178 protein-coding genes, 4 tRNA genes and 7 pseudogenes (2 of these 189 only partly in view) are annotated in these 230686 nt (G+C 31.3%); 110 read left to right on the top strand and 79 right to left on the bottom strand.

Annotated features, from left to right (window positions below):
* The 24 genes from JL193_RS04285 to JL193_RS04170 form a co-directional block, all read right to left on the bottom strand.
* Nucleotides 1–118: the start of a sugar phosphate isomerase/epimerase family protein gene (locus JL193_RS04285; protein ID WP_207972645.1), read on the bottom strand. 755 nt of this gene lie to the left of the window's left edge; only the first 118 of its 873 coding nucleotides appear in the window; its start codon is at nt 116–118; the stop codon falls past the left edge of the window.
* A complete protein-coding gene (locus JL193_RS04280; protein WP_207972644.1) occupies nt 115–1539 on the bottom strand; it encodes a sulfatase in 1425 nt (474 codons plus the stop codon). The genes JL193_RS04285 and JL193_RS04280 overlap by 4 nt, the downstream gene beginning before the upstream one ends.
* Nucleotides 1532–3313, bottom strand: a complete 1782-nt coding sequence (locus tag JL193_RS04275) for an alpha-L-fucosidase (RefSeq protein WP_207972643.1) — start codon at nt 3311–3313, stop codon at nt 1532–1534. The genes JL193_RS04280 and JL193_RS04275 overlap by 8 nt, the downstream gene beginning before the upstream one ends.
* Before the next feature lie 37 nt (nt 3314–3350).
* Entirely contained in the window at nt 3351–4499 is a 1149-nt protein-coding gene (locus tag JL193_RS04270) for an alpha-hydroxy acid oxidase (protein WP_207972642.1), read from the bottom strand.
* A gap of 2 nt (nt 4500–4501) precedes the next feature.
* Nucleotides 4502–4843, bottom strand: coding sequence for an L-rhamnose mutarotase (locus JL193_RS04265; RefSeq protein WP_207972641.1), 342 nt, complete (start codon nt 4841–4843; stop codon nt 4502–4504).
* Nucleotides 4844–4861: 18 nt separating this feature from the next.
* The gene (fucP, locus tag JL193_RS04260; protein WP_207972640.1) at nt 4862–6202 is read right to left on the bottom strand and encodes an L-fucose:H+ symporter permease; all 1341 of its coding nucleotides are present in this window, start codon (nt 6200–6202) and stop codon (nt 4862–4864) included.
* Between the two features lie 2 nt (nt 6203–6204).
* Nucleotides 6205–6984 carry an L-fucose dehydrogenase gene (locus JL193_RS04255; protein WP_207972639.1) on the bottom strand — a complete coding sequence of 260 codons (780 nt, stop codon included), beginning with the start codon at nt 6982–6984 and terminating at the stop codon, nt 6205–6207.
* Between the two features lie 4 nt (nt 6985–6988).
* Nucleotides 6989–7819 (bottom strand): amidohydrolase family protein, encoded by an 831-nt coding sequence (locus tag JL193_RS04250; protein ID WP_207972638.1) that lies wholly within the window; start codon nt 7817–7819, stop codon nt 6989–6991.
* Nucleotides 7819–8670: a fumarylacetoacetate hydrolase family protein gene (locus JL193_RS04245; protein WP_207972637.1), complete on the bottom strand. Its 852-nt coding sequence runs from the start codon at nt 8668–8670 to the stop codon at nt 7819–7821. The genes JL193_RS04250 and JL193_RS04245 overlap by 1 nt, the downstream gene beginning before the upstream one ends.
* A gap of 73 nt (nt 8671–8743) precedes the next feature.
* The gene (locus tag JL193_RS04240) at nt 8744–9520 is read right to left on the bottom strand and encodes an SDR family NAD(P)-dependent oxidoreductase (protein ID WP_207972636.1); all 777 of its coding nucleotides are present in this window, start codon (nt 9518–9520) and stop codon (nt 8744–8746) included.
* Nucleotide 9521: 1 nt separating this feature from the next.
* Complete coding sequence (locus tag JL193_RS04235) at nt 9522–10841, bottom strand: L-fuconate dehydratase (RefSeq protein ID WP_207972635.1); 1320 nt, start codon at nt 10839–10841, stop codon at nt 9522–9524.
* Nucleotides 10842–10955: 114 nt separating this feature from the next.
* On the bottom strand, nt 10956–11816 hold the full coding sequence (locus tag JL193_RS04230; protein ID WP_207972634.1) for an AraC family transcriptional regulator: 861 nt from the start codon (nt 11814–11816) through the stop codon (nt 10956–10958).
* Nucleotides 11817–11902: 86 nt separating this feature from the next.
* Nucleotides 11903–13372, bottom strand: coding sequence for a sulfatase (locus JL193_RS04225; protein ID WP_207972633.1), 1470 nt, complete (start codon nt 13370–13372; stop codon nt 11903–11905).
* 5 nt (nt 13373–13377) lie between these two features.
* Entirely contained in the window at nt 13378–15048 is a 1671-nt protein-coding gene (locus tag JL193_RS04220; RefSeq protein ID WP_207972632.1) for a sulfatase-like hydrolase/transferase, read from the bottom strand.
* Nucleotides 15048–16799: an endo-1,4-beta-xylanase gene (locus JL193_RS04215; RefSeq protein WP_207972631.1), complete on the bottom strand. Its 1752-nt coding sequence runs from the start codon at nt 16797–16799 to the stop codon at nt 15048–15050. Before JL193_RS04215 ends, JL193_RS04220 begins: the two co-directional genes overlap by 1 nt.
* Before the next feature lie 222 nt (nt 16800–17021).
* Nucleotides 17022–18296 (bottom strand): glycoside hydrolase family 5 protein, encoded by a 1275-nt coding sequence (locus JL193_RS04210; protein ID WP_207972630.1) that lies wholly within the window; start codon nt 18294–18296, stop codon nt 17022–17024.
* A 104-nt stretch (nt 18297–18400) separates the two neighbouring features.
* Nucleotides 18401–19195 (bottom strand): hypothetical protein, encoded by a 795-nt coding sequence (locus JL193_RS04205; RefSeq protein ID WP_207972629.1) that lies wholly within the window; start codon nt 19193–19195, stop codon nt 18401–18403.
* A gap of 21 nt (nt 19196–19216) precedes the next feature.
* A complete protein-coding gene (locus tag JL193_RS04200; protein ID WP_207972628.1) occupies nt 19217–20932 on the bottom strand; it encodes a RagB/SusD family nutrient uptake outer membrane protein in 1716 nt (571 codons plus the stop codon).
* 15 nt (nt 20933–20947) lie between these two features.
* Nucleotides 20948–24175: a SusC/RagA family TonB-linked outer membrane protein gene (locus JL193_RS04195; RefSeq protein ID WP_207972627.1), complete on the bottom strand. Its 3228-nt coding sequence runs from the start codon at nt 24173–24175 to the stop codon at nt 20948–20950.
* Nucleotides 24176–24489: 314 nt separating this feature from the next.
* Nucleotides 24490–28659 (bottom strand): hybrid sensor histidine kinase/response regulator transcription factor, encoded by a 4170-nt coding sequence (locus JL193_RS04190; RefSeq protein WP_207972626.1) that lies wholly within the window; start codon nt 28657–28659, stop codon nt 24490–24492.
* A gap of 118 nt (nt 28660–28777) precedes the next feature.
* Nucleotides 28778–30214 carry a sulfatase gene (locus JL193_RS04185; protein ID WP_207972625.1) on the bottom strand — a complete coding sequence of 479 codons (1437 nt, stop codon included), beginning with the start codon at nt 30212–30214 and terminating at the stop codon, nt 28778–28780.
* 20 nt (nt 30215–30234) lie between these two features.
* The gene (locus JL193_RS04180; protein ID WP_207972624.1) at nt 30235–31410 is read right to left on the bottom strand and encodes an endo-1,4-beta-xylanase; all 1176 of its coding nucleotides are present in this window, start codon (nt 31408–31410) and stop codon (nt 30235–30237) included.
* 186 nt (nt 31411–31596) lie between these two features.
* Complete coding sequence (locus tag JL193_RS04175; protein WP_207972623.1) at nt 31597–33177, bottom strand: sulfatase; 1581 nt, start codon at nt 33175–33177, stop codon at nt 31597–31599.
* 50 nt (nt 33178–33227) lie between these two features.
* A complete protein-coding gene (locus JL193_RS04170; protein WP_207972622.1) occupies nt 33228–34883 on the bottom strand; it encodes a sulfatase family protein in 1656 nt (551 codons plus the stop codon).
* A gap of 231 nt (nt 34884–35114) precedes the next feature.
* Between JL193_RS04170 and JL193_RS04165 the strand changes: the two genes are divergently transcribed.
* The 3 genes from JL193_RS04165 to JL193_RS04155 all read left to right on the top strand — a co-directional run bounded on the left by JL193_RS04165 (nt 35115) and on the right by JL193_RS04155 (nt 38794).
* Nucleotides 35115–36056, top strand: coding sequence for a glycoside hydrolase family 5 protein (locus JL193_RS04165; RefSeq protein ID WP_207972621.1), 942 nt, complete (start codon nt 35115–35117; stop codon nt 36054–36056).
* Nucleotides 36057–36158: 102 nt separating this feature from the next.
* Nucleotides 36159–36875: a hypothetical protein gene (locus tag JL193_RS04160; RefSeq protein ID WP_207972620.1), complete on the top strand. Its 717-nt coding sequence runs from the start codon at nt 36159–36161 to the stop codon at nt 36873–36875.
* Entirely contained in the window at nt 36797–38794 is a 1998-nt protein-coding gene (locus tag JL193_RS04155; protein WP_207972619.1) for a T9SS type A sorting domain-containing protein, read from the top strand. The genes JL193_RS04160 and JL193_RS04155 overlap by 79 nt, the downstream gene beginning before the upstream one ends.
* 59 nt (nt 38795–38853) lie before the next feature.
* On the opposite strand, the gene JL193_RS04150 is transcribed toward JL193_RS04155, so the two are convergent.
* Both JL193_RS04150 and JL193_RS04145 read right to left on the bottom strand, forming a co-directional pair.
* Nucleotides 38854–39393 (bottom strand): CPBP family intramembrane glutamic endopeptidase, encoded by a 540-nt coding sequence (locus tag JL193_RS04150; protein ID WP_207972618.1) that lies wholly within the window; start codon nt 39391–39393, stop codon nt 38854–38856.
* 48 nt (nt 39394–39441) lie between these two features.
* A complete protein-coding gene (locus JL193_RS04145; protein WP_207972617.1) occupies nt 39442–40101 on the bottom strand; it encodes an ABC transporter ATP-binding protein in 660 nt (219 codons plus the stop codon).
* 310 nt (nt 40102–40411) lie between these two features.
* Here JL193_RS04145 and sucC point away from each other — a divergent pair, with 310 nt between their 5' ends.
* The 14 genes from sucC to JL193_RS04085 all read left to right on the top strand — a co-directional run bounded on the left by sucC (nt 40412) and on the right by JL193_RS04085 (nt 63027).
* The gene (sucC, locus tag JL193_RS04140) at nt 40412–41608 is read left to right on the top strand and encodes an ADP-forming succinate--CoA ligase subunit beta (protein ID WP_207972616.1); all 1197 of its coding nucleotides are present in this window, start codon (nt 40412–40414) and stop codon (nt 41606–41608) included.
* Nucleotides 41609–41676: 68 nt separating this feature from the next.
* Nucleotides 41677–42144 carry a hypothetical protein gene (locus JL193_RS04135; protein ID WP_207972615.1) on the top strand — a complete coding sequence of 156 codons (468 nt, stop codon included), beginning with the start codon at nt 41677–41679 and terminating at the stop codon, nt 42142–42144.
* Between the two features lie 240 nt (nt 42145–42384).
* Nucleotides 42385–44565 carry a triple tyrosine motif-containing protein gene (locus tag JL193_RS04130; protein WP_243456831.1) on the top strand — a complete coding sequence of 727 codons (2181 nt, stop codon included), beginning with the start codon at nt 42385–42387 and terminating at the stop codon, nt 44563–44565.
* A 35-nt stretch (nt 44566–44600) separates the two neighbouring features.
* Complete coding sequence (locus tag JL193_RS17110) at nt 44601–45185, top strand: helix-turn-helix transcriptional regulator (protein WP_243456830.1); 585 nt, start codon at nt 44601–44603, stop codon at nt 45183–45185.
* Between the two features lie 705 nt (nt 45186–45890).
* Entirely contained in the window at nt 45891–48095 is a 2205-nt protein-coding gene (locus JL193_RS04125; RefSeq protein WP_367890029.1) for a glycoside hydrolase family 2 TIM barrel-domain containing protein, read from the top strand.
* Nucleotides 48074–49066, top strand: coding sequence for a hypothetical protein (locus tag JL193_RS17445; protein ID WP_367890028.1), 993 nt, complete (start codon nt 48074–48076; stop codon nt 49064–49066). Before JL193_RS04125 ends, JL193_RS17445 begins: the two co-directional genes overlap by 22 nt.
* Before the next feature lie 7 nt (nt 49067–49073).
* A complete protein-coding gene (locus JL193_RS04120; RefSeq protein ID WP_207972614.1) occupies nt 49074–50489 on the top strand; it encodes a hypothetical protein in 1416 nt (471 codons plus the stop codon).
* Nucleotides 50490–50507: 18 nt separating this feature from the next.
* Nucleotides 50508–51323, top strand: a complete 816-nt coding sequence (locus JL193_RS04115) for a glycoside hydrolase family 16 protein (protein ID WP_207972613.1) — start codon at nt 50508–50510, stop codon at nt 51321–51323.
* Nucleotides 51324–51352: 29 nt separating this feature from the next.
* Nucleotides 51353–54076: a PKD domain-containing protein gene (locus tag JL193_RS04110; protein WP_207972612.1), complete on the top strand. Its 2724-nt coding sequence runs from the start codon at nt 51353–51355 to the stop codon at nt 54074–54076.
* A gap of 83 nt (nt 54077–54159) precedes the next feature.
* Nucleotides 54160–57591: a 1,3-beta-D-glucan phosphorylase, GH149 family gene (locus JL193_RS04105; RefSeq protein WP_437440083.1), complete on the top strand. Its 3432-nt coding sequence runs from the start codon at nt 54160–54162 to the stop codon at nt 57589–57591.
* 124 nt (nt 57592–57715) lie between these two features.
* The gene (locus JL193_RS04100; RefSeq protein ID WP_207972611.1) at nt 57716–58999 is read left to right on the top strand and encodes a glycosyl hydrolase family 17 protein; all 1284 of its coding nucleotides are present in this window, start codon (nt 57716–57718) and stop codon (nt 58997–58999) included.
* Between the two features lie 10 nt (nt 59000–59009).
* Nucleotides 59010–60494, top strand: a complete 1485-nt coding sequence (locus JL193_RS04095) for a glycoside hydrolase family 30 protein (RefSeq protein ID WP_207972610.1) — start codon at nt 59010–59012, stop codon at nt 60492–60494.
* A gap of 32 nt (nt 60495–60526) precedes the next feature.
* The gene (locus JL193_RS04090) at nt 60527–62095 is read left to right on the top strand and encodes an MFS transporter (protein WP_207972609.1); all 1569 of its coding nucleotides are present in this window, start codon (nt 60527–60529) and stop codon (nt 62093–62095) included.
* Between the two features lie 23 nt (nt 62096–62118).
* Nucleotides 62119–63027 carry a glycoside hydrolase family 17 protein gene (locus JL193_RS04085; RefSeq protein WP_207972608.1) on the top strand — a complete coding sequence of 303 codons (909 nt, stop codon included), beginning with the start codon at nt 62119–62121 and terminating at the stop codon, nt 63025–63027.
* A 645-nt stretch (nt 63028–63672) separates the two neighbouring features.
* Here JL193_RS04085 and JL193_RS04080 read toward each other — a convergent pair.
* The gene (locus JL193_RS04080; protein ID WP_243456829.1) at nt 63673–64452 is read right to left on the bottom strand and encodes a C40 family peptidase; all 780 of its coding nucleotides are present in this window, start codon (nt 64450–64452) and stop codon (nt 63673–63675) included.
* Nucleotides 64453–64455: 3 nt separating this feature from the next.
* On the bottom strand, nt 64456–65631 hold the full coding sequence (locus JL193_RS04075; protein ID WP_207972607.1) for an acetyl-CoA C-acyltransferase: 1176 nt from the start codon (nt 65629–65631) through the stop codon (nt 64456–64458).
* 137 nt (nt 65632–65768) lie between these two features.
* Between JL193_RS04075 and JL193_RS04070 the strand changes: the two genes are divergently transcribed.
* The 3 genes from JL193_RS04070 (at nt 65769) to JL193_RS04060 (ending at nt 68109) form a co-directional block, all read left to right on the top strand.
* The gene (locus tag JL193_RS04070) at nt 65769–67832 is read left to right on the top strand and encodes an HD family phosphohydrolase (RefSeq protein ID WP_207972606.1); all 2064 of its coding nucleotides are present in this window, start codon (nt 65769–65771) and stop codon (nt 67830–67832) included.
* 100 nt (nt 67833–67932) lie between these two features.
* Nucleotides 67933–68016, top strand: a tRNA-Ser gene (locus JL193_RS04065).
* Nucleotides 68017–68034: 18 nt separating this feature from the next.
* Nucleotides 68035–68109: transfer RNA gene (locus JL193_RS04060), tRNA-Pro, on the top strand.
* A 420-nt stretch (nt 68110–68529) separates the two neighbouring features.
* On the opposite strand, the gene JL193_RS04055 is transcribed toward JL193_RS04060, so the two are convergent.
* Entirely contained in the window at nt 68530–69594 is a 1065-nt protein-coding gene (locus tag JL193_RS04055; RefSeq protein WP_207972605.1) for a substrate-binding domain-containing protein, read from the bottom strand.
* Between the two features lie 253 nt (nt 69595–69847).
* Between JL193_RS04055 and JL193_RS04050 the strand changes: the two genes are divergently transcribed.
* The 20 genes from JL193_RS04050 to JL193_RS03955 all read left to right on the top strand — a co-directional run bounded on the left by JL193_RS04050 (nt 69848) and on the right by JL193_RS03955 (nt 103791).
* Nucleotides 69848–72940 (top strand): SusC/RagA family TonB-linked outer membrane protein, encoded by a 3093-nt coding sequence (locus JL193_RS04050; RefSeq protein WP_207972604.1) that lies wholly within the window; start codon nt 69848–69850, stop codon nt 72938–72940.
* A gap of 10 nt (nt 72941–72950) precedes the next feature.
* Complete coding sequence (locus tag JL193_RS04045; protein ID WP_207972603.1) at nt 72951–74522, top strand: RagB/SusD family nutrient uptake outer membrane protein; 1572 nt, start codon at nt 72951–72953, stop codon at nt 74520–74522.
* Between the two features lie 128 nt (nt 74523–74650).
* The gene (locus tag JL193_RS04040) at nt 74651–76165 is read left to right on the top strand and encodes an alkaline phosphatase D family protein (RefSeq protein WP_207972602.1); all 1515 of its coding nucleotides are present in this window, start codon (nt 74651–74653) and stop codon (nt 76163–76165) included.
* Nucleotides 76165–76992, top strand: coding sequence for an SDR family oxidoreductase (locus tag JL193_RS04035; protein ID WP_207972601.1), 828 nt, complete (start codon nt 76165–76167; stop codon nt 76990–76992). The genes JL193_RS04040 and JL193_RS04035 overlap by 1 nt, the downstream gene beginning before the upstream one ends.
* 86 nt (nt 76993–77078) lie before the next feature.
* Nucleotides 77079–78260 carry a mannonate dehydratase gene (gene uxuA, locus JL193_RS04030; protein ID WP_207972600.1) on the top strand — a complete coding sequence of 394 codons (1182 nt, stop codon included), beginning with the start codon at nt 77079–77081 and terminating at the stop codon, nt 78258–78260.
* Nucleotides 78257–79672, top strand: a complete 1416-nt coding sequence (gene uxaC / locus JL193_RS04025; RefSeq protein WP_207972599.1) for a glucuronate isomerase — start codon at nt 78257–78259, stop codon at nt 79670–79672. The genes uxuA and uxaC overlap by 4 nt, the downstream gene beginning before the upstream one ends.
* A 13-nt stretch (nt 79673–79685) precedes the next feature.
* The gene (locus JL193_RS04020) at nt 79686–80654 is read left to right on the top strand and encodes a TRAP transporter substrate-binding protein (RefSeq protein WP_243456828.1); all 969 of its coding nucleotides are present in this window, start codon (nt 79686–79688) and stop codon (nt 80652–80654) included.
* A 3-nt stretch (nt 80655–80657) separates the two neighbouring features.
* A complete protein-coding gene (locus tag JL193_RS04015) occupies nt 80658–81176 on the top strand; it encodes a TRAP transporter small permease (protein WP_207972597.1) in 519 nt (172 codons plus the stop codon).
* Nucleotides 81177–81178: 2 nt separating this feature from the next.
* On the top strand, nt 81179–82483 hold the full coding sequence (locus JL193_RS04010; protein ID WP_207972596.1) for a TRAP transporter large permease: 1305 nt from the start codon (nt 81179–81181) through the stop codon (nt 82481–82483).
* 237 nt (nt 82484–82720) lie between these two features.
* Nucleotides 82721–84049: a glycerophosphodiester phosphodiesterase family protein gene (locus tag JL193_RS04005; RefSeq protein WP_302849923.1), complete on the top strand. Its 1329-nt coding sequence runs from the start codon at nt 82721–82723 to the stop codon at nt 84047–84049.
* 1001 nt (nt 84050–85050) lie between these two features.
* Nucleotides 85051–85650, top strand: coding sequence for an RNA polymerase sigma-70 factor (locus JL193_RS04000; RefSeq protein WP_207972594.1), 600 nt, complete (start codon nt 85051–85053; stop codon nt 85648–85650).
* A 79-nt stretch (nt 85651–85729) separates the two neighbouring features.
* Nucleotides 85730–86908, top strand: a complete 1179-nt coding sequence (locus JL193_RS03995; protein WP_207972593.1) for a FecR family protein — start codon at nt 85730–85732, stop codon at nt 86906–86908.
* Between the two features lie 201 nt (nt 86909–87109).
* Nucleotides 87110–90445 (top strand): SusC/RagA family TonB-linked outer membrane protein, encoded by a 3336-nt coding sequence (locus JL193_RS03990; RefSeq protein WP_207972592.1) that lies wholly within the window; start codon nt 87110–87112, stop codon nt 90443–90445.
* An 11-nt stretch (nt 90446–90456) separates the two neighbouring features.
* On the top strand, nt 90457–92175 hold the full coding sequence (locus JL193_RS03985) for a RagB/SusD family nutrient uptake outer membrane protein (RefSeq protein ID WP_207972591.1): 1719 nt from the start codon (nt 90457–90459) through the stop codon (nt 92173–92175).
* Nucleotides 92176–92289: 114 nt separating this feature from the next.
* Nucleotides 92290–93522, top strand: a complete 1233-nt coding sequence (locus JL193_RS03980; protein ID WP_207972590.1) for an alpha-L-fucosidase — start codon at nt 92290–92292, stop codon at nt 93520–93522.
* 32 nt (nt 93523–93554) lie between these two features.
* On the top strand, nt 93555–96086 hold the full coding sequence (locus tag JL193_RS03975) for a hypothetical protein (RefSeq protein ID WP_207972589.1): 2532 nt from the start codon (nt 93555–93557) through the stop codon (nt 96084–96086).
* A gap of 15 nt (nt 96087–96101) precedes the next feature.
* Nucleotides 96102–97871, top strand: a complete 1770-nt coding sequence (locus JL193_RS03970; RefSeq protein ID WP_207972588.1) for an FAD-dependent oxidoreductase — start codon at nt 96102–96104, stop codon at nt 97869–97871.
* A gap of 87 nt (nt 97872–97958) precedes the next feature.
* Entirely contained in the window at nt 97959–98993 is a 1035-nt protein-coding gene (locus JL193_RS03965) for a hypothetical protein (RefSeq protein WP_207972587.1), read from the top strand.
* Nucleotides 98990–100429: a carbon starvation CstA family protein gene (locus JL193_RS03960; RefSeq protein ID WP_207972586.1), complete on the top strand. Its 1440-nt coding sequence runs from the start codon at nt 98990–98992 to the stop codon at nt 100427–100429. Before JL193_RS03965 ends, JL193_RS03960 begins: the two co-directional genes overlap by 4 nt.
* Nucleotides 100426–103791: a VCBS repeat-containing protein gene (locus JL193_RS03955; protein WP_207972585.1), complete on the top strand. Its 3366-nt coding sequence runs from the start codon at nt 100426–100428 to the stop codon at nt 103789–103791. Before JL193_RS03960 ends, JL193_RS03955 begins: the two co-directional genes overlap by 4 nt.
* A 143-nt stretch (nt 103792–103934) precedes the next feature.
* Here JL193_RS03955 and JL193_RS17105 read toward each other — a convergent pair whose 3' ends face one another.
* Both JL193_RS17105 and JL193_RS17100 read right to left on the bottom strand, forming a co-directional pair.
* Nucleotides 103935–104177, bottom strand: a complete 243-nt coding sequence (locus JL193_RS17105) for a sigma factor-like helix-turn-helix DNA-binding protein (RefSeq protein WP_243456827.1) — start codon at nt 104175–104177, stop codon at nt 103935–103937.
* Between the two features lie 17 nt (nt 104178–104194).
* Nucleotides 104195–104509 carry an RNA polymerase sigma factor gene (locus JL193_RS17100; protein ID WP_243456826.1) on the bottom strand — a complete coding sequence of 105 codons (315 nt, stop codon included), beginning with the start codon at nt 104507–104509 and terminating at the stop codon, nt 104195–104197.
* A 110-nt stretch (nt 104510–104619) separates the two neighbouring features.
* Here JL193_RS17100 and JL193_RS03945 point away from each other — a divergent pair, with 110 nt between their 5' ends.
* The 11 genes and pseudogenes from JL193_RS03945 (at nt 104620) to JL193_RS03895 (ending at nt 124859) form a co-directional block, all read left to right on the top strand.
* Nucleotides 104620–105792: a FecR family protein gene (locus JL193_RS03945; RefSeq protein ID WP_207972584.1), complete on the top strand. Its 1173-nt coding sequence runs from the start codon at nt 104620–104622 to the stop codon at nt 105790–105792.
* 168 nt (nt 105793–105960) lie between these two features.
* The gene (locus JL193_RS03940) at nt 105961–109320 is read left to right on the top strand and encodes a SusC/RagA family TonB-linked outer membrane protein (protein ID WP_207972583.1); all 3360 of its coding nucleotides are present in this window, start codon (nt 105961–105963) and stop codon (nt 109318–109320) included.
* Between the two features lie 12 nt (nt 109321–109332).
* The gene (locus JL193_RS03935; RefSeq protein ID WP_207972582.1) at nt 109333–111153 is read left to right on the top strand and encodes a RagB/SusD family nutrient uptake outer membrane protein; all 1821 of its coding nucleotides are present in this window, start codon (nt 109333–109335) and stop codon (nt 111151–111153) included.
* Between the two features lie 90 nt (nt 111154–111243).
* On the top strand, nt 111244–114402 hold the full coding sequence (locus JL193_RS03930; protein WP_207972581.1) for a VCBS repeat-containing protein: 3159 nt from the start codon (nt 111244–111246) through the stop codon (nt 114400–114402).
* The gene (locus JL193_RS03925) at nt 114354–114587 is read left to right on the top strand and encodes a hypothetical protein (RefSeq protein WP_207972580.1); all 234 of its coding nucleotides are present in this window, start codon (nt 114354–114356) and stop codon (nt 114585–114587) included. Before JL193_RS03930 ends, JL193_RS03925 begins: the two co-directional genes overlap by 49 nt.
* Nucleotides 114588–114716: 129 nt before the next feature.
* Nucleotides 114717–115148 (top strand): annotated as a pseudogene (gene tnpA, locus JL193_RS03920) (IS200/IS605 family transposase).
* A gap of 768 nt (nt 115149–115916) precedes the next feature.
* A complete protein-coding gene (locus JL193_RS03915; RefSeq protein ID WP_207972579.1) occupies nt 115917–116357 on the top strand; it encodes a hypothetical protein in 441 nt (146 codons plus the stop codon).
* 107 nt (nt 116358–116464) lie between these two features.
* Nucleotides 116465–117871, top strand: a complete 1407-nt coding sequence (locus JL193_RS03910; RefSeq protein WP_207972578.1) for an alpha-amylase family protein — start codon at nt 116465–116467, stop codon at nt 117869–117871.
* A 100-nt stretch (nt 117872–117971) separates the two neighbouring features.
* Nucleotides 117972–121559: a sialate O-acetylesterase gene (locus tag JL193_RS03905; RefSeq protein WP_207972577.1), complete on the top strand. Its 3588-nt coding sequence runs from the start codon at nt 117972–117974 to the stop codon at nt 121557–121559.
* Nucleotides 121560–121979: 420 nt separating this feature from the next.
* Nucleotides 121980–123740 carry an ABC transporter ATP-binding protein gene (locus tag JL193_RS03900; RefSeq protein ID WP_207972576.1) on the top strand — a complete coding sequence of 587 codons (1761 nt, stop codon included), beginning with the start codon at nt 121980–121982 and terminating at the stop codon, nt 123738–123740.
* Nucleotides 123741–124094: 354 nt separating this feature from the next.
* Entirely contained in the window at nt 124095–124859 is a 765-nt protein-coding gene (locus JL193_RS03895; RefSeq protein WP_207972575.1) for a DUF6503 family protein, read from the top strand.
* Between the two features lie 214 nt (nt 124860–125073).
* On the opposite strand, the gene JL193_RS03890 is transcribed toward JL193_RS03895, so the two are convergent.
* From JL193_RS03890 to JL193_RS03875, 4 genes and pseudogenes are all read right to left on the bottom strand, one after another.
* Entirely contained in the window at nt 125074–125838 is a 765-nt protein-coding gene (locus JL193_RS03890; RefSeq protein WP_207972574.1) for a hypothetical protein, read from the bottom strand.
* Nucleotides 125825–126370 carry an NUDIX hydrolase gene (locus JL193_RS03885; protein ID WP_207972573.1) on the bottom strand — a complete coding sequence of 182 codons (546 nt, stop codon included), beginning with the start codon at nt 126368–126370 and terminating at the stop codon, nt 125825–125827. The genes JL193_RS03890 and JL193_RS03885 overlap by 14 nt, the downstream gene beginning before the upstream one ends.
* 9 nt (nt 126371–126379) lie before the next feature.
* Nucleotides 126380–127537, bottom strand: a complete 1158-nt coding sequence (locus JL193_RS03880) for an aminotransferase class V-fold PLP-dependent enzyme (RefSeq protein ID WP_207972572.1) — start codon at nt 127535–127537, stop codon at nt 126380–126382.
* A gap of 59 nt (nt 127538–127596) precedes the next feature.
* Nucleotides 127597–128684 (bottom strand): annotated as a pseudogene (locus JL193_RS03875) (M42 family metallopeptidase).
* Nucleotides 128685–128813: 129 nt separating this feature from the next.
* On the opposite strand from JL193_RS03875, the pseudogene JL193_RS17555 reads away from it, so the two are divergent.
* The 5 genes and pseudogenes from JL193_RS17555 to JL193_RS03860 all read left to right on the top strand — a co-directional run.
* A pseudogene (locus tag JL193_RS17555) lies at nt 128814–129241 on the top strand (ATP-binding cassette domain-containing protein); the annotation flags it as partial.
* A complete protein-coding gene (locus tag JL193_RS17550) occupies nt 129227–129700 on the top strand; it encodes an AAA family ATPase (protein ID WP_437440089.1) in 474 nt (157 codons plus the stop codon). The pseudogene JL193_RS17555 and the gene JL193_RS17550, both read left to right, overlap by 15 nt.
* A gap of 129 nt (nt 129701–129829) precedes the next feature.
* Nucleotides 129830–131449 (top strand): ABC transporter permease, encoded by a 1620-nt coding sequence (locus JL193_RS17440; protein WP_367890027.1) that lies wholly within the window; start codon nt 129830–129832, stop codon nt 131447–131449.
* 8 nt (nt 131450–131457) lie between these two features.
* Nucleotides 131458–133485: a M1 family aminopeptidase gene (locus tag JL193_RS17435; protein WP_367890026.1), complete on the top strand. Its 2028-nt coding sequence runs from the start codon at nt 131458–131460 to the stop codon at nt 133483–133485.
* 9 nt (nt 133486–133494) lie between these two features.
* Nucleotides 133495–134148, top strand: a complete 654-nt coding sequence (locus tag JL193_RS03860) for a lysoplasmalogenase (RefSeq protein ID WP_207972571.1) — start codon at nt 133495–133497, stop codon at nt 134146–134148.
* A 303-nt stretch (nt 134149–134451) separates the two neighbouring features.
* Here JL193_RS03860 and JL193_RS03855 read toward each other — a convergent pair whose 3' ends face one another.
* Nucleotides 134452–134847: a DoxX family protein gene (locus tag JL193_RS03855; protein WP_207972570.1), complete on the bottom strand. Its 396-nt coding sequence runs from the start codon at nt 134845–134847 to the stop codon at nt 134452–134454.
* A gap of 253 nt (nt 134848–135100) precedes the next feature.
* On the opposite strand from JL193_RS03855, the gene JL193_RS03850 reads away from it, so the two are divergent.
* The 8 genes and pseudogenes from JL193_RS03850 to porD all read left to right on the top strand — a co-directional run bounded on the left by JL193_RS03850 (nt 135101) and on the right by porD (nt 141562).
* Nucleotides 135101–136183, top strand: a complete 1083-nt coding sequence (locus JL193_RS03850; RefSeq protein WP_207972569.1) for an esterase-like activity of phytase family protein — start codon at nt 135101–135103, stop codon at nt 136181–136183.
* A gap of 102 nt (nt 136184–136285) precedes the next feature.
* Nucleotides 136286–136801 carry a DUF6913 domain-containing protein gene (locus tag JL193_RS03845; RefSeq protein ID WP_207972568.1) on the top strand — a complete coding sequence of 172 codons (516 nt, stop codon included), beginning with the start codon at nt 136286–136288 and terminating at the stop codon, nt 136799–136801.
* A 105-nt stretch (nt 136802–136906) separates the two neighbouring features.
* A pseudogene (gene dapA, locus JL193_RS03840) lies at nt 136907–137781 on the top strand (4-hydroxy-tetrahydrodipicolinate synthase).
* A 368-nt stretch (nt 137782–138149) separates the two neighbouring features.
* Nucleotides 138150–138410: an outer membrane protein assembly factor BamD gene (locus JL193_RS17095; RefSeq protein ID WP_243456825.1), complete on the top strand. Its 261-nt coding sequence runs from the start codon at nt 138150–138152 to the stop codon at nt 138408–138410.
* Between the two features lie 44 nt (nt 138411–138454).
* A pseudogene (locus tag JL193_RS17545) lies at nt 138455–139012 on the top strand (outer membrane protein assembly factor BamD); the annotation flags it as partial.
* Between the two features lie 2 nt (nt 139013–139014).
* The gene (locus JL193_RS03830) at nt 139015–139335 is read left to right on the top strand and encodes a DNA-directed RNA polymerase subunit omega (RefSeq protein WP_207972567.1); all 321 of its coding nucleotides are present in this window, start codon (nt 139015–139017) and stop codon (nt 139333–139335) included.
* Nucleotides 139335–140543, top strand: a complete 1209-nt coding sequence (coaBC, locus tag JL193_RS03825; RefSeq protein WP_207972566.1) for a bifunctional phosphopantothenoylcysteine decarboxylase/phosphopantothenate--cysteine ligase CoaBC — start codon at nt 139335–139337, stop codon at nt 140541–140543. The genes JL193_RS03830 and coaBC overlap by 1 nt, the downstream gene beginning before the upstream one ends.
* Nucleotides 140544–140671: 128 nt before the next feature.
* Nucleotides 140672–141562: a type IX secretion system protein PorD gene (porD, locus tag JL193_RS03820; RefSeq protein WP_207972565.1), complete on the top strand. Its 891-nt coding sequence runs from the start codon at nt 140672–140674 to the stop codon at nt 141560–141562.
* On the opposite strand, the gene JL193_RS03815 is transcribed toward porD, so the two are convergent.
* Nucleotides 141559–141771: a helix-turn-helix domain-containing protein gene (locus JL193_RS03815; RefSeq protein WP_207972564.1), complete on the bottom strand. Its 213-nt coding sequence runs from the start codon at nt 141769–141771 to the stop codon at nt 141559–141561. The two genes, porD and JL193_RS03815, sit on opposite strands and share 4 nt — an antisense overlap.
* A 411-nt stretch (nt 141772–142182) precedes the next feature.
* On the opposite strand from JL193_RS03815, the gene JL193_RS03810 reads away from it, so the two are divergent.
* From JL193_RS03810 to JL193_RS03735, 16 genes are all read left to right on the top strand, one after another.
* Nucleotides 142183–142344 carry a hypothetical protein gene (locus JL193_RS03810; RefSeq protein ID WP_207972563.1) on the top strand — a complete coding sequence of 54 codons (162 nt, stop codon included), beginning with the start codon at nt 142183–142185 and terminating at the stop codon, nt 142342–142344.
* 292 nt (nt 142345–142636) lie between these two features.
* On the top strand, nt 142637–143347 hold the full coding sequence (locus JL193_RS03805; RefSeq protein ID WP_207972562.1) for an HlyD family secretion protein: 711 nt from the start codon (nt 142637–142639) through the stop codon (nt 143345–143347).
* Nucleotides 143348–143354: 7 nt separating this feature from the next.
* Entirely contained in the window at nt 143355–143690 is a 336-nt protein-coding gene (locus JL193_RS03800; RefSeq protein WP_207972561.1) for an HTH domain-containing protein, read from the top strand.
* 99 nt (nt 143691–143789) lie between these two features.
* Entirely contained in the window at nt 143790–143945 is a 156-nt protein-coding gene (locus JL193_RS03795; RefSeq protein ID WP_207972560.1) for a hypothetical protein, read from the top strand.
* Nucleotides 143946–143968: 23 nt separating this feature from the next.
* Nucleotides 143969–144139, top strand: coding sequence for a hypothetical protein (locus tag JL193_RS03790; protein ID WP_207972559.1), 171 nt, complete (start codon nt 143969–143971; stop codon nt 144137–144139).
* 56 nt (nt 144140–144195) lie between these two features.
* On the top strand, nt 144196–144684 hold the full coding sequence (locus JL193_RS03785) for a CPBP family glutamic-type intramembrane protease (RefSeq protein ID WP_207972558.1): 489 nt from the start codon (nt 144196–144198) through the stop codon (nt 144682–144684).
* On the top strand, nt 144684–144875 hold the full coding sequence (locus JL193_RS03780; protein ID WP_207972557.1) for a hypothetical protein: 192 nt from the start codon (nt 144684–144686) through the stop codon (nt 144873–144875). Before JL193_RS03785 ends, JL193_RS03780 begins: the two co-directional genes overlap by 1 nt.
* A 59-nt stretch (nt 144876–144934) precedes the next feature.
* Nucleotides 144935–145255, top strand: a complete 321-nt coding sequence (locus JL193_RS03775; protein ID WP_207972556.1) for a cysteine peptidase family C39 domain-containing protein — start codon at nt 144935–144937, stop codon at nt 145253–145255.
* A gap of 98 nt (nt 145256–145353) precedes the next feature.
* A complete protein-coding gene (locus tag JL193_RS03770) occupies nt 145354–145560 on the top strand; it encodes a hypothetical protein (RefSeq protein WP_207972555.1) in 207 nt (68 codons plus the stop codon).
* Nucleotides 145561–145618: 58 nt separating this feature from the next.
* Nucleotides 145619–146128 (top strand): CPBP family intramembrane glutamic endopeptidase, encoded by a 510-nt coding sequence (locus tag JL193_RS03765; protein ID WP_207972554.1) that lies wholly within the window; start codon nt 145619–145621, stop codon nt 146126–146128.
* 412 nt (nt 146129–146540) lie between these two features.
* Nucleotides 146541–146732 carry a hypothetical protein gene (locus JL193_RS03760; RefSeq protein WP_207972553.1) on the top strand — a complete coding sequence of 64 codons (192 nt, stop codon included), beginning with the start codon at nt 146541–146543 and terminating at the stop codon, nt 146730–146732.
* A 528-nt stretch (nt 146733–147260) separates the two neighbouring features.
* A complete protein-coding gene (locus JL193_RS03755; protein ID WP_207972552.1) occupies nt 147261–149417 on the top strand; it encodes a peptidase domain-containing ABC transporter in 2157 nt (718 codons plus the stop codon).
* A gap of 71 nt (nt 149418–149488) precedes the next feature.
* The gene (recN, locus tag JL193_RS03750; protein ID WP_207972551.1) at nt 149489–151147 is read left to right on the top strand and encodes a DNA repair protein RecN; all 1659 of its coding nucleotides are present in this window, start codon (nt 149489–149491) and stop codon (nt 151145–151147) included.
* A 181-nt stretch (nt 151148–151328) separates the two neighbouring features.
* Complete coding sequence (locus tag JL193_RS03745) at nt 151329–152135, top strand: enoyl-ACP reductase FabI (RefSeq protein WP_207972550.1); 807 nt, start codon at nt 151329–151331, stop codon at nt 152133–152135.
* 279 nt (nt 152136–152414) lie between these two features.
* Nucleotides 152415–153371 (top strand): glycosyltransferase family 2 protein, encoded by a 957-nt coding sequence (locus tag JL193_RS03740; RefSeq protein ID WP_207972549.1) that lies wholly within the window; start codon nt 152415–152417, stop codon nt 153369–153371.
* A gap of 293 nt (nt 153372–153664) precedes the next feature.
* Entirely contained in the window at nt 153665–154663 is a 999-nt protein-coding gene (locus tag JL193_RS03735) for a glycosylasparaginase (protein WP_207972548.1), read from the top strand.
* 241 nt (nt 154664–154904) lie between these two features.
* Here the strand turns inward: JL193_RS03735 and katG are convergent, their stop codons facing one another.
* On the bottom strand, nt 154905–157115 hold the full coding sequence (katG, locus tag JL193_RS03730; protein ID WP_207972547.1) for a catalase/peroxidase HPI: 2211 nt from the start codon (nt 157113–157115) through the stop codon (nt 154905–154907).
* 269 nt (nt 157116–157384) lie between these two features.
* Here katG and JL193_RS03725 point away from each other — a divergent pair, with 269 nt between their 5' ends.
* The 3 genes from JL193_RS03725 to JL193_RS03715 all read left to right on the top strand — a co-directional run bounded on the left by JL193_RS03725 (nt 157385) and on the right by JL193_RS03715 (nt 158672).
* Nucleotides 157385–158026 (top strand): peroxiredoxin, encoded by a 642-nt coding sequence (locus JL193_RS03725; protein ID WP_207972546.1) that lies wholly within the window; start codon nt 157385–157387, stop codon nt 158024–158026.
* 74 nt (nt 158027–158100) lie between these two features.
* On the top strand, nt 158101–158409 hold the full coding sequence (locus JL193_RS03720) for a thioredoxin family protein (RefSeq protein WP_207972545.1): 309 nt from the start codon (nt 158101–158103) through the stop codon (nt 158407–158409).
* A gap of 5 nt (nt 158410–158414) precedes the next feature.
* Nucleotides 158415–158672 (top strand): DUF6952 family protein, encoded by a 258-nt coding sequence (locus JL193_RS03715; protein WP_207972544.1) that lies wholly within the window; start codon nt 158415–158417, stop codon nt 158670–158672.
* Nucleotides 158673–158891: 219 nt separating this feature from the next.
* On the opposite strand, the gene JL193_RS03710 is transcribed toward JL193_RS03715, so the two are convergent.
* From JL193_RS03710 to JL193_RS03685, 6 genes are all read right to left on the bottom strand, one after another.
* Complete coding sequence (locus JL193_RS03710) at nt 158892–159959, bottom strand: flavin monoamine oxidase family protein (RefSeq protein ID WP_207972543.1); 1068 nt, start codon at nt 159957–159959, stop codon at nt 158892–158894.
* Nucleotides 159960–160029: 70 nt separating this feature from the next.
* Entirely contained in the window at nt 160030–160776 is a 747-nt protein-coding gene (locus JL193_RS03705; protein ID WP_207972542.1) for an SDR family NAD(P)-dependent oxidoreductase, read from the bottom strand.
* Between the two features lie 67 nt (nt 160777–160843).
* Nucleotides 160844–161407, bottom strand: coding sequence for a TetR/AcrR family transcriptional regulator (locus JL193_RS03700; protein ID WP_207972541.1), 564 nt, complete (start codon nt 161405–161407; stop codon nt 160844–160846).
* 65 nt (nt 161408–161472) lie between these two features.
* Complete coding sequence (locus tag JL193_RS03695; protein WP_207970543.1) at nt 161473–162456, bottom strand: IS30 family transposase; 984 nt, start codon at nt 162454–162456, stop codon at nt 161473–161475.
* Between the two features lie 101 nt (nt 162457–162557).
* Nucleotides 162558–163346 (bottom strand): SGNH/GDSL hydrolase family protein, encoded by a 789-nt coding sequence (locus JL193_RS03690; RefSeq protein WP_207972540.1) that lies wholly within the window; start codon nt 163344–163346, stop codon nt 162558–162560.
* A complete protein-coding gene (locus JL193_RS03685) occupies nt 163343–163507 on the bottom strand; it encodes a hypothetical protein (RefSeq protein WP_207972539.1) in 165 nt (54 codons plus the stop codon). The genes JL193_RS03690 and JL193_RS03685 overlap by 4 nt, the downstream gene beginning before the upstream one ends.
* A 136-nt stretch (nt 163508–163643) precedes the next feature.
* Between JL193_RS03685 and JL193_RS03680 the strand changes: the two genes are divergently transcribed.
* The 4 genes from JL193_RS03680 (at nt 163644) to JL193_RS03665 (ending at nt 168406) form a co-directional block, all read left to right on the top strand.
* On the top strand, nt 163644–164567 hold the full coding sequence (locus JL193_RS03680) for a polyprenyl-phosphate transporter (protein ID WP_207972538.1): 924 nt from the start codon (nt 163644–163646) through the stop codon (nt 164565–164567).
* Complete coding sequence (locus JL193_RS03675; protein WP_207972537.1) at nt 164568–165575, top strand: DUF368 domain-containing protein; 1008 nt, start codon at nt 164568–164570, stop codon at nt 165573–165575. It begins immediately after the preceding gene.
* Nucleotides 165556–166314 carry a shikimate dehydrogenase family protein gene (locus tag JL193_RS03670; protein WP_207972536.1) on the top strand — a complete coding sequence of 253 codons (759 nt, stop codon included), beginning with the start codon at nt 165556–165558 and terminating at the stop codon, nt 166312–166314. Before JL193_RS03675 ends, JL193_RS03670 begins: the two co-directional genes overlap by 20 nt.
* 91 nt (nt 166315–166405) lie before the next feature.
* Entirely contained in the window at nt 166406–168406 is a 2001-nt protein-coding gene (locus tag JL193_RS03665; protein WP_207972535.1) for a DUF349 domain-containing protein, read from the top strand.
* 487 nt (nt 168407–168893) lie between these two features.
* On the opposite strand, the gene JL193_RS03660 is transcribed toward JL193_RS03665, so the two are convergent.
* Nucleotides 168894–169916, bottom strand: coding sequence for a LacI family DNA-binding transcriptional regulator (locus JL193_RS03660; protein ID WP_207972534.1), 1023 nt, complete (start codon nt 169914–169916; stop codon nt 168894–168896).
* Nucleotides 169917–170071: 155 nt separating this feature from the next.
* On the opposite strand from JL193_RS03660, the gene JL193_RS03655 reads away from it, so the two are divergent.
* Both JL193_RS03655 and JL193_RS03650 read left to right on the top strand, forming a co-directional pair.
* Nucleotides 170072–171118, top strand: a complete 1047-nt coding sequence (locus JL193_RS03655) for a sugar kinase (RefSeq protein ID WP_207972533.1) — start codon at nt 170072–170074, stop codon at nt 171116–171118.
* A gap of 91 nt (nt 171119–171209) precedes the next feature.
* On the top strand, nt 171210–171875 hold the full coding sequence (locus JL193_RS03650) for a bifunctional 4-hydroxy-2-oxoglutarate aldolase/2-dehydro-3-deoxy-phosphogluconate aldolase (RefSeq protein WP_207972532.1): 666 nt from the start codon (nt 171210–171212) through the stop codon (nt 171873–171875).
* Between the two features lie 72 nt (nt 171876–171947).
* Here the strand turns inward: JL193_RS03650 and JL193_RS03645 are convergent, their stop codons facing one another.
* The 4 genes from JL193_RS03645 to JL193_RS03630 form a co-directional block, all read right to left on the bottom strand.
* Nucleotides 171948–172301, bottom strand: coding sequence for a DUF6686 family protein (locus tag JL193_RS03645; protein ID WP_243456824.1), 354 nt, complete (start codon nt 172299–172301; stop codon nt 171948–171950).
* 11 nt (nt 172302–172312) lie between these two features.
* Entirely contained in the window at nt 172313–174508 is a 2196-nt protein-coding gene (locus tag JL193_RS03640; RefSeq protein ID WP_207972531.1) for a PepSY domain-containing protein, read from the bottom strand.
* Nucleotides 174509–174625: 117 nt separating this feature from the next.
* Nucleotides 174626–175009, bottom strand: coding sequence for a DUF2271 domain-containing protein (locus JL193_RS03635; protein ID WP_437440082.1), 384 nt, complete (start codon nt 175007–175009; stop codon nt 174626–174628).
* Between the two features lie 113 nt (nt 175010–175122).
* Entirely contained in the window at nt 175123–176019 is an 897-nt protein-coding gene (locus JL193_RS03630; protein ID WP_207972530.1) for a DUF6607 family protein, read from the bottom strand.
* A gap of 98 nt (nt 176020–176117) precedes the next feature.
* Between JL193_RS03630 and JL193_RS03625 the strand changes: the two genes are divergently transcribed.
* A complete protein-coding gene (locus JL193_RS03625) occupies nt 176118–178166 on the top strand; it encodes a TonB-dependent receptor plug domain-containing protein (RefSeq protein WP_207972529.1) in 2049 nt (682 codons plus the stop codon).
* 48 nt (nt 178167–178214) lie between these two features.
* Nucleotides 178215–178844, top strand: a complete 630-nt coding sequence (locus JL193_RS03620) for an HmuY family protein (protein ID WP_207972528.1) — start codon at nt 178215–178217, stop codon at nt 178842–178844.
* A gap of 106 nt (nt 178845–178950) precedes the next feature.
* Here JL193_RS03620 and JL193_RS03615 read toward each other — a convergent pair whose 3' ends face one another.
* Nucleotides 178951–180372, bottom strand: coding sequence for a sulfatase family protein (locus JL193_RS03615; protein WP_207972527.1), 1422 nt, complete (start codon nt 180370–180372; stop codon nt 178951–178953).
* 449 nt (nt 180373–180821) lie between these two features.
* Between JL193_RS03615 and JL193_RS03610 the strand changes: the two genes are divergently transcribed.
* Nucleotides 180822–181049 (top strand): hypothetical protein, encoded by a 228-nt coding sequence (locus JL193_RS03610; RefSeq protein WP_207972526.1) that lies wholly within the window; start codon nt 180822–180824, stop codon nt 181047–181049.
* 61 nt (nt 181050–181110) lie between these two features.
* Here the strand turns inward: JL193_RS03610 and JL193_RS03605 are convergent, their stop codons facing one another.
* The 4 genes from JL193_RS03605 to JL193_RS03595 all read right to left on the bottom strand — a co-directional run bounded on the left by JL193_RS03605 (nt 181111) and on the right by JL193_RS03595 (nt 183066).
* Entirely contained in the window at nt 181111–181326 is a 216-nt protein-coding gene (locus JL193_RS03605) for a DUF5053 domain-containing protein (RefSeq protein ID WP_243456823.1), read from the bottom strand.
* A 67-nt stretch (nt 181327–181393) separates the two neighbouring features.
* On the bottom strand, nt 181394–181522 hold the full coding sequence (locus JL193_RS17380; protein ID WP_302849916.1) for a hypothetical protein: 129 nt from the start codon (nt 181520–181522) through the stop codon (nt 181394–181396).
* A gap of 201 nt (nt 181523–181723) precedes the next feature.
* Complete coding sequence (locus JL193_RS03600; protein WP_207970543.1) at nt 181724–182707, bottom strand: IS30 family transposase; 984 nt, start codon at nt 182705–182707, stop codon at nt 181724–181726.
* Nucleotides 182708–182992: 285 nt separating this feature from the next.
* Nucleotides 182993–183066: transfer RNA gene (locus JL193_RS03595), tRNA-Met, on the bottom strand.
* 110 nt (nt 183067–183176) lie between these two features.
* Between JL193_RS03595 and JL193_RS03590 the strand changes: the two genes are divergently transcribed.
* Nucleotides 183177–183560, top strand: a complete 384-nt coding sequence (locus JL193_RS03590) for an START-like domain-containing protein (protein WP_207972524.1) — start codon at nt 183177–183179, stop codon at nt 183558–183560.
* Nucleotides 183561–183665: 105 nt separating this feature from the next.
* On the top strand, nt 183666–184499 hold the full coding sequence (locus JL193_RS03585; protein WP_207972523.1) for an aminotransferase class IV: 834 nt from the start codon (nt 183666–183668) through the stop codon (nt 184497–184499).
* 182 nt (nt 184500–184681) lie between these two features.
* On the opposite strand, the gene JL193_RS03580 is transcribed toward JL193_RS03585, so the two are convergent.
* The 5 genes from JL193_RS03580 to JL193_RS03560 all read right to left on the bottom strand — a co-directional run bounded on the left by JL193_RS03580 (nt 184682) and on the right by JL193_RS03560 (nt 189172).
* Entirely contained in the window at nt 184682–185239 is a 558-nt protein-coding gene (locus JL193_RS03580; protein ID WP_207972522.1) for a YqgE/AlgH family protein, read from the bottom strand.
* Between the two features lie 93 nt (nt 185240–185332).
* Entirely contained in the window at nt 185333–185605 is a 273-nt protein-coding gene (locus JL193_RS03575) for an HU family DNA-binding protein (protein ID WP_138537100.1), read from the bottom strand.
* A gap of 192 nt (nt 185606–185797) precedes the next feature.
* On the bottom strand, nt 185798–186742 hold the full coding sequence (gene fmt, locus JL193_RS03570) for a methionyl-tRNA formyltransferase (protein ID WP_207972521.1): 945 nt from the start codon (nt 186740–186742) through the stop codon (nt 185798–185800).
* Between the two features lies 1 nt (nt 186743).
* Complete coding sequence (locus tag JL193_RS03565; protein WP_207972520.1) at nt 186744–188633, bottom strand: RecQ family ATP-dependent DNA helicase; 1890 nt, start codon at nt 188631–188633, stop codon at nt 186744–186746.
* Nucleotides 188630–189172, bottom strand: coding sequence for an AAA family ATPase (locus tag JL193_RS03560; RefSeq protein ID WP_207972519.1), 543 nt, complete (start codon nt 189170–189172; stop codon nt 188630–188632). The genes JL193_RS03565 and JL193_RS03560 overlap by 4 nt, the downstream gene beginning before the upstream one ends.
* Nucleotides 189173–189268: 96 nt before the next feature.
* On the opposite strand from JL193_RS03560, the gene JL193_RS03555 reads away from it, so the two are divergent.
* The 8 genes from JL193_RS03555 to JL193_RS03520 all read left to right on the top strand — a co-directional run bounded on the left by JL193_RS03555 (nt 189269) and on the right by JL193_RS03520 (nt 198912).
* Nucleotides 189269–189550, top strand: a complete 282-nt coding sequence (locus tag JL193_RS03555) for a DUF493 family protein (protein ID WP_207972518.1) — start codon at nt 189269–189271, stop codon at nt 189548–189550.
* A 10-nt stretch (nt 189551–189560) separates the two neighbouring features.
* Nucleotides 189561–191198, top strand: coding sequence for a peptidylprolyl isomerase (locus tag JL193_RS03550; protein ID WP_207972517.1), 1638 nt, complete (start codon nt 189561–189563; stop codon nt 191196–191198).
* Nucleotides 191198–192043, top strand: a complete 846-nt coding sequence (locus tag JL193_RS03545; RefSeq protein WP_207972516.1) for a hypothetical protein — start codon at nt 191198–191200, stop codon at nt 192041–192043. The genes JL193_RS03550 and JL193_RS03545 overlap by 1 nt, the downstream gene beginning before the upstream one ends.
* Complete coding sequence (locus JL193_RS03540) at nt 192009–193391, top strand: peptidylprolyl isomerase (protein ID WP_207972515.1); 1383 nt, start codon at nt 192009–192011, stop codon at nt 193389–193391. The genes JL193_RS03545 and JL193_RS03540 overlap by 35 nt, the downstream gene beginning before the upstream one ends.
* The gene (locus JL193_RS03535) at nt 193391–194344 is read left to right on the top strand and encodes an AAA family ATPase (RefSeq protein ID WP_207972514.1); all 954 of its coding nucleotides are present in this window, start codon (nt 193391–193393) and stop codon (nt 194342–194344) included. The genes JL193_RS03540 and JL193_RS03535 overlap by 1 nt, the downstream gene beginning before the upstream one ends.
* A 147-nt stretch (nt 194345–194491) precedes the next feature.
* Nucleotides 194492–195166 (top strand): response regulator transcription factor, encoded by a 675-nt coding sequence (locus tag JL193_RS03530; protein WP_207972513.1) that lies wholly within the window; start codon nt 194492–194494, stop codon nt 195164–195166.
* A gap of 3 nt (nt 195167–195169) precedes the next feature.
* A complete protein-coding gene (locus JL193_RS03525) occupies nt 195170–196414 on the top strand; it encodes a sensor histidine kinase (protein WP_207972512.1) in 1245 nt (414 codons plus the stop codon).
* 80 nt (nt 196415–196494) lie between these two features.
* Entirely contained in the window at nt 196495–198912 is a 2418-nt protein-coding gene (locus JL193_RS03520) for a TonB-dependent receptor (protein WP_207972511.1), read from the top strand.
* A gap of 317 nt (nt 198913–199229) precedes the next feature.
* Here the strand turns inward: JL193_RS03520 and JL193_RS03515 are convergent.
* A pseudogene (locus JL193_RS03515) lies at nt 199230–199748 on the bottom strand (ATPase); the annotation flags it as partial.
* 58 nt (nt 199749–199806) lie between these two features.
* A tRNA-Pro gene (locus tag JL193_RS03510) sits at nt 199807–199881 on the bottom strand.
* Between the two features lie 143 nt (nt 199882–200024).
* On the opposite strand from JL193_RS03510, the gene JL193_RS03505 reads away from it, so the two are divergent.
* From JL193_RS03505 to trxB, 3 genes are all read left to right on the top strand, one after another.
* Nucleotides 200025–201113 carry a PQQ-dependent sugar dehydrogenase gene (locus JL193_RS03505; RefSeq protein WP_207973373.1) on the top strand — a complete coding sequence of 363 codons (1089 nt, stop codon included), beginning with the start codon at nt 200025–200027 and terminating at the stop codon, nt 201111–201113.
* 11 nt (nt 201114–201124) lie between these two features.
* Entirely contained in the window at nt 201125–201562 is a 438-nt protein-coding gene (locus JL193_RS03500; RefSeq protein ID WP_207972510.1) for a c-type cytochrome, read from the top strand.
* Between the two features lie 123 nt (nt 201563–201685).
* Nucleotides 201686–202633: a thioredoxin-disulfide reductase gene (gene trxB / locus JL193_RS03495; protein ID WP_207972509.1), complete on the top strand. Its 948-nt coding sequence runs from the start codon at nt 201686–201688 to the stop codon at nt 202631–202633.
* Nucleotides 202634–202737: 104 nt separating this feature from the next.
* Here trxB and JL193_RS03490 read toward each other — a convergent pair whose 3' ends face one another.
* Nucleotides 202738–203184: a KTSC domain-containing protein gene (locus JL193_RS03490; protein ID WP_207972508.1), complete on the bottom strand. Its 447-nt coding sequence runs from the start codon at nt 203182–203184 to the stop codon at nt 202738–202740.
* A 440-nt stretch (nt 203185–203624) separates the two neighbouring features.
* Here JL193_RS03490 and JL193_RS03485 point away from each other — a divergent pair, with 440 nt between their 5' ends.
* Complete coding sequence (locus tag JL193_RS03485) at nt 203625–204518, top strand: IS982 family transposase (RefSeq protein WP_207970412.1); 894 nt, start codon at nt 203625–203627, stop codon at nt 204516–204518.
* A gap of 6 nt (nt 204519–204524) precedes the next feature.
* Here JL193_RS03485 and JL193_RS17080 read toward each other — a convergent pair whose 3' ends face one another.
* The 11 genes and pseudogenes from JL193_RS17080 to JL193_RS03430 form a co-directional block, all read right to left on the bottom strand.
* Nucleotides 204525–204896, bottom strand: coding sequence for a serine hydrolase domain-containing protein (locus JL193_RS17080; RefSeq protein ID WP_243456822.1), 372 nt, complete (start codon nt 204894–204896; stop codon nt 204525–204527).
* Nucleotides 204897–204922: 26 nt separating this feature from the next.
* Nucleotides 204923–206233, bottom strand: coding sequence for a magnetosome magnetite crystal formation protein family (locus JL193_RS17075; RefSeq protein ID WP_243456821.1), 1311 nt, complete (start codon nt 206231–206233; stop codon nt 204923–204925).
* A gap of 117 nt (nt 206234–206350) precedes the next feature.
* Nucleotides 206351–206701: a M28 family peptidase gene (locus tag JL193_RS17355; RefSeq protein ID WP_207972507.1), complete on the bottom strand. Its 351-nt coding sequence runs from the start codon at nt 206699–206701 to the stop codon at nt 206351–206353.
* Nucleotides 206698–207309 (bottom strand): M28 family peptidase, encoded by a 612-nt coding sequence (locus JL193_RS17350; protein WP_207972506.1) that lies wholly within the window; start codon nt 207307–207309, stop codon nt 206698–206700. Before JL193_RS17350 ends, JL193_RS17355 begins: the two co-directional genes overlap by 4 nt.
* Before the next feature lie 56 nt (nt 207310–207365).
* On the bottom strand, nt 207366–208262 hold the full coding sequence (locus JL193_RS03460; protein WP_207972505.1) for a septum formation inhibitor Maf: 897 nt from the start codon (nt 208260–208262) through the stop codon (nt 207366–207368).
* 217 nt (nt 208263–208479) lie between these two features.
* Nucleotides 208480–210288: an acyl-CoA dehydrogenase FadE gene (locus JL193_RS03455; protein WP_207972504.1), complete on the bottom strand. Its 1809-nt coding sequence runs from the start codon at nt 210286–210288 to the stop codon at nt 208480–208482.
* Between the two features lie 263 nt (nt 210289–210551).
* Nucleotides 210552–210842 (bottom strand): annotated as a pseudogene (locus JL193_RS03450) (four helix bundle protein); the annotation flags it as partial.
* Nucleotides 210843–210879: 37 nt separating this feature from the next.
* Nucleotides 210880–212073 (bottom strand): acetyl-CoA C-acyltransferase, encoded by a 1194-nt coding sequence (locus JL193_RS03445; protein ID WP_207972502.1) that lies wholly within the window; start codon nt 212071–212073, stop codon nt 210880–210882.
* A 28-nt stretch (nt 212074–212101) separates the two neighbouring features.
* The gene (locus tag JL193_RS03440; RefSeq protein ID WP_207972501.1) at nt 212102–212458 is read right to left on the bottom strand and encodes a four helix bundle protein; all 357 of its coding nucleotides are present in this window, start codon (nt 212456–212458) and stop codon (nt 212102–212104) included.
* A 106-nt stretch (nt 212459–212564) separates the two neighbouring features.
* Nucleotides 212565–214970: a 3-hydroxyacyl-CoA dehydrogenase/enoyl-CoA hydratase family protein gene (locus JL193_RS03435; RefSeq protein WP_207972500.1), complete on the bottom strand. Its 2406-nt coding sequence runs from the start codon at nt 214968–214970 to the stop codon at nt 212565–212567.
* A gap of 12 nt (nt 214971–214982) precedes the next feature.
* Nucleotides 214983–215441 (bottom strand): MarR family winged helix-turn-helix transcriptional regulator, encoded by a 459-nt coding sequence (locus tag JL193_RS03430; protein WP_207972499.1) that lies wholly within the window; start codon nt 215439–215441, stop codon nt 214983–214985.
* A gap of 168 nt (nt 215442–215609) precedes the next feature.
* Here JL193_RS03430 and JL193_RS03425 point away from each other — a divergent pair, with 168 nt between their 5' ends.
* From JL193_RS03425 to JL193_RS03410, 4 genes are all read left to right on the top strand, one after another.
* Complete coding sequence (locus JL193_RS03425) at nt 215610–216539, top strand: ABC transporter ATP-binding protein (protein ID WP_207972498.1); 930 nt, start codon at nt 215610–215612, stop codon at nt 216537–216539.
* Between the two features lie 2 nt (nt 216540–216541).
* A complete protein-coding gene (locus JL193_RS03420) occupies nt 216542–217861 on the top strand; it encodes an ABC transporter permease (protein ID WP_207972497.1) in 1320 nt (439 codons plus the stop codon).
* Nucleotides 217862–217865: 4 nt separating this feature from the next.
* Nucleotides 217866–218732 (top strand): mechanosensitive ion channel family protein, encoded by an 867-nt coding sequence (locus tag JL193_RS03415; RefSeq protein WP_207972496.1) that lies wholly within the window; start codon nt 217866–217868, stop codon nt 218730–218732.
* A gap of 83 nt (nt 218733–218815) precedes the next feature.
* Nucleotides 218816–219979 carry a sigma-54-dependent transcriptional regulator gene (locus JL193_RS03410; protein WP_207972495.1) on the top strand — a complete coding sequence of 388 codons (1164 nt, stop codon included), beginning with the start codon at nt 218816–218818 and terminating at the stop codon, nt 219977–219979.
* 21 nt (nt 219980–220000) lie between these two features.
* Here the strand turns inward: JL193_RS03410 and JL193_RS03405 are convergent, their stop codons facing one another.
* The 6 genes from JL193_RS03405 to JL193_RS03380 all read right to left on the bottom strand — a co-directional run.
* Entirely contained in the window at nt 220001–221347 is a 1347-nt protein-coding gene (locus tag JL193_RS03405) for a DUF3526 domain-containing protein (RefSeq protein WP_207972494.1), read from the bottom strand.
* A gap of 2 nt (nt 221348–221349) precedes the next feature.
* Nucleotides 221350–222795: an ABC transporter permease gene (locus JL193_RS03400; RefSeq protein ID WP_207972493.1), complete on the bottom strand. Its 1446-nt coding sequence runs from the start codon at nt 222793–222795 to the stop codon at nt 221350–221352.
* 5 nt (nt 222796–222800) lie between these two features.
* Nucleotides 222801–225302 (bottom strand): TonB-dependent receptor, encoded by a 2502-nt coding sequence (locus tag JL193_RS03395; protein ID WP_207972492.1) that lies wholly within the window; start codon nt 225300–225302, stop codon nt 222801–222803.
* 202 nt (nt 225303–225504) lie between these two features.
* On the bottom strand, nt 225505–226197 hold the full coding sequence (locus tag JL193_RS03390) for an ABC transporter ATP-binding protein (RefSeq protein ID WP_207972491.1): 693 nt from the start codon (nt 226195–226197) through the stop codon (nt 225505–225507).
* Between the two features lie 118 nt (nt 226198–226315).
* A complete protein-coding gene (locus JL193_RS03385; protein ID WP_207972490.1) occupies nt 226316–226729 on the bottom strand; it encodes a hypothetical protein in 414 nt (137 codons plus the stop codon).
* A 134-nt stretch (nt 226730–226863) separates the two neighbouring features.
* On the bottom strand, nt 226864–230686 hold the 3' portion of the coding sequence (locus JL193_RS03380) for a DUF8202 domain-containing protein (protein WP_207972489.1). Its footprint extends 2 nt past the window's final position; the window shows 3823 of its 3825 coding nt (coding positions 3–3825); its start codon straddles the right edge of the window (only 1 of its three bases is visible, at nt 230686); its stop codon occupies nt 226864–226866.

Here is a 230686-nt window from a genome sequence, read left to right as displayed (position 1 = left end):
TAGACCAAGGAATTAAGTTTTCTTTTTTAAACAATTTAGATGCTTCCTTTTTATCGGATTTACAGCTTGATAAAAAAACAACTAGCAATACAAAAACAGCTTTTTTTAATACATTCATAATTTGTATTTAGGGTTTTTTACAGGCTTTTGGTATTCTGTATTTAATTTCCATGTTTCCAGTCTTTTTTTCATTTTTGAAATAATTTGTGGGTTTTTTTTGGAAATTTCAATTGTTTCATAAGGGTCGTTCTTTAGATTGTATAAATTATATTTACCACTTTCTATAACTTCTGTCATTTTATAACCATCCATTTGAATCACATTTACCCATTCACTGGCAAATTCTTTTTTCTTCTCGTTCCATCTTGCATAGTTGGTGTATTGCCAAATTAAGGCATCTCTTTTGGTTTTTGATGTTTTTTGGAATAATATAGGCGAAATATCTTCGCCATCTAAAATATAATTTGTGGGTTTTGGTGTTTGGGTTAAACCTAACAATGTTGGGTAAATATCTACGTGAATAATGGGTTCTGTTGATTTTGAGCCTGCTTTAATTTTGTTTTTCCATTTAAAAATGTACGGAACACGAATACCGCCTTCAAAAGTTTCTCCTTTTACACCTTTATAAGGCTGATTAAAAATATTACTTTCGGTTTTATAATGTCCATTATCACTAGTAAAAACGATAATTGTATTGTCTTCTAAACCTAATTTTTTTAAGGTTTGCAATAATTGCCCCACACTATCGTCTAAACTTTTAATCATCGCTAGCACCTTAACCTCATCGTTACCAACCTCTTTATGGTCTTTTAGTTTTTGTTTAAAATAAGATACATATTCAGGCTTTGGTTGCAAAGGTTTGTGCACTAAATAATAAGGAACATAGGCAAAAAATGGCTTGTTAGCTGCTTTTGCTTTTTTGATAAATTCAATTGTTTTTTCAGTAATTACATCAGCAGAATACAAAGTATTGTCTAAATCTGTTTGATTTGGCGATGTTTTAAAGTTGTAATGCCCTGTAATTTCATAACCTTCATCAAAACCTTGATTTTTTATCTGCAATTCGTTTTTACCTAAATGCCATTTACCATAGGCAGATGTTGTGTAATTATTACTTTTCAATGCTTCTGCAATGGTTATTTTATCTAAACTTAAACCAGCTCCAGAACCTTTTACTTTATTAATTTCTGGTGGTAAAAACTGCATGGCTTTCAATGTTTTTTTATCTTTTTTATACCTGTCTGCAACCCTATAGACTTTGTGTCTTGGCACATATTGGCCTGAAATTATGGATGCTCTAGAAGGGGCACAAGTTGGGTCGTTCGAATAGCCGTTTGTAAAATGCATGCCTTCAGAAAAAAGTGTATCGATATTTGGCGATTCTACCAAAGTATTGCCATAACAGTTTAGGGCATTAATACCCAAATCATCCGCCAAAATAAAAACGACGTTGGGTTTTTGTTTAATTGATGTTGCATCTTGAGCCTTACAAGAGTAGAGAGTAAAAAACGATAAAAAGGCCAATACCAACTTATTCATAACTATTAAATGCTGTAATTTGAATTGCTTTTGTGTTTTTGAATACGTTTAAACGAATTCCATAAATAGCATTTCCATTCAGTTTTATTCGCAAACCCTCGCCAATTGTTTTGCCATTATAAATAGTATTCCAATTGCCATTTTTGTCTTTTGTTTCAATTGTAAAATCACGGACACAATGCGAACGCATATTTTCACTTAATAAAACCGTATTTACCTTTTTTGCTGATGTAAAATCTAAACTTAAACTAGGATTTTTATCGTCTTTTCTAGGTTCCCACCATTTTTTTAGATGAATTCCTTCGCTAAACACATTGCCTTTGGTGTTGTAAATAACAGTTCCTTTTTTATTTTTATCTAAGAAGGAAGATTCAGAAACGATAAATTCTTCTTTAGAAATTGGTTTGGCTTTCCAGGTTTCAATTCTTTCAAATTGATTAGGATTTTCAGCCAAAGTCAACTCAACAATGTTATCTAAATTTTTATCAAAATGAAGAATGAGTTTTCCGTTTTTAATTTCGTGATTTTTGAAGCCTTCTGTAATGCCTTTTGCTGCTATTATTTTTGTTGGCAGTTGAGGTAATACTATAGCAACTTCTGTATTGTTTGCTCTTTTTTGCAAAACATGAATGTACAATTTGTTGCCAATTTGAGTGGATGCGCCATAATCGCCACCAATATAAATTCCACGACGTGTGTTTTTAATGGTGTTTCCGTATTTTTTAATCCAATTTCCAAGTTTTTCTACTTCAACAACTTCTTTTTCTACAAATTCTCCTTTTCCATTTGGGCCTAAATTTAATAGTAAGTTTCCGCCATTTCCTGCAACCTGAATTAACATACTTAACACAGTTTCATATGGTTTTATGGGGCCTTTTGGGCTGTACAACCATTTGTCTGTCATGGTTAAGCAGGCTTCCCAGTATCTATGATGATTTACGGGGCCTAAACTTTGTTCTGGAGTGTCGTAATCTCCTCGATCTTCCAAAGGCCAACCAAAACCCACTCTGGCATTGCTTATAATTCCTGGTTGCCATTTTTTTAGATCTTTTAAGATGTGATACGAATCCCATTGCCAATATTTTGTTGCTAAATGATCCCAAAAAACACCGTTAATTTTACCATATTTTGTAAATAATTGTTGGATGTGTTGTTTCATGTAAGGCAAATAATTTTCGTAGTGTTTTTCTCGAAGATTGTCTGGATGAAACCAATCTGGTTGCGAATAATACCAAAATAATTTTACACCTGCTTTATGTGCAGCATCAGCCAATTGTTTACAAATATCTTTTCCATAAGGCGTATTCATAATACTATATTCTGTATTTTTTGCATCAAAAAACACAAAGCCATCATGATGTTTTGCTGTAAATACAATGTATTCTGCACCCCAATTTTTTATTTGTTGCATCCATTTGTCTGCATTAAAATTTTTTGGGTCGAATTTTTTATAAAGATTATCGTAAATTACTGGTTTTATACCATTTTTAGCGGGTTTTCCTGCTCCAGGTCTTTCTCCATTTCTGCCCCAACTCAACACATTTGTTTTTAATAAGGCGGGTCCCCAATGCACAAAAATACCGAGTTTGGCGTCTTTAAACCATTCTATTTCTGTTTCTGTAGCATAGAGTTCTTTTTGTTGCTCTGCAGTTACATAAAAACTAGAATCTTTGGCAGCAAACTGCCATTGATCTTTATAGCTGGGTTGCTGTTTTTGAGCGACATTATTTAATGAAACGTATATAAATAATAGAAGTAGTGTATATTTCTTCATACTTTATATAAGACTCTAAAACTAAAAAATAGTTTAATTATTTTTTTAAAAATTGATTAAAATCTTTTACGTTTTCACAACAAACTTGTTCCATAACTTGTTGCAATTGTGTTTTTAAGATAGCGATTGTGTGGTCGCCACCTTTTTTTCCTAAAGCAGAAACACCATACATAAAACTGCGTCCCATAAAAGTAAATGCTGCACCACTGGCTAATGTTCTGGCAATATCTGGGCCAGAGCGCATGCCACTATCCATCATTACTTTAATTTGATTTCCATATTTTTCGGCAATTCTTGTTAATGGTTTTATGGTTGATTCTCCTGCATCCAATTGTCTTCCTCCGTGATTCGAAACAATAACTCCATCTAAGCCTAATTGAATTGCAGTTTCTGTATCTGCTTCAGTAGCGACTCCTTTTAAGACAATTTTACCTTTCCACATATCGCGAATTGGTTTAATTTTTTCTTCCGTTAAACGTCCAGAAAAAGTATTATTCATAAATAAGCCTAGTTGTTTTAAATCGAGATTTTTAGGCATGTAGGGTTTTAAGGTTTCAAAATTAGGTTGCCCATATTTTAAGGTGTTAAATGTCCACTCTGGTTTTCCTAAAACTTGAAGAATGTTCGATAACGACATTCTTGGTGGCATTGCCAAACCGTTTCTAATATCTCTGGGTCTAAACCCAAATGTAGGTACATCGCATAAAATAACCAACACAGGGCAATGTGCGGCTTCTGCTCGTTTGATAATATCGTCTCGTAAACGGTCTTCTGTAGGATGATATAATTGAAACCACGCTTTTCCTTCTGTAATTTCGCTAATGCGTTCGATACTGCTAGTTGTAACAGTGCTTAAAATAAACGGAATGTTATGTTTGTGAGCCGATTTTGCTAAAATTTCTGGTGCATTGGGCCACATTAAGCCTTGCAAGCCAACAGGAGCAATTCCAAAAGGAGCATCGTATGTATGGCCAAAAAGTGCTGTTTTTAATGTAGAACCTCCATGTGGGTCTAAGTACTTAGGAATTAATTCTACGTCTCTAATTTCTTTTGTGTTTTTATGAAGGTTTACATCGTCGTTACAACCACCATCTAGGTATTCGAAAGCAAATTTTGGAATGCGTTTTTTTGCTTTTTTACGCAAATCATCAACTGATGGGTATTTTGTATTGTATTCTAAATTCATTTTTATTCTAATTGAAAAATATGCTCCATCAATCGCCACTTTTCGTTAGGTTTTGATGTTGGTAATTTTTGTTGATATGTCCACATAAGAGTTTCCCATTCTTGTACTTTTGGGTTTTTAGCATCCATCATTGCTTTTTTTTCAAAAGAAAAAGTACTATTTACCTCCATAATCATAAACAATCGATTATCTACACAGTAAATATCTAAGTTTTCTATACCAGCGTTTCTAATACTAGCAGTAATTTCTGGCCATATTTTTTCATGATATTTTTTATATTCGGCTATAAGTACAGGATCATCAACTAAATCTAACGCAAAACAATGTCTTTTTAAACCTTTCATTTTGTAAACTGTATATATTTAACGATTTATTGTTTCGTGTTTTTTAAACACGGTTAAACCATACCAAGCGATATAAGCAAAGCAAATTAAAGGCAAAATAAAAGAGAAATTAATTTCTGAAACCCCCATAATTTTGGTGTCTGCAACGCCTCTTCCTCCAGCATCTATAATTACCCCTTGTAGCATTGGCAGTAATGCACCCCCAACAATGGCCATGACCAATCCTGCAGAGCCTACTTTAGATTGTTCTTCTGTTAAGTCATTTAATGCAATTCCGTAAATAGTTGGAAACATTAGAGACATGGCAAAAGATATGCCTACAACACCATATAAACCGAAAATACCTTCAATAAATATAGCCATTAAAACAAAAATGCTTGCGAGCAATGCAAAAGACATTAGTAATTTGCCAGGGCTCATAAAACGTAGCATTGCTGTTCCTACGATACGACCTAAAGTAAATAACACAAATGCTATAAATTGGTAAGTAAATACGTTAATTTTTTCATAGCCAACCACATTTGCATTTGCTAAATCGATCGCTTCTGCATATTGGTAAATATAAGTCCATGTCATAATTTGAGCTCCCACATACAATATTTGAGCAATTACACCTAAAACATATTTTTTATTGCCTAAAAGTTTTTTAAAAGTATCTTTTAAGCTAGGCATTGTTCCTTCTTCTTTTGATTGTGGCATTTTATTTACTAAAAATAAAACGAATACCGCTAAAATAACCAATCCTAATATTACATATGGATCTCTAATTACGGCCAAATCAGAGACTCTAATTAAGGCTCTTTTTGTTTCGTCTAAAGCACTAAAATTTACAATATCGTCTGATTGCAGTTTGTCATACACAAAAAATTTAGCGACTAGTAGTCCAGCAATTAATCCAACAGGATTTACAGATTGCGCTAAATTTAAACGTTGTGTTGCTGTTTCCTTTGCACCCATTGCTAAAATATAAGGATTTGCTGCAGTTTCTAAAAACGCCAAACCAAAGGTTAAAACATATAGCCCTAGGCAGAAAAACCAAAACTGTTCTGTAATGGCTGCAGGATAAAATAATAAAGCCCCAACAGCGTATAACCCTAAACCTATTAATACCCCAACTTTATAAGAATATTTACGCATAAACAAAGCTGCGGGTAATGCCATACAAAAGTAACCACCGTAAAAAGCCATTTGAACCCACGAAGCTTGGGTGTTTGTTAATTCTAATACTTTTTTAAAAGCATTAACCATAGGGTCTGTAACTGCATTTGCAAAGCCCCAAAGCGCAAATAAAGATGTTACTAAAATAAAAGGAATCAATACCTTTTTGGATACGACTGGTGTTTTTGTAGTGTTTTTCATAATTATATTGAGCGATCTAAATGAGTATATCCACCATCTACAAAAAATAATTGGCCTGTAGTATGGCTAGAGGTTTCTGACAATAAAAAAGCAACCGAATTTGCAATTTCTATAGCAGTTGTCATTCGGTTTTCCAAAGGAATATTTTTTGTAATTTTATTTAATTTTTCTTTAGGGTTTGGAAATGTATCTAGCCATTTTTTATACAATGGTGTAAAACATTCTGCCACAATAACTGCATTTACACGTATGCTGTAAGGTAGTAATTCTACAGCCCATTCTCTGGTTAGTGCGTTTCTTGCCCCATTTGCAGCTGCATAACCAGAGGTTCCTCCTTGGCCTGTAACCGAAGTTTTAGAACCTATGTTTACAATTGCACCTTTGCTTTTTTTAAGTTCCGGCAACGCAAAATGTGCCATTGCATAATAATGCGTTACATTTCGTTGTATTGAGGTCATAAAATCGTCGTAATTTCCGTTTTCTAACCCCACACCATCGTTAACGCCAGCGTTGTTTACCAATCCGTCAATACGACCAAATTCTTTAATTACAGTGTTTACAGCATCTTCACAAGCTTGTTTATCTGTTAATTCTGCGAAAGCATAAAAGGCTTTACCACCATTGTTTTTTATTTTTTGAACAGCGTCTAAAACATTTTGTTTATTTCGACCAACAATTACAGGAATAGCACCTTCTTCTGCTAACAAATTACAGATGCCATTACCAATGCCTTTTGAGCCACCAGTAACAATAATTACTTTATTTTTAAGCTTTAAATCCATATTTTTAGTTGTTTAAAGAATACCAGTCTTTGGCATTCAATCCCATTATTTGTTGCTGTTCTATTTTAGAAAATTGTAAAATATAGTTTTCTATTAAACCTACTGTTTTTGTATAATCTCCAGCTAATAAGCTTACTGGCCAATCGCTTCCGAAAAGGGTTCTTTTGGTGCCAAAAGAATCGAATACCACATTAAGATATGGTTGTATGGTTTCTTTTTTCCATGTGCTCCAATCGGCTTCTGTGGCCAAACCAGAGACTTTACAGGCTACATTTTTAAAGGAGGCTAATTTTTCGATATGCTTTTTCCAAACCGTTATTTTTTTATCTTTAATGTACGGTTTTGCACAATGGTCTAAAATAAATTTTTGTTTCGGAAAAGAAGTAACCAACTCAATAGCTTCTTCTAATTGATGTGGAAATATTAAAATATCGTAGGTTAAATTGTGTTTTTCTAGAGCAGAAATACCTTTTTGAAAATCTTTGCGTAACATAAAACCATTGGGTTCTGCTTGTACAATATGTCGTAAACCTTTTAAGTTTTTGTAAGATGAAAAATAACTTAGTCGTTCTTGAATATTTCCATTACACAAATCTAGCCAACCTACCACACCTTTTATAAACTTATTTTTTTTAGCTAAATCTAACAAAAATTGAGTTTCTTTTTCTGAAGTAGCTGCTTGTACTGCCACACAACCATTAAATTGATGTTTTTGCAGTAAAGGTTCTAGATCTTTAGGTAAGAAATTATTTTGAAGCACAGCCATTTCATCTGTAATCCACATATCTCTTTGCGGATTAAATTGCCAAAAATGTTGATGTGCGTCTATTCTCATTATTTGTATGCTACTGCTTTTTGTTCTGAAACGCCTAAACCTTCAATTCCTAAACGCATTACGTCACCTGGTTTTAGATATTTTGGTGGATTGAAGCCTAAACCTACGCCAAAAGGTGTTCCTGTAGAAATAACGTCTCCAGGTAATAAGGTCATGTATTGACTGATGTATGCAACTACTTCTTGTACGTTAAAAATAAAGTCGGATGTTGAAGAATGTTGTAAACGCTCGCCATTCACTTCTAACCATAACTCTAAATGATTAGGGTCTTTTATTTCTTCTTTTGTAGCCAAAAACGGTCCAAGAGGTGCAAATGTATCGCAGCCTTTTCCCTTACACCATTGGCCTTCTTTTTCTATTTGAAAAGCACGTTCCGAAACATCGTTATGTAAAACATAACCTGCAATGTAATCTTCTGCATCTTCTATATTTATATACGATGCTTTTTTACCAATTACAATGGCCAATTCTACTTCCCAATCGGTTTTTGTACTATTTTTAGGAATTACAACATTGTCGTTAGGCCCCACAATTGCGGTGGTAGATTTAAAGAATAATACAGGTTCTTTTGGTATTTGCATGCCTGCTTCTTCTGCGTGTTTTGCATAATTTAATCCTACACAAACTATTTTTGAAGGTCTTGCGATTGGCGAACCTAATCTTACAGCATTATTAATCGCTGGACAATTCGATTCGTTTGTTTTTAACCATTCTTTTAAACGTTTTAAGCCGTCTGTTTCAAAAAAATGTTCGTTATAATCTTCGCCAAAAGCACTAACATCTATTCTTTTATTTTCTAATTGAAGTCCTGCTTTTTCGTTTCCTTCTGCTCCGAATCTTATGAGTTTCATTTTAAAATATCTTTGTTTTTTGTTTAAATCTTAATAGGGTTTTGAAATTTATTAAGTATTTGTGCCGTTAAATTTAGCCATTTAATTTAATAAATCCGCCATCTATTGGAAAATCTGTTCCTGTAATAAAAGAGGCTTCATCGCTGCATAAATACAAGGCAAGGTTTGCGATTTCTTCGGGTTTTCCCATGCGACCAATTGGTTGTGTTTTAGATAAATTCTCGAACATTTCTGCTTGATTATCTGGATAATTTTGCTTTATAAATCCATCTACAAAAGGTGTGTGTACACGTGCAGGAGAAATAGAATTGCATCTAATTCCGTTGGCAATATAATCTTTTGCAACTGAATACGTCATTGTTAATACAGAGCCTTTGGTCATAGAATATGCAAATCGATCTGAAATTCCAACAGAAGATGCAATCGAAGCCATATTGATAATGACACCACTTTGTTGTTTTTTAAAGTGTGGAATAACGGCTTTCATTCCGTTATAAACCCCTTTGATATTAACGTTGTACAAACGGTCTAAATCTTCGAGATTGGTGTTTTCTATGTTTCCTACGTGTGCAATTCCTGCGTTGTTTATTAAAATATCAATAGTATTGTTTTTTACGATTTCTGTAACAATAGTATTTATTTGTTTTTGATTTGAAACATCGCATTGATAGAAATGTGCAGCACCATTTTTATTTATAATTTCTAAAACTGTTGAAGTTCCGTTTTCTTTATTAAAATCAAGAATACAAACCTGTGCACCTTGTTTTGCAAACGTGGTTGAAATGGCTTTTCCAATTCCACTTCCTCCACCTGTAATAATTGCTGTTTTTCCTTTTAAACTAAATGCCATATTATTGTAATTGAAGTTTTTTAACCCATACAGCTCCGTTTGGAAAACTGAAGGTTTCTAAAGATTCTGGTTTCATTGTAATGCTATATCCTGGTTGTTTTGGTGGCATGTAAGCGCCATTTTTAATAACTACAGGCTCGAAAAAATGCTCGTGTAAATGATCTACGTATTCTATAATTCTATTTTCGGTGGTGGCACTTACACAAATATAATCGATCATAGATAGGTGCTGTACATACTCACACAAGCCAACGCCACCTGCATGTGGGCAAACGGGTACTTTATATTTTGCTGCCATTAATAATATGGCTAAAATTTCGTTTACTCCACCAACTCTACAACTATCAATTTGACAAATTTGCAAAGCATTTGCCATAATTAATTGTTTAAATATTACTCGATTCTGGCAATGTTCGCCTGTGGCAACTTTAATGGGAGCAACTGCTTTTGCGATTTTTGCATGCCCTAAAATGTCATCTGGACTTGTAGGTTCTTCAATCCAATATGGGTTAAATTTTTTAAGCGAAGCCATATTTTCTATGGCTTCATCTACATCCCATTTTTGGTTGGCATCCATCATTAATTGTAAATCGTCTCCAATTTCTTCACGAATAATTTGTGCACGACGCATATCGTCTTGTAAATTAGACCCCACTTTTATTTTCATGTGTTTAAAACCTTCTGCTTTTGCTTCTTGGCAAAGTCGTCGCATTTTAGTGTCGCTATAACCTAACCAGCCTGCAGAAGTGGTGTAAGCAGGGTATCCTTTTTCTAACAAATTATCAATTCGATTTTGTTTTGTGGCTTCGTTATTTTTAAGAATTTCTAAGGCTTCGTTAGGGGTAATAGCGTCTGTAATGTAAGTAAAGTCTATACATTTTACGAATTCTTCTGGCGCCATGTCTGCAATTAATTTCCAAAGTGGTTTTTTTTCTGCTTTTGCATATAAATCCCAAACAGCATTTACGACGGCTCCAGTAGCTAAATGAATTACACCTTTTTCTGGTCCTAACCAACGTAATTGGCTATCGCCTGTTATCATTTTCCAAAAATCGCCCATATTTTTAGTAAACGATTCTAACGTTTTTCCGACTACTAAATGAGACAATGCCTCAATGGCAGCAACGCACAGTTCATTTCCACGACCAATTGTAAAAGTTAATCCATGGCCTTCTAATTCTGGATGATTGGTTTTTAAGATAACGTAAGCTGCAGAATAATCTGGGTCTAGATTCATTGCATCAGAACCATCTAACGAGTCGCTAGTTGGAAAGCGCACATCTTTTGTGACGACATTTGTTATGGTAATCGATTGTTTCATTATAAATAATTTATTACTTCACAAATGTAATTTAGTAGAAGTGTAAAGTCCACTACATATTCAACATAGACTAATACTAATTTTGCATTTAATGTTTTGCATATTATTATACATCTAGTTGATGTGTTTTTTTAGATAGGTTGAAGGGGAAACATGTTTTATATTTTTAAATTGCCTATTGAAATTAGATAGGTTATTAAAACCAGATTCGTAAGCGATGGTCGCAATATTTAATTGATTTTCTTGAAGTAGTTTGCAGGCATAACCAATTCTTATTTCGTTTACATATTTCGAAAATGTTTTGCGATGCACACGCTTAAACGATCTGCTAAAAGCACTTGTATTCATTTGTGCAATTTTTGCAACGCTACTTAAACTAATTTCTTGATTAAAATTCTTAAATATGTAGGCTACTACTTGGCTTGATAATGCAGCATCTTTTTTTTGTAATGAAATTGTGTAACCACGACTAGACAGTAGCTTATAGTTTTTATGGATAGAAAGCCGATATAAAATATCTAAAAACAGGTGGGTTTTGTAAAAGACAGAAGAAGTTACTAAATCTTCTATATCTTGTCTTAATTTTTTAGAAACACTTTTAAAATGTATGCCTTGAGCTGCTTTTTTAAATAGCTTAGAGACTGATTTCATTTCGGGCAAATCTAAAAATTCGGTGCCTAAAAAATCTTCTTTAAAGTGAACTGAAATGGCTTCTGCTTTAAGAGTACTGTTTTCTTTGAAATAATTGGCATCGTTTAACCACATGTGTGGTAAGTTTTTACCTATTAAAACCACGTCTCTAGGTTGAAATTTTTGAATGCTATCTCCTATAAAACGTGTTCCTTTACTTTTTAAAATTGTGACCAACTCTAACTCAGGGTGATAATGCCAAATTTTTAAAAAGTTCGGATAACTATTTAATTTTACTGAAATTGTTGCAGTAGTATTGCTTCTATCTAATAAATGTAATTTCATCGATTTATAAAATTAATGATAAAAAAACAATTAGCAATTAAAAATGCAAAAAAAGTACTAGCTATATTGAGAAATAAAAAAAATATTTATTTTTTTTCTTTGATATTTGAAAGATATTTTGTGTGTAAAATAAATTTTAATTTTTGTGTAGTTTTTTGATATTCTGGATAATTTACCACATTCTCATTTTCAGATTTATTAACGCTGTGGTCGTATAACATTGCTGTTATGGTTGAATTGTCTTTGGGATTGATAAATTCTGTATAGCTAAAATTTAAAGATTTAACTGTAAAACCATTCCCTTTCTTTATAAAAACCGTTTCTTTTCCTGCTTTGGAAAGATCTGCTAAATTAGCAACCAAACTTTTTCCATCTAACTGATTTTTTGGAATGTTTAAATTGCAAAGATGTGCTAAAGTAGGGTAGAGGTCAACCAATTCTACTAGGGCATTTGTTTTTCCGCTTTTTTTTGATAATGGATTGTAAATAATTAAAGGTACTTGAGTAGAGGTATTGTAATTCGTAAATTTTGCCCATTGTGTGTGTTCTTGCAAGTTGTAACCATGATCTGAAACTAAGATAACAATGGTATTTTTATCTAAATTTTGTGTTTTTAATTCAGTTAAAATTTTTCCGATTAAAGCATCTGTGTAACTAACTGTGGCATAATAACCATGAATTAAATCAATTGCGATGCTATCGGAAACTTGTCCTGTTTTAGGGATATTAGAATAGGCTCTCATTTCTGGCCAATTGCTAATAGACATTTTTGGGGCGTTTTTAGGGATAAAATTATAGTTCTGTGGTTGTTTTATGGATTTTCTATCATACAAATTCCAATACTTTTTTGGGGCATTAAATGGTAAATGCGGACTGATAAAACCCGCTGTTAAAAAGAACGGTTTGTTCGTTTTTTTTAGTTTTTTTATGTCTCTAATTACTTTTTCGGTTAGTAATCCATCAATATAAATAGAATCGTTTACTTGTGTACTCTCATAAGCAGGGCCTGTATTTGTGGCTTTGTATTCGGCTATATTTTCTTTATTTTGATAATCTTTCCAAAGTGATTGCCAATAATCTGTTGGTGCTAAACCTTTGTTGTTTTTATCAAAAGCATAAGGTCTCCAAACTTCGTTCCAATCGTTTTCTCGATCGTCTAAATGATGGTATATTTTTCCGTTAGAAATGGTTGTATATCCATTTTCTTTGAAGAGTTGAGGCAATGTAATTGCATTGGGCGTTTCTTTTTCTACAAAGGTATTGTAGTTTAAAAACCTATTTTTAGTTGGTAGCATTCCTGTAAGCATGCTTGCTCTAGAGGCACCACAAACAGGAACATTACAATAGGCATTTGTAAACTGAATTCCTTTTTTTGCCAAAGCATCTATGTTTGGAGATTTTATTTGTGAAGCTCCATAACTGGCTATTTCTGGGCGCAAATCATCCATATACAATAACAGTACATTGGGTTTTTGAGCTGTGTTTTTTGGGTTGGTTTTACAAGAAAAAAATCCACCAAAAAAGATTATTAGAATGCAAAACTTTAAAAAATTCATTATTTTTATTCTATTGTTTCTTTTAAAATTTGGCTCTCTTTAAAACCAATACGTTGTGCGATGGTGTATATTGTTTGTCCCTTTTTTACAGTAATTGGTTCGGAATAAAGTTGCCAACCACTATTAAAATCTAGTTTTTCGTCACGATTATTTGAAATGATATAGGCAATTGAAGCTCCTTTTGTGGCTGAAGATAATGTTACTATATCTTTATTAATGGTTAACGTTACATTTTCTGTAATGGGTTGCTTAAAATTGGGCCACATTTGATTGATTAATGTAGCTTCAGGTATTTTACCATAATCTATTTTGTCTTTTTGAAAAGTATCTAATGCTGTTCTCATTTGTTCTAAAATTTGGGCATAGGCTGGTTTATCAGCAAGATTCGTTAAATTAAATGGGTCGTTTTTACAATCGTATAATTCTTCTTTGGTTTTAGTGCCAAACCAAATTTTTTGAACGTCGTTTAGTTTATTTTCATCTCTTAATTTTAAGAAAGTAGGCATCATAGGAATGTTTTTTCTATAGGCTACATCTTTATATTTTGGCAATTCTGGGAATGAGTTTCTTAAGTACAAGTATTTTTTGTTTCTAACAGAGCGAATACGATCTGTAAATTCATCAAACCGATCTGAACTACCAAATACATACTCTCTTTTTGTGGTATCGTATTTTCCCATGAATGCGTAACCTTCCATATAATCTTTTGGTTTAACGCCTGCTAAACTTAACATTGTTGGTGCTAAATCTACAAAAGAAATAAGTCTATCTGTTCTCCCTTTTTCTCCGTTTATATTCTTTACCATAAAAGGTACTTTTAATCCAGAATCTAAAATGGCACGTTTTCCTCTTGGTAACGGACCTCCATGGTCGCTGTAAAAAAAGATAATGGTATTGTTATATAAACTGTCTTCTTTTAATTCTTTGATGATTTCTCCAACACGTTTATCCATCAACTCTACATTGCTATAATGTCTTGCTATGGTATTTCTAGTTTCTTTATTGTCTGGTAAATAAGGGGGTACAGGAACACTATCTGGGTTTACAGTTAATGGTAGGTTTTTATTACGCCATAAATAACTTTCGTGAGAAACATCAATATTAAAAATAGAAAAGAAAGGTTTTCCTTTGGGTGTGTTTCGCCAATGTGCTTTTGCACTATTTTGATCCCAAGCTGTTACTGGAGCTGCAAATTGATAATCTGTTTTAGAGTTATTTGTAGTAAAATATCCTGCAGCTCTTAGATATTCTGTGTAGCATTTTACATATTCTGGAATTACTGCTGCATATTTTCTAATAGGATTTCCTGCGATGTCTTTTATATCTATTTTGGCGCTATAATCTCTTTTTCCCCACGAAAAAACATCGTGTGAAGTTCTCATGTGAATGGTTCCAATACTTGTTGGGTGCATTCCTGTAATGATAGAAGATCTACTTGGAGCACAAACCCCTACAGTTGTAAAAGCATTGTCGTAAATTAGGCTTTCATTTGCCAAACGATCTAAATTTGGTGTTTTCGCAGTTTTATCTCCGTAAAAAGATAAGGTTGGGCTAATGTCTTCAGTAACAATCCATAAAACATTTGGTTGTTTGGGTGTTACTACTGTTTTATTGGTATCTTTGGGTTTGCACGAGAAAAGAAATAGAAGGGCAATTGTAAACAAATGGTATTTCATTACAATTTAATTTTAATAAAATTAGACTGATTTGGTTTTACAGAAAAGGTTCCTTTTACGAGTTTGTTATCTTCTATAAAAGTGTATTGATATTCGCCATAGAAACCTCTGTTTTTAATAATGCCTTCTTTGTTTGTTTTGTCTGTTACTTGAGTTTTCCAAGCGCCATTTACTAGAGAGAAATAGGCTTTTCCCATAGTTCCTACAGCCCCATCTTTTTTATAAATATCTACTTTTTTGCGTTCGTCTTCTACAAATCCCCAGAACAAAAATTCGCTAACACTAGGATGACTAAACGCTGCGATCATAAAATCTTTAGTGTACTGTTCTCTAATTTCTGGATCTTGTATGTCCATTGTAAATTCTGAAATGCTAATTTTTTTACCAAGACTTGCGTAATAGTTTAAAAGTCGAACTACTTTTTCTGGAGGTGTTAAATCTGAACCAATATGGCATTGAATGCCAATTCCATCGATTAAACCATTGGTGTTTTCGTCGATTCTTTTTACAAAATTGTAATACCATTGTTGTTTTTTAGCATCTAAACCACCTTTGCTAATAATACCATATTCGTTTGTAAATGCCAGAACATTAGGTTGTTGTTCTTTTAATTTTCTAAATCCGTTATACAATATTTCTTCTGATCCTGTAATTTTTTGTAAATCTTGATTGGTATAGGCTTCGTTAACTACATCCCAAAGTGCAACTTTACCTTTGGTAACCTTTAACATTGTATTTATATGGTCGTCTATAAGTTTTACAATGGCTTTAGGGTCGTCTTTTTTCTCTTTAAAAATAGGGGTTAAATAATTAAATCCGGGCCAAATTAACACATGCCCTTTTACTTTGTAATGGTCGTTGTTTAGTATCTCAAGTGCTTTTAGAGTTGTGGGTCTTTTTTCTTTCCACCTCCATGCTTTAATCTTTAAATCATTAGCTAAAACAACATGATTGAATGCTTTTTTGAAGTTGTTGTAATATTTAGGGTTTTCGACAATTTTTTTTGCATCTACAGCTGCACCAAAAGGAAAATCGTGTTTTACAAGCTCGATATTTATTGTTTTATCTGTAAATGGTTTTCCGTTTTTAGTTAATTGAACTTGAAAATCTGATTTTCTGTTTTTTTCAATTCGATAGATTGCATACTTACGCCAATTGGCATCTGCCTCCATGCCTTGGTAAGTAATTTTGGTTTTTGGTAAATCTTTAATATGGGTTCCTTCTGGAAATACTTTAAATTTTAAATCTTTAACTTGAAAAGATTGGGGTTTAAAACCATAATGAAACACAAGTTTAAACTCTTCTTTTGTTAATGCTACATTAGATTCGAAAGGAATGTAATATTTTTGCCAGTTAGATGATATACTTTGCGTAGCCACTAAATTATCTTTATAGGAGCTGGTTTGCCTAAATAAAATATTTACTTTGGCTTCACCGGTTTCTAAACTTGATTTTACTGTTTTAGCTTCAAAAGACACTAAAAAAACTCTCCCTGGTTTATAATTTTCTTCTTTTATAGGAAAAGCTGTGGCACAGTTGTAAATAAATTTAGGTTGTATTAAGGTTTCGAACTCTAATATTGGAGTGGATGCATCTTTGTTTTCTAAAAAAGTTACTTTGGCAAATTTTTTATTAGTTCCAACAAATTTTAATTTATTTTCAAGAATTAAGTTTTCTCCTTTACTATTTTTTTGGGCAAAACCATTTGCCGTTAAAATGCATATGAAAGCTGTTAATAAGAAGTTTCTCATTTTTGTGTATGTATAATTTTTAGTATAATATAGTCTATTTTATGTTTTATTACCATCAGAAAAAAGCGACTAATAGTAAGAAATTTTTAAAAAAGTTAAATTACCTAAATACTTTAATTACAATATCTTCTAATTATCAAAAAAGGTTTCATTATTGTCAAACGCAAAAAAAACCTCCGTTTAACGAAGGTTTTCATAGGTTTAAGGGGTATTGATCTACATCTAATCGTTCCAATTTCTAATTATCGATCTTGTTAGCCAACCAGCATCTGTTAAATTATTGTCTTTCCATGAGCCAGATTCACTTGCACCCTCTTTTATTATTGACCATTCTTCTTTCTTATTGTTTACTGCCCAATTACAATGACTTATTGAATTCTCTTTACACCATGTCATCCATTTTTCAGTTTCTGGGTCTTCTTGGGTGTAGCCAAGGGCTCCCCATTCTGTTACAAACAATGCAATACCTTTATCTAATGCTTTTTTTGCTCTATCTCTTAACCATTGCTTATGATTTACAGAATAAAAATGAAGCGTGTAAGCAATATTGTTAAAACCTGTAATAGGGTTTTCTGCTGCTAAATCGACTCTCTGAGACCATTCTGGTGTGCCCACGACAATTAAGTTATCTGAATCTATAGCTCTTATAGCGCTTATAACAGATGTTGCATATGGTTTTATTGTATTTTCCCAAGAAACATCTAATGGTTCATTGTAAATTTCGTAAATGATATTGTTATATTGTCCATACAACTCTGCCATTTCTTTAAAAAATAATATTGCCTCATCTACATTGTCTTCTGCATGATGAGAATGCCAATCGATAATTACATAAATACCTTCTTTTATAGCTGCATCAACGATACGTTTTACTCTTGCTTTGTTTGAGGTTTTATCCTCTAAATACCCTCCTGCATCTTCAACCCCCATAGCAGCTCTTACAATTTTAGCAGACCAATCTAATTTTAACCAAGAAACAACAGAAGCGTTATAGAAACGAAATCCGTTCCAATTATTATTTGTCCAGAAAAAACTATTACCTGCTAAACTTATAGGTATCGAATTTTTGTTTACAATTTTATTTCCATTTACTTGTAAAAGGCCATTTTCTTGAACAATAGAAGCATATTTTTTGGTTCGTAAATTTAAGGTGTATTGTTGGTTAGATGCTTTATTTTCTGCTGTAATTACTAGTGGTATGGGTTGATTATTTACGAGGAGTTTTTCTCCTTTCTTTTTATTAGAAATAGCACCAGGCGAAGTAGTAATTGAATGAATAGCTACCTCATTAGCTCCATATGGAAGTGCTCTTTTTAAAATAATGCTATTATTTAATATTTCGCAATCGAAAATTGAATTTTTATATTCAATAGATAGGGTAAGCAAATTAGACTGGTTGGATTTATTTTCTATATCTTCTATGATTGCATCTTTAGCACAACCAGATAAGAGCGCTACAAATATCCATCCAATAATTGCAATTTTTTTATATTTCATTATTTTTAGTTTTTTTAAAGTTTATTGCAAGTTATAAAAAGAGGTTTTAGAATCTACTCTAAAACCTCTAATAAATAATCATTAATTCAAAAAAAATAATTACATTATTGGGGTTTAAAAACCCAGGTCCATCCTGTACCTCCTCCATTTGTGGGTACATAAAGAATTAATTCTGTTTCTGTTAAAGAGATAATTGTGTACTTTCCATCAGGGTTACCTCTTGGTTCTTGAGCCCCCAAGATATTACCACCAACAATTGTTAATGTTTGATTTTCTACATCTAAATTAAAACTAGATACTACAGGAGTAGCACCAGGAGAAGAAGTATATGTAAAATTTGCTCCACCATTTAAATCGAATTTCATGCTTCCTGTTGCATCTGGAGGAGGGCAACAAGTACCACCCGCATTCCACCAAGCTCCTTGCCAACCATCTGGATTGTTTGGAGCAACCATATACCACCAAAGACCACCATCACCACCTGTTCCATTAAATACCCAAGTTTTGCCTGCTGCAGTGTTTGCACTTACTAAATCGTAATAATCTTGATCTATAGGAGTATCTAAAGCATCAATTTGTACCTCAATAGTTTTAGAGAAAAACTCTGCACCTAAAGTACCATTGTAGGTAAAAGTAGATTTTCCAGGGATAGGATATACAAATTCAACTTTATCTGTAAAAGCCAATCCTAATCCGTAATCCCAATGTCCTGTAACTCCTGGAGTTACCATACTTAAAGTAATTTTATTACCTCCAGGTGTACTTTGAGTTGCCACCAATTCTACTCCTTCTATATCAGTTGAGTTTACGAGTTCGTCTCTATCTTCTATTGGAGAACAAGCTGCCATAATAATAATGACAATAAGCATCCATAGATTTTTTATTTTAAAGTTTTTCATTTCTATAATGTTTTAAATTATTTATTCCCAACCTGGGTTTTGCTTATATTTACCGTTAGATAAATTAATTTCTGTTTCTGGTATTGGCAATAACCCTTTTGTTTCTGGTCTGTAGTTTACTTTATATACTTGCTCAATTCCAGAGTTTCTAACATTAATGCTAGCATCGAAGGCAGTTGTTACGTCTCCCCATCTTACAAGATCGAACCAACGTAATCCTTCAAAAGATAGTTCGTGCACTCTTTCATTTTTTAAAGCATCTAAAGAGTATGCAATAGGAGCTAAATTAGCTCTTTGTCTAACTCTATTTAATCCATCTGCAGTTTCAGTAATTTCTGAATGCATTAATAATACATCTGCAAATCTCATTAAAATGAAATCTTGAGCATGCCATAACTGAAAATTATCAAAATCGTCGTATATATAATGGAAAAGACCTTTTAATCCATCTGGTCCGTTAAATTGCAATGGTGTATATTTTTTATTGAAGAAACCTGTTTCGTGGTCTCCTTTATCTGCTTCATACCCTTGCGTACCTTGTTCAGAATCACCTACTTCAATAATAGATCCTTTTTTTCTAGGGTCAGCATCATCCCAATTATTCCAAAGTTTAGGATTTACTGTACACCAACCCCATCCTTGACCAAATGGTTCTAATGTAGAATTGTCTCTTATTCCTTGAAAAAGACAGGCTCTATTTGTAAATTTAGGTCCTTGACCATTTCCGCCTCTACCCCATTCTGAAGTAGCATATCTTACCATAAACATAGTTTCGTTGTTGCCTGTACCATACGTTGGAGAGTGACCGTCTTGACCTACCCAAGATAAATTTTGATTTGTAGCATATGGAAAAACGTTGGCTCCTGCAGCTTCATTTATGTACGAATAAGGCCAAATATTTCTAAAATCTGGAGTTAATTGATAGCCACTATTTGAAATACAATCTTGTAAAAAATTGGCAACATCGGTTTTAGATAAGCTGCCACCTTCTGCAAGAGGTAGTTCTGAAGTAGATTGCCCTTCGATATTAGTCATGTAACCAGTGTAATATAAATATACTCTGCCTAAATATGCTTCTGCAACCCATTTATTTGCATGACCATACCTAGAAGTTGGAATGTTTAATTGATTAACTGTAGGAAAATTTTCGATTGCCTTCTTTAAATCTGAAGAGATTTGCGCAAAAGTATCTGTTATAGATGCTCTTGGAACATCTCTAGCATCGTTGATTTTTAAAATTAAAGGCATGCCTCCAAAGAATTTTGCGGCTCTGAAATATAAAAAAGCTCTCATAAAATAGGCTTCAGCAAGAGTTTCTGATTTAAATTTACTTGCTTCAGCTGGGCTATCGAAAAATGTATTAAATTCAATTTCGCTTACTTTTTCTATTATTGCGTTGGCTCTAGTGATACCATTGTAGGTAACTTTCCATAATTCGGCATAAGTATCTATTGCAGGGTCTAAAAAATTATCTACATTTTTAGCGTGTTGATCTCCTGCACCACCACCACCTAACATCATGTCTGATAGTAAATTAGAGGTAATATGCTCGTTACTAAGAGGAGATACTGTAAAAAGAGAATGGTAAACACCTGCTATTGCATCTTTAATGTCTTGAGGTGTTTTATAAAAGTTGTCTATATCTTTTTCATATAGATTTTTTGTGTCTAAATAATCTGAATCGCAACTTGTTGCTGTAATGAGAAGTATTAGCGATATATAAATTAATTTTTTCATTTTATATTTTTTAAATTAAAAGTCTAAGTTTAAACCAAATATTACTGTTCTAGGTAATGGATATAAACCTAAATCGACACCAGAAGCCCAATTTGTTCCGCCACCATAACCAACTTCTGGATCCATACCATTATAGTTTGTAAAAGTGTACAAATTGTTAACAGAAGCATAGATTTTGATTTTCGATGCAAAGTTTACATTTTTTAAATATTGATCTAAATTTACTCCAATAGTTAAATTGTTAATTCTCAAATAATCTGCATTGTGCATAAAAATATCTGATACAAAAGAGGTATTTCTATGAGCGCTAGCGCCTAAACGAGGTATTTTGTTTGAAGTTCCTTCACCGTGCCAACGTCCAAAAATTTCGGTTGTATAGTTTTCATATATTCTATCTACAAAAGAACGGTACGATTTCATTACTTGCATACCAAATTTACCAGCCATAGTTACATTGGCATAAAATCCTTTGTATTCTGCATTTAGTTGAACACCTAATTCAAAATCTGGGTGTGGATTTCCTAACATTACTTTATCTTTATCATCGATAACCCCATCTTGATTTTGATCTACAAAACGTACATCTCCAGGACGTTGGTCTGCAAAATAAGGGTCTCCATTTGGAGTTACGTAAGCATCAACTTCATCTTGATTTTGTAAAATACCATCTGCTTTAAATCCGTAGAAATATCCTATTGGCAAACCAACAGATGCTCTAGAAATAGATGCAGTTCCTTGCGAAAGTACATTTGAAAGACCGTTAAAAACACCATCTGCATTTGCAATTCTAGTAATTTTATTTTTATTAAAAGCGCCACTAATGGTTGCTCCGTATTTAACGTTACCAATATTGTCGTCCCAGTTTAAAACAAACTCAACACCAGAGTTTTCGATATCGCCTCCATTAATTATAGGAGCTTCTGCACCTGCTGTACCTAATACTTGTGCTTGTACAAGCCAATCTTTAGTTGTTTTTTTATACCAATCTAAAGACAGCCCTAGTTTTGAATCGAATAGCCTAGTGTCTATTCCAAAATTTAATTGTTCAGAAGTTTCCCACTTAATATCTGGATTGGGTACTCTTGCAGGAAATGCTGCATCAACAGAAACGGGTTTAGAGTCTCCAAAATAATATCCAATATCTTCGGAATACTCAATTGTAGAGCTATAAATAAAGTTATTAACAGATTGGTTTCCATTTTGCCCCCAACTCGCTCTTACTTTAGCGTAATCTAAAAAGCTAGAAGTTGTGCTCATAAACTCTTCGTCTGATATTACCCAACCTGCAGAGAATGAAGGGAAATATCCCCATCTATTATTTTTTGAAAAGTTCGACGAACCATCTGCACGCATTATTGCAGTAAATAAATATTTTTCTTTGTAATTGTATTGAGCTCTGCCAAAGTAAGACAGTAAACCACCACCACCAGCAAAAGCATCTTTACCATTTGTACTAATATTACTCAAATTATCGATTGTTCCAAAATTATCTAAATATGCAAATTCTGGATCTCCAAAAATAGATCCTGATTTTCTACCACTAACATTTACATTTAATTTATTTTTAAAGACTTCTACACCTAATAATCCATCAATAGTATGGTTTCCAAAAGAATGTTTATAAGATGCTGTATTGGTAAATGTTATATTGGTTCCTTGATATTGACTTTGAGAAACAGCATCTTTTGTGTTTAAGTATTTTAAACCAAGAGCAAATACTGGCGAATAAGATCTTGAATGCCCAAACCAAGAATCGAAACCGAAAACCGATTTAAATTTTAAGTTTTTTATGGGCTCTAATTCTGTATAAACATTTCCAACAATTTTGTTGTTCTGATTTCCTAAATTATTAAAATTGTGTCTATAAAACAAAACACCTAAAGGGTTGTGTTGGTTGTCTGCAATACCATTTAAAGTAGGTGTAAAACCATATTCGTTTACATTATTATCTATAGAAGGTTGCCAATATGCTGGCATTAATGGATTTTGCACTAAAGCATTGTGTAAATCATTATAATAAATATTGCCAGTTGCTACATTTCTATTATCTGTATTGGTGTAGGTAAGATTTTGTCCAAGCGTTAAGATATTATGTTTGTCGTTTTTTCTTAACACAAATTCTGTATTTAATCTTGCTGTTAATCTTTTAAAACCTGCATTAGTAATATGGTTTCCTATTAAACCTTCTTGGTTAAAATAAGAGATACCTAGAGAGTACACATTGTTTTCACCACCTCCAGTAATATTAAGAGTATGACTAGTAATTGCAGCGTTTTTTGAAGTAATTTCATCGAACCAATTGGTTCCTTTGCCTCCATTTTGTATGTTGTTCCAAATTTCAGTACCTAATTGATCTCCTAAATTGCCTGGGTAATTATCGTTTAACCAGCTATTGTTTTTTACCATAGCTTCCCAATTATTAAGTGCTTTACCATCGTTTGCAAAACCTTCGTCAATAATATACATGTATTCTTGTGCATTTAAAGGTGTGGCACTTTTATAAATATTTTGAATACCGTAATAAGAATTGAAAGATATTTTTGCAGCTGTATTTTTTCTACCTTTAACTGTTGTTACTAAAATAACACCATTTGCAGCTCTAGAACCGTAAATTGCTGCAGAAGCTGCATCTTTTAAAACATCTAAAGATTGTATGTCTGATGCATTTAAGTAGTCTATATTACCAACCGCAATACCATCTACTATATACAAAGGGTTCGAGTTACCATTGGTACCTAAACCACGAATTGTAACTTTAGTTCCTGCTCCTGGTTGCCCATTGTTTCTTGTAATATTTACACCTGGGGCTATACCCTGCAAGCCTTCAATAGGAGAGGCTGTGTTTAATTCTTCTAATACAGCGCCTTTTAAATTTACATTAGAACCCGTAACTAACCCTTTTTTTTGTGTACCATAACCAACAACTATTATTTCGTCTAAAACTTCTTGAGAATCTAATAAAGTTACATCGATTGTCGTTTTATCTCCAACAAGAATAATTTGCTCTTTCATTCCTATGTAAGAAAACATTAATTTATCTGTTGTTTTTACATTTTTTAAAGAAAATTTTCCGTCAAAATCTGTATTGGTTCCTCTAGTTTCTCCTAGTATAGACACTGAAACTCCAGGGATGGGAGATCCAGTAACATCTTTTACGAGACCAGTAATTGTTTTCTCTTGAGAAAAAGCATTGTGCATGCAGAGAAAAAGACATGCAGTAATTAAGAGTTTAAATTTTACCATTGTGTATAGAATTGGTTATTAAAAAGTTAGACCCTTATAGAAAGTTATTAAAAACAATTACAAACAAAACAATTATTAACCCGATAACCAGAATTTCGGTAATAAGTTTAGCGTGTGAATTATTTTTTTTCATTCTCTATAAATGTTACTCAAATTTAGGCAAGAATGTATTTTGTTAATATCAAATTAATACCAGAAGCTAAAACATTTTAAACCAAACAAGAGAATAGCACTCCAATACAACATTTGTTGTATTGGAGTGCTACATGTTTTTCACTAATACTATTTATGATTTGAAATAAACGTATAAAATGCTATTTTTTTATTTCGATTTCTGAAGGTAAGACACCAAAATGAGCTTTAAAACACTTTGCAAAATATGAAGGCGAAGAAAAGCCAACATTATAACAAGCTTCACTAATATTTGCAGACCCATTTTCTAAAATATGTTTGGCTCTTTCTAATCGAATTCTTCTTAAAAACTCGTTAACTGTTTGTCCTGTTAGTGCTTTTATTTTTCTATAAAGTTGGCTTCTGCTAAGATTTAATAACGAAGCTAGTTCTTCTACACTTAAGTTAGGATTACTAATATTTTTATTGATGTTTTTAAGTAGGTTTTCTATAAATTCTTTGTCTATAGAAGTCGCATTAACTGAATTTTCTGAGCCACTAATGGCACCAAAATATTTTTCGAAGATTAGTTCTCTACTTTTTATTAATTGAGATAAACGAAGTTTTAATAATTTTAAATCAAATGGTTTTACCATGTAGGCATCTGCACCAGTTTCAATTCCTTCGATTCTATTTTCTATAGTAGCTTTTGCAGTGAGCATTAACAAGGGTATATGACTTGTTGATGGGTTGTCTTTAACCATTTTACAAAACTCAAAACCATCCATTTCTGGCATAATAACATCTGTAATAATAACATCTGGGTAAGCTTGTTTTACAACATTTAAACCTTCTTTACCATTGCTTGCTAAAAATACTTTGTATTGTTTGCTTAATTCTGTTTTTAAATATTCTTTTAATTCTAAGTTGTCTTCTATAATTAAAATTTTGTATAATTTCTTTGGTTCGCTTTTAATTGTTTTTTCTTCTGATAGTTCAATTTTTCCGGTTGGTAAATACTCGCTACTTCTTATTTCGAAGTCTTCATTACCTATTGCAATTTCTTCTGATTTAAAATGATTATTGCCTTCTGGTAATTTAATTTTAAATGTAGTTCCTTCTCCTAGTTTTGTGTCTAAATCTATTTTGCCTTTATGAAGGTGCACAAAATTTTGTACTACTTCTAAACCAATACCTGTACCACCAATATAAGATTCGTTTTGTCTTTCTACTTGATAAAAACGTTCAAAAATTTTTTCTTTTTGGTCACTTGGCATTCCTAAACCAGTATCTGATATTTTTATTTCAATAATTTTTACTGGCGAATTTTTATCGACCAAAGGAAGTAAATGTAGTTTGTCACTAGATTCTAGTACAACACTTATTGTACCGCCTTTAGTAGTTACTTTTATGGCGTTAGAGAGGAGGTTGAAAATTATTTTTTCTAACATTTTAGCATCGCCCCAAACAACAATATCACTAACATCTGCATCTAAACTTAAGAGAATATTTTTGCTACTGGCTTCTTCTTCGAAATAACTAATGATATTTTTTGTAAAGTCGATAAGATGAATTTTTTGAGCTCTAACATTCATTTTATTTAGCTCAAGTTTTCTAAGATCCATTAATTCATTAATTAATCTATACAGCCTATCTGTATTTTTGTAAATGATTGCAAGTTTATTTTTTATTGTAGCTGGAAGCTCGAATTCTTTAGAGTTAATAATGTCTTTTAAAGGGTTTATAATTAAGGTTAGAGGTGTTCTAAATTCGTGCGAAATGTTTGTAAAAAATTGAATCTTTTTTTTGTTTAAATCGTCTTTTTGTTGTTGTTGAATTCTCTCTGTATTGAGTATTTCTCTTTCGTTAATTCTTTTTTGGGTAAGATAATTTAGTAGGTACAAACAAAGCGCAAAAAATAACATGTAGCTAATAATCGCAATTTTACTTTTCCACCAAGGTGGAAGAACTGTAATTATTAAACTTAATGGTTCTTTATTCCACACACCATCGTTATTGGCAGCCATTAACTTAAAAACATAATTTCCATTATCTAAATTCGTGTAAGTTGCACTTCTCTTGTTGCCAACATAGTTCCAAGTATTTTCATATCCTTCTAAATAATAAGCGTAACTATTTTTCTCTGGTCTTGTAAAATTAATTCCTGAATATTCTATGGTAAAAACAGATTGATTATGGGTTAAACTAATACTATCTGTTGCAGAAATAACTTTTACAAGTGGAGAATTTACTTCTAAAGGATGTGTTTTCTCGTTAAATAATTTAAACTGTTTTAAGTAAATAATAGGGGCTTTTTTATTAACCTTTAACTCTGTAGGTTTAAAATAATCTACCCCTTTAAAATTACCAAAATAAAGCACTCCTTTATCGTCTTTAAAAACTGAGCCAAAATTAAAATCGTTAGACAATAAACCATCGTTATAGGTAAAATTTCTATACTGAGATTTTTCTAAATTAATTTTGGTTAAACCAGAATTACCACTTACCCATAAAAAACCTTGATTGTCTTCTATAATGGCGGCTACGTTTTCTTCTAATAAACCTGTAGATTTATTGTACCAAGTAAAAGCATCTGTTTTTTTATCGTACATACACAATCCTGCTCCTCTGGTGCCTATCCAAATTTTATTATTTGAACATTCGTAGATAGATAATATATGGTTTGCATTTGAAGGGTTGTTGTATTTCTCAATCATTTTATTTCCCATAAAACGAATGTCGAAACTTCCATCATTTTTTTCTTTTAATTTGTACAAGCCAATGGGGGTGCCTATCCAAATTATATTTTCTGAATCAATAAAAATTTTTCTGATGTCTGGAGAATCGAATCCTGCAGCAATAAATTCTCCATAATTATATCTTTTAAAAGTTTTTGTTTTAGGATTATAAGAGTGTAAACCGTTATTAAAAGCACCAATCCAAATAATACCTTTATGGTCTTCTGCGATACTTAAAATAATATTAGAGGCTAATTTTCCATTTGTATTTTCTTTATTAAAATTAACAAAAGAACGTTCTCCTTTTTTTAAAAAATACAAGCCTTTTTGCCAACTACCTGCCCAAATATTTTCTTTAGAATCTATAAATAAAACTTCTATATAATCAGACGTAAGGCCTGTGTAATTCGAAGTATCTGTTGAGTTAATGTGTGTAAAACTGGCTTTTTGTGGGTCGTAAATATCTATTCCACCTCCATCTGTAGCCAACCACAACTTACCAGAACGATCTTTTTCTACGCTCATTACAGAACCCGCTTTTAAAGAATTATTTGTATTAGGCAAGTTTTTAATATGATGAAATTTGTCGTACAAATCATCACTAACAGCAACACCACTATTGTAATAGCCCATCCAAATTCTCCCTTCTATATCTACAAAAAGTGCCCAAATGGAGTTGTGAAGAATTGTACTTTCTTCAGATTTACTGGCTACGTAATTTTTAATAACTTCGCCATTATTTTTGATATGAAAAAGACCGTCGTTTTCTGTGCCAATTAAGATGGTTTTATTAGGTAGCTCTTTAATAGTCATTATTTTTTTAGTAGTGAAATAAAAGTTTTCGATATTTTCGATATGATTGTTGCTATCGTTACTTAATTTACACTTATAAACGCCTTTATTGTTTTGTGCTCCTATCCACAAATAATTATCGCTTAAAAACATGGTTTCAATAGGAATGTCAAAAAAATCCATTTCTGCAACAAATAATTTCGAATCTATTAACCTGTTGTTAATTAAATCGATTTCTTTTAGGCCGAAATTTGTCGCTACAAAAGTTTTTCCTTGTTTGGTGTATTTTATGTTTTTAATATGAATTTCTTCATAAGTATCTGATATAGAAGATTCTAATATTTTATTTGTTTTAAGGCTATTTATATTAAGAGTGTATAAGCCCAAACCAATTGTACCAACCAATAAATTCTGGTTGGCATCTTCTTCTAGAGATAAAATATGTTCGTTATCAATTTTACGATTGGCTTCATCTAAAACAACTCTTGTAAATTCATCTAAATCTCTATTATAAAAACACAAACCATTCTCTGTACCTACCCATAACCTTTCATTACTATCTATAAAAACAGCCACAATTCTACTACTACTTAACGAAGTGGTATCTTGCAATTCGTGTTTGTAATTGGTGTAATCGATACCATCGAATTTATATAAGCCTGTTCCTCTAGTGCCAATCCAAATAAAACCAAATTTGTCTTGAATTATACAAGAAACACCTACCTTAGAAATGCCTTCTTTAATACTTACAAACTGAAATTCTTGCTTAGATTCTTGGCTACAAATTAAATTTGATACAAAAAGCAAAACACCAATACAAAAAGAAGATACTTTAAATCTCATAAAAACACATAAGTTAAATTATTATAGCCAATTGTTTTTTAATACTATTAACTGTGAAGATTTTTATTTTACCAAATAAATATCTCAAAAGATTTAAAAAAATAACGATTTTATAAAATTAGAATTCAGATTTCCAGGTGTTTAATTCTTTTAGTAATTGAGCCACTAACTGAGGCTTTTCTTTCGATAAATCGTTACTTTCTGATGGATCTTTTGCCATATCATACAATTCTACACGTTTTTCTTTGTACCAATGAATCAACTTATAATTGCCTTTTCTTATGGCAGACGATTTGGTGTCGCCCGTACTTACTGGTCTTGCTTTAGATGAATGCCAAAAGACAGTTCTATTGTTCCACTTTTCTTTATTTTTTAAAATAGGAAGAAAACTTTTTCCGTTAGTTTTTAAGTCTTTTTGCGATGTGATGTCTAATATTGTTGGAAATACATCCATTAACATTACTAAAGATTCGTTGTCTTTTTTGGGCTGAAAATGATTTGCCCATTTTACAAATAATGGTACTTTAATACCGCCATCATACAACCAGCCTTTTCCTGCTCTTAATGGAAAGTTAGAGGTGGCTAAATCGCGTTTTCTGGTTCCGTCGTTAGATAAACCTCCATGGTCAGATGAGAACACGATAATCGTGTTTTTATCAATATCTAAATCTTTCAGCAACTTCAAAAGTTTACCTACATTTTCATCCATCGTTTCCACCATTGCAGCATAAGTTGGATGATTTTGTCGCATTTTAGTTCTTCCAGTTCCTTCTTTTATAAATTCGGGCTGATTTCCAAAATCGAAATTTTTAATTTCCTCTTTATTTCTTGCAATGTCTTTTTCTTTTGCTTCTAATGGTTGATGTACTGCATAGAAAGAAAACATGGCCATAAAGGGTTTGTTTTTATCTACGTTTTTAATGTATTTGGCAACATTGTCTGTCATTACATCCATTAAATAATCACCTTCTTTACTTACCTTATCTACATCTGGAATGGGCGATTTTTTAGACTTACCATTCCCTTTTTTTGCTACATTAAAAGGATATAAAAAACTAATTGGCGAACCTGCATGACCTGCAGCAAAGCTATAATCATACCCAAATTTTTTCAAACTATTTTTATCTCCTAAATGCCATTTGCCAAAATAGGCGGTTTGATAGCCCGCATTTTTAATATTTTTCACAAAGTTTTTATTATCTGAAATGGTATTCATTTTAAAGCCATCATCTGGTACATTGCCATTTTTAATTGGATAATTTCCAGTCATCATTGCATACCTAGAAGGTACACATCTTGGGTAGTTTGCATACGCATTATTAAAAACAACAGCTTCAGAGGCTAATTTATCTAAATGAGGGGTTTGATAAATTTTAGAACCATTTACACTTAAATCATGAAAACCTAAATCATCTACATGAATAATTAAAATATTCGGTTTTTTTGTAGAAATTGTTGTTTCTGATGTTTTATTTTTTGAAGTAGCAATTTTAGATTTGCAAGAAAATGCAAGTGAAATTGATACGATAACTATAAAAAAATTAATTGTTTTCATGGAAATATATAATGGTCGGTTTATTTTTTATTAGGTTGAAGTGTGCCTTTAATGACTTCGTAGGCTGGTGTAGGTTCAAGATGCTCATCATAAATAGATTGAAAATATCCTTTTCCTTTTCTAAAACGAACCCCTAAATCCCAAAGGTTTAAAGACACAAAGCCATTTTTACTTTTAGATAGTAAAAGGTCTATAATTTTTTGATATATTTTTGCCTGAATTTCTCTCTCTACTTTTATGTTTTTAAGATTGTTTTCTTTGATTAAATAATCTAATTCGGTTACATGAAATTCTAAATTATTTTGATGCGCCCAATCTATTAAGTTGCCTAGTTTTAGTAAGGTTTTATCGATATTATCTACAAAATCTTCTCTGCTAGCGCCTAATAAAAGATGCGCCTGCCAACCCAAACCATCGACTCTATAGCCCTTAGATTTTAAGTATAAGATTGCTTTTTTTACTTTATGCCACATTACATCGTTCATGCCAGCGTTTTGGTTGTAAACCAATTTAATATTAGGTGCATGTTTTGTAGCAATTTCGAAAGCTTTTAAGATGTATAGCGGAAAATCGTTTTCATCTAAACCAATGGCTAACCAAGGGTTTTCCCATTTGTCTTTTCCTGGTTTTGGGCCATGCCATTTTCCGTTAGCAAGTACTGTTTCGTTTACAACATCCATCCAAATTACATTTGGGTGATTGTTGTATTTTTTTGCAAAAGCTGTAGCAAATTCTATTAAATTTGTTTCTAGTTCTTGTGGTGTTCTATCATCATCTTTCGCCCACCAAGAAGCTTGCGGACTTATAGGACCATGTAATCTTACAGCAATTTTATTTTTTTCTGCAAACTTTAAAAATGCGGCTGTATTGTTCCAATTCCAAATGTTTGGAGAGGGATGAATAATGTGTTGTTTGGCAGCATTTGCAGGAGTTAAATATTTAAAGTCTTTTAAAAATAAGGTTTCTTTTTTTGTGTTTAACTCTCTATAATTTAGGGTTGCACCTACTAAAATGGTATTGGTTTTAAATTTTTTATAATCAATCTTTTGTATGCCCTTTGTTTTTGATTGTGCAATTTTTTTAGTAGCGCAAGAAGTTATCATAAAAAGTACAGAAATAAAGATTGGTCGCATTAAAAACGGGCTAGGTCTTTCCAATTTAATTTCAAAATTATTTTTAAATTGAATCGTGATCATTTATTTTCAATTAGTTTTAAAATGATGAGATAGTGGTAACAAAAATTTAGAGTTTATAAAAAGTTTGTTTTTTATAATTTATTTAAAATGAAATAATTTCTCGAATTACGAAAGGCTTTATTTCTAGATTAATTGGAAAAAAAAAGCGACAATTGGTGTTGTCGCTCTTGTTCAACAATTATTAATTTACTTCGTTAAATGCGATTTTAATTTGCTTTTTAACAATTTAACGGTTGCTGCATATGCAGGGTCTTTAACATGATTTTTTGTTTCTAAAGGATCTTTTTGGTAGTCGTATAATTCGTATCCAGCAATTTTAGACGAGTTGTAATCGTTGTAACTTCTGTAGTTATTATCGTGCCATTCTGTATAACGATATCTTTCTGTTCTTATAGAATAGCCCATTTTAGGACCTCTTTTATATTGATGATATGCATAATCCATATCAATATTTGTAGAGTTATCACTATCTAAAAGAGGCACTAAAGATTTTCCATCGGTTTGTGAGTGTTGTGGCACACCCGCTAAATCGAAAATAGTTGGAAACAAATCTACTAAATTTACAGGATGATGCGATTTTTGATTTTTTGCAACTCCAGGACCTGCAAACATAAAAGGAATTCTAGTTGCTTGCTCGAAATTAGAATGTTTACACCATTCTGTATGATCGCCTAAATGAAAACCATGGTCTCCCCAAAGTACAATTATAGTATCGTCTAAAATATTTCTTTTTTCTAATTCGTCTAAAAGTTTCCCTATTTGAGCATCTATATAAGAGACACAAGCCATATAACCATGTATTAATTCACGTTGTTTTGCTTCAGGAACTTTATCGCCAATATTTAATTTACTATCAATGTCAGAAAAAGCTCTTAACTCGCCAAAAGAGTGGTATGCAAATTTTGGAGTTCCTTCTGATAATTGTTGAAAAGGAGCCAATTTAATTTGATCTCTATCATATAAATCCCAATATTTTTTGGGAGCTACAAAAGGTAAATGTGGTTTTTGGTACCCTACAGCTAAAAACCAAGGTTTGTTGCCTGCTTCTAAAGTATTTAATTGTTTTAATGCGGTTTGTGTAAATAAACCATCGTTATAAGCTTCGTCACTTACATCTGCACTTTCTGTACTTGGTTTGTGTTTTTTTAGCACATAGCCACGTGTTTTCCATTTTTTAATGCCTTTACTTATAGCTTCTTTTGTAAGCTTTTCCATTTTTGCTTTAGTCTCTGGATCTTGATAATATGCATAGGCTGGCTCACCATATTTTGGGTCGTAGTTTTTAGGCATCACATGAGGTATGCTCCATGTTTTTGCATCATGACCATCTGCAGCAGAAGGAATATGATAAATTTTTCCAGTTCCTGTACTTTCATAACCTTGAGAAATTAAATATTCTGGCATCGAAACCAAATTGGGTGCAGATTCTCTAAAATCTGTATGCAAATCCCACACTTCGTTAGTATCTGGATTTGTACCAGTCATAACACTCGCTCTAGAAGCTCCGCAAACGGCATATTGTACATGAGCATTTGTAAAAGTCATACCCATTTTTGCGAGTCTATCAAAATTTGGGGTTTTCATTTGAGATTCTCCGTAGTTAGAGAGCAATGGTTTTAAATCGTCTATAGCAATAAAAAGTATATTCTTTTTATCGGTATTAGAAACAATTTCTTTTTTTGTGGTGATTTTTACACTCTTTTGCGCCTTACAAGCAAAAATTACTAAGGTGGTAAAAGCTATTAATTTTATATACTTTGTTTTCATTTTATTGTTTTTTTTGACTTTAAATACATTGTTGTGTATAGCTGATGTTATTAAATTTCGAATTTTCCGGGAAGAGATTCTATGTATGTTTTTAATTCGGCCTTTAACATTTTAAGTTTTTCGGCATATTTTGGGTCATTAATTAAATTGTTTTTTTCTTCAGGATCGTTTTTTAAATCGTACAATTGATCTGGCGCTGTAAAATTTGGATGGTTCATATAAGCATTGTGTTCTGCACCACCACCACCAGGAACCATTTCTAATTGCCCATAAGGTGCTTTTGGGTTATCTGAAATACCATGCTCGCCAAAAGATTCTCTAAACTTGGTGTATTTATCTAATGTATCTTTACGTTGTTCTAAAGTAAAGTCCATAGCCCATTTTGGGTACCTTACTGCATAATATTTAAAACCATCTTTTACAACGGCTCTTGCATAACCTAATTCATGGTAAAAAGAGGTTCTGCCTTTATATTCTTTACCTTCTAATGCAGGTTTAAAACTTTTTCCATCAAAGTTGTTTAAGTTTTTAGTATCGCCTGCAAAATCTAGCAATGTAGGTAAAAAATCGACATTAGAAACTGGGGCATTTAATGTGTTTCCTATTTTAAATCCGCCTTTTTTCCAAATAAAAGCTTGCGAATTTACACCTCCTTCATACAAGGTTCCTTTAAAATCTTGCCCATGATCGTTAAAGAAAACCACAATGGTATTGTCTAAAACGCCTTCTTTTTCTAGTTTTTTAAATAAGGCATTAACGGCATCATCTAACCATAAAATATTTTCGCGGTTTTTACCCTCAAAACCAGCTTCTTTAATTCTTTTTTTAATTGATTCTACTGGTGGTTGAGGTAAAACTGTAGGTGCTTTGTCTAAAATTCCTTTTGGGGTAATTCTTCTATCTGCTTTCCAAGAAAGCTCTGGTTGTAATGGAGCGTGTGGTAAAGTGGAAGCGATGTAAAGTAAAAAAGGTTCTTTTTTGTATTTTTCTATAAATTCTACACCACCTTCTGCAATCCAATCCATATTTTGGTAAGCCAAAGCTCTAATTCCTAACCAGTTTGGGTTGTTGTGGTATAGTTTATCGGCATAATCGAAACCAGATTTTTTGATGTCTTTTTGTAACTCTTTGTATCGATACTCTAAACCTTCTAAAACTTTTGGGTCTTTTGGGTCTGCATCTAACTCTGGTTTTTCTCCACCATCTCCAACTTGCGATAGACTTTCTATGATATGGTTTTTACCCACAAAACCCGTTTTATAACCTAAATCTTGAAAATAGGTGCCCATTGTTTTTTCTCCAGGAACAATGTAAGAATTCCACTGTATTACAGTTTGACCATCGTTTTTCTTTGTAAAACCAATAAAAGCTTCATTGGTTGCTCTACTTGCGTAATTTCCTGTTAAACAATTATAACGACTAGGAGTACAAACAGGCGAAACTACTTTCATGTTTTCTAGCCAAACACCCTCTTTCGCCATTCTATCTAAGGCAGGTGTTAAGTTCAAGGGGTTTCCATCTTTATCTTTTCCTTCTGGAGTATTGTTAAACATCCAAGGATACATGTCATCTGCAATAAAAAAGACAATATTGGGCTTCTTTTTGCTGGTCGTTTTTTTAGCAGTTTCTTTCTTTTCAGATTTGCATGCGAAAGCAATCATTAAAACCAAGAGTAAGTAAGGTAACTTCGAAAAAGTATATTTCATTTTATGGGAAAATTTAGTTCGATAAAAGTAATTCTGAACTTCAAAAAAAAGGTTTACTCACTATCTTAAAAGGTTTAGATATCGTCAAACCTCACATAAATAGCAGAATTAAAGGAAAAAATAATTTAAATTTGTTTACAACCTAATTTACATAAAAAAGATACAATGAGAATTTTTATTTTTTGCTTCATCATATTTATTAGCTGTAATTCTAAAAAAAACACTCAAAAAATGCCCAGTATTACAACAGAAAATTCGGTAGTTGCAAAAAATGGTTTTCTTTCTGTTGATGGAAATAAAATTGTAAATGAAAAAGGAGAACCCGTAAGTTTTGCAGGCAATAGTTTGTTTTGGTCCAACGATTATTACAGAGGAAATGAATTTTACAACAAAGAAGTGGTTCGGTTTTTAAAGGAAGACTGGAATGCACAAATCATTCGAATTCCAATGACTGCAGATCCAGACATTCACGATAGTTACATTTTCGACCCAGAAACAAACCAAGCAAAATTAGAAACAGTGGTAGCAGCTTGTTTAGAATTAGGATTGTATGTAATTATAGATTGGCACAGTCATAGAGCAGAAGACAACGAAAAAGAAGCGATTGCGTTTTTTACAAATATGGCAACTAAATATGGTAAACACCCCAATATTATTTACGAAATTTATAACGAACCTTTAGATGTTTCGTGGAACGAGGTAATTAAACCTTATGCGGAAAAAGTAATTGAAGCAATTCGTAAAATTGATAAAAAAAATATAATTGTTGTGGGCACTCCTAAATGGTCTCAAGATGTTGATATTGCTTCAGAAAATCCAATAAAAGGGTTTAAAAACATAGCTTATACCTTACATTTTTATGCGGGTTCTCATAAAGAATGGTTAATGAATAAAGCACAAAAAGCTATAGATAATGGTATTGCCTTAATGGTAACTGAATGGGGAAGTGTAAATGCCAACGGAAATGGAGAGGTAAATGCTAAATCTGTAAAAAAATGGATGGATTTTATGGAAAAAAATAATATTACGCATTGCAATTGGTCCATCAATAGTAAAGAAGAAGGAGCTTCTGCTCTTAAACCAGGTTCAAATATATATGGTAATTGGAAACACGAAGACTTAACAGCGTCTGGCAAACTTGCAAAATTTTATATCAAAAAAGCAGCAAATTAATTTTTTATCGATTTTATACGTTATTTCTTTTAACGAACCTTTTTTGATGTTTTTTGAACTTTATTAGCTTTGTTATGTATTACTTTTACAGAAATAAAAAAAATGAATAAAAAGATACTTTTAAAAATAGTATTTACGCTATTTATCGCAACTAGTTTATTGGGGCAAACATTACCAGCAGACATTAATTTTAACACCAATACTTGGACAGAAGAAGGTGCAGGAATTTCTCTTTCTGGAAACGAATATACCATAGTTGGAGCAACTTCAGGAATTAGAAGAGTATATTTAGATGTGCCTGTTTCTAACACCTATAGCACCGTTTATATAACTGCAGAAATAGAACTTACTAATATTGGTTATGGAAATAGGGTGTTTCAATCGCCTAGAGTAAAAGTTTATAAAGGAGGTACAAGCAATCTTTTAGTCGCAGAAAATTTAACAAAACACCCTTTTAACGCTTTTTATAAAGTAGGTGTTAAAATAAAAAAATACAACACTTTAGCAATTAGCTCTGTAAGAGTAGAATTCTTAATGCAAAGTGCTACTGGTACCATGAAAATTAAAAATCCAGTAATTACAAATGTCGAACCGGCAATGGAATTTGCATTTCCATTCTCAGTACCTGCAAACCCAACTTATAATTTAAGTATAGATACGAATAGTAAACATACTTTTAATAACGATTTATTATCGTCAAATACACATTTTAGGTTTTTAGAAAACCGAGGTGGTTACTCTTGGGTTCACCAGAAACTAGTCAAGTTATTAATAACTGGTTTCCGCAAACTAACTTTAGATTTCCAGGAGGCACTGTAGGGAATTATTATAATTGGAATACAGATGGCTACCATCCACAAGGCTCAAATGGCATTACTATTGGCAACCACAGTGATACATATAAATTTGATTATGCTGATTATAAAGATGTTTGTATAAACACGAATGCATCATCAACTTTAATGTTTAATGTTTTAATAGACTCACCAGAAGCATCAAAAAACAGATATCAAAGTAGATTAAATGACGGCTTAGACGTAAAATGGATTGAATTAGGAAACGAAAACTTTCACTCAGAGCAACAAGGAGGCAATGTTACTGATGTTACAACTTATATTTCTCACACCCAAAACATGGTTACGCAACTAAAAACTGTTAATCCAAATGTAAAGGCAGCAGTTTGTTTAGAAAAAGATTATTATTTTACAGGTAGTTGGAATAATAGTATAAAACAAGCTACACAGTCTAACGATTATTTTGAAGCAGCAACGTTTCATAACTACAATAACACAAATTCGTTTTTATACAGTGGTTCTACCGTTTATAAAATGATGAATTCTTACAAAATAACTCAAGAAAGAGTTGCTAAATTTGGTACAAACTTTCCAGGAAAAGCAGCTTTAATAACAGAATGGGGTGTTTTATCTGATGATATTCCAGTTAATTTTACCCAAACATTGGCCAGTGCAGATGTGTTTTTGGCTTTAGAAAAAGGGCATCAACAAGGAATTGTAGAACAAGCAGGAATTCATATGTTATGGAGAAACAACATTTATTCAGAAGCTACATTAACCTTTTTAGATGTAAATAGTGGGCAAATGAAACTAACTGCATTAGGGGTAATGTATGCATCTCTTTTTGAAGTTTTTAAAAATAACGAAGTGTATGACGCTTATAGCTCTGGTCCAGAATTAGAAACTGGCTTAGAAGGCTTGTATGCAAAAGCGGTAAATACTGGTACCGACTACAAGTTATTTGTTGTTAATAAATTACCTGTTGCTTCAACTTTAAATTTTGCGGTAGATGGTGTTGCTTATAGTGGCAATTATTCAATTAAAACTTTTTCGGAAGATATTACATCAGAATTAACAACAGCTTATGCAAACAATACCAATCCTTGGAGTACTAGTTCCCAAACAGCAACTGCCGGCAATTTAAATATTCCAGCTTACAGCATTAGCATTATTACAATTAACCATACAGCTTGTACTGCTTCTAATGAAAATATAATTGCAAATGGAAATGCAGAATGTTTATTAGCAGATGGTAGTTGGTCTGGTATGATATCTAATTCTACAGATGCTGAAGCTACATTTTCTGATGAAAGTACCATGGTAAATGAAGGTAGTAACGCCTTTAAAATAGCAACCACCCAAGTAAATACATTAGCCACTCCAAAATTAGGAGATATTAGGTTTGAGAATGTAAAATATAATGGAGATTTTAATGGAAAAACCATCACTGTTGATGTTTGGGCAAAATCTGATGTAGCAGCACAAGTAGGAATTCAGTTAAAGGTAGATAAAACTGCTGGAGGTTCCGATTTTCCGGGAATTTTTCCAACATTAACAACATCATACGCAAAATACACCTTAACAGCTAAAATTACAGAAGCTACCTCAGGAATTTCTCTAAGACTGCTTGCTGGTAAAACGGCTACAAATTATTATTTCGATGAGATGGTTGGTCAATTTGAGACCACATTAAGTATTGGCGATCATCTTCTTAACAATCAAATTTCTGTTTACCCAACTATAACCAAAGATTATATTACTGTAAACACGAATATAAAAATTCATCAAATTTATTTGTTTAGCACGTTAGGAAGTAAGGTTATGACAATCGATTCTCCTGTAAAAAGAATTGATCTTTCATCTTATAAAAACGGATTGTATTTCTTAGTATTTAAAGCTGAAAACAATAAAAGAATAATAAAAAAGATAATTATAAACAAATAACTTTTATTGAAGAAATAGTGTTTGTTTTTTGGTGTTCGCGCGTTTTCTTTTTTGTTTCTTTATAAAAAAGAAATCGCTAAAAAAAAGCCATTATAACAACCATGCAATAACATAGACCATTGCAAGCCTAAACGCACCCTAATATAGCCCAAATAAAAGCCGATAAGAATTTGCGGCAATACTAAAATTGGCGCCAATAATAAAACATTTGTAGTCATTTTAAAATTTGTAATATGCACAAAACCAAATAACAAGGCGAAAAAATAAAAAGCAAATCTAAAAGATTTTGGTTTGTTAAAAGCAGTTATTGGAGCTCTAAAAAGAAGCTCTTCTAATACAGGAACTACAACAGCTCCTAGTAACAAAACTTTCCACTTGGCCATTCCTTTAAACATTTTTTCTACTTCGTGAGCGTCCATATTTATCCAATCTAAAACTTCTAACAAAGCAAAAATAGGTGTAATTATAATTCCTGTTAAAACGCAAATTAGCAAAAGTTTAAAAAATAGTTTAAAACGATAATTAAGGTTTGTATTACTGTCTTGTTTTAAAATAGGGTTTTTAAAATAAGCAATAAGGTTCAAGAAAGTTTCTTTCATACAAAGGTTTATACATTAGAGGTATAAAAACAAGTTTTGTTACAATTTTTAGATAATTTTACCATCTTTCATGGTAAGGGTTCTGTCTGCCATTTCTGCAAGTTCTTTATTATGAGTAACTAAAACAAAAGTTTGCCCAAATTCATCACGAAGTTTAAAAAATAATTCGTGCAAATTTTTTGCAGATTCGCTGTCTAAATTCCCACTAGGTTCATCAGCCAAAATTACAGATGGGTTGTTAATTAATGCTCTTGCAACAGCCACACGTTGTTGTTCTCCGCCAGAAAGTTCATTGGGTTTGTGATCTATTCTGTGAGACAAGCCTAAGAAATCTAAAATTTCTTTGGCTCTTTTTTCAGTTTCTTTTTTTCCTTTCTTTCCAATATAGGCAGGAATGCATACATTTTCTAATGCTGTAAATTCTGGTAATAATTGATGAAATTGAAAAATAAAACCAATATGATTATTTCTAAAAGAAGACAATTCTTTGTCCGTTAAATTGTTTAGAGAAACATCGTTTATGCGAAGCACAAAATCTTGCTCTTTTAAAGGTTTGTCTAAAGTTCCTAAAATTTGCAAAAGCGTAGTTTTTCCAGCTCCAGAAGGACCAACGATTGCAACAATTTCACCTTTTTTTATGTGTAAATCGACTCCTTTAAGCACTTCTACATCACCATAATATTTATGAATATTTTTGCTAACAATCATTTTTTTAGAATTTGAAACGAAAGTATAAAAAAGAAATCAGAAATACATAACGCATTTCTGATTTCATATCAAATCCTATTAAATCAATCAACCCAAAAAACTTTAATAGATTTTTTATAATGCAGTAGTCTGTTAAAATACATAAACCTTACAAAAAAAAATAAAAAATATTACAATTTGGTTATTTGAATAAATTTTCTAGGTTTTCGTAGAAATTTAAAGATTATAAGTTTTCTTATTTTTATTTGAAAGATTGTGCTGTTTCACATCTGAATTTGTATTTTTGTGAACGTTTTAAACATTTACAAGAATGAACTTACACGAATATCAAGGAAAAGAAATTTTAAATAGTTTTGGTGTTAAAATACAACGCGGAATTGTAGCAAGCAACCACAAAGAAGCTGTAGAGGCAGCAAAACAATTAACGGCAGAAACTGGTACAAGTTGGCATGTTATAAAAGCGCAAGTTCACGCAGGTGGTCGTGGAAAAGGAGGAGGTGTAAAATTAGCTAAAAATTTAGCAGAAGTAGAAAGCATTTCTAACGACATTATAGGTATGATGTTGGTAACACCACAAACATCTGCAGAAGGTAAAAAAGTAAATCAAGTTTTAGTAGCAGAAGATGTATATTACCCTGGAGATTCTGAGCCAGAAGAATATTACATGTCTGTTTTATTAAACAGATCTACTGGTAGAAACATGATTATGTATTCTACAGAAGGTGGTATGGATATTGAAACAGTTGCAGAAGAAACCCCACATTTAATTTTTACAGAAGAAATAGACCCTCTATTAGGAATTATGCCTTTTCAAGCACGTAAAATTGCTTTTAATTTAGGTTTGTCTGGAGCAGCTTTTAAAGAAATGACCAAGTTTGTTACAAATTTATACAAAGCATATATTGGCTCAGATTCTTCGATGTTTGAAATTAATCCAGTGTTAAAAACATCCGACAATAAAATTATGGCTGTAGATGCAAAAGTCTCTTTAGATGAAAATGCATTATACAGGCATAGAGACTACGCTGCAATGCGAGATTTAAGAGAAGAAAACCCAATCGAAGTAGAAGCGAAAGCAGCTGGTTTAAATTACGTAGATTTAGACGGAAACGTTGGTTGTATGGTAAATGGAGCTGGTTTAGCAATGGGAACCATGGATTTAATTAAAGAATCTGGAGGAGAACCAGCAAACTTTTTAGATGTTGGTGGTACTGCAGATGCGCAAAGAGTTGAAACAGCTTTTGGCATTATTTTAAAAGACCCAAATGTAAAAGCAATTTTAGTAAATATTTTTGGAGGCATTGTTCGTTGCGACAGAGTTGCACAGGGTGTTGTAGATGCTTATAAAAATATGGGAGATAGAATAAATGTTCCAATTATTTGCCGTTTACAAGGTACAAATGCTAAAGAAGCAAAAGAATTGATAGATAATTCTGGCATGAAAATTATTTCTGCAACAGAATTTCAAGAAGCTGCAGATAAAGTACAAGAAGTTTTGCAAGCTTAAAAATACTTTTTAAAATAGAAGAAGCCTTTACATTTTTGTAAAGGTTTTTTTTTGCCTCAATTTTTAAAATGAAAATAGTATATTTATATCCCATGAAATTTAAAATTATATTTTGTTTGCTTTTTATTTTTGCGACCAATGCTACTTCTATGGTAAAAAATAGAAAAAACACTAGGGTTGTAGAACAAGATTATACCGTGCTAATAAAAAAAATAAAGGCTAAAATAGCTTTTCTAAAAGAGCAGAGAGAAAAATTTAAAACAGCTAAAAAATGGTCTCTTGCCAAAGAAAAAAAATATCAAAAACAAGTAAAAACCTTAGAAAAAAACTTAGAGAGATTGGGCTACAAAGCAGGAAAAGAACTAACCGTCGAAGAAAAAATTAAAAAGCTACAAAAGCAATTAAAATACATAAATAATAACAGAGTTAATAAAAATGCAAAAAACACATGGACTAAAAAAGACGATTCTATTTACGAGAAAAAAGCAAGCAAATTAATAGATAGTATTATTAAGTTAAGGATGATAAAGGAATAGAATTTAACCTAGCTCAGTTCTTTGTTGGCAACTGTATTTCTTCTAAAAAAATACCGTCTTTAACAGAAGTCATGTTTTAAAACCCATGTAGTATTTAGTTTTGCCGGTCTAAAACTTTTAAGATATTTTATAATAAAGTAAAAAAATATCTGTACAGAAACCATACAAAAATATAATAAAGCCTTTGTTTACAATATTTAATGTAAATTAGTAACCAAACATTAACGATATATTTTTATAATGATTAGGTTAAGACTTTTCTTTTTACAGTTATTTCTTTTTGTAAGTAGCTTGCATTATGCCCAAGAGTTTCCGCCAATAAACATTTTTTACACAGACGATTATCAAGCAGAAAATCAAAATTGGGCAATTTCACAATGCGAAGAAGGATTTATATATGTTGCTAACAATAAAGGTCTTTTAGAATATAATGGTGCAACATGGAGGTTGTTTGAAACCCCCAATGAAACAATTATGAGATCTGTAAAATCACATGACAATAAAATTTTTACAGGGTTTTATATGGATTTTGGTTTTTGGATTAAAGATGAATTTGGAGAGCTAAATTTTACTTCAATTGCGAAACAGCAAAAGGTTCAAATGTTAGAAGATGAACAAATTTGGAATATTGTAGAGATAGATGGCTGGATGATTTTTAAATCTTTACAAAGAATATACCTCTACAATTTAGAATCTAAATTGGTTAAAATTATAAATGTAGAAAACAGAATTAATAAATTATGTAAAGTAAACGATGTTATTTATTTTCATGAAAATAAAAAAGGATTATTTAAAATAGAAAACGGAAAAGCAAAATTAGTTTCGAACCATAAGGTGCTAAAAGAGAATGTTGTTGTAGAAATTTTTAATAAAAACAACAAGCTTTTTTTTATAACACAACAAAGTGGTTTCTATTATTTTAAAAATAAAGAGTTATTAAAATGGAATATTGCTTCCGATGATTTACTTTCTAATAAAACAATATACAGTGCAAAGCAGCTAAAAAATAAAAACTTTGCTTTAGGAAGTATCTCAAATGGCTTATTCAACCTAAATGCAGATGGTACCTTAAATTATAAAGTAGCACAAAATATTGGGTTAAATAATAATACAGTCTTATCGATTTTTGAAGATCGAGAAAATAACCTTTGGTTGGGCTTAGATAACGGAATCGATTGCATTAATAATACATCGCCTTTTAAAATGTACAATAGAAAAAGCGATTTTTTAGGTACTATTTATACATCCATAGTACATGGTAAAAACCTTTATTTAGGCACAAATCAAGGGTTGTTTTATAGAGAATTAAACTCAAAAGACGCTTTTAAATTTGTTGCCAACACGCAAGGTCAGGTTTGGAGTTTAACAAAAATAGATAATAATTTATTTTGCGGTCACGATTCAGGAACATTTATCATAACCGAAGACAAAGCAACAAATATTTTTAATAAACAAGGAACCTGGGATATTTTAAAAATTGACGATTTTACTATAATTCAAGGATGTTACGATGGCTTGTACGTGCTTAAAAAGAAAAATAATTTTTGGCAGTTAGAAAACAAAATAAAAGGTTTTGATAACTCTAGCAAGTATCTTGTAGAATTTGATGAGAATCAGTTTTTTGTTAACCACGAATATAAAGGGGTTTTTAAGTTAACTATAGATAAGGAGTTAAAAAATGTAACCAAACTAGAAAAAGAAAAATCATTAACAAAAGGCATTCACTCTAGTATTTTAAAATATAGAAACAAAATTTTGTATGCCAGTAAAAAAGGTGTTTATGTGTATCATAAAGATAAAGCTACGTTTCAGAAAGACAGTTTGTATAGCAAATTAATTTCAGACGATGCTTTTATTTCTGCAAGGTTGGTTTACAACACTTCTAGTGATAAGTTATGGTTTTTTTCTAAAGATCATATTAAATATTTATCACCCGGAAAACTAAGCGATAAACCCAATATTAGTACAATTCCAATTTCAGAATCGATTCCTAAAGCTGCATCTGGTTACGAAAATATTCTTCATATTAATAACGATGTTTATCTAATTGGAACATCAAATGGCTACATTCAAGTGGATTTAAAATCACTAAAAGAAACTTCTCCCTTTACAGTTTTTATTAATAAAGTACAGTGTTTCGAAACAGATGGCTCGAAACAGAATTTAAATCTTAATAAAAGTGCAGACTTAAGCTATAAGAATAACAACTTAGAATTTTTCTTTAGTGTGCCTAATTATAAAAAAACATTAAACACTAAATATCAATACCAATTAGAAGGGGTTAATAAAACGTGGAGTTCTCCTTCTAAAAATTACTCCATACTTTTCGAAAACCTTTCTTATGGCAATTATACCTTTAAAGTAAGAGGTCTTGTAGGGGCACTCAAAGTGCAAATATTGCGACCTATAAATTTACAATAGCAAGGCCTTGGTACATATCTAATCTATTAATTACAATGTATGTGTTATCATCTTTATTTGCGTTTTATAGTGTGCATATAGCCTCGAAAAGATATTATAAAAAACAAAGAGAAGATTTGTTAGAAAAAACAAAAAAAGAAGCCGAACTTAAAGAACTCGCAAGTACACAAGAAATAATTAAACTGAATAACGAAAAATTAAGAAACGATATTGATAATAAAAATAAAGAACTGGCTACTTCTACTATGAATATCATTAAAAAGAACGAATTTTTAAACACAATTAAAACAGAATTGATTAATGGCGGAGAAAAAAGTGTTGCGAAGGTCGTTAAGATTATTGATAAAAACCTAAACAATACAGACGATTGGAAAATGTTTCAAGAAGCTTTTAATAATGCAGATAAAAAATTCTTAAAAAAAGTAAAAGAGAAACATCCAACACTTACTCCAAACGATTTAAGATTGTGTGCATACCTTAGGTTAAATTTATCTTCAAAAGAAATTGCACCTTTATTAAATATCTCACCAAGAAGTGTAGAGGTTAAGAGATATCGTCTTAGAAAAAAAATGAATTTACCTCACGATTCAAACTTAACGAATTACATATTAGAGATTTAATTGAAAAATATTCTCGAATTCCTGCCTCAAGGTTTCCATTAAAATAGTCATTCTTGTAAAAACGGGCATCTAAATACAGAATTTTGATTTTTAACTTTTTAAATGAAACCAAGCAAAATACCTCAGTGGATCTGCCTCTAAAATCGTCGATTTCAAGAAATTCTTTAGTTTAATACTTTTATTTTGTTGAATGTATTTAAATAAAATGTTAGTCAATTTTTAAATAAAAAAAACACTACTTGTATTCATTAACACCACCACTAAATAGACTAATAGTGTTGTGTTGTAAATAAACGCTTCAATTAATTTAATGTTCGTTTTAAATTCACTTATATAACAAATTATTTAGTTTAATACAGCTGGTAATTAAAATGATATGCAATTAATTATTCGCTTTTTAACAGAATTATAGCTAAAACTAGGATGTAGCTACCTCATCATTTACTTTCTTTAACCATACATTACCCATACATTGCCTTTTTTTGTTTCATAAAAACGTTAAAATTTAAAACAAATAATGTTAATTTCTTTAAGAAAAACAGCCTTTTTTAAGATGTATGTTTTTTGTTGAGGTGTTCTTTGCTGTTTTAATAAAAAAATAGCACTAATTTTATGTAATTCAAATAATCACTATGGTTTGATTTTGATTTTCTTAAAATTATCTAATTCAAAATCAACATTATTATCAATTAAACATCATAAATTATGAAAAACAGTTTACTAAGATTAGTACTTGTCTTGTTTACACTAAGTTTCTATGCGCAGAGCGAAAAAGTTGCTATAGTAAAAGACGGTAAAGGTATAAGATTAGAAGTAGATGGTAAACCATTTATTGTAAATGGTATCAATTGGGATTATGTTCCAATAGGTTACAACGTATTGGATGCAAAATTTTGGGAAAAACCAGATGACATTATCAAAGCAGGTTTAGACGAAGAAATGGCTTTGTGGCAAAATATGGGAGTTAATGCAATTAGAACTTATATAGGCATGCCTCCTAAATGGATAACTTACATCTACGAAAACTTTGGTATTTATACGATGATAAATCATCAGTTCGGAGCTTATGGCTTAACACTAGATGGTGTGTGGTATCCAAAAACAAAATATGGCACCGAAAAAGTTAGAAAACATTTAATAGAAGCATCCGTTAAAATGGCCAATTTGTATAAAAATACACCAGGTCTTTTACTTTTTATGTTGGGTAACGAAAACAACTATCACTTAACTTGGGAAGGCGCAGAAACCGATGAAGGTATTGTAATTAACGACCAAGACAAGGCTAAAAGAGCAGAAGCAAGAGCAATGTACAAGCTATTTAATGATGCAGCTTTGGCTATGAAAGCGGTTGATAAAAACCACCCAATAGGAATTTGTAATGGCGATTTATTGTATTTAGATATTGTTGCACAAGAGTGTAAAGATTTAGACATCTATGGTACCAATATGTATCGTGGAGTTTCTTTTTATGACGCTTTTGATAAAGTAAAGAAAGAATTTAACAAACCCATATTATTTACAGAGTTTGGTTCAGATGCCTACAATGCAAGAGACAATAAAGAAGACCAGCTAATGCAAGCATATTACATGGTAAATAACTGGAAAGAAATATATGCCAATTCTTATGGTTTAGGAAAAGCAGAAAACTCCATTGGAGGTTTTACCTTTCAATCTAGTGATGGTTGGTTTAAAGCGGGGTTTGATGAAAGAAAAAATGCGGATATCCATGATACCAAAGCCTCATGGCCAAGTAATGGATATAGCAGAGATCAAGCCAAACCTGGTGATAAAAATATGAATGAAGAATGGTTTGGTATTGCAGCAAAAGGGCCAACAGACATTAGAGGTTTATATACCTTATACCCAAGAGCAGCTTATTATGCACTTAAAGAAGTTCATAAATTCAATCCTTTTAAAAGCAACGCTACAGAATTCGAAAATCATTTTAAGAACATTAATTTAATGGATGCTGTGCTTAGAGCAAGAGGAGATAAAGCATCAGTTGGAGGCACAGAAAAAATATCCTTAACGAATTTAAGAGCCGAGTTTACAACGTTTAATACAGGAGGTTCTTTAATTAAAACTCCAAATGTTGCAGATGGTACAGGACAAACTTATCCAAATAAACTAGGGTTTGATCACATGCAGTCTTACTATATAGGAGTTCAAGGAAAACCTACAAACAATATGAAGGCAGAAGTTAATTTTAATATTTTAGGAAATGTTGCTGGTAATCCTATTGACGATATTTTTTACGAAAATGTAGGAAGACCCATACAAGTAGATACTCCAGATGGTGTTGTAACTTTAACAGATAACAATAGATTAAGGGTTTACAATGCAGAATTTGAGTGGAATGCTAAGGGTTTTGACATGAGAGGTTTTTACAGAACGGGTCATTATCACTGGGGATATGAAGGCGATTTCTTCGGATTGTATCCAGAAGCAAATTATGGTCCTAACTTAGATATTTACAATGGTGAAATTTTAGGGATGGAAGTAGATGGTAAAGGAGTTTTATCTGGCTTAAAGGCAGCTTTTGGCCCTCAATTATGGTGGGGAGCAAACCCTGCAGTATTGTTAAAATATCAAAGAAAAATTGCAGGATTAGATTTCTCTGCGGTTTATCATAAAGATTTAGTTTCAGGTAATGGTATAGACGAAAATGGAAATCGTATTTTAGATCCCGCACAAACAAGAACTGGGGTTATTCCTTTTTTACCAACAGAAAGAGCTACGATTGCTTTCGAAAAAAAAGGAACACATTTTGGTTTTCAATTGGGAGCAATTTGGGCAGGAAGACCATTAAATGGTAGAACTTTTCAAGTAGCAACTGGAACTTCAGGTAACTATATAGTATATAACGATAGAATAAATTCTAAAGACAATTGGGGGGTAAAGCTAAAATAACGTATTCTAACGGAGGCTTTAATTGGTATGCACAAGGTTCTGTTATGGGCTTAGTAGCAAATGGAGGTGCAGATCCAACGCTTACTTTTACAGGATGGAAATTAAAAGATTCTGGAAGTGGTAACATGAATAATTTTTTAACGGGAATTGCTTATAATTTTGGTGGCAAATTTCAAATAGCACCAAATTTCTTATATCAAAAACCATTGGTAGCAGCAATGCCCAACGATATTGGTGCACCTGGAAGACTTAGAAACTTTATAGATGATCCATTTGTAGTAAGAGGTGGAAATAGAGAAACTACAGCAGGAGAAATTTTATTTACATACGATCCAACCCCTGCTACGTATATGTATCAATGGGATAATGATAGGGCAGAAGACGCAAAATTTGCATTCAATTTAGGTTTTGTATATCGTCATCTACCAACGACACAAGATGCTGCAATTGGTTTCTTCGCAAATCGTACTTCTTTTGCATTTGATAAATCTGCTCCAGCAAAAGATCTTTGGGAGGTAAATTCGAGAATTGTATCTAAAGTAAATCCAGATTTAGGAGTCATTGCAAACATCTATTTTGGAAATGCACAAGCAAACGGAAGTGACGCAAGAACCATAGAACGTTTTGGGGGAGATATTAGAATGATTTATAATAAATTTAAATTAGTTCATACCTGGAAAATTAACGATTGGGGACCTTTTGACTATCATAGAGATTTTAACTTAACATTCCCTGTTCAATTAATGTTAGATGTATCTACAACTGTAGGCAAACCAGATTGGTTTATTTTACCAGATACTAAAATTGGACTTCGCGGAACTTGGCGTTCTTTAAATGAGTTCTCACCAAGATATTTACCTACGGCAACTGCATCAGAATTTGAAACTGTACCAAGAATCAGTCCTGTTGGGTTTCCTAATGGTTCAGAATGGGAAATAAGAACATATATTCATATTAACATTGGTAAATAAGACACAAATGAAAACACTAAAAAATATAAAAATAAAATACGTACCTCTTTTAGGTTTAATATTAATGTTTACCTTAAGTTGCGAAAGAAATTTATCTGACGAAGCTGTTTTTGCAAATAATTCTAATAATCCAAATATTTTCATAGATGGATTTAGTGCAGGTTTAGATTATAATCCTTTTGGAGATTCTAAACTAGACGCTTTTTCTGTAGATACCGAAACTACTTTCAGAGGTTCTGCTTCTATGAGAATAGATGTACCTGCATTTGGTGTAGGATATGCTGGTGCAAATTTTCCAGTAAGTTTTCCAAGAGACTTAACAGGTTACGATGCCCTTACTTTTTATGCAAAAGCCTCACAAGCAGCAAAAATAAACGAAATAGGTTTTGGTATAGATCCAGATACGAATAGTAAATTTAGAGTTGCATTAAATGATTTACCTTTAACTACCAATTGGGTAAAATATGTAATTCCAATTCCAGATCCATCAAAATTAACTGCAGAAAAAGGAATGCTTTGGTATGCAGAAGGAGCTAGAAATGCATCAGACGAAGGTGGTTATGTTTTTTGGTTAGATGAAGTAAAGTTTGAAAAACTTGGTACTATAGGACAGTCTAGACCAAAGCTATTTAACGGTGAAGACCAAGAATCACGAATTTCATTAAACAATAATTATACAATTTCCGAATTAACACACACGCTCAATTGGGCAGGTAATGATATCACACTAAATATAAGCCCTTCTTATTTTTCTTTTCAATCATCAGACAACAATGTAGCAATTGTTAATGAATCTGGTGTAGTAACTCTTTTATCTGATGGCGAAGCTAAAGTAACAGCAAGTATTGCTGGAGTAGCAGCAAAAGGCTCTTTAACGATAAGTAAAACAGATGTACTTCCAGCACCAGATCCTACAAAAAATGCGAGTGATGTTATTTCTATTTATAGCGATACTTATACGAGTTTAGCTGGCTTTAATCCAGGCTTTTTTGCTGGTAGTAATACTGGCAACATTTCTACTCAATCTATTAATGGCAACGAATATATCGATTATGAAAATATAGATTTTGTAGGTACAGCATGGGATGGAACAGTGAATGTTTCTGGTATGGATATGTTGCACTTAGATGTGCAGTTAAGAAGTGCTACTGGATCAAATGTGTTAGTAGAGCTTGTAGATTTTGGACCTGATAAAACAGATAATGGTCTTGCAACTGATGGTACTGCTGGAGGGCATAATATTACCAGTCAATTAATAGAAAATCAATGGGTTAGTATCGATATACCATTAAACGGATTTACACTATCTACTGGTGGAGGCGGATTAGGATCCCCAAACCTAAACAATCTTGGGTACATTGTTTTTGTCTCTAACAATAATGCATCTTTTTTAGTTGATAATGTATATTTCTACACTAATTAATCAAATAAATTATACAAAATGAAGAATATAATTAAATTAAAAATATCGTACATATTAATTTTAAGTCTTCTTGTTGTTTTACAAAGTTGCGATACAGACGAAACGCAGGTTGTTACACGTCTTTCTAACTTAGTAATGCAAGACGAATTTGACACAAATGGCTCATTAAACCCGTCAGTTTGGAACTTTGAAGAAGGTACAGGAGAAAATGGTTGGGGAAATAATGAACTTCAATACTATACAAGCAGACCAGAAAATGCGACTGTACAAAATGGTTATTTAATAATTACCGCAAAAAGAGAAGATTTTAAAGGATCGCAATACACTTCTGCAAGAATTACAACAAAAGGTAAGTTTGAACAAAAGTATGGCCGTTTTGAAGCCAAAATAAAATTACCTTCTGGCCAAGGTATGTGGCCAGCATTTTGGTTGTTAGGCAACGATTGCGAAACCAATATTTGGCCAAATTGTGGTGAAATAGATATTATGGAAAATCGCGGGCAAGAACCAACAAAAATTGCAGGTAGTGTTCATGGACCTGGTTATTCTGCAGGACAAGCAATCACAAAAGATTATGTATTAGACAATGATAGGTTCGACTCTGGATTTCATGTATTTGGAATAGAATGGGGAGAAGACTACATAAATTACTACGTAGATGATGTGTTATATAATCAAATTACAAGAGAAGATGTAACTGGAGATTGGGTATTTGACCATCCTTTTTACATCATATTAAATTTGGCAGTAGGAGGAAACTACGTAGGAAGCCCAAATAACGAAACAGAATTTCCACAGACAATGTTAGTGGACTACGTAAAAGTTTATCAATAAATACCAATAAAATAAAAATTATATAAATTATGAAAACATTAATTAAAGTACAAAATAAGATGAAATTCATCTTTTTGCTTGCCATAGCATTTAGCTTTTTTACTTGTGAAGATGAAAACACATTTTTACCAAAAGTTACTGCAAATTTTACATATACTCTTAATCAAGATTTAGGTTTGGTAACATTTTTAAATACTTCAGAAAATGCAGATACATATATGTGGAATTTTGGAGACGAAACAAATTCAACAGAGATAAATCCTAAGAAAATTTACGAAAATGGTACATACACAGTAACACTTGTTGCAAAAAACACCTCTGGTGCATCTGCATCATTTACAAGTGAGATTACTATTTTAATACCAGAAGTCGCTACATTACCAATTACTTTTGATGGAGCAAATACAAAATACGAACCCACACCATTTGATGGAACAGCTTTTTCAGTTATAGAAAATCCATCTCTTACAGGTGCAAATGCAACTGCTTCTAAAGTTGGTAAAATTACAAATAGTGGTGGTGCTTTTGAAGGAATTGCTTTTGAATTAGGAGCTCCAGTAAATTTATCGACAGACAAATCTATAAAAATGCTAGTTTGGTCCGACAAAGCTTTACCTGTATTGTTAAAATTAGAACAAGGCAATGCATTTGTAGAAGTATCTGAAAACCATGGAGGTACAGGTTGGGAAACAATGTATTTTACTTTCGATTCTGCAGCATCTTTTAGTAAATTAACACTGTTTATCGATGGTCCAGGATCTACATCAGGAGATTTCTTTATAGATGAAATTACGCAAATAGCTACAGACGCAATTCCTTGTTTAGAAACCATGTTAGAATTACCAATGGATTTTGATTGTGAGGGTATCGATTATGCAACTAAAATCGCAGGCAATGTATCTTTTGAAGTTATAGATAACCCAGAATTGTCTGGTATTAATAATACAGATTCTAAAGTAGGTAAAATTGTAAATACGGGTCAAAATTGGGAAAACGGATTCTTTAACTTAGATACTCCAATAGATTTTAGTGTAGAACAAGGGGTAAGATTAAAATTATTTTCTAATGCAGCTTTACCAATTAAACTAAAATTTGAAGATGGAACAGGTAATCCAGTAGAAGCAGATGTAAATCATACAGGTTCAGGTTGGGAAGAATTAACATTCACTTTAAACTCAGCAGACTCTTACAACGATATGATTATTTTTGTTGATGGGCCAGGTACAGCAGCAGGTACTTTTTATGTAGATGATATTCAGCAAGTTGCTGTAGCGCCTCCACCACCACTTTGTACAGATACTACCTTAGCTTTACCAATAGATTTTGATTGTTCAGGAATAGATTATAATGCAAAAAGAGTAGATGGCGGAATAGATTTTAGTGTAATAGACAACCCAGAATTAAGCGGCGTTAATAACACAGCTACTAAAGTAGGAGCTATTGTAAATAAAGGTGCAAATTGGGAAAATCTTAATTTCACATTAGATACACCAATTAGTTTTGCAACAGATAAATCTATCAAATTAAAATTATATTCTACAGTAAGTGTACCTATAAAACTAAAAGTAGAAACAGGAGGTGCTCCAGTTGAAAACGACCAAACCCATGGAGGAACTGGTTGGGAAGAACTAACTTTTACACTGGCAACAGCAGAGTCTTTTAGCAATATCATTATCTTTATTGATGGTCCAGGAACAACAGCAGGTACTTTTTATATAGATGATATTGAGCAAGTTGCAGGAAACTCTACAATTGTTTGTACAGATACCACTTTAGCTTTACCAATAGATTTTGATTGTGCAGGAATAGATTATAATGCAAAAAGAGTAGATGGCGGAATAGATTTTAGTGTAATAGACAACCCAGAATTAAGCGGCGTTAATAACACAGCTACTAAAGTGGGAGCTATTGTAAATAAAGGTGCAAATTGGGAAAATCTTAATTTCACACTAGATACACCAATTAGTTTTGCAACAGATAAATCTATCAAATTAAAATTATATTCTACAGTAAGTGTACCTATAAAGCTAAAAGTAGAAACAGGAGGTGCTCCAGTTGAAAACGACCAAACCCATGGAGGTACTGGTTGGGAAGAGCTAACATTTACATTGGCAACAGCAGAGTCTTTTAGCAATTTCATCATCTTTATTGATGGTCCAGGAACAACAGCAGGTACTTTTTATATAGATGATATTGAGCAAGTTACTTCTACTGCTGGTGGAGGTGGTGGAGGTGCTACAGGTGGTTGTACTGGAGTTTTTACAAGAGCAGCACAGTTTCCTGTAAACTTTGAAGGTTGCGAAACCTTTATGGCTACCAATGGAGAGGTAAAATTTGGAGATGCAATTACAGCAGAAGTAGCAGAAAACCCTTCAAAATCAGGTATTAACACGTCAGATTTTGTTTTAAAAGTAACAAAGCCTGTAGGAGCTAACCATTGGGAAGGAGTACAAAATGCATTTGCTTCAGATTTTAATTCTACTTTAACTTTTAAAGTAAAAGTGTATTCTACAAAAGCAAATGTTAGATATCAATTCGAAATCTCTAATGACCCTAATGAGCCAAGTGTAGGAAACCCTGCACCAATTACAAAGACAGTTGCAAATGCCAATGAATGGACAGAATTAGAAATTACATTTACAGGTGTTCCTCCAGGAGGTCATAATAACTTTGTAATTAAACCAGATGATAGTGGTTCTGGAACTGTTACAGAAGGAGCAACTCACTATATAGATGATGTAAGATTAGAGTAAAATATAAAATAAAATAAGATGTAAAGGTCGAGAATAAACACTCGACCTTTTTAAACTTTTTTGTAAACAAAATTTATTAAAAATTGAATATAATTAATAGCCCTAATAAAAATGTAGAGTTACAAACAGTAACGATAGATAACCAACAATATTTTAAAATATCAAATAGCGATGCTATGCGTCCGTTTTTTATGAGTATTGTTAGTAACTCAAATCATTGGATGTTTATTTCTAGTAATGGAGGTTTAACCGCTGGTAGAAAAAACGCAGAAAATGCACTTTTTCCTTATTATACAGATGATAAAATTACGGAGTCTGCAGATATTACAGGTAGTAAAACCATTGTGCAAATTCATAAAGAAACCAAAATACTTTTATGGGAACCTTTTTCAGATAAATACGAAGGTATTTATTCCATCACCAGAAATTTGTATAAAAATAGTTATGGAAACAAAATTATTTTTGAAGAAATAAATGAAGATTTAAGACTTATTTTTAGATATCATTGGAATACTTCTAATGAATACGGTTTTGTTAGAAAATCTGAATTAATAAACAATTCAGACGCTAAAGTTGAAGTAACTATTTTAGACGGAATACAAAACATTATTCCTTACGGAGTAACATCTGCAATACAAGAAATAAGAAGTAATTTAGTAGATGCTTACAAAAAAAGCGAGTTAGAAACCTCAACAGGTATTGGTATTTACGCATTAAGTGCCATTATTGTAGATAAAGCAGAACCTAGTGAAGCTTTAAAAGCAAATTTAGTATGGTCTTTAGGGGTAAAAAATCCTACATATTTAATATCTTCAAAACAATTAACTAATTTTAGAAGAGGAGAAAAAATTGAGCAAGAAATAGATGTAAAAGCAGAAAAAGGGGCTTATTTTACCATTCAAAATTTATCCTTTAAACCAAAAGAAGAAAAATCATGGTATTTAATTGCCAATGTAAATCAGAATTTATCATCTTATCATTCCTTAGCACATCAAATTAAAAATAAATCCAATTTATTAACATTGCTTCAAAAAAGTATCGATGAAGGAACAGATAATTTAATAGAATTGGTTGGTGCATCAGATGGACTTCAGTTAGGAAATATTGAACTAAGAAATACCAGACATTTTGCAAATACACTTTTCAATATTATGAGAGGTGGAATTTTCGACAACAATTATCAAATCGAAAAACAAGACTTCGAAAAATACTTAAAAAACGCAAATCAACAAGTATTTAAAAATCAAAAAAATACAATTAATAACTTACCACAAGAATTTACGGTAAATTACTTAAAAAATAGAGCAATTACCAATGAAGACAAAGATTTTAAAAGACTGTGTTTTGAGTATTTACCGTTAAAATTTAGTCGAAGACATGGAGACCCAAGCAGGCCTTGGAACCGTTTTTCTATCAACACTAGAAGCGAAATAGATGGTGCTAAAATCTTAGATTACGAAGGAAACTGGAGAGATATTTTTCAAAATTGGGAAGCCTTAGCACATTCATATCCAGAGTTTATAGAAGGAATGATTTTTAAGTTTTTAAATGCTTCTACTTTCGATGGTTATAACCCTTACAGAGTTACCAAAGGCGGTTTTGATTGGGAAATTATAGAGCCAGATGATCCTTGGTCTTATATTGGGTATTGGGGAGATCATCAAATTATTTATCTATTAAAATTCTTAGAATTTATAGAAGATTACTATCCTGGTAGATTGTCTAAAAATTTTACTGAAGCTATTTTTGTATATGCAAAGGTGCCTTATAAAATTAAAAACTACCAAGAAACGCTGCAAAACCCGAAAGATACCATTGATTTTGATGAAAAATTAAATCATAAAATCGATGAATTAAGAGCTCAAATTGGCGCAGATGGTGCTTTGTTAAGAGATGCAAATAATCGCATTTACAGAGTAAATATGATGGAGAAATTGCTGGCAACTGTGTTGGCAAAAATCTCTAATTTTATTCCAGAAGCGGGTATTTGGATGAATACACAAAGACCAGAATGGAATGATGCCAACAATGCTTTAGTGGGCAATGGAGTTTCTATGGTTACCTTGTGTTATTTACATCGTTTTATAGACTTTTTCGAAAATGTAGTAGCGAATACAAACCTCGATAACATTGCGATTTCTAACGAGTTAGTAACCTTCTTTAATGCTGTAGTTGCATCGCTTAAAGAAAACGAAAATATTTTGTCTAAAAAGATTTCTAATGCAGACCGAAAAACAGTTTTAGATGGCGTTGGAACAGCAGGTAGCAATTACAGATTATCGATTTACAAAAACGGATTTCAAAACAAAAAAACAACCATTTCTAAAAACGATTTATTAGATTTCTTTAGCATCACAAAAAAATACACCCAACAAACGATAGATGCCAACAAACGTGATGACAATATGTATCACGCTTATAATTTAATGACGGTAGAAAATAAGAAAGAAGTGTCTATTTCCTATTTGTCAGAAATGTTAGAAGGTCAAGTTGCAGTACTAAGTTCTGGGCATTTATCCGCAAAACAAGCTTTGGCAACTTTAGATGGTTTAAAAGCAAGTGCGTTGTTTAGAGAAGATCAGTACAGCTATATTTTGTATCCAAACAAAGATTTAGGAAGGTTTATAGATAAGAATAACATACCTAAAAAAGCAGTACAGAAATCAAAATTATTACAGCAATTATTAGCCGATGGCAACCACCAAATTATCAATAAAGACGTCGCAGGAAATTATCATTTTAATGGTAATTTTAATAATGCCGATGTTTTAAAAAGAGGATTAGAAAACCTTTCAAAAAAATATCAATCTTTAGTGCATCAAGAAGAAAATTTACTTCTAGAAATCTACGAAGAAATGTTCGATCATAAATCTTTTACAGGAAGATCAGGAACATTTTTTGGCTACGAAGGTTTAGGCTCAATTTATTGGCACATGGTTTCTAAATTGTTGTTAGCAGTTCAAGAAAACTGTTTGTTGGCAATTAATAATAACGAAAGTGAAGAAGTTATAGGAAGACTTTTGGATCATTATTACGAAATAAACGAAGGAATAGGAGTACATAAATCACCAGAATTATATGGTGCTTTTCCAACAGACCCTTATTCGCATACACCAGCGACAAAAGGTGCACAACAACCAGGAATGACTGGGCAAGTAAAAGAAGATATCTTATCGAGAATGGGAGAATTAGGGGCGTTCGTAAAAAATGGTAAGGTTACATTTAATCCAAGATTATTAAGAAAAGAAGAGTTCTTAACAACATCTAAAACCTTTAATTATGTGAATGTGAAAGGTAAAAATAAAACCATTGTTTTAGAAAAAAATACACTTTGCTTTACCTATTGCCAAGTACCTATTGTTTACAAATTATCCGATAAAAATAAATTAAAAATATTTTACACAGATGGTAAAAATGATGCAGTAAACGATTTAAAAATAGACCAAAAAAACAGCAATAAATTATTCAAAAGAACAGGAGAAATAAAAAAGATAATAGTCTTCATAGAAAAATAAAAAACGTTAATGTTTAATAGTTTTCATAAATATCGATTTTTTTTTCCTGCGATTTTTGTAATTATTGGTTTCACATTAAAAAAATAGAAGAAATAGTTTAGAATTAACATAAAAACAGTAGCGTATGAAATCAATTTTAAAAATAACAACAGCAATTTTAATTTTTGTCATTGGTTTTGGGTGTAGTTCTAAAAAAGAAGAAACAAAAAATACCAAAGAGAAAAAAACAACAATGACAGCGAAACAGATTTTAGGAAATCCAGCGTATTTGGCAATTTCTTATGGTGGGTACAGAGAAAATTCAAGAGAAATACAACCTACTGTTAATGAGTTGAAGGAAGATCTAAAAATTCTTTCTGCAATGGGAATTAAAATTTTAAGAACCTATAATGTACAACCCAAATTACCACATGCAGCGAATGTTTTAAAAGCAATTAACGAGCTAAAAAAAGAAGACCCAAATTTCGAAATGTATGTAATGTTAGGTGCTTGGATAGATTGTTTAAACGCTTGGACAGACATAGCCCCAGATCATCACATAGAAAGTCCACAAAACGAAGGAGAAATTGCAAGAGCAGTAGCTTTAGCAAAACAATACCCAGATATTGTTAAAATAATAGCTGTGGGTAATGAAGCCATGGTAAAATGGGCAACAAGCTATTATGTACAACCTAGTGTAATTTTAAAATGGGTAAATCATTTACAAGAACTAAAGAAAAAAGGAGAACTTTCTAAAGATTTATGGATTACCAGTTCAGACGATTTTTCTTCTTGGGGTGGTGGAGACGAAAGTTACAGAGTAAAAGATTTAGAAGACTTAATTAAAGCTGTAGATTATGTTTCTATGCATACCTATCCTTATCATTATTCTCATTACGATCCAGGTTTTTGGAAAATACCAGAAGACGAGCAAAAGCTATCTGATATAGAAAAAATAGACAATGCAATGTTGCGTGCTTTAGAAAAATCGAAACAATTATATAAAAACGTTTCTAACTATGTAAAAAGTATCGATGCTACCAAAACAATTCATATTGGAGAAACAGGCTGGGCAAGCATTTCTAGCGGGCATTATGGAAAAAACGGTTCTAGAGCCACAGACCAATACAAACAAGGTTTGTATTATAAACACATAAGAGATTGGACCCATAAAGCAGGCATTTCTTGTTTCTATTTTGAAGCTTTTGACGAGCAATGGAAAGATGCTAACAATCCTCTAGGATCCGAAAACCATTTTGGATTGATCAACTTAAAAGGAGAAGCCAAATACCCCATTTGGCATTTAGTAGATAAAGGGGTTTTTAAAGGCTTAACTAGAAACGGAAAACCAATCACGAAAACTTTCAAAGGAAATAAAGAAGAAATGATGAAAACGGTTTTAGTACCGAATACAGATTACCCAAGATAAAACCAGTCCAATGAAAACAAATTATTTTTTCTCAACACTTTTTTTATTGATGATGATAAGTTGCAACCCAAAAGTAGAAACGTTCGTAGTAGATGTTTACGAAACATCAGCAGCAGGCAACAAACTAACCAAAATTTCTGATTTTGTTAATGTTAAAAATGCGTCAACAATTAAAATATATCCAGACACAACTTTTCAAACCATTACTGGTTTTGGGGGTGCTTTTACAGAGGCATCTGCCTATTTGTTAAACAAATTGAGTAAAAAAAATAGAGACAGCATAATTCAAGCATATTTTTCTAAAGAAGGCGCAAATTATTCGCTAACAAGAACACATATGAATTCTTGTGACTTCTCTTTATCTCAATATTCTTACACTCCTGTAGAAGATGATTTAGAGTTGAAACACTTTACGATAGAAGAAGATAAAAATGATTTAATTCCGATGATAAAAGAAGCAATAAAAACATCAGAAGATGGGTTTAAAATATTTGCTTCACCTTGGACAGCTGCTCCTTGGATGAAAGATAATAACCATTGGGTAGGTGGCAAATTACTGCCAAAATATTACGATACTTGGGCCCTTTTCTTTTCTAAATATGTAGCAGCTTATAAAAAAGAAGGCATAGATATTTGGGGGTTTACAGTAGAAAATGAACCTTTAGGAAATGGTAATAATTGGGAAAGTATGCATTATACTCCCGATGAAATGACCAACTTTGTGCAACATCATTTAGGGCCTCAATTAAGAAAAGACTATCCGAATATTAAAATTTTAGGGTACGATCAAAATAGAGAACACTTAAAAGAATGGATAGACTCTCAGTTTAAAAATGAACAAACGTCTAAATATTTTGATGGAACAGCCATTCATTGGTATGCAAGTACTTTCGAAATATTTTCAGAAGAGTTGCAATACGCACATCAAAAAGCGCCAAATAAATACTTAATTCAGTCAGAAGCTTGTGTAGATGCAGAAGTTCCAGTTTGGCAAGATGATGCTTGGTATTGGAAAAAAGAAGCTACAGATTGGGGTTATACTTGGGCTTCTGAAAAAGACAAACATTTGCACCCAAAATATGCACCTGTAAACAGGTATGCAAGAGATATTATTGGTTGTCTAAATAATTATGTAGATGGTTGGGTAGATTGGAACATGGTTTTAGACACCAAAGGTGGCCCTAACTGGTTTAAAAACTGGTGCATTGCTCCAGTAATCGTCGATCCAGAGAAAGATGAAGTGTATTTTACACCCTTGTATTACACAATGGCCCATTTTAGCAAATACATAAGACCAGAAGCAAAAGTAATCGGTTTAGAAAATTCAGATAAAGAATTACAAGTTACTGCAGCAAAAAATAAAGATGGCTCTATTGCTGTGGTGGTTTTTAATGAAGGGCAAACAAAGAAAAATTTCAAATTGCAGTTAAATGATAAAGAAATAGTTATAAACATTAACGCTCAAGCACTACAAACTATAATGTTGAGTAAATAATAGCAATACGAATTAACTAAAATCAATATAATATGTCAAATCAATCTACAACACCAGCAAGAGGTAAGGTTCCATTTAGACAAAAAGCGGCATTCGGTGCGGGTCATTTTGTATTAAATTTATTACCAGGAGTATTAGGAGTTTACCTACAAGTATTTATATTAACTGCCTTTGGTATGGACCCAGTTTGGGCTGGACTTTTAGGAGGTTTACCAAGAATTTTCGACGCTTTAACAGATCCTGTTATGGGATTTATTTCAGATAACACAAAATCGAAATGGGGGCGCAGAAGACCTTATATTTTTAGCGGAGCAATCATTAGCGGAATCTTGTTTATTTTAATGTGGCAATTAGACGAAAATGCATCTCAAACTTTTAATTTTTGGTATGTAATGATCTTGCAGATATTGTTTTTAGTAGGAAACACAATGTTTGCGACACCTTTAGTTGGTTTAGGTTATGAAATGACATCCGATTATAATGAAAGAACTCGATTAATGAGTTTGGCAAATAGTATGGGGCAAATTGCATGGATGATTGTACCTTGGTTATATGTAATCATACCAGATGTAAATACTTTTGAGAATCCGGCTCAGGGTGTAAGAACTATGGCTGTAATTGTTGGGGGCGTTTGTATTTTATTTGGAATTTTACCAGCATTTTTCTGTAGAGGTATAGATGCTTCTCATATGGAAAATAGAAAAGAATTAAATTTAAAATCGCTCGCTTCTAATATGAAAGAATTATGGCAGGGTATTAAACAGGTTTCTAAAAACAAACCTTTTATGAAACTTTGTGGCGCAACTTTTTTAGTTTTTAATGGCTTTCAATTAGTCGCAGCCTTTTCTGTTTTTATTATTGTTTTTTATATGAATAGTGGTAGTTGGGAGCTAGCGGGTACTTGGCCTGCATGGTTTAATACATTAAATGCAATTATCACTGCTTTTATTGTAATACCAATTATTTCTAAAATGGCAACAAAATGGGGAAAAAGAAAAGCTTTTTTAATTTCAACATTTTTATCAATTATAGGATATATTTTAAAATGGTGGGGATTTGATATCGAGTTAAATAACAGTTTTAACGAAACAGCTTTGGGTAAATCTATGACAAGTGCTGTGGCTTCTTTATTCGAGTTTTTAAACCCTTATTTAGATAGTGTAGGTATGTCGTGGTTTAGTATAGATACTACAAATGGTATTCCTTGGTTAATTTTTATACCCATTCCATTATTTGCATTTGGTATGGGAGGTTTATTTACTTTAATGATGAGTATGACTGCAGATGTTTGTGATTTAGATGAATTAGAAAATGGTATGCCTCGTAAAGAAGGTACTTTCGGAGCAATTTATTGGTGGATGGTAAAATTAGGTCAAGCCATTGCCATTATTTTAAGCGGTGTTATTTTAAAAATTGTTGGTTTTGATCAAAATATTACAAATCAAGCTGCAGAAACCATGAATTCTTTAAGAATTGCAGATATTATTGTGCCAGCTTCAACTGCGGCTTTAGCGATGATAGTAATGTGGAAGTATAGCTTAAACGAAAAAAGAGCCAAAGAAATTAAAAAAATACTTGTAGAACGTAGAGGAGAATTGTAAACTTAAAAAATAAATACATAATAATGTCATATAGAGAAGGACATCATTTTTCTTTGAATTATAAAGAAGGAGAATTAGATAAAGGAGTAGATTTTAGCAAATACTCTCTAGATAGTTTACAAAAACTTTGGAGAGAGACGTTGCAGCAAGGAATGCATGGTATTTGTTTTAGCATGTACGAAGACGGTCAAAAACCAGGAGATACCATTACTAAAGAACAAGTAGAAAGAAGAATAAAAATTTTAAAACCATATACCCAATGGATTCGATCTTTTTCTTGTATAGAAGGGAATGAACATATTCCAAGAATTGCAAAAAAACATGATTTAAAAACGATGGTTGGAGCTTGGTTAGGTAACGATGCAGAAAAAAACGAACAAGAAATTCAAGCATTAATAGCTTTAGCTAAAGAAGGTTGTGTAGATATAGCAGCTGTTGGTAACGAAGTTTTATATAGAAATGATTTAAGTTTAGAAGAACTTTTGAGTTATATTAAAAGAGTAAAAACAGCAATTCCAGATGTTACTGTGGGCTATGTAGATGCTTATTACGAATTTTCTAGACATCCAGAATTGGTTGAGGTAAGTGACGTTATTTTATCTAACTGTTATCCTTTTTGGGAAGGTTGTCCAATAGATTACTCTTTAGCGCATATGCAAAGTATGTACAAACAAGCAACTCATGCAGCACAAGGTAAAAAAGTAATTATTACAGAAACAGGTTGGCCAAGTCAAGGAGGTAGTGAAGCAGCAGCAGATGCTACAGACGAAAACACAATAAAGTATTTTATTAACACGCAAGTATGGTCTGCAAAAGACAATGTTGAGGTTTTTTACTTTTCTTCTTTTGATGAATCTTGGAAAGTAGGAGATGAAGGAGATGTTGGTGGTTATTGGGGTCTATGGGATAAAAATGAGCGCTTAAAATATTAAAATTGTCGCCAGAATTTTGGTTCAATTAAAATTAAAGACTAATTAAATTGTTATATGCTGTAAAGTATTATAACCTAAAATTAATATAAACATTCCTTTTTTACCCATTAAGCCTAGGTGTTTTTTTAATACAATATAAATCTGCTAGAAGAGTTGGTACTATAAAATTAATTAAACAATAAAGTTATTGGGGGATAACTTTAATTGTAAAAGAGGTTGTCAAAAAAGTAAATTTAATTGTCATTTTGAGCATTACTAAAATCAAAATATATTTTGATTGAAAGTAGCTAACGAAGTTATCGAAAAATCTAAAATACTAAAATTTAGTAAATAAGATTTCTCCATTACCGTTGAAATGACAAATTTTAATACTTTCGAGACAGCTTCTTTTTTATTACATATTTTGCAAGGAAAAATAAAATTGATAAAACCAGCGAAGCTTCAATGGTATGGTACTTTAAAACTACCGATTAATACCATTTACCATTTGAAAATCCTGTAATAAATCGCCTTTTTTCCTTTCTATTTTCAGAATAAAAAAAAACGTAGCTAAGGCTATGCTTTCGTTTCTTCTTTATATAAAGAAAAAAATCATCCATTTCTTTTCCTGTAAATTCAAACAATAACTGGTGTAATTTTCTTATTTCAAGACATTATTTTTTTTATAACTCTTAGCTTATGTGTGTGTTTTTGTAAATCGATATTAAAAATACCACTATGGTCTAAAGTGTCGATTCTAACTTTTCCATGTGCGTGAATGATTTTGTAATCATTTAAAATAATTCCAACATGTATAATTTCGCCTTCTTCATTGTCAAAAAAAGCCAAATCTCCTGGCTCACTTTCTTCAATAAAGCTTAAAACCTCACCTTGTGTAGCTTGTTCTTTTGCATTTCTGTATAACTTGTATCCGCAAAGTTTGTAAACCATTTGTGTAAAACCAGAACAATCGATACCAAATGGAGTTTTTCCTCCCCAAAGAAAAGGAGTATTTAAAAAAGTAAAAGCTGTTTTTAAAATTTCGCTTTTTAGTTTCTTACCAGAAAAAATACTGTTTTCATAAGAAAAAACAGTGGTTCCTAATTTTAATTTTCCATCTTTAAATAAAGGCAAATTACAGCCAATGGGTATGGTTGTTAGCTCGTTATTTGTGTTAGTAACAAAGTCTAAAATTTCTCCAGAATATTTGGGGATTTCATTACAAACTTCGGTATAAAATTCTTCGGTAATTATTTGGTACTGTTTATTGTCTATAAAACCTTCAAAATTATCGAAATTCAATCGAATTTTACTCCAATGTTTTTGTTTTTCAATAACTTGGAAATGCTCACCAAACAAAAGCTGGCTCGTCATTTCAGAAATGTCAGATGCTTCTGCTCTTACAGCAACAATGCTTAAATTACAAATACCAAATAAAACGCTCAAAGTTTAAATTCTTTCAATAATTAATGCACTTGCACCACCACCACCATTACAAATTGCAGCAGCACCAATTTTGGCATTGTTTTGTTTTAAGATAGATGTTAAAGCAATTACAATTCTTGCTCCAGAAACTCCTAATGGGTGGCCTAAAGAAACAGCCCCACCATTTACGTTTACTTTATCGTCTGTAATTCCTAAAATTTTCATGTTTGCCAAACCAACAACAGAAAACGCTTCGTTTAATTCGAAATAATCTACATCATCTATCGAAAGATTTGCTTTTGCCAATGCTTTTGGAAGTGCTTTTGCAGGTGCAGTGGTAAACCATTTTGGTTCGTGGGCAGCATCTGCATAACTTTTTATTTTAGCCAACGGAGTAATGTTTAATTCTTTTGCTTTTTCTGCAGACATTAAAACCAATGCAGCTCCGCCATCGTTAATTGTAGAAGCATTTGCAGCAGTAACTGTTCCTTCTTTTGTAAAAGCAGCTCTTAATGCAGGAATTTTCTCCATTTTTACGTTTTTGTACTCTTCGTCTTCCGAAAAAACAATTGGTTCTCCACGTCTTTGAGGAACTTCTACAGGTATAACTTCATCGGCATATTTTCCTTCGCTCCAGGCATTTGAAGACCTTTGGTAAGATTGTATCGCATAGGCATCTTGTTCTTCTCTAGAAAAACGATATTCTGTAGCACAAGCATCTGCACAAACCCCCATTGCAACATTTTCGTAGGCATCTACCAAGCCATCTTTTTGCATTCCATCTTCCATCGTAATCGCCCCAAATTTAACGCCATTTCTTGCTTGTTGATAATGAGGAATCGAACTCATATTTTCCATACCACCAGCAACAACAATATTTGCATCTCCTAGTGCAATAGTTTGTGCAGCTAACATAATAGATTTCATTCCAGAAGCACATACTTTGTTAACGGTTGTACAAGGCACTGTGTCTGGAATTCCTGCATAAATTGCTGCTTGTCTTGCAGGGGCTTGCCCCAAACCAGCAGAAACTACATTTCCCATAAAAACTTCTTGAACTAAATTAGGCGCTAAATTAATTTTTTCTAAAGCGCCTTTAATAGCAAAAGCCCCTAGTTTTGTGGCAGGAATTGTAGATAAACTCCCCATAAAGCTTCCAATTGGTGTTCTTGCAACCGATACAATTACGACTTCTTTCATAATATTATTTAAGTTTTGTTCGTGTAAAATTTACAGTGCTAAATTAACCATTTTTAATCAATTTTTCTTCGATTCTATACATTGAATTTTCCATCTAAAATATTTTACAGTAAGTTTGTTGTTCGAAGAGAATTCATATGAACAACTTAGTCAATAAATTATATCAAAATAACACGATTATTTATAAAGTAATCTTATTCTTACTTACAACAATTGCAATCGTGTATTTATTTCCAAAAGGAGGGCAGTTTAAGTACGATTATAGCAATGGACAATTATGGAAATACGATAATTTATATGCGCCATTCGATTTTGCAATTCAAAAATCGGAAGAAGAAATAGCAATTGAAAAGAAAGAAATAGAGGTAAACGCGAAGTTGTATTTTAATTTCGATTCGAATATTATTAATGAAGTAAAAGATGCTTTTAATAAAAGAATGGTTTTGTTTCGAGAAAGCGATTCTTTGTCTGTAAGAGAAATTAATAAGCTAAAAAATAGTGGGTTAAATGCCATTGAAGAGGTTTATAAAACAGGTTTTTTAGAAGTTATTAGTCAAGATAAAGTTTCAAACCAAAACGAATTGGTTGCCATTCGAAAGAATAATGTTGTTGAAGATGTGTTGTTTAAAAACTTATACAATTCTTCAGAAGTTTTAAATATTATCAAAAAGAATTTAGGTACAGAGCCCTACTCTAAAGAGCAAATTAGGGTATTGGATATTTTATCAGAAATTATAAAACCCAATGTTTTTTACGATTCAGATTTTACCAATAAAATTATAGATACAGAAATTAAAAATATTACCTACACAAAAGGAAAAGTTTCTGCAGGAGAGTTAATTATTTTAAAAGGAGGTATTGTTGAAGGGAAAAAATTAGAGATGCTAAATTCTTTAAAAAGCGAATCTGAATCTAAAGTTTGGACAGATTCTAATTACAATTGGATTATTTTTGGCTATACTATTTTAGTTGCATTGGCGATGCTAATGTTGTTATTATTCTTGAAAAAATATAGACTCGAAATTTATAATAATAACAATACAGTTACATTTATATTCTTTAATGTGTTTTTAATGATTTTTGTACAAACATTAGTTATAAAATACAATCCAGATTATTTATATATTGTTCCGTTAAGTGTACTGCCAATAGTTCTTAAAGCTTTTTTTGATGCACGTTTAGGGCTTTTTACACATGTTTTAACAGTATTATTATTAGGGTATATTGTACCCAATAGTTTCGAGTTTATATACCTACATATTATTGCAGGTATTGTTACCATTTTAACAGTTTCGGAGCTTTACAAGAGAGCTAATTTATTTATTTCGGTAGCACAAATTACTCTCATTTACATGATTACTTATTTGGCATTTTCTATCATTAAAGAAGGCAATGCTTCTCAAATAAATTTAGATTATTTTATGCTATTCGCTGCCAACGGACTTTTATCGTTTTTAGCAATAATTTTAATCTATATGTACGAAAAAGTATTTGGTTTAGTTTCTGATGTTACCTTGTTAGAACTTTCCAATACAAATTCTAAATTGCTTCGAGAATTAAACGAAAAAGCTCCAGGAACTTTCCAGCACTCTATGCAGGTTGCTAATTTAGCGGAGGCAGCTGCTAACGAAATCGGAGCAAATTCTATGTTGGTAAGAACAGGTGCATTATACCACGATGTTGGTAAGATTGTAAACCCGATGTATTTTATTGAAAACCAAACAACAGGAGTAAACCCACATAACGATTTATCGCCAAGAGACAGTGCTAAGATAATTACAGATCATGTAATAAAAGGAGTAGAAGTAGCTAAAAAATATAACATTCCAGATAGAATTATAGATTTTATTAGAACGCACCATGGAACAAGTACAACGTATTATTTTTATGTGAAGGAACAAGAACAAAATCCAGATATTAAGGTTGATGTTAAAAAATTTCAATACCAAGGACCTTTGCCTTTTTCAAAAGAAACCGCCATTTTAATGATGTGCGATGCTGCAGAAGCAGCATCGAAAAGTTTAGGAAAACCAACAGCACAATCTATAAGTAGTTTAATCGACAAAATTACTGATAAACAAATGGCAGATAACCAATTTATAAACTCAGACATTACTTTAAAAGAGATAGAAACTATTAAAAAAGTAATTAAGAAAAAGCTTATGAATATTTATCATTTAAGAGTAGAATATCCTGAATAAATAAAAAAGAAAAAAACTTAAAAACATCTTGTTAAATTGTAAATCTAATATTACATTTGCACTCGCATTTTTAAAGAAGTGCTAAGTTCTAAATAAAATAGGAGAGGTGCCAGAGTGGTAATGGAGCAGATTGCTAATCTGTCGACGGGTAACTGTCGCCAGGGTTCGAGTCCCTGTCTCTCCGCAATTTTTTTTACATTTTCGGGGTGTAGCGTAGCCCGGTCATCGCGCCTGCTTTGGGAGCAGGAGGTCGCAGGTTCGAATCCTGCCACCCCGACAAAAATGAATACAAACAAAAACTAAAACCTTGTTAATCGTATGATTTACAAGGTTTTTTTGTTTTTAGGGATATCATATAGAATTGAATTAATATGACTTAATTCGGTTCACAGTTGTAAAACACAAAAAGTGTGAACCGGATAAATACTTAAAACACTGTAATTGAAATAGTTGATTTGACTTTTGTCTTGAATGAATGTTTAATTAAAGACGACTAGATTTGATGAAAATGTTTGTTTACAAATTATGGCTCCCAATTAGTTTACACATTAACCCAACATCTAGTGAAAAACATTATAGTGATTCATTTCAATATTTCTTACACCACTAACTTTTTTTCTCAAAATCATTTCTTTATCTTTTCTAATATTTTAAATTTCTTAATGTAATTTCAACCACTAGAAAGTAGTTGAGCAACTTAATTTAATACATTTTCAGAATGATTTTCTACAAATTCTATATTTTCTTTTACAATAATATTTATTGGAGAGTTGTATGTTCTATTCGGTTTCTTTTTAAATAACAAATACTCGAAAAGAATTTTGACTCCTTTGTAACCTTGCTCAAAAGGTTCCTGTTCAATTAAAAAGTCTATTATTTCATGATTTAAATAATCAATGTTTAATTTATGAACATCATAACCTAACAATTTTATACTTTTTAAATTTAAATTACATAAAACATTAGCAATTTTATATGCATAGCTAGAGGGTACAAAAATACCTTTGATTAAATTATTGCAAAGAAATTCATTTGTAAGCTTCCTTTTTATTTCATTAGTTGCAAAACTTTCTATAGTTAGGTGTTTTATATTCCTAGAAGGGGTATGTAATTGATTATAGTCAATAAAGCCCTTAATACGTGAATCGATTGCCTGATGACTATCAATATTTTTTCTAGATCTAACAATTAATATTGTTTTTTCTTCTGATAAAACTTGACTTAAAATTTTTCCTGATAAAAATCCACTTTGATATGAATTCTGTCCTATAAATGAAATATTCTGTTGTAATGCAATATCTGTATTTATAAATATATACGGGATGTTTTTTGTTTCTAGTTCTTTAATTAATTTGATAGTAGTTTTATAAAATATTGGAGATATAAGTACTGCATTAGGGTTTAAATCTAAAATTTTATTAAATGATTCGATAAAGCTTTCTGGACTAAATTGATTGAAATAATAATGTTTTGTATCTACTCCATATTTTTGTATTTCGTTGGAAGCAACGATAATGCCTCTTTTGGGTTCATTCCAAAACTCTTTAGAAGAATTAGAAAAGGGTATTAAGGTTGCAATAGTGAGTTCCTTTTTAAAAGCTAATGTACTCGCAATAATATTTTTTTGAAAATTATACTTATCTAATACGGCTTTTACTCTCTCTCTTGTTTTAGGAGAAACTCCAGGTCTATTATGTATAACTCTGTCAACTGTTCCAGTAGATACATTTGCCGCTTCAGCAATTTCTTTTATGGTTTTCAAATTCTGTGTTTTTATAAATGTAAAGATAAAAATATCATTCTATAATAATTTTTGTGCATATTTTTTTGTTTTTTTTAACAAAAAAATGTTTTGTTTTAAATATTTATTTATATTTGTGTGCGCACACAAAATATATTTTACTTTGTTTAATTTAAGTAGATATTTTTTTTACATTAAAATCGTGTGCGCACACGATTTTTCGATATGGATTTTATTTAACCACAATTTAAAATGATCACTAAAACTTATTCTTATGCTAAAACAAAAACTTAAAAATTTGCTTATTCCACTAATTTGTTTGTTATTTCTTCAAAGTTTTTCACAAAACAAAACAGTAACAGGTACAGTTACTGATGATAATAAGGTGCCTCTTATAGGGGCTACAATAATTGTAAAGGGAACCACAAAGGGAACAGAAACCGATTTTGATGGTAAATTCTCAATAAATGTTGCAAAAGAGAATGCTATCCTTTTAATTTCTTATTTAGGATATGCAACTCAAGAGGTTTCTACCAATAATAAGACTAACTTAAATATTATTTTAAAGGAAGATGCTGGTCAATTAGATGAAATTGTTGTTGTTGGTTATGGTAGCCAGAAAAAAATAAATTTAACAGGAGCTGTAGCTACAATTAAGTCAGACAAAATTAAAGATAGACCTATTAGTCAAGCTTCTCAAGCATTACAGGGTTTAACTTCAGGTGTATTTGTAAATACTAGTTCAGGTGAAGCAGGTAATGATGAATCTAATATTGTAATCAGAGGAGTTGGATCTTTAAATCAAAGTTCTGCACCTTTAGTATTAATTGATGGAATAGAAGGCTCTATTAACGATGTATCACCATCAGACATTGCAAGTTTTAGTGTATTAAAAGATGCTGCTGCTGCCTCTATTTATGGTACGCGTGGTGCAAAAGGAGTAATATTAATAACTACAAAGAGAGGAAAATATAATCAAGCCCCTGTTTTTAAGTACAATACCTATTCTGGCTTTTCTAAGCCAACCGTTTTACCAGACATGGTTATAGACAATAGAACCTATTTAAATGTTTACAGACAAGCGGCAATTAATAGTGGACGAAACTTTAATTTCGATGATGCTGATATAGAGCGTTATGCTAATCTACCATCTACAGATAGAAGAGAAATAGCAATTAGAAACTCAGCTCCTATACAAAGTCATGAAATATCTGTTAATGGAGGTTCAGAAAACGTTAGTTATTTTGCTTCTTTAGGTTACTTAGATCAAGATGGCTGGTTAGCAGGAAACCAAAACTTTAAAAGATACAATACAAGAATAAATTTAGATGTAAAATTATCTGAAAAAACTAAATTTGGAACTTCATTATCATACATCATTAAAGATGCAAATCTTACCCCAAAAGATAATCTTAGTATAAAAAGTGCGAGTTCAAAAGGAAGTACAATTTTTTCCGCAGCGATTGTTGGTCATCCAATAACTCCATTACTTACAGAATCTGGTTTTTATGCTAATATAGACCAGTCTCTTGGAATTGAAAGAAATAGACCCAATTTACAAGGGATTATTGATAATGAAAAAGGGAAATTAGATGAAACTAGCTTAATAAGTAATGTTTTTTTAGAATATAATATATTAGATGGTCTTAAAGCGAAAGCAACGCTTGGTTTAAATGTAGATGATTTACAAACACTTGTAACTAGAAAAGAATATCAAGCACATGATCAAGTAACAGAAGCTCCTTTAGGAAATGGCAATGCATTTAGAAATAGAGGAAGTCTTTTAAATTTAATAAATCAAAATGTTCGAGAATTTACAAATATCTTTCAATTAAACTATGATAAATCTTTTGGGAAACACGATTTTAAAGCTCTATTAGGTTTCAATCGACAAACAAGAACAAGAGATTTTTCAGAAATCACGGAAACTCAATTTGGTAGTACAGATTTAATTTTTTTAGGAAATGGTACTTTACAAGTAACAAATGGAATTAATAACGATAAATCAAGCTTAATATCTTATTTCGGAAGAATTAATTATGTTTTTGATGGTAAATACTTATTAGAAGCAAATTTAAGAAGAGACGGTTCTTCTAGGTTTGGTGCAAATAATCGTTGGGGAAGTTTTCCTAGTTTTTCTGCAGGATGGGTTATATCCAACGAAAAATTCTGGGGAGAAAACCATTTTTTAAACTTCTTTAAAATAAGAGGTTCTTGGGGTATTTTAGGAAGTGAGCCAAGTGACAGGTTTGGGTTTTTAACAGAGTTCCAATTAGGCGAAGACTATATAAATAATTCTGGTGGCGCAATTACTAAATTAGGAAACCCAGATTTGAAATGGGAAGAAACTGAAAATTCAAATATTGGTTTTAATGCAAGGTTTTTAAAGAATAAATTGACTTTTGAAGCAGATTATTTTATAAGAAAAACAACAGATATTCTAGTTGAAATTGACAATCCATTAACATCTGGTGTTTCAGGTCAGACAACCTTTAATGCAGCTTCTATGCAAAATAAAGGTTGGGAAGCTTCTCTAAACTATAGACATAAAATAGGCGAATTTGGTTTTAGTATTGGAGGTAATATTACCAATGTTAAAAATGAAATACTAACAATTAATCCAGATTTAGCAGATAATGCAGACCGTATTGAAATAGATCGAGCTGATAATATTTGGTGGATTAGAGGAGAACCAATAAATGTTATTTATGGACACCAATTTGCAGGAGTCTTTCAATCTCAAGAAGAAATAGATAATGGACCAGATCACTCATTTATTGGAAACCCAGCACCAGGAGATATAAAATATACAGACCAAAATGGAGATGGTGTAATTGATTTAGATGACCGAGTTGTATTAGGTAACAGAAATCCAGAATGGTATTATGGTGTAAACTTAAATTTGGATTATAAAGGCTTTGAACTGTCTGCACTATTACAAGGTACAGGTAATGCTTATGCGAACTTATCTAGAGAAACAGGTCCTTTTCCATTTGCAGGTTTACGTTCTTACTGGTTAGATGCTTGGACACCTGAAAATCCTAATAATAAAATACCAAGAGTATGGGTAGATAGAAGAGGTTATAATGGTAACTCTATTGAACGTTCAGGAAAGTATAACTCATTTTGGATGAAAAATATAAAATATGCTAGACTTAAAAATATTCAAATAGCCTATAATTTTCCTGAAGAAACATTAGAAAAAACATTTTTAACAGGAGCTCGTATTTATGTTAATGGGCAAAACCTATTTACATTTACCTCTTTAAAAGATTTTGATCCTGAAAGAAATACATTACAAAACCATGCTACCTCTACATTGCCACAATCTAAAGTGGTAACAATAGGTGTAAACTTAACCTTTTAAAAAAATGAAAATGAAAACATATAAAATTATATTTTATTTAGTATTATTAGTAGCGTTTCATAGCTGTACAGAAGATTTGGAACCAACACCACCCGATTTTACATCAGACGAATTATTCTTTTCTAATCCAGATAATTTTGAAGCTGGATTAAACGGTATCTATGATGCGTTACAATCTAATGGTATCTTTGGTAGAATGCCTATTTTATTAGATGGTGTTTCAGATAATGGATTAGCACATTTTTCTTCTGTTGGAGATATTGAAAGTTTCGGAGATGGTACAATTACGCCCGAAGTTAATAACGTAATTGAAAGTGCATATCAAGGTCCCTATGTAGTTATCCAAAGAGCAAATAGTTTACTTGTTAATATGATAGGTGCAGATAAAGGTACATTATCTCAAGAGAAGTTTAATAATATCATAGCTCAAGCGAGAGTTTTAAGAGCATTAGCTTATAAAAGATTGGTGTATCTATTTGGAGGCGTGCCATTATATACAACACCATTAGGCATCAATACATCTATTGAAATTTCAAGAGCTACAAGAGAAGAAGTCATTTCATTTATTCTTACTGAACTTTCTGAGGCTGCACAACAATTAAGTACAGCACCTTTAGACGGTGTAGCAGGTAGAGTTACCAAACAAGCAGCATTGGCTTTACATGCGCAAACTATGGTTTATGAAGCACGACTGGGTAATCAGAGTTGGAATGATGCACTAACCTCTGTAACCAATGCTAAAAACACAGCAGAAAGTGCTGGAGCAATACTAGTAACAAGTGGAAATGGTAATGACGGATTGGCAAATTACAATGCTGTTTTTAACGAAAATAATGAAGACAATAACGAACTGCTGTTTTATATAAAATATGACTTCGATATAGATAATGGTACAAATATACAGTCTAATTTTTCTGTGGTAGCAGGTACATTATACATGTCTGCACATACAAATTTAGCAAATGATTTTTACACAACAGACGGTCTGTCAATAACGAATCCACAATCTATTTATAATGCATCAACCCCATATTTAAATAGAGACCCTAGGTTAAATGCAAGTTTAGTGGTGCCTGGTGATTTATTTTCTGATGGAGAAAGCCTTAATCCATTTGAAGGTCAGGGTTCTAATAGTAACTTGTTAACTGATTTTTCAATTAGAAAATTCACAACACTAAACAACGATGTAGAATTAAATCGTGGTGGGTTAGATATTCCTGTTATGCGTTATGCAGAAGTATTATTACTTTTTGCTGAAGCGGAAAATCAAGTAAATGGACCTACTACAAATGCATACAATGCTATAAATGCATTAAGAAAACGTGTAAATATAGCAGATGTAACTACAGGTTTATCAAAAGATGCGTTTAATGATGAAGTGATACACGAACGTCGTGTAGAATTGGCTTTTGAAGGAAAACGTTGGTTCGATCTAATAACTCTTGGCATTGCAAACGAAACAATCAATGGTATTAATGAAGGTTTGGGTAGATCATTTACACCTAACAAACAAGAGTTATTCCCAATTCCAAAAGTAGAAGTAGATAGGAATTCTAATTTGACACAAAATCCAGGGTATTAATTATTTGAGTTAGTTTTTAAATGCGGGGCTAATTTCACTAGCCCCGTTTTTTTTAAAACAATTATTATATAAAATTGTCTGCTTATTAAATAGATAAGGTTTCCTTATTCTGTTATTTATTTAAAATCATGAAAAATATATTCTATTTTATACTAATAATACTTACACTTTCTTCTTGTGACGAAAATTACAAAAAGGAAAAAATAGATCCATTTCAATACGGAGTTGCCTCAGGAGACCCTAAAATGGATGGCGTATTATTATGGACGCACGTCTCAGTACAAGATTCCACAGAAATAGCAGAAGTCAAGTGGGAAATTGCTAGAGATAGTCTTTTTCACGATATAATTCAATCAGCAAATACTAAAGCACTATTAGAAAATGACCATTGTGTAAAGATATGGGTAGATAATTTACTTCCAGATACCAAGTATTTTTATAGATTTAAATATAAAAATGAAACGTCAATAGTTGGTCGTACTCAAACATTGCCTAAAAAAACAGATACTGTTCGATTGGCAATTGTAAATTGTAGTAAATACGAAGGTGGTTTTTTTAACGTGTATGATGCCATTAGTAAAATGGAAGGTTTAAATGCTGTGGTACATCTCGGCGATTATATTTACGAAGATGGTGGTGGTCAAAAACCATATTTACCAATTATAAAAAAAACAGGAAGAAAACACGAACCTTCTCATAATTTAGTAAGTTTAAACGATTACAGATTGCGTTATAAACAACACCGTAAAGATTCTATGCTACAAAATTTACATCAAAAGTACCCAATGATTAATATTTGGGACGATCATGAATTTGCAAACAATTCTTGGAAAGGTGGGGTTGATGGGCATATTGGAGATAAAGAAGGTAACTGGAACAACGATAAATGGAACCAGCGTGTAGAAAATGCAACCAAAGCATATGATGAATGGATTCCTATCAATAAAAACCCAAACGAACCTATTTATCGTTCATTTCAATTTGCAGATATATTAAATTTGAACATGTTAGATACTCGTATTTGTTGTAGAACAAAACAAGCATCTTCTAACAAAGAATTAGATGCTATTGCAGCCTATTCCTCATTATTAGGAGATAAGCAATTGAATTGGTTAGAGTCTTCAATAACAAATACAAATACTATTTGGAATTTAATTGGGAATCAAGTTTTGGTAGCGAGAAGATATTTAGGAGAAAACAACAAATATATAGAGTTAGACCAATGGACAGGTTACCCAAAAGACCGTGCTCGGTTTTTAGATTTTTTAGCAAAAAATCCCGAAAAAAATATCATCATTACAACAGGTAATGTACACGATGCTTTTCATTATAAATTATTGGATGGAAATGATGAAAAAAGTGGAAAATTAATAGCCCATGAATTTGCTCCAGGAAGCGTATCATCAGGAAACACAGGAGTAAAGAAAACAACGGAAGATAGAAAAAAAGATAGTTTAGATTTGGTACATAAAAATCCACATTTAAAATGGTTCGATTTAATAAAACACAGTTTTATTATTATGGAATTTACCAAAAATAAAGCACAAATAGATTTTTATCAAGTATCTACAATTTATAAAACAAAATATACATTAAAAAAAGCATATTCTTTTTCAATAAAACCTAAACATAAAACAAAATAATGAGTAAAGTAATCGTATTAACTGGCGCAGGTGGCGTGTTGTGTAGCACATTGGCAAAAGCACTTGCCAAATTAGGCCATAAAATAGCCGTTCTTGATTTAAGAAAAGAAGCTGCAGATAAAGTAGCAATAGAAATTAATGCATTGGGTGGCATTGCCATAGGAGTGGCTTCAAACGTATTGGATAAAAAATCGTTAGAAGAAGCTAAAATAATAGTTAATAAACAATTAGGCTCTTGTGACATTTTAATTAACGGTGCTGGAGGAAATCATCCTTTAGGCACCACTTCCAATACGCACTTGTTAGAAGAAGATTTGCTTAATGATACTCAAGGTTTTAAAACTTTTTTCGACTTAGATGCCGATGGTATAAAATTCGTATTCGATTTAAACTTTATAGGAACGTTACTTCCTACTCAGGTATTTGCTAAAGATATGGTGGGAAAACAAGGTTGCAGTATCTTAAATGTTTCATCTATGAATGCTTTTACACCATTAACTAAAATTCCTGCATATAGTGGCGCAAAGGCGGCAGTATCTAATTTTACCCAATGGTTGGCAGTACATTTTGCAAAAGTAGGCATTAGGGTAAATGCTTTGGCTCCAGGTTTTTTCCTAACGGATCAAAATAGAACATTATTAACTACTGAAAATGGAGAATTAACCCCAAGAGGCAATCAAATCATAGCACAAACACCTATGGGCAAATTTGGTGAACCTGAAGATTTAGTAGGAACAACTTTATGGCTTTGTGGCGAAGGCGCATCTTTTGTTACAGGCGTAGTTATTCCAATAGATGGAGGATTTAGTGCTTATAGTGGTGTATAATAAATAACACCCAAATTATAAGAATCTAGAATTAAAATATTTTTTTAGAACGAGAATATTGCGTACATCAATATAAAATAAAAATTATGGTACAAACATGGCGTTGGTACGGGCCTAAAGACCCCGTAACTTTACAAGATATAAAACAAGCAGGAGCTACAGAAATTGTGAGTGCACTTCATCACATTCCAAATGGAGATATTTGGGAGGTAGAAGAAATTCAAAAAAGAAAAAAAACTATCGAAAGTGTAGGATTGCGTTGGAGTGTGGTAGAAAGTATTCCAGTACACGAGCATATAAAGACCAGAACAGGAAATTATAAAACATATGTAAAAAACTACAAGCAAAGTATTCAAAACTTAGCAAGTTGTGGCATCCATATTGTTTGCTACAATTTTATGCCTGTTTTAGATTGGACACGTACCGATTTAGCATACCAAGTTGAAGATGGTTCCAAAGCACTTCGTTTTGATGTTATCGCTTTTGCTGTTTTCGAATTGTATCTATTACAAAGACCAGGTGCAGAAGATGTATATTCTGATGAGCAGAAAGCTGAAGCAAAAGTTTATTTTGAAAACCTTTCAGAAGAAGAAAAGAAAAAATTAGTTAAGAATATTATTGCTGGTTTACCAGGAGCAGAAGAAGGTTATACTTTAGATCAATTTCAAGAAATACTGAATACCTACTCGGAAATCGATTCAAAAAAATTAAAAGAAAATTTAGTACTCTTTTTAAAAGAAATTGTTCCCGTTGCAGAAGATAATAAGGTGTTGCTATGTATGCATCCAGATGACCCACCATACCCTATACTTGGCCTTCCAAGAGTGGTAAGTACAGAAGAAGACTATGCTCATATTTTTCAGCAAGTACCAAGCCGTAATAACGGTATTACATTTTGTACAGGATCTTTAGGTGTTATTCCAAAAAATAATTTAGAAAAAATAATCAAACGTTTTGCAGATCGTACTCATTTTATTCATCTTCGAAGTACAAAACGAGATGCACAAGGCAATTTTTACGAAGCCAATCATTTAGAAGGAGATGTGGATATGTACACAATTGTAAAAGAAATTTTAATAGAAGAAAAACGAAGAAAAGAGGCAAATTATAAAGACCATCAAATACCAATGCGACCAGACCATGGACACCAAATGTTAGATGATTTGCATAAAAAAACAAACCCAGGTTATTCGGGAATTGGGCGTTTACGTGGTTTAGCGGAATTACGTGGCTTAGAGTTTGGAATTTCTAAAAGTTTAAACCTATGAATTTTGAAATAACAAACACATTTATTACGGAAGATTTTTTGCTAGAAACATCAATTGCAAAAAAGCTTTATTACGATTATGCGAAGGCAATGCCTATTATAGATTATCATAATCATTTATCGCCACAACGTATTTTTAGCAATATTCCTTTTAAAAATCTTTATGAAGCCTGGTTGGCAGAAGACCATTATAAATGGAGAGGAATGCGAGCAAATGGTATTGATGAAAAATATATAACTGGCAGTGCTTCAGATAGTGTAAAATTTAAAAAATGGGCAGAAACGGTTCCTTATACCGCTGGAAACCCTTTGTTTCATTGGACTCACTTAGAATTAAAGAGGTATTTTAATATCGATAAAATTTTGCAACCCAATACAGCAGTAGAAATTTATGACACAGCGAATGAAATTCTTCAAAATAAAACGCCTCAACAACTTTTAACGGATATGAATGTTGAAGTCGTTTGTACTACAGACGATCCTACGAATGATTTACGGTACCATCAACAAATTGCAAAAACAAATAGTAAAACAAAAGTATTTCCAACATTTCGGTCAGATAATTTATTTTTAATTGAACAAGATAATTTTCATCATTATTTGAACAAATTATCTTCAACAGTTGATTTTTCAATTACAAATTTTGAAGATTTTTTAAACTCAATTGATAATCGAATCGATTTTTTTCATGAAAATGGATGCCGTTTATCCGATTTCGGGGTTGGTGCATCTATGCATATTGTAGATTATACAATAGAAAAAGTGAATTCTATTTTCAAAAAAAGACTTGAAGATAAAGAACTGTCTCCACAAGAAATAAATACATACAAAAGCTGTCTTTTTAATCATTTAGGAAGAAGGTATCACGAAAAAAAATGGGTACAACAATATCATTTAGGAGCGATAAGAAATAATAATAGTAGGTTATTGAAAGAGGTTGGCGCAGATGTTGGTTGCGATTCAATTGGAGACTACAATTTTGCAGAACCAATGGCCAAATTATTTGGAAATTTAGATTATGAAAATAAACTCGCAAAAACGATTACTTATAATTTAAATCCATCTCAAAACGAAGTATTTGCTACTATGATGGGAAACTTTAATACGGGTGGCATACCAGGTAAAATGCAATGGGGTTCTGGTTGGTGGTATTTAGATCAAAAAGACGGTATGGAAAAACAATTAACCACACTTTCAAATATTGGGCTGTTAAGTCGGTTTGTTGGAATGCTTACAGATAGTCGTAGCTTATTATCGTTTCCAAGACACGAGTATTTTAGACGTATTCTTTGCAACTTTTTAGGAAATATAATAACGAAAGGCGAGTTGCCCAACGATGTTGTTTTTTTCGGAAAAATGGTACAAGATATTAGCTATAATAATGCAAAAAAATATTTCGATTTTGATAGTTAATAAATATACGTTTATGAATAAAATAGCCTTTATTATACTATTATTTTCGTTTTTTTCATGTCAAGAAAAAACCGATGTAAAAGTATTGACTTTTGCACACAACCTGCCAATTTCGCACCCAGTACATAAAGGTGTCGAAGCTTTTAAAGCGCATTTAGAAAAAATTTCTGAAGGAAAACTGACGTTAAAAATCTATGCCAACGGACAATTGGGCTCGGAGCGAGAAGTCTTAGAATTGTTGCAAATAGGTAGTGTATCTATGACTAAGGTTAGTGCTGCAGCGATGTCTAATTTTGTTCCTGAATATCGTGTTTTGGGAATACCTTATTTGTTTAGAGATAAAAATCATTTATTTAAAGTATTAGAAGGAGAAGTTGGAGAACAATTATTACAAAAAGGTACAACATCTTGGTTGCGAGGTTTATGTTTTTATGATGCTGGTAGTCGAAGTTTTTACACGAAAAGTAAACTTATAAAAAAGCCCGAAGATTTAAAAGGTATGAAAATACGAGTAATGAGTGATAAAATGTCGGTAAACATGGTAGAATCTTTAGGAGGAGCTCCCACACCTATGTCTTTTGGAGAGCTTTATACTGCCTTACAACAAGGTGTTGTAGATGGAGCAGAAAACAACGCGCCGTCTTTTGTTACTTCACGTCATTTTGAGATTTGTAAATATTATAGTTTAGACGCCCATAGTTATGTACCCGATGTGGTTTTAATAGGAACTAAATTTTTAAAAAGATTAACTAATCAAGAGCAGAAATGGGTATTTGAAGCGGCAAAAAAATCAGCACAAAATCAAAAGAAGTTTTGGAAAACTTCCGAAGATGAAAGTATGGAAATTCTTAAAAAATCGGGTGTTAAATTTTATACTCCTAATAAAAAACTATTTGCAGCTAAAACAAAACGAATTAAAAACGATTTTGTGAAAGATAAAGACATGAAAATTTTAGTGGAGGCAATCGAAAAAATAAAATAAACGATGGAAAAAGCATATTTAGTTATAAATAAATTCTTAAAAATAGCATTAGTATTCATTTTTAGTATTTTGGTTATTGATGTTTTGTGGCAAGTTTTCGCTAGATACAGTATAGGAAAACCAAATGCCTTTACCGAAGAATTAGCAAGGTACCTACTAATATGGCTCGCTATTTTAGGTACTGCCTATGTAAGAGGTTATAAAGGGCAAATGGCAATAGATTATTTGTACAACAAACTACGTTTTAAAAACCAACAAAACCTTAGTCTTTTTATTGAATTAGCTATTATACTTTTCGCTTTGGTAGTTATGGTGGTTGGTGGCATTAATCTTATGTATATTACTTTAAAATTAGGGCAAATATCTCCAGCGCTTAACTTACCTATTGGCTATGTATATAGTGTTGTTCCTTTAAGTGGCCTGTTAATTATTTTTTACAGCATTTACCATTGTTTTCATTTGATAAAAAATAGAAAAGAAAACTTGGGCACCAATAACGATTTATTAAAAACGAACTTATAGTTATGGCATTAGCAGGCGTTATTTTTCTTTTTGTAGTACTTTTTGTTTTATTATTGTTAAAAATACCCGTAGCGTATAGCGTTGGTATTGCTACAACACTTACCTTATTGTTTTACCTTCCTTTAATTCCTTCAGTAACAACAATTATGCAACAGATGACCACTGGTCTTGATAGTTTTGCTTTATTAGCCATCCCTTTTTTTATTCTCGCTGGCGATATTATGAATCGAGGAGGTATCGCCAATCGATTAATTGATTTTTCAAAATCTTTAGTGGGCAGTTTACCAGGAGGTTTATTATATGTAAATATTTTATCTGCAATGTTTTTTGGAGCTGTTTCAGGTTCGGCAGTAGCTTCGGCATCTGCCATTGGCGGTATTTTAAGTAATCGAATGGATAAAGAAGGATACAAAAAGCCTTTTAGTGCATCTGTTAATATTACAGCTTCTACTGTTGGGCTTATTATACCTCCTAGCAATATACTTATTGTATTTGCCTTGGCAAGTGGAGGTGCAGCTTCTGTAGAAGCACTTTTTTTAGCAGGTTATATTCCAGGAATGTTATTGGGGTTAGGGTTAATGTTGGTTGCCGGTTATTTTTCTGTAAAACACAAGTTTCCTAAAGGAGATCGTATTCAATTAAAAACATTAATAAAAAACTTTTCAAGATCATTTTTAAGTTTACTAATGATTTTTATTGTTGTTGGAGGTATTGTAATGGGTGTTTTTACAGCTACAGAGGGTGCCGTTATTGCTGTGGTTTATGCCTTGCTTTTAGGTTTTTATTACAAACAATTAAGTTTTAAAAAGCTACCCGAAATTATTCTATCAAGTGCTAAAACCACCTCTATTGTTATGTTTTTAATTTGCACTTCGATGGCATTGTCATGGTTGTTTGCATACAATAATGTGCCTGAACTTATTTCAGAAAATTTGTTGGGTAACTTTAGCAACCCTATTATCATTCTATTAATTATAAATATTATTTTATTATTAGTAGGTACTTTTATGGATATTACCCCAGCAGTATTAATTTTTACGCCTATTTTCTTACCAATAGTTACTAATATGGGTATTCATCCAGTACATTTTGGAGTTATTATGGTTTTAAACCTTTGTATAGGACTATGTACACCACCAGTAGGTACTTTGCTTTTTGTGGGAAGTGGTGTTGCAAAAATCGAAATAACACAAGTAATAAAGCCTATTTTACCCTTTTTAGTAATGATGATTACTGTACTATTTTTAATTACATATGTGCCTGAAATTACTATGTTTTTACCAAAACTGTTTGGAGCTGTTGAGTAAATTTAAATTAGGAATAATTGGGAAATATAATATTGATAGAATTCAAAAATTAAAAAATATAAATTATTTATAGTTATGAAAAATCTACTTAACATTTTTGGTGTCTTTTTTTTCTTTTTATGCAGTTATGCTCAGGAAATAGACACAACTCATTTCTCAAAAAAATACTACCATCGCAAAAGTGTTTATGAGCAAATGCCTAACCATAATGGAGAAATTGTTTTTTGAGGAAATAGTATTACCGAACAAGGCACATGGCGAGAATTATTTAAAAATAACCATATTATTAATCGTGGAATTGGTGGAGATACGAGCGATGGTGTCTTATATCGTTTGGATGAAGTTACAGAATCTCGCCCTGAAAAAATTTTCTTACTTATTGGTACGAACGACTTACGTAATAAAAAAACTCCCGAATATATCATTCAAAAAATTACCCAAATTACAGAAAAAATAAGAAAAGAGAGTCCAAATACCATAGTATATCTTCAAAGCCTACTACCAACTTATAATAGGCCAGAACGCCCAATTTCTTCTATTAAGGCCATTAACGAAGGTATCAAAAAATTAGAAGACAAAACAAAAGTTTTTTATATAGACCTCTTTTCTCATTTTGCAAATCCTAATGAAGAAGATCAATTATATAATAACTTATCTTTAGACGGACTTCATTTGAATGGAAAAGGCTATTTGAAGTGGAAAAAGATAATAGAGAATAAAGTAAATGATTATGGGCATTTAAAAAAGAGTTTACAACATTTAAAAAATCCTTCAGACAATTATGTTTTTGTGATAGCACATAGAGGAGATTGGCGAAATGCTCCAGAAAATTCCATTCAAGCTATAAAAGGTTGTATTGATATGGGCGTAGATGCTGTAGAAATTGATATTGCAGAAACGAAAGATGGGCATATAATTATTATGCACGATAAAAAGTTAGAAAGAACCACCAATGGAAAAGGAGCTGTAAAAGAAAAAACACTAAAAGAAATAAAACAGCTCGTTCTAAAAGATGGTGTAGGTAGAAAAACTAAATACAAAATTCCAACTCTTAAAGAAGCTTTGTTATTTAGTAAAGGAAAAATTATACTTGATTTAGACGTAAAATCGGAAATTCCATTCAAAAAAATTGCACAAATTTTAGAAGAAACTGGCACGACAAATCAAGTAATTTTACGTTCTTATAGGCCTCTTAAAGAGGCTTATGCATATTATGGAAATATTTTAAAAAAGCTGAATTATATACCTGGAGTAAGCAAAAAAATTAAAAATATTGATAAGTATATTAAAGAATTTGAATCGGATATTAATCCGTTAGCATATGCCATTAAATTTGAAAAAGATGATGCTCCTATTACCAAGTTTATGAGTGTTATTGCCAAAAATAAAGATAAGGTTTGGGTACATTCCATTACTGCTAATAGAAGTGGTGGACATGATGATGAAAAAGCAATAACCGACCCAGATAATGCGTGGGGTTGGTTAATTAATAATGGTGTAAATATGATACAAACAGACAGACCAAGACTTTTACTAAATTATTTAAGAAGTCGTGGAGTTCGTTGATAAATGCAAATATTTTAAATTTAAAATAGAATACGATTTATAATTATTATCCTATTATTTTTGAACAATCTGGTAAAGTATTAAACCTTTATAATGCAATATTTTTAGCTGAAAACTTTAATTAAAGTTAGCAATTATTCTTACCTTTAGCATTAGTGATATTTTATTTTGATAGAATATAATAATAATTTCAAGAAGTAAAATCAATCAAACGCTTAATTGAAAATTATAATATTCAAAAAAAACCTACAATGAAATTAATATCCCCTAGATAGAAAAGCTTAAAAATCAAATTAGTAAGTCTAATAAAATATTAGACAGTTTAAGAGAAAAAAATATAAAACCCAAAATTCGTGCTGATTGTATTTTTTAGAATTCTCAATTAAAGTATCAAATAAACAAACCCAATACTACAATTCTATTTAAAAAAATAAAATTAAAAAGGCGTAGAAATATATATATTTATAGATGAAGTCATCTTGACTTTTTTTAGGTAAAAATAAAAGGGTTGTAGAGATTTGTGTTGCGAAACATAAAATTACAACCCAGTGCACCAAGTACTCGACAAAGAGATGTAAAATTAGAAATAGTTTCCTATTTACCATTACCAAAAAGAGGATTTAAATCTAAAGCACCTCCTTTTGTAGCAAATATTTGTTAGAATAGGCATAGTAGAAATAAAGATAACGATTATTTTTTTGATAAAAAATTATACAAACAGCGATACTCAGCTGAACGAACGAATGCTTAGAAAGATAGCTTTCGTTCACTTTTAAATCACTTTAACATTACAACATCAAGCTGAAAAGGTTTCAGTTTCCTTGCTTTTATTGTAATTGGGTTAAAGAGATTCTATAAACTTAAAAATCAAGGTAATTTCATTATCAAGAATTTGTTAATTTGTTAAATTTGTTTATTATTGAATAAATTTTCACCAAAAGTTCAATACGTAAAAACAAGGTTCTTTTTATTATAATTAAACCCTCAACAAGAAAAAAATAATGTCAGATAATAATATTAATACTGAAAAATTATTAGTTAAGGAGCTTATAAAAGGAAATAATAAAGCGTTTCGAAAACTTTTTGATACTTACCGAAATGATGTTTATGCATATAGTATAAGTATGCTAAAAACAAAAGTGCTGGCCGAAGGAATTGTGCAGGATGTATTTCTTAAAATCTGGCAATATAGAGACCGCTTAAATCCAGATTTATCTTTCAAATCTTATGTCTTTACCATTACTAGAAACCTTACATTTAATCTTATTAGTAAAGTAGCAAATAATAGAACGCTTAGAGAAGAGGTATTCTATAAAAGCCAAAAACGATATAGTACTATTGAAGATAAAATTGAAGAGAAAGATTACGAGGTTATAAAAAATAATGCTATTAATCAATTGACACCAAAATGTAAAATTATTTTCGAAATGTCTCGCAACAAAGGTATGAGTTATAAGGAAATTAGTAAAGAGTTAGATATTTCGGTAAGTACGGTTAAAGGCCAAATGAGCAAGGCATTGAGTAGTATTAGAAATTTTTTACAAAATCATGGCGATGTTACATTTTTACTCACACTCATATCATCACGATGGCTCGACTAAATGTTTTTTTAAAAAAAAATAAACCATACATAGTACTTCCATTAAACTCATCTGTATTATATATACAAAAAAGTATATAATGCAATCAAAAAATTATATAAAAGACCTACTAAGCAAATTTGTTCTTAATAAATGTAGCAAGGAAGAGATAGAAGAAATTATTGCATACATTCAAAATATAAAAAAATCCGACCAAATACCATCTGTAGAAGATGTTATAGAGCTTCTTAATAATAAGCCAGTCTTGTCTGAGGTAGATGCCCTTCGCATCCATAACAACATCATAGAAATTGTAAAAAAGAACAACCAACCAACCAAAAAGAAAAATTATAGATGGCAATACGTAGCAGCTGCATTCATAGGGGTATTAGCCACAAGTTATTTCCTTAAAGGCTTTTTTAATAGAGGTGTAGAAAAAAACAATACTCCAACAATAGTAAATACCAATAGCATTTTACCAGGTACCGATAAAGCCACCCTTACCTTAGAAGATGGTTCTGTTATAGCTTTACAAAAAGGAAACATCTATAAAACACAAAATGCCAATAGCAATGGAGAAAAAATTATTTATAACACCGACAAAAAAAAATCAACAGAGATTAAGATTGAATACAACTATTTAACCGTACCAAGAGGAGGGCAATTTCATGTTGTTCTTTCCGATGGCACAGAAGTTTGGCTAAATTCCGAGTCTCAATTAAAATATCCCATAAGTTTTGTAGATGGTAAAACTAGGCAAGTTGAGCTGGTTTACGGAGAAGCTTATTTTGACGTTTCACCAAGTACAAACCATAATGGAGCCAAGTTTAAAGTATTCAATAAACACCAAGAAGTTAAAGTATTAGGAACCGAATTCAATATCAAAGCCTATAAAGATGAAACAAATATTTACACCACACTGGTAAAAGGTAAAGTAGTTATTGATATAGATAATAATAAATATGACTTAGTTCCAAACGAACAATCAAATTTAAGTTTAAATAACAATAACATTCGCATTTATCAAGCAGATGTAGATGCAGAAACATCGTGGAGAAAGGGTGTTTTTAGTTTTAAAGGAAAACCATTAAAAAATATTATGAAGGTAATATCTCGCTGGTATGATATTGACGTCGTTTTTGAGAACAAAACCTTAGAGTTATTAAAGTTTAAAGGCACATTAGATAAAAAACTTAAACTCGAAGAGGTTTTATCAATTATGAAATCAAGCACCATAACTAATTATAAAATTGTAAATAAAACCCTAATAATAAAATAAAACCCTGGCCTATGAAGTAAAATAAAATTTTAAAAAAAGAAGGATAAAGCTTAACAGGCAAAAGTATAAGTCTCTATTCTCTTTATATTTTATTAATTAAAGTTTAACTAACCAAATAACAAGTTTATGCAAATTAAATTAACCAACGCTTATTTTCTATTGATAACTATTGGAATCAGAAAAAGGCTCTTAATCAATATTATGAAAACATTAATTTTTCTATGTTGCACAATGGTTTTCGCTTTTGCACCTAGTGATGCAGCATCTCAAAACTCCAAAATAAGAATAGAAGAAAACAAAACATTAACAGTTGACGAAGTTTTCGATTTGATTATGAAACAAACCGATTACAGATTCTTTTATGAAGAAGGTATTTTTAAAGACTTTCCTAAAGTACAGGTTAAAAAAGGAATTATAAAGACAAGCAAATTGCTAAAACAAAGTTTGTCAAAAGGCGATTTAGACATTATCATGACTGCCAATAACGGTATTCTTATTAAAGAAAAACCAAAAGAATCGGTTTTAAAACAACAACAATATAAGATATCTGGTACTGTTACAGATCAGGTAGGAGAGCCTTTGCTTGGAGCCACGATTTTAGAGAAAGGAACTACCAATGGAACTACAACCGATTTTGATGGTAATTTTTCTTTAAAAGTTTCTAATAAAAATGCAGTACTAGTAGTTTCGTTTATAGGTTATATTACTCAAGAAAAACCTTTAAACGGACAAGCCAAAACAAACATTATATTAAAAGAAGCTACCTCATCACTCGAAGAAGTAGTAGTTGTGGGTTATGGTACTATAACAAAGAAAGATATAACAGGATCTATAGCAACAATCAAATCAGAAGCTATAACAGAAAGAAGTACAACCAATGTTTCTAATGCACTACAAGGATCTGTTGCAGGACTTAGAGTAACAAGATCAAGTTCTGCCCCAGGAGCAGGGAATACCATTCGAATAAGGGGTAATACAACACTTCAAGGAAGTAATGACCCACTAGTGCTTATCGATGATGTTCCAGGAAACATTAATGACGTAACTCCCGATCAAGTTGAAAGCATATCGATATTAAAAGATGCAGCTGCGGCTGCCATTTATGGTTCCAGAGCAGCAGCAGGGGTTATTATTATAACAACCAAAAGAGCTAAAAAAGGTGTTTTTAAGTTTAGTTATAGTGGTGATTATTTTATCAATACCCCAACTAAAGAACGCGAATACGTAGGCGCATTACAATACTTGCGGATGGATAATGAAAAATCATGGAATGATGATGGAAATGGCAATGATTTATACCCTATTTGGTCTGAAGACAGAATAAACAAATACATTACAGGAGAAGCTGCACAAGATAGAAATGAATATCCAGATACCGATTGGGCAGGTCTTATTTTAAAGAAAAATTCAACAGGCTATAGACATAATATTAACATTTCTGGAGGTACTGAAAAATTAAAATCAAATATTTTTGTTGGTTACGAATATCAAAATGCATTATATAACCAAAGAAATTGGAGCCGTGTAACTGCAAGAATAAATAATGATTTTAAAATTTCGGATAAATTTGGTGCTGTTGCCGACATCAATTTTAGATTGCTCAAAACAAATAATCCTATTGTTAATCCAATTGGAGAAGCTTTGCAATCAGGTCCTATTTATCCTGCTTTATGGGAAGACGGAAGATATGCAGAAGGAAAGAGTGGGGCTAACATTTATCTACGTTTTAGAGAAGGTGGGTTTGCAAAAAACGACTCGTACCTTCTTACAGGAAGACTAGGACTACATTACAAACCGATAGAAGATTTAAAATTCACATTAAATGTAACCCCTACTGCAACCTTTACAAAAGGAAAATCATTTTCAAAAGAAGTTAGATATTGGGATGCAGACGATCCAGATCAGTTAGGCTCTGGAACTCTAATACCTGGGCAAACTGTAAATAGGCTAGCAGAATCAAGATCCGAATTTACAGCTGTAACATTACAAGCCCTTGTAAATTATGATAAATCTTTTGGTAAGCACGGAGTAAAAGTTCTTGGAGGTTTTGAAGAAAGAGGTTCAAAAACTGAAAATTTAGGAGTGCTAGGAGATCGGTTTGTTAGTCCAGATTTTCCATATTTAAACCAAGCTACAACAGGAGAGATATTTAACAATAATACATCTGTTTCAGAATTGGCTTATTCTTCTCTCTTCGGAAGAGTTAATTATAATTTCGATAATAAATATTATCTATCAGCTGCCATAAGAAGAGATGGGTCTTCTAGGTTTGGAAGCGACTATAGATGGGGTACCTTTCCTTCTGTTTCTGCTGCATGGACGGTTTCCAACGAAGAATTTATGAAATCCTTAGCATCGCCTATTTCTTATTTAAAACTAAAAAGTTCTTATGGAGAACTAGGAAATGATAGATTGGGCAACTATTTATATTTAACCTTGTTACAAATTCAAAATGCTTTAATAGCCAATGGTTCAGATGTAGAAGAAGTTAGAGCATTATCTCAATTATTTTTAACGACTCCTAACATTAGATGGGAAACAACAGCGACTAAGAATTTTGGAGTAGAGCTAGGTTTATTTAATAACAAATTGTCTTTAGAGGGTGAATATTTTATTAAAGAAACAAGAGATATGCTGTTAAGCTTAAGTGTTCCAGACTTAGTAGGTTTTGAAGATCCAGTAGTAAATGTAGGAGGTATGACTACCAAAGGATGGGAAACAACCATATCTTGGAACGACCGTATTGGAGATGATTTTGATTATGCAGTTTCATTTAATATTTCGGATGCAGAATCTATTATTGGAGATATTAATGGCAAACGTCTTTTTAGTGGGGTTACACTATCAGAAGAAGGGCACGAATTTCAAGAATTTTATGGTTTGCAATCAGACGGACTTTTTCAAACTCAAGAAGAAGTAGATAACTCACCAGTTACAAATGCTTCTGTTAAACCTGGAGATGTTAAATATAAAGACATAAGTGGGCCAGATGGTGAACCCGATGGTATTATTAACGATTTGGATAGAACATTTTTAGGAAGTTCTGCACCAAGGTACATTTATGGAGGAAGAATTAACATGGCATACAAAGGATTCGATTTAGGTATGGCCTTTCAAGGCGTTGGAAAACAAAATTTTTATTTATCCCAAACTTTTATTCAACCATTTCGTGCCTCTTGGCTTTCACCTAGCAAAGAATATGCTAGTAGTTACTGGAGTGTAAATAACACGCCAGAAGTTAATCAAAATGTAAAATATCCAAGACTTTCCGAAACCTCTGTTGGCAATAATTATAGATTCTCAGATTTTTGGTTAAAAAATGGAGCATACCTAAGAATTAAAACCATAACACTAGGTTATACTTTGCCTAAAAGTCCTCTTGAAAAAGTAGGATTAACAAACCTTAGGTTATCTTTAACGGGCAATGATTTATTTACTTTTGATAACCTTCCTAATGGTGTAGATCCAGAACAAACTTCAGGAACAGGTTATTTTTTAACGAAATCTTTCGTTATAGGGTTAAGAGCTAACTTTTAAAGATTAAAAAGATGAAAAAACAGACAAATAAAATAGCGTTTTTACTACTATTAATAATAAACTCTTGTACAGAGTTAGATTTAGTGCCATTAGATGCACCAACAACAGCTCCTTTTATCAGTAAAATCCAGTTTAGAGAGGGACTAAACGAAGGTTACAGAATGTTTCACTGGATAAAAGACGAATCTGGCAATGGTGTAGATGACGATTTTCAACGAAGAGATGCTTTAGATGTTATAAAAGCAGGAACCTTAAATTCTGAGGATGGTCGGGCGGCTGCTAGATGGAAAGATAAATACAAAGGTATCTCAAGATTAATTTCTATTAAAAAGCAAATCGAGAACCAAAATGGGGTTTTAACAGATAAAGAAGCCAAAACCTTTTTAGGAGAAGCCAACTTTTTTATCGCTTCTTTTTGGAGTTACTTAATAACGCATTATGGAGATGTGCCTTTTTTTGAAGAAGAATTAACGGTAGATGAAGCTTTTGAAATTGGTAGAACAAACAAAACAGAGATTCTACAAAAAATATACGATTATTACGATAACGCGATAACCAATTTGCCAGTATCTTATTCCGGATTACAATATGCTACTAAAGGTGCAGCTATGGCTATGAAAGCTAGAATTGCACTGTACATGGGAGATCATCAAATTGCTGCAGAAGCCGCTCAAGATTGTATGGATTTAAAAGAGTATGCATTGCATCCAAACTATGGAGAATTATTCCTTTCCGGTACCAAAACATCTGATGAATTGATATTTTCGATTCCTAGAAGTGATGCCTTAGGTGTAAACAGAAATGACAATTTACCAGATTTTCTACCAAGAACTCATGGCGGCTGGGGAGCTAAACAACCTACTTGGGAGCTATTAGCATCTTATGAATGTGTTGACGGATTGCCTATAGATGAATCTCCTTTGTTCGACCCCCGAAATCCTTTTAAAAATAGAGATCCAAGGTGTTTGGCAACCATTGTTCCATTTGGTTCTTTAGAAGATGGCGACGGATTATTACCAAGTGACGGTTCTAATTTTATGAATATAGAATATACACCTCACCCAGAAAGATTGCAAGTATTTGATTATAATACAGGGGAAATGAGGTTTAATCACGATACACGAAGTAATAGAACTTTTGCCTCTTACAATGGATTACTTTGGAAAAAATTTATTGACGAAACATGGAAAGCTCCATCAACTGCAGAAAATAATCATATAGTGATAAGATATGCAGATGTGTTGTTAATTTATGCCGAGTCAAAAATAGAACTAGACGAGATTGATGCCAGCGTGCTTGCTGCTATTAATAAAGTTAGGGATAGAGCTTACGCCGGTTCAAATTTTTCTAACCCTGTGGTTACAACAATAGATCAAACAAAACTAAGATACATAGTAAGAAATGAAAGACGGGCAGAGTTTGCAAACGAAGGGCTAAGGTATATGGATCTTATAAGATGGAGGCTAGCAGAGAAAGCTTTAACAGGAAACACTTATGGAATGGCAAATATAGGAAGTATAATCGAAGACGTTGTGGAGCCTGATTTATGGTTTTGGGGAATGACACCTCAATTAGATGAAGACGGTATAGCCAATTTCGCTCCTTTGGTAGAAGCTGGTTTGGCTAGAACCTTAAACGAAACAAATTTCCCAGCACGTCAATATTTATGGCCTATTCCTTCTTCAGATGCACTTTTAAATTCAAATTTAGGGCAAAACGAAGGGTATTAAATTCGTTAAAATTTTGAGTTATTTATAATGCTAAAAATTTTCCGAAAAGTAATTTTCGGAAAATTTTTGTTAGTAAATTAGTGACCTTAAAAAAAATCACATTAAATAAAGTTTATGAAGTATATATTTAGATTAGCAAAGGTAATTTTTTTAGCAACATTTTTTTTAATAATAGGTTGTAATAAAACAGAGAAAAACACTCCCTATTTCTTAAAAGATTATCAAGAAACTTTCGAAAACAACCCACGCGAAGCTGCCCTGCAATGGTTTGATGATGCACGTTTAGGGATGTTTATCCATTGGGGAGTTTGGGGGCCTAAACATGCAGAGTGGGCTATGTATAACGAAACGATTCCACTTTCCGATTATAAAAAATTAGCAAAAAATTTTAAAGCCAATAACTTCGATGCAGAAGCCATTGTAAACTTGGCCAAATCAAGTGGTATGAATTACATTACATTTGTCGCCAAACACCATGATGGTTTTTCTCTATGGGATAGCGACTATAGCGACTGGGATAGTATGGACTATCCAGCAAAACGAGATTTTTTAAAAGAGCTATCAGAAGCCTGTCGCAAGAATAACATGCCACTATTTATCTATTACTCCATAGGAATCGATTGGACACATCCTTTTTTTATTCCTCGTGAAAAATATGTGTATGCAAGGCCTAATTACAAGGAAACACCCGATTATTTTTTATATAAATCCCCAGAAGATTTTGAAAAATATCGTGAATTCTGTAAAAATCAATTAAAAGAACTATCTACAAAATATGGCGATGTTGCTGGCTTTTGGTTCGATACTTTAGGAGGTGTATTGGCTAATGACGAGCTATTTAATATGCAAGAATTTTATGATGTGATTCATCAATATCAACCGCATGCATTAATACATTTCAAAACCGGAGCTACAGGTACCGAAGATGTTCTGGTTGGAGAACGCGAGTTAAAATCGATTAGCATTCACTACCAAGGAGATGATCCAGAAAAGATAAAAATACGCCAACTTGCAGATAAGGTATGGAATAACAACAAATTTAAAAAAGCAGAAATAGCTGTTACCAGTCAAGGAAGTTGGGCTTGGACTCCAACCAATAAATGTAGAGCCTCTAATGAGCTTTATGCCATGTTGGCACATGCATCAAACAACAATGCCAACCTATTGCTTAATGTAGGGCTAAAACCCGATGGAAGCATTCCAAAAGATGTAGAAAAAGAATTCCGTTTATTGGGCAAGCGAATTCAAAAAGAAGGATACCCTATTTTAAATAAAAAAGGCTGGAAAGCTCTAAGAGGCGAAGATGTTTCGGTTGATTCGACAGAGGTTCATAAAACAGCCCGTTAAAATAAAAGAAATTAAATTTAAAAACCATAAATATGTTTAAAAAGCACACAGCAATCCTTATCTGTTTTTTTGCGTTGTTCGTAGTTTCATGTAGCAAAACAAAGCATGAAGAAGCATCAAAAACAGCAGTAACTACTAAAAACGGAGAAATTACTTCCATACACGGTAACCGAAAAATTAGTGGCATTTACCCACATTTAACAACCTATGCCCACGGAAGAATAGATGGCACTTACGGTTTTGGGAACGAATGTGGTATAGGAGCTTTGGCAGTATGGAACAAGAAACTTTATATGATAAATTATGCCGCACACCAACCTAAAGGAAGTGAACATAAACTTTATATGGTTGATGAGGATATGAACATGCAAATTTTTGAGGAAAGTATTGGGGGCACACCAGCAGCAAGAATGGTGCATCAAGAGTCCAACCAATTATTCATTGGACCTTATGCAATAGATAGTGTTGGTAAAGTTAGAGTAATCCCATATACAGACATGAAAGGTAGGCTCACAGCCATTGGCAGACATTTAAAAGATCCTGAAAACATGATTTATTATTACGATATGGAAGGAATGTTATATGAAGTGAACGTACATACGTTGAAGGTTAATAAATTATTTCACGATCCTTTACCTGGCTGGCATGGTAAAGGCGGTTATACCAGTCAAGGACGATTTGTGGTTTCTAATAATGGAGAGCACGCCAGTGAAGGCAAAGTAACACATGATACTGATGATTGGGAAAGCGAACATTACAAATGGATGGACAATTGGAAAATTGACAAAGAAGGTGTTTTTGGAACTGAAAATCTAGGTATTCTAGCCGAATTTGATGGAGATAATTTTAAAGTGGTAGAAAGAAGACAATATACAGATGTCACTACAAAACATGGCATTTATGCTGTTCCAAATGATGAATCTCCCTTGTGGTCTATGGGGTGGGACAAAAAATCGGTTCGTCTTAAAGTGTTGGACCAAGGAAAATGGTACACGTATTTATTGCCTAAAGCCACATATAACAACGATCCACCACATGGTTGGTTTACAGAATGGCCACGTATAAGGACTATTGGAAATGGTAAAATGATGATGGATATGCATGGTATGTTTTTTGATTTTCCTGAGACATTTTCGGCTTCCAATACGTCAGGAATAAAGCCTATGGGCTCACATTTACGATACATTCCCGACTTTTTGAACTGGAAAGGGCAAATTGTTTTGGCTACAGACGAAACAAGCATTCAAGGCAACCCTTTGTCAGGACAGCCACAATCGAACTTATGGTTTGGTAGTTACGAACAACTATCTAATTGGGGACCCGCATCTGGGTATGGAGCCATTTGGTTAAAAGAGGACGTCTCTGCAAATACACCTTCGGACCAATTTTTAATTTCTGGATTTGATAACAGAATGGTACATTTTAAAAATCACACAGATAAACCTGTTAAAATTACCATGGAAATCGACATAAACGGTGATAACCAATGGACAAAGCTTAAAGACCTACATCTAGAAGCTGGAAACTACAATTATTACATTTTCGATACCTCTTTAAAGGCAGAATGGTTAAGGTTGATTCCTGAAACAGCATCAAGAGTAACGGCCTCCATTCATTTAACAGATTCAAATTTAAAAGACGCATCAGAAGGAAAAGAATTATTTTCAGCTTTAGCGGATATAGATTATTCAGGAAAAGTAAATCATGCCAAGCTCTATACAAACAAAACCAATTTTAACTTAAGTGTTTATAACGGAACTATTGAAAATGGAAAATTTCATAAGACCAATGAGCTTGAATTTACAAAATTCGATTTTAATTTTATTGAAAACATAACCGATAGTACAGCTACAAAAGCGTTAAAGACGAAAAATATTTGGTCTGAAGATGACGCATCCATCATTCTAAATGCCAAAAATTATAGATTAAGGTTGCCAAAAGGCAATGGAAATTATTCTAAAAAAATGCCTTCTGGTACGGCAAGGGTAGTGCGTGAAGTAGAATCGGAACGCGAATTGGCAAACATAGCCGGTACTTTTTACGAGTTGCCACTTTTTAAAGTAGGGCAAGAACCTTTATATAAAATGATGCGTCCAGTTTCCACACATGGCAAGCAAATTTCAGACTTTAATACTTGGAACGGACTTTTGGTGTTAAGTGGCATTCAAAAAGAAGCAAAAGCTTCCGAACATGTTTATGTTTCTAAAGATGGCGAGGCCAGCCTTTGGTTCGGTGGTATTGATGATATTTGGAGTTTTGGCAAACCAATAGGAGAAGGTGGCCCATGGAAAGATACGCAGGTAAAGGCCAATGAACTGTCTGACATGTATTTAATGACTGGTTATGATAAAAAAACACTTACGTTAAAGGCCGACAAAGCAACAAAAATAACTTTATTAATACACGTAAACCACTACTTAGACGAACCTATGGCATACAAAACATTCGATTTAAAAGCTGGAGAAACCATGGAATATCAATTTCCAGAGGGCTTTAGTGCACATTGGATACAATTAAAAGCGAATACTAATTGTACAGCCACAGCATGGTTTGTATATAAATAAAATAGAAACCGTACTATGACAAAACTAAAATTAACTTTATTCATAGCCTTTCAGCTTTTTTATTTAAATGCAAAGTCGCAAGATATCTTAGTAGAAGCCGAAAGTTTTATAGATAAAGGAGGTTGGGTTGTTGATCCTCAATTTGTCGAACAAATGGGGTCGCCCTATTTAATGGCACATGGTATGGGTGTGCCAGTTTCTAATGCAGCTACTAAGGTGAATTTTCAAGAAAAAGGAACGTATTATGTTTGGGCAAGAACTAAAAATTGGGTTCCTGGAAATTGGGAAGCTCCTGGACAATTTAAAATAATTGTTAATGGAAAGACCTTAAAAAACACATTAGGTGTTACCACAGGCTGGTCATGGGAATATGCTGGAAAAGTAAAAATAAACTCTAATGATGTAAACATACAACTATTAGATTTAACAGGATTTAATGGTAGGTGCGATGCCATATACTTTAGCAAATCAAAAAAAATACCAACTGATGCCGAGACCAATTTAGCCTCTTGGAGAAAAACAAAGTTTGGAGAAACTACGGTTCCTAAAAAGCAAAAAACATATGATTTAGTAATTACTGGAGGAGGTCTTGCTGGCTGTGCCGCTGCAATTTCTGCTGCAGAACAAGGGTTGCATGTGGCTTTAATTCATGATAGGCCTGTATTAGGAGGCAATGCAAGTGAAGAAATACGCGTGCATACATTAGGAATTTATGGTAAATTTAAACGTATCTTAAAAATGATTGATACAAAACATTATCCTAATGGTTCATTCGAAGCAAAATATGATCAGGAAAAACGTGATAGAAACGTTAAAAACTTTAAAAATATAGATTTATTTCTAAATTGGAGAGCATACGACGCTAAGGCAAAAAACAATATTATTACCCATGTAGATGCTAGGCACACTACTACAGGAGAACGTATTCGTTTTACAGCACCACGCTTTGTCGATTCTACAGGTGATGGTTGGATTGGTTTTTGGGCAGGAGCTAAATTTTCTTATGGAAGAGAAAGTGCCAGTACTTACGGAGAAGCTTGGGATGAATGGGGAGAACTTTGGAGTCCCGAAAAAGCCGATAATTTTGTAATGGGATCTTCTGTACTTTGGCAAAATAAAAAAACAAATAAAGCGCATGCTTTTCCTCAATTACCTTGGGCTTCAAGTGTAGCGAAAGACCACAAGGCTATTGCTGGTGAATGGTATTGGGAGTTTTCAAGAAACGATCTCCATCAAATTAATGATGCAGAAGAAATAAGAGACCATATGTTACGAGCCATTTTCGGATCATTTGCAAATGCAAAAAAAATGGAAGAAAATAAGAATTACAAACTACAATGGGTGTCTTATTTAGTTGGAAAAAGAGAATCTAGAAGGCTATTAGGAGACTATATATACACCTTTAATGATGTAAAAAAACATACAAAATTTAAAGATGCTGTAGTTGAAGAGGTAAGAGAAGTAGATGTGCATTACCAAAGAAATTTAAAAGATGGTAAGCAACCCGATTTTCTTTCAGAAGCTATCTTTTATGAAACAGAAAAATATTACATTCCATACAGAAGTTTATATTCAAAAAATATAAAAAATTTATTTATGGCTGGTCGAAATTTTAGCTGTTCTCATGTTGGTTTAGGAGGCCCACGAGTAATGCTTACTACTGGGCAAATGGGTGCTGCTGTTGGGCTGGCTGCTACAATATGTAAGAAGTATGGTGTAAATCCAAGAGAGGTGTACACAAATTACCTTCAAGAATATTTAAATTTAATAGAAAAACAACAGTAATAAACGATGTGCAAACCTTTGGTGTTTATTGTCACGATTTTAATAATCTTCGGGTTTCAGTCTAAAAATAAAACAGACCATAACCCCATGTTTTTTAATATGAATGACGAGTGGAAGAATATAGCCAAAGAGAAAACCATTTTTAAATTTTTAGTAGCATCTTTAGATACCACTTACAACATTAAAATAGCACACGATGTTAAATTACTACTTGATACTAAAGATACACCAAAATTATTTTTTTCAGATATAGAAACGCCAGTATGTGCAGATGGAGAGTGTAAACTAGCCAATATTAAAGTGTACTGGAATTTATTAGGGAACTACGTAGGTTATGGTATAGATAGCCAACTTCCACTTACAAAGTTTGAACACGATCCGTTTGAAAAAGCAGATTATAAAAAATTGCATCAATTATTATTAGATGATAATTCAATATTAAAACGACGGCAAATGTCTGATTTAATAGACGAAGTTCCCACTGCAAATGCGAATCAATTATTAGAAAACGTCGATGCCGTTTCTGGTGCTACAAAAAGAGAAGTAAAAGAAGCAGTTGTTAAAGGCGGATTGTACTCTTGCTATACAATTTGGCACATTGTGCACGGTGAGGTAAAACAGAAAATAAGCGCCTATTTTCGATCTATACATTCAGAAAAACTTAACAATTACCTTTTAAATTCGCCTTATAAAGATTATCAATTATATGCTATAAAGCAACTTGACAAAGAAAAGTTTGAAGCCAGTTCTGCACAAGTAATTAAGATATTTAAAACAAATGATGCCGTAACAAGGCATTATATTTTAAAGAAGATTCCAAATAAGCTATTGTCTAATAAAATTATAAGCAATCAGCTTTACAGTTTATTTTCAAGTATCGATATTAATTCTAGAACATTATTAATTGAAAAATTAAAAGATGCCAATCTAAATGCAGTTAAAATATTGTCGAAATATGTAACTTATATGACAAAAAATCAGTTAAAACAATATTTAAAATATTTAAAAGGCACCTCAAAAAAAACACGAAGAAGTATAAAATCTAATTTAATAAAAGCAAGTAATCATAAAAGTTATGCTTATAATTATTTGATAAAAGAATTCTTAAAAAATAAAAAATGATATCGTTTTTACTTTCTATTGCCGCCCTAATTATTGCTTATTTTACTTACGGAAAATTTGTTGAAAAAGTCTTTGGGGTACAAAAAGAGCGAGAAACTCCTGCGTTAAAATTAAGAGACGATATTGATTATATGCCTTTACCTACATGGCGTATTTTTTTAATTCAGTTTTTAAACATTGCAGGATTGGGACCTATTTTTGGAGCCATTGCAGGCGCTATGTTTGGGCCTGCGGCTTTTTTATGGATAGTTTTAGGTAGTATTTTTGCAGGAGCCGTACATGATTATTTTTCGGGAATGTTATCCGTTCGTCACGACGGATTAAGTATTAGCGAGGTTGTTGGAGTTTATCTTGGAACAAACGTAAAATACATAATGCGTGTGTTTACAGTAGTGTTATTAATTTTTGTAGGAACCGTATTTTTAATGGGGCCAGCAAAAATAATTGATGGAATGACAGGAAATATCTGGAGTATTTGGGTTTGGGTTTCCCTTATTTTGGCATACTATATATTGTCAACCTTACTCCCAATAGATAAGCTAATAAGTAAATTATACCCTGTATTTGGGGTTGCTATGTTATTAATGGCTGTTGGATTGCTTATTGCATTATTTTTTGGTGATTACCACATACCAGAATTGGTACAAGAAAATTTAATCAATATGACCTCTAATCCAGATGAAACACCGCTATTTCCTATTCTTTTTGTAACTATTGCCTGCGGAGCAATTTCAGGATTCCACGCCACACAATCACCTTTAATGGCACGCTGTATGAAAAATGAAACTTTGGGAAGAAAAATATTTTATGGAACCATGATCACTGAAGGTGTTGTAGCGCTTATTTGGGCAGCAGCAGCAATGGCTTTTTTTGGCACAGTTGAAGGGTTAAATGAAGCGATGGCACTTAATAACAATAATGCAGCTTGGGCAGCTAACGAAATATCATTAAATATGCTAGGGAAAATAGGTGGTATTTTGGCATTACTTGGTATTGTTGTAGCACCAATTACTTCTGGAGATACAGCTTTTAGATCTGCACGGTTAATTTTGGCCGATATTTTTAAATCAAATCAAAAGAAAATAAAAAACAGATTATACCTAAGTATTCCTCTTTTTGTAATTGCTTTTACGCTTACCCAAATAGATTTTGCAATTATATGGCGTTACTTTGCGTGGAGTAATCAAACATTGGCGATGGTGGTACTTTGGACCATTACAGCTTTTTTAATTTACAAAGAAAAAGCATATTGGATATCGGCCATACCAGCATTTTTTATGACCATGGTTAGTAGCACCTATATTTTAATAGCACCCGAAGGATTTAATTTAGATAATCAAATAGCATATGTAGGCGGTTTTTTAATTACAGTAATTATAACTTTTCTGTTTTTTATCTATGTAAAGAAAAATAAAAAAAGACACAAAGAAATATGAAAAATAAAGTAATATTATTATTCAAAATCTTATTCTTATTCTATGCAATCTCATTTTTATCGTGCAAGAAAAAAGTAACACCTAATCAAGAAAATGTCAAAGAAGAATTATTTACGGTTTTAGATTTTGAGGAAACTGGACTCAATTTTAACAATAAGTTAGAAGAAACCACCTCTATGAATGGTTTTTATTATGAATATTTTTATAATGGAGCAGGTGTAGCAGTGGCAGATTTTAACAATGATGGGTTACAAGATATTTATTTTACAAGTAACCTTAGAACCAATAAACTTTATTTAAATCAAGGAGAATTAAAATTTAAAAATGTAAGTGTAAAAGCAAATGCTCAAGGTTCTAAAGGCTTTTCTACGGGTGTAGCCATTGTAGATATTAACAACGACGGCTTCAAAGACATTTATATTTTAAAGTCTGGAAGGTTCGAGACCGATGAATTTTTGAGAAACGAACTGCTTATAAATACAGGGGTTAACGAGAATAATATTCCAATATTTGAAGAAAAGGCTAGCGAATATAATTTAGATCTACCACACCATTCAACCCAAGCATCTTTTTTTGATTATGATCGTGATGGCGATTTAGACATGTTTTTAATTAATCACAACATTAATGTTTACGAAATCGATGATATTAAGGGTATTATGAAAAATAAATCCGAAAAAATTGGGGAAAAACTATATAGAAATGATAATGGAAAATTCGTTAACGTCACAAAAAAAGCGGGTATTATTAGCAATAATTTAGGATTCGGATTAGGAATTGCTATTGGAGATGTAAATAACGATGGTTGGCCAGATGTATATACAAGTAATGATTATTACGAAAAAGACCATTTATATATTAACAATCAAGATGGCACTTTTAATGAAGTTTCAGAAAAAGCCTTCGGCCATATGTCTAACTTCTCTATGGGTAATGATATTGCCGACATCAATAACGATGGCTATTTAGACCTTATTTCTTTAGATATGATGGCCGAAGACAATTATGGGCAAAAAGCCAGTATGAGCGGTATGGATGTCGCACGTTTTGGTATGATTGAAAATTTAGGCCTCCATAGACAATATATGTATAATACATTGCAATTAAATAATGGTAATTTTCCAACAACCAAAATTCCCGTATTTTCAGATATTGCTCAATTGGCTAATATTTCTAGTACCGACTGGAGTTGGGCACCCTTACTAATGGATATGGATAATGATGGATATCGAGATATTTTTGTTTCTAACGGAATAAAGAGAGATTTTAGAAATAATGATTTTTCAATCTACTTAGAAAAAAAATATAAGGAAGGCTCAAAAAAACGAAATATTGATATATCAAAGCATGTCGAAGACCTTTTAAAAAAACTTCCAGAACGTAAAAAAAAGAATTATTTCTATTTAAATAAATCCAATTTACAATTCCAAAAACAAGAGCTAAACCAACCAGCTTCTTTTTCAAATGGAGCTGCCTATGCCGATTTTGATAATGACGGAGATTTAGATATTGTAGTAAATAATATTGACGATTTCGCACATTTATACCGCAATAACCAAAAGAAAAATAATTATTTAAAAGTTAAGCTACAAGGTACAAAAGAAAACATAGACGCTATAGGAACTCGATTAAAAGTAACGACAAGCGAAAATACTCTTACAGCCGAAAACTATTTTACAAGAGGTTTTCAATCGGCAATGGCCGTACCTATACATTTTGGGCTAGGGAATGCTAAAAAAGTAACGTCTTTAGAAGTAATTTGGCCCGACGGAAAATCGCAAACACTAGCAAATATTAATGTAAATAAAGAAATTTTAATAAGCTATGATGCCACTCATCTTAAAGAACAAAAGAGTTTAGAAAACCAGAATAATGATTTTATCTTCAAAGACGTAACTTCGCAATATGGTACACCTATAAAACATCAAGAAAATAACTACAACGATTTTTCTCGTGAAAGTTTATTGCCGCATAAAATGTCTGAAGAAGGTCCAGCTTTAGCCGTTGGCGATATAAATTCAGATGGTTTAGATGATTTTTATATTGGAGGGGCAAAAAGCCTTCCAGGCACTTTATATGTGCAAACCATAAATGGAAAATTCTCTGTTTCAAATAGCAACCTATTTCAAAAAGAAAGCGTGTACGAAGATGTAGATGCCGAATTTTTTGACGTAGATTTAGATGGCGATTTAGATTTGTATGTGGTAAGTGGAAGCAATGAATTTAAAGAAAATTCCACTAATTACTCAGACCGTATTTACCTCAATACAAATGGAAAATTCACTAAAGTTACAGCGCCTTTTAAAAATAACAATACAATTAGTGGATCTGTAGTAAAACCCTACGATTTTGATTCAGATGGCGATTTGGATCTTTTTATAGGAGGGCGACAATCTCCAGGGAAATATCCGTATCCTACAACAAGTTTTATTCTTAGAAATGATTCTAAAAACGGAAAGATACAGTTTGTTAACATTGAAGTAGAGGCACTAAAAAATATAGGAATGGTAACAGATGCACAGTGGGCAGATATTGATGGCGACAAAGTAAAAGATTTAGTAATCGTTGGCGAATGGATGCCAATAAAAATATTAAAGCATAATAATGGGAAATTTTTAGATATTACAGGAAAGGTAGGGTTAAGTAACGAAATTGGTTGGTGGTTTAGTGTAGAAGTTAATGATTTTGACAATGATGGCGATATGGATTTTATTGCTGGAAATTTAGGACTAAATAGCAAATATAAAGCCTCTGAAAAAGCACCATTTGAAATATTTGCTAAAGACTTCGATCAAACAGGAACTCTTGATATTGTTTTAGGCTATCACCAAGCTGGAAAATTGTTTCCATTAAGAGGAAGGGAATGTAGTTCGAATCAAATGCCATTCATAAAAAAGAAATTTCCAACATATCACGAATTTGCTTCAGCAGAATTAATTGATGTATATGGTAAAGAAAATATAAGCAATGCATTGCACTACAAAGCAACAACTTTTGCCACAAGTTATTTTGAGAATAAGGCAAATGGAACTTTTGTAAAAAAACAATTACCAAACGAAGCCCAAACAACAACCATAACAAGTATTATTAGTGAAGATATTGATAAAGACGGAAACTTAGATCTTATTTTATTAGGTAATATGTACGGTTTTGAAGTTGAAACCCCTAGACAAGATGCAGGATATGGTTTACATTTGAAAGGAGATGGAAAAGGAAATTTTAAAGCCATTATGCCCTATAATAATGGGTTTTACGTTAATGGAAGTGTTTCAGAAACCAAATTTATGAAGATGTTAGGTGGCAAAAAAAACATTATTATTGCAAAGAATAATGGTAATATCCAATTTCAAGAAATAAATTAGATTACATTTAAGACTGTTTTTTTTTGAAAAGTATTGCGTGAACTTACAAAATAATAGGCTTGTAAATAAATTCTTAGTTTCTAAAACAAAACTCATATAAGCAATACCCAGCAATACAGATATAACTATCTAAAAGATATAAGCTATCTAAAAAGTAAAAACAAAACACCATTGGTTTTATTGCCAAGCGTTTTTCTAAGTATAGAAAAGGCTTTTGTTATATGAGCCTCAACAGATTTAATGGAAATGTTTAAATATTCGGCAATTTCTATATTGGTCAATCCTTCCTGTTTACTAAGAACAAAAGTCTTTTTACATTTAGGAGGCAAATTTTCAATTTCCTTTTTTACTAATAAGATTAACTTTTCTAGAGAGTTTTCCTCCATCTCTTCAACGATATAGTTTAAGGCATCAATATATTTTTTTCCAAAGCCGTAACAGCTTTTCTTTTACGATAATAGTCAATACATTCATTATAAATTGCTCTGTATAAATAATTTTTAATGGAAAAGTTATCTTTAAGATTCATTCTGTTTTTCCATATATAAACAAATATGTTTTGAATAACGTCATCAGACAGCTCATGGTCTTTTGTTAGCCCATAAGCGTAAGCATGTAATTTTTGTTGATAGGAATCTATCAAAAAATTATAAGCTGTTTCTTTACCTTCTTTAAGCCCCTTTATAAGTTCAATATCGTTATTATAAACTATTTTCATTTAGAAATTAATATAATTTTATGTATTTTGGTACGAAAATATGAAAAAAAGTGCCAAAAAGTTAGGGTTATTAAATTTTGCTTCGCTTTAATTAAAAGTGCACACAACACATGGCTACGAAAGGAATAGAAAAAAATATAGTAAAATACCTTAATAATCAAGCTTCTTTTAATGAATTAGACGATTTGGATTTATGGGTAAATAAAACTGAAAACGAACAAGAGTTTCTAAATTATGTTAAAATTAACTATGCAATAGACTGTACTTTGAAAAAAACAGACAACAACAAGATCAAAAATTTAATAGCCAATCTTATGAAAGAAGAGAAAAGGCTTTATAAAAAAAGAAGACTACTAAATTATGTTAAGTATGCTGCTGTTTTTGTTGGTGTTATAATTTCTGTGTATTTTTTTAAGAATGGTGTATTTAATTTAAAAGAACAAGACGCATCAAAGACAACAATAGTAAATTCAGATAAGGTTTTACCAGGAACAGATAAGGCTACTCTAACTCTTGAAGATGGTTCTGTAATTGCATTGAAGAAAGGAAACTCATACCAAAATAAAAACGCAACGAGTAATGGTAAAAATATTACTTATAAATCGAAAAGCAATCCTACTCCAAAGGTAGCGTATAATTATTTAACAGTTCCAAGAGGAGGGCAGTTTCATGTTGTTTTAGCTGATGGTACTAAAGTTTGGTTAAACTCAGAATCTCAATTAAAATACCCAGTAACTTTCGCAAAAGGTGTAGATAGAGAGGTCGAGTTGGTTTACGGAGAAGCTTACTTTGATGTATCACCAAGTACAAAGCATAATGGAACCAAGTTTAAAGTGTTTAATCAATCCCAAGAAATAGAAGTGTTGGGAACTGAGTTCAATATAAAAGCCTATAAAGATGAAACCAATATCTATACAACATTGGTAGAAGGTAAAGTATGGGTTCACTCAGAATGGGGAAATCGAACTTTAAAACCTTCACAGCAAACAAACCTAAATATTTTAGACAAAACCGTGGCAATAAATACGGTTAATGTGCTAAATGAAATTGCATGGAAAGATGGGCTTTTTAGATTTTATAGAATGCGACTTGATGAGATTATGAAAGTATTATCTAGATGGTATGATTTAGAGGTACAATTCGCAAACCTAGAACTTAAAAAAGCAGGTTTCAATGGAACCATAGGTAGAGACCAAAATATTGAAGAAATATTAAAAATTATTAAGAGTTTTGGAGTAATTAAAAATTATGAATTAAAAGATAAAACATTGATTTTAAATTAAATATTAAAGATATAGAAAGCGAAGTTAAACACTAGCAGTATTGCCTCGACTTTGCCTCTATTGATTTGTAATAACTAAACTAATGTCTAATTAACACCATGTAAATTTATGAAAATTAAATTAATCAAAGTCCGTTATCTACTTAGGAAACGGCTGCTATTAATGATTATGAAAACATTTATCTTCTTACTTTGTACCAGCGTATTTAGTTTTACTTCTGTCAATTCTTTTTCGCAAGAGAAAGTAAAGATTGATGCGGATAAAGTAATGACTGTAGATCAGGTTTTTTTACTCATTCAAGGGCAAACAAAGTTCCGTTTTTTATATCCTCAGGACCTATTTTTAGGAGCTCCGAAAGTACACCTAAAAAAAGGAATTGTAAAAATATCGAAACTTTTAAAAGAAAGCTTATCAGGTAGCAATGTTTATTATCAACTAACAGACAAAAATACAATCGTAATTAAGAAATACGATGCGAATCAAGCAAATAATTCGCTACAAGATATACCAATATCTGGTATAGTTACCGATAAAGATGGCGAGCCCTTACCCGGAGCAAGCATTTTAGAAAAAGGCACATTAAACGGAGTACAGTCCGATTTTGATGGAAAATTCAAGTTAGAAGTCTCTAATCAAAACGCCATATTGGTTGTGTCTTATATAGGCTATAAAACCCAAGAAGTGTCTGTGGCAAATAAAAGAAATCTTACGATTAAATTATTGGAAGACACAGCTTCTTTAGATGAAATTGTTGTGGTAGGATATGGTACTCAAAAAAGAGAAAGCGTAACAGGTTCTGTTGCTACAGTAAAGTCCGATCAGCTTGTAAAAGTACCTGCAGCGAATACAACAGCCGTTTTAGCTGGACGTTTACCGGGGTTAATAGTAAACCAAACCAGTGGAAGGCCTGGTTCAGATACGGCGAATATAAATATTAGAGGTTTTTCAGAAGGAGCCTTGTTAATTGTAGATGGGTTTCAACGTAACTTCACACAATTAGATCCTAATGAAATAGAAACCATTACAATCTTAAAAGATGCAGCAGCAGCCGTATATGGTGTAAGAGGTGGTGGTGGAGTTATTTTGGTAACAACTAAACGAGGAAAAATAGGAAAGCCTGTTATTTCTTATAATAACACCTATTCTTTAACATCAAATACAAATTACCCAGAATTAGCCAATTATCAAGAATACAAAGCACTTGTTCAAAATTCTAGAACAGGACCTGGAGATTATTACTTTCCTGATGGGAATGTACAACCTTTAGCAGGTTTTATAACCCCAGAAAGGCTTGAAGCACTAGAAAATGGTACAGATCCAGGAACCAATTGGTGGGACGTTGTAACTCGTAAAGCGACACCATTACAACAACATAACCTTAATATTAGAGGAGGTTCTAAGGAGGTAAGATATTTTGCATCTTTAGGTTTTTTAGACCAAGGTACAATATGGAGATCAGGAGATTTTGGTTACAAAAGATATAATTCTTCAATTAACTTAGATGCAAATATAAACGATAATTTATCTGCAGATTTAACTGTAGGATGGAGAAGAGAAAATAGAGAGTCTCAAAACAGTGCTACACCTGGAGATTTTTTTAGTGCACTGTATGCGCATCCAGCGTTTCCTTCTTCATTGCCAGATGGAAGAATCCCAAATGTATCTATACAAAACCCTTACAGTCCTCAAGCAGCAACCATTAAAGATTTGTCTGGTTTTAGAACAAATTTATTAGAAGTTCTAAATGCGAATATTGGTTTAAAATATAAAATTCCAAATATTGAAGGTTTAGAGGTAGAAGGTAAAATGGCGATACTCAAATCTCACAGAAGAATTAAGAATGTAGCAAAAGCTTATGATGTTTGGTATTATGATGGTACAGACTTTACCTCAAGATCAGATCGTTTAAATAATGCTTTACAAGATCGTTATGATGAGTTTGAAAGACTAACCTCTCAAATTTCTTTGAGATACAATAAGCAATTAGGAGATCACAATTTAGGTGCTCTTGTATTATTTGAACGCCAACAAGAATTTAGTGAATTTTTTAACTCAAGTAATGCCGATTTACTTTCAGCAGCATCACCATATTTAAATAATGCCAACCCCTCAGATTTTGCAGGAGGAGGATCTGCAAGTGAGTTAGGAAGAAATGGACTTGTTGGTCGACTTAATTACGGGTTTAAAGGCAAATATTTAATAGAAGGTGTTTTTCGTATCGATAAATCTTCACTTTTTCCTAAAGCTTCAAGAACAGGATACTTCCCAGCAGTATCTTTAGGCTGGGTTGCTTCTAAAGAATCTTTTTTAGAAAACTCAAATACAATATCGAATTTAAAACTTAGAGCTTCCTATTCACGTTTAGGAAATGATATAGGAGCTGGATATGATTATATCGAAGGATTTAATATTACAGGAGGATACCAAATCGCAGGAAACTTCCAACAAGGAATAAGAACTCTAGCGTTTCCAAACCCATTATTAACTTGGCAAGAATCAGATTTATATAACGTTGGTTTAGAGCTTGGGCTTTTCAATAACAAACTAAACTTCGAAACAGATGTATTTTATAGAAAACGATTTAATATCTTGTCTCAGGATTTAGATAACCAAGTACTGCCACAAAATGTAGGTGTAGATCCTCCAGCAAGAAATTTAAATATTAGAGATAATAGAGGTTTTGAAACCAGAATATCTTACAGAAATACTTTTAAAGAATTAAAGCTTAATGTTTCTGCCAACGCATCTTGGGCCAGAGAAAAGTTTGTGAGACAAATTTCACAACAAGAATTCGACGACCCAGATAGAACACGTATCGCAAAGAGAGATGGTGAATGGGTAAATAGAACTTTTGGATATGTGTTTGATGGTTTCTTTAAAGATCAACAAGAAATAGATTCATACAATGGCGTTATCGATTTTGATGGTGGAGACCCAGATATGAATAGTAATGTTATTCCTGGTGATATTAGGGTTAAAGATATTAATGGTGATGGACTTATTGATGATAGAGATAGAGTTGTAATAGGTAGAGGAGGTACACCAGAAATTATTTTTGGTTTAAATACTCAATTAGAATGGAAAGGCTTCGATTTTACTATGTTTTGGCAGGGTGCTGCTAATTTTGAACAATCCATTACGCTCGATGAAAGATCAACGATTACAACTACAGGAGGACCTCGTACACCATTTAAATATTTAGTAGGGCGAGTTTGGACTCCAGAGACCAGTGATACAGCGTCATTTCCAGTAGATAATCAATCTGCTTTAAATTATGCCGATGCGAATATTGATATTTATCGCATAGATTCGAAATATGTTAGATTAAAAAACTTAGTGATAGGTTATAGCTTACCTAAAGATGCTATAAAGTCGTTAGGAGCTACAAATTTAAGGCTCTACTTGTCAGGAACAAATTTACTTACTTTCGATAAGTTAGGTTTTTATCCTTTTGATCCAGAGTCAGGTGACAGGACGTCATATCCTGTACAAAAAGTATATACTTTAGGTTTTAATGTAAGTTTTTAAAAAGATAATTTTATGAAAAAATATATATTAGTAATAATAGCATTAATAGCATTTACATCTTGCGAAGACGAATTAGACAAAACTCGTTTAGATGTTATTGGTGGAGATACAGTATGGCAAGATGAAGCTTTAATAAATGCTTATTTTGCAAACATTTATCAAAACACAAGATTAACAGCCCGTTTACCAACAAATGTTTCTACAGGAGGTGATTATTATATAGAAACAACTGTAAGCGACGAAGGTAGATGGAGAGGTAATGGTGGTTCTTACCTTGCTGTAACAGGAGATTTAGGCCCAGGAAGTGATAATACGAGAGGATTGGGATATTGGGGGAATGGAACTTGGCAGTTGTTAAGAATAATCAATGTAGCCATTAAAGAATTAGAGAATGCCACAAGCCTAACAGAAACTTTTCGTAATACACGTTTAGGGCAAGCACATTTTTTTAGAGCACAATGGTATTTTAATAAAGTAAAACGTTATGGAGGCATACCTATAATAAGAGAACCTCAAGACGCTAATTTAAGCGGAGAGGAACTTTTGGTACCAAGAAATACCGAAAAAGAAACTTACGACTTTATTGAAGAAGATTTAAATAAAGCCATAGTGTTATTAAAAGGAAAATCACTTCATGTATCAGAAGTTAGCTTGTGGGCTGCACATGCTTTAAGAAGTCGAGCGATGCTCTATGCAGGAAGCATTGCAGAAAATGATGGAAAATTAGCTTTAAAAACTCCTGGAGGATTAACAGGTATAAACACTTCTGAAGCAAATGGGTATTATGCAAAATCTTTAGAGTCTTCAAGAGCACTTTTACCAGCACCTTTGGGTAGTGGAATTTTCTCTTTGCGACCAGGTAATACAGTTAGTGCTTATCGTAAAATTTTTGATGAGGTAGGAAGTGGTGCAGACACCGAAACGATAATGTCTATAGAGTTTCCAGGAATACCCGCAACAACTAATTTAAATAGTATGTTTCTTTTACCAAGACAAACACCAGATACCCACTCTAACTGGGGCAATTCGGTATTTGCTTATTATGAAACTACAGAATGGTTCGAATATAAAGATGGAACACCAGGTAACGAATTACCAACTGGATACCCAGATAATGGGTCAAGATTATTAGAAGATAATTTAGGATCTGGAGTGTTTCATGATATAAACGAACTTTGGGGAAATAAAGATCCAAGGTTTGCAGCTTCCATTGCAGCATACGGACGTTTAGAGTACGGAAATGCAACTGCATATTTACATGATGCTGTTACAGACGCAAATGCAGCATCTTCTGCAGGTGTGCCTACTAGAGGCCCAAATCAAACTGTAGGTAATGGTGCCAGGTCAGCCATATCAGCATATAAACTGGCCAATTTATCAAGCCCTCAATTAGACAGAAGAATAGATGGTAATAATCCGCTTTTTGCATACAGATTAGGCGAAATATATCTTAATTTAGCTGAAGCTGCTTATGCAACTGGAAATACAGGTGATGCATTAATGGCTATTAATGCAATACGACAAAGAGTTGGGTTGCCTCTTAAAGGAGCAGTAACCCTCGATGATATTAAACAAGAGCGTCGTGTAGAGTTAATTTTCGAGTACCACCGCTATTGGGATCTAAAACGTTGGAGAGAAGCAATCAACCCATTATCAACACAATATCGTGGATTAGATTTTACGTGGGATGTCGAAAACGATCTTTACGCTTTAAAAATTCGCAACGATGGCGAACAACGTACTAGATTCTTTACAGACAGACATTATTATTTGCCTATTCCGTTTGCAGCTGCCCAAGCAAATGGATGGACGCAAAATGCAGGCTATGAATAAAAATCATTCTTAAAAATATCTAACAAATAAATCCTTGGCTTTTTGTCCAAGGATTTATTGTTAAAATTAAATAGCAAATTTCTTCAACTAATGAAAAAAATCATATCTGTTATAAGTATCGTACTACTATTTTCTTGTAGTAAAGAAAATAAGAATGTTCAAAAAAATACCATTGCTAATAACGAGCCTTTATTTAGTAAAATTTCATCAAATAAAAGTGGCGTAAATTTTGCCAATATAATAAAGGAGACACCAACTTTAAACTATTACACATATAAGCATATGTATATTGGAGCAGGTGTTGCAGTTGGAGATTTTAATAACGACAATCTTCCAGATTTGTATTTTGTAGGCAATATGTCGCCCAATTCTCTATATTTAAATAAAGGAGATTTTAAATTTGAAGACATTACTAAAAAGGCTGGGGTAGAAGGAAATAAAGGTTTTTACATGGGAGTTACCATAGCCGATGTAAACGCAGACGGTTGGTTAGATATTTACCTTTGTAAATCAGGAAAATACAGAAACTCAAAATTGAAAGAAAATTTATTATATATAAATAACGGAGATTTAACTTTTACAGAGCGTGCTGCAGAATATGGTATTAACGATAATAACCAATCTGTACAAGCTGCTTTTTTTGATTATGATGGAGATAATGACTTAGACCTGTATGTCGTAAACACACCTGTTAATTTTACGACAGCTGCGCAAACTTTTCCAGAAGGGGTTGTACAAAATAACCCTTATTTTAGAACATTAAAAGGAGATGATCAATTTTATAGAAACGACAATGGTAAATATACAAATATAACCCAATCTGCTGGTATTGTACCAGATGGCGCATTTGGTTTGGATGTATCTATTGCAGATTTTAATGGAGACAATTTTCCAGATATATTTGTGTCTAATGATTTTATGGAACCCGATTATTTATATATAAACAATGGCGATGGTACTTTTTCCGAAGAAACAGATAATTATTTTAGACACCTTTCTATTTTTAGTATGGGAGCAGATGCATCAGATATTAATAACGATGGTTTAGCAGATTTAATGGTTTTAGATATGAACCCAGAAGATTATAAACGTTCAAAAACCACCATGAATATGATGAATCGTAAAATGTTTAAAAATTTTACAGATGCAGGTTATAATCATTTGTACATGCACAATATGTTACATCTTAATAACGGAATGAAATCATTTAATGAAATAAGTCAGTTTTCCGGAATTTCAAATACCGATTGGAGTTGGTCATGTATAATTTCTGACTTTGATAACGACGGTTTTAAAGACGTACATATTACAAACGGTATTTACAGAGATGTTTTATACCGCGACAAAAATGATGTTGTAATGCGAAAAGCAGCCCAAAAGACACTCACTACACAAGAAGCTTTTAGTATATTAAAACAACTTCCTTCACAAAAAATTCCGAATTATATATACAAAAACAAGAATGGCTATCAATTCGAGAAAAAAACTCAAGCGTGGGGCATGCAAGACCCCAGTTTTTCTAATGGCTCTGCAGTTGCCGATTTAGATAACGATGGAGATTTAGACATGGTTATTAATAATTTTATGGATACAGCTTTTGTTTATAAAAATAATGCTGAAAAACTCGGTAAAAACTTCATTAAATTAGCTTTAAAAGGCCCCAAAAATAATACCTTTGGTTTCGGAAGTAAGGTATATATAACAACAGATACATCGCAACAATACCAAGAAGTATTGGCAACACGAGGCTATTTGTCGGCTTCTAGCCCCAAGCTTCATTTTGGACTAGACACGGTTAAATCAATTAAAAATATAAAAGTATTGTGGCCAGATGGAAAAGTAAATACACTTAGTAATGTTTCGTCTAATCAAACACTTACGGTTTATTACTCAAATGCTTCAATACCAGAAATTAAAGAAGAAAAAGTAAAAACGAAGTTAATTACAGAGCAAAAAAATATGCTCAAACCTGAATTTTATCATCAAGAAAATTTGTTTGATGATTATAAAATACAGCCACTAATTCCTTATAAATACTCTCAATTGGGACCAGCCATAGCTGTAAAGGATGTTAATGGAGATGGTTTAGACGATATTTTTGTTGGAGGTGCAAAGCAACAACCTGCTAGCATTTATATTCAAAACTTAAAAGGCGAATATGTTAATAAACACAATCCCGATATTCAATCAGATAAAATTTACGAAGATACAGGTGCGCTTTTTTTTGATGCAGATGCAGATGGAGATGTTGATCTTTATGTTTCTAGTGGCGGTTATGAAATGGTAAATTCTCCAGAATTACTGCAAGATAGACTGTATTTAAACGATGGCAAAGGTAATTTTTCTAAATCTAAAAAACTTCCTAAATTTCAGGAGTTTACTGCCTCAGTAAGTGCTTCAGACATCGATTTAGATGGTGATGTAGATCTTTTCGTTGGCGGAAGAATGGTAGCAGGTAAATACCCTTTATCACCAAAGAGTTATGTGTTGTTAAATGAAGAAGGAACTTTTGTAGATCGTACCCAAAATTGGTTTTTAGATACGCAAGAAGTAGGCTTAATAACAGCTTCAGAATGGACAGATATCAATGGAGATAGCTATCCAGAACTTATTTTGTTTGGTGAGTGGATGGCACCAAAAGTATATATCAATCAAAAAGGAAAACATTTAAAAATAAAAGAACACAATACGACTAACAGTCATTCAGGATGGTGGCAAACTTTTCTTACCTACGATTTTAACAACGATGGTAAAAAAGAGATTTTAGCAGGTAACTTAGGTCTTAATACAAAGTTTAAAGTTAAAGAAGGAAAACCGTTTGAAATTTATGCCTCTGATTTTGATGGAAATAATACGATTGATGCATTTTTAACAAAAAATATTGGAGATCGAAAAGTTCCAGTAAGAGGAAGAGAATGCAGTTCTGAACAAATTCCTGGAATACAAAAGAAATTTCCAACATTCGAAGAATTTGCAAAGGCAGATATAAAAGAAATTTTAGGAAAAGAAATCAATGAAGCATTACACCTTACCGCTAACGAATTAAAATCTACGTTATTCGAAATTAAAAAAAATGGAGTACTTTCTAAGCAAACAGAATTACCATTTCAAGTTCAGTTTTCTGCTGTTACTGCCTTAGCTCATTTCGATTTTAATAACGACGGATTAGAAGACATAATTCTTGGGGTAATATTTATAATATGGAAGTTGAAACCACTCGTCTTGATGCAGGAACAGGGCTATTATTAATCAATAAAGGAAATTATAAATTTGAAGCATTAACAAGTAAAGAAACAGGGTTTTACATTCCTCAAGATGTAAAATCTATTAAAATAATTCGTCAAACAGCAGATGGCAAGCCACGTATTTTAGTTGGTGCCAATAATGCTAAGCTTAGGGTTTTTCAAATAAATGGTAGTATATACAAAAAATAAGAAACAGAAAAAGGCAGTAAAATTGATGGATTCGATTTTTTTGGTAACTTTATTGGTCTCAAATTTAGATAAAACTATGCACTTTGAGTGCATTTCGCTTTAGCTTCTAAAAATTTTTATCTTTGTTGTATGTCAAATCAGCGAGTTAATGGTCATACAGTTTTAAGATTAACAGTACATATTGTTTGGAGCACAAAGTATAGATTTTCAGTTTTAAAAGGGGATATTTAGAAAAGGTGTAAGCAGTTACTCATTCAGGTTTGTGATTCAGAAGATATCGTTATATTAAAAGGAGTGGTTTCAAATAACCATATTCATATGCACATTGCATATCGTCCATCTCAAGATATAAGTACAATCGTAAAAAAGTTAAAAGGAAGAAGTTTAAGAAAAATCCAAGAAGAGTTTCCTATTTTGCGGAAGAAATATTGGGGCAGACATTTTTGGGCAATAGGTTTTGGTTGCTGGAGTACTGGTAATATTACTGATAAAATGGTAAATGAATATTTAGAACATCATCGTAAATCAAGTAATGATAATGATGATTTTATACTTGAGTAAGTACGTTCAGATTTCGAACTGTTGACTTTAGTCAGATTTAAAAACCTATGGACTTCAAGTCCATAGTGGTTTATTTAATAATACAATATTACACACATAATGATTTTAGATTGTAAACTTTAGCAAAGAAAAGATATACTTTAAAAAAATACTTTTGTTACTTATTGGCTCTTTTTAAAAGGTAAAAATAACTTTGATTTTTTGAACCTAGAAATACATTAGAAACAGGCTTGTGTTTACCCTATGATGTGAAAGAAATTAAACTTATTAATTATAAAGACGGGAAAGCACTTATTGTGGCTGTTAATAAAGGAAAAGCACGATTCGTTAAATTAAAAAAGTTTTAATCGATAAGAATTTCTCGAGGAGCTGTCTCGGAATTTTTCTGTCATGAAGATAGTTGGTCTTAAGAAATTCTTTATTAAGGTTCATCAAAAGCAATCTATTTTTTTACTATTTTGTGTTTTATGATTTATTAAAGTTTTACATTTCAAGTTCAATATCATCATCCAACAAAACATCAATAACTAAATTTTAACATATAACAGAACAATCATCTAGATGTTACATAATAAATACAAACACCTAAAATTAAGTATAAAGCATACTTTAATATTAGTGATACTAATTTTTTCTATAAGTTGCAATACTAAATCAGTTGAATATATAGTTGAAAATCAATTTGTAAAGAGAGTTATAAGCGTAGATAAAGGGAAACTATGCACAACGAGTATTTACAATAAAAAAGCACAACAAGCGCTTGTGCCAATGAATAAAGACGAATTTAAGTTACGCATATCTAAAGGAACAGATAAAGAAGGAACAGATGTAGAGCTAACATCTAAAGATTTCTTATTAATAGAAGTGTTAAAAGACGAAAAAAACAAAAAAGGGTTTCTTTTAGAAAACAAAGCCCATCAGTTAAAAGTAGAAGTGTATTACGAATTAAAGGATGCCGATTTTTATATGCGCAAGTATTTGAAGGTAGTTCCCGAAAAAGATATAACACTAGAACGAGTAGATATTGAGTCAATTCAGGCTCAAGATGCTTTACAACCTTATAAACTAAAGCAGATAACAGCTCAGTCCATGAACTTAATTACAACACCTACTGGCTACAATCCAAATAGGCCAGGTAAGGTTACCGATTATAAATTTGGTTTAGGACAACCACTTTATACTAAAAATTCAGCTACATTCTGGGGGTAGAATTTCCAGCGGCAACCAATATTGTAGAAAATAATACATTATATTGTGGTTATTTATGGGGAAAGTATCTCAAAGCAGGTAAAAGTTATACAACTTACAAGTCGATTGTGGGTGTAGCAGACCAATATCAATATATAGATGATGCATTTTATAAGTATATAGATGAAATTCGTATTAGACCCTTACGTCTGCAAATTCAATACAATTCGTGGTTCGATTTCTATCAAAAAGTAACTAAAGAAAAATTTCAAAAAAGTGCATCAATCATTTATAAAAAATTGGTAACCGAAAGAGGTTGCAAACCACTTAACGCTTATGTTATTGATGATGGTTGGCAAGATAGTTTTTCAAAAAATTCAGATTGGGGCAATAAACTGTGGAAAATTAATACGAATAAGTTCGACCCCGATTTTAAATCGAGCCACGCACTGGTAAAGAAACAAAACGGCACTTTGGGGCTATGGTATAGCCCAGGTTGTTTTTTTGGAGCGAACCCAATGATTAAAAAACTAGAAGCGCAAGGCTACGAAAGCCTTGGTTTTTCGATGTCTATGACAGGTCCAAAATACATGCAGGCTTTTGAAGAACGCACCTTAGAATTAGCCAAAAAAGGCATATCTTATTTTAAATTCGACGGTATTTTTGGGCATCTTTATACACGAGCTTTCGAATTGAATGGTAGAGGCACACCTTCCATGCCACAGTTAAATCTTAAAGGATTTAGTACTACCGATCCTCGATTAAACGATAGTAAATACGACGAACTTAAAACCTATTATCTTGTTGCAGGTACAGAGCGACTTATTGATGTTTTTACAAAAGTATCAGCAATCAATCCAGAAGTATTTATGGCGATAACCAATGGGGCTTATTTAAGTCCATGGTGGTTGCAACATGTCGATTTAGTTTGGCTCATTAATGCTGCAGATGGAGCTATAGGCGATGGTCGCACTGGAGAATTAACTTATAGAGACGGAATATACCACGATATTTGGACTAAAGAAAACACCAAATTTCCTATAAATGCCATTTTTAACCACGAACCCAAAAAAGTAAAAACAGGAGAAACCAATAAAGAGTTTAGCGAGTATCTATTCATGAACCTATCTCGTGGAACTGGTTTTATAGAATTCTATATAAAAACAGAACAGTTAGCCGATAGAGACTGGGATGTAATGGCCAAAGGTCTTAAATGGGTGTATGAAGTCTTTCCAACGTTTAAAAATGTAAAAATGCATGGTGGAGACCCTCGTAAAAACGAAGTTTATGGTTATTCCGCTTGGAATCGTAAAAGAGGATATCTTTCTTTTCATAACCCTTCAAAAAAGAATAAAATATATACTATAAAACTCGATAGAGATTTGGGGCTTTATAAAAGCACAAATCAAACATATAGCGTAACATCTCCACTAGATAATGCTCAGGAAGAAGAAGGAAAAGCAGTAAATTATAACCAGAGTATTCATATAAACTTAAAACCTGGGGAAGTTAAAATATTAGACTTTAAAATATAGTTTGATAATGTTCTAGATAATAAATAAAAATGATTTTAATAGCTTTATAAAAAACAAAAAATAAATGAGGTATAAACAATTGAAAACAGGTAAACCAAATATGAAAAAATATAAGAAACTAAAGAGAAAACTACTCTTTTTGTTTTTGGGTATAGTACTATTTAATTCCCAAATAATAGAAGCACAATCAAAAGCAGAAAAAGACAATTTTCATATTTTTATTCTCATGGGGCAATCTAATATGAGTGGTTATGGAGAACTATTTCCCGAAGATAAATTGCCTATAGAGGGTGTTAAAATGTTAAGAGGGTGGACTAAAGAGGGCAAAAACTTTACTTGGGAAACCGCAAAACATCCCATACACAATCGTTTACCAAGTAATCAGTTTGGTTTGGCTGGGCCATTTGCAAAGGCTTATAAAAAAGCTCACCCAGGGGTTAAGGTTGGTTTAATTCCTGTAGCCTTTGGTGGTGCAGAAATTGCAACACTTAGCAAAGGAGGCCATGTTTATAAAGATGCTATAAATAAAATAAATTGGGCCGCGAAACAAGGTGTAATTAAGGGGGTGTTATGGCATCAAGGAGAGTCCGATACTGTAGAGCCAAAGAAAGCTAAAAACTATCAGAAACACCTAAAACAGTTGATACTAGATCTTAGGTCAGACCTTAAAAACAGTAATTTACCCTTTATTGTAGGTAATCTTGCAGAATTCTATGGCACTGGTCCAGACCATAATGCCCCGAAACGAGTAGAAAGAATAAATATGGTAAAGCAAAGCTTAAGAAACATGCCAAACCTATTGCCTAATGTAGCTTTTGTAGAATCTAAAGGGCTTAAAGCAAGACAGCATCATCAAGTACATTTCGACAGAGCTTCATTAATAACTTTTGGCAAGCGCTATGCTGCAGCCTATGAAGCATTGCTTTTACCTAAAGAACCAAGTCGTGTAGAAAAAGAAGATTGGCTATTAAACGCTAGTAGTTATAAAGCGAATGTATATCAGGGAGAACGAAGCGATGAGTTGGTTTTATCCAATGGTCTGTTAAGAAGAACTTTTAGAATTGTACCAAATGCAGCTACTGTTGGTTTTGATAATCTAGCAAATGGCGAATCGCTTTTAAGAGGAGTTAAGCCAGAAGCTATCGTAAAAATTAACGGAGTAACCTATGAGGTTGGAGGCTTAAAAGGGCAACCAAATTATGCCTTTTTAAAGAAAGAATGGATCGATAAATTAAAAACAAGCCCTTCCGCGATGCAGTATTTAGGGTACGAAGTAAGCGAACCCAAAGCTCCTTTTAAGTGGAAACAGGTAAGGTATTATGCAAAAGGTGCAGAGTGGCCACCTAAAGGAATACATTTAAGAATGGATTATTCGATGCCAGAACCTACATCGGTTTTAAAAGGTAATGGCTTGTTACCAAGCGATTATGGTAGAAAAAATTTATATAAAACAGATTTTAAGAGTTTAGGCACTTCATGGAAAACCGTTTACTCCAATTCACACGAACGTTCTTCTTTTGAAAACGAAGGAAAAGTAGGTGAAATTTATACACCTCAAAATACGGCTGTTTATGTTGAAAAAGCTTTTAATACCTCAGCTAAAATTATTGAAGCTTCTTTTGATGTAGGCACAGATAAAAGTACAGACTATGGTCCAGGAATAGCCTTGGCTTGGCCTAATAAAACACTTAAATTTTATTTAAGACCAGGAGGAGATTCTCCTATGTTTGGTCTATGGGATGGACAAAAGGAATACAAGATTTCAGCGAAGAATCAAGAAATAGATATGAGCAAGACATGGACGTTGAGATTTCGTATTACCAACGATATTGTTTTTTGTGAAGCCATGCCTAAAGGAGGAGAATGGATAGTAGTGCAAACATTAAAGCCTTTTAATGCTTCTCCTAATTTAGTAAGAATTGGAAAAACCAATGCCAAAGGACAAGGTGTAGATGCAAAAAATGCCAAAGGAGAACTCGTAAGGTTACATGTAAAGAACTATGCCAGCTATGGAAGTATCGATGTTAATGCACAAGGCATGCAAAAACACAAAGCAAAAGTATCGGTACATTACGAACTTTACGATGGTTTACCTGTAATGGCTAAGTGGATTACAGTTGAAAACCAAGGAGCAAAACCAATTATTATTGATGACTTTACAAGCGAAATTATAGCTTTGGTAGAGTATGGTTCGGCAGTAGATGCAAAAAAATACAATGTACCGAAACCTAATATCCATGTAGAAACAGATTATGCATTTGGTAGTTTTAATGTAGATGATGCCAACCACCATGCAGTTCACTGGGAATCAGACCCAGAATACCTCACCCAAGTAAATTATTTGAGAAAGACACCATGTCTTTTAAAGGTTAGTCCAGAAATTGGCCCGTCGAAATCAGTTAACTCAGGAGAAACTTTTAAGTCATTTCGCACTTTTGTATTGCCGTACGATTCTTATGATAGAGAAAGACAAGGGCTGGCTTTAAAAAAGTTGTATCGTACGTTAGCACCTTGGAGTTCAGAAAATCCATTAATGATGCATGCCCGATTTGCAGATTGGGAACGAGTTAAAACCGCTATAGATCAAGCTGCCGAGGTTGGTTTTGAGATGGTTATACTAACTTTTGGAAGTGGGTTTAATATTGAAGATGATAGTGAAGAGTATATTAACAAGATGAAACAATATGCCAACTATGCAAAAAGTAAAGGAATAGAGATAGGTGGTTATTCGTTATTAGCATCTAGAAGAATAGGTAATGGGCAAGATGTGGTAATGCCAAAAGGACAGCGCCCAACTTTTGGAAATGCACCTTGTTTAGGAAGCGAATGGGGGCAAAACTATTTTAAAAAATTATACGCTTTTTACGAGAAAACAGGTTTTACATTATTAGAACATGATGGCTCTTATCCAGGAGACGTATGTATGTCTCAAGACCATCCAGGACATAAAGGTTTAGAAGATTCTCGATGGGAACAATATCAAACCATATCTAAATTTTATCAATGGTGTCGTGAAAATGGAATTTACCTTAATATTCCAGATTTTTACTATATGACAGGAGGTAATAAATGCGGAATGGGATATAGAGAAGTAAATTGGAGTTTACCTCGTAACCAACAGTTATTGCATACAAGACAAAATATTTTTGATGGCTCATGGGAAAAAACACCATCTATGGGTTGGATGTTTGTACCACTTACAGAATATCATGGTGGTGGAGCAGCAGCAACTATCGAGCCGTTAAACGAACACCTATCTCATTACGAAATGATGATGACAAGTAACCTAGGAGGTGGAGTTCAAGCTTGTTATCGAGGGCCACGACTTTTCGATTCTAATAAAACCAAAAACATGGTTTCTAGAGTAGTAACCTGGTATAAATTGCATCGAGAAGTTCTCGAAGGAGATATCATTCATTTAAGAAGGGCAGATGGTCGTGATCTTGATTATTGGTTAAATGTTAATCCAAAAGGTGTAGAGAAAGGGATGCTCATGGTTTATAACCCAACAAACAAAGAAATATCCAAAACCATCAAAGTACCACTTTACTACACTGGGCTTAAAGACAAAGCAAAAGTACAAATAGAAGATGGAAAAGTAAAAACAATGGATTTAAATAGAGACTATTCTATAGAATTAGAAGTTAAAGTAAAAGCGAATAGTTATTCTTGGGCGGTTATAAAATAAGTTTAAAAACTTTTAAATATTAGAGATTTTTGTAATAAAAAACTCAAGAAAAAATCTATTTTTTTAATGAGGCTGTCTCGAAAGTATTAAAATTTGTCATTTCGACTGTAATGGAGAAATCTTATTTATCGAATTTCAGTATTTTAGGCTTTTCGATAACTTCGTTAACTACTAAAATCAAAATATATTTTGATTTTAGTAGTGCTCAAAATAACAGTTAAATTTACTTTCGAGACAGCTTCATTTTTTGACTATTATATCATTTCAAAAGAAAATAATGATTTTTTTTTCTTTCTTTAGGAAAATAAAACATAACCTTTGTTACAGTTTTCTATTATAAGAAGATAGAAAGAAAAAAAAGCGTTTTATTACGATTATTTCAAACAAAAAATAATATTACTTTATAAGAACTGCTAACAGATGCAACATTTAAAAAACAGTGGAGATAACAAAAAAAATGTATCTATTCTAAAAGCTTTTAAAACAATTATTTGGCCGAGACGAAAACTGGTTTTTATTGGATTAATATTAATTGTAATAAAAAGTTTAGCAGGCTTAATTTTACCTTGGCAAAGTAAAATATTATTAGACGAGGTAGTTCCAAATAAAGACTTTCATCAATTATATACTCTAATTGGCATTGTTTTGTTAGCCATTTTAACACAAGCAATTACCTCTTTTTTATTAACGAGAATTTTAAGTGTACAAGCACAATATTTAATATCCGAATTAAGAGCACAAGTACAAAAAAAAGTATTGTCTTTACCCATTAGTTTTTTTGATAACACAAAATCTGGCGCATTAGTTTCTAGAATTATGAGCGATGTCGAAGGCGTTAGAAACCTAATAGGTACAGGTTTAGTACAGTTAGTAGGAGGCACCATTACAGCGATAATTTCTTTAATTATTTTAATAAACCTAAACCCTTGGATGACTTTATTCGTCTTTTTACCCATTTCTATTTTTGGAATTGTGGCATTAAAAGCATTTAAATTTATTCGCCCAATTTTTAGAACTCGTGGTAAAATTAATGCAGCAGTAAAAGGAAGACTAACAGAAACCTTAGCAGGAGTTCGAGTCATAAAAGCTTTTAATGCAGAAGAACAAGAAAATACAGTTTTCGAAAAAGGAGTAGATAAACTATTTAAAAATGTAAAAAAGAGTTTAACGGCCACTGCATTAATGACAAGTTCTTCCACTTTTTTAATAGGAGTAGCAACCACTGGAATTATGGGAATTGGAGGTTATTATATGATTTATGAAGAAATGACTACTGGAGAGTTTCTATTCTTTACATTAATTCTTGGTTTTATGATTGCGCCTATTGTGCAAATGAGCAATATTGGCAGTCAGTTAACAGAAGCTCTTGCAGGTTTAGACAGAACAGAAGAATTAATGAATATGTCTGCAGAAGAAGACAATAAAAACAGAACGATTGTTCTAGAAGACGTAAAAGGCGAAATTGTTTTCGATCGCGTTTCTTTCGCTTACGAAGAAGGAAAAGAGGTGTTAAGTAACATTAGTTTTCAAGTTCCAGCAGGCTCTGTAACTGCGCTGGTGGGGAGTTCTGGTTCAGGAAAATCTACCATTGCAGGTTTATCTGCTACATTTTTAACGCCAAAATCAGGTAAAGTTACTATCGACAATAACGATATATCTAAAGTAAAATTATCTAGTTACAGAAAAAATTTGGGCGTGGTTTTACAAGACGAATTTTTGTTCGAAGGCAGCATTAGAGAAAACATTCTATTTCCAAGACCCAATGCCACAGAACAAGAATTGCAAAATGCTGTAAAAGCATCGTATGTTTATGAATTTACAAACCGTTTCGAAAAAGGTTTAGATACCCTAATTGGCGAAAGAGGTGTAAAACTTTCAGGAGGTCAGCGACAACGATTGGCAATTGCAAGAGCGATTTTGGCGAACCCCAAAATTATTATTTTAGACGAAGCAACCTCGAATTTAGACACCGAAAGCGAAGCCTTAATTCAAAAAAGTTTATCAAAATTAATAAAAAACAGAACCACCATTGTTATTGCGCACAGGCTAAGCACAATCAAACAAGCAGACCAAATTTTGGTTGTAGAAGCAGGCAATATCGTAGAAAGAGGAACCCACGAAGAGTTGATACATCAAAAAGGAAGATATTTCGATTTGTACACATATCAAGCAAAAATTTAAATTTATTTTTTGGGTATTTAACAGGCTTTCGCTAGTCGCTTTTTATTTGTCTAAGGGCATAAAAGAGCTCAAACAGATCGCTTGTCTTAAGCGCAGTCGAAAGGCTCTATCCCTAACGTGCTCACTAAAACTCAATAAAAACAGTTCTTTTGTCATTTCGAGCTTGTGGAGAAATCTCAGGAATTAATTTATTTTATAAGATTTCTCCACAAGGTCGAAATGACATTCCACTCTTTATTTTTAAAAAATGGATATTTTTATAATTTTAATTATGTTGGGAATCTGAATTTACATTACTTTGTAATTATTAAATTCAAAATTCGACTTTAGCAACAAATAAAATCAAACAAAATAATGAAAAAAATAATTTTACTTCTAATTATCGCAGTTGTAGTTTCTTGTAAAAACGATTCAAAAACAACAACAAAAAAAGAAAAAACAGCCACCGTTAAAAAAGAACATTATCCAGATCAATTAAGTAAAGTTTTTGATGCTCATGGAGGAATTAAGGCTTGGAGAAATGCCAAAGTATTATCTTTTAATAAAGGAGAAGAAGTACATACAACAGATTTAGAAACCAGAAAAATAGTTATTAATGCGCCTAAATATTCTTTAGGTTACAATGGAAAAGAAGTTTGGTTAGACGAAACTGAACAAGGTGCTTACAATGGAAATAAAGATTTTTACTACAACTTATTTTTCTATTTCTATGCCATGCCATTCGTTTTAGCCGATGATGGAATTACTTACGAAAAAGCAAACGATATTACTTTCGAAGAAACAAATTATCTAGGATATAAAATTTCTTATGCTTCAAATAAAGGAACTTCGCCAGACGATAATTACATTATTTATTACAATCCGAAAACCTACCAAATGGCATGGTTGGCTTATACAGTTACTTTCAATTCGAAAAAACCAAGTGACAAATACAATCTAATTCGTTATAATTCTTGGGAAAACGTAAACGGATTGGTTTTACCAAAGGCAATTACCTGGTATAAAAAAGACGAAAACGGAATGCCAACAGAGCCAGCAAGACCAGCAACAGAATTTACGATGCCACTAATTAGCCAAGGAAAATTAGCAGATTCTTTTTTTGAGAAACCAGTAAAATAAATGCTGTTGGTTCTCGAGCGCAGTCGAGAAGAGTTGTAAAACTAGAGTTTCAAATAAATTGCGACTGCGCTCAATGGAATGTTTAAATTAGTAACGTAATAATAAGTAGTGTATTAGACAATTGATGTTAAACTCATGTTTATAAAACCTCGTAAAAACCTCGGAGCAAAATGTTTTCGAGGTCTTTTACAGTAATTTCAAACAAGAAATCGCATTATTCTATTTTTTTAACAGGTACTTTTTCTAAATCGTAAATGGCATTAGAAACATCAACTCGAAACCACTGCTTAAACATTTTGTAAGTACGTTTTTTTGGCCAGTTTTTTCTATCGTCAAACCAATCTTCAAGTTCTATTTTAAAATAGATATCAAACTTCTTTTTTAAATAAGTTTCAATATCATCATAATAATTGCTGTTAATTAAATAAATATTTACTTCATCTACATCAGTTTCATCAATTTTATCGTTAGGATGCACTTTATTATACCAATCGATAAATGGTTGTAAAGGTTTTAAAGAAATTGCAGATCTATTAATATAATTTTGGTTAAACTCCGTTTCTATAAAGGTTTTTTCTAGCTCTTGATGGTTAGATAAATATACTTCTTCTTTTTGTGTAACTACAGTTAAGGTTAGTGAATTGTTTTTTTCATAAAGCTCAAAATCAATTATAAAATTTTTAAACTCTTTAAAATTGGTTTGCTTATGCTGTATCATCTTTTTTAATAAAGGGTAATTGGCGATTTCATCTTTAATTAAAGAGATTGTTCTTTCAAATTCATTTTTATCAACAATAAAACTCATATTCGCAAAATTCCATGCGCTTATTGCAAAATCGAAAATATCTTCCTGATATTCAAAATATTGGAATTCACTTGCAAAAGGTTCTATAAACTCTTCAAGAAGTGAAGAGTATTTTACATTTTTACCTTCGTTAGTTTTATGATTTAATAAACTAACAACTTTATTTTTCTTCATATTTTAAGATATTTTGGTAAACATTAACATAATAGTCGTGATACTTTGGTAGTAAAATGTTTTCGAGGTTTTTTGTATTTTTTAAAACAGCTAAATCAAATAATTTTAAATCGGCAACTTCTTCTATTTGCATTTTTAAGTTTTTTATGGGTACTTTTAATTCTGCAATAAAAACATGATGAAACTCATTATCTATAATTCCGTTTGCGTGAGAAACTTGGTGAATTCTTGTGCCAATTTTTTTAAAATCGGTTTCTTTTAGTTTTAAACCAATTTCTTCGAAAACTTCTCTTTTTGCAGAAGATAAAATAGATTCTCCCGATCTAATATGCCCTGCTACAGAAACATCCCACAAGCCTGGAAATACTTTTTTTGTAAAAGCTCTTTTTTGGAGCAAGATTTTTTTATCGGCCGTAAAAAGCCAAACATGAATTGTTCCATGAAACCAACCGTTTTTGTGTGCTTCTGACTTTAAAGCCGTTTTTCCTGTTGGTTTTCCATCAGGAGTTAGAATGTCTATAATTTCGTCCATTTTACAAATTTAAAAACAAGCTAAAATGCAATTTACCAATTTATTAAAATCTTCTTTCGTGTTGTATAAATGACAAGAAAGACGAATGTAGTTTCCTCTAAAAGAAATAAAAATATTTTCTTCTTTTAGTTTGGTTTTTAGTTTGTCGATATTTAGTTGTTTGGGTAATTCAACTCCAAATAAATGATGCGTTCTAAAATTATCTTCTTCAATAAAACAGCCTATTTTTTTTAGTTTTAAAACGGCATTTGCAGTAATTTCTTTACAATATTCTTGAATCGATTTTGGGGTCCAGTTAATAATTTGTTTTAAGGCCTCAATTTGCATTTTTATATGAATAAAACTTGCATGTTCGCCAACAGAATATCTATTTGCTAAAGGTTTGTATTTGGGTTGGTAAGAAGTTAAATCGCTCATATTTTCGCTATTTAGGCGATTGGACCAATTTTCTTCTAACGGATTTCCGTTATCGAAATATGTACCAAAATAAGCGTAACCACAACCATAAGGACCAAAAAGCCACTTGTAACCTGCACAAATTAATGCATCTGGTTTTATTTCTTCTACAGAAAAAGGCAAAGCACCAATAGATTGACTCCCATCTATAATTAATAATGCATTATTTTCGGTAGCTTTTTTTCTAATAGATTTTAAATCGAACAAAGTTCCATTTGCCCAATGAATATTTCCTAAAGTAATAACAGCTGTTTTATTAGTAATTGAACTTACAATTGCTTCATTCCATTTTTCTCCTCTGTTTTTAGTTGTTTTTGGCATCGAAACAAGGGTTAGTTTTGCGTCAAATTTATCTGCCAATTTTTCCCAAACATAGTAGTTACTTGGAAATTGACTTTCAACTAAAAGAATCTCATCACCTTTATTTAAAGTAATGTTATTTGCAACAGTTGCCAAACCATAAGAAGCAGAAGGGATGTTTGCTATTCTGTTATAATCGTTAACATTAATTAGTTTTGCAAACAGCTTTTTTACTTCTTTTACAGGTTCAAAATAACTGTCTCCAGTAATTTTATAAGGATTACTTTTTTCTAAAACGCCTTTAATTCCTGCTTGTTCTACAGCTTTAAAAGAAGGAGATTGACTTGCAATATTTAAATACGTAATTTCTTCTGGAATGCTAAAAAGATGTTTTTGGTTTGTGAGTTTCATATTAAAAAGTTAGCTACAAATTTTACAGACTTAGTTGTAAAAATTGTATCGAAATTTAGTTAATCAAAATAAGAAAAAGTTTCTCCGTCTTTAATTTTTAATAAGGTTTCATAAATCATTTTAATTACATTTTCTACATCTTCTCTATGCACCATTTCTACAGTTGTGTGCATATAACGTAAAGGCAAAGAAATAAGTGCAGAAGCAACACCACCATTGCTATAAGCAAAAGCATCTGTATCGGTTCCTGTGGCTCTAGATAATGCAGATCGTTGGAAAGGAATCTTTTTTTCTTCGGCAGTTTGGGTAATTAAATCACGTAATTTTTGTTGTACAGCTGGTGCATACGCAACCACTGGTCCTTTTCCAATTTCTAAAAGTCCGGCTTTTTTTTGCTCGATCATTGGAGTGGTGGTGTCGTGCGTTACATCTGTTACAATTGCCACGTTCGGTTTAATTTTTTGTGTAATCATTTCTGCACCTTTTAAACCAATTTCTTCTTGAACAGAATTTGTAACGTACAATCCAAAAGGTAACTTTTTCTTGTTTTCTTTTAGCAAACGTGCAACTTCGGCAATCATAAAACCACCCATTCTATTATCTAAAGCTCTACAAACAAATTTGTTGCCATTTAAAATATGAAAAGTATCTGGATAGGTAATTACGCAACCTACATGAATTCCTAAATTTTCTACTTCTTCTTTTGTAGCACAGCCTGTATCAATAAAAATATTGTCTGGTTTTGGAGCTTCTTCTTTACTTTTATCTCTTGTATGAATTGCTGGCCAACCAAAAACACCTTTTACGATGCCGTTTTTGGTATGAATATCTACAATTTTACTGGGTGCAATTTGGTGGTCTGAACCACCATTTCTAATTACATAAATTAAACCATTGTCAGAAATGTAATTTACATACCACGAAATTTCATCTGCATGTCCTTCAATAACCACTTTATACTTTGCATCTGGATTTATAACACCAACAGCAGAACCATAAGTGTCTGTAATAAATTCATCTACATAAGGTTTTAGATAGTCCATCCAAATCTTTTGCCCTTCCCATTCGTAGCCAGTTGGAGCAGCATTGTTTAAGTATTTTTCTAAAAGGTAAGTGATTTTTTATTTAATATCGATTTTTTTGCCATAATATATTTCAATTTTGTGTAAAAATAAAACGTTTTTTTTGATTTCAATTCAAATAAAATGCAAAAACTTGTAACAAAAGTTGTTAATTGCACACTAATGCTATAAGTAAAATAAAATAAACCAAGAGAATGAAACTAGTAATAAAAAACTTAACAAAGGTTTATAAAAACGGAGTAAAAGCAATCGATAATTTAAGTATCGAAATTGGCACAGGTATGTTTGGTTTGTTAGGGCCAAATGGTGCAGGAAAATCTTCTTTAATGCGAACGATTGCAACATTGCAAAGCCCGGATTCGGGTTCCATTACTTTTGGAGATATTAATGTTTTAGAAGATAATATGTCTTTAAGAAAGGTCTTGGGTATTTGCCACAATCTTTTGGAGTGTATCCTAAAATGTCGGCAGAAGATTTATTAGATTATTTTGCTACTTTAAAAGGAATCTCTAACAAAGAAGAAAGAAAAGCCATCGTAAAAGAAGTATTGGAAATTACAAATTTATACGATGTAAGAAGAAAACACGTTGCAGGTTATTCTGGAGGAATGAAACAACGTTTTGGAATTGCACAATTGTTATTAAACAATCCTAAATTAATTATTGTAGATGAGCCAACTGCTGGTTTAGATCCGGCTGAAAGACATCGTTTTTTAAACGTTTTACGTGAAGTTGGTACGAATTGTACTGTAATTTTTTCGACACATATTGTAGAAGATGTAAAAGAATTATGTAACGAAATGGCCATTTTAAATGGTGGTAGAATTTTAAAACACACAACTCCTTTAGCGGCAACTAAAGAATTGGAAGGTACAATTTGGACAAAAATTATTCAAAGAGACGATTTAGATGTCGCTGAAGCAAGTTTTAATGTTTTGTCTTCTAACTATAACCAAGACAATACTTTAAACATAAGAGTACATAGCTTAGAAAAACCTTCGGAAGAATTTGTGGCTTCGAAACCACAGTTAGATGATGTTTATTTTATCGCTTTAAAACAAGACGAGGCAGTTTTAGCTTAATGAAAATGACACAAGAATCAAGACAGAAACTTGATAAATAAGATTCAAGACAAATTTTGAATTTAAAATTTTATTTTTTGAAGAAACAAAACTTCTAACATTTCTACTTTTAATATTTAATATTATTTTATGTTTTCAACAATATTCAAACAAGAATTAAAATACTGGTTTAATAGACCCGTTACTTATATTTTTGCAGCTATTTTCTTTTTTATTGCCGCTTTTTTATCGGCAAGTTCTGCAGGTATTTTCGATAGTTTAACGGTTACAACAGGTTCCTCGAAAATTGTAAATTCTCCAATGGCAATAAACGATTTGTTTAATGCGATGGCTATTTTACTATTTTTTCTATTTCCTTCTATTATTGGAGTTGCGGTTTATAGAGATTATAAAAGCAATATGCACTCTATTTTGTATTCGTATCCGTTTTCGAAATTTAATTATTTATCAGCAAAATTTTTAAGTGCATTTACCATTGTATTATTAATTATTTTAGTTGCAGGTCTTGGCTTATTTATAGGTTTTCGACTGCCAGGAACCAATCAAGAACTGGTAAGTTCTTTTAATTTTGCAGCCTATGCACATGCTTACTTTGTGTATATAATACCCAATGTTTTATTATTTGGCGCCATTGTTTTTGGTGTAGTAACATTTACAAGAAATATTGCAGCGGGTTTTATTACTGTGGTTTTATTACTATTTGTACAATCTATTGCAGAGAGTTTTTTGTCAAATCCAGATTTGCGTTTTTGGAGCGCTCTTTTTGACCCATTTGGAAGCCAAGCAGCAAGTTATTACACACGTTATTGGACAGTTGCCGAACAAAACGAACTAATGCTGCCTTTAAAAGGTGTAATTATTTACAATCGATTATTATGGTTAGGTGTCGCAACTTTGGTAATGTTAGGGGTTTATAAAGTGTTTTCCTTTAGCCAAAATGCATTTACACTTAGCTTTAAAAAGAACAAAGGCGAAAGATCTACCAAACAAAATTTTGGAGGAATTACAAGAATTAATTTACCAAAAGCAACCTACGATTACTCTTTTTGGAACGATGTAAAAACAATGTGGAAGCTTTCGAATGTAGATTTTAAGTACATTGTTAAAAGTTGGCCATTTATAGCAATTTTATTAGTGGGTTTATTTTCATTAATAATAATGGCAAATACAGCTGGCGAAATTTTTGAAACAAAAACATTGCCAACCACTTGGCAAATGTTATTACTTCCAGGAGGTACGTTTACTTTCTTTATTAATTTGTTAACTTTCTTGTACGCAGGAATGTTAATTAGAAGAGGAGAAATTACAAGAGTAAATCATTTGGTAGATGTAACTCCTGTAAAAAACGGGACACTCTTACTGTCTAAATTTATTGCAATATTAAAAATGCAAATTGTTTTATTGTTTGTAATAATGGTTGCAGGCATGGCGTTCCAAGCCTATAAAGGTTATTATAATTTTGAAATAGGGCATTATTTATTTGAACTTTATGCCTTAATGTTTATTCACTTTGCAATTTGGGCGTTGATGGCAATGTTTATTCAAACCATTGTTAAAAACCAATATTTAGGGTTGTTTATCTTATTAATATTGTTAATAGGTATTCCATTATTATCTTTAGCTGGTATAGAACAAGCTGTATTTAAATACAACCAAGCACCAGGTTATCGTTATTCTGATATGAATGGTTATGGAGCCGCATTTAGCAAGTACTTTACCTATAAAACCTACTGGTTTGTTGGGGAATAGTGTTGTTAATGCTAGCAAAATTACTTTGGACGAGAGGAATTCCCAACTCATTTTTAGAACGTTTACAAATAGCAAAGAAAAGAGCAAATGGCAAAATAACAGCAGCTATTGTTGTTTTATCGTTAGTGTTTTTAGCAATTGGAGGAAGAATTTATTATGAAACAAATTACCTAAACACCAATATTTCTGCTAAAGAAGCCGAAAAATTACGTGTTCAATGGGAAAAAACATATAAAAAGTTCGAAAAATATGCACAACCAAGAATTGTGGCAGTAAAGGTAGCTATGAATATTTTTCCGAAAACGAGAGATTTTACATCTTCTGGAACTTATAAAATGATAAACAAAACCAACGAAGCCATAGATAGTATTTTCTTAAGCCATAACGATTATCCTAGTAAATTTACTTTTAACAAAGCAATAAATTTGGTGTTAGAAGATACAATTTACAATTTCGATATTTATCAACTTAAAAAACCATTACAACCAGGAGATAGTTTAACCCTTTCTTTTGAAGTTAAAAATGAAAAAAACACATTTCTAACGAATAAATCTCCAATAAGAGAAAACGGAACCTTTGTAAATAATTTTCAGCTATTTCCATCATTGGGTTATTCATCAGAAAGAGAATTGTCTGACGATCAAACAAGAAAAAAATACGATTTGCCACCCAATAAATTAAAGCCAGAACCTACAGATTCTACAGCCTTAGGAAATACGTATATCTCTAGAGATGCAGATTGGATAGATTTTGAGGCAACCGTTTCAACCTCTAAAGAGCAAATTGCAATTGCACCAGGATATTTGCAAAAAGAATGGGTAGAAGGCGATAGAAGATATTTCCATTACAAAATGGATAGTAAAATTTTAAATTTCTATGCTTTTAATTCTGGAAGATACCAAGTGAAAAAAGACAAGTGGAAAGATGTAAATTTAGAAATTTACTACCATAAACCACACACGTATAATTTAGATAGAATGATAAAGGGAATGAAAGCTTCTTTAGAATACAATACAAAGAATTTTAGTCCTTATCAACATAAACAAGTAAGAATTATAGAATTTCCAAGAACAGCAGGCAGTTTTGCACAATCTTTTCCAAACACAATTCCGTTTTCAGAAGGCGTTGGTTTTATAGCAGATGTAAACGATGCAAAAGATGGTGGTGTAGATTATCCTTTTGCAATTACGGTACACGAATTAGCGCACCAATGGTTTGCGCACCAGGTAATTGGCGCAGATGTTTTAGGAGCAACTTTAACCTCAGAAAGTATGTCGGAATATGTTTCTTTAAAAGTAATAGAAAAGAAACAAGGTAAAACAAAAATGCGTAAATTTTTAAAAAGCGCATTAGATGGTTATTTAAGACAAAGAACTTTCGAGTCTAAAAGAGAAAAACCATTAATGTATAACGATGGGCAAGGCTATATTCATTACCAAAAAGGTTCTTTAGTTTTATATGCAATAAGCGATTATATTGGCGAAGAAAACTTTAATGGAGCGATTAAAAAATACGTAAATAAAGTAAAATTTCAAGAGCCACCTTATACAACTTCCGTAGAAATGGTTAACTTTATTAGAGAAGCAACACCAGATTCTTTACAATACATTATTAAAGATATGTTCGAAACCATTACTTTGTATAAAAATAGAATTGTAGATGTAAAATCTACAGAACTAGAAAACGGAAAATACAAAGTAAACATAGAGTTTGAAGTGTCTAAATACAGAAATAATGAAAAAGGAAAACGTTATTATAGCGATAACAAAAAAGATTCTATTTCATATACAAAAGAAGGCTCTAAAAATCCAATTTATTCAGTTCCTTTGGCAGATTATATAGATATTGGTATTTTTACAGAAGAGGAAGTGGATGGTAAAAAAGAGGAAAAAGTACTCTATTTAAAGAAACATAAAATTACTCAAATTAACAATAAAATTTCCATTATTGTAGATAAGAAACCAACAGAAGTTGGTGTAGATCCTTATAACAAATTAATCGACACAAAGTCCGACGATAATAGAAGAAAATTGTAATGGATACATATGACAAAACAAATTAAAATAACAACTGCTTCTATGCTTTTTTTAGCAGTGGTTGTTTTTCATTTATATGGTCTTGTAAATAGTAACGAATGGGCTTTTTTTACAAAACCTTTTTTAATGATTACTTTAACCATTGTGTATTTAGTTTCGGTTAAAAAACCTAATTTCTGGTATGTTTCTGCCCTGTTTTTTTCTTTTTGGGGAGATGTTTTTTTGCTCTTTAAGGAAAAATTTTTCTTATTTGGGTTGGCATCATTTCTATTGGCACATGTTTTATTTATAAAAATTTCAACAAGTTTTTTAAAGAAAGTAAAACCTTATAAACTATTGATAGTTTCAGTGCCGTTTGCACTTATTTTTATAAGTTTATTAAGCGTTTTAAAAGACGGTTTAGGCAATTTATTGTTGCCTGTAATTATTTACGGAATTACCATTTCTACTTTCGGAGTAGTTGCACTTTTAAACTACTTGCAAGAGAAAAGCACAGCAAATCTATGGTTGTTTTTAGGAGCATTTATTTTTGTAATTTCAGATAGCGTTTTGGCTATTAATAAATTTTATGAAGCAAAAGAAATGTACGGATTTATAATAATGGCAACCTATGTTGTGGCTCAATATTTAATTTGCAAAGCATTTATAGTAAAAGGGGTATAGAGTAGCGTATTTAAACCGAAAATATTATTAACAAAAAAAGCAACTACTTTTGTAGTTGCTTTTTTAGATAGGGGTAAACTTCTATATTTTTAAACGATTGTTGTTAGGGCAACTCAAGTAAAATTGTCTATTTACCAGTTAGGGGTTAAATATGTGTTTTTAATATATTTATTTCAAACACAATGCAATTATAATAAAAAAATGTTAAAAAATAAAATAATTTTAAAAAAATATCTTTTTATTGCGATGAATTTAATTTTTAGATGATATTTTTTTCTTTAAAAAGAAACTATTTTTTAGCTATTAAAGAAAAAATCTTTTCCCAATCAACGGAATATTTTTCCTTTCAATATAGAGCACAATTAGTGCCACAACCAGCGATAAACAAGCCGAACCAAATAACAAACCACCATCATTATTATGAGGGATGCCAAGAATTGTGAAGTGAGAAAAAATAGCACCAGCCATTAAACCAACAATCATAGTTGCTCCGAGCCAAACCGTTTTTGGTATAAAAAAAAGAATACAGGCAATCAATTCTAAAACACCAACACCAACTCGTAAATAAGCTTCATTTTCTCCTGCCAATTTTGTAAATAATGCAACACTTTCTTCTGCGCCCGAAAATTTATAAAAAAGTGTTTGTAATATAATTACAGCAATAATTACTTTAAAAACGAAGATGCCTTTGCTAAACATTTTAAACTGAATTTTGTTTTTTTTTAGACGAATTATTTATTTGAAGCTTACGTAATACCATTTATCATTTGAAAAATCCTATAATAAATCGCCTTTTTTTCTTTTCTATTTCAGAATAAAAAAACCATAGCTAAGGCTATGCTTTCGTTTTCTTCTTTATATAAAGAAAAAAAACATCCATTTCTTTTCCAGTAATTTCAAACAATAACTGGTATAATTCATAAAAAAAGTAACTTTGCAAGAAACTTTAAAAATGAAAAACTTCGTTTATTTTATTTTTTTCTGTACTGCTTTTTCGGCTTGCAAAAAAGAGGCTCAAGCCCAACTTCAATTTTTAGATGAGTATCTTTTACAAGATTCAATATATGTTAAAAACACCTTAGTAGGTGGTTTATCTGGCTTAGATAAAGCAAACGGATTTTACTATTTTGTGGTAGATGATGCAAAAAATCCAAGGTTTTTAAAAGCACAAATAAGTATCGAAGCAAACAAATTTAAAGCAGTAACTTTTAAAGATGTTGTGTTTTTAAAAGATTCTACCCATACATTTTATACCAATAATTATTTAGATTTAGAATCTATTTTTGTAGATGAAACTACCAACGAAGTAAACTTTGTAAGCGAAGGTTCTATAAATTATAAAAATGCTCCCACGATATTTACTACAGATTTTAAAGGAAATTTTATCGAAAAATTTTCACTTCCAAAACCTTTGATAAACGAACAAAACATGCATCATAATACCACTTTTGAAGCCTCTACTAAAAGTTTTGATAAAAAAGGGTTTTGGATAGGAATGGAAGGTGTGTTAAAATCTGATGGAGTAGAACCCACTTTTACAGCAACCAATTCTCCGATTAGAATTACTTATTTCGATAAAAAATCGAAAAAAGCGACAAAACAATTTGCTTATCAATTAGAAAAAATTACCAAACCAGCAAAAGGAAATATAAACTTAAATGGCGTAACTGCAATTTTAGAATATAAAAAAAATCGTTTTTTTGTGGTAGAAAGAACCTACCAAAATGGTTATGGAAGCTATGGAAATATCATTCGAATTTTCGATGCTCAAGTCGAAGAAAAATCGACAAACATTATTGCAATAGATTCTTTGCAAACCACAAATTTTCAACCTCTAAAAAAACGCCTTTTATTTAATTTCGAAGCAGTTCAAAACAAATTAACAAACGGTATTATAGACAATATAGAAGGCATAACATTTGGTCCCACATTAGCCAACGGAAACCAAACGTTAATTTTAGTTTCCGACGACAATTTTCAAGCATATGGAAAACAATTAAATCAATTTATTTTGTTAGAAATTACCAACAAATAATGCTTATTTTTACTCCAGTTTTGTTACGCTGGAAGCGTCTCACAGTTAGAAATTACTAACAAATAATGCTTATTTTTACTCTCTTAGAATTTATATTTCCGAATGAAATTTACAAAACTAAAACACAATATTCTTCAAAAAAAGTTCGACAAAACTTTACAACAATCTATAGAAAATAGAATTTTTTCTAAAAAGAAAATACAATCTGTAGCAATTTTAACCACAGAAGAAATTTCTTCGAAGTTAGATGTTTTATCGATTATTGAAAAAACATTAGAAGTTAGAAATGCAAAAATATACAGTTTTAGACCCTATAATAAATTAAATAAATTCTCTTACAAACATTTCTCTGAAAACGATATTAATTGGAAAGGAGAATTTTTTCAAGAAAATTTTAATAGTTTTTTAGAACAACCTTTCGATTTGTTAATTGGTTATTTTACCAAGCCCAACCTGTATTTAGAGAGTGCAGTTTTACAATCGAAAGCATCTTTTAAAGTTGGTTTTTCGAACATAAACTCAAACTTATTTGAAATAGAAATTTCCGAAGATGTTTTAAATATCGGTAAATTTACTTTAGAGTTAAAAAAATACCTTCAAATTATTAAAAAACTTTAAAATTAAACTTTAATTATAAAGTTGTTTATTCTTTCTAAGAATTTAGAAAAGTATAAAAATATACATCTTAAAAGTGTAATTTTGTACCTCTAAAAATAAAAAATAATGCAAGAATTTATTGGAACAGGAGTTGCCTTAATTACACCTTTTAAAGAAGATTTTAGTGTAGATTTTGATGCACTTGTAAAATTGGTAAATTTCAACATAGAAAATGGTACAGATTACCTAGTAATTAATGGTACAACAGGAGAAAGCGCCACCATTTCGAAAGAAGAAAGAAAGCAAATTATAGAGGTAATTGTAAAAACAAATCAAAAACGTTTGCCTTTGGTTTTAGGAATTGGCGGAAACAATACCTTAGAAGTTGTAAAAGAAATAAAAAATACAGATTTAACAAATATCGACGGTATTTTGTCTGTAGCACCATATTACAGCAAGCCAACACAAGAAGGGTTTTATGAGCATTTTAAAGCAATTGCACAGGCTACAGAAAAACCAATTATTTTATACAATGTTCCTGGAAGAACAGCAAAAATATGGAGGCTTCTACAACCCTTCGTTTGGCAAAAGATTTTAAAAACGTAGTGGGTGTAAAAGAAGCAGGCAATAATACACAACAATATTTAGAATTATTGCGCGATAAACCAGCAGATTTTTTAATTATTTCTGGCGACGACGATTTGGCTTTAGGAGTAACTTTAGCAGGAGGTTCTGGAGTTATCTCTGTAATTGGGCAAGCATTTCCAAAAGAATTCTCTACCATGATTAATTTTGGTTTAGCAGGAAAAAATAAAGAAGGCTATGCCATTCATTTTAAAATGATGGAAATTATCGACTTAATTTTTGCTGAAAATAATCCAGCAGGAATAAAAGCCGTTTTACAAGAATTACACATTTCTTCGAATCGAGTAAGACTGCCATTGGTTTCTGCAAGTGAAGCACTACAAACTAAAATAGCAAAATTCGTAAAACAATTTTAAAACAGTTTGCAACAAAATTAATTTTTATTTATAGCAATATATAGAAATTAGAGATTGGTTAAAATAGATTAAAAATAAAATTGTAACAACTTACAGAAGAAATGTTAATTAAAAACTTCAATTATAACTAAAAAGAAGAGGTAAGATTAACAAACTTTTAGGAACACTTTACACTTTTTTTGTTGTTTTGTGATGGTAATTTTACAGTACAATAGAACCCTATAAAAAATCGTTTTATTTTCGAAAAAAGTTTTATTAAGCTTTTTTAAAATTGTCTTGCAGAACCTGTTTCAGAAACAAAAAGAAAAGAAATATTTAAGAAAAAATAAATTCTTTTATAATCCATTATTAATCACTAATTTTGCCCGATGCAAAAAATTAAAAATTTAGCGTGTTTATTTACACTTAGTTTACTACTGTTTTCTTGTGGTGAATATCAAAAAGTATTAAATAAAGGTACTACAGCAGAGCAGTATAAAATGGCCGTAAAAATGTACGAAAGTCAAAAATACGGTAAAGCTTTGCGTTTATTCGAGAAAATAACACCAGCTTACAGAGGAAAACCTCAAATGGAGCGTATTCAATTTATGGTTGCGCAATCTAACTTTAACGAAAAAATTATACGTTAGCAGGTTATTATTTTGATCGTTTTACAAAGAATTATCCAAAAAGTTCTAAAAAAGAAGAAGCGGCATTTTTATCTGCAAATAGTTACAAATTAGCCTCTCCACGTTTTAGTTTAGATCCAACAGATACCAACAAAGCATTGGAATCTTATCAAAATTTTATAAATACCTATCCAGATTCAGATAGAATAGAAGAAGCAAATAGAGATTATAAAGAACTCCGTTATAAATTAGAGAAGAAATATTTCGAAATTGCAAAAACATATTATAGAACTGCAGATTACGATTCTAGAAATTACAATGCCGCGATACAAGCTTTCGATAATTTATTAGAAGATTATTTAGGAACAGCGTTTAAAGAAGAAGCCTTGTACTATCGTTTTAAAGCAGCAAACGATTTTGTTTTTAAAAGTACAGATAGAAGAAAAAGTGAGCGTATTAAAAATGCAATAGATGCTTATGAAAAGTTGCTAAGAAGTTTTCCTGAAACAACTTACTTAGAAGACGCTAACGAAATGTTAGCAAAACTTCAAAAAGAAAAAACAAGAATAGATGCTTTAATAGCACAAATGAAAAAATTAGAAGACACTCAAAAAGGAAAATAATTATGGATTATAAAGATACAAAAGCGCCTCTAACAACCATTACTTACGATAAGAATGAATTAGAAGCACCTACAGAAAATATTTACGAAGCAATTTCTATCATTGCAAAAAGAGCAGAGCAAGTAAATTCTGATTTAAAAAAAGAATTGGTCGAAAAATTAGACGAATTCGCAACTTATAACGATAGTTTAGAAGAGGTATTTGAAAATAAAGAACAAATAGAAGTTTCTAAATTTTACGAAAGATTGCCAAAACCTACTGCAATCGCGGTAGAAGAATGGTTAAACAATAAAATATACCACAGAACTCCAGACGCGCAATAATGTCTGTCTTAAGCGGAAAAAAAATTCTTTTAGGAATAACTGCTGGAATTGCCGCTTATAAAACGGCAAGTTTGGTTCGTTTATTTATAAAACTAGGCGCAGAAGTTCAAGTTATTATGACTCCTGCGTCTAAAGATTTTATAACACCTCTTACACTTTCCACACTTTCTAAAAATCCTGTTTATTCTACTTTCTACGATAAAGAAGACGAGAATGAACTCTGGAATAATCATGTAGATTTGGGGCTTTGGGCAGATTATATGATTATTGCACCAGCAACAGCCAATACCTTGTCTAAAATGACCAATGGTACTTGCGATAATTTGTTGTTAGCCACTTATTTGTCTGCAAAATGTCCTGTTTACTTTGCACCAGCAATGGATTTAGACATGTACAAACACCCATCTACAAAACAAAGCCTAAAAAAGTTAAAAGACTTTGGAAACCTTCTAATTCCTGCAACTTCAGGCGAATTGGCAAGTGGTTTGGTAGGAGAAGGAAGAATGGCAGAGCCCCAAGACATTGTTTCCTTTATGGAAAAAGATATTTTATCTAAATTACCCTTAAAAGGAAAAAAACTATTATTAACAGCTGGCCCAACTTACGAAGCAATAGATCCTGTTCGTTTTATAGGCAACCATTCTTCAGGAAAAATGGGATTTGCAATTGCAAAAGCAGCCGCAAATTTAGGAGCAGAGGTTTTCTTAATTACTGGACCTTCCCATCAACAAATAAAACATTCTTTTGTACATAGAATCGATGTAATTTCTGCAGAAGAAATGTACAAAGCATCACATACATATTTCGAAGAGGTAGATATTGCCATACTTTCTGCAGCAGTTGCCGATTATAAACCAAAAAATATTGCTACACAGAAAATAAAAAAGACAGATGCTTCGTTAGAGATTCAGTTAACACCAACAAAAGATATTTTGGCTTCTTTAGGAGCAATTAAAAAACATCAATTTTTAGTTGGTTTTGCTTTGGAAACAAATAACGAATTAGAAAATGCAAAAGGCAAGCTAACTCGAAAGAATTTAGATGCAATTGTGTTAAATTCTTTACAAGATAAAGGTGCAGGTTTTGCGACAGACACAAATAAAATTACGATTATTGATAAAAATTTGAATGAAAAATCATTCGAATTAAAATCGAAACAAGAAGTTGCAAAAGACATTATTAACGAAATTATTAAGAAACTCTCTTAATATTTCTTGTCTCCTCGAGCATTATTAAAAAATGAAATGGTTTTCAGTTTGAAGATAAAAGCGTAGCTTGCGAGAGGTTTTTTAGTTAGTTCTCAACTGCATACAAACAGATATTAAAATACAATAAAGTGCAAAAAATAGTAATTACTTTTTTATTCTTTTTCTTAATTTTAAGCAGCAATGCTCAAGAATTAAACTGTTTGGTTACCATAAATTCAGAGCAAATTGCAGGTTCTAACAAGCAAGTTTTTACAACACTTCAAAAAGCATTAACAGAGTATATCAACCAAACCAAATGGACAAATAAAACGGTAAAACCAGAAGAACGTATAGATTGTGCCATTACCATGATTATTACTTCCAGAGAAAACAATAATTTTAAGGCGACGCTGCAAGTACAATCTACAAGACCTGTGTATAATTCTAGCTATGCAAGTCCTGTTTTAAACTTAAAAGACAACGATTTTTCTTTTAAATACAACGAGTTCGATCCATTAATTTACAACAGAAATTCTTTTGATAGCAATTTGGTATCTACCATAGTATTTTATGTAAACATAATTTTAGGATTAGATGCCGACACTTTTTTAAAGTTTGGTGGAGAAGCACAATTAAAAGAAGCACAAAACGTAATGTTACAAGCACAACAAAGTGGTTTGGCAACTTGGCAAAATGTGGTGGGCAAACAAAACAAATATTTATTGATAGACAATTTGTTGTCTCCAAAACTAAAATCGTACAGAAACACGCTGTACAATTACCATAGGAAAGGTTTAGACCAGTTTTCTTCGAATAAAGATGTTGGAAAACAAGAGATTGAAAACAGTGTTATTGCTTTGCAGAATATTTATAATAAATCGATTGGAAATTACTTAATTCGTTTGTTTTTCGATGCAAAAGGAGATGAATTGGTAAACATTTATTCAGAAGGTCCAGTAACCAGAAACAAAAACCAATTGATACAAACTTTAAGAAAAATATCTCCAAACAACAATTCTAAGTGGAGAAAAATGGATTAAGATACTCCTTCCAACAAATAACTTGGGGTTACTTCTAAGATATTTGCTAATTTAATAAGTGTTTCTACTTTTAATTGTGTTTTACCACTTTCTAATTTGTAATAAGCAACTTGGCCAATTCCTAAGAAGTCGCCAATATTTTCTTGTGTATATTCTTTTTGCAATCTTAACATTCTAATTTTTTCTCTTACTTTTTTTGTCTTATCCATTATTATTAATATTATTATGGCTAAGGGGGATTTTTAAAAATAAGTAATAAAGAAATACAACACAATCCCTGAATACCGTATATTTTTTACATCCCTGAACTCAGGGATGCTTATCCCTGTATTCAGCTACTCTAAAAAGTAATAAGCCTTTATTTATAAGGGTTTAGAGGTGGTTTGTTTTGCCGATTTTTTCGTTTTAAAACACCATTAAAATACTTTGTGTAAAAATTTAAAACTAACAAAAACGACTACTTAGGCTTTATTACTACACTTAAATACTATATTAAAAAGTAATAATTTATCACTTTTTAGATATTGACAAGTTGATTTTTCTGTTTTATTTTTAGAAACTACACCATGTCTAATACTAATTATTTAGAAACTTAGTAAAATAGCTTAAGAAAAAGAAAAATGAAACAACAAATATTCCCTAAAGAAATTATAGAAAGTACGGTTGAAGTGCATCAATTTAAACACAGTAACAAAAGTAAAATTATTTACAGCATTATTTTGTTGACCTTAATTTCTGCATTGATTTCTTTGCCTTTTTTTTATCAATGTTACTATATATAGCACTTCTCAAGGATTAATTAGACCTGACAAGGAAAGAATACTTTTAGAAAGCAGTAATAGTGGAAAAGTAATTTTTCATCAACTTAAAAACAATCTTCAAATAAAAAAAGGAGACACCTTATTACTGATAAATAATTTAGCAATTACTCAACAAATAAATACGACCACAAACTTAATAAGTGAAACCAAAAATTTTGTAGAAGATTTAAAACTATTATCCAGTCAAAAAAGAATCGCAAATAAATTACAATCTTTAAAATATAAACAAGAATATAACTTCTATCAACAAAAATTGGGTGAATTAAATACTCGCTTTCAAAAAATAAAAGAAGATTATAATCGGAGTCAAAAATTATTCGATAAAGGAGTAATAGCAAAAGTAGCACTCAATAATAGCAAACTAGAATACGATTTATCTTTAAATGCTATTTATCAATATAAGAAACAACAATACAGCAGTTGGCAAGCAGAATTAGTGAACCAAAAAAATCAATTAAAAGAATTAGAAAACAATCAAGTACAATTAGAAGAAACGAATAACTTATCTGTTATTAAAGCTCCAGTTTCAGGTACTTTATTAAACGTAAAAGGAATTGAAAAAGGAAGTTTTGTACAAAATGGAATTCAATTAGCAGAAATTTCACCGAAATCTGATTTAATTGTTGAATGTTATGTCAATCCAATAGATATTGGTTTATTAAAAAAAGAAAATAAAGTAAATTTTCAAGTAAGTGCTTTTAATTATAATCAATGGGGATTAGCCAATGGAAAAATTGAAGAAATTGGAAACGATGTTCAAATGATTAATAATACACCAATGTTTAAAGTCATATGTTCATTAGACCAAAACTTTTTACAACTAAAAAATGGATTTAAAGGACAATTAAAAAAAGGAATGTTTGTAAATGCTCGTTTTGAACTTACAGAACGCTCTCTTTTTGATTTATTGTATGATAAAATGGATGATTGGGTAAACCCTACAAATCAAATTACAAAAAAATAATATTGTTATGAAAAACTTAAAAAAACTAGAACGCTTACAGCAATTACATCAAAGAATACAAAATGAAAATACAGGTTCTCCAATAGATATGGCAAAGTATATGAATATAAGTGAAAGAAGTATTCATAATCTAATTGATGAGCTTAAAATTTTAGGAGCAGAAATTTGCTACAAAAGAACAACAAAAACATATTACTATTGTAATGATTTTAAAATTGAACTAAACATTTCACTAAAAGTAATTACAGAAGGAGATGCAAGAAACTTATATGGTGGTAGCTATTTTTTTAAAGAAAACTACTTCCCTGCAAGGTTTTTGCAGGGAACAAAATTATACTTGTAACATCAAAACAATATTAGATGCATATAGTAGTGTTTTGATATGGATTGTAAAAAGTTTACAACCAAAAAATAAATTAATAATTTTTAAAAAAGTAATTTTATGAAAAATTTACAAAATTTTGGCGTTCAAGAATTGAATGCTAAAGAAATTAGTGAAACCAAAGGCGGAGGTCCAATAGCAGATTTTGTTCATTGGTGGGTTCATACTATGGATAAATATGCTCCAGGATATGTTCATACACAATATGGTGTTTAATTTAAATAAAAAAACTAAATATTATGAAAAGTTTAGATAAATACAATGTACAAAAGATTAGTAGTAATGAAGTTATAGAAATTTCAGGAGGAACAAGAGTTCCATGGAATCCAATTTTTTTAGCAATTTACATCATCGATGAAATCTGGGATGGAGCTACGAGAGAATGTAGTTCATCTTGTAGCCACGATTAAAAACAAAAGTTGACTTTATTAAAATAGAGTCAACTTTTATTTAACATAAGAAATAAATGCAACGAAGTTTTCATAAATTTATTAGATTAAATATTTTTAATCAATTACTCTTAATTGTATTAGTGTCATTTCTTTTAGGAGAATTATTGCAGCTTTTTCTAGAGCATTTTTACGGAAAGGGAATTTTCAACATTGATTTTAGTAATTATTCATCTTTTTCAGCGGTAATTATTGAAGTAATAATTTTAGCACCTTTAATAGAAACTTTCTTAGTGCAATTTATTATAATTGAAATTTCCCTACAATTACTCTCAAAAAAAAAGTACAAATTCATATATTCTATTTTATTTTCTGCTTCAGTTTTTGGGGTATTACATCAATATAATGTAGCATATGTAATAGCTACTTTTGTTCTTGGTTTGTGGTTTGGAAGTCTTTATATATTCTACAAAAAAAATAAAAAAATTAATCCTTTTTTAGCTGTATTACTTGTACATCTTGTTTATAATTCAATTAATTTAATTAAGGAATATTATTTACAATAATGAAAAATATATCACAATTGATTATAGGTGTTATTGGTATAATAGAAATAATTTATTATTGTTTTTATAATCAAACAGAAAAAACTGTATTTGGTTATGAAGTAAATTCATTTTTATTTATTTTGTTTTGGGCTACCGTAACAATTTTTGCTTTTTATTTTTTCTTTAAAAAAAATAAAAAAAGAAATTAATTTTTCCCTGCAAAAAAATGCAGTAAACAATCTTTTCTTTGCCATATTAAATTAATTAAATGGCAAAAATCACTATTAAACAACACGACATTACAGATTGTGGTGAAACTTGCTTAGCATCTATAGCATCACATTTTAAATTACAAATTCCTATTGCTCGTATTCGACAATATGCTGGTACAGATAAAAAAGGGACCAATGTTTTTAGATTTTATAGAATATTAATAAAAGGACACTACTATTGTAACGATTTTGATTTACACGTTTTAATTTCCGTTTTAACTAACAACGAAGTAACGCAAATATTCGGAAGCAGTTACTTTTTGAAAAATAATTTGTTAAGTGCAAGGTTTTTCCAGGGAACAAAATTATACTTGTAACATCAAAACAATATTAGATGCATATAATAGTGTTTTGATACGGATTGTAAAAAAATACAACCAAAAAATAAATTAATAATTTTTAAAAAAGTAATTTTATGAAAAATTTACAAAATTTTGATGTTCATGAGTTGAATACTAAAGAAATGATTAATATTGATGGTGGTGGTAATACACCAAAGAGGAGTTGGTGGGCGGCATTTGCTGAATATATTTTATCGGGAGATGCTAAAAAGGACTTTATAACTTCTGCAAATGCAGCAGCAGCTGGTCATAGTTATGGAACTGGTAGAGGATATTTCTAATTAAAATGCATTAAAACTATACCTTTTTAAAAAGGTATAGTTTTTTTAACAAACTAATATGATAAATTATTTTTTAAAATTAAAAAGAAGAAATTTTTTAATCTACGTATTTTTAATACCTATTTTATGGAACATACTAATTTCAATTACCTTAGTTTATTTTTTTGATATTAATTTATCAGACCATAAAGGAGTTCCTGATTATAGTTTATATACATATATTTTTATTTCTGTATTCTTTGCTCCATTATATGAAACCTTAGTGTATCAATTTTTTACTATTGAATTTTTTCGATTATTATTTGAAAAAATACATAAACCATTACTAATTTTAATATCAGGCTTTTTATTTGGGTTTATGCACTACTTTAACGCTAATAGTTATTTGTATAGTTTACTTGCTTTTATAATGGGATTATTTTTTGCTTTTATTTACGAAGTAAGTAAAATTAGAAAAGATATTAAATCACATTTTTTTTTAGTTGCTCTTGTTCATTCTTCAGTAAATTTAAGTGGATCTATTGTAAGTTTACTTATAGGCATTATTATCCATTATTTTAGTCAATAACATATATATCTAATATTAAAAAAGTGTACAAACAACAGTTGCTATACTTTACCAAAGTAGAAAAACCTAGAAATAGAATTGTAAGTTTACACAAAGATTATGTTCGTCCAATTGTACGTGGCAAAGAGGTTAAATAAGTAGAGTTTGGAGCAAAGGTTAACAAACTGCAAATTGATTGAATCAACTTTATTCAAAAAATTAGCTTTGATAATTTTAACGAGGGAACTCAACTAAAAAATACTATTCATAAAGCACAAGGGCTTAGTAGAACAAAAGTAAAAGTTATAGGAGCAGGTGCTATTTACGCTACCAATAAGAACCGTGTTTTTTTAACTCAAAATCAAATCCAAACAGACTTTAAACCCAAAGGAAAATCCTCAAAACATTACAACAACAGTAGAAACTTAAAGCGATGATTACTAAAGAAAGAGCTTCAAGATTAGAAGGTTCTTTTGGCAAAGAAAAAGAACACTATCATCTTAAGAAAATCAAAGCAAAAACAAAATCTAATGAAATCCTATGGATATTCTTTGGAATCCATACTGCCAATGCACTAGAAATTGGTAGAAGGATGCTAAAACTACAGCAACAAAAAGTAGCCTAAAAAATAAAAAACCATCAAAAAAACCAAGGGATAGCTATACCTTGATTGGAAAGAAAATTACAAAAAATACTCAAAAAATCAGGAAAAACTAAAAAATCAACACCTAAAATTATAAATGTTGACTTTTTTAATATTATTCTTGGAAAATTCACTTACTCACGAAAGTGCCTACATTTTTATATATTTACCTATGATTTATAAATATGAAAATGAGTTATTATTTTCGTGATGGATTTATCTTACTTAGATATTCAATTTAATCAAATATTAACAAAATGAATTTAAATAATTTTTATGAAGGTGGTGTAAACTTAAAGAAAAAACAGTTAAAAAAAAAGTTAGCTTTTGAAATTAATAAAATAAATAATCTTAATAATATTGATTTTCTACAGAGAAATAAAAAAATCTTTTTAATTAAGGTTACATATTATTTCAAATTTATTAAATTAGATTACTTAAATTTTTAATTAATATCCTGCAACAAAATTGCAGTAAACACACCTTTCTTTGCCATATTAAATTATTAAAATGGTAAAAACTACCATCAAACAACACGACATTACAGATTGCGGTGCAACTTGTTTAGCGTCCATATCTGCACATTACAATTTACAAATACCTATTGCCCGCATTCGCCAGTATGCTGGTACAGATAAAAAAGGCACAAATGTTTTAGGACTTATAGAAGCCGCAGAAAAATTAGGCTTTGAAGCTAAAGGTGTACGTGGCGAATTAGATAGTTTGTTTAAAATACCAAAACCTGCAATTGCACATATTATTGTAAAAGAACAATTGCATCATTATGTGGTTATTTACGAAGTTACCAAAACATACATTAAAATTATGGATCCAGGAGATGGGAAAATCCATAAAAAAACTCATCAAGAATTTTTAAAAGAATGGACAGGTGTTTTAGTCTTACTACTACCAAAAGAAGAATTTGTACCAACAAACGAAAAAGTATCTGTTTTAAAACGTTTTTGGTTTTTATTAAAACCACATAAATTTGTTTTATTACAAGCCTTGGTTGGCGCTATCATTTATACTTTATTAGGTTTTTCTACTTCTATTTATATACAAAAGATAACAGATTATGTATTGGTAGGCAGTAATACAAAACTGTTAAATCTATTGAGTATTATAATGTTGCTGTTATTGGTTTTACAAATTATAATAGGTGTTTTTAAAGATGTATTTCTTATCAAATCAGGTCAACAAATAGACGCTCGTTTAATTCTAGGTTACTACAAACACTTGTTAAAATTACCACAGCAGTTTTTTGATACGATGCGTGTAGGAGAAATTATTTCTCGTATCAATGATGCCGTTAAAATTAGAGCCTTTATTAATGATGTATCTTTAAGTTTAACGGTAAACATACTCATTTTGTTTTTCTCTTTTGGTATTATGTTTCTATATTATTGGAAATTGGCTTTAATTATGTTGTTGGTAATTCCTTTATATTTAGTTGTTTATATTATCATAAACAAACTCAACAAAAAAACAGAGCGTAAAATAATGGAGCGTTCAGCAGAATTAGAAAGTCAGTTAGTAGAGTCTTTAAATTCTGTAGGTACAATAAAACGTTTTGGTTTAGAGAGTTTTGCCAATATTAAAACAGAAACTCGTTTTATAAATTTGTTACACATTGGTTATAAATCTGCTTTAAATTCAGTTTTTTCAGGCACTTCCACAAGCTTTATAGCACAATTATTTACAATCATCCTTTTATGGAGTGGTTCATATTTTGTAATTGAACGAGAAATTACACCGGGAGAATTATTGTCCTTTTATGCAATTATAGGTTATTTTATGAACCCTGTAGCTAGTTTAATTGGAGCAAATAAACAAATACAAAATGCTTTAATTGCAGCAGACCGTTTGTTTGAGATTATGGATTTAGAAAGGGAAGAAAACACGGAAAAAGTAGTATTGAAGAAAGAGAAGATTGACGACATCGAATTTAAAAACGTAGCTTTTAGATATGGTACAAGAGTACAAGTTTTTACAGATTTCAACTTAAAAATTAAAAAAGGAAATATTACAGCAATTGTTGGTGAAAGTGGCTCTGGTAAATCTACTTTAATTTCTTTACTCCAAAACTTATACCCCATACAAAAAGGACAAATTACTATTGGGGATTTAGATTTAAAATATATTCAGCACGAAAGTTTACGAGAATTGGTAAGTGTAGTGCCACAAAAAATAGATTTATTTGCAGGAAATGTAATTGACAATATTGCTGTGGGAGATTTTGTCCCAGATATGGAATTGATTATAGATATTTGTAAATCTATTGGTATTTTAGAGTTTATAGAAAGTTTACCTAATGGATTTAACACCTATCTTGGAGAAAACGGAGCAACACTTTCTGGAGGCCAAAAACAACGCATCGCCATTGCAAGAGCTTTGCATAAAAAGCCAGAAGTATTGGTTTTAGATGAAGCGACTTCGTCTTTAGATTCTACTTCAGAAAATTATATTCAAAAAGCAATTGAGCGATTGCGTTTAGAAAACAAAACCATTATAATTATTGCACACAGATTAAGCACAATAATCAATGCTGATGAAATTGTAGTTTTACAAAAAGGAGAAGTTTTAGAACAAGGAAATCATAAGGTATTATACGCTAAAAAAGGGCATTATTATAATTTATGGCAACAACAAATGCCTAAATTAATTTGATAGATTTTATAAATTAGATTTTCAATTTGTAGATTTAATTCACTAATTTTATCCCACAAAAATTACTGAATTTGCTCACACAACTTTCCATAAATAACTATGCGTTAATCGATTCATTATCAATTGATTTCTCTTCAGGTTTATCCATTATTACTGGAGAAACTGGTGCAGGAAAATCGATACTTTTAGGCGCTTTAGGGTTGGTTTTAGGAAACAGGGCAGATTTGTCTTCTCTAAAAGATACCTCACAAAAATGTATCGTAGAAGCTAAAATGGCAATTGCCAACTATCATTTAGAAGCTTTTTTTAAGAAAGCCGATTTAGATTACGAAGCAGAAACCATTATTAGAAGAGAAATTTTGCCTTCAGGAAAATCGCGCGCTTTTGTAAACGACACGCCTGTAAACTTATCCGTTTTAAACGAATTAAGAAATCAATTAATTGATGTGCATTCGCAGCATCAAACCATGGAATTGTCCGACAATGCTTTTCAATTTTCTGTGATAGATGCATTGGCGAAGAATAAAAAACAAATCGATGCTTACCAAAGAGGTTACTTACAATTACAACAACTAGAAAAAGAACTAAAGGAATTAGAGCGCGTTCAAAAAGAGGCAAATCAGCAGTACGATTATAATTTGCACTTGTTTAAAGAATTAGAAAAAGCAAATTTAAAAGTTGATGAGCAAGAAGATTTAGAAGAACGATTAGAGAAGTTAAATAACATCGAAGACATAAAAATAAATGTATCTGAGGCTTTAGAAATTTCTATCAATGAAGAAATTGGAATTCAGAATTTGCTAAATACCTTAGAAAATCGATTGTCTAAAATAGCTGCATTTTCTAAAGAATACCAACAAATAGCAGAAAGAATTACTTCTGTAAAAATAGAAATAGACGATATCGTTACAGAGTTAGAAAATTTTAACGAAAATGTAGATTTTAACCCTAATGAAGCAGAAGAAATTAATGACAGGTTGCAGTTAATTTACAACTTACAAAAGAAACATACCGTAAATTCAGTTCAAGAATTATTAGTTGTTTTCGAGGAATTATCCGAAAAAGTACAGCAAGTTGAATCTGCAGAAGAAGTAATCAACAAGAAAAAACAAGAAATTCATTCAGTCTCAGAAAAATTAGACAAAGTAGCCGATTTAATTACAAAATCAAGAAAAACTGCAATACCGAAACTAACCAAAGAATTAGAAAGTTTACTGGCAGATTTAGGCATGCAAAATGCCCGTTTTTCCATAAAAATAAAACCTACGATTGTATATTTTTCAAACGGAAAAGACAATTTAGAATTTTTGTTTTCAGCCAATAAAGGCGGTAATTTTGGTGAACTAAAAAAAGTTGCTTCAGGAGGAGAATTATCGAGAATAATGTTGTCTGTAAAAAAAATATTATCAGAAAACATACATTTGCCCACCATTATTTTCGACGAAATAGATACAGGAGTTTCAGGAGAAGTTTCCAATAAAATTGCAGCAATTATGCAACAGATGAGCAACCACATGCAAGTTATTGCCATTACACATTTACCACAAATCGCAGCAAAAGGCAATAACCATTACAAAGTCTATAAAGAAGAAGTAAATGGCATTACAACCACCAATTTAAAACAACTTTCTAAAGAAGAAAGAATTGTAGAAATTGCAGAAATGTTAAGTGGAAAAGACATCTCAGAATCTGCTTTAACACATGCAAAAGAATTGTTAACAAGCCTCTAGCCCCACAACAGAAGGCTTTTAGCTAAAAAGTAAAGTATCTTAGATAAATTTTCGAATTTGTGGCAAAAAAAGCCACTTTAATTTATATTTGTAGAAAATAATAAAGAACCAACTTGCTTTTTTAATTTTCCCCTTTTGGGGAAATGTCCAGAGGATAAAAGGCTTATAACCAAAAACCAACATGTACAACTTACTAAAAGGAAAAAAAGGAATTATTTTTGGAGCATTAAACGAACATTCCATCGCATGGAAAGTAGCAGAAAGAGCACATGAAGAAGGCGCAGAATTTGTATTAACAAACGCGCCAATTGCCATGCGAATGGGCGAATTAAACGCCTTGGCAGAAAAAACTGGCTCGCAAATTATTCCTGCAGACGCAACATCTGTAGAAGATTTAGAAAATTTAGTAGAAAAATCGATGGAAATCTTAGGCGGAAAAATAGATTTCGTTTTACACTCCATAGGAATGTCTGTAAACGTAAGAAAAGGAAAACATTATACAGACCCAAAATACGATTTTACCACAAAAGGTTGGGATGTTTCTGCAGTTTCTTTCCACAAAACCATGAATGTTTTATACAACAAAAACGCTATGAACAAATGGGGTAGCATTGTTGCGTTAACATACATGGCAGCACAAAGAGTTTTTCCAGATTATAACGATATGGCAGACAATAAAGCCTATCTAGAATCCATTGCACGCAGTTTCGGGTACTTCTTTGGTCGCGACCACAAAGTACGAGTAAATACCATTTCTCAATCGCCAACACCAACCACAGCAGGTAGTGGTGTAAAAGGTTTCGACGGTTTTATTGCTTACGCAGAAAAAATGAGTCCCCTAGGAAACGCAACAGCTGCAGACTGTGCAGACTATACAATTTCGCTATTTTCCGATTTAACAAAAAAAGTAACATTACAAAACTTATTTCATGATGGAGGCTTCTCGAACATGGGCGTAAGCGATGCAGTTATGGAAAAATTTGAGTAGCGCCTGTTATCTTGAGCGCAGTAGAAAGATTTGGAGCTATTTCCTGCTTTCCACTATATCTTTTTTACTTCTGTTCTCGATACAATTTTTCTTCCTTCGTCACAAAAATCACTCGAACTGACAGTAAAAAAGGATGTCGTTTCAATCAGGGCTAAGCTTGTTTGCCAGCTTTTAGACACAAAGAAAAATACATCACATTTAAAAGTTGAAGTTTTTTAGAAATAAGAACCTTCAACTTTTTTATTTTTTTACATTTACAATTAAGAAATTTTAAAACTTTTGAAACTACGCTTTAGCATTATAATTCCCGTTTACAACCGTCCACAAGAAATAAACGAGTTGTTAAAAAGTCTTACAAAACAAGACGTTTCCGAAGAATTCGAGGTTTTAATAATAGAAGATGGTTCTACAAAATCTTCCGAAGAAATTGTAAAAAAGTATCAAAATCAATTAGATGTAAAATACTTTTTCAAAGAAAATAGTGGAGCAGGAGCGAGTCGAAATTTCGGAATGCAAAAAGCCACAGGAAACTATTTGATCATTTTAGATTCAGATGTTATAGTTCCAACCCAATATGTATCTGAAGTAAAAAAAGCATTGGCAACCAACTTTACAGATGCTTTTGGTGGACCAGATGCTGCACATAAAAGTTTTACGCCCTTACAAAAAGCAATCAATTATTCGATGACAGCTGTTTTAACTACAGGCGGAATTCGCGGAAAGAAAAAAGGAGTAGGAAAATTTCAGCCAAGAAGTTTCAACTTAGGAGTGTCTAAAAAAGCATTTGAAAAAACAAACGGTTTTTCTAAAATGAAAAACGGAGAAGACATCGATTTTACTTTTCGTTTATGGAAAAACGGATTCGAAACACAATTAATAGAAAAAGCATTTGTGTATCACAAACGTAGAAGCACCCTTCAACAGTTTTACAAACAAACATTCGGTTTTGGAACCGCAAGACCTATTTTAAATAAAAAATACCCAGAAACTGCAAAAATTACTTATTGGTTTCCAAGTGTATTTATTTTAGGTTTCGACTTAAGTATTTTGTTGGCCTTTTTTGGATGTTTTCAGCTTTTGTATTTTTATGCATTTTACTTTTTGTTAATTTTTATAGATTCTTTACTTCAAAATAAAAATATTAAAGTGGCTTTTTTAAGTATGGTAACTTCATTTATTCAGTTTTTAGGGTACGGATTAGGCTTTTTAGAATCTAAGTTTTTTGCTCAAAAATAGTTTCATTTCCATCATAAACGAAATTATTGTCAGTTCGAGTGATTTTAAGGTTCGAAAAATCGCATCGAGAACTCAGCACAAATTTCACTCATTTTAACCGTAAAATTTACTTAAATCGACAGCATTACTTAGGCAACATCAACCCAAAATAAAGATAAAGAAAATAGGTATATTTATAAATTTTGCAATTAATGGAAAAGAAAATCAATAGAAATTATATATTGCATCACAAAATGATAGAAAGAGGAGCATTTGTTTTCACGATATTTCATCAACTAAAAAAGTAATTAAAAATGAAAAGAAGGAATTTCTTAAAAAAAGCATCAGTAACAGGATTGGGTTTAGTTACAGTATCATCTTCAATAATAAGTTGTAATGATACTAAAAAAGAAAATAAGCCAGTTTCTACAGGTAAAGCAGTTGTTCCTGTAGTGGTTGCCACTTGGAATTTTAAAAACGCTACAAAAGCGGCTTGGGAAGTTTTAGAAAAAGGTGGCAATTCTTTAGATGCAATTGAAGTAGGTTGTAGAGTAGAAGAGGCAGATTTAAGAAATACAACTGTAGGTAATGGCGGAACACCAGATAGAGATGGAAATGTTACCTTAGATGCCTGTATTATGAATAAAGAAGGAAACTATGGTGCCGTTGTTTGTATGGAAAATATTGCCCATCCAATATCTGTGGCTCGTAAAGTTATGGAAGAAACACCCCACGTTTTATTGGCAGGAAAAGGTGCAGAACAATTTGCAGTTTCTCAAGGTTTTAAAAGGCAAGATTTGTTAAATGAAAATACGAGAAAAGCATGGGAAAAATGGAAAGAAAAATCGGAATATAAACCGATTATAAATATAGAAAATCACGATACCATTGGCATGCTGGCAATTGATAAAAATGGTGATATTTCTGGAGGTTGTACCACAAGTGGCCTGGCATATAAAATGGCTGGTAGGGTTGGAGATTCTGCCATAATTGGTTCTGGTTTGTTTATAGACAATACAGTGGGTGGAGCTACAGCAACTGGTATGGGAGAAGAAGTTTTAAAAACCGTTGGTAGTTTTTTAATTGTAGAATTAATGCGCCAAGGAAAAACACCACAAGAAGCTTGCGAAGAAGGGGTAAGAAGAATTGTAACTTCGAATCCTAATTTTAAAAACTTTCAAGTTGGGTATGTTGCTTTAAATAAAAAAGGAGAATACGGTTGCTATTGCATACATAGTGGCTTTGGAATTAGTAAATATCAAGAAGGAGAACAAACGTATATCGAGTCAGGTTCGCATATTAAAAAGGCGTAAACTTGCATATTCTATGGTTTGATGCCATCGAAAGAAAACAATTTAAAACCCCAAAAAAAGAAGCTGTCTCGAAAGTATTAAAACTTGTTATTTCGACTGTAATGGAGAAATCTTACTTATTGAATTTCAATATTTTAGATTTTTCAACTTCACTCAAAATCACAGTTAAATTTACTTTTGTGACAGCTTCTTAGAATACAAATTTTGCAACGCTATTTTAGGACGTTACGAAAAATAAAACTTATAAATCGAAACGATCTAAATTCATCACTTTAGCCCAAGCATTTACAAAATCATTTACAAATTTTTCTTGCCCGTCATTTGCTCCGTAAACTTCTGCAACAGCTCTTAGTTCGGTATTTGAACCAAAAATTAAATCTGCTCTAGTTCCAGAAAATTTCATGGCATTTGTTTTTCTGTCTCTTCCTATAAATTCTTTATTATCTGAATTTGTAGCTTTCCAAGTTAAAGAAAAATCAAGAATGTTTGTAAAGAAATCGTTTGTTAAACTACCAGGTTTATCTGTAAAAACGCCATGTTTAGAGTCGTTGTAATTCGCTCCTAAAACGCGTAAACCGCCTACAAGAACAGTCATTTCTGGAATAGAAAGAGTTAATAAATTGGCTTTATCAACCAATAAATCTTCTGCGGCAACATTTTCTAATTTCGGACTCATATAATTTCTAAATCCATCTGCTAAAGGTTCTAAATGACTAAAAGATTCTACATCTGTTTGTTCTTGAGATGCATCTCCTCTTCCTTGCGTAAATGGCACTGTAACAGAATGTCCTGCAATACGAGCGGCTTCTTCAACCCCAACATTTCCACCTAAAACAATTAAATCTGCCATTGAAATTGTACCGTCAAATTCTTCTTGAACTTTTTCGTAAGTTGCTAAAACTTTTTGTAATTGTTCTGGGTTATTTACGTCCCACCTTTTTTGTGGCTCTAAACGAATTCTTGCTCCATTTGCACCACCACGATTGTCGGAACCTCTAAAAGTAGAGGCAGAGGCCCATGCTGTAGTGACTAATTGCGATACAGTTAAACCTGTAGCTAAAATTTGTTTTTTTAATGAAGAAATATCAGCATCAGATAAGGTATAATTTACGGTAGGAATTGGGTCTTGCCAAAGCAATTCTTCTTTAGGTGTTTCTGGACCTAAATAACGAGAAATAGGGCCCATATCTCTATGTGTTAATTTAAACCAAGCTCTAGCAAAAGCATCTTCAAATGCTTTATGGTCTTTATGGAAACGTTTAGATATTTCTAAGTAAGTAGGATCCATTTTTAAAGCCATGTCTGCAGTAGTCATCATTAAAGCTTGTTTGCCATTTGGGTCACCTGCTTTTGGAGCCATTTTGGCATTTGATGCTGCAGTTGGTGTCCATTGATATGCGCCAGCAGGACTTTTCGTTAATTCCCAGTCGTAATTTAATAAAACATCAAAATATTCATTATCCCATCTTGTTGGGTTGGGTGTCCATGGTCCTTCAATACCACTTGTAATCGCATCATCTAAAACTCCTGTTCCAAAAGAATTCTTCCAACCTGTACTCATTTCTTCAATTGGAGCGCCATGAGGTTCTTTACCTACATATTTTTCTGGGTCAGCAGCTCCATGCGCTTTTCCGAATGTATGCCCTCCAGCAACTAAGGCAACTGTTTCTTCATCATTCATTGCCATTCTACCAAAGGTAATTTTAATATCGTGAGCAGATTTTAATGGATCTGGAACACCATTAGGACCTTCTGGATTTACATAAATTAACCCCATGTGAGCGGCACCTAAATGCCCTTCTAAATCGCCATCACTGGTATCATATCTCTCGTCGTTATCTAACCAACCTGTTTCGCTACCCCAATAAATGTCTTGTTCTGGTTCCCAAACATCTTCTCTACCACCAGAAAAACCGAAGGTAGGAAATCCCATAGATTCCAATGCACAATTTCCTGCAAGAATCATTAAATCTGCCCAAGAAATTTTATTTCCATATTTCTTTTTAATTGGCCATAAAAGCAAGCGCGCTTTGTCTAAATTACCATTATCTGGCCAACTATTTAAAGGAGCAAAACGTTGGTTTCCTGTTGCTGCACCACCTCTACCATCTCCAACTCTGTAGGTTCCAGCACTATGCCATGCCATACGAATCATAAGTCCACCATAATGGCCGTAATCAGCTGGCCACCAATCTTGTGAGTCTGTCATTAAATTAATAACATCTTGTTTTAAAGCATCAAAATCGACACTATTAAATGCTTTTGCATAATCAAAATCTTCTCCCATTGGATTCGATTTTGGGGCATTTTGACGTAAAATATTTAATTTTAACTCGTTTGGCCACCAATCTCTATTGCTGGTTCCACCACCAGCAGATTTTTTTTGAGTGCCGCTCATAAATGGGCATTTTGCTGCATCTTCATTTATATCGAAACTATTAGTACTACTCATTTTATTATTATTTAAAGTTTAACAACCCAAACTTACGAATTTTTGAAACGTTATGTTTAATTATTTTTATCTATAGTTTTTATTTTAAAATAGCTTTAATTTATAGTTTTTTTTGTTTTCCACATTTTTAATGCAAATATATCTTTGCATAAAGAAATCTTATTCTAGTATAAGAAAATAAAAGTTTTCAACTGTTTTTTAGACTGTTTTAGAGACGTATATTTGCAAACTGAAAAAAACATATATTAACATTAAAAAAGTATATAAAAATGGCAACATTAGTTGGTAAAAAATTTCCAAACTTAAACGTAGATGCAATGGATGAAATGGGCGACACATTTAAATTAAATGTATTAGAAGAAGCTGTTTCTAAGAATAAGAAAGTTATTTTATTTTGGTACCCAAAAGACTTTACTTTTGTTTGTCCTACAGAATTACACGCTTTTCAAGCGGCGATAGGCGAGTTCGAAAAAAGAAACACCATAGTTATTGGGGCTTCTTGCGATACACCAGAAGTACATTTTGCTTGGTTAAACACTTCTAAAGAAAATGGAGGAATTGAAGGTATTACATACCCAATCTTAGCAGACTCTAACCGTAATTTATCATCGATATTAGGTATTTTAGATATTAAAAACGAAACTTTTGATGAAGCTTCACAAACGATTCAAGTAGAAGGAGATAATGTAACCTACAGAGCTACCTATTTAATAGATGAGCAAGGTATGGTATTTCACGAAGGTGTAAACCATATGCCTGTTGGAAGAAATGTAAGTGAATTTTTACGTTTAATCGATGCTTATACTCACGTTCAAAAAAACGGAGAAGTGTGCCCTGCAAACTGGGAAGAAGGTAAAACTGCGATGGCACCAAACGCAAAAGAAACTGCGGCATATTTAGCAGCTCACTAAATTTATAATAAAAAGGAGTAATTCGTGTTTGCGTTGGGGGACAAAAACACGAATCCTTTTAAAAACAAAAAAATATGGTACAAGAATTAACAGAAGATAATTTACAAGTTATTGTAGATGGTAATAAAAAAGTAATTGTACAATATTCTGCAACTTGGTGTGGAAACTGTAGAATTATGAAGCCAAAATTTAAAAAATTGGCAACAGAAATGGACAGTGTTAAGTTTGTAATTGTTGATGCAGAAAAATTTCCAGAAAGTAGAAAGTTAGCAGATGTAAGTAATTTACCAACATTTGCAATTTTCGAAAACGGAGAGAAGAAAAATCAAGCACAAACAAATAAGTTTGATGTTTTAAAAGACTTAGCAAACGAATTGGCTTAAAAAAAATGAAATTACCAGTAATTAAGCACTTAACCAATTTTATCGAAGAAAACGACCAAGATTATGTTTTAGAGACCATCGAAACTTTGGAAGCTTTAACAGAAGTTTCGTCTTTAAAAGATGAAGAATTAGATGTTATTGGCGAATTAATCTCTAATATGTATGGTGCTATAGAAGTAGATAAAATGGTAAAAAACGGTACACCAAAAAAGGAAGCATTAAATGCTTTTATGAATCGTGTTTTAGGTTCTATTGATCATTAATTTTACCGAACATCAATAATAAGAGGGGGTCACAAAAGTATTAGAATTTGTCATTTCGACGGTAATAAAGAAATCTTATTTGTTGAATTTCAATATTTTAGATTTTTTGATAACTTCGCAAGCTACTTTCAATCAGAATATATTTTGATTTTAGGAATGCTTAAAATGACAACTAAATTTACTTTCGAGACAACCTCTTTCTCGTTTACAGAAACTTGTTTATGATACCATTTCTTGTAATGATACCAATTGTGCTACAACTTGGTTTCCTCTAAAAATAGCGCCCTCCATATAACCACCATAGCTTGGCGAAGTTTCGGAACCTGCAATAATTAATTTATTGTTTATATATTTTTTTTGATAAATAGGATGCCCATTATTAGAATGTGGACTTAAAAATTGCTGATTATTAAAACTTAACAGTGGTTCTTTATGCCATACTTTTTCTTCGTAGCAAATGTAGTTTTTGCCTTCTTTGCCGAAAAATTTAAAAAGCTGTTTGCTTATTTTTTCTTCTCTGTAGGCTTTTGTTTCTTTAGATAAGTTGTTATTTAAAAAACCCATTAAAGCAAAGGTTTTGTTTTTAAAATTGGTATGATCGTAAATTTCTGTAAACGGCCCTACATTACTAAAACCAACACCAGATAAACCTTTCTCTTTCCAAAAAGGAGTTTTGTAAACGAGACCAAATTTTATGGAATCTTTCATCCATGTATGAGTTTTATTGGCAATGTTTTTTAAATGATGATTTATTTTAGGAATAAATTTTACGGTATTTACCAACAATTGAGGTGGAATTGTAGAAACCACAACATCTGCTGTAAATTCGGCATCTTCAGTAATTACTTGTACAGATTTTTTTTGATTGATAATTTGCACTACTTTTTGATGAAGATGTAGCTCTTCCGAAGAAAAAGAAAGCGCCAATTTATTTACAATTGTAAAAGTACCACCCACAATTCTATAACTAATTTCTTGGTTTGGCGGAAGTTTAAAACGTTGAGGTTGGCTTGCACTTGTAGCTTCAAACAAAGCATCGCCATTTATATTTTGTTCAAATAAAGAAATTTCTAATTCTTTGCAGAGGTTTAATAATTGCTTATTGTATCTCCAAAGCCAGGTTGCTCCTAATTCAACTTTTGTTTGCTGGCTAATTTTAGTGTAAATTCTACCTCCAATTCTGTCGTTAGCTTCTAAAATTTTAATTTGAAAACCTAATTTCTTCAATTTAAAACCTAGATACAAGCCAGAAAGCCCGCCACCAATAATTAGTACTGTTTTGCTCATAAAATCAAAGATAAAAAAAAGGCCAGATTATTTTCGAATCTAGCCTTTTGTAAACTCATTTATTTTTTTGCTAGTTTCTACCAGCCATTACACCACCATCTACATCTAAAATAGTTCCTGTAATCCAAGAAGCATTGTCTGAAAGTAAGAAAACGATGCTGTTTGCAATCTCTTCTGGAGATCCATTTCTTCCTATTGGATGAAAGCCATTAAAACCTTCTAAGGCTTTTTCAGCTTCATCTTTTCCTCCAAAAACTCCATGATATACAGGTGTGTTTACAACTGCTGGAGAAACTGCATTTACTCGAATTCCAAAATCTGCCAATTCCATAGCCAAGTGTTGTGTTAAAGAATGCAAACCTGCTTTTTGCATAGAATATGCAGAAGAAGGCGTCGCTTTTACAGCTTGTTTTGCCCACATAGAACCTACACTTACAATAGATCCCGAATTATTTTCTTTCATTTTTTTAGCAACAGCTTGTGTAATAAAAAAGAAACCACGGTTTAAGTCTAAATAAGAATCGTACTCTTCTACAGTATGGTCTAAAAATGGTTTTGGACCAAAAATACCAGATGCATTTACTAAAAAATCTACTTTTTCTAAACCATTAATGGTTGAAATAAGTTCGTTTACATCTGCCATATTTGTAATACTTGCTGTATGTTTTATCAAATTAGCTTGGTCTGCAATTTTATCGGTATTTCTACCAACTACGTGCACAGTTGCACCTTCGTTTAATAATTGGTTTACGGTTGCGTTTCCAATTCCACTGGTTCCACCAACTACGATGGCTACTTTGTTGTTTAAATTACTCATAATTTTTATTTATTTACATTATTAATTATAAGACAGACAAGTCTGTCTTTTTGAATTCAAAATTTTTTTAATCTATTATTTTTTTACACAAATGTATGGCAGATTTTATAGGCCAATCGTTTTGGTGTAAATAGCTTTCTGCAACAGCACTCTCATACAAAAGGTATATTTGTTTAGATAAAGAGGCAGTTTCTTCTTTGGTTTTGTTGGGTAAATTTTTTGAGATGATTTCTTCTATAAATTCTAAAAAATCTTTTTTCTGTTTCTGAATTTCGGAACGAACTTTTACATTTTCTTTTGGCAATTCAGAGATAGTATTAATACACCAGCAACCGTTAAATTTGCTGTCGTTATAAAACAATTGCAAAAATTCTAAAATGGCAATAATTCTTGGGATACCGTTTTCTTTTGATGATATAAAATCTTTTATCAGCCTTAGAAAAGCATCGTTTTTATAATTTAAATAAGAAATACAAATATCTTCTTTAGATTTAAAATGATTGTACAACGTTGCTTTTGCAATGCCAGCTTCAGAAATAATTTCGTTAATACCCGTTAGATTGTATCCGTTATTGTAGAATAAATCTGACGCAGTTTTAATGATGTGAGTTTTAATTTCTGAATGTTTCATGCTGCAAATATAATATAATTTTTTAAAAACAGACAGGTCTGTCTGTTTTTTATTAAGACGTAGATTCAAGTACCAAGTGCAAGTTTTTGATTTTGGTTAATAAATTGATAAAAAACCTCTTTAGGGGTTCTGTATCCTAACTTTTTTCTTGGTCTATTATTGAGTTTGTTTACCGTTTCAAAAATATCCTTTTGTTTGACATTATCCAAGTGTTCATTTTTTGGGAAATATTGTCTGATAAGTTTGTTCGTATACTCGTTAAGTCCACGTTCCCAAGAGCTATAAGGGTGAGCAAAATAGACATCACAATTTAATTTTTCTGCTATTTTTTTATGTCCTGCAAACTCTTTTCCATTATCATTGGTAATTGTTCGAACCCATTTTTTATGTGGTGCTAAAGTGTTTATAGTCATTTTTGTAATCATATCTGCTTTTTTTCCTGTCACATTTTCAATCCATAAAAAACTAGAATAGCGATCTACAATGGTTAATAAAGCTCCTTTATGGTCTTTTCCTATAATTAAATCAGATTCTAAATCACCTACTCTTTCTTTGAGTTCTACAATTTTTGGACGTTTTTCTATAGACACTTTATCGGGTATTTGTCCTCTATTGGATTTACTTCCATACCTTTTTTTATATTTTTTTTGACCTGTTCGTAGTTCTTTATAAAGCAATCCTCCTTGTCTTTTATCTTGCCAAACATATTGGTAAATTCGCTCGTGAGAGACCATCTGTATTGCTTTAAGTTTACACCAACCAACTATCTGTTCTGGAGACCATTGAAATTTAATCATTTTTTCTTTGATTATTTTTTTCATTTCCGTTGAAAAAATAGTCTTATAATGGCCTTCTTTTTTACGCTCATCAGCTAATTTTTGTGCGTGTTTAGCACTATAAGTCCTAGGTTTTGAGTTCCTTTTCAATTCTCTATAAAAAGTACTTTCATTAATACAAAGTGATTTAATAATCTCTTTTTTACTAATTTTTGCCTTAAGCATTAATTCTATTGAGTACCTTTGTTCGAAAGTTAATTGTTTGTAGTTCATATCACAAATCTTTGACTTTTTTTGGACTTTTCCTAACGGGGTAAAACCCGTAGGAAAATCCTATCAAAAACTTGCACTAGCATTTGAATCTAGGAGATAAATTATATTTTTTGCAACCATTTCTTAAAATTTCGTTTTTGCATTATAAATTGCGCCATATCTTTACCCCATAATTGGTAAGAAAGTTTAGATGGGTGTATGCCATCGCTAAAGAAGATATTAGCATTGCTTTTTAAATGGTATTTTTTTGCCCAACTTTTTAAAGTAACTATTTTATTATTGTAAAAAACTCTTTTTCTTTTTTTTACTTTTTTTTGAAGTTTTTCTCCGAAAATTTCAACCAAGTTTCCAATTACAAATTTTATTGTTTTAGTAAACGCAGGAAATTCTTTAATAGGTGGCATATTTGTAAAATAAATGGGTGTTCGCGGAAATTTTTTCTGAAGACTTTTAATTAGTTTTTCTATATTTAGCATTACTAATAATGGAGAATTTAATTTAAAAGCATCATTTCCACCCAAACCGATTACAATAAGATCTGCGTTAGATTCTACAATTTTTGGCACTAATTTTTTTGTAATTTGTTTTGTTGTGTAACCACTTCTAGCATATACGCTCCATAGAACAGATACTTTACTTTTTTCTGAAATTTCTCTAACAAGTGCTCCTGTAAATCCGTTTTCGTGAATATCTACACCCACTCCAGCAATGGTGCTTTCTCCAAGAACAATAATTTTTAAAGTTTTTGAAGAATTTGCTTTTAGATAGCCTTTTGGTTTTACAGCCTCTGGTAATCTAGGTATTCTTTTACGAATTTTTTTACTTTGAATTAGAAGAACAGGAAGCAAAGGAAAAGAAATAATACAACCAAAAATATATTTAAAACTCATATTGTATCTTTCTTTTTTTCTTGATTTGCCTTTTTAATAATTGCTTTTAAACGTTCTTTATGAAGTTGTTTTTCGAGTTTTACTTTATTAATTTTTTGCTTTATTAACTTAGTGTGTTTCGCTTTATTAACCGTATTTTTTGCTTTCCCTTTTTTAGGCATTTGCTAATATTAAGATGTTTTTCTTACAAAAGGTTAAAATACATTTTTTTTGGATGAAATAAACAGCTCATTAACGATAATGAATATTATTTTTCTTTAAAATTCTACTATCTTCGTTTTTTAAAATTTAAAGAGAATGTCTAGAAGTTTAAAAGAGTATGTAATTATTGGACTAAAAGGAATGGCTATGGGTGCAGCAGATGTTGTACCAGGAGTTTCTGGAGGTACCATTGCATTTATATCTGGTATTTACGAAGAATTATTAGGTTCCATAAGTAAAATAAATTTCGATTTATTTAAAACATTAAGAAAAGAAGGGGTTGCAGCAGCTTGGAAACAAGTAAATGGAACATTCTTACTATCGCTTTTTATTGGAATTTTTATCAGTATTATATCATTAGCAAAAACCATTAAATGGTTATTAGAAAACGAACCTGTTTTGTTATGGTCTTTCTTTTTTGGTTTGGTGTTGGCGAGTATTATTTACATCGTAAAACAAATTAAAAAATGGAATGTTGTAGCCGTTTTGGCGCTTATAGGTGCAGCTTTATTAGCTTATTATGTCACAACATTAAATCCTTTAGTTAGCGAAAATTCCTCTTTATTATTTATGTTTTTAGCAGGAGCCATTGCTATTTGTGCAATGATTTTACCAGGAATTTCTGGAGCATTTATCTTAGTTTTGTTAGGTGCTTACAAACCAATTTTATCTGCTGTAAACGATAGAGATTTAAAAACCATAGCCGTAGTTGGTTTAGGAGCAATTGTGGGTTTATTATCTTTTTCTAAAATTTTAAAATGGATGTTTGCAAACTATAAAAATATAACTTTAGCAATGTTAACAGGCTTTATAATAGGTTCTTTAAATAAAATTTGGCCTTGGAAAGAAACACTTACTTGGCGAACAAATTCTCATGGAATCGAAGTGCCTTTAAAAGAACAAAGTATTTCTCCTTTTCATTTCGATGGAGATCCACAAATATTAATGGCGGTTGTTTTGGCTTTAGTAGGTTTTGCACTAATTTTAATTATGGAGAAATTAGCGGTAAAAAAAATATAAATGCAAAAAGAAAGAACTTTTCTACAAAAAACGAACCTTTTTTTAAAAGGCTTGGCAATGGGAGCTGCCAATAAGGTGCCTGGCGTTTCTGGTGGAACGGTTTCTTTTGTTTTTGGTTTTTATGAAGAATTAATTTATTCTTTTCGAAAAGTAAATTTAATTGCATTAAAGTTACTGCTAAATGGAAGATTTAAAAGTTTTTTTAGATATACCAATGCCCAATTTTTGTTGCTAATAATGGCTGGAAGCATTTTTAGTTACTTTAGTGTTTCGTTGGTTTTAGACTATTTTTTAGAACATTACGAGCTGTATGTTTGGAGTTGGTTTTTTGGAATGATCATTGGGTCTATTTATTATATAGGAAAAGATTTTGGAGAGTGGAATCTAAAAAATACAATCTCATTAATTATAGGAGCTTCTGTAGGCATAGGAATTAGTTTTTTAACACCTGCTGGCGAAAATGACAATCTTTGGTTTGTTTTTATTTGCGGAATAATTGGCGTTTCTGGAATGACTTTGCCAGGACTTTCAGGTTCTTTTATCTTAATTTTAATGGGGAATTATGTATTACTTTTAGTAGATTCTGTAAACGAACTACTTTTTGTATTGACCAACTTAATTTCTGGAAACTTCGAGGTATTGTCTAACCCAGAGAAAATACGATATTTAAAAATAATTAGTGTTTTTACTTTCGGTTCTGTATTTGGTTTGGTGTCTATTTCTCATGTTTTAGGGTATGTTTTAAAAAGGTGGAATACGATTGTAACAGCTGTAATTATTGGTTTTATAACGGGCTCTTTAGGAATTGTTTGGCCGTGGAAAAAAGCAGTTTATGTAACGAAAAATGGTAATTTTACCTTAGACAAAAGTGGGCATAAAATTATTGAAAACTATCGAAGATTTATGCCAGATTTTTCGAACTCAGAAACCTGGTTTGCTATTTTGTATATTATTATAGGAATTGCATTAATTCTAATTATAGATTATTATGGAAGAAAGAAAAAATAAAACCTTCGGACTTTTAGGAAAAGAGATTTCTTACTCTTTTTCTCGTGGATATTTTACAGAGAAATTTAAAAATTTAAATCTCACAAACTGTAAATATGTAAATTTCGACATCCCAAAAATAGAAGATTTTCCAAGCATTGTTAAAAACGACGATAGTATTTGTGGTATTAATGTTACAATTCCTTACAAAGAAGAAGTAATTGCTTATTTAAATAAATTAGATACAACAGCGAAAAAAATTGGCGCAGTAAATACCATTAAATTCACCAAAAGAGGCAATTTAAAAGGATACAATACAGATGTTGTTGGCTTCGAAAAATCGATTGCTCCATTTTTAAAAAAGCATCATAAATTTGCGTTAATTTTAGGCACTGGAGGAGCTTCTAAAGCAGTTGCTTTTGCGTTGAAACAAAATCATATAAAATATAAATTTGTTTCCAGAAATCCTTCTAATAAAAAAGAAATTTCTTATCAAGACCTAACAGAAGAAATAATTAATAAATATACTGTTATTATTAATTGTACCCCTTTAGGAACTTCACCCAATGTAAATAAATATCCAGCAATACCCTATCAACATTTATCTGAAAAGCATTTGTTATACGATTTAATTTACAATCCAGAACTTACTGTTTTTTTAGAAAAAGGAAAACAAAGAGGAGCAACTGTAAAAAATGGATATCAGATGTTAGAAATCCAAGCAGAGGAATCTTGGGCCATATGGAATCAAGGTAAATAATTTAATACTGTTATTTGCGAATATAGTAAGTTGTCTGTATCTTTATAGAATAATAATAGATATTATTTAAGAGAACTTAAACATTGTAGATATGTTAGATAAGAATGAAGAAAACGTTGAAAAAACGGAAGATAGTACAGAAGAAGTTGTAAATGAGACTTCAAAAGCAGAAGAACTAGAGACTTCTAAAGAAATGAATGAAGTTGAAGAACCTCATGAAAAAACTGTTAAAGAAAATAAAACAGAGGTTTTAGAGGTTGCTGATAAAGTTAAAGAAACAACAGAAAAAGTTGTTGAACAAGAAAATAACGAAACAAATGAAGCTGTAGATGAAATTGAAAAATCTGTAGCAGAAGAAGCAGAAAATAATAATTCTAAAGAAGAAGAAACCCCAAAAGTAGATTATTCGAAAGCAACTTTAGAAGAATTAGTAGTAGCCCTAAAAAAGGTAATTGCTAACAACCCTGTTCAAAAAATAAAATCTCAAGTAGATGCCATTAAAAATGCTTTCAATCAAAAATTTGGGGCATTATTAACCCAGAAAAAAGAAGCTTTTTTAGCAGAAGGAGGCGATTCTATCGATTTTAAATTTTCGAGTCCAATAAAAATCGAATACAATGCATTACTTTCTAGCTACAAAAAAGAAAGAGACGCCTATTATAAAGATTTAGAAAAGCAATTAAACGAAAACTTAGAGAAAAGATTAAAGGTAATTGAAGACTTAAAAACGTTAATTGAAGACGCAGATACCGCTACCATGTATAAGCAATTTAGAGAATTGCAAGATAATTGGCGAGCAATTGGTCCGGTTTCTAAAACTCGTTATAACGATACTTGGAAAATTTACCATCATCATGTAGAACGTTTTTACGACTTATTACATTTAAGCAACGATTTTAGAGATTTAGATTTTAAAAATAATTTAGAAGAAAAACTTAAAATTATAAAACAAGCAGAAGCATTAGCAGAGCAAGAAGATATTACAGTAGCTTTTAAAGAATTGCAAAAATTACACAAAACTTGGAAAGAAGATATTGGGCCAGTTTCTAGTGAAATGCGAGAAGAAATTTGGCACAAATTTAGTGTTGCAACTAAAAAAATACACGATAAACGTCATCAATATTTTCGTGAAATGCGCTCTAAATATCAAGAAATTATCGACAAAAAATTAGAAATTATAGAAGTTTTAGATAATTACGATACCTCTAATAATAAATCGCATAAAGATTGGCAAGAAAGTATAAAACACGTAGAGCAATTAAGAAAATTATACTTTAGTGCTGGTAAGTTACCTTATAATAAGAGTGAAGAAGTTTGGCAAAAGTTCAAAGCAGCTACTAAAAAATTTAATAGCGCAAAAAATCTTTTTTACAAACAAGAAAAAAGTAGCCAACAAAAAAATCTAGAAAAGAAACTGGCATTAATAGAAATTGCAGAATCTTTTAAAGATAGCGAAGATTGGCAAATGGCTACAAATGCAATGAAGAAAGTGCAAGCAGATTGGAAAAAAATTGGTCATGTTCCAAGAAAATTTTCAGACGATATTTGGAAAAGATTCAAAGCTGCTTGTAACCATTACTTCGATAGATTGCATGCACAAAAAAATGCAATAAGTAAAGAGCAACAGGCTGTAGTAGATGCTAAGAAAGCATTTTTAGAGGCTTTAAAAGAGAAAAAAACACATACAAAAGAAAGTGTTTTAGAAGCCATAAATACTTGGAAAGAATTAGGTGCCTTGCCAAGAAACGTAAGACATTTAGAAGCTAAATTTAGTAAGCAAGTAGATAAAATGGTAGAAAACCTGTCTTTAGATAAGCAGGAAGTAGAAATGCTAAAGTTTACCAATTCTTTAGATAGTTTAGTTGCCAATAAAGATTTTAGAAAATTAGATTCCGAGCAAATGTTTATTCGCAAGAAAATAGACGAATTAAATAGAGAAATTTCTCAATTAGAAAACAATTTAGGCTTCTTTTCTAACGCAAAAGCAGACAATCCTTTGGTGGCAAATGTAAAAAAGCAAGTAGAAGAATTTAGAACAGACTTAGAAATCTGGAGAGAAAAATTAGAATATTTAAAAAATTTAGATTATTAATACATTGTTGTTATTAGGTAAATTAGAAAAACACATAATTTACACTAAAAACAAAACCAGTAAGAACTCTAAATTCTAATAATTATTTAGTGTTGTAATAAACACAACCAATTTATAATTTAAAAAATCGTGTTAAATTAAATTTTAACGATACTTGCCTATTACAAGCAGAGTTAAAAAAAAGAAGTTTTAAAGAAGTTAACGCTTACTAAAATTTTGTGTAAATTATAATCATACCATTGCGCATTTTCTAGAATTAACATTTTGGTTGATAAGAAAATAATTTACTACAATTAACATTTTGGTTAACTTTTTTCATATATATTTGGAAAATCAAATTGGTTAACCAATTTAAACTGGTTTAACGAAGTTTATAATATATATATATACCATTCTCGGGATTTTTTTAATTTTTATAGGACTAGTATATAATATTTATCTAAAGAACAAGAATAGTGTAAAATAATAATATCTTTTAGTATATCAATTACTTTTTATCAGAAGAATCTCTAACAATTAATGTTGCGTTTAAAATTATTTTATTCAAATTTTGCTCGATATTTTCAGTATCAACATATGTTAAAAACCTTTTAGCAGCTTGTTGTCCAATTTCTGCACTGTGTTGATTTACACTTGTAATTGTTGGCGAAACCATATCCGTAAAAGGTTCGTTACCAAAACCCACCAAAGCAATCTCATTAGGAATCGAAATTTGTTGCTCTTTTAAAACCTGCAAAGCGCCCAAAGCAGCGTAATCTCCAGCAGCATAAATAGCATCAGGCTTTTCTTTCAATTGTAATAGTTCAAGCATTTTTTCTCTTCCGTCTTCAATTGTTAAACCGCTTTCTGTAAGCAACTCATCATCTAAAGGTAAATTGTGTTTTTTTAGCGCATCTATATAACCACGAATTCTGTTATTATAAATTCTAGTACGTTTATAACCTCCAATATGTGCAATTCTTTTACAACCTTTCGCCACCAAATGCTCAATAATTACATGGCTGCTGTTATAATCGTCTATACCAATATAATCTACATTTAAATTGTTTTCTCCTCTGTCAAATAAAATTAACGGAATTCCTTTCGATTTAACTTTTTCATAAGCACTTAAATCTACAGTTTCATTAGCCATAGAAGCAATAATGCCATCAACCTGTGTAAATAATAAAGCATCTATACAGTCGCTTTCTTTTTTAAAAGATTCGTTAGATTGTGTAATAATAATGTTATAACCTTCTTTATTTAATACTTCTTCGATATTTTGAATTACAGAGGAGAAAAAATTACTATTTGTTCTCGGTACAATAACGCCTACCAATTTAGATTTTCCACTTCTTAAAGCACTTGCCAAGTGATTGGGTTGATAATTTAAGTTTTTTGCCACTTGTTTTACGGCTTTTTTCGTTTTATCGCTAATTCGAGAATCGTTATGCAGTGCTTTAGAAACGGCTGCTGCAGAAATATTTAACACATTTGCAATATCTTTTATGGTTGTTTTCTTTTTTTTCACGAATTTTATATATATTTGCTTAAACGTTTAAACAAATGTAATAACTTTGTTTATATAAATCAAAATTTCAGCAATAATAAGAGGTTTTGATTTTATTTTGCTAATTTGCTTAAACGTTTAACTAAAATTCAATAATAGATTAAAATTCAATAAAAATGGGTAAAGTAGTAACTTTTGGAGAAATTATGTTAAGGTTATCTCCACAAGGATTTTTAAGATTTTCGCAAGCAAATAATTTTGATGTTGTATATGGTGGAGGAGAATCTAACGTAGCAGTTTCTTTAGCAAACTATGGAGTAGATGTTGATTTTGTAACACGTTTGCCAAAAAATGATATTGGTGAGTGTGCGATGATGGAAATGCGTAAGCGTGGTGTAAATGTAGATAAAATTGTTTGGGGTGGAGATCGTTTAGGAATTTACTTTTTAGAAACTGGGGCAGTTTCTCGTGGTTCTAAAGTTGTTTACGACAGAGCACATTCTGCAATTGCAGAAATAGAATCTGGAATGATAGATTGGGATGCCGCTTTTGACGGCGTAGAATGGTTTCATTGGACAGGAATTACACCCGCCATTTCACAAGGTGCTGCAGATGTTTGTTTAGAAGCTGTGAAAGCTGCAAGTGCAAAAGGAATTACCATTTCAACAGATTTAAATTATAGAGCAAAACTTTGGAAGTTTTGCGATGCTGCCCACAGAGAAAAAATCATGACAGAATTAACTTCCTATTGTGATATTGTTTTAGGAAACGAAGAAGATGCAGAGATGCACTTTGGTATTAAACCTGCAGGAATTTCTGTACAAACAGAAGGGCATAACGTAAAAGCAGAAGCATTTTTATCGGTTTGTGAGCAAATGATGGAAAAATTTCCTAGATCTAAAAAAGTAATTACAACTTTAAGAGGTTCTATTTCAGCTTCTCACAACACTTGGGCAGGTGTTTTGTATGATGGTAAAACACTGTTTCAAACACGTCAATACCAAATTACAGATATTGTAGATAGAGTAGGTGGAGGAGATTCTTTTATGGGTGGATTAATTTACGGATTGTTAAAATACCCAGAAGACGACCAAAATGCTTTAGATTTTGCAGTAGCGGCTTCTTGTTTAAAACACACCATTAAAGGCGATGCGAACTTAGTAACGGTTGCAGAGGTAGAAAAATTAATGGGTGGAGATGCTTCTGGTAGAGTAGCAAGATAGAAAAAAGTGTAATTGTTTAATTGTGTAACTGTTTAAAAGTTGCATTGATTTACAATTACACGATTAAACAATTTAACAATTACACAATATTATGGCACAATATACAAGATTAGAAGTAGCACAAGTAATGAAAGATACAGGAATGGTTCCTTTATTTTTTCATAGTGATTTAGAAGTAAGTAAAAAAGTATTAAAAGCTTGTTACGATGGTGGCGCTCGTTTAATGGAGTTTACTGCAAGAGGAGATTTTGCACACCAAGTTTTTGGAGAATTAACAAAATACGCAATTACAAACTTACCAGGAATGGTTATGGGAGTAGGGTCTGTAACAGATGCAGCAGCAGCTTCTTTATACATGTCTTTAGGCGCAAATTTTATTGTAACTCCCGTTTTAAGAGAAGACATTGCCATTGTGTGTAACCGAAAAAAAGTCTTATGGTCTCCTGGATGTGGAACCTTAACAGAAATTGCAAGAGCAGAAGAATTGGGTTGCGAAATCGTAAAATTATTTCCTGGCGATATTTATGGCCCTCAATTTGTAAAAGGCATTAAAGGACCACAACCTTGGACCAGCATTATGCCAACAGGTGGCGTTTCTCCAACCAAAGAGAATTTAGAAGGCTGGTTCAATGCAGGTGTAACTTGTGTTGGAATGGGCTCTAAATTAATGTCAAAAGACGCAAGTGGGAATTTTGATTATGAGAAAATAGAAAATAACACAAAAAATGCTCTAGATATTATTAAATCTTTAAGATAAATATGCACTCTTATACTACTTTTTAAATAAAGAGGTTTTAGGCTGTTTTCGAGATTATTTTTTTAGAAAAAATCAATTTAAAACCAAAGTATAATCAATATCTGCGGGAGACAATATTTTTTCTTTTTCGGTATTTTTAATTCCCAAAAGTGTTTTCAACTCATTTATTTCATGAAGGTCAAAAACTAAGATTAAATTTTGATGAAAGGTTTGTACGGGTATTTTTCTTCTTTGTGTTGTACAAGCGCTAAAATCTAACCAATAATCGATATCGATTTTAGAAATATATTCTTTAAAGTGATTTAATTGTTCTTCATTAAATTGAAAAAAGATATTATTGTAAACAAGATTGTAGATTTTACAACGTGTACACATCGTAATTTCTCCGTTTTTTACTCTCGATATAACTTTTGTTTTTTCGAACATAATCTATTTTTTTAGTAACAGTTTGTTTTAATTACGCCATAATCTTTTAAGTTTTTAATACTTAAATTTAATTTTTCTTTGGCAATTTTATCTATAACAATTTCTACTCCTTGTTGCATTTTTAAAGAACCACATATTAGAATGCAATTTTGGTTTTGCAGCGTTTTAGCAACGAATTCAGTTTTCTTTTCAAGAAGGTTTTGAACATAATTTTTTTCTTTTTTTTCTTGTGAATACGCAATGTAAAAAGAAGTTAGCTTTTTGGTATCTAAAGCTTTAGTGATGTATTTGTTATAAATTTCAAAAGATTTTGGGGTTCTTCCGCCCCAAAATAAATGAATTTTAGTTTTCGAATTTTCTAGAATCATCCCTAAAAAAGGGGCAATTCCTGTTCCATTTGCAATAAGAATTACTTCTTTTGCTTTTTTAGGCAAATAAAAATGTTTATTTTGTTTAATAACTCCGTTTACAAAATCGTTAATTTGTAGTTGTTGTAAATAGTTAGAACATACTCCATATTCGTGCTTTTTTACACTTAATAAAATGTACTTATCGATTTTAGCAATAGAATATAATCTACTTTTATTTTCGTTTTTTGGAGTAATAGAAAGCACGTCTCCAGAAACAAATTTTGTTTTGCAATTGGGTTTTAAAAAAATTAAAAAAGTGTTGTCTTTATTTACATCAGTTTTTTTTAAAACACTAAATTTTACTTCTTTTTCTGAAGTTTCTACTACATCTTCTTCATTAATTTTTAGCGAGAGGTTATTTAAAACACTCCATTCATTTACCCAATTTTTAAAAGATTGCATATTTCGATGATTAATTTTAATTAAAGTCATTTGAGGAATAAATTTTGGATGAATTTGTAAAGAAGCGTGCACAAAAATTGCAAATTGGCAAAACGCTGGGTATTCTTTAGAGCCAAAACCTACAACAGTATATTTTAACAACCTATTTTGTTGAACAGTACCTATTAATTTTATAAACTTATTTGCATTTGTTGGTGGTTCTCCATTTCCATAAGTGGCCGTAAAAATGACGATGTTTTTTGCTTTTTTATAAGTTTTATAATTGTTTAATTCAGCAATAAAAACCGTTTTATTTATTTTTAATAATGCGTTTTTAAAAGCCATTGCAAAGCGAATTGTACTTCCTGTTTCAGAACCAACTAAAACGATATATTCGGCTTTATTTGGTAGTATTTCATTTTTTAGAGCAACGAACTTTTTTCTTCTACTTACTGTTATCGAAAATCCCGAAAAGATAAAAAACAAAATGGCAAAGCAAGTTAATAATAAAACGATCGACCAAATAATAGTGCCTTTTCCCGTATGCAAAAACAAACTATAATAAGTGCCCAAAGAGAAAGAGCTTAATTTTTTTTCACATATAATTTCTCCACTATATTGGTGAATTGCCAATTCTTTATCGCGAAGTTTAAGTAAGAAATAATCTTCTTCATTAGAAGAAAAAGGGAATTCAATCTTTTTTACTTCATTTAAATATGTCGTTTTAAAAACATTAAAATCTGCTACTTTTACATGTTTCGTTGTTGTTTTTTGTACAATTTCTTGGCGAGGTTTTTTATCTTTTGGTAACAAAGAAAATTTTTCTAAAGACAGGTAAGCTCCAGTTAAATTAATAATTATTATAGGAATTAAGGCATATCTTCCAACAATAATGTGGTAATACTGCTTGCTGTTTTCTTTGGTAATTTTCGAGAAAAATTTACAAGCTCCACCTTGTCTTCTTATAATTAAAAGAACCCCAGTTACAGCAATTAAAAAGAGTAAAAAAGAAACAAAACCAATTAAAAAACGTCCTGTAGATTTTAAAAATAAAGATCGATGTAAATTTGTTGCAAACTCGAAAATGGCTTTTTTTTGAATGATTTTACCAATTTTTAAACCCGTTTTTGGGTTGATGTAAAACGTTTTGTTTTTTCCATTTTTTGTTATTACGGAAGTCGAAACAAAATTATTTTCGTCAATTTCTATTTCAATTACTTCTTTATATTGCTTTTCTAAAGCAGTAAGGGTTTCCGAAATTGAAATTTTATTAATATTTTCTACATCAAAAGGTTTTAGTTTATTTAAAATAGGCTCAAAAGCTAAAATTATACCTGTAATTGAGGTAATTATAATAAATAAAGCTGTAGAAATTGCCAGTATTAAATGGCTATATCTCCAAATAGAAATTGTCATTTAGTTTTATGTGATTATAAACCTTTTTGTACAAACTGTACAAAAAGGTCTTAATTAAAAAGTCTATTTATTTCACGAAAAGAAATTCTTTAGATTTCTACAAAAATTAGGAAATTTTTATTGTGGTAGCATTCTTACAAAACGGATAAATCCTTTTCCTGCGATTTTAGACCTTACATTTTCTGACGTGAATTCAAACTCAACATCGTCTTTGTAATATTCTTTGTCTTCTACTGCAGTTTCGAAACGAATTTTGTAACCTTTGTTTAATTTAGAATTATCGATTTTAATGATACTAACTGTTCTTTGTCCTCCACTAATTGTTGCACCCGTAATGGCATCTATATTGGTTCGTTTTTTACCTTGAAAATTCCACCATTCTGTAATATCAAAATACCAATCGTCATCATCTCCTTGTACATACAACGTTTTTTCATATTCGCCTTTTGGGTTTAGCAAAGAAACAACTACATAAGCGCCTTCGCCTGCATAATTTTTCATTTAAATCATGCACTTGTAGCGAGAATTATCTGTACGATTTTTAAAACTGAAGAGTGCCGTTATCAACATTAAAAAAAGAGGAACTATTATAAAATGTTTTCTTGTTTTCATTTTTAATTTTTTATAAATGATTCTACAATAGCATTTATTTCATTTTCTTTTACAACCTCATTAGAAAACAAATGCTTGTACAAAGGCTTATTATCGACTTTTGTTTTTAAACTTAAATCGGTATTTCTGCCATAAATTTCGCTCCATTTATTTCTAACGAACTGCCATTTATTCGCATTTGCAAGCCACCATTCTTTTGCAGGTTTGCATCTACTATCGGGTACTTTTTTATATGTGTTATAGCCTTTTTCTTTTGCAATTATAATATCATTTCCATTTTTGCGAAGTATTTTGCTATTGTCTTGGTCATGCACCCAACCATCATTGGTAATTTCGTGTCTGTTTCCTCTTAAAGTAATATTGTAATCGCTTCTTTTGGTGTACTCTCTTCTTGGTAATGGAGCAGGTGTTTGGTTTTCCCAATAACTTTTTCCATCTACATGAACCCAGGTTGCAGAGCCTTCGTAACGTGGGCTATCATCTACTTGATATACTTTTTGGGTCCATTGTTTTTTTACATCTTTCTTGCCTTTTTTATCAAAAACCCAATGATTATCTCCATTGTACATATAAAACTCTCTATTTTGGTACAACCAATCTTGTCGCCAATGTTTTACAATTTTTGGTTTTGTAGGGTTGCCAACCTGTAATATATGTTGAATTGAAATTTTGTTGTTTTTATCTTCAATTAAACCAGCCCATTCTAGTGCTTTACTAACTTTTGTTTTTGAAGGTATATACGTAGAATCTTTCGTATAATTAAAAGTTTCTGCAAAATTAAAAGTAACTTCAAAACAACCACACATTTCTTTAATCGCATTGCGATCTTTTGTTTTTTTGCTTTGAGCATTTACAAAAATTGCAAGAAGAAATAAACTTCCTAAGAATAATTTTTTCATTTTATAATTTGTTTTAATTAAAATTTTTTTGACAAAAATATAAAATTTATTTAGACTTAATAAAAATAAGATAATATATTTGCAGAAAATTATTAAGAATGTTTCTAAATAGAGTTTTGTTTTTCTTTTTTTTATCGGCAACTATTTTTAGTTTCTCCCAAGAAAAAGTAGGGGAAAAAGATACTGTAAAAGTGAATGCTTTAGACGAAGTAATTGTTACAGCAACAAGAACTGTTAGGCAATTGTCTTCTTTGCCAATGCCAGTAACTTTAATATCAAAAAAGCAAATTCAAAAATCGGGTGCAACCAGGTTAAAAGATATTCTACAGGAACAAACAGGAATTAATTTTGTAACTACCCATGGTGGTTTTACAGGAATACAAATGCAAGGTTTGGCTGCAGAATATACAATGATAATGATTGATGGAGCTCCTTTAGTGGGTAGAAAATCGGGCAATTTAGATCTAAATAGAATTAGTATAAATAATATTAAACAAATCGAAATTGTAAAAGGGCCTTCTTCTTCTTTATATGGTTCAGAAGCTTTAGGAGGTGTTATAAATATCATTACAGAAAAGCCTAAAAAGGAGACTTTAAAAGGTAATATTAGCTATTTTTTAAGTGCAGGTTCGCAAGACGAACTAGATATAAATACCAACTTTTTATACAGAAAAAAACGGCTTGGTCTTGTTGCAGGAATAAACTTAAATTCAAGCAGAGGTTTCGATTTAAGTCCAAAAACGCCTTACAAAACAACAGAAGCATATCAAAATTATACAGGAAATTTAAAACTAACCTACGATTTTTCTGATAAATTAAAATTTTTAATATCGCAAAGATATTTTTATGAATCACAAACTAAAAACACCTTACAAAGCGATTGGAATGCTTATATAGAATTGCATCAAAAAATAAACAGAGTTTGGAGTATCAATTATTCTTTCTACGCGACCAAATTTAAGACCGAAAGCAAATTTAATGAAGAACTGTCTAAATACAATCAAACTTTATTTCGTCCAGAAATTAGAGTTTCTGCAAAATTTAAAAACAATTATTTAATAAGCGGAGTTGGGTTTAATTTAGATGCTTTAGAGAGAACTTTTTTTGAAGGAAAGAAAACTTTTAATGCCAAATATGTTTTTGCACAATACGATTTTCGTCCATTTCAAAAAATAAATACGATTATTGGTGCTCGTTTAGACCATCACAATCAATACAAATCGGCCTTTAGTCCAAAAATTTCTTCAACCTATAAAATTAACGATTGGTTACAATTAAAGGGCTCTGTGGGATATGGATTTAAAGCACCAGATTTTAGACAACTTTTCTTCAATTTTAACAATACTGCTGGTGGCTACGTAGTTTTAGGAGTTAAAACCTTGCACGAATTGTATGGTACCGAATCTAATGTACAAGCAACTCCCAAAGATTTAAACCCAGAAAATTCGATTGGATACAATTTTGGTTTCGAAATAAAACCCATTTCTAACTTAAAAATCTCTATAAATGGCTTTAGAAATAATATTAAAGATTTAATTAATGCGGTAGCTTTAAAAGGAAGTTTGCCAAATTTAAATACAGGAACTACAGTTTTTTATTACGAAAACAGAAACCAAGTTTTTACACAGGGAATCGAGTTGGATTTGAATTATAAAATTTCAAACAATTTTAGATTTATTGGTGGTTATCAATTTTTAGTAGCAAAAGATAAAGAGGAGATTCATAAAATTAAATCAGGTAAAATTTTCTTTCGAAAAACGCCATCATCACCTTCAGAGGTATTAAAACCTGCAGATTATTTTGGGTTATCGAACCGATCTAAACACACCGTAAATGCAAAATTATTTTATCAAAATTTAGAACATAATTTTTCTGCAAACCTACGAGCTATTTTTAGAGGTAAATACGCGCTTTTCGACACCAATAATAGTCAAGGTATTATAGATGTTTATGATGATTTTGTTGCAGGAAACACACAAGTAAATATAGCTATGGAAAAAACTTTTTTCAATTTATTGAATGTACAATTTGGAATAGATAATTTATTTGATGAAAAAGGTTTATCTAACAGCGAAAAATTTAAAAATAACGATGCGGTTTTATTATTAGGAAGAAATTTTTACACACGAATACGGTTCAATTTATAGAGAAAAAGAGTTTTTAAACACAAATAATAATCAATTAAACAATTAACAATGAGAAATTTAAAATCAATTTTAGCAATAGCTTTTGTAGCTATTTTAGTAAGTTCTTGTAGTAAAAACGAGGAACTAAGTTTAGAGCCCGTAGTTTCTAAAAAAGCAACAAACATTCATGCTCCTGCAACTTCAGATAGAAGTGTAAATCCGCCTGTAGAGTCTGGAGAATTTACAAAATTTAGTTTTAAAACAGGAAAAGTAGTTACAGATAATAGTTGGGACATTGCCTTTAGAGCAACTAAAATTATAGTAAATGGTGGCACAAAAATAGGTTTAGCAGATGAACCTGAAAGAACAGAAAACGCAGCTTTAGCTTTAGAAACAGGCACTTTTGCTAGTATTTTAGAGGCTCCAGCAGAAGCAAACTTTAAACAAGATACTTCTGAAACGTATGCTTTACCAACAGGGAGTAATAATGGTTGGTATTCTTATTCAGGACCTCCATTACATGAAATTAACCCTATTGCAGGAAAAGTAATAATTATAAAAACAAATGATGGGCATTATGCAAAAATGGAAATTTTAAGCTATTATAAAGACAATGATTCTTCGAACCCTAAAAATGCCAGATATTATACCTTTAACTATGTATATAACCCTAATAAAGGAGATAAAAGTTTAGAATAATTAATTCACTTTTTAGGCATAAATATAATACCCATTCATTTATTTTGAGTGGGTATTTTGTTTGTTTGATATCTTCTTTTTGTAGAAAGATAGCAAAAATATAATACTATTTATGATCCCAAAAAGAACCTTCTTCTTTAAGTTGTTTTTCAAATGTTTCTAATTCGTAAAGTAGTTCAGATGTTTTTTCTGGTTGTTGTTTGGCAACATCAATACGCTCTCCCAAATCTTTTTCTATTTGAAATAAGAGAGGCTTTTCTTTTGATGCCTCAAAACCGTAATTGTTGTTCGTTTGCGAGGCTATTCGAGTATGGAGTTTCCAAGGTCCTTTTCTTATTGCAGATGGTAAATTATCTGCATAATTATAAAAAAAGGTAAATGTTTCGGATTGGTTTTCGTATTTATTGGGCATTAATTTGTAGCAAATATTGCGTCCATCAATAGTTCTGTCTTTGGGTAAGGCTACACCAGTTATATGAAAAATGGTAGGTAAAATGTCTAAAGTACTTACAGGCATTTGTTCATTTCTATTGCCCTTTATTTGCGCAGGCCAGCTAATAATTCCTGGCACACGATGTCCACCTTCCCAAGTAGATCCTTTTCCATCACGAAAAGGGGTAGCATACCCTACTTGCAGTCGGGTATCTCCATATTTTGTATCAGATTGATTGCTAAATTTAATCCATGGACCGTTATCCGAAGAAAAAATTACAATCGTATTTTCTCTAACACCAGTATCTTCCAATGCTAGTAAGATATCACCAATAGAAGCATCTAACTCTTCCATAACATCACCCAATTTTCCATTGAGCGATTTTCCTTTATACGAATCACTTACAAAAAGACCTAAATGTGGCATGTTATAAGCGATATATGCAAAAAAGGGATTGTTTTTATTTTTTTTGATAAAATTAATTGCCGCTTTTGTGCATGCACCTGTTAGTGCTTTTGAGGCTTTTTCATTTGAAGGTAAATTTTCGGCGAGTATTTCGTATCCAGGTATCAAGCTATTTCCTTTATGACTGCTTTTTAAAAACATAGCAGTATCGTAATCGTGAGATACATTAGTGCCAACCCATTCATCAAATCCATGGGCTAATGGCAATGCTTTGGGCGTAAAATTGTTTCTATTATTAGGGGTTCCAAGATGCCATTTACCAAACATACCTGTTTTGTAGCCAATAGATTTTAATCCATCAGCCATTGTTATTTCTTTTTCATGGATATGTTTTTTCGAATCAGGACCAATTACCCAAGAGCCCAGTCCAGAACGCCCAGGATAACGGCCAGTTAATAAAGAATAGCGAGATGCAGAGCACGCAGGAGAGGTTACATAAAACTGTGTAAAATTAATACCACTTTGTTTTAATGAGCTAATATTTGGTGTTTTTATGGTAGGGTTGCCATTGTGTGCATAATCGCCATAACCACTATCATCTAGGTAAATAATAATTACATTGGGTTTTGTACTTTTATCTTGTTGTGTATTTTTACTACAGCCAGTTGATAAAAACAGTGTAAGAAACACAAAAAGTAGTGGTGTTTTTGATTTTAGATTTCTACAAGTACCTGCACCAACAACAGTAATTAATTTTTTTTTAGAGAAAGTTTTAATTGTTTTTTTAAATTTTTCTCAAATGCCATGGCAATAGCATCTAATGAGACGATTAAAACAGTTGGTACGAATCTTAATTTTTTTAATATCTTTCTTCGTGTCCAGTATTTCATAATTAATTAAACGATTTAAAATTTTAATCGAAAAGAATTTTTCAAGGCGCTAGCTCGAGGTTTGCGTTGAAATTGTTATTCCCGTGAACAATGTACGACTAAAATACAATTTTAGTCGTACATTAACATAACGGTTAGACGATTTAATAAATTTGATGCAAGTTTTAAGCTAATTTATTCAAGTTTCCTCTCTGTGCTAAGGTTTTAAAATCTATTGTAAAAGAAAGTCGCAAATGTGATTCCGTAAAGGTGGCTTTTAACCAAAAAAGCATTTTATTACAGGATTTGATAAAGAATAATCTTTTAATATTCTCTGATTTAGAAAAGGAGAAAATTAAAAGAGAACAGTTACAATTACAACTGCAAAAAACCAACCAAAACCTTCAGAAAATGGTTAAACGCAAAAATAACGGTTTGATATACGGAACAAGTGGGGTTGCTATTGGTGTTATTATCACTCTGTTAATCTCTAAATAAAAAAACCTGCATCGGCTCAATGCAGGATTTTTGTAATTAAAATCAAGTAGAACTTGAGAGCCTATATTGTGTCAGCACACTTTCTAATTCTATCTGCTAAATCATAAAGTCCATTTCTTAATGTTTCTTTTTCGATTTCTGAAAATTCCACATCAGAGCCATTTCCATCTTTGCCATTCATTTTTTGGCTCAACCAACTTCTCGATTTGCCAAAATACTTTGTGGATATACTCGCCCATTTTACATCAACTATAATATCCCATAGTTTCTGTTGCATTGTTACTTTCTGTTTTACTGTTTCCATATTTCTAAAATTTAGCCACCCTTTCGGGTGGCATTGATTATTAATCTGTTAATTCATCTACCAAAGTATCAATATAAACTTCTAATTGCTTTGACCTTGGATAGGTTTTTTTGTAGTTTCGAATGGTACTTATTAATTCCCATTCTAATTCTGTTAATTCTACTTGCATAATAGTATGATTTTAATTACAATGTAAAGATATTAAACATTTGTTTAATAAGCAAATATTTTGGTGGTTTTTTTAAAAAAAAAGAGTAAAAAAACCACATTGTAAAGAGGTGGTATAAATTGCTATGAAAAAGAAAGTATAAATATACTGAATTATTTTAAAATGTCTGACCAGTCGTCAACTTTATAATAACCCGTAGATTCAAGTACCAAGTGCAAGTTTTTGATTTTGGTTAATAAATTGATAAAAAACCTCTTTAGGGGTTCTGTATCCTAACTTTTTTCTTGGTCTATTATTGAGTTTGTTTACCGTTTCAAAAATATCCTTTTGTTTGACATTATCCAAGTGTTCATTTTTTGGGAAATATTGTCTGATAAGTTTGTTCGTATACTCGTTAAGTCCACGTTCCCAAGAGCTATAAGGGTGAGCAAAATAGACATCACAATTTAATTTTTCTGCTATTTTTTTATGTCCTGCAAACTCTTTTCCATTATCATTGGTAATTGTTCGAACCCATTTTTTATGTGGTGCTAAAGTGTTTATAGTCATTTTTGTAATCATATCTGCTTTTTTTCCTGTCACATTTTCAATCCATAAAAAACTAGAATAGCGATCTACAATGGTTAATAAAGCTCCTTTATGGTCTTTTCCTATAATTAAATCAGATTCTAAATCACCTACTCTTTCTTTGAGTTCTACAATTTTTGGACGTTTTTCTATAGACACTTTATCGGGTATTTGTCCTCTATTGGATTTACTTCCATACCTTTTTTTATATTTTTTTTGACCTGTTCGTAGTTCTTTATAAAGCAATCCTCCTTGTCTTTTATCTTGCCAAACATATTGGTAAATTCGCTCGTGAGAGACCATCTGTATTGCTTTAAGTTTACACCAACCAACTATCTGTTCTGGAGACCATTGAAATTTAATCATTTTTTCTTTGATTATTTTTTTCATTTCCGTTGAAAAAATAGTCTTATAATGGCCTTCTTTTTTACGCTCATCAGCTAATTTTTGTGCGTGTTTAGCACTATAAGTCCTAGGTTTTGAGTTCCTTTTCAATTCTCTATAAAAAGTACTTTCATTAATACAAAGTGATTTAATAATCTCTTTTTTACTAATTTTTGCCTTAAGCATTAATTCTATTGAGTACCTTTGTTCGAAAGTTAATTGTTTGTAGTTCATATCACAAATCTTTGACTTTTTTTGGACTTTTCCTAACGGGGTAAAACCCGTAGGAAAATCCTATCAAAAACTTGCACTAGCATTTGAATCTAGGTTTTCTTTTTTTGAGTAAAAGATGAAGATGGTTTTGATGTTAAAATCTTTGGGTATATTTTAGGTTCTGAATACTTCAATCTCAAGGTTTTTCCAGAGTACCGTTTAGAGTACTGCATTCGCAATATATCATTAATTTTAGTCATAAAAAAATGCGTCCGAAGACGCATTATCATTGACTTTATCACTTTGTAGCGAGGAGCAGATTTGAACTGCCGACCTCAGGGTTATGAATCCTGCGCTCTAACCAACTGAGCTACCTCGCCTAATTTATCGAGGGTGCAAATATAATTGAATTTTGTAGATAAGCAAGAGGTGTTTTTAATTTTTTTTAAATAGAATTATTACCTATCTTGTCAACCTAAGAAAATCAATAATGGAAAAAGTAAAATTCGAATTAGAAATCCCAATTCATGCCTCACCAAACATGCTATATCAGTATATATCTTCGCCATCTAATTTACAAGAATGGTTTGCAGATAAAGTAAATTCTAGAGGTAAAATATTTAGCTTTATTTGGGATGGAGTTAAAGAAGAAGCAACATTAATCTCTAAAAAAACAGACGAAAGAATTCGTTGGAAATGGTTAGAAAGTGAAGGCGACGAAAGTTTTTTTGAGCTAAAGATACAAGTAGATCCACTAACCAAAGATGTTTCTATAATTGTCACCGATTTTGCAGATGATAAAGATGAGATAGAAGAAGCAAAAAAACTTTGGGAAAATCAAATCGAGGAATTAAAACATACCATAGGAGCTTAAAAAACTTTTAAAAATATTAAAAAAAAAACCAGCAGAATTGCTGGTTTTTTTATGTAAAAAATTATCGAAATTATAGTAATTTCGCATCTCTGTAAAAAACTACCAATGATTAATTTTAACGGCGAATTACTTTTTAAAGAAAACGTACATTTATCTACAAATAATAGAGGATTTAAATATGGAGATGGAATTTTTGAAACCATTAAAATAGCAAACAAAAAAGTTGTTTTTTGGGAAGATCATTACTTTAGGTTAATGGCTTCTATGAGAATGCTACGTATGAAAATTCCGATGGAATTTACTTTAGAATTTCTAGAACAAGAAATTTTAAAAACAGTGGCTGTTCAAAAAGAAGCTTCTTCGTTTAGAGCTCGCTTAAATGTTTATAGAAAAGATGGAGGTTTGTACACGCCAACAACCCATAAAATCGATTATTTAATAGAAGTTTCTCCAAACAATTACAAAACAAAGAAACCTTATAAAATCGATGTTTTTAAAGATTTTTATAATTATTCCGGACTTTTATCGACCGTAAAAACCAATAATAGAATGCTAAATACGTTGGCAAGTATTTTTGCCAATGAAAACGATTTAGACAATTGTATTTTGCTCAACGAAAAAAAAGGGGTTGTAGAGGTTGCCAATGGAAATATTTTTATAATAAAAGGCAATGTCGTTAAAACACCAGCTTTAACAGAAGGTTGTATTAAAGGAGTTATAAGGGGTAAAGTAATTGATATGATTAAAAAAAATAAAGAATTTACCCTAGAAGAAACTGTAATTTCTCCATTCGAAATTCAAAAAGCAAACGAAGTATTTGTAACCAATACAATCATGGGAATTCAACCAGTAACCCATTATAAGAAAAAATCGTTTACCACTGAGTTTGGCGAAAAGTTAAACAATAATTTAAAAGTGCTGCAAATTACCGGAAAATAATTTTTGGGTGGTCCTTTCTGCCAAAAGCATTTGCAGTAAAGTTGGGCTTGGGAGGTTTATCTTAAGCGAAGTCGAAAGGCACTCACTTTTTATTAGCATTTTAGGGCAAATAAAAAAGTTCAAACAAATGCTTCAATCTCTAACAAGCTCATTTAATCCTGTAAAGTAAAAGAAAATAACAATTAATTTAAATTAAAATCTTTAGGAGCATTTGCCCATAACTTGTAGTTTCCACCTTTTTGAAGCAGTTTATTTTTCCAAAGGTCTTCTTCATTTAATGTAAAAATGTTTTCGAAATCATTTTCAGAAACAAACCAAGAGTTTTCTTTAATTTCATTTTCTAATTGATTTTTACTCCATCCAGTATAACCCAAAAAAAAGCGAATATCACTTTCTTCTAGCAAACCTTCATTTAATAATTTTTTAAGTTGCCTAAAATTACCGCCCCAAAAAATACCGTTGGCAACCTCTAAACTACCATCTAACAACTCCGGAATTTTATGTACAAAATACAAATTGTCTTGTTCTACAGGGCCACCTTCATACACATGAAAACGGCAACGAACATCTGGCACCAAATCGTTTACAGTATATTCTAAAGGTTTATTTAAAATAAAGCCTACAGTGTTATTTTCTGTATGCTCTGTTAATAAAATAATGGCTCTATTAAAAGAACTATCGTTTAAAATAGCAGGTTCCGCAACTAGCAGTTTTCCCTTTTGTAAATTTGCTTCTTTCATTCATCGAATTTAAATTGTAAGGTAAGAAAAAATATAAAACAAAAAAACTCTCTTAAAAAAGAGAGCTTTTATTTTATTTAAAACTGTAATGATTTAGTTTACAGCATCGCTTAATCCTGCTCCAGCTTTAAATTTAGCTACATTTTTAGCAGCAATTTGAATCGTTTTTCCAGTTTGTGGATTTCTTCCACTTCTTGCAGCTCTGTTAGATACCGAAAAAGTTCCAAATCCTACTAAAGCAACTTTTTCACCTTTTTTTAAAGAAGAAGTTACGTTGCTTGTAAAAGACTCTAAAGCTGCTTTAGCTGCTACTTTAGAAATTCCTGCATCTGCAGCCATTGCATCGATTAAATCTGATTTGTTCATAATAAATTGATTTTTAAAATTAATTGAATAAAATAGTTTTTTTGCTTAAAAGCTTAACAAATATAGACGGATTGTGGGCTTACGCAAATTCGCCCCCTAAAAAAGTGCCTTTTTGTTAATAAAAGTATATAAATTGTTAATAAAGCAAGTGTTGTAATTACAAAAACTCTAAAAACCGCACGAATAAAGGCTTTACATCATTTTTGCGTCTGGGTAAAAATGAAAGCCATTTAGCAAACTTTTTGCATCCATTTTTTTCTTTCCAGAAAGTTTAATTTCGTCTATAATAATGTATCCTTTGTCCACTGCAACTTTCAGCTCTTTTTTAGAACTTATAATGTTTCCAAACTCAAAATTATGGTTTTCTTCTTCTTTTTGAACTCCATAAATCTTTGCAGAAATTTCTTCGTTATGACTACGTATTATTGTCCAAGCTGCCGGAAATGGATTTAAACCGCGAATTTTATTGTAAATGTTGTCTAAAGAATCATTCCAATCGATTCTACAATTCTCGGGGTTTAATTTTGGAGCCAATTTTTCTTCTAAATTTGGTTGTTTTATCGTTTTAACAGCTCCTTTTTTTATGAGTTCTACAGTTTTTATTACCAAATTTGCACCTAAATACATTAATTTGTCGTGCAAACTACCAACGGTTTCGTCTTTGGCAATCGCCATTTTTTCTTGTAAAATAATTTCTCCAGTATCAATTTTATCATCAATAAAAAAAGTCGTCACTCCAGTTTTGGTTTCTCCATTAACAATGGCCCAATGTATAGGAGCAGCCCCTCTATATTCTGGTAATAAAGAGGCATGCAAATTAAAAGTACCATATGCTGGCATTTGCCAAACAGATTTTGGTAACATTCTAAAAGCAACTACAATTTGTAAATTGGCATTTAAATCTTTTAATTTTTGTGTAAAAGCTTCATTTTTAAGATTTGTAGGTTGTAAAATGGTTAAATTTTGAGATTTTGCATACTTTTTAACTGCAGATTCATTTAATTTTCTTCCTCTGCCTGCGGGTTTGTCTGGAGCTGTAATAACCCCAACAATGGTGTAATTTTTCTCAACCAAATTTTTAAGAATGGTTACTGCAAAATCTGGGGTTCCCATAAAAACGATGCGTATCTCTCTCATTTTATTTATTTTGAAATTTATTTTGATGATTTAAAAATATCTTGTCTAAAGCCAAAAGGTTTCGCAAATGTATTAAAATGTCTTTCTCGTTACTATGTAAAGAATCGCTAATTTCTTTTGAAGTTAGCATTTTTTCAACCTTTAAAAGGGCAATTATTTTTTCTGAAAGGTTTTCTTTTATACTTTTTCTTTCTAATAAGCAAACATCGCAAATGCCACATTTTTCTGCTGTATGCTCATCGAAATAAGAAAGAAGTTGAATGCTTCTACAAAGGGCATCGTTTTTTATAAAACGGAGTAAATCTGCCGCTTTTTTATTTTTTTGATATAAAAACTGTTGGATGTTTTTCGCAAAACGATTAATGGTTTTATCGTCTTCTCTAGGAACTAAAAATAGTAACGAAGCAGCAGCTTGTACAGGAATGTACTCTAAAAATTCTAGTTCTTGCAATATCTCTAAATTTTCGATTACTTTTTTTGAAGTAATGCCTGCCTTTTTGGCAATAAAAAATTCGTCGATTTTAATTTCATTATCGAAGAGACCACCATAAGTTCTTAATAAAACGCTAATAAAGTTGCTAAGAGACTTGTTTTTTTCTCCGAATTTTAGAATGGCAGAATGATGGGTAATAAACTTTAAAGTAGATTTTTTATTGTAATTATCGGTTATTTCTATAATCCCGTAATTAGAAATTATTTTAAGAACGGCATCTGTTTTTAAGACAGAAAAATTATATTTTTTAGAAAATTCTAAGATATTAAAGTCAAAAGAAGTTTCTGCAATTTCGCCATTTGCAATTCTAAAATATTGGTATAGTTTTTTATGAATTTCTTTAATTTCTAAAATTGTTGGCAACGATTTTTGCAGTTGTTCTTTAAACATTAAAATATCGTGCTCGTTATAAAAAAGTGCTGCAAACGATTTTTTGTTATTTCTACCAGCTCTGCCTGTTTCTTGTACATAATTTTCTAGACTAAAAGGCAAATTATAATGTATTACGAGCCCCACATTTGGCTTATCTATTCCCATTCCAAATGCATTTGTAGCCACCATTATAGGTGTTTTTTCTGTCATCCAATTGTCAAAAGAAATCTGCTTGTTAATTTTAGATAAGCCAGCGTGATAAAAACCACTTCTAAAACCATTTGCATTTAAGAAATTGGCAATTTCTTCTGTTTTTTTTCTTGAATTTACATAAACAATTGCTGGTGTTTTCGTTTTTGTAAAAATTTGTAACAAGCGTTGTAATTTATCTTCAATTTTAAAAACTTGATAAGCCAAATTTTTTCGAGAAAAAGATTTTCGGAATATTTTTGGACTTTTTAGCTCTAAATTTTCTTCAATATCTTTAAGAACTCTCTTATTTGCGGTTGCTGTTAATGCAATAAAAGGAACCCTTGCATTAAGATTTTTTAAAATTTTAATGTTTCTATACGAAGGCCTAAAGTCATAACCCCATTCCGAAATACAATGTGCTTCGTCAATAGCAACCAAATTTAAATTTACTTCCGTTAATTTTTGCTGAATTAAGGGAGACTGTAATCTTTCTGGAGAAATGTATAGAAATTTTACGTTTCCGAATTTTATGGTATCGAAAAGCGTAATTATTTCATCTGGGCTAGTTCCAGAAGGAATTGTAACCGCTTTTATATGTAGCTTTTTAAGATTTTCTACTTGATCTTGCATTAAGGCAATTAAAGGTGAAATTACCAAGCAAGTTCCTTCTTTTACTAAGCCAGGTATTTGAAAACATAATGATTTTCCGCCACCAGTTGGTAGTAATGTTATAACGTCTTTTTCCTCTAAAACAGCAGTAATAATTTCTTTTTGAGGCGTTCTAAATTGCGAAAAACCCCAATATTGGGCGAGTATTTTTTCAGGAGAAATCATAAATCGCAAGAAAGCGAATTTAAAATAAAATTTGTTCTTTCTTCTACCTTTCCAAAAGGTACATTTGTAATTGTATAACCTAATTTTTTGTAAGCATCTACTAAAAATTGGTCTATAGTTACAGCTTGTTCGAAAGTTTCGTAACGTTCGTTATCTGTTGTGTGAATTTGCTTCCATGGAGAAAAATGAAAAATAGCGTCGTATTTATATTGTTTGCTTTTTTCTAAAAAAACAGCTGGATACGAAGTTTTAAAATAATTCATATAGGCATAAATATCTGGAAGTCCTCTATCGAAAAAAACGAGTTTGTGGTTTGTTTTATTTGCAATTTTGTATTGTTGTTCTCTACCTTCTAACAACATTGTGCTAAAAAGAAGCGGTTCTGTTAAAAAGAGCTGGTCTATGCCTTTTTCTTTGGCTTTAAGAATTACTTCTCTAGAAACTTCTTCCATACAAAAAAAATCTCTAGAAATAAGGTTGTTAAGTACGGTTGTTTTGCCAGTACTAGGCCCTCCAATAAGCACAATTTTTTGTTGCATTTTACAAAAATAAATCATTCCCTTTATAAAACTAATTTTTAATGTAATTTTGTGGCTTGCTATTTGCAAATGGTTTATTAAAATTTTAGAGATATTATGAGTAAAAAAAGCGAGTTTTATAGCAAATTAAAAGTTCAGTTAGACGATACTACAAGTTTTCCTGCAGATTACTTGTACAAGTTTATTGTGCCTACTACTAAAAATCAAGTAACAGAGGTAGAAGATATTTTCGATAATAGAGGCGCTGTAATTACAACTAAAAAATCGAAAACAGGAAGATATGTAAGTGTTTCCATTATTTTAAAAATAGAAAATTCAGACGAAGTAATTTCGTTTTATAAAAAAGTAGAAAAAATAGAAGGAATTATCTCTTTATAATGTTATTATTATGAAAAACAGTGTTTTATTAATTATTTTTTTGTTTTTAACGGTTCCAATTTTAGGTCAAAAAAAGTCGAAAACCTTACTAACCATCGATGGAGAAAAAATAACAGTAGAAGACTTTAAGCGTGTTTACGAAAAAAATTTAGATGTCATAGATAACGAAGAATCTAAAGACGTTGCTAAAAATTTAGAACTTTTTATCAACTATAAATTAAAAGTAAAAGAAGCTTACCAATTACAATTAGATACCTTACCCTCTTACAAAAGAGAAATAGAAACCTATAAAAACCAACTTTCTGCACCTTACTTACAAGACACTACTTTTATAGAAGATTTGGTAAAAGAAGTGTATAAAAGAACAAAAAACGAAGTAAAAGCAAAGCATATATTGGTTAGAATTCCTAGAGATGCCACTCCAAAAGATACTTTAGTAGCGTATAAAAAAATAACTAAAATTAGAAACAGAATTGTTAATGGCGAAGATTTCGAGGAAGTTGCTGTTGTAGCATCCGAAGATAATTCTGCGAAAGACGATCTTAAATCAGGTCGAAAAGGAAATAAAGGAAATTTAGGCTATTTCTCTGCTTTTGATATGGTTTTAGAATTCGAAGATAAGGCTTATAAAACCAAAGTTGGCGAAGTTTCAGAACCGTTTAGAACCCAATTTGGGTATCATATTTTAAAAGTAGATGATAAAAGACCCTCTTTAGGAGAGGTGCAAGTTGCACATCTTTTAATAGCAGATACCACTGCTGTTGGTAAAAAGAAAATAGATGATGTGTATGCAAAACTTAAAAATAATGGAAATTTCGAAGCGTTGGTAACACAATATTCAGAAGATGAAAATTCAAAAAAGAACGGAGGTAAATTAAGAAAATTTCGAAAAGGTAGAATGCTAAAACCTATTGAAGAGGCTGCTTTTTCACTAAAAAATGTAGGAGATTATGCAGCGCCTGTTAAAACGCGTTTTGGATGGCATATTATACAATTAGTTGAAAAATTTCCGATAAAACCTTTTAATGAATTAAAAAAAGAACTCGGCAATAAAATTAAAAGAAGTTCTAGAATGCAATTGTCGGAAATTGCTGTAATTAATAAATTAAAAGCAAAATATACGATTACAGAAAACGAAGAAGCAAAAAAAATATTAAATAGAAAAAACATTAGAGCCATTCCAAAAGACTCTTTACAAAATGTTATTTTAACAATAAACGATAAAGAAATTACGCAAGAATCTTTTATAAACTACATTCGCAATAGAAGGCACAAACCAGTGTATTTATTGTTCGATATGTTTAAAAATGAAGAAATTTTGTCGTATTACAAAGAGAATTTGGTACATACCGAACCAGAATATGCATACACGTTAAAAGAGTACGAAGATGGTTTGTTACTTTTTGAATTGATGCAACAAAAAATATGGAACGCTTCTTCCAAAGACACCTTGGGTTTAAAAAATTATTTCGAAGCCAATAAAAATAAATATCCATCTAAAGAGTTAAAAAATAACAAAGGAGAGGTAATGAACGATTACCAAAACTTTTTAGAGAAAAATTGGATTGCAGACTTAAGAAAAAAGAGTGAAATAAAAATTAATAAAAAACAATTAAGAAAACTAATTAAATTTTACGAAGAAAAATAATGAGATTTTTACTGATCGGTTTTTGTGTACTTACATTCGCTTCGTGCGATTATTTTAGCGTAAAAGAAAAAGAAGCCTCTTCTTCGGAAATTGTTGCTATCGTAAATACAGACAAGCTTTTTAGAGAAGACTTAAAAAGCATTTTACCAGTAAACATCTCTAAAGAAGATAGCTTAGTACTCGTAAAAAGCTACATACAAGATTGGGCAATTAAAAAACTTCTTTTAAAAAAAGCAGAAAATAATAGCTCTTTAGAAAGCTTAAAAGAAATAGAGGTTTTAGTAAACGATTATAGAGAAAGTTTATTGATTAATAAATACAAGTCAGAAATTATCAATCAAAAATTAGATACCGTTATTTCAGAAGAAGAAGTCGCGAATTATTATAATTTAAACAAAGAGAATTTTAAGTTAAATGAAGAGTTGGTAAAAGCAAAGTATTTATCTTTCGACAACGATTTAAAAGATAAAAAAGAAATTATAACACTCTTTCAGTCAAATAAAATTGAAGACCTAGAAGAATTAGAGAGAAAGCAATTAAGCTTTAAACTTTACAATTTAAACGACTCGGTTTGGACAGAAGTAGATAAGATTTTGTTAAAACTACCTTTTTCTAAAGAAAATCTGTTAAAAAAAACAAAATTCACTCAAAAACAAGATTCATTAAGTTTATATTTGGTGGCTATAAAAGATGTTTTACCAAGAAACGAAATAGCACCCTTAAGTTATATAGAATCTAAAATAAAACAAATGATTTTACACAAACGTAAAATCGAATTAATAAGAGATATCGAAAAAATAATAGTAAAAGATGCTACACAAAACAACAATTTTAAAATATATTAAATTTCTACCAATAATTGCCTTTCTTTTAATAGGTTCACAAACAGTACATGCACAAAAAGAAAAAATAGACGGTGTAGCAGTGGTTGTGGGTAAAAATATTGTTTTAGACTCTGATATAGAAAAGTTTAAACAAGAAGTAAAACTTAGAAGCGAAGGAAAAGTTACATTTACAGACTGCGAAATGTTAGAAGAATTAATGCAACAAAAACTATTATCTCACCATGCAGTAATCGATAGTGTTACCGTTTCTGAAACAGAAATTAATGGCAGTGTAGATAGAAGTGTACAATATTTTACACAACAATATGGTAGCTTAGATAAGGTTATTAAAGCCTATGGTTTTAATGATTTAGACGATTTAAAAGGAGAATTATACAAGGTTCAAAAAGAAAATCTTTTAATTGAAAAAGAACAACAAAAAATAACAGAAAAAGTAGATGTAACACCAGAAGAAGTTCGCTTGTATTACAATGGTTTAAAAGACGCAGGAGAATTGCCAGAATTTGCTGCAGAGGTAGAGCTGGCACAAATTGTATTAAAAGCAGAACCTTCACAAGAAGAGATAGATAGAATTATTGCCGAATTAAAACAACTTAAAAAAGAAATTTTAGACGGTGCAAGTTTTAGAATGAAGGCAGTTATTAACTCTAACGACCCTAGTGTAACCCAAAATGGAGGTAGAATGGAGGTAACCAAAGAGTCTAATTTTATTAAAGAATTTAAAGAAGTCTCATTTTCTTTAGAAGAAGGCGAAATTTCGGAACCCTTTAAGACAGCTTTTGGGTACCATATTATTCAATTGCACAAAATAAAAGGAAACACAAGAATTGTTTCTCATATTTTATTGCAACCAAAAGTACCAGATAGTAAATTAAAAGAAACTCAAGATAAGTTAGAGAAAATTAAACAAGACATTAAAGATGGTACAATTACTTTCGAAGAAGCTGTTAAAAAATATTCCGAAGACAAAGCATCTAAAAACAATGGAGGGCTTATTTTAAACCCATTCACTGGAGAATCTAAATTCGATTTAACAAGAATGGATCCTGCGTTTTATGCAAGAGTTAACGATTTAAAAAAAGGAGAAATGTCTGATGTTTTTTATGATGAAACGAGAGAAGGAAAAATGTATAAGTTTATCTTAATGAAAGAAAGAACAGACACACATACAGCAGATATTGTAGAAGATTACGTAAAAATTCAAGATTTAGCTTTAAACAAAAAGAAAGAAGAAACTATAGAAGAATGGTCTAAAGAAAAAATAAAAGATACTTATATTAAAATTTCAGAAGACCATGCAATCTGTAAGTTTAAAAAGAATTGGAAAAAAGAAATAAAAAATAAATAATGTCAGACGTAGAAGCAGTTAAAAACCTAGTTGGTAAATACGAACAACTACAATCTGAAATAGGAAAAGTAATTATTGGGCAACAAGAAGCTGTAAATTTTACTTTACTATCTATTTTTTGTGGAGGGCATTCTTTATTAATAGGAGTTCCTGGATTGGCAAAAACGTTATTGGTAAATACCGTTTCAGACGCACTGGGTTTAAATTTTAAAAGAATTCAGTTTACTCCAGATTTAATGCCTTCAGACATATTAGGAAGCGAAATTTTAGACGAAAACCGACATTTTAAATTTATAAAAGGACCCATTTTCTCGAACATTATTTTAGCAGACGAAATTAATAGAACACCACCAAAAACGCAGGCAGCCTTATTAGAAGCCATGCAAGAACGCTCTGTAACAGTTTCTGGAAACCATTATAAATTAGAATTGCCATTTTTTGTGTTGGCAACTCAAAACCCCATTGAGCAAGAAGGAACCTATCCTTTACCAGAAGCACAATTAGATAGGTTTATGTTTTCTATTAATTTAGAATACCCAACTTTTCAAGAAGAAGTACAAGTTGTAAAAAATACAACATCAAGTTTGCAACAAAAAATAAAATCTATTTTTTCTGGTGCAGAAATTGTAGAAATTCAGCATTTAATTCGAAAAATACCAGTTGCAGAAAACGTCATAGAATATGCCGTTCGTTTGGTAGGCAAAACAAGACCAAAATCTGCAGAAGCGACAGAATTGGTAAAATCTTATTTAGATTGGGGTGCAGGGCCAAGAGCTTCACAAAATTTAATTTTGGCCGCAAAAGCACATGCAGCAGTTCATGGTAAATTTTCACCAGATATCGAAGATGTAAAAGCGGTTGCAGTTCCTATTTTATCTCATAGAATAGTAAAAAACTATAAAGCAGAAGCAGAAGGGATAAGCATTAAAGAAATTATAAACTCTTTGTTGTAAAAAATATTGTTATAGTTAGCTATTCTCTAAACAATAATAAAAACTTACAAAAATATTTCTCATAATCCTAATACCTAAAACAATACAATTATCTTTAAATTAAATTTAGAATTAAAAGGTAGTTTTATTGCTTTAAATTTATTAAAAATGAAATATTTAATAGCAGAAGACGAAATAGACTTACAACAATCTATTGTAACGTATTTACAACGAGATGGTAATATCTGTGAAGTTGCATCGAATTTCGAAGAAGCTTCAGAAAAAGTTAGTATTTATGATTATGACGCTATTATTTTAGATATTAACCTAATTTCTGGGAGCGGTTTAGATGTTTTAAAAATCATAAAAAAAGAGAAAAAAAGAGCCGGTGTAATTATTATTTCAGCCAATAATTCATTAACAGATAAATTACAGGGGCTAGATTTAGGTGCAGACGATTATATTACAAAACCATTTCATTTAGCTGAATTAAACTCAAGAATTAAAGCCGTTTTAAGAAGAGGAAAATATGGTGGAGATGAAATTATGGTTTTTAATGAAATTAAAATCGATACAAAATCTAGAACAGCATATATTAACCATAAAGCCATTGCATTAACTCGAAAAGAATACGATTTATTGGTGTTTTTTATATCTAACAAAGGGCGAGTTTTATCAAAAGAAATTATTGCAGAATATCTTTGGGGAGATGATAGCGATTTACTAGATAATTTTTGTTTTATTTATGTTCACATTAATAATTTAAGAAAAAAACTAACTGCAGAAGGAGCAAAATATATAAAAACAGCTTATGGAAGTGGTTATAAATTTATAGAAGATTAAAAAGTGTCAAAGAAAACAAAACTTATAAAAAAAACATCAAAAAGTTTTCTTATTACTGGGTTTATATTAATTGTTTTAAGTTCTATTATACTGTATTTCTATACAAGAAACTTACTGCAAAATGAAATTGAAGAAAGTTTATATTCTACAGAAGCAAGAGTTGTTTTTGCTATCGAAAATAACAAAATACAGTTTTCACTTCCGCCAGTTACAGAAATTAAAAAGGTTAATAAGTTAAAGCGTAAGATTTTAAAAGACACTGTTATTTACGACGCATCTCAAGACGAAATGGAATTGTTTAGAGAACTTACTACTTTTAAAAATATTAATGGAGAAAATTACCAAATTACAGTTCGTAATTTAGTTGTAGAATCAGAAAATATTTTATTGGGAATTGTAATTTCTAATTTCGCTATTTTTTTAATCTCATTTATCTTTTTGTATTATTTAAATACCTCTAGAAACCTTAAATTGTGGAAACCCTTTTTTAAAAACCTAGAACAAATGAAACAATTTTCTTTAACATCAAAAAAACCAATTCAACTTATCGAAAGTGATGTTTTAGAATTTTCAGAATTAAAGATGCAAATTGAAACTTTAACCCAAAAAGTACAAACAGATTACGAAAACTTAAAACAATTTACAGAAGATGTTTCTCACGAAATGCAAACACCTTTAGCGATTATTCAGGCAAAAATAGATAACATTATTAATGCCCACGAAATAAACGACAAACAATTTAAGCAAATTACTTCAATACAAAAAGATATACAGCGCTTAAAACAGCTAAACAAACGAATTACCATTCTTACAAAGATCGATAATAATCAGTACATAAACGTAAGCTCAATACATCTTACCCATTTAATTAACGACAAAATAGATAGTTATAAGGGCTTGAATATCAACAACATTAGTTGTAATTCTACTGAAGTGCTAATGGTGTCTATGGATTCTTATTTAGCAGACATCTTAATTAATAATTTATTTTCTAATGCTATTAAATACAGTCGTAAAAAAGATAAAATATTAATTAACACCACTAAAAATTCATTAACAATTTCTAATATCGGCGATAAAGCATTAGTAGATCCAGAAAAGTTATTTAATCGTTTTTATAGAGAATCTAACAAAAATTATGCGACTGGTTTGGGTTTGGCAATTGTTAAAAAAATATGTGATTTATATCAATTTAAAATCTCTTATCAATTTAAAGCGAATCATCATATCTTTTCGATAGAATTTTAATTAAATTTTAGTTTTTAAAAGCTATCTTTAAAATAACTTTAGATTTCGACACTACTTTTGTGAGATAAAAGAAAAATCTAATGTTTAAATACACCTTTACAACAATTTTGCTGGCATTTACAATGTTTGTAAATGCTCAAAAAACCATTACAATTACGGGTCAAATAATAGAGAGTGATACCAAAAAAGTCTTACCATTTGTAACCATTTCTGTGAATGATAACGAAACCAATAAAATAGTTACAGGAACAATTTCAGATGATAATGGACGATTTAAAATTAAAAATCTTGCTACAGGAAAGTATGTCGTTCATATTTCTTATTTGGGTTTTAAAACGGTAAAAAGAAGCATTAATTCTGGCGGATTAAACCCTATTTTCGATTTGGGTAAAATAGCATTAAAAGCGGTTACAGAATCTTTAGATAAAATTACAATTGAAGCAAAAAAAGCTACTATTAATGCGGCTTTAGATAAAAAGTCTTTTAGTTTGGCAGATAATATTGCACAATCTGGTGGTTCTGTTTTAGATGCGATGAAAACAATGCCTGGTATTGCTTTTGACCAAGATGGAAAAGTAATTTTACGGGGTAGTGATAAAGTTGTAGTTTTAATCGATGGAAAACAATCGAGTTTAACTGGTTTTGGAAATCAAAAAGGGTTGAGTAATATTCCTGCTTCAAATATTAAGAGAATAGAAATTTTTAACAATCCATCAGCAAAATATGATGCAAATGGTTTTGCAGGAATTGTAAATATTATTTACAAAAAAGAAAAACAAACCGGTTTAAATGGTGATGTTGGTTTGTCTTTTGGTTTAGGAGCATTATCTAAAAGAAAAGAAGACACTAAAACAGATTTGGGGAGTTATGCTGTAAATCCAAAATTAATTCCGAGTTTAAACTTAAACTATAAAACTAAAAATTTAAATTATTTTTTACAATCAGAATTTATTATTCAAGAGGCATTACCAAATAACGAATTTACAACAAGAAATTACGATGATGGTAGAAATATTATTTCGCAAGTTCCAGAAAACAGAAAACAATTTCGTTCTATAATTACTGGTGGAATCGATTGGGAATTGAGTAAAAACGATGCCATTACAATTTCTGCAATGTACGATAGAGAAAAACATATAGATACCTCTCAAGTAGCCTTTATCAACCTAAATAATAATGTGCGTAATCGTTTATATACTTGGAAAGAAAAAGAAGTTACAAGTTATATAAATGCATCTGTAAACTATACACATAATTTCGAACAAGCAGGGCATTCAATCTCTGCAAATGCACAATACACAAGAGGTTTAGAAGACGAAGATTATTTTTTAAATGATAATTCTGAAATAAGAATTGGTAGAGATATGACCAATATTAGAGCCATAGAACATACCACAAGTTTATCTGCAGATTATACAAAAGCACTAAGTAGTGGTCGTTTAGAATTGGGTGCAAAAGCAAGATTTAGAAACTTACCAGTAGATTATACAATTAATCGTGGAAATGAATCTATTATTTATCCAGATTTAGGAGATTTTTCAATTTGGAAAGAAAACCTATATGCTTTTTATGGAAATTATTTATTAGAAAAAGAATTTTTTGATATTGAAGCTGGTTTAAGAGCAGAACAAACAGATGTTTCTTATGAATTAGACCCTGTGAATATTTATTATGCAACCAATGATGCATATGATTATTTTGAATTATTTCCAAGTGTAAGATTTACTTATAAAATAAATGATGAAAATAAACTTTCATTATTTTACAATCGAAGAATAGACAGGCCAGGAGAACCTGAATTACGAATTTTTCCAAAATACGATGACCCAGAATTATTAAAGGTTGGTAACCCTTATTTGCGCCCACAATTTACAAACAGTGTAGAAATGGCACATCGTTATAATTGGAGCTCTGGTTCTTTGTTTTCGGCGGTATATCATAGGCAAATATCGGGAGCATATCAACGTGTTTTTGCTATTGATAATAGCAACCCTAATTACGATATTGTAAACAAAATTTATCAAAACACAGGCAAAAGCACAAATACAGGAATAGAATTGTTGTTCAGTCAAGACATTTTAGAAAACTGGAAATTAATCGCCAGTACAAATGTATATCAAAATAAAATAAATGCTTTTCAAGGTACTTTACTGTTTCCTTTTATAAGACCTTTTACTATAGAAAAAACATCTAACACAGCCGGAGATTTTAAAATTACGAACTCTTTTATGCTTCCTTTAGAAATTGAAGCGCAAATAACAGGTTTGTATTATTCCAAAAGAAATATTCCACAAGGAGAAGAGTTGGCACGTTCTTCTTTAGATTTAGGTTTAAAGAAATCTATTTGGAATAAAAAAGGAGAAATTACATTATCTGCAAGTGATTTGTTAAACAATTTCGGATTAAGACAACGCATTAAGGGAGAGGGCTTTACGGCTTTATACGAAAATTATTACGAAACTCAAATCATACGAGTAGCAATGAAATATAAGTTCTAAAACCATTTTAAACAATCTTTAGATTTTAATAGAATGAATCTTTTACCAGAACACGAAAACTTGATTTTCTAATTCTTATTACTTTTAATAAGCCTGAAAAAGCACAACAAACTACGTAAAAGATGGTAAATTGAAGTGTGTTTTAAAGCAATGAAATCGAGTGGATTTGATATAGAAAAAACCGATTCTAATTAAAAAAACACGATAGGAAAGCTAAATCTATATTCAAAACATGGACTTGATTTCTTAGCTAGAACATTCTTAAACTCTAAAAATCAAACTAATATAGAAATTTATCAGTTTTTGTCATGCCCTTATGCGTTTAAATTTGTAGTTGCGTGGGTTTTAATGTTGCGTTTTAGAAATAAATCGTAACGCGATAAGAGGATTTCACCCATTACATTGCAGTCCTTCCCAAAATGTCTTCCGGTAGTTTCTACTCCTAAATCGTCAAAACAATAGAAATTGCTGTTACCATATTCTTCAATGGTTTTAAAACCAATATTATTAAATGAAAATGTAATATTTCTTGCAGGAATTACTTCATAAGGTTTGTAATGAGGTACTATGTGTCGAAGTAATTTCATTAAACTTGTTTTACCACACCCCACTAGACCAGATAGCAAAATACCTTTATTTGGGTCTATATTTAATTTTTTACATGTTTCAAAATCACGAATAAAATAGATATATAACTTGTAAAGGACCATCTCATCTTCTTCGTAAATCTTGAAGTTTTTGCCAAACAGGAATTTCCCTTTTGCATCTAGGTAAATTAATATCTTCTTAAAATCGTATGCTATATTAATACAATTCTTATGATAGTCAAAAACCACAAAACCTTGTAAATCATACGATTTACAAGGTTTTAGTTTCTATTGGTATTCTTTTCAGTCGGGGTGGCAGGATTCGAACCTGCGACCTCCGCGTCCCAAACGCGGCGCGATAACCGGGCTACGCTACACCCCGAAAAATAACCATTTTCAGTGTCGTTTATCTCGGCAATACCAAAAAACTACAATTCGAAAACGATTCCTTATTTTAAGGAATGCAAATATAGAATAATATTTATATATTGTAATGGTTTTTTTAAAATTTAATCCATGTTAAAAATGAAGCTTTCTTATTTGTTGGTAATCAGTTTCTTAACCTTTTTTTACTCTTGTTATTCGCAAGAAGAAAAAGACAAAAACTACGAAATTATTGTTGCCAATCTCGATATTCCATGGGGCTTTACCTTTTTACCAGACAATTCTATATTAATTACAGAAAAAGAAGGACGATTAATTCATTTTAAAAATGGAAAAAAGACCGAAATTAAAGGATTGCCAGAAGTTACTTTAAGAGGACAGGGTGGTTTAATGGATATTGAATTGCACCCAAATTTTAAAGAAAATAATCGAATTTATTTTACCTATGCTTCGTCTGAAGGAGAAGGTAAAGGAGCAAATACAGCTTTAATGAGTGCAGAATTGAGTAACAACAAACTCATCAATAAAAAAGTATTATACAAAGCTTCGCCAAATACTAGAAAAGGGCAACATTTTGGTTCTCGAATTGTTTTTGACTCACAAAATCGTGTATATTTTAGTGTGGGAGACAGAGGTAATAGAGATAACAATCCGCAAGATATTACTAGAGATGGAGGCAAAATTTACAGACTAAATGACGATGGAACCATTCCTAAAGACAACCCGTTTATAAATGAAGAGAATGCAAAAAAAGCAATTTTTAGTTACGGGCATAGAAATCCACAAGGAATGGAAATAAACCCATTTACAAATGAAATTTGGTCACACGAACATGGTCCCAAAGGAGGAGATGAAATTAATATAATAAAAAAAGGAAAAAATTATGGTTGGCCAGTAATTAGTTATGGAGTAAATTATTCTGGAACAAAATTTACAGAGATTACTAAAAAAGAAGGTATGGAACAACCTTTACATTATTGGACACCCTCGATTGCACCTAGTGGAATGGCTTTTGTAAATTCTAATAAATATATGAAATGGAGAGGAAATTTATTAGTGGGGTCACTAAAATTTCAATACATTTCTAATTGTACCTTAAAAAATGGAAAAGTAATAAAAGAAGAGAAGATTTTAGAAGGTTTAGGCAGAGTACGCTCTATAGAACAAGATAATAATGGGTATTTATATGCAGGAATTGAAGGGGTAGGAATTGTAAGAATTAATCCATAATTACTATAAAAATGAAAAAAAAAGCAACAATAATTTTTGTTGGTTTCTTACTGTTATCTCTAACAATAGGAGGCAGTTCTTGTAAAAATGTTTCTAAAGAAGAACAAGAATTAGTACTGAAACAAAGCATAAAAAGAGGAGCAAAAATTTATAATGATATGTGTAAAGTATGTCATTTACCTTCTGGAGAAGGACAAGCTAAGATTTATCCGCCTTTGGCAAAATCAGATTATTTAATGCAAAAAAGAGAAGCTAGTATAAGAGCCATAAAATATGGTTTAAATGGTAAGATTGTTGTAAATGGAATTACATACAACAAAAGAATGGCAAAACTAGGTTTAGATAATGATGAGGTTGCTGATGTAATGAATTACATTACCAATGCTTGGGGAAATAAAAACGATAAAATGATTACTGAAAAAGAAGTAGAAAAAATTTCAAAAAAATAAAATTACTTCAAGAGAAACAATCTATAAATTTTTGTTATAAACTAATTGTAATTATTCATAAAGAAAAGTGGTATAAATAAATCTAAAAAATTAGATTTGTAGTCAAATTTTTCAATACTAATTATGTCAGAAAATATAGAGAAAATAAAATGCTTAATTATTGGTTCGGGACCTGCAGGTTATACAGCTGCAATTTATGCAGCAAGAGCAGATATGAAACCAGTAATGTACACAGGAATGCAAATGGGGGGTCAATTAACCACAACTACAGAAGTAGATAATTTTCCAGGGTATGCAGAAGGAACAGACGGAACTGCCATGATGGAAGACTTAAAAAAACAGGCAGAACGTTTTGGAACAGAAGTACGTTTTGGAATGGTTACAAAGGTAAATTTAAGTAAAGAAGTTGGTGGTATTCATAAAATTATTGTTGATGAATCTAAAGAGATAGAGGCAGAAACCGTAATAATTTCTACTGGTGCAACTGCAAAATATTTAGGTTTAGAAAGCGAGCAACGCTTAATTGGTGGAGGAGTTTCTGCTTGTGCAACTTGCGATGGTTTTTTCTATAAAGGACAAGAAGTTGTAGTTGTAGGAGGTGGAGATACTGCTGCTGAAGAAGCAACTTATTTAGCCAATATTTGCAGTAAAGTAACCTTGTTAGTTCGCAAAGATTATATGAAAGCTTCTAAAGCGATGCAACATAGAGTTGATAAAACCGAAAATATTACTGTTTTGTATCATACAGAAGTAGATGAGGTTTTAGGAGACAAAGTTGTAGAAGGCGTAAGAGCCGTAAATAACCAAACCAAAGAGAAATTTGAAATTCCTGTAACTGGAGTTTTTATTGCGATTGGGCATACACCAAATTCAGATTTGTTTAAAGGCGTTTTAGATATGGATGAAACAGGTTATTTAATCACAAAAGGAAAAACAACAAAAACAAATTTACCAGGAGTTTTTGCAGCTGGAGATATTCAAGATAAAGAATACAGGCAAGCAGTAACTGCAGCAGGTACAGGTTGTATGGCAGCCTTAGATGCAGAACGTTATTTAGGTGCTTTAGAGTAAGTTTTCTCAATAAATTGTTACAAAAAAAGAGATTGCGAAAGCAATCTCTTTTTTGTTTGCGTCATTCTGAGAAACGAAGCAATCTGTATATTCTACAAAAATAATTAAGCTGTAACTGAAGCTTTCATTGATTTTCTATAAGTAAAAGAATTGAAAATATTTCTTTTTCCGAAATTATTCATAGATTTTGCATTTACAAATTTTCCGAATAAAATTTTACTCACACCAAAGTATTCGTAAGTATTTCCGTCAGTAAAAGTAACTTCTAGTAACATACTTTTATGATGCCAATCTGCTACTTGAAATTCGGTAATTGTTTTTTTGTAAGCCTCTAAATTTGCTTCTTTAGTTTCTGGAGCAATACTTACTAAAAAATGATAACCATCAATAATTTCTGTACTTTTAATTTCTGCTGCTGCTTTTTTATCTTCATCGAGAAATTTATCTGGATGCCATTCTTTAACCAAACCTCTATAAGTAGTTTTTAATTCTTTCAAATTAATTGGTCCTTCAACTTTAAAAAGTTTTTTATATTGTTTTATACGCTTCATTGTAATGTTTTCAAATTGCGTGCAAAAGTACTGATAAAAAAGAGATTAGATGTTTTAGAATGATTGTTTTTTTAAAGTGCCTTTAAAATATATTCGGGTATCATTTTATTTGGAGGTGTAGTTTTTTTATAGAGTTCAAAAGAGTTGTAGTTCCCACCTGTAAAAACAGTAATCATATCTAATTCTGGCCAAATATTTATTTTTTGACCTCCATTACCAGAAGCTAAATAAGAATTATATTCTTTACCATTTATTAGAAAATATTTATGTTCCCATAAATAACCATAATCACCTTTTTGTGTTTTGAAAGTTTTATCTATCCACTTTTTAGATACTAACCTGAGTTCGATTAAAATTTAGGCATTTTTTTCTAGTAAAAAAGATAGATTTTCAGTAAATTAAAGTATTGAATTTCAATTTATTAATCTAAAAATCTATCTATGATAATCTACTCTAAAATTACTGAAATTTTCTGTCTTGTTGATGAATTTTGTAAAGAATATGACCAAATAGTCAGTAAACACCTTTTAGGCAATCCATCAAAACGTCCCAGTGTTATGTCAAATAGCGAGGTAATTACCATTACCATTTTGTTTCAGCTTAGTGGTTTTAGGACCTTTAAACACTTTTACGTGTATTACTTGCAAAAGCATATGCAAGATGATTTCCCAGCTACAGTTTCATACAATAGATTTACAGAACTCATGCAGCAAAACCTCATGCCAATGACTTTATTTTTAAAGACATGTTGTTTAGGTAATTCTACGGGTATTTCTTTTGTAGATTCTACACCTGTTAGAGTTTGCAGCCCCAAACGAATTAAGAATAATAAAGTATTTAAAGGCATTGCAACCACTGGAAAATCCACTATAGGATGGTTCCATGGCTTTAAATTGCATATCGTTATAAATGATAAAGGTGAAATCCTAAACTTCTGCATAACCCAAGCTAATGTTGATGATAGAACGCCATTAAAAAAGAAGTCTTTTTTAGATAAAATTTATGGTAAGTTATATGCGGACAAAGGTTATGTTGGAAAAGATTTAATGCAGTTACTTTTTGCTGATGGATTGCATTTAATTACTCATATTAAAAACAATATGAAGAATTCTTTAATGACAATGAGTGATAAAATTTTACTGCGTAAACGCTCTGTTATTGAAACCGTAAATGACGAACTCAAAAATATTTGTCAAATTGAACATTCTAGACATAGAAGTTTTACTAATTTCTTGTCAAACATAATCGCAGGTCTTATTGCATATAGCTTTTTACCAAAAAAACCTGCTATAAAATATCAGACTGTAAAGTCTAATCAGTTGACAATTTATTAATCGAACTCAGGTTACTATTTGTTGGTCATTCCATTTTCCACCATCCTTGTACATTTTTGCTAATTTTATTAAATCTCTAGAGGTAATGTATTTTTGATTAAATGTTGTTTTACTTGCTTGATTTGGTTCAAAAACCCAACTATAGTTTGTTATTCCCATAGGATAAAATAAATTTTTTTTAGCAAAATTTTCTATTTTTTGGTTTGTTGTAATTTCTATTAATTTTCCTAAAATTAAAGAACAACCTGAACAATATGAAGAGTATTCACCTGGTTTTGCAACCATTGGTAAATCTAAAGTATGTTTTACCCAGTCTTTGCTTTCCATCATTTTTAATTCATTTCCTTTACTTTCTGAATTGTTGTTTTCGCAATCCATTCCATGTTTATAGGTTAGAATATTTTCTAGGGTAATTTCCTTTTTTTTTTTGCATCTATGTTTTTAATGTTTTTGTATGTATCAAAAAAATAGGGTAATAATTTTTGTTTTTCATCTTTTATAAAACCTTTATCAATTGCAATTCCGAGTAATGTTCCAATAAAAGGTTTGCTTGCAGACCTTAATTGATGTTGGGTGTTTTTATCATAACCATAAAAATATTCTTCAAGTACTAATTTATCATTTTTGTATATTAAAATACTGTGAACTTCAGGAAAATTTCCTTTTATGGTTTCTTTTACCATTTCTATAATAAGTTCAGGGTTAGAGAACTCATCCAATAAATTTCCCACTTTTAATCCGTCATTATTATCTGAAGGGATATTGTATTTATATTTTTCTGGTTTTTTAAATAGCTCTTTTCTTGGAAACATTTCTGGCTTTTTAATTTTGGTACTTAAAAGTTTAAAATACTCACTTTCAGATTCGTAACCTATAACACTTTTATTTTTATCTCTTTTAAAAACAACAGGTATCTTTCTTATATTTAAAAAACTATCTTTCTTAATATGTTTTAAAGGATATTTTGCATCGTCTAATATAGCGTATAAAGTAGTGTCTAAACCAGAAGCGACTATATTTAAAGTTGTTTGTTCTTTATATTCATATAGTCCCTCATATTCAGTAAGTTTTTGTAATTTGTTTTTTTTATTTGTAGTACAACTAATTGTAATTAATAAGATTAAAAATGATTTTAAAATTGTTGTTGTACTATTTTTTTTGATGTTTAAAAAAGGAATTGATAAAGGGTAAAAACACTTCTGTGTAGTTATGGATTTAAAAATATTATAAATAATTAAAAGAAAATTAATTGGAATAATTAGTATAAAAAATAAAAATCCCCAACCTTGAACTGTTAGTAATAGGATAAAGGATAGTATGTGTATTAAAGCAATGCTTAATTGAAAATTTATAACTTTAATGGCATGAATATTATAAATGGAATTATCTTCTCTTTTATGAATCCATAAAAATAAAGGAAAGAGAACTGTAAATGGAAAAATAAAACCAAGTATTGGAGAACCATGTATAAATAATAACCACTTTTTTTGTATTGATTCTTCTTTTGGGTTATTTAGTACAGAAATATCTTCTACACCTATATTTAAAGCCTCTGCTAATAATTTTAAGGTTTGAAGATGAGGAGTAACATCTCCTTTTTCAATTCGTTGTATAGTTCTAATTGTGACGTTTGATTTTTCTGATAGTTCTATTTGAGAATATCCTTTTAACTTTCTTTGATACTTTAATTTTTTTGCAATTGTTTGTGTTTCCATAATTTTTATTTGTCACAAAGATATTTATATACAATTGTTTTTATTGTGACATATAGGTGTCACCTAGATGACACTTTGTAGTAGTTGTAAGGGGTTTCTAAATATAAAATAGATTTTTTATTCTAAAAAAGAATCATAATTTTCAATTGCTTTGATAATCAGTTTTACGGCATCTACATAAAAATCTTGGTTGATATTTTCGAAAGTGTCTGTAGGTTTGTGATAATCTTTATGGTCTTCTACACCAAAATAAATAAACGGAATTTTTTCTTTGTGAAAAATTCTGTGATCAGAAGAATATGTCCAATCGTCTTTAGTTTTATCATCAGGGTTGTCATGACCAAATAATAAAGTTATAGGAGATTTTATATTTTGAAGGGGTTTTTTTAATTGCGGATAATGATGCAAACCAGAAGCATATAACTCCAGAGAATCGTTATGTGCAATCATATCCATATTAATATTCAAAATAATATTTTTTTATCAGTGTAGTTTTTCAAGAAAAAATCTGCACCTAAAGAACCAATTTCTTCAGCATCTACAGCAGCAAAAACCAAGGTGTGATTTGGTTTGTGTTTTTTGAAATAAGAAGCAATTGCGAATAAGGCAGCAGTACCAGAAGCATCGTCATCTGCACCATTGTAAATTTGTCCGTTTTTAATACCTAAATGATCTAAATGACCCGTGATTACAATTGTTTTGTCTGTTTTTCCAGTAATTTTTCCAATTACATTTCCTCCAATAACCGTGGTGTCAGGAATGTTTTCTGCCTCTTTTTCAAGATTAGAAATAGGAAACATTTTTAACCTTCTTTTTCCGGAGAAAGTATAAGGAAATTTTTGAATGTACGAATCTCTAACCATTTTTTCTAAACCAATTTCTTCGAACTTTTTGGCTATAAATTTTTGTGCTTTGTAGTTTCCAACTTTAGAAAAACCTCTTCCTTCTAAAGAATCGTGAGACAAAATTTTAATACTTTCTAAAAGCATTTGTTCGTCTATTTGAATATCTTTTGGGGCATTACAGCGAAACAATAGAATTGCAAGAAACGAGAGGAATAAGAATTTGGTGTTCATAATAATTTTTTTGAATGAAGTTAAATGTTTTTTCTAAAATCGTGTTTTAATTAAATTTACAAGCCCAATTCTTTTCGTTCTTTAGTATCTGAAGCACTATTTTTATTCCAATAAGCAGATTTTATAGTCTTAATTTTTTGGGCTTTTGTCGTTAATGTTTTTCCGTTTCTAGTTGAAGTTTCTTCCCAACTTTCGATAATAAAAGGGAATTCTTTTGTGGCTTTGATAACAAGAGTTCTTTCCAATTTAGGATAATGTATCGCATAAATTATAAAATTATCTTTTTCAACTAAAGAGGTTGTTGCTTTGTATGCTTTTATTTTTTGATGATTTAACGCTAAAAACTCAAAAGAAGGAATGATGGTTAATTTTCCAATGGGTAAACTCTTCGGATTGATTCGTAAGATGTTCCACAGTTCATCTTCTAAAATATTTTTATCTAAAGATATCTTTCTATCAGCATTACTTTCGAAATAAGAGTGAAAATCAATTTTAAATTGTTCTCTATTATTTAACTGAACAAACGTATTTCCACACCATTCTTGTGCAGAAAAAGAAATTTTAATTGCTTTTTCGTTTGTGTTGATAGGAGAGAAGGTGCTGGTCATTAAAGAGTAAGGGTAAATACCTGTAATAAATTTTTTAGTACTATTTAATTTTAAAATGGGTATGTTTTTATCATTTCTGTTATCTGCTTTTACCTGTTTGTCTGGTAAAAAATCTTCCGTAACAAAAATATTTACAGCAGTTCCTTCGTACAATTCTCCATACCTGCTTTGTGTTAATTTATAAGAAGTTATTTCTGCCTTTCCTTGATACCAATATTCGTTAAATTTTGGATGTTTTTGAGCAACTTCAATAGATTTTGTTGTTTTAGGTTCGACATGATTACAGAAAACAAATAAAAGTATAGTTGCAAAAATTGGAAGTGTTATGTTAAGAGAAAGTTTCATTATACTAAAAATTTAGACTACTAATTTACAAAAAATAAGCATCTTAAATTTAATTTACTCCATCAAAAAAAAGACCATCAATTAAGATGATCTTTTCTAAACAAACAACTAATTCTTAAAATTTTGATTTTTAAGAAATTTTTTAATATTTATAAAATTGTAAGCCTGAGTGAGAAGAAATTTTAGTTTCTAAACACTTATTTTAACATTAAGAGCTTTAGAAGCAGTATTTATTTTCGGCTTTTACTTTTTCTGCGATTTCGTTACGTAAATCTACAATATCTGGGTAATTCGCGTATTTTGTAAAACGCTTTAAGCCCATTAACATCATACGCTGCTCATCACCTTCAGCAAAAGAAATAATGCTTTCTTTTCCTTTTTCTTCGATTTTATCTACGGCATGATATAAATATAATTTAGACATGGCAATTTGTACAGATTGAGATGCTTCACCAAAACGTTTTGCATTTTTTTCGGTTCTTAAAATCGCAGATTCTGCCATGTATATTTCAATTAAAATGTCTGCAGCTGCAACTAATAATTGTTGTTGTTCTTCGACTTCTGGCCCATATTTTTGCAATGCTGCACCAGCAACCATTAAGAAAGTTTTTTTCAATTTTGCAATCATTTCTTTTTCTTCCGCAAATAATTCAGAATAATCAGGCGTATCAAAAGAAGGAATGCCCATTAAGCTGTTTGCAACTTCAGTTGCTGGACCTAATAAATCTACATGCCCTTTCATGGCTTTTTTAATTAACATTCCCACAGAAAGCATTCTGTTAATTTCGTTGGTTCCTTCGTAAATACGGGCAATTCTTGCATCTCTCCACGCAGCTTCCATTGGTGTTTCTTCGGAAAAGCCCATTCCACCAAAAATTTGAATTCCCTCATCTGCACAATTTTGAATATCTTCGGAAACTGCCACTTTTAAAATAGAACATTCGATTGCATATTCTTCTACACCTTTTAATTCTGCTTCTTGGTGTGTGTTACCAGCTTCTACTCTTAATGCAATTCGATCTTCTATATTTTTAGCGGCTCTATACGTTGCAGATTCGCCCACATAAGCATTGGTTGCCATTTCTGCCAATTTTACTTTAATGGCACCAAAATTTGCAATAGGAGTTTTAAATTGTTTGCGCTCATTGGCATATTGTACTGCAGTTGTAAGCACTCTACGTTGAGAATCTAAACATGCGCCTGCCAATTTAATACGACCAACGTTTAAAGCATTCATGGCTATTTTAAAACCTTCTCCACGTCCAGCTAGCATGTTTTCTACAGGCACAACAGTATCGTTAAAAAATACTTGTCTTGTTGATGATGCTCTAATACCTAATTTATGTTCTTCTTCTCCTAAAGTAATTCCGTTTGGATTGTCTTTGTCGTATTCTACAATAAAACCTGTAATATTTTTATCATTTTCTATTCTTGCAAATACAATCATTAAACGACAAAAACCTGCGTTAGAAATCCACATTTTTTGTCCGTTGATTTTGTAAGATTTTCTGTCAGCAGAAAGTTCTGCAGTGGTTTTTCCAGAATTTGCATCAGAACCCGCTCCAGGTTCTGTTAAACAATACGCGCCAAACCACTCTCCAGTAGCTAATTTGGGTACATATTTTTGTTTTTGTTCTTCAGTTCCGTATAAAGTAATTGGCATGGTTCCAATTCCTGTATGCGCACCAAATGCAGTACTAAAAGACCCTGTTCCACTTGAAATATAATCACAAGTTAATAAGGTAGAAACGAATCCCATTCCCAATCCACCATATTCTTCTGGTACAGCAACGCCTAAGAACCCTAATTCTCCAGCTTTACGCATTACTTCTTCTGTTAAAGCATAATCTTTTGCTTCGAAACGATTTTTATGAGGAATAATTTCACGGTCGTTAAATTCCATCACAGCTTCTTTCATCATTTGTTGCTCCTCTGTAAAATCTTCTGGAGTAAAAACGTCTTCGCAGTTTGTTTCTTTTACAAGAAATTGACCACCTCTTAAAAGTTCTTTTTTTGATGTTTCCATATTTTTTGTTGACTTATGACAGTAAGACAAATGACTTGTGACGACTTTTGAATTACTTTAGTTATTGAATATTATTTTATTAATTTTAATGATGAATGAAATTTACCAAAACTTCCCAACAGTCTTGAGGTCTTATGTCATTCAGTCTTAATTATCTTTTTCGTTTGTTTTTTTAGATTATAGAAGAAAGAAAATAGGCCACTATTGGATACTATTATTGTTATTCTTTGGAATTCTTCTATTTTATCTTCAATTTTTTTTTAATCTTCGTTATTAATATATTTTCTATGTTTTGCGACTAATAATTGTGTGCCTAATTCAAATGATGCGCCTAAAGAAATATCAAGATAATGGCTAAAAGATTTATCTGTTCTTGAAGACCCTTCAGCAATATTACTTGGCATTGAAACTGAACATCTACTCATTTGTGAGCTCAAATCAAATCTTTTGTGCTTTGAGAAATATAATAAGAGATCAGAAATGTTATTTGTAATTTCTAATCCGAGTTTCCAAATCTTCAAATTCTTATAATTATGTCTCTGTTTAGTGCACATAAGTTTATTTTCTTTTCTCTATTTTCTACAGTCTTTTTTAAGAAAGGAATTCAAAAATACCAGCAGCACCTTGTCCAGTTCCTACACACATGGTTACCATACCGTATTTGTTTTTTAGATTGCGTTTGCGCATTTCATCAAATAACTGTACTGATAATTTTGCCCCTGTACAGCCTAATGGATGTCCTAATGCAATGGCTCCACCATTTACATTTACAATATCTTGATTTAAGTTTAACTCACGCATTACTGCTAAAGATTGAGAAGCAAAAGCTTCGTTCAATTCAATTAAATCGATATCGTTTTGTTGCAAACCTGCTTGTTTTAACGCTTTTGGAATGGCAGCTACAGGCCCAATTCCCATAATTCTAGGTTCTACACCAGCAGCAGCATAGTTTACAACTCTTGCAATAGGTTCTATATTTAATTCCTTTACCATTTCTTCGCTCATTACTATTACAAAAGCAGCGCCATCACTCATTTGAGACGAGTTTCCTGCTGTAACGCTTCCACCAGCTGCAAAAACGGGACGTAATTTGTTTAAAACAGCGATTGAAGTTCCTGCTCTTGGTCCTTCATCTTTATTTACGGTATATTTTTTGGTTGCTTTTTTGCCATTGGCATCTAAATAGGTTTCTTCTACTTCAATAGGTACAATTTGGTCTTGAAAACGATTTTCTGCTTGTGCTTTTAGTGCTTTCATATGAGAATTGTAGGCAAATTCGTCTTGGTCTTCTCTGGAAACTTTAAATTGATTGGCAACTGCTTCTGCAGTATTTCCCATGCCCCAATAGTAGTCTGCATGACCGTTTTTAACAGTATCGTAGTTTAATTCTGGTTTAAAACCCGTCATCGGAACAGAACTCATGCTTTCTGCACCACCAGCAATAATACATTCTGCCATTCCTGCTTGAATTTTCGCTGCAGCCATTGCAATGGTTTCTAATCCTGAAGAACAGAAACGATTGACAGTTACTCCTGGGACATCTACAGAATTTAAACCGATTAAAGATATAAAACGTGCCATATTTAATCCTTGCGAACCTTCTGGCATGGCGTTTCCTACAATTACATCATCGATGCGTTTTACATCTAAGTTTGGTAATTCTTTCATCATGTGTTGAATGGTCTCTGCACCCAACTCGTCTGCACGTTTAAAACGGAAAAGCCCTTTTGGCGCTTTACCTACTGCAGTTCTGTATGCTTTTACGATATATGCTGTTTTGCTCATAATTGTATTAAGATTTTAGTATAAAGAATTAAGACTTTGTAAGTGATTTTTGAAGAGAATAATTCATTTTTGTTACTTCAATAATTTCATTAATTATAGGTCTTACATTTTCTTCATTAATTAAATTTAACCTTTTAGATAAATATAATTGAGTTAATAATTCATAAGAAGAACCATTTGCAATTCCTAAAAATTGCTTGAATTCTCCATTTGTATTTCTTCCTGCTCCTTCAGATATATTAGAGGGAATAGAAACAGCACTTCTTCTAAGTTGTGATGTCAAACCATATTTTTCCTCTTTGGGGAAATTTTCTGAAACTCTGTAACATTTTTCGGTAATGTCCATTGCCTTTTGCCATATTTTCAGCTCTTCAAATCTGTGCATTTTATTTAGTATTAAGATTGTTCGTGTTTAGTATTAAAATGTTGGTGTTAAGGTTATGTTTTCACAGTCTTAGTACTTAATTCTATCTACTAAATACTTTTTTTAATTAATTACGCAATGGTTTTCCGGTTTTTAACATCGCTTGAATTCTTTCTAGGGTTTTGCGTTCTGTACAAAGCGATAAAAATGCTTCTCTTTCTAAATCTAATAAATATTGTTCTGTTACTAAGGTTGGTTCAGATAAATCTCCACCAGCCATTACATAAGCTAATTTATTTGCGATTTTTTGGTCGTGTTCAGAAATGTAGTTAGAATGTTCCATCGAATCTGTTCCTACTAAAAACATTCCTAAGGCTTGTTTTCCTAAGACTTTTACGTCTTTGCGTTTTGGCGGTTGTGTGTAACCACTTTCAGCCATTAATTTTGCGTGTGCTTTTGCAGTGGCAATTTGTCGGTCTTTATTAACTAGCACAACATCTTTTCCTTTTTGCATCAACCCTAAATCAAACGCTTCGTAGGCAGAAGTAGATACTTTTGCCATTCCAATGGTTAAAAAGTTTTCTTGTAAAATATTTAACTCAACATCGCCTTTATTAAAAGAATCTGAGGCTCTTAAAGCCATTTCCTTAGAACCACCACCACCTGGAATTACACCAACTCCAAATTCTACTAATCCCATATAGGTTTCTGCTGCAGCAACTACTTTATCTGCATGCAAAGAAATTTCACAACCACCGCCTAAAGCCATTCCATGAGGTGCAGAAATGGTTGGTATTGCAGAATAACGCATGCGCATCATAGTATCTTGGAAATATTTTATGGCGTAGTTTAATTCGTAATATTCTTGCTCTACAGCCATCATAAAAATCATACCAATGTTTGCTCCTACAGAGAAGTTTGCGGCTTGGTTACCAACGACCAAACCTTGGAAATCTTTTTCCGCTAAATCTATTCCTTTATTAATTCCTGCTAAAACATCGCCACCAATGGTGTTCATTTTCGATTGGAATTCTACATTTAAAATTCCGTCTCCAATATCTTCGATAACCACGCCAGAGTTTTTGAAAACTTGGTTCGATTTTCGAATATTGTCTAAAATAATAAATCCATCTTGACCCGGTTTTTTCGTTTGAGATTTAGAAGGAATATCGTAATAATAAGTTGCACCGTCTTTTACAGCATAAAAAGAAGACACCCCATTTTCTACCATTTCTGTAACCCAAGTTGCAGGTTCTTTTCCTTCGGCTTTTATTAACTCGATTCCTTTTTCTACGCCAACAGCATCCCAAATTTCGAAAGGACCATTTTCCCAACCAAAACCAGCTTTCATGGCATCATCTATCTTGTATAATTCATCAGAAATTTCTGGAATTCTATTTTGCACATAGGCAAACATTGCTGCAAAGTTTTTTCTGTAAAACTCACCGGCTTTATCTTTTCCGCCAACTAATATTTTAAATCGATCAATTGGTTTTTCTATTGTTTTTGTTAATTCTAACGTTGCAAATTTTGCTTTTTTAGAAGGTCGATACTCCATTGTATCTAAATCTAAAGCAAGAATTTCTTTTTTTCCTTCGGCATTTACTGTTTTTTTGTAAAACCCTTGCCCTGTTTTGCTTCCCAACCACTTGTTTTCCATCATTGTATTAATGAAATCTGGAAGTTTAAACAATTCGTGAGCTTCGTCATTAGGGCAATTCTCATAAATACCATTCGCAACATGCACTAAAGTATCTAAACCCACGACATCAACCGTTCTAAAAGTGGCAGATTTTGGGCGACCAATCACAGGACCTGTTAATTTATCTACTTCTTCAACCGTTAAACCCAATTCTTTTACTTGATGAAATAAAGATTGAATTCCGAAAATACCCACTCTGTTTCCAATAAATGCAGGCGTATCTTTCGCTAAAACAGAAGTTTTTCCTAAGAATTTTTCACCATACATCATTAAAAAGTCTGTAACTTCTTGTTTGCAGTTTGGGCCAGGAACTACTTCAAACAGTTTTAGATATCTTGGCGGATTAAAAAAATGCGTTACTGCAAAATGTTGTTGAAAATCTTCGCTTCTTCCTTCATTCATAAATTTGATAGGAATTCCTGAAGTGTTTGAAGAAATTATCGTTCCTGCTTTTCTATATTTTTCAATTTTCTCAAAAACAGATTTTTTAATGTCTAGCCTTTCAACCACAACCTCCATAATCCAATCTACATCTGCAACTTTGTGCAAATCGTCATCTAAATTACCTGTGGTAATTCTGTTTGCAAACTTTTGATTATAAATAGGTGACGGTTTTGATTTTAAAGAGGCAGTTAATGCATCATTTACCAAACGATTGCGCACCACTTTGTCTTCTAACGTTAAACCTTTCGCTTTTTCTTTGTCAGTTAATTCTCTAGGAATAATATCCAATAAAAGAACTTCTACGCCAATATTGGCAAAATGACAAGCAATTCCACTACCCATAATTCCGGAACCGATAATTGCTACTTTTTTTATTCTTCTAGTCATTTGTTTATTGTTTTATACTGCTTTGTTGCTTGTTTCTTTATAAATTTCTTTATCTGCAATTAATTTATTTATTTTTGAAGTTACATTAAAAAAACCTTCTAAATCTCTTTGAGATACATTTTGTATCACAGTTTCGTTAAATTGAATTACATGTACTTTAGAAACGGCACGCATTTCTTTTCCGTATTCAGTTAATTTAATGATTACACTTCTACCATCATCAGGATTTTTTTCTCTATAAATGGCACCTTTATCTTCCATGTTTTTTAAAATTCTAGAAAGACTTGTGGGTTCCATTCCCATTAAAGGCCCTAAAGCCGTAGATGGAGTTCCATATACTTTGTCTATATTTAGTAAAACAAAAGCAGTAGCCATTGTACTGTTATGAGCCAATGCCTGCTCGTTATACATTTTAGCAACTGCTTGCCATGTTGCTCTTAATTGATGATCTATCGATTTATATTTCTCCATTGCCTCAAAGATATAAAAATTTATTATGCACGCATAGTAAATTTCAAAAAAATTATGCATGCATAATAAATTTAACAAAAATTAATGATGAAGCTTTCGAACATTAATAGTACAAAATATGTAAGTTTGTAACAGATAAAAATTATCGATTTTAATTTAAAATAGTTAATGAAGAATTTATTAGAAATAAATAATGTAGTAAAAAAATATGGCAATTTTACAGCATTAAACGATGTTTCCATACATATTCCTAAAGGAAGTGTGTATGGTTTGTTAGGGCCAAATGGTGCAGGAAAAACATCTTTAATTAGAATTGTAAATCAAATTACAATGCCAGATTCTGGTACAGTATTACTGGATGGAGAGAAATTAGCAGCACATCATATAGAACAAATAGGATATTTACCCGAAGAACGCGGTTTGTATAAATCGATGAAAGTTGGCGAACAAGCTTTGTACTTGGCGCAATTAAAAGGTTTAAGTAAGGCTGAAGCAAAAAAAAGATTACAATATTGGTTCGAAAAATTCGATATTAGTGCTTGGTGGGGAAAAAAAATCGAAGAACTCTCGAAAGGAATGGCGCAAAAAGTACAGTTTATTGTTACTGTAATGCACAAACCTAAATTGTTAATTTTTGATGAGCCTTTTTCTGGTTTCGATCCTATAAACGCACAATTAATTGCCAACGAAATTTTACAATTAAGAGACGAAGGTGCAACCATTATTTTTTCTACACATAGAATGGAATCTGTAGAAGAAATGTGCGATGAGATTGCATTAATAAACAAATCGAATTTAATTTTAGAAGGAAAATTAGACGATATTAAGCGTAATTTTAGAACAAACACCTTTCAAGTTGGCTTAAAAACCGAAAACCAAGTTGAGGTAGAAAAAACGTTAAAAGAAAACTTTAAAGTATCTGCTGCAGATTTTAAATTATTAAATGACGGTTTAACTTTAAATGTTCAGTTAAACGAAAACAATTCTGCAAACGATTTGTTATCTTTTTTAACAAGTAGAGGAGAAGTGCAACATTTTGTAGAATTGATACCAAGTGCGAACGATATTTTTATTGAAGCAATACATAAAAACAATTAATTATGAGTAAGTTAAAATTAATTATTCAGCGTGAATTTATTGCGAAAGTTCGAAACAAATCATTTATAGTGATGACTTTTTTGAGTCCGATTATTATGGTTGCTATGCTAACTTTGGTTGTTTTTTTGATGAAAAAAAATGATAAAAAAACAAAAACGATTGTTTATGTAGATAATTCTGGTTTGTTCGAAAAAAACGATTTTAAAGATACAAAATCTGTAAAATATACCGATTATACCTCTTTAGGAATCGAAGCAACCAAGAAAAAAGTAGCAGAAGGAAGTTATTATGGTGTTTTGTATATCCCGCAAAAAGATAGCTTAGAAATCTTAGCAAATTCTATAGAATTTTACTCTAAAGATTCGCCAAATATGTCTTTAATAAATTCTTTAGAAAGCAAAATAGAGAAGAAACTTAGAAATAAAAAACTAACTAATTTTGGGATTGATTTGGCACAAATTGAAGCTTCAAAACTGAATACAGATATTAAAATGTATGATTTTTCTGGAGAAGAATCATCAAAATTAAGAAATTGGATTAAGATTATCTTTGGTGCAATTGCAGGGTATTTATTAATGATGTTTGTAATGATTTACGGTACTTCTGTAATGAGAAGCGTTATCGAAGAAAAAACAAGCAGAATTATAGAAATTATTGTTTCTTCTGTAAAACCGTTTCAATTAATGCTGGGTAAAATTATTGGAAATGCTTCTGCAGGTTTACTTCAATTTTTTATTTGGGGAATATTACTTTTTGTAATTTTAACCATCGTTTCTTCTGTTTTTGGTGTAGATATGTCTCAAATGCAAAATACCTCTGTTTCTGCAGAACAAATGGATGCTGTTAAAAATGCAACAGAAGGCGATAAAATGCAATTGGTGGTTCAAGAAATTTTAGGTTTGCCAATTTTAAAATTATTTGTACTTTTTATCTTTTACTTTTTAGGCGGTTTTATGTTATACAGTTCTCTTTTTACGGCAGTTGGTGCGGCTGTAGATAACGAAACCGACACGCAACAATTTATGTTGCCAATTATGTTGCCATTAATATTGGCAGTTTACGTTGGTTTTGCAACTGTGGTAAATGATCCTCATGGCCCCGTTTCAATAATTTTTTCCTATATTCCTTTCACATCGCCCATTGTTATGTTAATGAGAGTTCCTTTTGGCGTTTCTTGGACAGAATTAGCAATTTCGATGAGTTTATTAATTGCTACCTTCGTTTTTATGGTGTGGCTAGCAGCGAAAATTTACAGAGTTGGTATTTTAATGTATGGCAAAAAAGCAACCTACAAAGATTTGTACAAATGGTTAAAATATTAAAAAGATGCAAGACAAGATAGAGCAAGTAAAAGATACAATTGTAGAAGAAGCAAATTCTATTTTAGACTATAAATTTGTTTTTTCTGATCAAATAAGTATCACCGTAAAAGGGTTGTTATTTGTTGCATTAGCCCTTATTTTAACAGCCTTTATTTTAAAGTTAATTAGAAGGTTTATAACAAGAAAAATGCCCGAAAACGATAAAATTAAATTTATTAGCGTTTTTAGTTATATAAGGTGGCTGGTTTTTTTGGTTATTTTTTTAGTTGCAATGGATGCTTCTGGAGTAAATGTTACAGCCGTATTTGCTGCCTCTGCAGTGCTTTTAATTGGGGTTGGTTTGGCTTTACAAACCTTGTTTCAAGACATTATTTCTGGAGTATTTATTTTGGTAGATAAATCCGTTCATGTTGGCGATATTATAGAGTTAGAAGGAAAAGTAGGACGTGTTTTAGACATTAGGTTAAGAACCACAAGAGCCGTAACAATCGATAATAAAGTACTAGTGATACCAAATCACTTATATTTAACAAATATTTTATTCAATTGGACAGAAAATGGCGTAGAAACTAGAGAGGTTGTTAATGTTGGTGTAGCCTATGGAAGTGATGTAGAATTGGTAAAAAAAATCTTAGTAGAAGTTGCAAAAAAACACCCAAAAGTTCTTAAAATACCAGAACCAACTGTTTTATTTACAGATTTTGCAGACAGTTCTTTAAACTTTAGATTGGTGTTTTCTTTAAATAATAGTTTTGAAGCTAGATTTGTACAAAGCGACATTCGATTTGCGATAGACAAAGCTTTTAGAGAAAATAACGTTACCATACCTTTTCCACAAAGAGATGTGCATCTTTTTCAAAACAAAGAATAAAAGAAATTATAAATGCATATTTAACTTAAATAAAGTTGAATGCTGAAAAACGATTTTCGATAAAAATTTGAAATAAAAAATATATGAGTAAAATATTAATAATAGAAGACGAAGCAGCAATTAGAAGAGTTTTAAGCAAAATTATTTCAGAAGAAAACGAAGCTTATGTTGTAGAAGAAGCCGAAGATGGTTTGGCCGGAATAGAAATGATAAAAGACAAAGATTACGATTTGGTTCTTTGCGATATTAAAATGCCAAAAATGGATGGTGTTGAGGTTTTAGAAAAAGCAAAAAAGATAAAGCCAGAAATACCAGTTGTTATGATTTCTGGACATGGAGATTTAGATACAGCAGTTAATACAATGCGTTTGGGAGCTTTTGATTATATATCGAAACCACCAGATTTAAACCGTCTTTTAAATACGGTAAGAAACGCTTTAGAAAAGAAAACATTGGTTGTAGAAAACAAACGGTTGAAGAAAAAAGTGAGTAAAAATTACGAAATGGTAGGCGAAAGCGATGCTATTTCTCATATTAAAGAAATTATCGAAAAAGTTGCCGCTACAGATGCCAGAGTTTTAATTACAGGACCTAATGGAACAGGTAAAGAGTTGGTTGCACATTGGTTGCACGAAAAGTCAGATAGGCATAAAGCATCTATGATAGAAGTAAATTGTGCTGCAATTCCATCAGAATTAATAGAAAGCGAGTTATTTGGTCACGTAAAAGGTTCTTTTACAGGAGCAAATAAAGATAGAGCAGGTAAGTTTGAAGCGGCAAATGGAGGAACCATTTTTTTGGATGAAATTGGTGACATGAGTTTGTCTGCACAAGCAAAAGTTTTGCGTGCGCTCCAAGAAAATAAAATTTCTAGAGTGGGTTCAGACAAAGACATAAAAGTAAACGTTAGGGTAGTAGCAGCAACAAATAAAAATCTTCAAGAAGAAATTGCTAAAGGAAGGTTTAGAGAAGATTTATACCACAGGTTGGCTGTTATTCTAATAAAAGTACCTGCTTTAAATGATCGTAGAGAAGACATTCCTTTATTGGTAGATTTCTTCGCAAAAAAGATTTCAGAAGAGCAAGGAATGGCTATAAAAAACTTTTCAACCGAAGCAATTAAATTATTGCAAGAATATAATTGGACTGGAAATATTCGTGAGTTAAGAAACGTTGTAGAACGCCTAATTATCTTAGGAGAAAAAGAAGTTTCTGAAAACGACGTAAAACTATTTGCCAGTAAATAAAAGTAATTTTAAAAATTTAAACTACTTAAAATATTTTAGATTTTTAAAAACCCCAAAACAAATTAAAAATAAAGTAATTAAAATTGTTGAAAATGAATTTTTAGATAAGCTAAAGTTGTCTTCTGCCCTAAAAAACTTAGGTTTATGTTTTTCAAAATCTACAGTGTCTGGATGATGTTTTTCAAAAACTTTCGGATAAATATCTAAACGAATATCTTCGTGAAACTTTACAGTGGCATCTAAAAAATTAATATGATTGGTTAAACTCGTTTTTGCAATTTCATTCATAGAAAGCTGTAATTGTAATGGTGGAAAAAACTGTGCCATTTTTTTACTCAATGCTTCTCGTTTCTTTATTTTATTATACAAAGCTTCACGTTCTTCTTTAGAATCGTCGTCACCTAATTGTTGCATTGCATAATACCACAACCAAGAAAATCCTTCTGTTTTATACCCGTATTTTTTTAAATGAGGATAATGCTCGTAAAAACGATTTAACGTTTCTTTTTTATCTGTGTCCCATTTTTTGTGATAAGCATCTCTTTGTTTAATAACCATACTAAAGGCTTCTTCAATTGGGTATGTTTTATTAATATAATTATTAATAAAAATTGGTAGAAAAACAACTAAAGTTAACCAACTTGCCAATAGTATTATGGCATTTGTATTAGAAGACTTTCTTAATAGAATTACAAAAAAACAAAGTGCAAACCAAAATATAATGTACAAATAGCTCATTAGTATTATATCTAAAAAACTTTCTGTAAACGGAATCTCTAAGATAAAACTTGCTATAAGAAACAATATGCCAAGAGTCATAGAAATAAAAAGCAATCGTATAGATAGTTTGGTTATTAAGAATTTAAATGACGATTTAGATTGAATTTTAATCATTTTCCAGGTGCCTTTTTCTTCCTCTTCAGATAAAAGATTAAAGTTTAGTGCAATAATTACCAATGGAAATAAAAAGATAATTAAAAAGCTAATGTCTAAATTTCCAACTTGTTGGCGCATGGGGTTTACTAAATCGGTATTGTGTTTTTGCCCTTCCAGAGCTACAATACTTACATTTTGAATATCGGTATTTAAATCACTTTGCCCCATAGAAATGGCTGCTAACGGTTCTAAGGGTTTTAGAAACGAAAATTTTAAATAATAAGAGAGCAAACCAATATCGTCTTTATTGTATTTTCTTTGTGTTTTAATATGTTTTTTTTGTTGTTCTATGGTTTTGGTAATCGCTATTTTTTTCTGGTTTAGAAATTGTTTTCCAGAACCAATACTTAACATACCTAAAAGCATAAGTAAACTAAAGGCTAACACGACTGTTTTAGATCTAAAAAAATGTTTAATTAACAATATATACATTATTAAATAATTTTAAAATGGTTTGAAAAATAATTGATGATAATAACGCTTAATAATAGCCAAAGCCCCAAAGCTGCTAATGAAATGAGTTGATGTTTTATGGTATCTAAAACAGGAAGATAATGGTAACTAAATTGGGGTATAGCTTTCCAATAGCTTTTTTCTACTACGTTTATTTTTCCTTCACTTCCTTTGGCATTATTACTAATAAACTTCATTTGTAAATGATTCATATATTGAGATTGTTTATATCTATAAGCTTCTGTTTGTGATAAAAAATTAGTGTAGGTATAAAAATCGGTTCCAGAGAACCCCATAGATACGTTTTTAATAGCTAAATAAGGGTTAAATAATACCAAACGATTGGCAATACTGTTTTGTTTTTTATAGGTTTGAATTAGCTTTTTGTGTTGCTTGTTAAAAATTTTAGCGGTTTGTTCTTCGCCTTTACTCATTAAAAAACCACTATAATTAAAAGGTAAATCTTTAACACTAGTTACATTATTGGCTTTTAAAATAGAATCGCGTATGTTATTAAAATAAGGATCATTAGGGTTATGGCTATCACCTTGTTTTGCAATTTCCGTTTCAATGGCTTCATTAAATTCAATTTTAGATAAATTAGGATAAATGGTATTGCCAACTACTTGAGCTGTTTTTGGAATAATGATAAAAAAAAGCAACCAAATAGCTAATAAACGTAATAAAGATTTATTCGAATTTTTACTTTTGCCAGAAATAATTACAGTTACAAAACAAAGAATTATAAAAAACAATATATAGCTTAGTGTAATAATTAATGTTCGTGTTATTATTTCTGCATTTGTAGTATGGCTGTCTAAAAACGAGATACTCCATAGAGAAATTAAGGCAGGTAAAAAAAACACAGCAGCAACCAAAAATAAGCCTAAAGCTTTGCCAAAAAGAATTTCTTTTATAGTTGCACCTTGTAAATAAATTATTTTTAAGGTGCCATTTTCTTTTTCTGAAGTAATGGATGCATAGCCTATAAAAAATATAATTAAAGGCAAAATAAGTTGTAATAATAATGCAACGTTTAAATCTCCAAAACGCACCAAACCTGTAGATAACGAAGCTTCAGAAAAATTTGCAGTGTTCTGTTTATGTGCTTCTAAAAAAATAGAATTTCCGGTATAAGTTTCAATTCCAGAATCAAAAATACTTAATGGATGCTGTGTACGAAATACAAAAGAGCCAAAATGTGCCATTCTATGAGGGTGTTTGTCTGGATTAGACTCCCAACTATTTCTAGATTCTTTTTGATGATGTACAACACTATTATGTCTTTTTTCAAAAATACTCCAACTATTAATTGTAATATAGGTTAATAAAATTAAAAAAAGCGATAACAGTACAAAAAGACCTTTAGAATAGAAGGTCTTTTTAAAGTACTGTTTTGTTATTAAAAGAACTAAATTAGTTTGCATTTTGTTTAAAAATTATAAGTAGCATTTAGTAAAAAGTTTCTTGGTGCTCCTGGACCTAGTCTAGAAGGATTAAGGCCACCTAACCAATAAATTTTATCAAACAAATTGTTAATCTTAAGCGTTAACTGCATGTTTGTATTATTTGGTTTGTAATATAAGGCCGCATCAAATACAGTATATGATGGTAATAATACTCTCTCTGTAGCATAGGTTGGGTTGTACCAGGTAAATCTCTTATCTACATATTGGGCTCCTAAACCGATTCCAATTCCTTTTAACTTAGAGTTTGAATTAAAGTTGTATCTCCCCCAAAAATTTGTATTATGTTCTGGAGATCCACCTATTCGCTTTCCAATAAATTCTTTAATGGCGTCTTCTTGAATTGTAGCATTTGTATAGGCATAAGAAGCTGTTAATTGTAAGTTGGGGAGTACATAACCAGAAATATCTGTTTCAAAACCTCTACTTCTTTGTTTACCTCTTGTTGTTAAGCTCTCTAAATTATAAGTGTCTCCTAGTAAGATGTTTTTTTGTGTAATATTAAAGATGGCAAGGTTGGCAAATATTTTGCCATTTAAAAATTCTCCTTTCGCACCTATTTCTGTTAAACTGCTCTCTAGAGGATCAAACCTTCCTGGAGATGCAGACCAAAAGAAACCTTCTAGAGTAGGAGATAATGATACTGTATTTGTATGTGGTTGAAAGCCTTCTAAATAAGTAACATATGCACTTATGTCTTTAGTAACTTCGTAAGTTAAACCAAGTCTAGGCACAAAGGCGCTAGTTTTAAACGTTTGCTCATTCCCTTTATAATCAAAAATATCTGTAAACCATTCGTATCTTAAGTTTAGCAAAGCAGAAAATTTGCCAATTTTAAACTGATTTTGAATATAAATGCCATTAGAGGTATTTAAATTGGCAGGAATCGATAATTCAGATAAATTATATGCATTTGTATTTCTAGCTCCGTTAAATGGATGTTCTAAATTAAAATGCGGTACAGCTGGTACTGGCATAGTTACACCATCTACAACCATTTGCTTAAAATTGTCTGGATTACTTGGGTCGTAATTGGCTTGCCCACCATTTACGGTTAAATACCTTCTAGCGCGTAAAAATCCTGCTCCAATTTTCCTTTCCCAGCGAGTTGCATCATAGCCAACTAAAAATTTATTAGTAATGTTTTCTTTTTTAATGGTATAGTTAAAGTAGGCGCTAAAATTATCTGTTTCCCAAAATTGTTGCCTTTGGTCGTATCGCATTCTTGCAAGTGTAGGAATTACATTGCCATTAATATCTACTGCAGTTCCATCAAACCTGTGTTCGGCTAAATCTTCATTCCAAGTTTGTTTCATATATTGTGCATTAAACCCAAAGTTTTCGGTAAATTTTTTACTAAAATTTGCCATAAATATTAGTTCATTGGTTTTGTAATAGTCGTTAGATGCACCTACATTTCTTGTGATTGGGGTACTATTTATATCGAATTTACCATTAATTGCACCAAAAATCGGCTGTCCTCTATCTAAATTACCTTCGGCTTTACTGTAAATCATTTCAACATTTAGCGATGTTTTATCATTAGGCACATAACTTAAAGATGGGGTAATTAAAATAGCATTGTTATTTACCAAATCTCTAAAAGAATCTGCATCTTGAAAAGCTGCATTAAAACGATACAATAAGGTTTTCGAATCGTTTAAAGGTCCTGTAAAATCGGCAGTAGCTCTTAGCGTTCCAAAGCTACCTGTTGTAAAGCCTACAGAACTTCTCTTTTTGGCTAGTGGCTTTTTAGTAACCATATTTACAGTACCTCCAGGATCTGCACTAGAAAAAGTAACAGAAGAGGGACCTTTAATAACTTCTACACGTTCTAAATGAGATGTAATGGGTTGTAAAAAGTAATATTGGCGTGTACGCATTCCATTAAGCACTTGACCGTCGTCTGCTTGAGTTATACCTCTAATATTGTAATGATTGTATAAACCAGTAGCGGCTACACCACTAATTGTTTTTACAGCATCTGGTAACTGAAAAGCCAAACGATCTGAAATGAGTTCTTTGGTTACTGTGCTAACTGCTTGAGGTAATTCTTTATTTTTAATGGCTATTTTAGTAGCCGAAAAAGAGTAATCGCTATTATAATCTTTACGTATTCTTCCAATAATTTCGACAGATTGTAAAGATTCAAATGATTCTTCAAGAACGATATTTCCTATATTAATATTTGTATTTGATGCAATGTTTAGGTTTTTTTTATAAGATTTAAAGCCAATAAATGTTATTTGAAATTTATAAGTTCCATTTTCTTTAGTTTCAATACTAAAGTAGCCATCAATATCTGTTGATGTACCTTGTTGTTTTAAACCTTTCTTTTCAATTAGAATATTGGCTCCTAATATTGGGTTATTTTCTTTATCGACAACTTTTCCTGATATTTTAGATTGAGAAAAGCTAACTTGTATTGCTAAAAAAATAATTGTAAATACGATGTTTTTAAATTTCATTTTTAGTTGTTTGTAAATTATTTGGGTTTGTATTATTAATTCTATTTTTCGTTTGAAATTATGGGAATAAAGTACCTTTTTTCTTTTTGTTTTATTATAAAAAGATGCTGTAACAAAGGCGATACTCTTTTTTTCTAATTGATGTAAAGAAGAAAAAGCCATCATTTTCTCTTATAGTAATTTCAAACAAGAAATGGTATAATTAAATTGTTTTGATGTATAAATCTTGAAGTTCTTGGGCAGATATTTTAGATGTTTCTGTTTGGTGGACTAGAGTGCCTTCTCTCATTATTCCAATTTTAGAACCTATATTTACCGCATTAAAAATATCGTGAGTAGCCATAAGTATGCCTACACCATTCGCAGATAATTCTTTACAGACTGTTGCAAATTCTACAGACGCTTTAGGATCTAGTCCAGATGTTGGTTCATCCATTAAAATATAAGATGCATTTTTAGCCAAAGCAATTGCAATTCCTACTTTTTGACGCATTCCTTTAGAGTATGTATTTAATTTCTTTTTAAAGGCTTCTGGTTGTAAATTGGCTTTATTTAAGTATTTTGAAAGTTCTTGCTCAGTGTATTTAAAACCTGCTAAACGACTAAAAAAGTCTAAGTTTTCTAAACCAGATAAATTGCCATAGAGTTGAACAATTTCTGGTATATAGGCAATAAAATTTTTAATAGAATGGTTCTCTTTAATAGAGGTATTGTTTATTAGGGCGTCACCAAAAGTTGGTTTTATTAACCCCAAAAAAATATTAATGGTTGTTGTTTTACCTGCTCCATTTTGTCCTAATAGACAAAATATTTCGCCTGGAGCTACAGAAAAACTCAACTCATTTAACGCTAATTTTTCGTCATAGCGCATTACAAGTTTTTTAGCTTCTAACATGATAGTGCTTTTTTGTAAGTGATAGATTGTGTTCTTAAAAAGTAAGAACCCTATTTATAGCAACTTTAAAAATATTTGCTGTGTGTAGAATACAGAAACTAAACAGTTGTATGTTATACTAACCTAAAAAAAGGGTATGATAAAAGATTACAATAATGTAATTAAAACTGTATATTTTTGTATTAAGAAGCTTGGTAAGGGGTGCTCTGGATTGTTTTTGATCGAGTACAAGAGGTGTAAAAAACGCTTCTTGTTGTAAAATAATCTTACTCAAAATAATCTGTGAAGTAGTAATTGCGTAGTTAGAAGTTTTTAATTCTTCTAATTCTGCATTAAAATACATATCACAGATATTACATAGTTCACTTAGGTTAGAACTTTTATCAAAATCAAAAATTAAAGAAGATGTTTCTAATTTTTGATTTTCAAGATTGTTATCATTGTGATCTAATGTGTGAAAAATAGTAAGAGCGTGCATCATAAGAATGACCACTGCAAGAAAAAAACTTATTATTCTTTTGAAATTTTTCACATTACAAATATAGAATTATATTTAATTACTCTAGATAATTTTTATGTAAAAATAATAAATTTTGTGGAGGTGTATAAAAACAAAAAACCGAAACAATTAAGTTTCGGTTTTAGGTGTTATTGGTAATTTAACTTTTATTCAATCATAACTTTCTTAGATATTCTACCTTGCTCGGTTTCTACATTTAAAATATATACAGTGGCAGAAAGTTTGTTTGTTTTTAATCTGTTTTCTGTAATATTGTCTATATTTTTCCATTCACGAACTTTTTGACCTAGAAGATTAAATAATACTACTTTTTTAATTTTAAGTAATTTGTTATTCTTAATCACTACTTCTTTTGAAGTATTGTCCATAAAGATCGATAATTCTTTACTTAAAGGATTTACATCTTCTGTACTTAATACATTTTGTTTACCGAAAGTTATAAAGAAACGATCTGTATAAGTTCCAGATCCAATGTTTAACTCTTGGGTTTTTGAACTTAGTTCGTAATACGTGTTTGTTAATTTATCTAATAAATAAATGTTTCTGTTTATATTTTTAACTTCATCTATCTGAATTTCAAACGGGCTGTTAGAGCCTAAAACAATGGTTAGTGGCACTTCTAAAGAATTTTTAATTTCTGAAACACCTGCAATAATTAGTTTTTTGTCTGAATAATTTGGGAAATGCCAATAAAAATCGGTGTCGTTTAAATCGAAAATTTCACTGTCGTAACCATTATCGTATTTAAAAGAGTTTGTTCTTCTAAACGATATTCCAATTTGTCTGTGTATTTTTATATTATTTCCAGCATTGTGATTAAAACCAAGTTTTAATATTGGTAATAAATCGGTATTTTCTTGTGATGCTTTTTTAGCAGATTTTTTTGAAGAATTTTTAAAGAAATAGGTACCACCACTTTCATAATCATCGTCTTTATAATTTCTTTGAGCATTTTCGAATCTTACTGTTCCTCCTTCTGAAGAAGCAGATACGAAAAATCCTTGCCCCACAGCAATGTATCTATTTGGAGCATGATAAGTTCCGTCTCCTAAACTCGGTAAATTTCCTTTTGTAAAGTCCATATCATCTATTACTAAATTATAAGGCCTATTGGTCGTTATTGTAAACGATGTTATGTCTTCCCAATTTAAAGTAATTTCTTGCTCAGATACGCCTGTTAAGATTTGTGTTACACTAGAATTATTTCCATGTGGAGTTAAAGTAACTGTTGGATCTGATGCTGGGTTAGAAGGAGCATTGTTATACAAAGTAATATTTTTTAGATCTACTTTAGCATCAAAGTTTATAGTCACTTGATATTCATTTGTACCACCGCTTACTTTTGTAATAATGTTACCAGATGTTCCTCCTATGTTCGATGGATTAGGGTTTAATTCTATACTTTCAGAAGAAAGTGTTACTGTTGCAGTAATGCCTTCTACCGTTTGTGTAACGTTACTTCCACTACTGGTAGCAGTCTCCCAATCGAAAACAAAAGGTTCTACAGAGCCAACCCCATTTGCGGCAATTCCCATAGAAATATTTCTTTGAGAGTAACCTCCTTGATACCCCGTTAATTTATGCCCTTCTGTAGTTGCAGGGTTTGATTCGTCTTCTCCTGTATGTTCCCAGAAATATAACGTACCATTTATCTGGTTTATATTGGTATTAATAAAAGCGGTAGCATCTAAAGCGCTAGGGTATGGGTTCCCTAATATACTTAGTGTATTAGGGGTAAGGTTAAAAGTAATAGAACCATCGTTTGGAGTTCCAACAAAAGTAAAATTTTGTGGGTTTTGTCCAGTACTTTTCATTGTGTATCCTTGCCCTCTTTTTATGGAACCTGTTTCGAGTCTTCTTACATAGTCTGCTTGAGTTGTACCATTTAAATAGGTGTAAATCCAAAATGTTGAAATTTTTATTGGTTCACCACCAATACTAGGAACTCCGTCTAAAGCACGATTAGGCTCTCCTGCTTGATCTACATCAATCCAATTAATGTCTGTAATTGTAGAAGAGGCAGAAGTTGGGGTGCTTCCATCTTTCATAACTTGTCCAACTCTATAGGTATCTAAACCATTTTCTCTTACCGGAGAAGACCAATAATGATATCTATAAACACTTGGTACAACTGCTTGTTGATCTCTAAACAGTTTTCCTGAACCTTGTACGTTTGATAAACCTGCATGGGTTTGAATTAACTGTCCATCTCCAATTAATCTAATTTCACCATCTAAAATAAAGTCTTCGTCGAATTCTAAATATCTATCATCTGCAACCATTAATTTAGAGTTTGGTTTAATCCATACACATTCTACCTCTGCATTCTCGGTTAAAACAGCGTGTGTAAGAGATGTTTCTGAATTGATAACCATTACTTTATCTAAGTCTGCAGCGTTTGTACTTGGTCCGCCTGTTATAGCTACACTATTTCCTCCAGACCATGCATTGGCATTACCGTTCCAGAAAATTCCATTAATTTCTGAATAAGTAAAATATTTTACACCGTTAAAATTATAGTTAGCAGCATATACTACTTCTGAATTTATAGTTGTGCTGGTTAGTGGGATGTAATTTACATTTGTTGTAAATGAGGCATTGTCTGCAACTTTTAACACTTTTACAGTATTTGGGGTTGTAAGGGCAGCATCTATAATTGCTCTGTTGACTGCAATTTGTGTTGAAGGAACACTACCATTTTCTACAATTTTCCAGGTTCTACCAATTGTTTTTTCTGGAGCACAAATAAGTTCTGTTTCTGTTGTTGTGTTGATAACACCATTGTTATTACCCCAAACTAAGAAATCTTTATTGGAAGAAAAAGCACTTGTATTTAAAGCATTTGTAGCTTCTATTTCATTTAAACCAATAGTAATTATTGCATCTGAATTTACAGATTTAGATTGTTTTTGGTTTAAAGCCATGGCATCGTCTCTACCAATACCTGCAACATCATTATGGTAGGTAGCATTTGCTGTATAGTCCCAAATTTTTGGAGCTCCTCCTGTTAAAACATAGTCTCCATCTGTAACAGAAGTGCTGTTTGCATTACTTAAGGTAAAACCGTATTTAATTGCTAAATAGGTTTCTACTTGTTGTTTTCTTGCATCTGAATGCGCATCGCTGTATAAAATAACCTCTGCAACACTACCGTTAATAACTCTATCTACATTCAATCTGTCTCTACCTACGTAATAATTTCTGGTTTCATTTGAAATATTTGAGGTAAAAATTCTTGATTGAATTTGAAAATTATCGGGTCTTCCTTGTGTGAGAAAATCACTAGCTAAACCATTAATGTACTCGTTACCGTTTATAACAGCGGGAGGTGTAAATGTGGCATTGTATATTTGTGTGTCGTTAGTATGACCATGACCTATTCCATCTCCATCGTCGTTAGTAAAAGGAGTTACCCAAGAGTTTGTAGAAGTATCGTTATAGACAATATACATTGTTCTAGGGTTAAGGTTACCTGTATATCTTAAAACATCTCCATTTGCTGGGGTAAAAGTAATTGTTGGATTAAAATTTAATAAGTTTGCTGTTGCATTTGGTTCTCGACCTGCTGGTGCTGTAAAATCTAAACTTGCAGTTTGGTCTTCCCAAAGAGAAACATTAGAACCTCCTGTTACATTTAAATCTGCACGTAACCACAATGTATTTCCTGTATAGTCTGGAGATACTGGGTCTATATCACTGTCTCTATAATCTACATCGTCTGTGTTTACATCTGAATCTTCATCAGGTAAATCTGTTGATGGGGTATTAATTTCATCATTTACATCATAACCATCATTAATATCTGCGCCTTCGAAATTATCGTCTAAACCATCTCCATCAGCATCATTTCCGCTAATTGTATTGTCTGGATAACCATTTTCTTCAATATCTGGGATTCCATCGTTGTCTGAATCTAAGTCTAGGTAATCTGGGTTTACTGGCCCTGTATCGTTATCTGTATTTCTTGGC

It is taken from the genome of Polaribacter batillariae, from assembly GCF_017498485.1.
Taxonomy (GTDB): Bacteria; Bacteroidota; Bacteroidia; order Flavobacteriales; family Flavobacteriaceae; genus Polaribacter; species Polaribacter batillariae.
Note: the sequence above shows the minus strand (reverse complement) of the source record. Positions and strands in the feature narration are given on the sequence as shown.

Coding starts and splice junctions, on each gene's coding strand:
- JL193_RS04280 (WP_207972644.1), bottom strand. CDS start 1,539: ATGAATAAGTTGGTATTGGCCTTTTTATCGTTTTTTACTCTCTACTCT.
- JL193_RS04275 (WP_207972643.1), bottom strand. CDS start 3,313: ATGAAGAAATATACACTACTTCTATTATTTATATACGTTTCATTAAAT.
- JL193_RS04270 (WP_207972642.1), bottom strand. CDS start 4,499: ATGAATTTAGAATACAATACAAAATACCCATCAGTTGATGATTTGCGT.
- JL193_RS04265 (WP_207972641.1), bottom strand. CDS start 4,843: ATGAAAGGTTTAAAAAGACATTGTTTTGCGTTAGATTTAGTTGATGAT.
- fucP (WP_207972640.1), bottom strand. CDS start 6,202: ATGAAAAACACTACAAAAACACCAGTCGTATCCAAAAAGGTATTGATT.
- JL193_RS04255 (WP_207972639.1), bottom strand. CDS start 6,984: ATGGATTTAAAGCTTAAAAATAAAGTAATTATTGTTACTGGTGGCTCA.
- JL193_RS04250 (WP_207972638.1), bottom strand. CDS start 7,819: ATGAGAATAGACGCACATCAACATTTTTGGCAATTTAATCCGCAAAGA.
- JL193_RS04245 (WP_207972637.1), bottom strand. CDS start 8,670: ATGAAACTCATAAGATTCGGAGCAGAAGGAAACGAAAAAGCAGGACTT.
- JL193_RS04240 (WP_207972636.1), bottom strand. CDS start 9,520: ATGGCATTTAGTTTAAAAGGAAAAACAGCAATTATTACAGGTGGAGGA.
- JL193_RS04235 (WP_207972635.1), bottom strand. CDS start 10,841: ATGAAACAATCGATTACCATAACAAATGTCGTCACAAAAGATGTGCGC.
- JL193_RS04230 (WP_207972634.1), bottom strand. CDS start 11,816: ATGAAATTACATTTATTAGATAGAAGCAATACTACTGCAACAATTTCA.
- JL193_RS04225 (WP_207972633.1), bottom strand. CDS start 13,372: ATGAATTTTTTAAAGTTTTGCATTCTAATAATCTTTTTTGGTGGATTT.
- JL193_RS04220 (WP_207972632.1), bottom strand. CDS start 15,048: ATGAAATACCATTTGTTTACAATTGCCCTTCTATTTCTTTTCTCGTGC.
- JL193_RS04215 (WP_207972631.1), bottom strand. CDS start 16,799: ATGAGAAACTTCTTATTAACAGCTTTCATATGCATTTTAACGGCAAAT.
- JL193_RS04210 (WP_207972630.1), bottom strand. CDS start 18,296: ATGAAATATAAAAAAATTGCAATTATTGGATGGATATTTGTAGCGCTC.
- JL193_RS04205 (WP_207972629.1), bottom strand. CDS start 19,195: ATGAAAAACTTTAAAATAAAAAATCTATGGATGCTTATTGTCATTATT.
- JL193_RS04200 (WP_207972628.1), bottom strand. CDS start 20,932: ATGAAAAAATTAATTTATATATCGCTAATACTTCTCATTACAGCAACA.
- JL193_RS04195 (WP_207972627.1), bottom strand. CDS start 24,175: ATGGTAAAATTTAAACTCTTAATTACTGCATGTCTTTTTCTCTGCATG.
- JL193_RS04190 (WP_207972626.1), bottom strand. CDS start 28,659: ATGAGATTTAAAGTATCTTCTTTTTGTATTGGTGTTTTGCTTTTTGTA.
- JL193_RS04185 (WP_207972625.1), bottom strand. CDS start 30,214: ATGAAAACAATTAATTTTTTTATAGTTATCGTATCAATTTCACTTGCA.
- JL193_RS04180 (WP_207972624.1), bottom strand. CDS start 31,410: ATGATCACGATTCAATTTAAAAATAATTTTGAAATTAAATTGGAAAGA.
- JL193_RS04175 (WP_207972623.1), bottom strand. CDS start 33,177: ATGAAAACAAAGTATATAAAATTAATAGCTTTTACCACCTTAGTAATT.
- JL193_RS04170 (WP_207972622.1), bottom strand. CDS start 34,883: ATGAAATATACTTTTTCGAAGTTACCTTACTTACTCTTGGTTTTAATG.
- JL193_RS04165 (WP_207972621.1), top strand. CDS start 35,115: ATGCCCAGTATTACAACAGAAAATTCGGTAGTTGCAAAAAATGGTTTT.
- JL193_RS04160 (WP_207972620.1), top strand. CDS start 36,159: ATGAATAAAAAGATACTTTTAAAAATAGTATTTACGCTATTTATCGCA.
- JL193_RS04150 (WP_207972618.1), bottom strand. CDS start 39,393: ATGAAAGAAACTTTCTTGAACCTTATTGCTTATTTTAAAAACCCTATT.
- JL193_RS04145 (WP_207972617.1), bottom strand. CDS start 40,101: ATGATTGTTAGCAAAAATATTCATAAATATTATGGTGATGTAGAAGTG.
- sucC (WP_207972616.1), top strand. CDS start 40,412: ATGAACTTACACGAATATCAAGGAAAAGAAATTTTAAATAGTTTTGGT.
- JL193_RS04135 (WP_207972615.1), top strand. CDS start 41,677: ATGAAAATAGTATATTTATATCCCATGAAATTTAAAATTATATTTTGT.
- JL193_RS04130 (WP_243456831.1), top strand. CDS start 42,385: ATGATTAGGTTAAGACTTTTCTTTTTACAGTTATTTCTTTTTGTAAGT.
- JL193_RS17110 (WP_243456830.1), top strand. CDS start 44,601: ATGTATGTGTTATCATCTTTATTTGCGTTTTATAGTGTGCATATAGCC.
- JL193_RS04125 (WP_367890029.1), top strand. CDS start 45,891: ATGAAAAACAGTTTACTAAGATTAGTACTTGTCTTGTTTACACTAAGT.
- JL193_RS04120 (WP_207972614.1), top strand. CDS start 49,074: ATGAAAACACTAAAAAATATAAAAATAAAATACGTACCTCTTTTAGGT.
- JL193_RS04115 (WP_207972613.1), top strand. CDS start 50,508: ATGAAGAATATAATTAAATTAAAAATATCGTACATATTAATTTTAAGT.
- JL193_RS04110 (WP_207972612.1), top strand. CDS start 51,353: ATGAAAACATTAATTAAAGTACAAAATAAGATGAAATTCATCTTTTTG.
- JL193_RS04100 (WP_207972611.1), top strand. CDS start 57,716: ATGAAATCAATTTTAAAAATAACAACAGCAATTTTAATTTTTGTCATT.
- JL193_RS04095 (WP_207972610.1), top strand. CDS start 59,010: ATGAAAACAAATTATTTTTTCTCAACACTTTTTTTATTGATGATGATA.
- JL193_RS04090 (WP_207972609.1), top strand. CDS start 60,527: ATGTCAAATCAATCTACAACACCAGCAAGAGGTAAGGTTCCATTTAGA.
- JL193_RS04085 (WP_207972608.1), top strand. CDS start 62,119: ATGTCATATAGAGAAGGACATCATTTTTCTTTGAATTATAAAGAAGGA.
- JL193_RS04075 (WP_207972607.1), bottom strand. CDS start 65,631: ATGAAAGAAGTCGTAATTGTATCGGTTGCAAGAACACCAATTGGAAGC.
- JL193_RS04070 (WP_207972606.1), top strand. CDS start 65,769: ATGAACAACTTAGTCAATAAATTATATCAAAATAACACGATTATTTAT.
- JL193_RS04050 (WP_207972604.1), top strand. CDS start 69,848: ATGCTAAAACAAAAACTTAAAAATTTGCTTATTCCACTAATTTGTTTG.
- JL193_RS04045 (WP_207972603.1), top strand. CDS start 72,951: ATGAAAACATATAAAATTATATTTTATTTAGTATTATTAGTAGCGTTT.
- JL193_RS04040 (WP_207972602.1), top strand. CDS start 74,651: ATGAAAAATATATTCTATTTTATACTAATAATACTTACACTTTCTTCT.
- JL193_RS04035 (WP_207972601.1), top strand. CDS start 76,165: ATGAGTAAAGTAATCGTATTAACTGGCGCAGGTGGCGTGTTGTGTAGC.
- uxuA (WP_207972600.1), top strand. CDS start 77,079: ATGGTACAAACATGGCGTTGGTACGGGCCTAAAGACCCCGTAACTTTA.
- uxaC (WP_207972599.1), top strand. CDS start 78,257: ATGAATTTTGAAATAACAAACACATTTATTACGGAAGATTTTTTGCTA.
- JL193_RS04020 (WP_243456828.1), top strand. CDS start 79,686: ATGAATAAAATAGCCTTTATTATACTATTATTTTCGTTTTTTTCATGT.
- JL193_RS04015 (WP_207972597.1), top strand. CDS start 80,658: ATGGAAAAAGCATATTTAGTTATAAATAAATTCTTAAAAATAGCATTA.
- JL193_RS04010 (WP_207972596.1), top strand. CDS start 81,179: ATGGCATTAGCAGGCGTTATTTTTCTTTTTGTAGTACTTTTTGTTTTA.
- JL193_RS04000 (WP_207972594.1), top strand. CDS start 85,051: ATGTCAGATAATAATATTAATACTGAAAAATTATTAGTTAAGGAGCTT.
- JL193_RS03995 (WP_207972593.1), top strand. CDS start 85,730: ATGCAATCAAAAAATTATATAAAAGACCTACTAAGCAAATTTGTTCTT.
- JL193_RS03990 (WP_207972592.1), top strand. CDS start 87,110: ATGAAAACATTAATTTTTCTATGTTGCACAATGGTTTTCGCTTTTGCA.
- JL193_RS03985 (WP_207972591.1), top strand. CDS start 90,457: ATGAAAAAACAGACAAATAAAATAGCGTTTTTACTACTATTAATAATA.
- JL193_RS03980 (WP_207972590.1), top strand. CDS start 92,290: ATGAAGTATATATTTAGATTAGCAAAGGTAATTTTTTTAGCAACATTT.
- JL193_RS03975 (WP_207972589.1), top strand. CDS start 93,555: ATGTTTAAAAAGCACACAGCAATCCTTATCTGTTTTTTTGCGTTGTTC.
- JL193_RS03970 (WP_207972588.1), top strand. CDS start 96,102: ATGACAAAACTAAAATTAACTTTATTCATAGCCTTTCAGCTTTTTTAT.
- JL193_RS03965 (WP_207972587.1), top strand. CDS start 97,959: ATGTTTTTTAATATGAATGACGAGTGGAAGAATATAGCCAAAGAGAAA.
- JL193_RS03960 (WP_207972586.1), top strand. CDS start 98,990: ATGATATCGTTTTTACTTTCTATTGCCGCCCTAATTATTGCTTATTTT.
- JL193_RS03955 (WP_207972585.1), top strand. CDS start 100,426: ATGAAAAATAAAGTAATATTATTATTCAAAATCTTATTCTTATTCTAT.
- JL193_RS17105 (WP_243456827.1), bottom strand. CDS start 104,177: ATGGAGGAAAACTCTCTAGAAAAGTTAATCTTATTAGTAAAAAAGGAA.
- JL193_RS17100 (WP_243456826.1), bottom strand. CDS start 104,509: ATGAAAATAGTTTATAATAACGATATTGAACTTATAAAGGGGCTTAAA.
- JL193_RS03945 (WP_207972584.1), top strand. CDS start 104,620: ATGGCTACGAAAGGAATAGAAAAAAATATAGTAAAATACCTTAATAAT.
- JL193_RS03940 (WP_207972583.1), top strand. CDS start 105,961: ATGAAAACATTTATCTTCTTACTTTGTACCAGCGTATTTAGTTTTACT.
- JL193_RS03935 (WP_207972582.1), top strand. CDS start 109,333: ATGAAAAAATATATATTAGTAATAATAGCATTAATAGCATTTACATCT.
- JL193_RS03930 (WP_207972581.1), top strand. CDS start 111,244: ATGAAAAAAATCATATCTGTTATAAGTATCGTACTACTATTTTCTTGT.
- JL193_RS03925 (WP_207972580.1), top strand. CDS start 114,354: ATGGAAGTTGAAACCACTCGTCTTGATGCAGGAACAGGGCTATTATTA.
- JL193_RS03915 (WP_207972579.1), top strand. CDS start 115,917: ATGAATAAAGACGAATTTAAGTTACGCATATCTAAAGGAACAGATAAA.
- JL193_RS03905 (WP_207972577.1), top strand. CDS start 117,972: ATGAAAAAATATAAGAAACTAAAGAGAAAACTACTCTTTTTGTTTTTG.
- JL193_RS03900 (WP_207972576.1), top strand. CDS start 121,980: ATGCAACATTTAAAAAACAGTGGAGATAACAAAAAAAATGTATCTATT.
- JL193_RS03895 (WP_207972575.1), top strand. CDS start 124,095: ATGAAAAAAATAATTTTACTTCTAATTATCGCAGTTGTAGTTTCTTGT.
- JL193_RS03890 (WP_207972574.1), bottom strand. CDS start 125,838: ATGAAGAAAAATAAAGTTGTTAGTTTATTAAATCATAAAACTAACGAA.
- JL193_RS03885 (WP_207972573.1), bottom strand. CDS start 126,370: ATGGACGAAATTATAGACATTCTAACTCCTGATGGAAAACCAACAGGA.
- JL193_RS03880 (WP_207972572.1), bottom strand. CDS start 127,537: ATGAAACTCACAAACCAAAAACATCTTTTTAGCATTCCAGAAGAAATT.
- JL193_RS17550 (WP_437440089.1), top strand. CDS start 129,227: ATGAAACAACGTTTTGGAATTGCACAATTGTTATTAAACAATCCTAAA.
- JL193_RS17440 (WP_367890027.1), top strand. CDS start 129,830: ATGTTTTCAACAATATTCAAACAAGAATTAAAATACTGGTTTAATAGA.
- JL193_RS17435 (WP_367890026.1), top strand. CDS start 131,458: ATGCTAGCAAAATTACTTTGGACGAGAGGAATTCCCAACTCATTTTTA.
- JL193_RS03860 (WP_207972571.1), top strand. CDS start 133,495: ATGACAAAACAAATTAAAATAACAACTGCTTCTATGCTTTTTTTAGCA.
- JL193_RS03855 (WP_207972570.1), bottom strand. CDS start 134,847: ATGTTTAGCAAAGGCATCTTCGTTTTTAAAGTAATTATTGCTGTAATT.
- JL193_RS03850 (WP_207972569.1), top strand. CDS start 135,101: ATGAAAAACTTCGTTTATTTTATTTTTTTCTGTACTGCTTTTTCGGCT.
- JL193_RS03845 (WP_207972568.1), top strand. CDS start 136,286: ATGAAATTTACAAAACTAAAACACAATATTCTTCAAAAAAAGTTCGAC.
- JL193_RS17095 (WP_243456825.1), top strand. CDS start 138,150: ATGCAAAAAATTAAAAATTTAGCGTGTTTATTTACACTTAGTTTACTA.
- JL193_RS03830 (WP_207972567.1), top strand. CDS start 139,015: ATGGATTATAAAGATACAAAAGCGCCTCTAACAACCATTACTTACGAT.
- coaBC (WP_207972566.1), top strand. CDS start 139,335: ATGTCTGTCTTAAGCGGAAAAAAAATTCTTTTAGGAATAACTGCTGGA.
- JL193_RS03815 (WP_207972564.1), bottom strand. CDS start 141,771: ATGGATAAGACAAAAAAAGTAAGAGAAAAAATTAGAATGTTAAGATTG.
- JL193_RS03810 (WP_207972563.1), top strand. CDS start 142,183: ATGAAACAACAAATATTCCCTAAAGAAATTATAGAAAGTACGGTTGAA.
- JL193_RS03800 (WP_207972561.1), top strand. CDS start 143,355: ATGAAAAACTTAAAAAAACTAGAACGCTTACAGCAATTACATCAAAGA.
- JL193_RS03795 (WP_207972560.1), top strand. CDS start 143,790: ATGAAAAATTTACAAAATTTTGGCGTTCAAGAATTGAATGCTAAAGAA.
- JL193_RS03790 (WP_207972559.1), top strand. CDS start 143,969: ATGAAAAGTTTAGATAAATACAATGTACAAAAGATTAGTAGTAATGAA.
- JL193_RS03785 (WP_207972558.1), top strand. CDS start 144,196: ATGCAACGAAGTTTTCATAAATTTATTAGATTAAATATTTTTAATCAA.
- JL193_RS03780 (WP_207972557.1), top strand. CDS start 144,684: ATGAAAAATATATCACAATTGATTATAGGTGTTATTGGTATAATAGAA.
- JL193_RS03775 (WP_207972556.1), top strand. CDS start 144,935: ATGGCAAAAATCACTATTAAACAACACGACATTACAGATTGTGGTGAA.
- JL193_RS03770 (WP_207972555.1), top strand. CDS start 145,354: ATGAAAAATTTACAAAATTTTGATGTTCATGAGTTGAATACTAAAGAA.
- JL193_RS03765 (WP_207972554.1), top strand. CDS start 145,619: ATGATAAATTATTTTTTAAAATTAAAAAGAAGAAATTTTTTAATCTAC.
- JL193_RS03760 (WP_207972553.1), top strand. CDS start 146,541: ATGATTACTAAAGAAAGAGCTTCAAGATTAGAAGGTTCTTTTGGCAAA.
- JL193_RS03755 (WP_207972552.1), top strand. CDS start 147,261: ATGGTAAAAACTACCATCAAACAACACGACATTACAGATTGCGGTGCA.
- JL193_RS03745 (WP_207972550.1), top strand. CDS start 151,329: ATGTACAACTTACTAAAAGGAAAAAAAGGAATTATTTTTGGAGCATTA.
- JL193_RS03735 (WP_207972548.1), top strand. CDS start 153,665: ATGAAAAGAAGGAATTTCTTAAAAAAAGCATCAGTAACAGGATTGGGT.
- katG (WP_207972547.1), bottom strand. CDS start 157,115: ATGAGTAGTACTAATAGTTTCGATATAAATGAAGATGCAGCAAAATGC.
- JL193_RS03725 (WP_207972546.1), top strand. CDS start 157,385: ATGGCAACATTAGTTGGTAAAAAATTTCCAAACTTAAACGTAGATGCA.
- JL193_RS03720 (WP_207972545.1), top strand. CDS start 158,101: ATGGTACAAGAATTAACAGAAGATAATTTACAAGTTATTGTAGATGGT.
- JL193_RS03715 (WP_207972544.1), top strand. CDS start 158,415: ATGAAATTACCAGTAATTAAGCACTTAACCAATTTTATCGAAGAAAAC.
- JL193_RS03710 (WP_207972543.1), bottom strand. CDS start 159,959: ATGAGCAAAACAGTACTAATTATTGGTGGCGGGCTTTCTGGCTTGTAT.
- JL193_RS03705 (WP_207972542.1), bottom strand. CDS start 160,776: ATGAGTAATTTAAACAACAAAGTAGCCATCGTAGTTGGTGGAACCAGT.
- JL193_RS03700 (WP_207972541.1), bottom strand. CDS start 161,407: ATGAAACATTCAGAAATTAAAACTCACATCATTAAAACTGCGTCAGAT.
- JL193_RS03695 (WP_207970543.1), bottom strand. CDS start 162,456: ATGAACTACAAACAATTAACTTTCGAACAAAGGTACTCAATAGAATTA.
- JL193_RS03690 (WP_207972540.1), bottom strand. CDS start 163,346: ATGAGTTTTAAATATATTTTTGGTTGTATTATTTCTTTTCCTTTGCTT.
- JL193_RS03685 (WP_207972539.1), bottom strand. CDS start 163,507: ATGCCTAAAAAAGGGAAAGCAAAAAATACGGTTAATAAAGCGAAACAC.
- JL193_RS03680 (WP_207972538.1), top strand. CDS start 163,644: ATGTCTAGAAGTTTAAAAGAGTATGTAATTATTGGACTAAAAGGAATG.
- JL193_RS03675 (WP_207972537.1), top strand. CDS start 164,568: ATGCAAAAAGAAAGAACTTTTCTACAAAAAACGAACCTTTTTTTAAAA.
- JL193_RS03670 (WP_207972536.1), top strand. CDS start 165,556: ATGGAAGAAAGAAAAAATAAAACCTTCGGACTTTTAGGAAAAGAGATT.
- JL193_RS03665 (WP_207972535.1), top strand. CDS start 166,406: ATGTTAGATAAGAATGAAGAAAACGTTGAAAAAACGGAAGATAGTACA.
- JL193_RS03655 (WP_207972533.1), top strand. CDS start 170,072: ATGGGTAAAGTAGTAACTTTTGGAGAAATTATGTTAAGGTTATCTCCA.
- JL193_RS03650 (WP_207972532.1), top strand. CDS start 171,210: ATGGCACAATATACAAGATTAGAAGTAGCACAAGTAATGAAAGATACA.
- JL193_RS03645 (WP_243456824.1), bottom strand. CDS start 172,301: ATGTTCGAAAAAACAAAAGTTATATCGAGAGTAAAAAACGGAGAAATT.
- JL193_RS03640 (WP_207972531.1), bottom strand. CDS start 174,508: ATGACAATTTCTATTTGGAGATATAGCCATTTAATACTGGCAATTTCT.
- JL193_RS03635 (WP_437440082.1), bottom strand. CDS start 175,009: ATGAAAAATTATGCAGGCGAAGGCGCTTATGTAGTTGTTTCTTTGCTA.
- JL193_RS03630 (WP_207972530.1), bottom strand. CDS start 176,019: ATGAAAAAATTATTCTTAGGAAGTTTATTTCTTCTTGCAATTTTTGTA.
- JL193_RS03625 (WP_207972529.1), top strand. CDS start 176,118: ATGTTTCTAAATAGAGTTTTGTTTTTCTTTTTTTTATCGGCAACTATT.
- JL193_RS03620 (WP_207972528.1), top strand. CDS start 178,215: ATGAGAAATTTAAAATCAATTTTAGCAATAGCTTTTGTAGCTATTTTA.
- JL193_RS03605 (WP_243456823.1), bottom strand. CDS start 181,326: ATGCAACAGAAACTATGGGATATTATAGTTGATGTAAAATGGGCGAGT.
- JL193_RS17380 (WP_302849916.1), bottom strand. CDS start 181,522: ATGCAAGTAGAATTAACAGAATTAGAATGGGAATTAATAAGTACCATT.
- JL193_RS03600 (WP_207970543.1), bottom strand. CDS start 182,707: ATGAACTACAAACAATTAACTTTCGAACAAAGGTACTCAATAGAATTA.
- JL193_RS03590 (WP_207972524.1), top strand. CDS start 183,177: ATGGAAAAAGTAAAATTCGAATTAGAAATCCCAATTCATGCCTCACCA.
- JL193_RS03585 (WP_207972523.1), top strand. CDS start 183,666: ATGATTAATTTTAACGGCGAATTACTTTTTAAAGAAAACGTACATTTA.
- JL193_RS03580 (WP_207972522.1), bottom strand. CDS start 185,239: ATGAAAGAAGCAAATTTACAAAAGGGAAAACTGCTAGTTGCGGAACCT.
- JL193_RS03575 (WP_138537100.1), bottom strand. CDS start 185,605: ATGAACAAATCAGATTTAATCGATGCAATGGCTGCAGATGCAGGAATT.
- fmt (WP_207972521.1), bottom strand. CDS start 186,742: ATGAGAGAGATACGCATCGTTTTTATGGGAACCCCAGATTTTGCAGTA.
- JL193_RS03565 (WP_207972520.1), bottom strand. CDS start 188,633: ATGATTTCTCCTGAAAAAATACTCGCCCAATATTGGGGTTTTTCGCAA.
- JL193_RS03560 (WP_207972519.1), bottom strand. CDS start 189,172: ATGCAACAAAAAATTGTGCTTATTGGAGGGCCTAGTACTGGCAAAACA.
- JL193_RS03555 (WP_207972518.1), top strand. CDS start 189,269: ATGAGTAAAAAAAGCGAGTTTTATAGCAAATTAAAAGTTCAGTTAGAC.
- JL193_RS03550 (WP_207972517.1), top strand. CDS start 189,561: ATGAAAAACAGTGTTTTATTAATTATTTTTTTGTTTTTAACGGTTCCA.
- JL193_RS03545 (WP_207972516.1), top strand. CDS start 191,198: ATGAGATTTTTACTGATCGGTTTTTGTGTACTTACATTCGCTTCGTGC.
- JL193_RS03540 (WP_207972515.1), top strand. CDS start 192,009: ATGCTACACAAAACAACAATTTTAAAATATATTAAATTTCTACCAATA.
- JL193_RS03535 (WP_207972514.1), top strand. CDS start 193,391: ATGTCAGACGTAGAAGCAGTTAAAAACCTAGTTGGTAAATACGAACAA.
- JL193_RS03530 (WP_207972513.1), top strand. CDS start 194,492: ATGAAATATTTAATAGCAGAAGACGAAATAGACTTACAACAATCTATT.
- JL193_RS03520 (WP_207972511.1), top strand. CDS start 196,495: ATGTTTAAATACACCTTTACAACAATTTTGCTGGCATTTACAATGTTT.
- JL193_RS03505 (WP_207973373.1), top strand. CDS start 200,025: ATGAAGCTTTCTTATTTGTTGGTAATCAGTTTCTTAACCTTTTTTTAC.
- JL193_RS03500 (WP_207972510.1), top strand. CDS start 201,125: ATGAAAAAAAAAGCAACAATAATTTTTGTTGGTTTCTTACTGTTATCT.
- trxB (WP_207972509.1), top strand. CDS start 201,686: ATGTCAGAAAATATAGAGAAAATAAAATGCTTAATTATTGGTTCGGGA.
- JL193_RS03490 (WP_207972508.1), bottom strand. CDS start 203,184: ATGAAGCGTATAAAACAATATAAAAAACTTTTTAAAGTTGAAGGACCA.
- JL193_RS03485 (WP_207970412.1), top strand. CDS start 203,625: ATGATAATCTACTCTAAAATTACTGAAATTTTCTGTCTTGTTGATGAA.
- JL193_RS17080 (WP_243456822.1), bottom strand. CDS start 204,896: ATGGATTGCGAAAACAACAATTCAGAAAGTAAAGGAAATGAATTAAAA.
- JL193_RS17075 (WP_243456821.1), bottom strand. CDS start 206,233: ATGGAAACACAAACAATTGCAAAAAAATTAAAGTATCAAAGAAAGTTA.
- JL193_RS17350 (WP_207972506.1), bottom strand. CDS start 207,309: ATGAACACCAAATTCTTATTCCTCTCGTTTCTTGCAATTCTATTGTTT.
- JL193_RS03460 (WP_207972505.1), bottom strand. CDS start 208,262: ATGAAACTTTCTCTTAACATAACACTTCCAATTTTTGCAACTATACTT.
- JL193_RS03455 (WP_207972504.1), bottom strand. CDS start 210,288: ATGGAAACATCAAAAAAAGAACTTTTAAGAGGTGGTCAATTTCTTGTA.
- JL193_RS03445 (WP_207972502.1), bottom strand. CDS start 212,073: ATGAGCAAAACAGCATATATCGTAAAAGCATACAGAACTGCAGTAGGT.
- JL193_RS03440 (WP_207972501.1), bottom strand. CDS start 212,458: ATGCACAGATTTGAAGAGCTGAAAATATGGCAAAAGGCAATGGACATT.
- JL193_RS03435 (WP_207972500.1), bottom strand. CDS start 214,970: ATGACTAGAAGAATAAAAAAAGTAGCAATTATCGGTTCCGGAATTATG.
- JL193_RS03430 (WP_207972499.1), bottom strand. CDS start 215,441: ATGGAGAAATATAAATCGATAGATCATCAATTAAGAGCAACATGGCAA.
- JL193_RS03425 (WP_207972498.1), top strand. CDS start 215,610: ATGAAGAATTTATTAGAAATAAATAATGTAGTAAAAAAATATGGCAAT.
- JL193_RS03420 (WP_207972497.1), top strand. CDS start 216,542: ATGAGTAAGTTAAAATTAATTATTCAGCGTGAATTTATTGCGAAAGTT.
- JL193_RS03415 (WP_207972496.1), top strand. CDS start 217,866: ATGCAAGACAAGATAGAGCAAGTAAAAGATACAATTGTAGAAGAAGCA.
- JL193_RS03410 (WP_207972495.1), top strand. CDS start 218,816: ATGAGTAAAATATTAATAATAGAAGACGAAGCAGCAATTAGAAGAGTT.
- JL193_RS03405 (WP_207972494.1), bottom strand. CDS start 221,347: ATGTATATATTGTTAATTAAACATTTTTTTAGATCTAAAACAGTCGTG.
- JL193_RS03400 (WP_207972493.1), bottom strand. CDS start 222,795: ATGCAAACTAATTTAGTTCTTTTAATAACAAAACAGTACTTTAAAAAG.
- JL193_RS03395 (WP_207972492.1), bottom strand. CDS start 225,302: ATGAAATTTAAAAACATCGTATTTACAATTATTTTTTTAGCAATACAA.
- JL193_RS03390 (WP_207972491.1), bottom strand. CDS start 226,197: ATGTTAGAAGCTAAAAAACTTGTAATGCGCTATGACGAAAAATTAGCG.